The organism is Metasolibacillus sp. FSL K6-0083 (genome assembly GCF_038630865.1).
Lineage (GTDB): Bacteria > Bacillota > Bacilli > Bacillales_A > Planococcaceae > Metasolibacillus > Metasolibacillus fluoroglycofenilyticus.
The window spans coordinates 1-230,686 of sequence record NZ_CP152046.1 but is presented as its reverse complement, the minus strand read 5'-3'; the positions used below and the strand labels follow the sequence as shown (position 1 = coordinate 230,686).

Here is a 230,686-nt window from a genome sequence, read left to right as displayed (position 1 = left end):
ATTGGTTAAGAGGGCTTCTGCATTTCATGCTAAAACAGTATGAGGAGGCTTTAGAGGATGCAAAAAGCTACCTAGAGCTTGATTCAGAAAATGGGGATGCTCATTATAATCTTGGCTTAGTTTATGAAAAGTTGGAGCAATATGATGAGGCATTTGCTTCATTTACCAAAAGCATAAAGTTAAACGCTCAACACGCCAAGAGCTATTTAGAACGAGCATATATTTATTACCACCGTTATTTTGAGACAGAGCATGCAATTGATGATTTATTACAATGGATTTTATTAACAAATCCGCGCTTAACTGTAGAGGAAAAGCTTGAAAAAATAGATGAACTGAGCGGCTTCAACGAACAAATTGTCAATGAGGTGAAGCAACGCTTAAAGGAATTCTCCGTTATCGACTCAGCAAATCATCTACTTCATTAAAAAATAAAATTCCCTAAAGGCAGCATATCAAAAGCAACGCATCGCTTGCTTTTGGGAAAATCTCTTAATTTACTATTAAGATACGCTTTGAGAAGCAGATAAATATTTTGTAAACACGCTATAAAAATAGCGAGCATAGAAGGGAACGAAGGAATGACAAATATTGTTTTACTATTAACAAATGACAAGCTACAAGAAGTGCAAAGCTTTTATGCTACGAATAAAGTAATACGTAATGCACCGGGTGTTGTTTTTGCTGCGAAACTAGCAGATACAGCGATTACGGTGTATAAATCTGGCAAGGTAATGTTTCAGGGGGATGGTGCAGAGCGCGAGGCTGCTCGCTGGGGTACTGCCGAGGTAAGTGAAAAAGGCATCGCCTCAAAGGGAGATGCGCTACCGAAAAACTTTGCTACTTTATCCGTTATCGGCTCAGATGAAACAGGTACAGGCGATTATTTTGGACCTATTACAGTAGCGGCTGTTTATGTCCCAGTGGATAAAATTCCTCTTGTGCAGGAGCTTGGTGTGAAGGATTCTAAATTGTTAACAGATGATTTCATGCGGAAAATTGCACCAGATTTAATGAAGGTTTGTGCGCACAGTATTTTAACACTACGTAATGATAAATATAATACATTACAAGCGAAAGGCTATTCCCAAGGAAAAATGAAGGCATTATTGCACAATCAAGCAATTAGGCATGTTTTAAAAAAAATCGCTCCAGAGCAACCACAATATATTTTAATCGACCAGTTTGCTGAAAGAGCTACCTATTATCGTCATATTCAGCGTGAGCAAGAAATCATTCGCGATAATGTACTATTTTCTACAAAGGCAGAAAATTTGCATGTCGCGGTTGCTACTGCCTCCATTTTAGCTCGTTATGCTTTTTTAAAGGAGATGGACCGATTAAGTGAGCTTGTTGGATTCACACTACAAAAAGGGGCCAGCAGTAAAGTCGATGAAATGGCTGCGAAAATTTGGCTAAGTAAAGGTGAAGAAACACTGCACTCCATATCTAAATGGCATTTTGCTAATACAGAAAAAGCATGCAGGCTTCTTCAAAAAAGAAAGAATTTATGAATCATCTCAATTATACTTCGGTGTAATTGCTTTTGAGCGGACAACCTAAAACCGTCCCGACATACATCAATCGCAAACCTCCCTTCACATCCGCCGAACACGATGTTGCTCAGTCGTTGTGTACTTAGACTGAGCTCCTTTTGTCAATCACCCACTGAAAGAAGTTAGAAAGGCGCAATCGCGCGTCTTTTTAACTTTTTATTAGCTAATTTTTCTTCTTCATTTGAAAATTATTTCGAAATTCGAAAAAAAAAGCGTGAAATAAGTTCGGAATTTTTGTAAAATAGAAAAGAATTTGTTTTTAGGAGGTTTTTTCATGACAACGAATTATCCAGAGGTATGGGATTTAGACGTATTTTTTGAAGGGGGTAGCAGTTCTTCACAATTTGCTGCACATTTAGAAAAAACGGCGGCCTTAGTACAGGGCTTACAGCAATTTGTAAGTAAACTTGCTGTACCGCAAACAGCATCGGAAACTGCAGGGTTACTTGAGGCAATTGATAAAGTGAAGGATGTACGCCAGCATATGGGGCAAGCAGGTGCATTTTTATCTTGTTTAAACGCTCAAAATATTAAAGACCGCGAAGCAATGTTGCTTTTAGGTAAAATTTCTGCACTCTATGCAGAGGTTGCGCCATCATATGAAAAGCTACGACAGCTAGTAGGTCAAATCAAAGAAAATACATTTGCACAATTAGTTGCGACGGAGGAGCTTGCTCCATTTGCTTTCATTTTAACGGAATGGCGCGACGCTTCAAAAGAATCGCTATCTGAGGAGGAAGAAGCACTTATTTCTTCTTTAACAGTAGATGGTTACAGGTCTTGGGGCGAAATGTATGACCTATTAATTAGCGATATTCGCGTGGAAGTTGAAGTGGACGGCGAAGTGAAATCGCTTTCTGTTGGTCAAGCGAATAACTTAAGCTCACACAAAGACCCTAAGGTGCGTAAAGCTGCCTTTGAAGCGATTGAAAAAGTATTTACAGAGCGTGAGGAATTTTTCGCTAAAACATTAAACCATTTAGCAGGCTTCCGTTTAAGCGTTTACAAAAAGCGTGGTTGGGATAATGTATTAAAAGAGCCTTTAACAATTAATCGTATGAAGGAAGAAACGCTTGATGCAATGTGGGGTGCCATTAGCGAGCGCAAGGAAATCTTCGCACGCTATTTAACACATAAAGCAAAAATGCTTGGCGATGAAAAATTAAATTGGTACGACTTTGATGCACCAGTAACAGAGGCAACAGCAAAAATGGATTATCAAGAAGGTGCTGCCTTCATTTTAAAACATTTTGGTCGCTTCGGTGCAGAGTTAGAAGCATTTTCACGTACTGCATTTGAAGATGGCTGGATTGAAGCGGAGGACCGTGATAATAAAAAGCCAGGTGGCTTCTGCACAGGCTTCCCGTTAGCACAACAATCGCGTATTTTCATGACGTATTCCGGTTCAATGTCTAATGTAGCAACATTAGCACACGAGCTTGGTCATGCATTCCATAGCTATGCTTTACGCCCTGTTCACCCATTAAACACAGGCTACGCGATGAACGTAGCAGAAACAGCTTCAACATTTGCGGAAATGATTGTTGCAGACGCAGCCGTTGAAGAAGCTAGCACAAAAGAGGAAAAAATCGCTTTACTTGAAGATAAAGTACAACGCTCTGTGGCATTCTTTATGAATATCCATGCACGTTTCCTGTTTGAAACTCGCTTCTATGAGGAGCGTAAAAAAGGTGTTGTGTCTTCGAAACGTTTAAATGAATTAATGGAAGAGGCACAACGTGAGGCACATGCAGGCGGTCTTGGTGAAACACACCCACATTTCTGGGCGACAAAGCTACACTTCTTTATTACAGGTGTGCCATTCTATAACTTCCCATACACATTCGGTTACCTATTCTCACTAAGCATTTATGCAAAGGCGAAAGAAGAAGGTATGGGATTCGAAGAAAAATATATTGCGCTACTACGTGATACAGCCGTAATGACTGTAGAAGATTTAGCAATGAAGCATTTAGGTGAAGACATTACAAAGCGTGATTTCTGGTTAAAAGGAATCGCACTTTGTGAAAAGGATGTTGAAGAATTTATCGCATTAACAGCGCAATAATGTAACACTTCAAATGGTAAAAAATAAAGGCAAAGTCGTTCGCCGACTTTGCCTTTATTTTTATTTACCTTCATATCCTTCTCGCTGTGTAACATCCACACGTTTAACAAAAAATGTAAGAATGAGTGCAATAAATGAAACGATTGTTGCCACAAAAAATGTGAAGTTAATGCCATCAAGCATTGCAGCCTGACCAATTTGGGCTGTCATTTCAGCAATTTGACTTTCTGTTGGCTGGATGCCGCTAGCTGTTGCTTGTTCTTGCGCCTCAGCTACCAATTCGGCTGCACGTGTTTTTGTATGTGCATTCATAATTGTTACGAATACAGCTGTACCAATTGCACCAGTCACTTGCTGTGCAGTGTTATTAATCGCTGTACCGTGCGGATTCATTTTCATTGGAATTTGATTTAAACCATTCGTCATAATCGGCATCATCACAAGTGACATACCGAATGAGCGCACTGTATAAACAGTAATAATATAAGCATAAGAAGAATCTAACGACAGCTTCGATAAATAAAATGTTGAAACCGTCATAATAATCAATCCTAGCGTTGCAATCATGCGAGGACCATATTTATCAAACAGTCTTCCTGTAATCGGTGACATCAGCCCCATAACAATAGCACCCGGTAGCATCATCAGCCCTGCATCAAATGGCGAAATACCGCGCACAGTTTGAACATAAGCAGGCGTTAAAATCATTCCTGAAAACATCGCTACAGACATTACCATCGAAATAACAGATGATAGAGCAAACATCGGATACTTATAAATGTGTAAGTCTAATAAAGGCTCTTCTAATTTTAGCTGACGCGCGACAAAAGTTATGAAACCAATTACACCTAAAATAATTGTGCCATATACTTCAAGCTCTCCCCAGCCCTTTGAGCCAGCCATACTAAAGCCGTATAATAAGCCTCCAAAACCAATTGTTGATAACACTAATGATAAATAATCAATGGTAACTTCACGTGTTGGCATGATGTTGCGCAACTTCCATATTCCTAGTACTAGGCTAATAGCCGCAAAAGGAATAATCATTTCAAAAAGCACACGCCAATTATAATGCTCAACAATCCATCCTGATAATGTCGGGCCAATTGCAGGTGCTGCAAACATCACTAGACCAAATAACCCCATCGCTGTCCCACGCTTTTCAATCGGGAAGCTAATTAACATAATATTCATTAATAGTGGTGACATTGTCGCAGCGCCTGCCGCTTGTACCATACGCCCAGCAATTAATATACCAAAACTCGGCGCAAATGCTGCCATTACTGTACCTAATAAAAACAATCCCATCGATGCAATGAAAATAGTTCTATTTTTAAATTTTGTAATTAAAAAAGCGGATGCTGGTACTAATATCCCACTTACTAACATATAGCCTGTTGAAAGCCATTGAACAGTGGAATAGTTTTCAATTTTTAAATCCACCATAATTGACGGTAACGCAATATTTAATAAAGTGTTATTTAAAAAGGCAACAAATGTTCCAATAAATAAAATTGCAATCATTAAATACGGTGGCTTTTTTGCTGTTTCTGCTGTCATATTTAAAACCCCTTCTGTTTATTATTTCATATTTCGAAGTTTCACTTGACCTATTTTATACTCACAGTCCAAAATTCGCAACTATTTTTCACTCAAAGTTTAAAAACATTGAACTATAAGCATTTTAAAGATAGAATGATAGTATAAAATCAAAGGAAATGAACAATTATGAATACGAGAAAAAGGAAAATTATCGATGCTTCATTACAGCTTTTTGTTGAAAAGGGCTTCCACCAAACATCGATTCAAGATATTATTGAGCACGCAAATATTTCAAAAGGTACATTTTATAATTATTTTGCCTCTAAAAATGAATGCTTCTTAGCTATTTTAGAGCAACTTCGCTATACGGCACAGCTTCGTCGCTATGAATTGCTTGCGACTCGCGATGAGCAAGATATTGACGTTCTCATCGAACAAATTATTGTTCCTTTAAAGCTTCATGAGGAAAATAATTTAATGACATTGTTTGAAGGTATCTTCCAATCCAGCAATCCCGAATTAAAGAAAGGTATGCAGCAGCATCGCTTCCATGAAATTAAGTGGCTTACAGAGCGATTTGCAAATGTTTTTGGTGAAGAAACAAGACCATACGCTTTTGAATGTGCCATCGTATTTTTTGGTATTACTCATTATTTTGCAATGGTTTGGCGCAGCGCCCATCGCTCATCTGCTGATTTAGAGCGACTTGTTCGAAAAGGGCTTGAATATGTACAAGCACTGCTACCGACAATGCAAAAAACAAACGATGTTATGCTGGGCATCGACGTATTGCAGCTGCTATATAATAATGCGACACAGCCTGTAATAACAAAAGAAAATGTTTTACAGCAACTTCAAGGATTCGCTAAACAATTAGAGCCTAAAACAAACGCAACGGGCAATGAGCTAACTGCTTTTCTAATTGAAGAATTAGCACAACACTCACTAAGAAAACACGTTATTCATGCGATGCTGCAAGCCTATCGCGCCGCATTTAAAAATACTAGTCATGAGGCTGAAGCAATCGAATTGTCCTATAAAATCTCATTTTTAATCAATTCTGTAGAAAAGGCATAAAGTGAACCTTCAATCAGTGGGGGTTCTTCTCATCCCCCACTGATTGGTAATTTCACCAATCGGATTTTTACAGGCTGTTGAATTCCCCATTTAAACATCTTAATTTTTTTGCTGTTTTGAAGTGGGATCTTACAGCCTGTTAATACGGGATAAAATGAAACGTCTGAAAAGTGTGTAAAGCACTCTCTTCAGACGTTTCTCAAATAAAACAAACCACCATTTACAATATCTATTTTAATTTTTGCCTCATAGCGCTCCCGTAAAGCCTGCTGTTCTATATTATATATTTCAGGCTTTTCTTCAAGACCATTATAAAAATAATCTAGTACGCGTTGTTCCCGCTGCCATTTAATCATTGCCTCATCTGCCCAAGAATGATTATCTTGTAAAATTATTTCCTCCATTGCAGCCTGTATACGCTTTAGTCCCCTTAGTGGCGCAATAATATGTTTTACACAAAAGCCATTCATAGGTTTCGTTACAGATAAATCCTTTTGTATGAGTAACCTGTGAAAATCAAGCAGCAATTCCCCCGTCATTAAATTCAAACCAAATGAATAAAGCATTTCCTTCGTACAATCACAGCAATATGCTATTTTATAATTCACTGCGAGCCAAGGAGTTAAAAAAGTTTGTGCTGCTGATGTATCTATACTTTCATACATTTCTACATATGCACCTAGCTCATCTGTTACAAGATATAACTGCTGAAGTCTTGGAGAGCCAAAATGCACTCTCTCCCCCTGCTCCTGCATGCTAGTTGTCAACTGTAGCCGCGCTGGATTTGGCTCGCTATTTGTTGCTTCGATATATTGCCAGTAGAAAGGGCGATTCATTATCTTTTTATCCATTTCAATTGTTAGCTGAATATTGAACGTATCATTTTGCCACACAACGTCACAGCCTGTTTCCGTAAAAAAATCATTTAAAAATTGATTAATCTGCTGCGAATCCATAGCAATCACTACCCACTCCTGTTCGTTAATATCGCATCTAATTCTCCAACTACTTGTTCAAATACATCAATTTTTGTATAAAGTAGTGCCAAAATATGCTGCTCAATTGTTTCTTCAACAGCAAAATTATAAATTTCAACATCTTCCGTTTGCCCTAAACGATGGACACGACCAATGCGTTGTTCAAGCTTCATTGGATTCCATGGTAAGTCGTAGTTAATCACATGACTACAAAACTGCAAATTGATACCTTCTCCACCAGCTTCTGTAGCAATTAGCACTTGTGCATGTTCTTTAAATAAATGCTTCATATAATCACGCTTGCTTTTTTTATACTTTCCGTTAAAGAGAACAGCGGTAATCCCCTGCTCATATAAAAATGCTTGTAAATAAAGCTGCGTTGCGCGGTATTCTGTAAAAATAATTACTTTATTGTTTATTTGCTTAATTAATTGTGCTGTTTTTTGTGCCTTAGAATGCGTGTTTAATTGCTGTAAGCAATCAAGAATTTTTTGCTGTTCTTCCGTTTGCTGTGGCATTTTCGATAATGTTTCATAGACTGCTTCCCTACTACTACAAAGCTCCTTTTGCAAGGTTAAACGAGTAATTGGGTTTGGTAATGGTAAATTGCTAATTTGCTCATATAACTCTCGTTCCTCAGAAGAAAAATGAATCGGTATAATTTGCACATGGCGCTTCGTCCATTCAATATTTGTATTTTCACGCCTATTTCGCACCATCACTTGGTGAACAAGCTCCTGCAAAAATTCATTTTGCGAAACCGAGTGCTTTTTTGCAGAAAAGGTAGCTTGAAATGCCTCATAGCTCCCTAAATGGCCGGGCTTTAATAAAGAGATTAAATAAAATAATTCAAAAATATTATTTTGAATCGGTGTAGCGGTTAGTAATAGGCAAAATTTCTTTTTCAAACTTTGAACAAATTCATAAATTTGCGTTTTATGATTTTTTAATTTATGTGCCTCATCAATAATAATCATGTCATAATTTTGCTCATAGATTCGTTCCTTATGCGGACTTTTTTTAGCGGTATCCATGCTCATCACAACAACACTACAATGCTCGAGCCCGTATTTTTTATTATATGCGATAGCAGGAATATGAAACTTTCCTGTTAATTCCTCCACCCACTGTGTAATCAATGAGGCAGGTGCTAAAATAAGGGTCTTTTGCACAAGACCACGAACCATATATTCCTTTAGGATTAGGCCTGCTTCAATCGTTTTTCCCAGCCCTACTTCATCAGCTAAAATGGCTTTACCATGCATTTCTTCAATAACGGTTGTCGCAGCCTTGATTTGATGTTGTAACGGTGAGAGCATCGGCAAATATTTTACACATTGCAAGCCCGAGAAATTTGAAATTAAACGGGCCTCGGTCATCTCGTAGTTCATTTTATAAAGCGCCCAGCTTTGCCAAGGCAGCTCTCCGTTTAATCGCTTTTCAAATCCTTCCTGCCAAACATTAGTTTGTTCGATTTTCATATTGACCACCTCAGCATTCAATTGCTTGTAGGTTGTTCAAAAAAATAGATTTTATTCATTAGTAGGCTCATTGCCTGTGAGGTAAAAATGCTGTTGGATTAATAAGCTCACTAAATTTTTGAGCAGCTCTTGAGAGTGGCACTGATTTTAAGTGACAAATACCAATACTTCGCTCAGGTAGCGGCTGCTGTAATGGCACTTCATATAACAGTCCCTTCTCCAAATACTCCAATGCAAACTCCTTTGTCACACAAGCAATTCCTAAATTGATTTGTGCAAATTGAAGCAATAAATCATGTGAGCCAAGCTCGAATTCAGGCGTCAAATGATAGCCTTGCTCCTTTAAATATTGCTCGACATAATTGCGAGAGTTAGCCTTTTTTCCAAGAAAAATAAGCGGCATTTTCATTAATTGCGGCAAGGCAATCGGCTTTTTCGTTAAATTTTTATATTTTTCCCCACAAACAAAAATATCGTGAATTTGCTTGCATGGCTGTACCTGTAATTGTTCATCGCGAAGAGGTAAATTACAAACGCCTACATCCGCTTCTCCCGCCCTTATAAAATCGCGTATTTCCGATGTTGTGCCGTTTAATACTTTAAGTCTGACACCGGGATATTTCAAATGAAACATTTCTAAATAAGGTAGCAAAAAATAGCGGGAAATTGTATCTCCTACACCAATTCGTAGCTGACCTGTTGTCAAATGTTTAAATTCTAATAGCTTATCCTCACCAGCATGTAAAATACCGAGCGCTGATTGCACATATTCATGTAATACTTGCCCCTCGTCTGTTAAAATAACGCCTTTTGGGGTACGATGAAAAAGAGGTGTTGCTAGCTCCTTTTCTAATTTTAAAATAGCTTGGCTGACAGCAGATTGTGTCATAAATAGCTCCTCTGCCGCTTTGGAAAAGCTTTTATTTTGACTTACAATATTAAAAATACGATAATAATCTAATTTCCCAATCATATTAGTTTTACTTATACTCCCTATAATTATTATTAATTTTACTTATAACACATCGTTGTTGTATAGTAAACAATGTGGTTTTTATCTTTAAGTCAGTAGCTAGTAGATAAAATTATTGAAAACTTACTGAATGAAGATGAATTTGCGGTAAATATTATAAAAATGGACCGCAAAAAAATTTAGACAAGTGTTAATTGATGAAGATGTTAGGAGAGATACTATGGAACGTGTAGTTGGAACAGTTGTACGAGGCCTTCGTGGTCCTATTATTAATGAAGGTGACAATATCGAACAAATCGTTGTAGATACAGTGCTAAACGCAGCCAAAATAGAAGGCTATTCAATTGAAGATAAAGATATTATAACTGTTACAGAATCGGTTGTAGCACGCGCACAAGGAAATTATGCAAGCGTCGATCATATCGCAAAAGATATTGCTGCAAAATTCGGTGACGATACAGTCGGTGTCATTTTTCCTATTCTTTCACGCAATCGCTTTGCGAACTGCTTACGTGGTATTGCAAGAGGAGCAAAAAAAGTTGTCCTTATGTTAAGCTACCCATCAGATGAAGTGGGTAATCATTTAGTTGATATTGATGAATTAGATGTTAAAGGGGTAAACCCATGGACAGATACATTATCAGAAGCTGAATTCCGTGAGCATTTTGGCTATAAAAAGCATACATTTACAGGTGTAGACTATATTGAATATTATAAAGAATTAATTGAAGCTGAAGGTGCAGCGTGCGAAGTTATTTTTTCAAACAATCCAAAAACAATTTTGGACTATACCAAAAATGTATTAGCATGTGATATTCACACACGCTTCCGCACAAAACGTACATTAGTAAACAACGGGGTAGAAAAAATCTTTACTTTGGATAATATTTTAGCTGAATCAATCGATGGCTCAGGCTTTAACCCAGAATATGGCTTACTCGGCTCTAATAAAGCAACGGAGGACACAGTAAAACTGTTCCCACACAATTGCCAACCTATCGTTGATAATATTCAAGCAAAAATCAAAGAAGCAACGGGCAAAACAATTGAAGTAATGGTTTATGGTGACGGTGCCTTTAAAGACCCTGTGGGGAAAATTTGGGAGCTAGCTGACCCTGTTGTCTCACCAGCTTATACAAAGGGGCTTGAAGGTACACCGAACGAAGTAAAATTAAAATATTTAGCTGACAACGACTTTGCGAATTTACGTGGTGAAGAGTTAAAAGCTGCAATTTCCGAATATATCACAAATAAAGGTGATGACTTAACAGGTCAAATGGCTGCACAAGGTACGACTCCTCGTAAGCTAACAGACTTAATTGGCTCGCTATCAGATTTAACATCAGGCTCTGGCGATAAAGGTACACCAATGGTTTATATCCAAGGTTATTTCGATAATTATACAAAATAGGAAGAGCGTCCATAAAGCCGTGCAGTTGCCGACTTTGTGGACGCTTTCGTTTGGTTTTTTTAAGATGTATGCCTGTATTTTAAAACAGGTGCTTTATTTAAAAGGGATAAAGATTAGTTTTGGCGGTGTTTGCCTCGCTGTGAAAGAGACCTTTAGCAAAGTGCAAAGCATAGTGGAAACTCGCTTTTCCTCATTTTCAAAGAAGGCACTCTTCTACTTTAACGAGTAAACTCCTTAATGAAACACTAACAAAAACAGGCAACCGCACTGCCTTTCTAGTGCCCTTTTATACTTGTTCATAATTGAACTGCCATTCCACGCCAAATTTATCTGTTAAGCTGCCGTAGCATTTGCTCCAAAAAGTTTCTTGTAGCTCCATTTGAACGTTTCCTTCACGCTTTAATACATCAAAAGCATGGCGTAATTGTGCTTCATCATTCGTTACAACTGCAAGTGTTACATTGTTGCCTACTGTATAAGGGTGACCGGGGAATGTATCAGAGAACATTAAGTCTACACCCATTACTGGCATACGAGCATGCATAATTAAATCTTTTGCTTCTTCTGGAATTGGATATTCATCATTTTGATGCCCTTCACCAAAAGTCATGATTTGTGTTTCCTTTGTTTGAAAAGCGTCCTTATAAAGTTCCATTGCCTCACGCGTTTGCCCATCAAAAATTAAGTATACGTTAATTGCCATCTTTGCCACTCCTCTTTCAATTGAATTTTAGTATTAGCTTATACAGTATTACAAAAATTATTATACACCCGAAAGAACAAATGTTCTATAGTGAAATTTAATATTATTTTACGATTGCACTAATTGCTTTAAATACATCGCCCTTCGCAATTTGCTGCATTTCAAATAAAGCCATTTCGATACTCGATAAACGTGCGCCTAACTGTACCATTTTATCAATGCCTAATTGACGGTTTTCCCCTGTGCGGGATGAAACGCAATCCACTAAAACCTCTACCTCATAGCCATTGGCAAGTAAATGAGCTGCCGTTTGATACACACAAATATGTGATTCAATGCCTGCAAGCAATACTTTTTTACGTCCTGTGGCTGCAAGCTTCACACGAAACTCTTCTGTATCATAAGCACTAAATGTTATTTTTTCAATCGGCTGTCCATCTATTTCATTGGCAATCTCAGGGACTGTTGGCCCTAAGCCCTTTGGATATTGCTCAAGCCATAAAATCGGTAGCTCCAATACATTAGCCCCTTTAACGGCTTTCACAATATTCTGAATTACATGCTCGCTATTTTCTACAATTTCCGCAAGCTTACCTTGTATATCAATTAATACAAGTACCACCTCGTCTTTTTTTAACATCGGTAAATTCCTCCTTTACGTCCTCGTATTAATTCTCGCTCAGCTAACTCTTGCCAAGATACTTATTATGATTCAATAAGTGGCTGGACACTTGCTGAATTATAATAAATTATAAAGCTTATTATTCTATTTAACAATTTCCATCATTGAATGACTATGCCATTCCATGTATAGTTGTAATGGTGAGGAGGTATTTTCTATATGCTAAGACGAAGCTGGCTCATTAGCATCGCCATTTCCTTATTCGGTGTGATGATGATTGAGTATTTTTTTACATTCCAACCTGAAGATACAATAAAGCATGGAAATTTAGGTATTGTCGGTATTGCACTTGTTGCGCCGTTTCTTTTATTAAGTTTATTTATTACATTTCGCTTTTCTACTGAATTATCACGTCAAGCGCAAGATAAAATGCTACGCAATATTTTACTCATAGCAGGAGTAGGGCTTGTTATCGCTACAAGCTATTATGCCATACAATATACAAACGAGGTATATGCGTCACTTGGTGGCACAACGAGCGACCCCAATTCAAAAATTTATGGCTTTCCATTATTAAATGAGTATACAAATCGAGTTTTTATTAACTATTACACATTTCTATTAATTCATACGATAAGTGCTATTTCGGGCGCTCTTTACGGTATCGCGAGTCCCGCAAAAACTGCTGATGAAGCACTTTAAACAGGTCTAAAGCAGCAATTCGCTCATAAGCATAATAAATTCGCTCGCAAACGCTACAAATTCGCTCATAAAAAGCTTGTTTTCGCTCATAAAACTAAAAAGTAGGCATATGAAGTCCAATTGGATTTCATATGCCTTCTTTAGCTTTAACGTACTTCTGCGCCTGCTGCTGCAAGTGCCTTTAATACTTTATTATGTGCTGCTACAACTTCCTCATCTGTTAATGTGCGTTCTGCGTCAAAATAAGTTAACGAGAAGGCAACAGATTTTTTGTCTGCGGCTACTTTTTCACCTTGATATACGTCGAACACTTTAATGTTTTTCAAAAGCTTAGTGCCTGCTTCGCGAATGATTGTTTCGATTTCGCCCGCAGGTGTTGCGCGGTCTAATTCTAATGCAATGTCGCGTGTAATGCTTGGGTAACGTGGGACAGGGCTATATACAAGCTCCTCCACTTCAGCATTTAAGATTGCAGCCAATTTCATTTCTACTACATATGTTTCTTTTAAATCCGCTTTTTTCTGCTCAGTGGGATGCAGTTGGCCGATTAGACCGATGATTTCTCCATTTAATAAAATATGCGCAGTACGCCCCGGGTGTAAGCCTTCTAACATTGCTTTTTCATAGCTTACTACAGCAGTCAAGCCTAATTTTGACAATAATGCCTCCACAATGCCTTTTGCTACGAAGAAATCCACTGCTTTTTTTTCACCTTGCCATGTGTTATCTGTCCAACGACCTGTTAATACAAATGCAAGATGTTCTTCCTCATGTGGCAAATCATGCTCCGTTTTGCCAAGGAAAACAGAGCCAATTTCGTATAATGCTACATCATTTACTTGACGTGCTACGTTATGACTTACCGCCTCAATTAAATGTGGCAATATGCTTTGACGCAATGTTGAATGCTCTTCACTCATCGGCATTAATAGCTTCGTTGTTTCTTCTTTTTGCAATGCAAATTTTTGTGCATCCGCTGCTGAAGTCAGGGAATATGTTACCGCCTGATACAGACCCGCACCTTCCATCACATCACGTACAATGCGGCGCTTCACTTGATACGGCGTTAGGCCACCTATTTGCTCTCCCGAAAGTGGTAAAGTCATTGGAATTTCATCATATCCGTAAAGTCGTGCAATTTCTTCTACAATATCTTCTTCGATTGTAATATCACCGCGACGTGTCGGTACATCAACAATTAACATGCCATTCGCTGCCTCTACACCGAATTGGAGGCGATTTAAAATGGCAAGCATATCCTCAAGTGAGATTTTCATGCCAAGACGTGCATTAATAAAGTCTGGTGATACGACAACGCGAGCTGGTGTTTTATCTAGCTCATCGACAAGCACTGTCCCTTCTAAAACTTCCCCACCTGCTAGCTCGGCTAATAATGCAGCCGCGCGCTCTGCCGCAAGTAATACACGATTTGGGTCTACACCTTTTTCGAAACGCGCTGAAGAGTCTGAGCGTAAGCCTAAATCTCTTGATGTACGGCGCACAGATGCCCCTTGGAAATAAGCAGATTCGATAACAACTGTTGTGGTTTTATCCGATACCTCTGATTTGGCACCGCCCATAACCCCAGCAACAGCCTCAGCCACTTCACCGTTTGTAATTAAATAATTATGCGGCTGTAGTGTGCGCTCGGTATCATCTAAAGTCGTCATTTTTTCGCCTGCTAACGCTGGACGTGTGACGATTTTCCCCGTCCCTAGCTGTTCGTAGTCAAAGGCATGCAACGGTTGACCATATTCTAATAAAACATAGTTTGTAATATCGACTACATTATTATGTGGACGAATACCACCAGCCATTAAATACTGCTGTAACCACAATGGTGATTGTGCTACTTTAATATTTCTAATCACTTTTGCCGCATACAACGGGTTAACGGTTGTATCCTGCACCTCAAGTTGCAAGACATCAGAAGCTTTTTCCGCTGCTTCAGCATACGTAATTTCTGGTAATTTTACATCAGTCCCTAAAATGGCTGCTACTTCATAAGCAACGCCTAGCATCGACATTGCGTCTGAACGGTTTGCGGTTAAACCTAGCTCTAACACCGTGTCGCGTAAGCCTAATAGCTCTAATGCATCCGTTCCTGGCACGCTATCCTCTGGTAAAACGTAAATCCCTTCTGCATATGCTTTTGGTACAAGTCGCCCTTCAATACCTAGTTCCTGTAAAGAACAAATCATACCATTTGACTCTTGACCACGCAGCTTCGCTTTCTTTATTTTAATGCCGCCCGGTAAATGTGCACCGGGACGAGCAACAATCACTTTTTGACCAGCATCAACATTTGGTGCACCGCAAATAATTTGCTGTAAGCTTTCCTCACCAACATCAACTTGGCAAATATTTAATTTGTCTGCTTCAGGATGCTTTTCCTTTGCTACAACATGCCCAACGACTACATTCGTCATCCCTTTTGAGCGGTCGATTACGGCATCTACCTCAATACCTGAACGCGTAATTTTTTCTGCAAGCTCAGCAGGTGCTAAGTTTGAAAAATCAACATATTGACTAAGCCATTTTAATGATACTAACATCTTATTCCACCTTACCCTTCTGCACGCTCAAATTGTGATAAGAAACGCACATCATTTGTATAAAAATGACGAATATCGTCAACACCGTATTTCAGCATCGCAATACGTTCTACACCGATGCCAAATGCGAAGCCAGACATTTTTTTCGAATCATAGCCAGCCATTTCAAGTACATTCGGATGTACCATACCTGCTCCTAAAATTTCAATCCAGCCAGTTTTTTTACATACATTACAGCCCGTTCCGCCACACTTAAAGCATGACACATCTACTTCCACTGAAGGCTCTGTGAATGGGAAGAAGGATGGACGTAAACGAATTTCACGGTCTGCACCGAACATTTCTTTCGTTAACACATCCAATGTTCCCTTTAAATCGCTCATGCGAATATTTTCGCCAACAACGAGCCCTTCAATTTGCATAAATTGATGCGAATGTGTAGCATCATCTGAGTCACGACGGAATACTTTCCCTGGACAAATAATGCGCACTGCTGCACCTTGCTTTTCTTCCATTGTACGAGCTTGAACAGGCGATGTTTGCGTACGTAATAATATTTCCTCGGAAATGTAAAATGTATCTTGCATATCACGTGCTGGATGGTCCTTAGGCAAGTTAAGTGCCTCGAAATTGTAATAATCTTTTTCTACTTCTGGCCCTTCCGCAATTTCATAGCCCATTGCAATAAATAAATCTTCAATTTCTTCAATAACACGCGTTAATGGATGGCGATTTCCCGCCTTAATTGTCGCACCCGGCAATGTAACATCAATCGATTCCTGCTCTAATTGCGCTTGAATCGCTTGCTCCTCTAAAATCGCTGCCTTTGCCTCCAATTCAGCCGTCACATGCTCACGCACCGTATTGACTAATGCCCCCATTTTCGGACGTTCTTCAGCAGATAGCTTGCCCATCCCTTTTAGTAAATCCGTAATCGGTCCTTTTTTTCCCAAATAGGCAACGCGCACTTCATTTAACGCTTTTAAATTGACTGCTTCTTCAATTTTCTTCAGCACTTCTTCTTTCAATTGATTCAATTGTTGTTCCATGATTTTGCCTCCTTTAAATTTTGGATGATAAATAAGCAAAATAAAAAACCTCCCCCCTAAAAAGGGACGAGGTTGAATGTTCGCGGTACCACCCTAGTTATTGCAAATGCAATCACTTCATTAACATAACGACGAATTAAACGCCGGCTATTCTTTCCTTCAAGTACTCCTAGAATTCCCGAATAGCTGCTCGCGGGGTGAACTGTAGTATTCGATAGCATTATGCAAGCTTTCAGTCACGGCCTGCACTCCCTAAAATGCCTCTTATGAACCTACTCTTCCCGGTCAGTGCATTTCCTATATATAACACGATTTATTGTACGCTATTTCTTTTTTTCTTTCAAGTCGTGGAAATACTATTCTACAAAAGCATACAATAAAATACCCGTAGCGACTGCTACGTTCAATGATTCAGCTTGTCCTAAAATTGGGATGATGATGTTTTGATTTGTTTTTGCTAAAAGTTGTGGGCTAATGCCGCTACCTTCATTTCCTACAATTAAAGCAAAGGCATTTGTTGCTTTAATTTCCTTGTAAGATACGGCATTTTCAAGTGCTGTTCCGTACACTGCAACACCCTCTGCTTGTAAATTGTTGACCCATTCTAATAACTCGCCACGCACAACCGGAATATGAAAGTGTGAGCCTTGTGCTGAGCGCAACGTTTTTGGATTAAAAGCGTCCGCACTGCCTTTTCCTAATACAACTGCATCTAATCCAGCAGCATCTGCTGTGCGAATCATCGTGCCGATATTGCCCGGGTCCTGTACTGCATCTACAAGCAATACTTTGCGCCATTCGTTCATGCCCTCAATTTTTGGCTGCTTGCAATGGGCAAATACACCTTGCGATTGCTCCGTTTCTGCTAGTTCCTTTGCAACTGCTTCATTTACTTGAACAATTACGACATCATCAATTGGCCATAACATGGGCAAATCAACATTATCCTTAACGATAATTTGGACAATTTGCTCTTTATTTTTTAATGCTTCTTCTACAAGATGGAAGCCTTCTACGATAAATTCACCTGATTTTTCACGTTCTTTACGTGTTGTCACAAGCTTTTTCCAATGCTTTACTAGCGCATTTTGCGTTGATTCAATTCGTTTCATACATACCGTCCTTTTTTCTTTTTCAATGCTTCATTTTATCATAACTTTTCTTTGAAAAGTATATTTCCATATATTTTGTCCATAGTAACAAGTATACTGATATTTTTTAAAAAAGGAGATTGAATCATGAACTTTCAAATACGACAAGCAATTGCAGCAAATGTAGCGGGACAAAATGCACAGGAATTAGGTGATATCGTAGAAGATGCCATTGAACGTGGTGAAGAGCATTTATTACCGGGGCTCGGTGTGTTTTTAGAAAAATGGTGGAACGCTGCGGATGAACAAGAGCGTCAACATTTTACACAAAAGCTTGCGACACAATTTAATTAACAGAAAAAAGCAATCCAGCGTCTCCCGGATTGCTTTTCATTTGCAAAGGACGTGCTTTTTCAGGCACATCCCTTGCCTATGTAGTGATGATGTACTCCATCTTGATTACATCCATCACAGTGTGTAGTTATTTAACGGTGGACAGCGTCTCCCATCCATCCATTAAAGGGAACTACAAAAGCATTTGATTGCGCTACCTGCTTGCAAATGCTTCTTAATATATAGACACAGTTGCGACCCGCAACTTGTAATCTACGATAACAAGGAAATTAATACCGCTTTTTGTGCATGTAAACGGTTTTCTGCCTGCTCGAAAATATAAGAATTAGGGCCATCAATAACAGATGTCGCCACTTCTTCCTCACGATGTGCTGGCAAGCAATGTAAAAACATATAGTCAGGTTTGGCATGTGCAACAAGTGCATCATTAATTTGATAGCCATTAAAATCTTTTAATCGCTGCTCCGTTTCTTCTTCTTGCCCCATCGAAGTCCATACATCCGCATAAATAGCATCCGCATTTTGCACCGCTTCTACCGGGTCGGTTGTTGTCAATATAGAACCGCCGTTTGCAAGGGCAATTTGTTGTGCCTGAGCTATAATTGTCGCATTACATTCATAGCCAGCAGGTGTTGCTACAGCAACATGCATTCCTACGTGAGCGGCTGCAACAACAAGTGCATGGGCAACATTATTGCCATCTCCTACATAGGCGATTTTTAAGCCCTTTAATGCGCCCTTATTTTCAGCGATTGTTTCTAGGTCTGCTAATGCTTGGCAAGGGTGATCTAAATCCGTTAAGCCATTAATCACAGGAATTGTCGCGTGCTCCGCTAGCTCTTCCACCATTGCATGTGAGTTAGCACGAATCATGATACCGTCTAAGTAGCCTGATAAAACACGACCTGTATCCGAAACTGGCTCTCCTCGACCGATTTGCATATCACGTGCATTCATATACATGCCGTAGCCACCTAGCTGCTGCATACCTACCTCAAATGAAACACGCGTACGTGTAGAGCTTTTTTCAAAAATCATTCCTAATGTCTTACCTTCCAACAAGCGAGGACACTTCCCTTGCTTTGTCACCGTTTTTAGCTGTGTTGCTAATTGAATAAGCGATTGTACTTCCTCGCTCGTATAATCAAGCAATGTCAGTAAATCTTTTCCTTTCAAACTTTCAACAGGCTTTAATTGTACCTCTTCAAGTAATTTCATATTTATACGCACCTCTGTAACTTTATGTTGTTTTCATTATACATATGCATAAATATAAAATCAAGCGTATTTTTATGTTTTATAAATAAATATTTAAAAATACACATAAATATACACATTATATTTATAAAAAGACTGAGGCATTTTTATAATAAATATAACTTTTACTTATTTCATTTTAAATTTAAAGCAAAATGTACTAAATTCAATGTTTATACCCTTTTAAAATAGTTATTATTTTAATAAAAAACAAAAAAGCGTCTGAAAAGCAGTGCTTTGCATGCTTTTAGACGCTCTCTAAGTCGATTATCTATTCTGATTCCTTTATGTGGCGCTGCATCGTTTCAAACATCGCCTTTGTTTCCCCACTAGAAGACAAATGAAAAAATGCATACTTCATTATAATAAGGCAAAAAGATATCTGAAAAGTGGCACGTTAGGCTACTTACCAGACACCCCTTCCATTTTTATTCAAAAATAATTTGATTTACTGTATTGCGGTCTAATTTTTTGATTACTTCAACGATTAATTTCACTGCATTTTCATAATCATCGCGGTGTAAAATGCCCGCATGTGAATGAATATAGCGTGTCGCTACACCAATCGCCAATGATGGCACGCCATTTGCCGTTATATGGATAGCTCCAGCATCTGTTCCACCACCTGGTATTGTTTCGAATTGATATGGAATATTATTTTCCTCTGCAATATCAATCACAAAGTCACGTAAACCGCTATGCGCTACCATTGATGCATCATAAATAACGATTTGTGGACCAGCACCCATTTTAGATGTTGATTCTTTTGCTGTTACGCCTGGCGTATCCCCTGCAATACCTACATCTACTGCAAAGCCAATATCTGGTTGAATTTGGTGTGTCGCAGTTTTAGCACCGCGCAAACCAACTTCCTCTTGCACGCTCCCTACTCCATAGACAATATTCGGGTGCTTCTCATCTTTCAATGCGCGTAAAACATCAATCGCAATTGCACAACCTATACGGTTATCCCATGCTTTTGCAAGTAAATGCTTGTCGTTTTTCATAATGTGGAATTCGAAATATGGTGTAATCATATCACCAGGGCGAATTCCCCATCCCATCGCTTCCTCTTTTGAAGCAGCTCCAACATCGATAAACATATCTTTAATATCAACCGGCTTGTTGCGTACTTCAGCCGGTAAAATATGTGGTGGCTTTGAACCGATAACACCAATGATTTCTTCGCCATTGCGAGTGGTAATTGTCATTCGCTGCGCAAGCATTACTTGACCCCACCAGCCGCCAACTGTTTGGAAGCTAATAAAGCCTTTATCATCAATTTTTGTTACCATTAAGCCAATTTCATCTAAATGCCCTGAAATCATAATTTTTGGGCCTTTTTCATCGCCAATTTTTTTAGCAATTAAGCTACCTAAATTATCCGTTTCAACTGCATCAGCAAAAGGCGCTATGTATTTTTTCATCACTTCACGTGGTGCTCGCTCATTTCCTGGAATACCATTTGCATCCGTTAAATCTTTCAACATTTGCAACGTTACATCTAATTGTGTCATTATTTCGACCTCCTAAATATATTACTTCACCATTATAACTTGAAACCGCTTACGAGAAAAGAAAACTTATTTGTTATTTTCAATTTTTACTGAAATGTTTTATGACAATATGTTCTTCTGTTAATTTTTGCTTGGCCCACCTAGCAAATTGCAGCGCATGCTCTCCATCACCGTGAAGGCAAATTGTATCAGCACGCAGTGTAACCTCTGTTCCTTGCTGTGACATCACTTTCCCTGTCTTCACAAATTGTATCATTTGTTGCACTGCCTGTTCTACGTTTGTAATTAGTGCATTTGACAGTTTACGCGATGTAAGCGAGCCATCTGCCTGATATGTTCGATCCGCAAATACTTCATGCGCTGTTTGCAAACCAATCTTCTCCCCTGCATCTGTTAATGCACTTGAAGCCAAGCCAAACAAAATAAGCTTCGGTGATACATCATAAACGGCCTGTGCAATCGCCTCAGCAAGTAGCTGATTTTGGGCAGCCATATTATATAATGCACCATGTGGCTTCACATGCTGCATTTCTGCATCCATTGTCGTTAAAAATGCTTGTAGCGCCCCAATTTGATAAACAACCATATCATATGCCTCTTGAGGTGAAATTGCCATTTCCCGACGACCAAAGCCTACTAAATCCGGCAAACCCGGGTGCGCACCAATTTTTACATTATGCTTTAACGCCATTTTTACGGTTTCCCGCATCACTGTCGGGTCGCCAGCATGAAAACCGCATGCTATATTTACCGAAGTAATATATTTAAGTATTTCTCCAGTTTCTCCTAATTTATAATTACCGAAACTTTCACCTAAATCACAATTTATATCAACTTTGTAAGTCACTGATAAACCTCCATACTAATATTTTAACAGCTTTATATAAAGCAATTGTGAGAACTTTTTTCCTACTCGCATTTTTGCAGCCTGTTAACAAAAAATAAAACTATGTATAATTAATCAATAGGGTTTTATTTTAATTTCACCTATCTATTAATCAAAATTAGCTTTTAAAGGTGACTACTCCCTTTACTATACATCCCTTGTATCGGAGGCTTAAAATGTTCAAGCATATTACGTTTAAACCATTAAATGATTGTGCACTACTTGTTGTTTTTGGTGATAGTATCTCTATTACAACACATAAAGAAATTCAGCAATTTCATAAAATAATAGAGCAGCAACCCTTTCATGGAATGATAGAAGCTGTTCCAAGCTACACGTCAATCTGTATTTATTATGATATCGTAAAATTGGTAAATAGCCCATTACGCAAACATTCACAATCTATTTATGATTATATTGTTACATATTTGCAAAGCTTGCTGCAAAAAAACGTACAAAATTCTTTACAAGCTAACAGAATGATTGAAATTCCTGTTATTTACGGAGGGCAGTTTGGACCCGATTTAGCGTTTGTCGCTAACTATCATCAATTATCTGAGGCCGAAATTATTAAACGCCATACAGCGGAGGAATATACTGTCTATATGCTGGGCTTTGCTCCTGGCTTTGCTTTTTTGGGAGGGCTGGATGAGACGATTGCTACACCTCGAAAAGAAGTACCTCGGCTAACAATTCCAGCAGGCTCCGTCGGTATTGGCGGTCAACAAACCGGTGTCTACCCTTTTGAAACACCCGGAGGTTGGCAAATTATTGGGCGTACACCCCAGCGGCTTTTTTTACCTGAGCAATATCCACCAACTTTTTTACAGGCTGGTGACCGTGTGCGCTTTCGAGCGATTTCTGAACAAGAATGGAGGAGTTTTGTATGACGATATCTGTGCTGAAACCCGGGCTCTTTTCAACGATTCAAGATAATGGTCGCTATGCAAACCAACAATATGGTGTGATTGTGGGCGGTGCAATGGATAGGCTGTCATACCTTATTGGGCAGCTACTTTTACAACAAGAAAATGAAGCCGCGATTGAGATAACAATTGTTGGACCAACTCTTCGCTTTGATGTCGATACGGTCATCGCCATTACTGGTGCATATTTCTCACCCCTTTTAAATGGACAGCCTTGTCCAATGTGGCGTCCTATTGCAATTAAGGCAGGAAGTATATTGCAATGCACTGCTGCTACAAATGGCGCTAGAGGTTATATCGCAGTAAAGCATGGCATTCAAGTACCTGTAGTTTTAGGAAGTCGCAGTACTTATTTACGTGCCAAATTAGGTGGCTTTAATGGACGTGCTTTACAAAGAGGTGACATACTCCCAATTATAGCTAGTAAGGTCACTACCAGTAATTATTTTATTCGACATGAAGATTTTATATCATTTTCAAAGGATGTAACGATTCGTGTAACGAGCGGCACAGAGTGGGCTGGATTTACAGAGGAAAGCAAGCAAGTATTTCTATCGACATCCTTTCAATTATCAAAAGATGCCGACCGAATGGGCTATCGTTTGCAAAATCCGATAAGTCTAACCCATTCTTTACAAAAAGATTTAATATCTGAAGCAGTAACATTCGGTACAATTCAAGTCCCACCTAGTGGACAGCCAATTATTTTAATGGCCGATTGTCAAACGACAGGAGGCTACCCGAAAATTGCTCAAGTGATTCGAGCAGATTTGCCGAAGCTTGCCCAGCTTCAACCGATGGCTACGATTCGTTTTACCGTTGTTTCCCTAGAGCAAGCACAACAAATTTATATAAAGCAACAGCAGCAATTAGCTTTAATCAATTATGCATTAGCTAATTCTCGTCCAGATTTTTTCGAGCATTGCAGTGAAGGTTAACGTCACATCATATGACAACGATTAACCAACTTGCATTGCGTCAAAATCTGTGACATCTACCGCAAATCTGGCTAACACGATATTAGTTACTCCGTCGTTATCGCTGGAAACTAGGTTTTTAGACTGAATTCCTATGATTCAGCGTGCATCTCGTCCTCCACTGTATCAGGTCGAATGATTGTATTCGTCTCGCTACCTATAGAGGTCGGAGACTTTTAATAAGAGAAATTAAAATATTTTTTAAAATTTTTTAGAAAAAATGAAACTTTTTACGCACTTTATACGTATAGGAGGAAATATGGACTAACAAGGGGGAACTCTTTATGGCTCTTCTACTTCGAGTGCTAATTTTAATTATTATTATTTACATATTTTACAAAGGGGTTCGATATCTTATTGATCCAAAGCGCAAGCTGGATGAGGCCTATGAAAATGGGCAATACTATTTTTATGATGATGTGAAAAATGTACGAAAAAATTTCTTTATTTCATATAAAGGAGCACTTTTTGAAGGCGAAAAATATTTAGGTACAACAGAGGATGCATTTGAAGTGATATCTATTTTTGTATTTGTACATGATACGATGAAACTACAGGGGCTAACGAAAAGCGATTTTTTATATTTAGAAAAGGAAATTAAAATGAGCTATCCGAAGGCAAAAATAAGCTGGAAAAATCCGATTGAAAAGTTGATGAAAGAGGAAGAAAGTATTTAAAGTTGGTACACATCTTTCTAGCTGTTGATAAGGTGAAACTTCAATCCGTGGATGCTTTTCCCCACGGATTGTTGGTTGAACCAATCGGGTTTTGCGGGCAGTTAATGCAGGATAAAAGCCAAAATGGAGTTGTCTAAAAAAGATGATTTTATATAGAAATCGCATTGAAAGGGAGATTTTTGCTTCTTCTCTTTCATTTTGGAAAAACACTGCTAAACCCTGTGTGTCTAGCATTTTCAAAGAAAACTCTCTCTATTTTATAGGAGCAAACATTTTGCCAAAACACCATCATCAGCGTCCAAAATGCCCGCTATGCATGGCTTTTTGGACGCCCCCTTTCCAGTTTTTATTTAAACAATGTAACAAGTAAATAAATTTGAATTGCGGCAAGCAATGGGAAGCCGAATGCAAATAAATTATGGCGTGTTTTATGACGGAATAAATACATACCTAACACGCCGCCAATCGCTCCTCCGAAAAGCGCGATGGTAAACAATGTTTTTTCTGCAATGCGCCACTCTTTCCTTTTTGACCTTGCTTTATCGTTGTACATTAATATGCAAAGAATGAGAGACATAACTGCTATATAAGCTAGTACAGCTATTTCTAATTGCATGTTTTCATTCACCCCACAAGAAAAAAGCTGATGGATGTTCCATCAGCCTTTATTTTATCAATTTTTATTTAGCTTGTGCTGTTTTCGCAGCTTCAGCTAATTGAGCGAATGCTGCTGCGTCATTAACAGCTAAGTCAGCTAACATTTTACGGTTAACTTCGATACCTGCTACTTTTAAACCGTGCATTAAACGGCTGTAAGAAAGACCGTTGATGCGTGCTGCTGCATTAATACGAGTAATCCATAATTTACGGAAATCACGTTTCTTTTGACGACGGTCACGGTATGCATATTGACCTGATTTCATTACTGCTTGGTTAGCTACTTTATATAGAGTATGTTTTGAACCGTAGTAACCTTTAGCTAATTTTAATACTTTTTTGCGACGTGCGCGTGTTACTGTTCCGCCTTTTACGCGTGGCATAGTAATTACCTCCTGCTAATTCTTTCGAATAGATTGTTTTAGATTTGAACCTGTTTGTTCAAGTATTATTTCATGTAAGTTAATAATGTACGGATACGTTTGAAATCACCAGATGTAACAACTTTTGCTTTACGTAGATGACGTTTTTGCTTTGTTGATTTATTAGCAAATAAGTGGCTACCGTAAGCACGGTCAAATTTTAATTTTCCAGTACCCGTTTTTTTGAAACGCTTTGCAGCGCCACGGTGAGTTTTCATTTTTGGCATGTCAAATTTCCTCCTAAACTAATTACTAAATATTATTGTTTTTCGTTCTTTGGTTGAAGAACTAAAAACATGCTGCGGCCATCCATCTTCGGCTTTTGTTCAACCGTTGCAATTTCGGCACAAGCTTCAGCAAAGCGATCTAACACACGTTGTCCAATTTCTTTATGTGTAATCGCACGACCTTTAAAGCGAATGCTTGCTTTTACTTTATCTCCTTTTTCAAGGAATTTCATTGCTGCACGTAGCTTTGTTTGGTAATCATGCTCATCAATTGTTGGGCTCAGACGAACCTCTTTCATATTGATGACCTTTTGATTTTTACGAATTTCGCGATCTTTCTTTTGCTGTTCGAACTTAAATTTACCATAGTCCATGATACGTGCGACTGGCGGCTTGGCTTGAGGAGCCACAAGGACAAGATCCAAGTTTACACGAGCGGCAATTTCAAGCGCCTCATTGCGTGTTTTCACACCAAGTTGGTCACCGTTATGGTCGATAAGACGAAGTTCACGCGCGCGAATGCCTTCGTTTACATACATGTCTTTGCTAATAGTAATCCACCTCCAAGTAGTGTCGCGAACAAATACATGGTTTGAGCAAGTACTCTTACCCGGTTGAACGGTACATCTTTTACGTTTATCCACAAAAAAAGGACGGACATTGTAGAAGATGTCCGCCCGCTATATGTGCATACGTAAAAATACGTAAAACAATTCAACGTGTCAAACCTGTCAACTACTAAATGTGTCGAACATCAGGTGAGAAGCGGGCAGCCTCTACTTAAACCACAAACTTGTATTTATTAACCTTACTAATAATAGCATGGAGAAAAAATTGTGTCAACAGTTTTCTAAAATCAATTATGCCTCAACTAGCTCTCGTAGGGATTTTTTTAGCTCGCCGAAAGAAGTTAAACAATACACGCTTTGTTTTAAACGATATTTACTGGCCACATCGCCTTTTTTACCTTATCAGCATCTGCTGCTAATACGGTCTTCACATTTAATCCAAACCATTCTAAGGATGCCTCTACCCCGTCAATCGAATGGATAGCCGTTAGGAATTCATTGTAATCAACTGCTCCTTCAAACAACGGAACCATCCCTTCACGAGACCCTGCTGCGGCATAAACGTTGCTTGGAGAGAAAACATCAAGCTGCGCACGCGAGGCAATATTTTTAAAATGGTAGTGTGAGATAGAAGGACGAAGTTGTTCCATTGCAACAATAGGGTTTATCCCCGATTCCCACACATGTAAAACATCAAAGTTTAGCCGTAGATTTTGGCGATTCGTTTCTTCCAATAATTGTATCGTTGAAGATAGATTATCCGCCAACGTGTTTGGATGCGTTTCAACAAGTAAATATTGTCCTTTTGATTCAAAATAATCACATAGTATTTTAAGTCTGGAAATAAGCTCCTTTCTTTCTTCTATACTTGTGTCTGCACTACCATTTTTCCCTACAAATGTGCGAATTTTATTCGTTCCCCAGTGCTCTGCAAGTGAAGAAAGCCTCTCTGTTTCAGCCATCATCTTAGAAACAGGCGCTTCCAACGGTAAATAATCACTAAGCATGCTCGTTTCTAAACTATAGGAGTTTAGCCAATCTGCACCATAACTTGGTTCATCTGCTAAGTTCTTTGCATGAATACCCCACAGTTCAATTCCTTGAAAGCCTTGTTTTTTTGCAAAATGAGCTAATTGATCAATGGAGTAAAGATGGTGTCGAAACGAGATTGTACAGATAGACAGTTTCATAACATAACCTCTTTCTTATGCTGTAATGTTGACCATGCTTGGAAGCATTCTTGTAATCCTTGCTTAATCCTGAATTCAAGAAGGTTTTGTTGTTCCAATTTCGCAAAAATATCTTTAGCTAATGACGAATTTTGCGTAATAGCAAGCTTCATTGCTCGATACTGAATCGTTGTATAACCATTCACTAAACATTCTATTTCATTACACCACATTTCAAAGCCTTGCTCATCGTAACCAAGAGCTTCCCAAAAAAATGCAAAGGCATGTTCATAGGCATACTTTCTAATCGCCAAAACAGGCAATTGCTTTAATGCAGCTGGCAGTTGCGTTATATTTTTCTGTTCTATTCCCTCCGTATACATTTTCATAATCTTGCTAACCGCCTCTGTCATTGGGTTACTATGAAGCTTCATACAAGTATTAAAATAGGCTTCAACTGTCTCTATAGTTGGCGCAATAATCGTTTCAGCGTCAAAATAATAGCCTCCCCCAACAGTGGGCTCTTGGATTGCAGCTAAAATTCTGTCCTTTGGTAAAATCCCTTCCCAACGAAAATCTGGGTCATACATAAACCATTCTGTTTTATTTTCTGTTGGTTCTAGCATCACATAATGCGGAAACGGTCGTTGATGAAATTTATTCTCTCGCTCTGGCAACATGGATAAATCTAGCATGACCATCACATGTTGATGTGGTAATTTATGTTCTAATAACTCTAACAACCTATCGATGTTTTGTTGCTTTGATTGTTCTTCGTCATACCATTTATGAAGCCTGATTCCATAAAGCATTTCATACCATGTTTGGAAAAAATGATGATCAATTCGGTCAGAATGATAGACTAGCACTCCATTTTCAAGTACATCAAAATCTGCGTCCCACACCCCAAAATAGTATGGTCTATGATCAACATCTTGCGTTTTTTTTATGACTTCACAAACACAACTTACAAAACAATGAACTTTTATCATGTTGTTTCTCCGCCTATTCTGCTTGTTGCAATTTTTCTAAAAAGCTTACTAGTGTACCTACTGTTTGAAAATCCTTTGGGACAAGCATCTCATCGGGAATAGAAATCCCGATATCTAGCTCTATATGCAGAATCAATTGAAGAACCATAATCGAATCCATATATAAATCCTCATTTAACCGCGCATCCTCATGAAAAGAAGATAATGTCTGCATCTCCAATGAATTTTCCATAATAGTATAGATGCTCTCGATTAATTGTTGTCTTGTCATACGAGTATGCCTCCAAGTTTCTTTCTACTTACTTTGCCATTAGGTAGCTTTTCAATTTCATTGACAAAGACAAACTCCATTGGAATTTGATGTGGCGCAAGAAATTTCTGACACCACTCCCTAAGCTCCATTTCCTCAATCGGCTCAATGGCTACATATTGTACACATACTCGCTCGCCTGATAGATTGTTTTGTTTCTTATATACAACGGCTTCAATAATTTTCGGATAATCCATTAACACGTTTTCAACCTCTTGCGGATAGACATTTAAGCCAGCTACATTAATCGTGTCATCCATTCTTGCAAGAAAAGAAAGCACATTATTTTCGATATAGCCTAAATCCTTTGTGTAAATTATTTGCGTAGGTGATTCAATAATAATTTCACTTGGTGATTGCTTGCTCCCCGCTGTCACCTTCAAGTGAGGCAGAGGATAGCCCATTTCCTTCGAATCTTCCACATTAGGATGAATCGCAACACAGCCTGCTTCAGAGCATCCGTACTGCTGTAATACTTGATGGGACTTCTCTCTCAATGATGTCAACCAGCTTTGCGGCATGACAGCTCCTGACGTCATCACATAATCAAATTGTTGATTAACAGGTAATAATCGACTCAATGTATAGAGTAATGCTGGCGCTGCATAGAGCATATGTTTAGGGTGTTCTTTCAACTTTTTCAACATATATTTAGGATTGCTATTAGTAATAATCACTGGTATTGCGCCTCTTCTTATGCACGCCAAAACGCCACAAATGAAGCCATAAGAATGCGTAATTGGACAAGCAACAATAGAATTTGTCATAGCATCTACAGGCAACATTTCCACATAGCTTTCAACCTCTTCCACTACTGAACCCCATGTTCTTTCAATACACTTCGGTGCGCCTGTTGTACCTGAGCTCATTTGAACTAATACACCTTCTTGATTATTGACATGATTGGATAGTTCAATGACAGAATGGATTGATCGGAATAATAAAAGATGGCTCCCTGCCGTGGAAGCGAGCCGTATAGCTCCTTCCTTTGGTGTTGCTACATGGATTGGGACAAGTGAGCCGCCTTTTTCGTGAATATATAAACAAAGCGTTAAATATTGAAAAGTATCATCTGTACAAATAGCTAATCGGCGATTATGACATTCCTTTAAATGTGGTAAGCTCTCATATACCTCATATTGCCTCTCAACATCTTCCGCTGTATAAAATTGATCATTGATATAAAACATCTTTATTCCCCCCTTTTATCCATTTGCGCAAATGCATTATTAACCATATGTCGAAAGCTGCCCTCTTCTTGATTTTGAAGTTTCTTTGTCAATAAAGATTCAACATAGATCGATGCGCTAGTATGCTGTAATTGTTCATTCCTTGAAGTTAGTGATGGAAAACGCTCCAAGTGCCTCTGTATCCCATCCTGAACTTGATACCAGAAATGCATTTCTTTCAATCCATACTGTTCTTCTAATAAATAAGATAGCTCACTTAAATGAAAGACGAATAGCGTATCCATTATTAACTCTCGCAATGCCTCTACTGAAGACATCCAATAATAATCATCTGCGGATGCATCTTTAAAACGTTCATGAATCATTGCAAAGTCTGGTACAAGGCTTTTGTCGACAATAAATGGTTCATGATATTCAATACTGTCATGAAAATCTCTTAATACAACCCGAGTTGGCCAGCCATTTTGGTGTAATAAAATCATATTTTGCGCATGAGCCTCGATAGCAATACCATGGGCAACAAGTAAGTGCCATACAGGAATAACACTCACTTCAATCAAGCGCTCTACCCACTGCTCTGTTCCGTATCGGACAAGCCAATCTTCTATAAATGGACGTCCATCTTTCTCCATCATCATGAGCACGGTAAATGGTACAGCTTCCTCTCCATCCTCCATATACAAACGCACACTTTCCCGCCATATGGAGCCAAGCTGCCCTTCTAGTTTGCTGCTATGCTTTTTGGCATCTGGTTCAAAAATAACGCCTGCATATTCTTCCAGTACAATAAGAGAGGACTCCTCATGCAAATAAGCATCCGATTGAATGACCTGTTTCAGCCATGCTGAAATATGTGGAGCAGCACAAACTGCATGTGCATGCAGTCTTCTCAACGAGGAGGTATTGACCATATTCATCGAACATTTTAATTGTGCCTTTTTAGGATTCGAACAATTCCATAATGTTCTTACTGATTGGGTTGCGCGGTAGTCATCACCCTTTATATTCAATGGAAGGCAATCTTTTTGCTCGATTAATCCAACCATCTCCTGCTGCAAGTGATGCCACTGCCAAGGGTGAATTGGTAAAAAGGTATATTCCTCATATGCTCCACCTGACAATTGAAGCTTTGTAAGGAGGTCATTCCACAACACATGACCTAACTCCCTCTGCCAAAATTGCGCCTCCTCTTCAAGTACTGTCATTCGTGTATAGCGCCTTCTCAACGCGACCCACTGCAAGGAAAATGTCCGCTTTGCCTCAGGACCATAATTTTGATGATCATCCAATGTAAAACCCGTTCTCGACTTAAAACATGGATGATATGGATGTCCTTCCATAATTTCCGATTCTAACTCTTCATAGCTCGAGTTCCTTCTCGACATAGGCATTTGCAGATGATAGTCATTCCATTCACAAAGCTGGCTTGTTAAATGAAGCTCATTCAATAATCGAATTTTGTCTTTTGGGGTCGACAATAGCTCATCTACTAAATCCTCAAGCGTCGCCTCTCGTACCAGACCATCCTTACTTACTCGCAAAAGCCGATTCCCCGTTATTCGAAGACGATTAAATACGGTTCTTCTGCCCTCACAATGATAGGTACACTTCTGTCCTATTAGGGTAAGTGCTAAAATTTCATGATTGAGACGAGTTTCTTCAAATTGAATCAGTCCCTCAAAAATCATTGCCTCCATAAGCTGCCTTCTGACACGTAACTCTCCTTGCTTAAAAGCTAAAGGCTGTAGCTGTTGCATATTCTGCCTCCTGATTCTGAAGAATAAATGGATTTGGAATTTTTGTGTAGACTGCTTGTTCAAGTTCAGCTTCTAATTCATCTACATCATGGAATCTTGTTAATAAATTTGCTTTGAATGCAAGCTTTTCTTGCTTTAGAATATTTTCAACAAATACCTTTCCAAGGCCTGTGAATTCTTCTTTTTAATACGTGTAGTCGATTAATAGACCACTTTAACAAAATTTTTTCATCAATAAGCTGATCTGCTCCAAAGCGGGAAATCACAGGAAACAACTGGTTCATAAACAAGTAATAGGTGAATCTATCCTGAATAAGTGCATCTTCATAAAACAGTTCCTCTGTTTCATGCAAAGAAGGCTCTATTGTAAGTAATTCTTTTTCGTATTTTTTTGATAAGTAATATCCTTGATTATCACGATAATAATAAGTAGTTGGGTAACCTGAAGCAATGTTCAATATACTATTTTGCTGATGCGCTTCGAGAGCTATTCCGTATTCATCATATAGATTTAGTAAGGATTCGATGGCACAATCCCAATAAGCTTTAAACCAATCTAGACTTACGCTTTCTAATGAACGGAATTCTGTTTGAGAGATTTTCATAATAAGCTGATATAACCTCGATTTTTCTTTTGGTAAAGGCTCTTGTACAAGAGTAGCAATCATACAAATTCCCTCATCGCGACCTTTAGGAAATAGGTTTGAACGGAAAATAATTTCAAAACCTGATTCTGTCTGATCGGGAAATTCTACGGTTATATAGGCTGGATCATCAATCATTCGAAAAGATGGATGCTTTTGTAAGAAGTCAATTTTATTCATTAAGCGAGCCATGACGATACCAGCCTTTAACTCATGGGTTCGATTTACTCTCAACGAATTTGTTATTTTAACAGGGATTGAAAATTTGTACATCATCTCTTCATTCAAGCTATATACGGTTCTTATCGAAGAAGTTGCTGTGTAAAACGCCCCGAGTGCGCCTTCATACTTTAGCAACCCTTCCGCAAGCGCTTGTTTTACATAAGGTTGCTGTAAAAGCCATTGTGCCTGAAGTGGGTGCATTGGGATAAGACAGTGCTTCTTTGACATTACAAAATCAGGCTGTGATTTTACGATAGATTGGATAATGAGCTCACTTGCACTCTTTTCTAATACAGAGAGCTCTCTCACTATTTTGCGGTCAACCTGAAAATAATGAAGTTGAAAAGAACCTTGTAACTCTGGAGCAAAATCGATTTGTTGCCAATTCGCCATCCCTTGCCTGCTTTTAGGAGTTGGATGGAGCCAATGCCCAAATATGAGAGACTGCTCAGTTTCAATAAATGTATTGTTAACTTCAGAGGGCTTTTTATTTTCCAAGCTCTTTTCAATATAATTTGCCATCGTTTGATAGCTTTCAATTATGCGCAAAATAAGTTCATCGAAATGGGAATAAAGTTCAGTACAGCCATTCTCTTTAGACATTAAACGTAGCTCTTGAATAAGCGCAATCACTATTGTCAATTTATCTTCGACAAGCCATTGTTTTTGTTTCGCACAGTATTTCAGCGACACACCAAATCTATGTCTTCCAACAAGAGATTTGTATTCCACACTAAATGCAAAACAAATATTTTGCAGCGGTAGCTCAAGCTCTAATATATGTATCTCTGGAATTGAGATAGATAATCGCTGCACTTCTAACCACTCATCCTTTTTAACCCAATGCCCGCTACTCACTTCTCGTATATAACAATTTATAAACGCTTGAAACGTTGCATCTTCTGCAACTTGTTTGGCAATCTGCTGCATGTAATTTATCATCCCTTCACAGACTCTCATTTAATGATAACGATTATCATTATCATTAATAATTACATATTACATCAATTAAAGTAGAGGGTCAAACAATAATTGGTTTAATTAACAAAAAAAGAAACTGACATCAATATGTTAGTTTCTTTTTACATTTTTTTATATTAGCTTATGCGACAGTAACAACATTACAGCATCTTCATACTCGAATTGTCAAAGTTTGCCCACGCAATATTGTAATCTATATACCGAACCATGCGATAAGCTATTGGCTTGAATCCACATTTAGGCCAAAATGTTGAAGAAGCTAGGTTGGTAATTCGCCAGTCTGTTACAATCATTTCATAGCCTTTTTCCTGTATTATTTTATAGCTCTCATTCATCAATTTTTTGCCAACACCTTTCCCCATTTGCACATCATAGGTTCCAGCAACGCTTAATTCTATGCTACTATCAGGTGTCATCAAATTGGAGCTAGTAGGGAAATACACTTGAAAGGCTAGTTCCTTCCTATCTTCTACAGCCAAAAGACAGATGGCGTCCTCTTCTTCCAATATGCTACTGTAGCCGCTTTTTATATCTACGACAGCTTCAGGTACAACTGGCTCAAACGTAGGAGCAGCATTTTGATACGCTTGAATAATGCTAGACATTTTGCCCATCGCCTCGCTATCCATTTTAGTTGCTAAGCGCACTTCTGCATCTGCCACATTTTCAAAAGGTCGATAATCTTCTAGGCACATTACCGCATGCACTTGCTGGACAAAAAAACTTAATCGCTGGTAAGCATCGTAGTATACTTGATTGCCAAGAGGTATGATTGTGTAGTGCATAAAACACCCTTGTTTTACCCATGCCTCCGAAGCTTTTGCATAGAGATTCCTTAGAAGCTCAGGCGATTGATCTGCTCGGATGGCTAGTCCCTCATAGTGGACCCACACATGTCTGCCTCTAGTCGTATCATGCTTTATCTCACCGATTAAATAGCCTACTAGTTCATTATTTATAAATGCGCCATAACCTATCATTTTATGATGCGTAAACCATTTCCCAAGTAAATTGACTATATATTGCATGTCTAAACAGCTATTTTTTAAAAACGGAAATATTTCGCTTTCAACGTTTTGCCTTTCGATAAGTAGTTTTGACATTGTAGGTATATCCTTAGCTGTAATTTGTTTAAGCTCCATATTTATCCCCCTTCAATAACCTTACTTTGATAAGGTGTTCAATTCATTAAATGAACTCAAAATACAACAACATTAAAAAGCTGAGGAGAATGAAGAAAAATAGGACAATGAGAGGAAATTTCTCTTTCCTCTCCTTAATTGGATTCATTTTGAGTAATAACATTATACAAAGAGCAAGGCTAATACCCAACAGAATAATAGGAAGTATCGTTAGCAAGACTATTCCCCTTTCTAAATAAAATTTAACGTTTAATTCCAAATACGAATGAGTTTGGGTTCGTTGTACATGTCCATTTACTCCAAGTTCACACCCTCTGAATATTTATAAAATTTAAAGAGAGTGCCTCGATGTTATCCAATCCCACTGCGATAATAGCGGCCAGCCCAACAGGTGCTACAATAAAGGCTACAATAGTAATAAAAATAAAGCTGTTGCTGCACCAATTTGAATATAGTTTATTATCTTAACAGTTTCACAACTACCATAATAAGTATAGAATCTAAATGAAGTTTGCTCAAAATTATTTTTATCCTCACAAGATGTCAATGTATCTACTGAATTCATTAATTCAAAGTCCTTTATAGTAGCCGCAAATTCCTAAATACTTTATTCTATAGCAAAAGAAGAAAGCCCTTTATTTTCAAGGAAAACAAAGCCAAATTACGGTTTATTCGTCATGTTCCTTCTTTTCTCTACAACTTTTATATGCTATATAAAAAAAGCCGATTGATACCAATAATCTTGGTATCAATCAGCTTTTCCAGTATCTTATAATTCAAAGTTTTGTTATTTCTTCACTTCATCCTTCAAGCCATTCAAGAATTCTTCAAACGAAACTGTTTCCGAATCCTTCGAACCGTAGCGACGAATATTGACACCGCCTGCTTCAACTTCCTTATCTCCAATAACGAGCATATACGGAATCTTTTTCATTTGTGCCTCGCGAATTTTATAGCCTAGCTTTTCTTCGCGGTCATCCATTTCCACGCGGAAGCCAGCCGCTGTTAATTGCTCTTCGATTTGCTTCGCATAATCGAAATGCGCCGCGTTTGATACAGGGATGATTTCTACTTGTACTGGCGCTAACCAAGTTGGGAATGCCCCTTTGTATTCCTCGATTAAGAATGCTACAAAGCGCTCCATTGTTGATACAACACCACGATGGATAACAACTGGTCGCTGTGGCTGACCATCTTCACCAATATAAGTAAGGTCAAAGCGCTGTGGTAATAAGAAATCTAGCTGAGCTGTTGACAGCGTTTCTTCTTTCCCAATCGCTGTTTTCACTTGAACATCTAGTTTAGGACCGTAGAACGCTGCTTCATCATCTGCCTCGAAGTAATCTAAGCCTAACTCATCCATTGTTTCTTTCAGCATCGCTTGTGCAGTTTCCCACATTTCATCATCATCGAAATATTTCTCTTTATTATTCGGGTCACGATATGATAGGCGGAATGAATAATCATTAATATCGAAATCTTTATAAACTTCTAAAATTAATTCCACCACTTTTTTGAATTCTGCTTTAATTTGGTCTGGGCGGACGAAAATATGGGCATCGTTTAAAGTCATCCCGCGTACACGTTGTAAGCCAGACACTGCCCCACTCATTTCATAGCGGTGCATTGTACCAAGCTCTGCAATACGGATTGGTAAATGGCGGTATGAATGCAAACCATTCTTAAATACCATCATATGATGCGGGCAGTTCATTGGACGTAAAACCAATGTTTCATTATCCATTTCCATCGGTGGGAACATGCCATCTTGATAGTGACCCCAGTGACCAGAAGTTTCATATAACTTCTTCGAGCCAAGCACTGGCGTATACACATGCTTATAACCTAATGCAATTTCTTTATCAACGATATAACGCTCAATTGTACGGCGAATTGTTGCACCGTTTGGTAACCATAATGGCAAGCCTTGCCCTACAGTTTGAGATGTCATAAATAAATCTAATTCTTTTCCGATTTTACGGTGGTCACGCTCTTTTGCCTCTTCAAGCATTTGGATATGATGCTTTAACTCGTCCTTTGTAAAGAAAGCTGTACCGTAAATACGCTGTAGCATTTTATTGTCTGAGTTACCGCGCCAATAAGCACCAGCAAGTGACAATAGCTTGAATTCTTTCAATTTACCTGTTGAGGGTACATGAATACCACGACATAAATCAAAGAAATCGCCTTGATAATAAATTGATACTTGTTCATTAGCTGGAATAGCTTCAAGTAGCTCTAGCTTATATTCGTCACCAACTTCCTCGTATATTTTTTGCGCTTCGTCACGCGATACATTTTTGCGCTCAATTTCGATATTTTCAGCAATAATTTTTTTCATTTCTTTTTCAATTGCAGGTAAATCTTCCGCAGTAATCGGCGTTGGTGCATCAATATCGTAATAGAAGCCTGATTCGATTACAGGACCAATGCCTAGCTTCGCATCTGGGAATAGACGCTTTACCGCTTGTGCAGTTAAGTGTGCTGTAGAATGACGTAAAATTTCTAACGCCTCTGGTGAATCTGGTGTAATAATTTCGATTGCTGTATCCGCTTCAATCGGTGTTTTTAAGTCGATTAATTGACCGTCAATTTTACCAGCTAACGCTTTTTTGCGAAGCCCCGGACTAATTGATTGGGCAATCTCTTCTGTCGATGTACCTACTGCAAACTCCTTGACAGCGCCATCTGGGAAAGTTAATTTCATCATTTCTGACATCGTGATGTCCTCCTTTAGTTTTTTTGAGCACAAAAAAGCGCCATCCCAATAAAGGGACGACGCGTATGCTCGTGGTTCCACCCTTCTTCCTTCCGAGAATATTCTCGAACGAAGCTCTAGGTCAGTTAACGTACTGATCAACGTTGACGGATTATCCCCGCCACTGCTCCAAGGTAGTAAAGTATGTGCCGTTCTTAGGAAGCTTCCAGCCAAGGCCTCCCTCTCTATAAGTCGCTACACAAACCTCGTATCCTTTTCACTGCTTTACATTATTATGAGCAAAGTATACGCTGAATCGACAGAAAATGCAACTGCTAACGGCGTAAATTTTCTCCTTCTACTTTCATGGACATTGTTGTCGCTTTAATGCGCTCCATTATGCGGCGAGCCTTTACTTCCTCAATTTCTCCGCGCTGGGAACGAGCTAAATGATGCTCCAATTCCTCATAATTAAAATTCGAGGAAATAAACGTCGGTAGCTGCTCGCTCATGCGATAATGCAAAATCGTCCCTAAAATTTCATCGCGTGCCCATTGTGAAATTGCCTCCGCCCCTAAATCATCCAGCATTAAAACAGGTGCTTTTTTGACAAAATCGACCTTGCTTTCTAGTGTATGGTCAGCCATTGCTGCCTTAAGCTCACGCAAAAATTCTGGTACATAGACGATAACTGACTTCACTTTGACCTTCGCTAACTCATTGGCAGTTGCACCTAAAATAAACGATTTGCCAACGCCGAATTCTCCGTATAAATATAAACCTTTATGCGGCAGCTCGCCCGTTTCTCGATATTCCTGAATAAACGCCATAATTTGCTGAGCAATATCAAGGCGCGACCTGTTGCCAGCGATTGTAATATCTTCGAATGTCGCCTGTAACACCTCTTTTGGCATATGCATGGACGATACCATTGAGGCAATTTCTCGACGCTCATCCTCAATAATTTTTTGCTCACAGCGCTCATACGTAATATCGATGCGTCCATTCGTTATTAGCAGCTTTGGAATAAATCCCTGTAAATAGTTAGTACATTGCGCTGTCGTACCACATTTACAGCAATCCGTTGATTGGCTAATATATTCATTAAGCTTTAGCAAGCTGTGCTCAATCATTTGCTCATTGATTTGCTCTTCATTTTGCTTCATAAATTGCTGGATTTTCTCATGCTGCAAAATTGACTTGCGCATCGCCTCATAGCGCTCTTGAAAAGATGGGACGTTGACAACACGCTTTAATGATTCCTTAATCGGTTCTATCGCTCTTCACCTTCCCATCATAATTGCGAAATTGCTGCAATAGTTTGTTGTATTCTGCATCTATATCTACTACCTCTGCTGGTGCTTCCTTGACAAGCTCCTCCTTTGGTTTGTTAAACCATTCAGGAACAACCTCGACTTTCTTTCCTTTGCTTGCTAGTGCCTTTTGTTCAGCACCCTTCACATAGCTTCGTGCTTGCTCAACTGTTTGGATTTGCTGTCTGCGCCATGAATCCGCCACACTGTTAATATATTTCTCTGGTAATGCACCATCTGTTTTAGCCAATACATATTCCAATAAGAAGTTTACAACAGCAGGTACCATACCATACAATGTAATTAAATTTTCCGCCGCTTTGACGGTATATGGAAATGGCTCCTGTCCGTTGTTTAGCTGCTTAATAAACTCGTACGGCGTCTGTTTTTCATATTTTTCTTCTGCCACCTCAAAAACATAATTGGTTGGATAAAATTGCATTAAATTATCCTGTGTAATTGTTGCTGTGACTACTTTATGGTTTTGCTGTTGGAAATAGCCGAGAGCATCTTTCGCTAGCACAATATTTTGCATCTGTGCGTTCGCCGCAAGTGCATCTACATATTTTTTATTAATGCGTCCTACTTGCGTAATAACATATTCAAACATCGCATTCACCACACCTACCGTCATGCCAGACAAAACATAATTTTCTGCCATTTCAACGACATAGGGGAGCGGCTCCTCACCGTTTTTCAATGCCTTTAAAAACTCATACGGTATCGTTTCATCATAGCGTGGCAGCCAGCTCGTTAAATCTTGCTGCTTTGCTTTAAAGGCAAGTGGTGTATCCATCGTTACTTTATATTTCGTTACTGGTTGTTGCTCTTGCTCCACTAAGTGAATCGCATCTGCAGCACATTTTAATTGATGCGCCATCCAATTACTCGCAATCGCTTGAATATAGTTTTTCGTCAGCTTACCATTCGTCTCACGCATCGCATATTCCATTAAATAATTCACGACACCAATCGGCATTTTTTGCGTTAATACAAGCTGCTCAGCCAATTCCACAATAAAGCGAACAGGCTCCTTGCCATGATAAAGCTGCTTTAAAAATTCATATGGCGTTGTACGGTCATAGATAAGTGCCTGTGGAGAGGCTGCAAATTCACCTAGCGAATCTTGCCCAATTTGATAGACGGCTTTCCCGCGCTGCGCTAAAAATTGCGTTGCCTGCTCTGCCGTTTGAATATTTTGCTGCTGCATTTCAGCAGCAACTGATTCGACAAATTTTTCAGGCAACTTGCCATTTGCCTGCTTCCATACATGCTCTACAATTACATTCGTTACACCTTGTGCAATACCATAAACGGTCATTAAACTTTCGGCCGTTTTCAGCTGATTTTTAAATGGTTCCTTGCCCTTTGTTAATATTTTCAAAAATTCATATGGTGTTGAAAGTTCATAATCCTTCATCGCATCCGAAACTTCGGCAGAAGTATGATGCGTTGTTTTTTGGATTGTCGGCACAACTTTCCCGCTACGCTTATCGTGCTCCTGCTTTGAAATTCGCATCGCATCCTCGGCATTTTTTGCTCCACTTCTCACCCAAGTGTCGATAATGCTTTGCATTAAATTAACATTATAATCTAATCGACCATCGGACATTGCGATATATTGAATTAATGTATTAATCACACCATAGGAAATACCTCTATTTAAAAAATCATTAAAAAGGCGAACCGTTACATCTGTAGGTGAAACACCGTGCAAGTCCTCGTAAACTTCAATAGGGGATGTCTTATTCAAATAATGAATATGCTCCTCCCTGCTATTCTTTTCCTCTTGAGGCTTCTGTTTGTCCGTAATTTCATAACGCTTTAGCAGCCTATAATCATTTTGATGATGGTCACTTAGCTGATAATGGTCTGCTGCCTTTTTTTCAATTGTGGCTGCCGTTAAAGTTTGTTCATCCGTTAAAGATTGCATAACGATGCTTTGCATGTCTAAAGGTGAAAACTTATAAAGGAATGCTACCTTAGCAATTGTTTGCTTAATTTCGATCGTAAACAGCCGATGCGGAATAAGCGCTTGACTAATGCCATCGAAAAATAATTTAAAATCAAACGAGTTATAGTCAAAAGTGTAGCCACTTGTCGATATTTGGCTCCTTTGCTCTGAATATAGCTGCTCAATATTTTGCAACTCTTTTTCTGTCACATTTAAAAATACATCATTAAAGCCGCGCGTTACCTCTGTATAGCCGTATAGCTTTTGCTCCTTTGGCACAAGAGTATCACGCAAATGCTCAAATGCTTTTTTGTCTATTTTCCTCATTAGGGAGATGGACAAAATAGGGTCAGCAAAAAAAGATTTTGCATTTAACGGCCTGTTTAAACGATAAATATAGTGCGCTTGGTCATCTTCTACTTTACAAAAGGTTTGAAGTAAACCAATCGCTTCTAGCGTAATCCTTGCTTGAAATAGGCGTTTAATCGAAAAATCTAAGCTATCAAGCAAGTAGTGATGATGAAAGGTTAGATGCTCATTCGATGCTTCCACGGATAATTTTAAATATAAAGCAATCGCCTCGACACCGATAATCGGCTGATAACAAGCAAGCAAAATCTTTTGATTCACGTCATTAAATTCGTGAGGGCATTGAACTTCACAAATATCATACGGATGTAATTGATTCATAAAGGTCATATTAACCCTCCTTACATAGCATTACTTCACTTTTCTTGGTTATTTTGCAGTTGCTTTAATTCTTGAATAAATGCATCAATATCGCAGAATCTGCGATAAACAGACGCAAAACGCACATATGCGACTTCATCAAGCTTCATTAAACGGTCCATAACCATTTCTCCTACATCCTCAGAACGAACTTCTGATGGACCTAGGCGACGCAAATCTTTTTCAATTGCAATGACAAGCTCCTCTAGTTCTTCCACTGATACAGGTCGCTTTTCACATGCTCGTATTAAGCCACGCAAAACTTTTTCACGGCTAAACTCCTCACGTGCTCCTTCTTTTTTCACGACAACGAGTGGTGTTTCCTCCATTTTTTCAAACGTTGTAAAACGAAACGAGCACTTTTCACATTCACGTCTTCTTCTTATTTCTTTATTATCATCTACAGGTCTTGAATCAACAACACGTGTATCTTTATATTGACAAGCTGGACATCTCATACAAATTTCTCCTGATTCATTCGATTTACTACTTATTTTATTATATCAAAAGTAGCACGTGCAAAATAGCGACACGATAGCTACTATATTATAACACACAAGAAAAAGGAAAGGGTTTTACTTTCCAAACAGCAAAGGTCTTAGTCTAAATATTCGTTAAAATAACTACCTTTCAGCAAGTGTAAAATTTTTTTGCAAAAACAACGCGACACATTTCATAAAGCGCAAATAAGCTACTTGCTCAGTAAGCAAGTAGCCTATAGTTTGTCTCACAGTACGTTATGCATCTTTTCATGTACCAACAACAACAGGTCCCATACCTCGCGGCACGACGACTGCTTCACGCATTTTTGCGCCTAGTGCTTCCGCAATGTAATTTGCTGCTACTGTTGGATCTAAATCACCGCACGTATACACATCAATGCTAGCATAGCCATGCTCCGGAAAACTGTGTATCGTCAAATGTGATTCAGAAATAATTACTACTCCGCTTACTCCATGTGGTGCAAATTTATGAAAAGTTACTTCACGGACTTCTGCTCCTGATCGTAAAGCAGCATCGACAAAAGTTTGTTCAATAAATTGAACATTGTTTAACTTCTCTAAATCGCAATCCCAAAGTTCAGCAATAACATGACGCCCCATCGTTCTCATGGTTCGCTTCCCCCTTTGACATAATATTTGATAATGTGCAAAGTTGACTACCACGGGGGAAAGTTAGTCCAAAGAGGTCCTAACCCTTTAAGTAGTCATGTGTTACCAATAAATTACACCTCAACTAACTTTAGTCTAGATTTGCTCGAGCTGTCCTGTTATAACACGTGCTAGCTGTTCACTGCTCCGCATTATGCAGACCTCATCTTAAAATCTGTGACATCCATTGGTGACACGTTTATTATTCGGTATACGTACCAAATGATAATCGTGCATACACATGTGTGATTATAAGATGTTTTCATTGTAGTTGCAAGTGTAAAAATAGGGACTACTAGAAAAGTCAAATTTATATCAGAATTTTCTGTAGTCCCTTTATTATATTATGCGTTGACAGTCGCTAATGCATTGGCAACTTTTTTTGTTAAATCTACGACGCGCGCTGAGTAACCCCACTCGTTATCGTACCAAGCAAGCACTTTCACTTTGCGGTCACCCATTACCATCGTCGTTAAACCATCTACCGTTGACGAATATGTTGTTGTATTGTAATCAGACGATACTAACGGCTCCATTGAAATATTTAAAATACCTTGCATAGAGCCCTCTGCTGCAGCTTTAAATGCCGCATTTACCTCTTCGACAGTTACGTCTTTTTGTAAATCCACAACTAAGTCTACTAAAGATACGTTCGGTGTTGGTACACGTAAAGCCATGCCGTGTAATTTCCCCTTTAATTCAGGTAATACAAGCGCTAGTGCCTTCGCAGCCCCTGTAGATGTTGGGATAATTGACGAACCACAATTACGTGCGCGACGTAAATCCTTATGTGGATTGTCTAAGTTATTTTGATCATTTGTATAGGCATGCACTGTCGTCATTAAACCATTTTCAATGCCAAACGTATCATTTAATACTTTTGCTACTGGTGCTAGACAGTTTGTTGTACAAGAAGCATTTGAAATTACATCGTGCTTTTCAATGTCTAATAATTCGTCATTCACACCTAATACAACTGTAATGTCCTCATTTTTACCTGGCGCTGTTAAAATTACTTTTTTCGCACCTGCTTCTAAATGCATAGCCGCTTTATCGCGGTCATTGAATTTACCTGTCGCTTCAATGACGATATCTACCCCCATTGCTTTCCAAGGTAATAATTTCGGATCACGCTCTGAAACAATTGCGACACGTTTGCCATTAACAATTAATGCGTCTTCCGCTGTTTCAACAGTACCTTCGAATGGACCATGATTTGTGTCATACTTAATTAAATGAGCTAATGTTTCGGCTGGATAGCTAGCATTAATAGCAACTAAATTTAACTCCTCTTGCACGATAGCTTGACGGAATACCATGCGTCCGATACGACCAAATCCGTTAATTGCGATAGAAACTGACATATAAAAAAGCCTCCTGTAAATAGGTTATCATGTTATTTATTATTCTCGCTAATTAGTATAACACATTATTCGAAAAGGTGAACATATTTTATGTCGTTTTTAAAAGTCGTTATTTTCTGATAAATTATACAGCTAAAATAATGAGTAAAAATTCAAGTAAAACGCTTTCAAAGCAATATTTTCTCGTTTTTTCATTATATTTAGTATAACCTATTTCAAAAAATCTTTCGAAAAAATTTCACAAATTTATAAAGTTGAAAAAAATCCGTTAAGTAGCTCTTTTTTGCGATGCAATAAAGAATAAACTTTCACTAGGAAGAAAATCCGCTAGACTCAGTGTTCCTCCCGTTTTTTAAAACCTTCTTAATGAATAAATTCTGAGCGCCCAAACAGCCGGCTATGCACGGCTTTTTGGACGCTTCCATTCATTGTTTTTATTGAAATGTATCGAATAAATGCGTTCTTTCTCAGGCTAAAAAGACGCCCTTGCCTTCCTTATATAACTGCCCAATGCTGCAATATTTTCTTTAGCTGCTCAGCAGTGGATTGCTTTGTTGTATTATTGTAGATTACTGCATCTGCTCCTTGCTCTTTTACAGACATCGGCAATTGAGAAGCAATGCGTGCACGCGCCTCACTTTCAGGTAGCTGGTTGCGTTCCATTAAGCGCTGAAGCTGAATTTCCTCTGTAACAGATACAACTAAAATTTTATCGACAAAATGCTGTAGCTTGCTTTCAAATAGCAATGGAATATCCATTACAACATGCTCTGCTCCACCGCGTAACAGCTCATCACGTTGACGTAGCATTTCCGCGCGAATTGCAGGATGAATAATATCATTTAGGACTTTGCGTTGTGCAGGCTCATGAAAAATAATGGAGCCTACCTTTTCACGATCCATCGTACCATCTTCCTTAATAACCTCCTGCCCAAAAGCAGCAGCAATTTGTTGCAATGTTTCAGAGTGTGGCTCTACTACCTGTCTTGCGACTAAATCAGCATCAACAATCGGCAGTTGATATTCTTTTAGCATTTGTGCAACCGTGCTTTTACCACTTGCAATGCTTCCTGTTAATCCTATAATCATACAAATTCCCCTTTGTTTCTTAGTATCCACTTTGGCACAATCTTTATGTAAACTAATTCTCCCACTAACTCTACAATCGTTTGCGTTACAATAATTGCTGCGGCAATTGTTGCCCATGCATCAGGTAGAGCAAATGCTAATGGGAGAACAACAAGTGAATTTCTTGTGCCCATACTAAAAATCAACGCTCTGCCTGCTCTTACCTCTAGCTTAAAGACAAAAATAAGACCTCTAGCAACAATCGGTGTGACAATTAAAAATAAAATATAAATAGGAATGACATCTAGTATGATGCCAAAATCGCGATACACTTTAGCGATTTGCGATGCAACAACAGCGATTAACACAAATGCCATAAACGGGACGGGGAACCATGCTGCTGATGCTAGCACTCTTGCTCCAAATGATTGATTTTTAGCCCAAAGCTGCGTTGCAACTGCTAGCATAAAAGGCACAGCAATCAACAATACAAACGCCCCTAAAAAAGGCTGTATTTGAACAATACCCACCATCTCTTCTCCTATAAATAGCCATAAATAGAATGGTAGCAATAGTAGCTGTACGACAAATAAAATCGGTGTAGCGGCTAATATTAATTTCTCATTGCCCTTGCCTAATTGCGTAAAAACAATAACGTAATCAATGCATGGCGTTAGGAGCACTAAGCAAACACCTAATAAAATAGGCGTAGGCTGTGGAAATAGCATAATTAATAGCCAAACGATAACTGGCACAACGACAAAATTGCCTAGTAATAATACGACTATAAATTTGCGATTAGAAAGTGCTTTCTTTAGCTTTAAAAACGGAATTTGCGAAAACATACCATACATTAAAATAGCAATAAGCGGTGAAATGGCGAAAGCAAAATATGCTCCAAAACGCTCACTCGAAAGACCTATGAGTGCCCCTACTATAAGAGAAATAACATATATCCAAATTTGTTGATTTTCTAGCTTCTCTCTATAATGTCCCATCTTTCTCTCCCTTATGCTATGTTTGGCAGCTAGGACAATATGTCGATGTGCGTCCCGCAATGACAACTGATTTTGTTGCTGATTGACATAGTGGACATTGCTTATGACTATACATTTTCAGACGATTTTGCATCGAGCCTGCTCCACCGTTTACCGTTCGATAGTCTGAAATCGTCGAGCCCCCATTTTCAATGCTTTCTTTTAATACATGGACAATCGCATGAAATAGCTCAATTTTCTTTGCCTTTGAAATAGCCTTCACTTTTTTCGTTGGTCTTATTTTTGTTGCAAACAGTGCTTCTGTCGCATAAATATTGCCACAGCCAGAAATGACTTGGCCATCCATAATCACTTCCTTCACTGTTTTATTTTCATATTTCGCTTTCGCACATTGCATAAGGAAAAATTCACATGCCTCTTCATCAAATGGCTCAGGCGCCATCTTTGTTAATGGTGCGTGCTCATCAATTGTGCGTAAAAAACGCAGCTCACCAAAGCGACGTATATCACTATAAATGAGCAGCTCACCACCCGCTAAAGTAAATGTTGCATGAATATGCTTGCGGAATTTTTCCTCTGCTATTTCTGCCACATTTTGCACGACAAACCATGCGCCCGTCATCCCTAAATGGTTGACGAGCACAAATGGCTCTTGTTCCTTTTGTAGATGAATAAAAATATATTTTGCACGACGCTCAATCTTTGTAACAGCCATTTGCTGTACGCTCGCTTCAAAATGATGGAGCGCGCTGCCTTTAACAATTGTTTGTTTCCCAGCAGCGTGAGATGTATAAACCGTCTCCGATAAAGTAACAGATTGAATTGTTTTACCTTCTACTAACGGCTTTAAATCTTTAACAACTCCTTCGACCTCTGGTAACTCCGGCACAAAAATCACTCCTTACTTCGCATCATACCATGACTGACCATGCGAATAATCAACCTTTAGTGGTACGGCTAATTTAATAGCAGATTCCATCACCTCTGGTACAATGCGCTCTAAAATTTCTATTTCCTCAGCGGGTGCTTCAAAAATTAATTCATCATGTACTTGTAATAGAAGCTTTGCCTGCAAGCCTTCCTTCTGCAAGCGAGCATCCATATCAATCATCGCCTTCTTAATAATATCAGCGGCGCTTCCTTGAATCGGCGTATTCATCGCTGTGCGCTCAGCAAAACTGCGCAAGTTGAAGTTTGAGCTGTTAATTTCCGGTAAATAACGGCGACGATTTAAAATTGTTGTGACAAAGCCATCTCGTTTAGCATCTGCCACGATGCTTTCCATATAATCTTTTACACCGGGGAAGCTTTGTAAATAGTTCTCAATAAACTCAGCTGCTTTTTTACGCGGTATGTCTAAGTTTTGCGATAAGCCATAATCACTAATACCGTAAATAATTCCGAAGTTTACTGCCTTCGCTGTACGTCGCATATTTGCTGTGACCTCGTCGGGATTTGTTACACCAAAAACATCCATTGCAGTACGTGTATGAACATCCATCCCTTCCTTGAATGCCTCTACCAGTGTAGCGTCCTGACACATATGTGCTAATACGCGTAATTCGATTTGTGAATAATCAGCTGCAAATAGCACCCAACCTTCCTTTGATGGCACAAATGCTTGGCGAATTTTACGCCCTTCCTCTAAACGAATTGGAATGTTTTGTAGGTTCGGGTCTGTCGAGCTTAAACGTCCCGTTGCTGTCAATGCTTGCTGGAAGCGCGTATGCACTTTTCCATCCTCTTCGTGTATCTCTTTTGTCAATCCTTCAATATATGTCGATTGTAACTTCGCTAATTGGCGATAATCTAAAATATGCTTCACAATATCATGCTCTGATTGGAGCTTCTCAAGCACGTCCGCAGCTGTAGAGTAGCCTGTTTTTGTCTTTTTCAATACAGGCAGTCCTAGCTTATCAAATAAAATAACACCTAATTGCTTCGGTGAATTAATATTAAATTCCTCACCCGCAAGCTCATAAATCGTTTGCTCAATAATGGCAAGCTTTTTCTGTAATGCCTCGCCCATTTGATTTAATGTTTCTACGTTCACAGAAATTCCTGTAATTTCCATCGTGCCTAAAATTTCAGCAAGCGGCAATTCTAATTCATGGTATAAGTCGTATTGTTCATTATCCTGTAGCTTTTTTTCTACAACAGGCTGTAAATGCCATAAGGCAATCGCTTTTCGACTAATATGGTCTGCTAGTATATCCTCAGCAGGTACAGTCCATTTTGCCCCTTTTCCATAGGCGACCTCATTGGCTTGTACATTTGTATAGCCAAATTCCTTTGCCAATGTTGCTACATCATCACCGGAAATAGCTGGGTTGACAATATACGATGCAAGCAGTAAGTCAAAGGCAACACCCGCAAGCTGTATTTGATGACGTGCTAAAATTGCCTGTGTCGCTTTACTATCTACAATATACTTTTTCTTCGTCGCATCTTCTAGCCAAGCTTTAAAAACATCGCTTTTTAATGCCACCTCCACGGGAATGTACATAGCGCCTGCACCATTTGTTATAGCAATCCCAAGCATATTACAGCTATGGTAATGTTCGTTCTCCAACTCAATATGGAGTGCCATCGCATCTGTTAACATGGCAGGCGTCACTTCATCCACAATGTTTAGCTGAATCTCCTCCTGCTCCTGTGCAGTGCTCTGCATATCGCTTTTTTCAATTAATGATTTAAACCCTAGCTCCTGCCAAACGGCAAGTAAAGCATCCTCATTCGGACCAGCATAAGCTAAATCACCCAGCGTCACCTCAATTGGAGCCTCCGTAAAAATCGTGGCAAGCTTCTTCGATAAATGCGCACTTTCCTCATTTTCCACAAGCTTTTCTTTCATTTTCGAAGCCTTCATCGCATCAATCGCTTCATATAATGCTTCAATAGTGCCGTATTCCTTTAAAAGCTTAATTGCCGTTTTTTCTCCAACACCAGGAACGCCTGGGATATTGTCAGATGCATCCCCCATCAGCCCCTTCATATCGATGATTTGTACAGGTGCTAGCCCGTATTTTTCCTCGATATGTGCCGGCGTATATTTTTCAATATCTGTAATTCCTTTACGCGTAATATAAACGGTTACATTATCCGTTGCAAGCTGTGTTAAATCTTTATCACCGGACACGATAATGACTTCGCTGCCCTTTTCTTCCGCCTGCTTGGCTAATGTGCCAATAATATCGTCTGCCTCATATAAATCAAGCTCATAGCGCTTAATATTGTATGCATCAATCAGCTTACGAATATAAGGGAATTGCTCCGATAGCTCTGGTGGCGTTTTTTGGCGACCACCTTTATATTCTCCGTATGATTCATGGCGGAATGTCGTTTTCCCTGCATCAAATGCTACTAGCATTTGCGTCGGCTGCTCCTCCTCCACAATTTTTTGTAGCATCATTGTAAAACCATATGAAGCATTCGTATGAATTCCGCTGTCATTTGTTAATGGTGGCAATGCAAAAAATGCACGATATGCTAAACTGTTACCATCAAGTAATAATAATTTTTCTTTCGCCATTATTGTACGCTCCTCTTCAAGTACATCTTTGTTTCCATTTTTTTAAACTAACTATTAGAAATAACGCAAATAGCTAGCAAAGGTAAAAACATGCGTTCGAACTATTCTCCTCTTAACTTTAGCGTGAATCCAAGTTTTTTTCCACCAAAAAAGGTGCTCCTACAAAACTTTCCTAAAAAGTTTCGTAAGAAGCACCTAGATTAATCATTTATTTTTCACCTTATATTGCCACGAGGCACTTTCATTATTTTTATAGAAGATTTCTTCAAAAATAACTGTTAGTAAAAAGGCGTTTAAAAAGCTAATTACTAAGTACAGCGGCATCCCACCAAGATGATAAGGCATGGCACCTCTCATAAATACTTCCACAAAACCAATTTGTGTGAAATAAAAAATCATCCCAATACCGACCTGCCAAATGGGACGCTTGTCTTTACGCTTCTCATACCAAAACACCTTTTTAAAAGCATATCGAACATCTTCCGCAATGATGGCTCCAAGTATAAACATAATTAAAAACAATATAGGTATATGAAAAAGGCTTATTTTCATCCATTCAAAAGAACTTGATTGAAAAAGCGCGGTCACAGACGTTGCAATAATAAATGCTACTAGCAAATTTTGAATTCGCTTGCTCATCCTATCCACCTCTCTATCAACTTGCATACCTATTATAACAAGAAATAGAGAATTGAAAAGAAATTTCTTTCTCCTCTCACACCAAAATTATCCTAAATAAACAAGCCATAGCAAGGGGTTGTCTGAAACGTCATCTAGAGATAACCTCTTCGCGACAGGTAACCGCAGGAGCATTTTTTTCTGCGACGAGTAACCGCAGGAGCATATGTGTTTTGTGTCGAAAGCGAAGCGACAGGTACAAGCATTTTTAGCAAATATTTAATATAGAAGCAATGTCTATCCGAAAAGATATACACTTTTCGAGCAACCTCAATTATAAACAGCCATCATTTTAATATACCATAAACGAAACGTCCGAAAAGCAGTGTCTCGCACACTTTTCGGACGTCCCTCTAACTATATTTTAAAACGCTCAATTTGACCTTTTAAGTTGCCAATCATTTCATTTAACTCGGTAGCAATGCTTAACATTTCTTCACTAGTAGCTGTTTGCTCCTCCATTGAGGCCGCAATGCTTTGTGAATGCTCACTTGATGCTTCAATGGATTCAACTGTTTGATTCGTTGTAACAAGCACTTGGTTGGAGCTTGCAGCCATTTCTTGAATCGTAGCTGTTACTTGTTGAATTTCGCTATTCATTTCGCTTACTAATGCTGAAATCGCCTCAAATGTGTCACCAGCAGAATGAATGACTGCATTTTCATGCTCGATTTGTGCCACAACATTTGTAATTGCCGTAACAGACTCATCCGAATCTTTTTGCATCCCTTGAATTAATGTAGTAATATTACTTGCTGACTGTGCGGACTGCTCAGCAAGTGAACGTATTTCATCGGCTACAACCGCAAAGCCTTTGCCATATTCCCCAGCTCTCGCGGCTTCAATTGCTGCATTTAACGCTAATAAATTTATTTGGTCAGAAATACCCGAAATAATTTTTGTAATCTGACTTACTTCTGTTGAACGAGCATTCATCTGCTCTGTAATTTTCAATGACGTTTTCGCTGTCTCATGAATATTTGTAATTCCTTTTACCGAGCTTTGAACTGCCTCATTACCTTGCTGTGCAATCGTTGTAGCATGCAAAGCCTCATCCGATATTTGTGAAGTCATATCAGAAATGTAAGAGATTTGTGTAACCATCTGCTCAATTGCCTCACGATTTTGCACCGCACCATCAACAATCACTTCACTACTAGAGGCAATTTCTTGAACGGCTCCAGCCACTTGCGTCGAAGCAACTGTTAGCTGTTCCACACTTTCCCTTAATGTTGAGGAGCTTTGGTCTACATGTGTTGACGTAATATTTACATGTTGAATCGTTTCTCGAAGCTGAGCTTGCATATCATGGAAGCTTTGCGCTAAATGTCGTACTTCCTTATCCCCTTCCACAATCACTTGCTGCTGTAAATCACCTTTTGCAACAATTTCAGTATGGGCTACTAAGCGCTCCATTGGGCGTGTAATATTGCGTGCGATAAATAATGCTAACGCTACACCTAAGGAAATGAACACAATTGAAATAATAATAATAATCGTTACAATTGTATTTTTTAGTTCACTCACAAAATCAGCATCTGCATCAAGACCAAGCACCGAATCTGTGCCTGCAATTTGTAAAAATGTAGATTTATGCGCCCCGTAATCATCTTTATAAATCGGACTTACAACAATATCAGTTGTCGTCATCGCCTTCTTTTGATCCTCAGAAAAATCTAAAGGTGTCAAATATTCGCCATCATCACTTAGCACTAAAATGACTTCTTGTCCATCAACTTTACTCATAATATAAACATGTTCTAATCCCGCTTGATGTTTAAGGTCTGTTGAAATTGTTAAAAGCTTTTCAAATTCATTGCGATCTGTTTTGGCAGCATTAATCGTATTTGCATCTATTAATCCTTCAAACTGCTCCATTTTTAATGTTAAATTTTGCTCGTATGTTGGTAGAATTTGCTCGTTAATTAAATTGGTCGCCACCATATAACAAAACATGCCAAAAACAAAAATCAAAATGCTAATTGGTAAAATAATACTCAACAATATTTTCGTTTTAACCGAATATGTTTTTTTGCCCATGTCTAGCCTGCTCCTTCTAGTTTTGAGAACCACTTAAAGAAAGTGTCTCATTCTTTGTTGTAATAAATGACATAAAATCTAATGATAAAATATGTTCATTTTGACTAAATGAATCACTGGCAAAAAAGATAACTGCAAAGGTTGTCCCACTATCTTGAGGTAATACACGGTACTCTAATAAATGCTCAAATTGTTGTTTAAGCTCCTCATGATGAATACAGTCAATATCTTCAAACGTTAGTTGACTATCGAACTCTGCACAAGTAAAGCTGTAAATTCGGTCATCCATCTTTGCTATTTTTTGTGACCAATCTGGTTCCCACTGATTAAAAACATATTCGTACGGATTAATATCATAAGCATATGTACCAAGCTCTGTCGTTCCGATACCTGCAAAGCGTAAAGGGTTTACCTCAATTGGAATTAAAACACCTTTATCATCAATGCGAAGCTCGATATGAAATGGATAATTACGCATTTCAAGCGATGCGCCTAGCTCGGTTAAATATTTTTCAACAACTGATAAATACCGCATTATCACTTGCTTACTCGTATAATAAATACGGTCACTCATATCTTCTGCGTCGCGGAACATACGAGCGAATAAATTTAAAATAACCGGCTTACCCTCCGCATTAAAATAAGCATCCACGGCTAGCTCTTGTCCTTCAATATATGTTTCCAAAATGAATGTTTGGAAATTTAAAATATCCTGTGAATAAGAAGATGAAAGACCATTATTTTCTACTAATTGCTCAACAGCTTCAGTAAACTGCTGTGCATCCTTAATTTTCTGTACACCGACACTCGAATAACCGATTGCTGGTTTTAAAATAATTGGATAAGGTATGCTGTTACTGTCCATCATGCTTAATTCCTGCAATGTGCTTTCCTTGAAATAAAAGTTTGGGAAGCTCGCTGCTAAATATTGTCGAAATGCAACTTTGTTTTTAAATAAATTCGACCATTTTGTAACATTTAATTGTGAATAATGGTCTGTTAATACTTTAATAGCATTTTCCGAATTCATAATAATAAGCTGATCTTCCTGTAATTCCAATGTACCTGCCTGCGATTTATTTATGAATCGCTTATTAACGATATCGTACATTGGGATTTCAGTACGCATTAATGCATCTTGCAGCATTGGAGATATATAATTAGTGTCTAAAAAAATCACTATTTCCCCACCTTTCTGAGTCTTTAGTACTTTCAAAATTTTCTTTAATCTCATACATTTCGCATTAATTTATTTTAAAAAAGATGCGACAAAACAACTAACCGTAGTACATTATACTACAATATATTTCAATTGCTACATTTTTCCCTAAAATCCTATTATTTTTTTACAAACTGCCGTAAACATGGGAAAAGAGCTAGCAGGAAAATACATGCGCCAGCACTTTTGTGTGAGGATTTGAAAATAACTGAGGGACGTACGTTTAGCCTAGACACTGTTTAAATGCCAAAACTTCTATTTTCTTATTCTTTAAAACAAAAAAGTGAACAATTAGTGACAATGAAATATGTCAACTAATTGTTCACTTGCTATCAACAGTCTGAGAGGAACGAAACTTTATTCTTTACTCTAAGTAACCAGAAAGTACTCTTGCATACGGAGAGTCTGATGGTAAAATAATGACTGTATCATCACCAATGGTTTTTTTATACGATTCCAATGTTCGATATAAAGAATAAAAATCAGGGTCTTGTGAAAATGCCTTGTTATAAATTTTCGCAGCCTCTGCCTCGCCTTCTGCAATTGTCACTGCCGCTTCTCTGTTTGCCTTTGCTAACTTCATTTGCACATCTTGGTCTGTTTCAGCCTCTATTCTTCTTTTTTCAGCATCACCTTGTGATAAATAAGTTTGTGCCGTTTTTTCACGCTCTGAAATCATACGTGTAAAAATAGCCTGCTCATTTTCTGGTGGTAAATCTGTACGTCTAATGCGCACATCTAAAACTTCAATACCATAGTTGTCATTCGCCAATAGCTCATTTACTTTTAACGTGACATTATTATTTATATCACCGCGCGATGAATCAGCATCATTAATAATTTGTTCATAATCAAGCTTACCAAGCTCTGTACGAAGAACAGAATAAATAAATTCACTCATACGACGCTCAGCATTAGGTAATGTCCCTGCGTTAGAAATAAGTTCCTTAGGGTCAACTACGCGCCAAACAGCATAATTATCAATAATAATTCGCTTCTTATCTTTTGTATTAATTTCTTCCTGCATCATGTCATATGTCATTAAGTTTTTTGGTAATGTCGTCACACTTTGAATAAAAGGTATTTTCATATGCAAGCCCGGTTCGCGCTCAAATTTTACGACTTCACCAAATTGGCGTACTACTTTATATTCGTTTTCTTTGACGATATAAAGATTGGCAAAAGCGATAATTGCGATGGCAAAAATAGCTGTTACTATCAATGCGCTAGTAGCCCATTTGCGCATATTTTTCGGTTGCTTTTCCTTTTTAATCGTCTGTGCTTCAGAATCTACTACTTCTACCACTTTAGCCTTCTTTTTATTTTTATCTGTAAATAACTTTCTTAAAAACTTTTCTAAATCCCCGTCGAAATTGTTGTTACTCATTGACTACCGCTCCCTTCCTCTTTCGGCTTTGCTGTAGTTGTTTGTTGAATAGGCAAGTATTTCAACGTATTGCCTTCATTGTCGTTCATAATATAAATTTGAGCATGTGGTAATACCATTTCTAATGTTTCTAATACAAGACGCTCACGTGTAATTGCTTGATTGCCTTTATACTCGTTATAAAGCTGATTAAATACGGCAACATCACCAACTGCTTGCTCAATACGCGCAACCCTTTGCCCCTCTGCCTTCGATTTAATCGCAGCAATTTCCCCTTCTACTTCACTTAAGCGTTGATTCTTATATTTATCCGCTTGGTTAATTTTTGTATTTCTCATCTCACGTGCATCCGTTACGGCTGTAAAGGCAGCACGTACTTCTTCATTTGGCAATTCAACATCCTGAAGCTTGACACCTAATACACTAATACCAACATCATATTTTTCCATTAATGATGTTAGTAGCTCTCTTGTTCTTGACTCGATATCTGATTTACCATCTGTTAAAGCGGCATCAATTTTTGAGTTTCCAATAATGGAGCGAATTGCGCTTGATGTCGCACTATGTAGTAGCTCTTTTGGTTCTTGTGAGTTAAATAAATATTTTTTCGGGTCTGTTATTTTCCATTGTACGACTAAATCAGTTAACACGAAAAATTCATCACCTGTAATCATTTTTGTTTCTGAAGGGTATACGTCAATATCCCCTTGCGAACGCTCTTTGTAGCCGAATTCTAAACTAAATGTTTCCTTCGATAATACTTCAACTTTTTGTATTGGCCACGGCAGTTTAAAATGTAAACCAGACTCCGTTATTGTTTCTCCCGACTTTCCAAAAGTGATAACAACTGCTTGTTCAGATTCATCCACTGTATACCATGTTGTTAAAGCTGCAACAACACCAAATAGTAGCAATAACCCTAAAGCAATGGCTATTAATGTACGCTTTGTACTCATATATGTTCCTCCCTTTATTTTGCTATAACTTTTTTACGGTGTAACCCGCAAAAAAGTTTCACAATAATTTTGATTTCTTTTTACAATTGAAAAAAGCGTCCGGAAATTTCCAGACGCCTTCCTTAATTATTTAGTTTGAAATAGGGGTTTCTTATAACTTATTATATAAGCATTTTTTTAATTTTTTATAAAGCCTGTGTAAAGATTTTGTTAAGATGATGGTGCAAGAGGTATGTGTATTGAAATTTTTGTGCCTTTTCCTACTTCACTCGTCACAACAATTTTTCCATGATGCGCCTCTACTAAATGCTTTACAATTGCAAGACCTAAGCCTGTGCCGCCAGAATTACGGCTACGTGCGCGATCAATTCGATAGAAACGCTCAAAGACACGCGCGATTTCTTGTTTTTCAATCCCAATTCCCTGGTCTTCTACTTCTACAATTCCATATTCCTCGTTTTGCGTCATTTTTACAGTAATTGTTGTACTGTCTGGAGAGTACGTAACAGCGTTCGAAATTAAGTTTGTAAAAATTTGAATGAGGCGATTTTCATCCCCTAAAATTCGTACGTCTCTATCCATTTGCATATCAAACTGCATATTTTTTTCTTCTAAACGTGGACTCGTGACATCAACTACCCTTGCAATAACCTCCTGCAAGCTTGTAGGCGCAATATCTACAGAAAAACCATGCTGCTCAATTTTAGATAGCTCTAATAAATCGTTGATAAGCTCTTGTAAACGGTTGCTTTCTTTATAAATAATTTCTAAAAATGATAACAGCATATTTTCATCTTTATATGCACCGTCTAACAATGTTTCAGAAAAACCTTTAATTGAAGTAATCGGTGTCCGCAATTCATGTGAAACATTGGCAACGAAATCTCTTCGAATTTGCTCTAAACGAATCAGCTCGGTCACGTCATGCATGACTAAAACAACACCAAGCCAACGTCCATGCTCTCCTACAACAGGGGCCCCATAAACGAGCTTATACGTGATTTCTTGCTGCAGCTCCATTTCAAGCTGCTTTTGATATGGCTGCTCCGTTAAAAAAACATGGTCGATAAATACTTCTAAATTTTCAGGCAATCCAACTGTTAAAAAATTTTTACCTTGCACCTGCTCGGACGTTAAGCCAAAGCGATGAAGAAATTGCTTATTAACAATTGATATATAGCCTTCTCGATCAATCATCATCAATGCGCTACCCATATTTTCAATAAGCGTTTTCAAGCGTTCTTCTTCTATTTCTCGTATTTTTGTAATATCCTGCAAATTGCGCGCTAGCACATTGATTGAATTGCGAAGCTCTATAATTGTTTTCGGCCCATTCGCAAAAGCACGGGCATAATAATTACCGACTGCCAGCTCCTGTGCTGTACGTGTAACAGCCTCTATAGGTTCTACAAAATTACTAACCATTCGATAGGATACTAAGCCAATTACTGCAATCGCTACTAAAAATAAAATAACAAGTACTAACATGAGGCGAACACGTGTATAGCTAAAATACTCTTCATCCGCACTCACATCATATGCCTGCAATAATTTTTCCTGCTGTAGAGAGGTCAGTTCAATATTTTCCTGCTGAATAAACTCTACAACATTTTCCTGCACTACCTCGGTTTGTACTTGCACATAGTCCTCTAAGTAAAAAGGAAAAAGCTGACCTATAACAAGTTCTAGGACAGCAAAAATTGCCGTTACAAGTAAAATAAATGAGAAAAAGAGTCGGCCGCTCATTGATTTATTCATTTTCTCGGCTCCTCAAATTTATAGCCTAATCCACGTATCGTTTTAATAAATATTGGCTTACGACTATTTTCTTCAATTTTATCGCGTAAATGGCTAATATGGACGTCCACAATACGCGTATCACCAGCAAAATCATAATTCCATACAGAGCTAAGTAGCTGATCGCGCGTTAGTACACGGTTTTTATTTTCTAATAAATAAACAAGTAGCTCGAATTCTTTCGGTGTAAATTCAAGTGCCTCATCATTTAAAAAAGCTTCAAAGCGCTCTGGAAAGACCTTTAAACTACCATATTCATATGTTGTCTCCCCTGTTTTTATTTCCTCAGCTGACGCTGCAGGGGTGAAACGACGAAGTACCGCCTTAACACGTGCAATAACTTCACGCGGGCTAAAGGGTTTTGTCATATAGTCATCTGCACCAAGCTCTAAGCCTAAAACTTTATCAAACTCATCATCGCGTGCAGTTAACATAATAATTGGAATATTCATTCTTAAACTGCGCAATTCCTTGCACACTTCCATTCCATCCATTGTCGGTAGCATTAAATCGAGCAACAGTAAATCTGGCGTTTTTTCAACAGCTAAATCAAGACCCTTTTTTCCGTCATGTGCAAGTAACACATTGAAACCCGCCTGCTCTAAATTATATTGTAATAGTGTCGCAATTGATAATTCATCTTCTACGACTAAAATTGTTTTTGTCATTTCCTTTGCCTCCATCATCGATTTGAAACCCCCATCTCAAATCTATTATATGCGAGGAGGAGATACTTTAAGCTTCCCTTCCAGCAAAAGCGCTTTTTCAATATTTGTTGCTTTGACAGCAATTAACACCTCATTATTTTCTTCATCAATATGCTCGATTTCCAAAACAAAGTCAACCGTTTCATAATGATAGGCAGGTGCTAAAAACTTTAACGTTTGCTCTAAAATATATGAGCCCGGACCTGGCATATGCTTAGAAATAGCGGAAGCGATAATACCATTTAACATAATTTGTGGAACAATTGGTTGTTTGAAAGAAGTGTTGGCGGCATAATCATGCTGAATAAATAATGGATTATTATCATTTGTTAAACCTAAGTATATTAATAAATCTTTATCATCCATTTTCTCAGTAATATGCAGCTTTTCACCAATTGTTAAAGTCGTTATAAATCTACCTTGCTTTCTATTCTTTTGTAGCAATTCGAAGCAACTCCTTCTTAGTGCAATCAAACGTGTGGATTAACCATTATTAAAAATAAAACTTTTGGAAAAACCCCGATTTTCATTACGAGTAATAAATAGCTTTGCAATATAAAATATCCTTAAAAACACGCAAACATATTCAATTTTTACATAATTAATAAATATGTAATACGATACTTTTATAGTATCAACTTTTGGCGGAAAGTACAATGTTGTGCAATGTTTATACGAAAGAGTAAAAAAATTTTTTGTTATTTTAATAAAAAATAAAAGAATCGCCTGAAAAGCAGTGCTTTGCACGCTTCTCAGACGCCACCATTTCCTTAATTATTTAAAACATCCATCACTGATTTTACTGCTTGTGCTGAATAATCTAACGCTGATTTTTCTTCTTCTGTTAACTCTAACTCAAAGATTTTTTCAACACCATTTGCTCCTAATAATGTCGGTACACCTAAACATAGGTTCTCGTAACCATATTCACCTTCCAAATAAGCGATTGATGGTAGTACGCGTTTTTGATCTTTTAAAATAGCTTCTGCCATTTCAACCATGGCTGCCGCTGGTGCATAATAGGCAGAACCGTTGCCAAGCAAGTTGACGATTTCCGCCCCACCGTTACGTGTACGGTTCACAATTTCCTCTAGACGCTCTGGTGCAATTAATGACTCAATTGGCACACCACCGACAAATGAATAGCGTGTTAACGGCACCATTGTATCACCGTGCCCTCCTAAAACTAACGCTGTTACGTCTTTTACAGACATATTCAATTCCTCTGCAATAAATGCTCTGAAACGGGCTGTGTCCAGTACACCTGATTGTCCAATAACACGATTTTTTGGGAAGCCTGTTGTTTTGTAGACCGTATATGTCATTGCATCAACAGGGTTTGTCAGTACAAGCACTGTTGCATTCGGTGAATACTTGGCAATTTGCTCCGATACGGAAACCATTACCTTTTCGTTTGTTTGTACTAAATCATCACGGCTCATACCCGGTTTGCGCGCTACCCCCGCTGTCACAATGACAATGTCTGAGTCTGCCGTATCTGCATAATCAGCCGTTCCTTTTACATAGGAATCATAGCCTTGAATTGGTGCTGCCTCCCACATATCTAACGCCTTGCCCTTTGTTGGATTTTCAGCTTGTGGAATATCAAGCAACACCACATCTCCAAGCTCTTTTTGTGCTGCTAGAAAAGCCGCTGTTGCTCCAGTGAAACCTCCACCGATTACAGTTATTTTTTTACGTTTTAATGTCATCACTAATCCACTCCTATTAATGAAATGTTTTCCCTCTTTCATATTAACAAAAAATTGGTGTTTATATAAGTTAAACAAGTGGCAAAATTCGCAAAATAGGGCTGTCCAAAAAGCCGTGCGTAGCCAGCATTTTGAACAGTAGCGATGATGTTTGACAAAATGTTGGTTCCTATAAACAAAAGAACGCCTCTTTTAAAGTTGAGATGAGCATTGCCTTTAGCAGTGTTTACCCTCAGTAAAAGTCGAGCGATAAAAAACTTTATTTCAACGCTGCGCCAATACAAAATCGACTTTTCGCCCCATAAAACGGAAGTATTAGGCAAATTCTTATTATACTCTCCCTACAAAGGTCACGATTCGCTCGCTAAACACCTCATTTCGCTCATTAACCATTGTAATTCGCTCATAAAAATCAAAAAAATCACCCGAAAGCTAGCCACCGCAAGGCTATTGGAACTCCAAAACCCCTCATAGCTTCTCTTTCACTCACGAGAAACACCGCTAAACAAATGTTTACCACCCTTTCAAAGAAAAGCACCTCTATTCACACCAGCAAACATTTTATAAAAACAATAACAAAAGCGTTCCAAACACCGGCTACCGCACGGTGTTTGGAACGCAAAACTCTTAAAGATTTTTGATTAATTCGTTAGCGAACTCAGAACATTTTACTTCTGTTGCGCCATCCATTAAACGTGCAAAATCGTAAGTTACAACTTTAGAAGAAATTGTTTTTTCTACAGATTTCGTTACTAAATCTGCAGCCTCTTGCCAACCTAAGTGCTCAAGCATTAATACGCCAGAAAGTAATACTGAAGAAGGGTTTACTTTATCTTGACCAGCATATTTTGGTGCTGTACCGTGAGTAGCCTCGAAGATTGCATGACCAGTTACGTAGTTAATGTTTGCACCTGGAGCAATTCCAATACCACCAACTTGTGCAGCTAATGCATCAGAAATGTAGTCACCGTTTAAGTTCATAGTAGCTACTACATCAAACTCAGTTGGACGAGTTAAAATTTGTTGTAAGAAGATATCAGCAATAGAATCTTTTACGATGATTTTGCCTTCAGCAACAGCTTTTGCTTGTGCTTCATTCGCAGCAGCTTCGCCTTGCTCAGCTTTGATTGCATCGTATTGGTTCCATGTGAATACTTTATCAGCAAATTCTGTTTCTGCTAATTCATAACCCCAGTTTTTGAAACCACCTTCAGTGAATTTCATGATGTTACCTTTGTGTACTAATGTAACAGTTGGTTTGTTATGTTTAATTGCATACTCAATTGCAGCACGAACTAAACGCGCTGTACCTTCTTGAGAAACAGGTTTAATACCTAAACCAGAAGTTTCTGGGAAGCGAATTTTGTTCACACCTAATTCAGTTTGTAGGAAGTTTAATAATTTCTTTTGCTCGTCTGAACCAGCTTGGTATTCAATACCAGCGTAAATATCTTCCGTATTCTCACGGAAAATAACCATATCTACGTCTTCTGGACGCTTAACTGGAGAAGGCACACCATCAAAGTGACGTACTGGACGTAGACAAACGTATAAATCTAATTCTTGACGTAATGCTACGTTTAAAGAACGAATACCGCCACCAATCGGTGTTGTTAAAGGTCCTTTAATTGCGATTAAGTATTCGTTAATTTTATCTAAAGTTTCTTTCGGTAACCATTCACCTGTTTGATTGAATGCTTTTTCACCCGCAAGAACTTCTAACCATTCAATTTTCTTTTCGCCGTTGTATGCTTTTTCTACAGCTGCATCGATTACACGAGAAGCCGCTGCCCAAATATCTGGACCGATACCGTCACCCTCGATGAAAGGAATTACTGGGTTGTTTGGTACGTTTAACACACCATTTTCTACTACAATTTTACCGTTAGTCATGAATATTTGCCTCCTATATTCGAAAATCTAGGACTGTGCATTTGCCCCAGTCCTAGATAAGTTTAGCATATTTTTTCAAAGCGTGCATTGGCAGTCGTAAAACTGCTATAACTAGCAACTTGTCCGAGTACTAAACACACATTTTTAACATACTTATGAAATAACCAATTACACTTTGACGTAATTGCGTCCAGATTTTCTCGAGCTTGCTCAAAACTTTCCCTTAAAAATCTAGTACATCTATTGAAAGAAATTAACGCTCTTCAATTGGAACGTATTTTTGCATGCCTGGTCCTACATATTCTGCACGTGGACGAATTAAACGATTGTTTGCATATTGCTCTAAAATATGTGCAACCCAACCAGAAGTACGTGATACTGCAAAGATTGGTGTGAATAAGTCATGCTCAATACCTAATGAATCGTATACAGATGCAGAGAAGAAGTCAACGTTTGCTGGTAATTTCTTTTGCTCTACAATCATATCGTGAATTTTAACAGACATATCATATAATTCTGGTTTACCAGTTAATTTTGTTAACTTTTCAGACATTACACGTAAATGTGGTGCACGTGGGTCCCCTTTGCGGTATACGCGGTGACCAAAGCCCATGATTTTTTCTTTATTATCTAATTTATTTTGTACCCATGGCTCAACATTATCAATTGAACCGATTTCAGATAACATTTTCATTACTTGCTCGTTTGCTCCACCATGTAAAGGACCTTTTAATGCGCCAATTGCAGCAGTTACACCTGAGTATACGTCAGAAAGTGTTGCTACACATACACGCGCTGTGAATGTAGATGCGTTTAATTCGTGGTCAGCATGTAATACTAACGCTTTGTCGAATGCCTCTACTTCGATTTCTGCTGGCTCTTCACCCTTTAACATGTATAAGAAGTTAGCTGCATAGCTAAGACCAGCTTTTGGAGCAACTGGCTCTAAGCCTTTACGAATACGAGAGAATGCTGTTACTACAGTTGCAATTTTCGCCTGTAAACGGATTGCTTTGCGGTAGTTTGCTTCCGGATCCATTACATCTGCTTCCTCATCAAACACACCTAATAGTGATACAGCCGTGCGCAATGCCGCCATTGGATGAACTGTGTTTAATGGGTATGTTTTAAACTGATCAAGAATAGCTTGTGGTACAGCCATATTATCTGCTAATTGTTGTTTTAATTCAGCAAGCTCGTCCGCTTTTGGTAAACGAGTATGCCATAATAAATAAACTACTTCTTCAAAGCTAGCATTGTCTGCTAAATCATCAATATTGTACCCTACATATGTAAGTGTATCATCAATAATTGAACTAATTTTAGACTCTGCTGCTACGATACCTTCTAAACCACGTGTTGCTGTCATAAATAATCGCTCCCTCATTTTTTGTTGACTGTGTTAGTGCTTCTATACACTAACTTTCATTAATGAACCTATAAGTAAATCGCTTACATGATTCATTATAATCAATTTTGACGGCTTTGTGAATGGAAAGTAACTATTTTAAGAAAAAAAGGTATTAGGAATGAAAAATAATCATTAAAGGAGAAAAAAATTACACCAATTATATTTCAATAAATTCTAGGCTAATTATTTTAAATATACTAGTGATATAGTGGAAGTCGGAATTTTCTATTTAATTAAGATGACACGGGTGTTGATAATCAAAAATACACAAATATGCCTAATATTTGTTCAATCAACGGTCTTGTTAAAATAATTTTTGATAAAATTATATTAAGAGGTGGAATAGTGCACAATGCTCATTTGAAGTTTTTAACAGTTGAAAGCATAATAAAATATCTCATTATTGCTAGTTATTTATTACTGTCATTTCTTCTATTACCAATTTCTCTTGCCCTGCTCTGCGCTTACTTGCTGTATCCAGTTGTCCAACTTTTTTATAAGAAATTTCACCTTCCGATTATCATCAGTATCACTTTAACGACAGTCTTATGTTTAGTCATTGTTTATCAAGTATCTGCTATTCTATTCCAAAGCTTATTAACACTCATTCCTTATTTTAAAATGCATTTAGATGCTTTTTCAGAACAATATGCTGATTTATTATTTTTCCCACTATTGCTTGAAAAATCATTTTCTTTTATTGATTCAATAATGATGACGCTCGTTAGCATTGCTCAGCATACTTTTGGCTATTTATTTGAATTTTTCATATTTCTTATTGTCTTTTATTTTTCCTTGTTCGAGTCAAGGAAAAATCGCTTATGGTTTTTTATTTATGTACCGAAAAAATATCGCACTGAGTGGCAGCATTACTTCAAACGCGCTCTTCATATTTTTTCTTATTTTTTATTCGTATCACTCCAACTTTTTATAATGACTTTCGTTTTATTAAGTGTTGGATTTTACTTGTTACGCTTTGAAAATCCGATTAGTAAAGCATTATTAATATCCTTTGCTGACGCATTACCATTTTTCGGCATCGGCATTTTTCTTATTCCATTAATCATTTACTTTTTTATTATTGGACAAAAGTGGCTGTCTATTGCACTCATCGCACTCTACCTTTTCATTCAATTATCGAGGCAGCTTGTAGAATCCATCGTTTGGGCATCAACATTTCAATTGCGCATGGTGCATTCCTTCGTAATTAGTGCTGCCTCTATTTTATTATTCGGTGTATATGGTATTCTGCTCAGTCCGTTTTTCTTGCTAATTGCAGTAAAAATGCGCGAAAAATCTATTTTTGCTCGATAATAATTTGAGTGCTCTTCATCTTTTTTCGTACCCAATTAAAAATAAGCGGCTTCATTAAATTTCTCGAAAATGGCATCAGCAATACTAATCCGATAATATCTGTTAAAAAGCCCGGCAATAATAATAATACTCCGCTAATAAATAGTGCAAATGCCTCTACCATCGCTACACCAGGCGGCTTTCCCTGCGCCATGCTCTGTTGAATTGACTGGAAGGAAGCAAGTCCTTTATTTTTCAAAATGAAAGCACCGATTGCACTTGTTGCGACAACTAATAGCAATGTTACAAAGACGCCAAGTAGCTTACCAACAATAATAAATGTCGCAATTTCTGCAAAGCTTAGCGCAATCAGCATAAGCAATAATTTTTGCATACGAGCACCTCCTACTTATATATTTAATACGAACTATTAATAAAAAAGTTTCATCAGTGCTTGCGTAAAAAAGACAAGGGCTGCTAGAAAGTCAGATGACAATCCGACTTCCTAAACAGCCCTTTTTTTTATAAAACGCTTGCGTGTCCTTTATAAATAACACCCGTTTCAGCGTCCATCGTAATTTCTTGCCCTTGGCGAATCAATTCAAGTGCATCTTTTACGCCTACAATAACAGGAATTCCAAGGCTTAGACCTACAACTGCCGCATGGCTTGTTAAGCCGCCCTCCTCAGTAATAATACCCGCGCATTTTTCTATAGCAGGCATCATTTCGCGGTCTGTGCCAATTGTTACTAAAATGGCTCCCTCGGTATCATATGCTAATGCCTCTGCTGCATTACTCGCAACTACTGCTCTTCCTACTACAGATGCTTTACCAACACCTTGACCACGTGCAAGTAAGTCACCGATAACATGCACTTTCATTAAATTAGTTGTACCAGCTTCTCCAACAGGTACACCTGCTGTAATAACAACAACATCACCGTGGTCAACAAAGCCATGCTTTAATGATTCATCAACAGATAGCTCTAAAATTTCGTCTGTTGTTTTTACACGTTGACATAAAATTGGGTTTACACCCCATACCAATGTTAAAAGCTGTGCAGAATTTTTAGAGCCAGTCACCGCTACAATTGGTACACCTGGGCGGTATTTAGCAATCATTTTTGCAGTATTTCCACTTTCTGTTGGTGCTAACACTGCCTTTACGCCTAAATTAATTGACGTATAAGCTACCGCTTGCGAAATTGCCTCTGTCATATTTGCTTCTTTTTCACGACTGCGCATCGCAACAATTGAGCGATAATCTAATGATTGCTCTGTTCGCTCTGCAATTTTATTCATCGTTTGTACAGATTCCAATGGGTAAAGCCCCGCTGCTGTTTCACCAGAAAGCATGATAGCGTCTGTACCATCGATGATGGCATTAGCCACATCACTTGCCTCGGCACGCGTTGGACGTGGATTACGCTGCATAGAATCTAACATTTGTGTTGCCGTAATAACAGGCTTTGCTGCTTGATTACATTTTAAAATGAGCGATTTTTGTACTAACGGCACTTCCTCAGCAGGGATTTCAACACCTAAATCCCCACGTGCAACCATTAAACCGTCCGACACTTGGATAATTTCATCGATATTATCCACGCCTTCTTGGTTTTCAATTTTAGGGATAATTTGAATATGCCCGCCGTTATTTTGCTCTAGTAGCTCGCGAATTTCCAACACATCACTTGCTGTACGTACAAAGGATGCTGCAATAAAATCGATGCCTTGCTCAATACCGAATAAAATATCTTGTGCATCCTTTTCTGTAATACCTGGTAGCTTAATCGATACGCCCGGAACGTTAACACCTTTTTTATTTTTTAATACCCCTGCGTTTTCCACAATCGTATGGATTAAACCTTTTTCAGTATCTTTAGCTAATACACGTAGCTCAATCAAACCATCATCTAATAAAATAATATCATTTTGGTTTACATCATCGATTAATTCTGCATATGTAACAGAAAAGCTAGTTGCTGTTCCAACAACCTCTGTCATTGAAATATCGATTACTTGACCTGTCACTAAATGTAGCTCACCATTTTCCATCGTATGTGTACGAATTTCTGGTCCTTTTGTATCTAATAAAATTCCGATAGGCTTCCCTACATTTTCAGCCGCATCACGAATTGCCGCAATACGCACAGCATGTTCTTCATGCGTGCCATGTGAAAAGTTCAAGCGCGCAACGTTCATACCTGCTTCAATTAACTTTTCTAACATTTCTGGAGATTCACTTGCCGGTCCAATCGTACATACTATTTTTGTTTTTCTCATAAGTTCACTCTCTCCATTTATTTAATAATCACTTACACCTCGGCGTAAGTGCGTCTAGATTTTTTCAAGCTTGCCTGAAAACTCCTCTTCTAAATCTATGACATCCGCCGAAGCTTTGACCAACATGATGATGGTCACCCAGTCGTTGCGCGCATGTAGTGGCGTACTTAGACTGAGTTCCTTCTTATCAGCAAGTATTAGGACACCAGCCGAAATCAGCAAAATACTTACATTCATCTCACCATCTGTAGAGGTGGAGGACTTGCAAAGAAATTAAATCGATAATTCCTTTGATAATGTGTACAGGCTTACATCCGCCATATGTTTATTTTCATATGCCTCTTTTAAATCATAATCTACGATAGCGTGGTTTCGGATGCCTACAGCGCGTCCTCCTTTTTCCTCTAGAAGAAGCTCTACCGCTCTCGCTCCAAGCCTTCCAGCTAATACACGGTCACGAGCAGATGGGGCACCACCTCTTTGCATATGACCTAGCACCGACACGCGAATTTGTACACCTGTTCGCTGCTCTAAAATTTTACCTAGCTTATGTCCAGGCATTACACCTTCTGCAACAATTATAATACTATGGCGTTTACCACGAGCAGCACTTCGCTCTAAACGCGCAATAATATCTTCAAGATTAAACTCTTCCTCAGGAATAAGCACGGATTCTGCCCCAGCTGCCAAGCCTGTCCAAAGGGCTATATCACCCGCATTACGTCCCATTACTTCCACAATAAATGTATTTTCATGACTTGTCGCTGTGTCACGAATTTTATCAATTGCTTCAACCGCTGTATTAAGTGCTGTGTCAAAGCCAATTGTGTACTCTGTACCAGGTATATCATTATCAATCGTTCCAGGAATGCCTACGCACGGAAAACCTTTATCAGTTAAGCTCATTGCACCACGATATGAACCGTCACCGCCGATTACAACTAAACCTTCAATCCCTTCAGCACGTAAATGCTCAATTGCTTTATTTTGCATGTCATCCTCTTTAAATTCAGGAAAACGAGCCGAGTAAAGCATTGTGCCACCACGTTGAATGATGCCACCTACCGAGCCTAAATCAAGCGGCTCGAAATTACCATTATAAAGCCCTTCATAGCCGTAGTAAACACCTACTACATCTATTTTATGATAATGCGCCTTTCGGACAACGGCACGAATGGCAGCATTCATCCCTGGCGCATCTCCTCCACTTGTTAAAACAGCTATTTTTTTCACAAAAATCCCTCCTCTACTCACCTACTACCACATTATCATGAATATAGTTCTTATGTAAGCTTTCAACGCCTTTATATATACTATTTTACAAAAAAATAATAATAATAGCTGTTCAGAATATATTATTTCTGAACAGCCTGCGCTTTAAACATCATTTGTCATTATAGCTTTACAATCCAGTCGAATTTATCTTCTACTGTGCCGTTTTGAATACCTGTTAACGTATCATAAAGCATTTTTGTTACTTCACCGATTTGCCCATCATTGACAGTGAGCTTCATATCTTGCCATTTTAATTGCCCGATAGGCGAAATAACCGCAGCCGTTCCTGTGCCGAAAGCCTCTTCTAAAGTACCTTCTTCAAATGCCTGCACAATCTCATCAATTGTAATACGACGCTCTTCAACATCAAAATTATTTGATTTTAATAAATGTAGCATGGAGTCCCGCGTAATCCCTGGTAAAATGCTGCCATTCAAAGCTGGCGTAATCACTTTTCCATTAATTTTGAAGAAAATATTCATACTCCCTACTTCTTCAATATAGCGGTTTTCCTTACCATCTAACCATAAAATTTGCGAGTATCCTTCCTCGCTTGCAAGCTCCTGCGCCTTTAAGCCGCTTGCGTAGTTACCACCTGTTTTCGCTTCACCCGTGCCACCTACTACAGCGCGAACATATTGCTTCTCAACTACAATTTTCACTGGATTAATACCTTCACTATAGTAGGCCCCAACTGGAGACATAATAATAATGAAATGATAGTTTTTAGCTGGTGCAACGCCTAAAAACGGCTCCGATGCAAAAATATACGGTCGAATATAAAGCGATGCCCCCGGCTCACTCGGCACCCACTCTCTGTCAATCGCAAGCAGTTGCTTTAGCGCTTCAAGGGCAAATTGTTCATCAATCGCTGGAATACATAAGCGTTCATTCGAAGCATTTAAACGCTTAAAATTGCGCTCTGGTCTGAATAATTGAATGTCACCATCAGCCGTTTTATAAGCCTTCATGCCCTCAAATACAGATTGTCCATAATGGAAAATCATTGCAGACGGGTCAAGTGAAATTGGCTGATACGGAATGATACGTGCATTATGCCATCCTTGCCCAAGCGTATAATCCATCATAAACATGTGGTCAGTAAAATATTTACCGAAGCCTCGTTGTTCAGCAGTAGGCTTTTGTTTCGGTGTTAAAGTTAGTTGTGTTGTAATTGTGTTCGTTGACGACATATTGCTATCCCCTGTTCCATAAAATCGATTGCACCTCGGTCTGCTCTCGTTTAGATTTTTTCAAACGATTTAATCTTCAATCGCTACTAGACATGCCAATTGTTAATTGACATACTTCGTATAACTACATGTCAAAATCTGCACGATTCACCAGAGGTTTTATTTTGTTTCAGTGCGTATACTTCATCCCGCTGAATCAAAATAAGTATATGTCTATCCTAACACGCTTTTACAATGTTGTATGCTATAAATTCAGATTATTCATTAATTTTCAATAAATTGACCAATCGCTTTGAATTTTTCATAGCGGTCCTGCACAAGTTCCTCTGCATTTAATACTGTTAATTCCTCAAGAGTAGTTGTTAAATGCTCCCTCATTGCGCTTGCTTGCTTCACAACATCTCGATGTGCGCCACCTGCTACCTCAGGAATAATAGCATCGATAATCTTCATGTCCATTAAGTCTGGTGCTGTAATTTTCATTGCTTCTGCTGCCTGTTTTGCTAAGCTCGCATCCTTCCATAAAATAGACGCTGCTCCCTCTGGCGAAATAACGGAGTATGTGGAATTTTCAAGCATTAAAATACGATTTGCCACACCTAACGCTAACGCTCCACCACTTCCTCCTTCACCAATCACAATGCTAATAACAGGTACTTTTAAACCTGCCATCTCAATTAAATTACGTGCAATTGCCTCACTCTGACCACGCTCCTCAGCAGCCTTACCAGGATATGCGCCCTTTGTATCAATAAAGCAAATAATAGGGCGTTTGAATTTCTCCGCCTGCTTCATTAAGCGCAACGCTTTTCGGTAACCTTCAGGATGCGGCATACCAAAGTTGCGTCGAATATTTTCCTTTGTCGTCTTTCCGCGTTGATGCCCAATAATCGTAATTGGCTGCCCATTAAACGATGCGATTCCGCCAACGATTGCCTCATCATCTCCAAATAAACGGTCACCATGCAACTCAATAAAATCCTCGAAAATAGCATCGATATAAGCTAATGTCGTAGGACGCTCAGGATGTCGCGCGACTTGTACACGATCCCACGGCGCCATATTCGAGTAAATAGATTTTTCTAATTGCTCAAGGCGTACTTCTAGCTTCTCGATTTCACCGCTCATATCTACATCTGCATCTTGTGCAATATGTTTTAATTCATCAATTTTTTCTCGTAGTTTAATAACAGGCTCTTCAAATGGCATAATTTTAGACATGTGCCGTTTCCCCCTTACGATGTAACTTGACAATTGTCGCTACTTTATCACGCATTTCATGGCGATGGAAAATAGCATCTAATTGTCCGTGTGCTAATAAAAACTCAGCCGTTTGGAAGTCATCTGGCAATTTTTCGCGTACTGTTTGCTCAATCACACGTCGACCTGCAAAGCCAATTAGCGCTTGTGGCTCCGCAATATTGAAATCTCCTACTGAAGCAAAACTTGCCGATACACCACCTGTTGTTGGGTGTGTCAAAATTGAAATATACAGTAAACCCATTTCACTATGACGGCTTAATGCAACACTAGTTTTAGCCATTTGCATTAAGGATAAAACACCCTCTTGCATACGTGCACCACCACTAGCAGTGAAAATAATAAATGGCACTTGTAACTCTGTCGCCTTTTCAATTGCACGTGTAATTTTTTCACCAACTACGGAGCCCATCGACCCCATGCGGAAATGGGAATCCATAATCGCCACAACAACCTTTTCACCTTTTAACGTACCAACACCTGTTAAAACAGCTTCATTCAAGCCTGTCTTCTTTTTATCCACTTCAATTTTCTCAACATATGCTGGGAAGCCTAGTGGGTTTGTTGTTTGCAAGTGGTCGTCAAATGATGTGAAGCTGCCTTCGTCTAAAAAGATTGCCACACGTTCCTGTGCTGTAAGCTTTAAATGATGTTGACAATTTGGGCATACTTTTAAATTTTGTTCAACCGCCTTTGTCACATGGATTTTGCGACATTCGGGGCATTTTGTCATTAAATCTTCCGGGAAATCCTTTTCCTTCGTTGTACTAAAGCTGCCTTTTTGTTTCTTTCTATTTACTGAAAATATATCTCGTATGGACACTAGACATCCTCCTTATAATTCATCCTGAATAATTTCTATCCATTCTTCGTATGCTTCAATGGCCCCTTTTATGTAGCCCATTTGCAATGATTTAATAAACATTTGAAGCGCCTTTTTTTCTCGCTCTGTCACAAGATGCTTGAAAGTTTGCGAACCATAGGCTAAAAGCTGAAGCCATATTTTTAATGCTAGACGATTCGCAGAAGCGATAATACACTCCCGTAAAATATCCTCTCGCATCAGCTCCTGCTGTAGCTCAATTTTAATAAACAAGCTTTCCCATACTGGTAAAGTTCGTAAAGACTCATTTCTACAAATAATACGAATTGCTTCCCGCTCATGCATTTCACGTGTTGCATGGACATCTTCGATTGATTTCGTTTCTTGTAAAATAAAAGAAGAGAGTATTTCGATTAGTTGATGATGGTGAATCGACGCTAAAAACGTCCCTCCCCCGTGACGTGTTTCAATTAAGCCAAGCAACTCTAAACTGCGTAACGCTTCTCGTACAGAAGAACGCCCAACGCCTAGTTGCTCTGATAACACGCGCTCTGAAGGTAATTTATCGCCCGGTTCGATCTGCTGTTCACGAATCAACACTCGAAGCTCTTTGACAATTTGCATAAACATTTTTTTATTTTCATTCATAAATGTCAATACTTCTCCTCCATCTTTTTACGGCTAATTTTTTTACTATGTAAAATTTTAGAAAATCCTTGCAAATTATAGAGAGCATGCAGCAGTCATCCACATACTCCCCACGTTTTTTACTTATAGGTGCGATTTTTAACAGTTCCACTGTTTAACACAAAAGTGGTCTGACCACTTTTGTACGTTTCCAATATACATAAGTTTTAACAAAAAGTAAAGAAAAAACTGTGCAAAGTACAAAAATTTGTACCTCGCACAGTTTTCATCACTGTAATTATATTTCTTGTATACGCATAAGTTTTACTTTTAATTGCGGTTTACCGAATCTAAATTCAAGTACGCCCTCTACATAGGCGATATGGTTTACTTCAAGCTGCTGCTGAACTACTGTAAATTCCTTTGGGAACAATGTAGCAGAGATGCTGCCATATTCATCCTGTAGCTCGACAAATGCCATAAGCTCTCCTTTTTTTGTACGGATTTGCTTTATTTCTTCAATAATGCCAAGTATTTTTACGTACTGACCATCTCTATGCTTATGCAAATTATACGTCGTGGCATTGACTTGAATTGTTGCTCGCCATTTTGTGAGCGGATGCTCAGATAAATAAAGACCTAGCACTTCTTTTTCATATTGCAATTTTTGTTGCTGTTCTAAAGGCTGGACCGCTGCTAATTTAGGTTTACCAACATTAAAATCTACATGCTTTCTAGCAGCCTCAATAGAAGCAAGGAGCACAGCCCGATCCAATTTAAAATCATCTAAAGCCCCCGCCTTAATAAGTGGCTCAATGGCCTTTTGCTGAAACACAGCAGTTGACAACGAGCTCGCTAAATCAAATAAATCTTTAAATGGCCTATCCATCAAATTTCTTGCTTCAATCAAGCTTTTTAAAAAAGGCTGTGACACGTTTTTAATCGCAGATAAGCTATAGCGAATTTGACCATTTTCCACCTTAAAATGGCGTTCACTTTTTTGAATAGAGGGCGGTAAAATAGTGATTCCCTTCGCTTTTGCTTCAATTAAAATTTGCACAAGCTTCTCTGTATTGCCTGTTGCATTCGTTAATAACGCTGCATAAAAATTTACAGGATAATGTGCCTTTAAATAAGCCATTTGATAGGAGATTAAACTATAGGCGACAGCATGACTTTTAGGAAAGCCATAATCAGCAAAGCGCACGATTAATGCATAGACTTCATTTGCAACTTGTGGTTCATAACCTTTTTGCTGTGCACCAATAATAAAACGGTCGCGCCCGCGCTCTAATGCTTGACGATTTTTTTTACTAATGGCGCGCCGTAAAATATCCGCTTCACCAATCGAGAAGCCAGCCATCATATGAGCAATTCGCATTATTTGCTCCTGATAAATAAGCACCCCATATGTTTCCCCTAATACCGGCTCAAGCGCTGGGTGTGGCATCGTCACCTGCTCCTGCCCATGCTTTCTCCGTGCATACGTAGCAATAAAATCCATTGGACCTGGTCGATATAAAGCATTCACTGCCACAATATCTAAAAAATGCGTTGGCTTTATTTCTCTTAATGCTTGGCGCATCCCTTCAGACTCCAATTGGAAAATACCTGCTGTGTCCCCTGCCTGTAGCAATTTAAACGTTCGCTGATCCTGTAATGGAATATCCTCAAATTTTATTTCCTTGTCATGCGTATATTGCACAGAACGACGTATTTGCTCTATAATCGTCAAATTACGCAAGCCTAAAAAATCCATTTTTAATAAACCTACTTGTTCAACTTCAAGCATCGGCCATTGCGTTAAAAATATTTGGTCATGCCCTTCTTCGATTGGGACTAACTCTACAAGTGGGATGGGACTTAAAATAACACCTGCAGCATGTGTTGAAGCATTGCGTGGCAATCCCTCTAATTTCTGCGCTGTAGCGAACCAACGCTGGCGCTCTGGCTTCTCTTCAATCCAATTGCGTAAGCTTTGCGATTCATTATAAGCATCTTGTAGCATAATCCCCGGCTTATTCGGAATCATTTTCGAAATTTTCTCAAGCTCTGTTGGTTCAAACTCTAACATTCTTGCCACATCGCGCGCTACCGCCTTAGCAGACAATGTACCAAACGTAATAATTTGAGCGACATGTTGCTGCCCATACTTATTAGCCACATATTGAATAACCTCTTGCCTCTTCGTATCAACAAAGTCAATATCAATATCAGGTAGTGTCACACGCTCAGGATTTAAAAAACGCTCAAATAATAAATCATACTGCAGTGGGTCAACCTGTGTAATTTGCAGCGCATAAGCAATAAGTGAACTAGCTGAAGAGCCTCGCCCTGGACCAGTTAAAATTTGCTGCTCTCTAGCAAAGCGCATAAAATCCTCGACAATTAGAAAATAATCCGCATAGCCCATCGAACAAATAACGCCTAATTCATGCTGCATACGCTGCTCGTAGACAGCAGGCAACTGCGCGCTTTGCAATCTGTGCTGTAAGCCAATTAATACGCGCTCACGCAGTAATTCCTCTGCTGTTTGCCCACTTGCAACGGGAAATTTCGGCATAAATGTCGCTTGCTGCTCCATTGTGACATGACAGCTCATGAGCACCTGCTCTGTTTGCCTGAGCCATTGTGGACGGTCGGCAAAAAATTGCTGCCATTGCTCCTTAGATAGTACGTAACGATGCTTTAATTTCAAATTAAAGGTTAAGCCCATTTTCACACCCGTATCAATTGCTCGTGCTATTTCATAGGCAAAATGGTCATCCTTTGTCATAAATGTACTTTCGTGAATAGCCATTATCTTTACAGCGATTTGCTCGCTTAAAAATACAGCGTCCTGCTCATTCGGGGCTGCTACCTCTAGTCTTTCAATACCTATAAAAAGCCTCTCCGCAAAAAGCTGCTTTAGCTGCTCTGCTAATTGCCGGTTATCATTCTCTAGCCACCTTGCTTCCTCAGCCAATGCAGGAATAATCGCAATGCAGCCGTCCGCATAGCCCGCTAACCAACGAAATGGCAATGTTTCATCTTTTCGAATGGCCACACTGCTACTAATTTTTAAAAGATGGCGGTAGCCTATATTATTTTGCGCATATAAAATTAGTGGCAAATTTATTTCCTCTGCAAATTGCACATTCACCACTAACCCGACAACTGGATGAATACCAGCCTTTTTCATCTCGTGCCAAAAAGGCAGAAGGCCATAGAGCCTCGAGTTAACGATAGCACATGCCTCTGCCTTCTGTTGTTGTAAAAAAGGGATAAGCGCTTCAATTTTTATTGTACTTTTTAATAAATCAGCGCTCGTTCTTATTTGTGGATAAACTACCATCTTCATCCCCCTTACATTAATAATTCCTACAAAGCGCCTGCAAATCCCAAATAATGCGCTCTGCCTCTTCCCAGGAAGATGCTGAAGCACCCGATGCTAATGGATGTCCCCCACCGTTGTATTTTTTAGCCAGCTCATTAATAACAGGTCCTTTTGAACGTAAACGCACGCGAATCGTATCGCCTTCTTCAATAAAAATTACCCATGCGCAAATGCCCTTCACATTACCTAATGAACCTACTAATAATGAAGTTTCTGATGGTGTCACCCCATATTCCTCCAATACATCCTTCGTAATTTTTATTGAGGCTGCACCATTCTCATCCATTTCAAAATACTGATAAAAATAGCCCTGTAGCTGTAATAAATGCGGCTCCATTTCATACATACCATCGAACACTTCATTGCGGTCAAAGTCATATTGGATAAGCTGTGCCGCTGTTTCAAATGTTTTAACTGTTGAGCTTGAAAATAAAAATCGCCCCGTATCTCCCACAATTCCGGCAAATAATAAACGTGCCGCTGCATCAGGGAAAATCCAATTTTTATAATTTCTCCCCTCTTCATAAAAAGCATAAATCATTTCACTTGCAGAACTTGCACTTGTATCAACCCATAATAAATCGCCATATCGGTCATCATTTGGATGGTGGTCAATTTTTATTAACATATCGCCAGATGCATAGCGCCCATCATCAATACGCTCCGTATTGGCTGTATCTGTCACAATCACTAATGCGCCATCGAATAATCCATCTGTTACCTCATCTGGCATCGCTAAAAATGTAAGCGATGGATCATGCTCTCCAACAGCGTATATTGCCTTCTCTGGATAATTTGCTTGCAGTAGCTCCTTTAAGCCAAACTGTGAGCCATACGCATCAGGGTCAGGACGTACATGCCGATGTATAATAATTGTATTGTACTGCTCAATTGTGTCGATGATTTGACGTTTCAAGTGTTTTTCCTCCTCATTTCAAGTGAAATCCGTTCGCATTTTCTTCAAAAAGTTTGTACAATAGTAACAGCTTTGCTTTACGGGAGGTTCACTATGTTAAATTTAATTTTTGTTTTCTTTATTGTCGTATCATTCGTGTTTTATTTTTATTATAAGACAAAACAATTTCGTTCAACACTACCGATACGAAAAAAATGGTATACAGCAAAAGCCGGTGTTGCACTCGGCGTTTTTATTATCGCATTCGGACTGAACGCAACAATTATTTACCCAACAGCCGTTGGTTATGGTGTTGCCGTCGTATTCGTCCTAGTGGGCGCAGGTTTAGCATATAATAATTACAAACGCGCTCGCCATGAAGGTAAATATGTACATGAAGAGTACGAGCTTAATCAATAAGAGTCATTTTCTTATGCTCAAAAAAACAATGTCAAGGGGTCGTCTGAAAAGTCATTTTTAGACGACCCCTTTGCCATCTAGATAGTGGCATTTATTGTGATAATCATAGGAGGAATTTTTCAGCAAAAATATAAATGCTAGGGCTATCGGAAAGCATATACTTTTCCAACAGCCTTGCGCTTTTATAGTATAAGCGTAAGACCACCTGTCATGCTAGCGCTCTAATAGCTGGAATGTCATCATCGCTTTTCCTACTAATACTGTTTCGCTAAATACTTCAAAATCCATCTTAACAAATTTCCGGCTCATATCTAAAATGCGTGGCTTCACTGTAAGCACACTCTCCATTTGTACAGGCTTAATAAAATAAATCGTCATATTTTCTGTAACGGCTTCACCGCGCTTGCGCTTTTTCAAAGCGAAGGAGCCTGCTTCAGCAAGCAATGTTGTAAACGCTCCGTAGGAAATACCACCAAATTGATTCGTCATTTGAGGTGTAACAGTAAACTCTACCGCAACCTCATCATCATCAATCATCTTCATTTCATTTTTCACTAAATCATCAATTGTTTCGCCTTGATGCGGCTGACGTTGTGCAAGTTGCAATGCCTTTAGCACATCCTGACGACTAATAACCCCTTGCAAGGAACCATCATCATTAATAACAGGTAATAAATCAATACCTTCCCAAATCATGCGATGACCTGCAGAGGCTACACTTGTTTTCATAGAGCCAGCAATCGGGTTTTTTGTCATTACCTTTTCGATTAACTCCGTATCTTCTTTGCCGATAACATCCTTTACCGTTATCATTCCTACAAGCTTTTGTTGGCTTGTCACAACAGGGAAGGCTCCATGTGTAGTGCGCTTGTTTTGCTCTCTAAAATCATGCAGTGTTTGGTCATTTTGTAAAACAGCCGTTTCTTCAATCGGCACATAAATATCCTCGATAAGCAAAATATCTTTTTTAATAAGCTGGTCATAAATGGCTCTGTTAATCATCGTTGCGACTGTAAAAGTATCATAGCTCGTTGAAATAATCGGTAATTCCAAGTCATTCGCCAATTGTTTATTTGTATCTGTCGTATCAAAGCCACCTGTAATTAAGACAGCTGCCCCTGCATTCAAGGCATGCTCATGTGCCTGTATACGGTTACCAACAATCAGCAAGCTTCCCGCATCTGTATAGCGCATCATATCATCGAGCTTCATCGCGCCAATTACAAATTTTGTTAATGTTTTATGTAATCCTGTTTTACCACCTAGCACTTGCCCATCTACAATGTTTACAATTTCTGCAAATGTCAAACGCTCAATATTTTCTTTTTTCTTTTTTTCAATACGAATCGTTCCAACGCGCTCAATCGAGCTGACAAGACGACGATTTTCCGCCTCCTTAATAGCCCGATATGCAGTCCCCTCACTTACCTGCATTTCCTTTGCAATTTGACGAACTGAAATTTTCTCCCCTACAGGCAACGACTCAATATACTGCAAAATCTTCTCATGTTTTGTTGACATACAATCACCTATTTCCCTACATTCCTACCTCCTAGTGTATCATATTTCTTAATATTGCATACAAAACAAAAATGCATTTCATTTGCTCAAACAATCATTTTTTACACACTACTAAAATTTAAGAAAAAAGCCTATTATTTTGCTGCCCATTCGAGAGAGAGTGAAGCGTAACAGTTTTCCATTGCGGTAGGCGCTCTTTCCATGAGCTTAAAAGTAGCGCTACTGACTATGCAAACAAAATAAAAATAATTCTGTCAATTTTATAACATAGCTTTCTATTGTTTAGTATACTTAACATATGGGAGGGATTGTTATGTTACATATAAAAAATGCACAAATTCGTACTGGAACAGGTGCGGTAATAAATGGAGATTTATTAATTGAAGATGGCAAATTCAAAGAAATTGGTTCAATTTCTTCAAGCCTAGAAAATGTGAAAACAATTGATGCTGAAGGTAAAATCATTACACCGGGTTTAATTGATGTGCATACACATCTCGGTGTGCATGCTGAGGGAGTTGGCAAGGCAGGGCATGATTTCAATGAAATTAGCTCTGAATCTACACCTGAAGTTAGTTCATTAGATGGGATTCAGCCACAGGATATCGGCTTTGATGATGCTAGACGAGCTGGTGTGACAACAGTTCAAATTATGCCCGGTAGCGCTAATGTCATCGGTGGTGAAATGGTCATTGTAAAAACGGCTGCCAAATCAGTTGTCGATGAAATGATTGTTAAAAATCCCTCTGGCTTGAAGGCTGCAACAGGAGAAAACCCTAAAAATACGCATGGGGGCAAAGGCAAGATGCCAACAACACGTATGGGCGTTGCAGGGCGCTTACGTGAAATGCTCATTGCTGGGCAAAATTATTTAGAGCAGCGTGAATCTGGGACATGCAATCGAAATTTAGGTCTAGAAAATATCGGTAAAGTTTTAAAAAGAGAAATTCCACTCCGCATTCATGCGCACCGTGCAGACGATATAGCCACAGCACTGCGCATTAAGCGTGAATTTAATATCGATATGACAATAGAGCATTGCACAGAGGGACATTTAATGGCTGATTTTATCGCCAAGCATGATATTCGTGTATCAGTAGGACCAACAATGTCAGCTCGCTCCAAAAATGAAAACTCACAAAAAGGCTGGCATACACTTATCGCTTTACGCGAAGCTGGGGTCCCATTTTCAATTACGACAGACCATCCTGTCGTTGGTATTACTCATTTATTAACGAGCGCTATCCTCGCGATTAAGCACGGACTTACAGAGGAGGAGGCACTTGCCGCTATTACCCTAAATGCCGCAAAGCATTTAGGGGTCGAATCCCAAGTGGGCTCTATTGAGATTGGCAAGGATGCCGACTTTGTCATTTGGAATGGTGACCCATTCGATTTGCGCACAACGATTCAGCAAACTTATATTAATGGGAGCTGCGTCTACAATGCCGCGCAATAGACACTAGCGTTGGTCTTTTTTAACTTCTTTCAGCATTTTTTTGCGACGAGTACCGCAGGAGCACAATATTTTTTGTATGGCTCATATTTGTACTAATAGCAAGGCGGCAGATATAGAAGTCCCCAACCATTAGAGGTGGGGGTAAGCATTAGAGCGATTTCAGCGGGGTGTCCAAACACTCGCTGGAATCGCTTAAGTACGTCACTTCCTATAACACCAACTTCATGTTGGTCAAAGCTCCAGCGGATGTCACAGATACCAAACAGCACGAAGAAATCTTTATCAATTACGCCTCCGCGTAATTGATAAAGATTGCCCGAGGAGAATAACAAGAACATTTCTCAAAATAAGTCCCCCTCTTTTCTAATAAGCTAACATTTTACTCAAACACTATTATCACCTTCGTCTATCAAGCTAGCTAGTGCACGACTTGTTGGATGCCTCTTTCCCCCTCATAGCTTTACATAATCGCCCGCTTGTAAAATTTGCACTTCTGCTCCTTCTACTAAATTAGCGAAATGCTGTGGGTCTTGTGCTATTGGCGGGAATGTATTGTAATGAATCGGAACGACAATTTTCGGCTTTAACAAAGATACCGCATATGCTGCATCCTCTGGTCCCATCGTAAAATTATCACCAATTGGTAAAAAGGCAACATCAATTGGATGTCGCTCTCCAATGAGCTTCATATCACCAAAAAGGGCTGTATCTCCTGCGTGATATATTGTTAGCCCCTCTGCCATGAATAAAATTCCGCTTGGCATACCTGTATAAATAATTTCGTTTTTTTCAGTTACATAAGAAGAGCCATGAAAGGCTTGTGTAAACTTTACTTTGCCAAAATCAAATTGTTTCGCTCCGCCGATATGCATATTATGGACATTTACACCTTGCCAACCAATAAAATCGGCTAATTCATTTGGCGCAACAACCAACGAATTATTCGCTTTGGCAAGCTCAACTGTATCACCGACATGGTCATTATGCCCATGCGTTAATAAAATAACATTAGGCTTTTGCTCCTCTACTTGTAAATCTGTGGCTCCATTTCCTCGAATAAATGGGTCAATTAAAATCGTTGTATCATTTGTTATAATTTTTACAACAGAATGTCCATGGTAAGATATTTGCATGTATAATGCCTCCTTTTAGAAAATGCTTACATAAAAATATATTCTCTATATCTGCAATTTTCCCTCTTTTTTGATATGCTAATAGGGTATCAATTATATTTTGACGACTGCTGAGGCTTTGTACCAATATACTGTTGGTCATTCCACTAACAAGCGTCTAAGTGAAGCACTGCACTGTGCTTCTCACCACCCAAAAGGTGAAAGTACGGTCAATACATTTAACTATACGGAGGTCCTATGGATGAGTAAAATTAAACATTTACAAAATTATTTACAGCAAAATAATATTGATGCTGCCTTTATCACAACACCTGACAACGTATTTTATTTTTCAAATTTCAAAAGCAATCCACATGAGCGCTTACTAGGTGTAGTCGTTTTCAAGGAGGCAGCGCCGTTTTTAATTTGCCCGCAAATGGAAGTACCTGATGCAAAAGCAGCTGGTTGGGCTTATGATGTTATCGGCCATTTAGACACGGAAAATGCATGGGATGTTTTGGCGAAAAAAATTGCCGAGAACAACATCGCAATTACAAAATTAGCAATTGAAAAATCTCATTTAACAGTAGAGCGTTTAGAAGCGCTAACAAGCCTTTACCCAGCCGCATCATTTGAGCGTCTCGATGACCAAATTAATGCTATGCGTGTTATTAAAGACGAAGATGAGCTTATAAAAATGCGCGAAGCAGCGAAACTGGCTGATTATGCAATTGAAGTAGGCTGCAAAGAAATTGCGGAAGGTAAAACAGAAATGGAAATTTTAAATGCGATTGAATCAGCTATTAAAGCAAAAGGCTACTCTATGAGCTTTGATACAATGGTATTAGCTGGTGAAAAATCTGCTTCTCCACACGGTACACCGGGTGACCGCAAAATTAAGCGCGGTGATATGATTTTATTTGACTTAGGCGTTGTTTATGAAGGCTATTGCTCTGATATTACACGTACAGTTGCTTTTGGTGAAGTAAACGAGGCACAAAAAGAAATTTACAATGCGGTACGCGAGGCGAATGAACGAGCAATTGCAGCCGTAAAGCCTGGTGTGCGTGCATGTGATTTAGATAAAATTTCACGTGATGTTATTACAGAGGCTGGCTATGGTGAGTATTTCACACACCGCCTAGGACATGGCTTAGGGATTTCTGTGCATGAGTACCCTTCCGTAACAGGTACGAACACATTTGCCTTACAACAAGGGATGGTTTTCACAATTGAACCGGGTATTTACAAATCGGATGTAACAGGTGTGCGTATTGAAGATGATGTAGTCGTGACAGCAGATGGCGTTGAAGTGCTAACAAAGTTCACTAAAGAGCTTGTCATTTTATAAGTAAAATACCATTTAAAAAGTGCGTGTCCGAAACTGATTTAGGACACGCACTTTACATTTACTACAATTTTATAGCTTTTTTATCCCGCATTAACGGGCAGTAAGCCTCCCATTTCAAGGCTTAAGTGAAAATACGCTAAAGGATAAGTGGGAGCGTAAAAGCTCGATTGGTTCAACTAACAATCAATGGAGGATGAGAAAAACCCCCATTGATTAAAGTTTCACTTTATTTTATAGCAACCCAAGCTCGTTGTTTTTCCATTTGCACAGCAATCTTTTGCCTGAAAAATTCACTCAAGCATGCAGCCGTTAAATGTTGTTCACGCAAGCCTTGTGCAAAAATCCGACCATCTCGCATTAATAGCGTATGGCTAAAGCAAGGAAGGATTTCTTCAACATGATGTGTCACATAGAGCAACGTAACATCGCCTTTATCGGCAATTTGTGCAATCGTCTGCAACAAATTTTCTCGTTCAATTAAATCAAGACCTGAACAAGGCTCGTCCAAAATAAGTAACTTTGGCTTTGCCATTAAAGCGCGCGCAATTTGTACTCGTTGACGCTCTCCCTGTGATAAAAACTCAAATGCTGTATTGGCTAAATGACGGATGCCAAATTGCTCAAGTAAACCAACAGCTTCCTCGATTTCCTCATCAGAAACCGATTCAAATAAACGAATGGCTCCGAACTTTCCTGATAAAACAATTTCAATAACTGGATCTAAACGATTAAATTCTTCAATCATAGCTGCACTGACCCAGCCAATTGACTTACGAACTTCACGCATATCCGCTTTCCCATATGTTTCACCTAACACTTGAACGACACCTTCATTTGACCAAATATAGCCATTTATTACTTTTAGCAATGTTGTTTTTCCACTGCCATTCAACCCTAAAATTGCCCAATGCTCTCCGCGCTGTACTTTCCAACTAATATCCTGCAAAATCGTTTTCCCGTTACGATATAACAGGAGATTTTCAATTGCAATCATTAAGCTAATGAATTTAGTACTTCATCGACAGGCGTGTATGATAAACCTTGGTCTAAAGCTACTGCCTCATAGACGATTTTGCCGTCGATTGTATTAATACCTAATTTAAGAGCAGGATTTTCATTGCACGCACGCACATAGCCTTTGTTCGCAATTTGTAATGCATATGGAACTGTATTATTCGTTAATGCAACTGTTGATGTGCGTGGCACAGCACCAGGCATATTCGCTACTGCATAGTGAACGATACCGTGCTTCTCATACGTAGGGTTATCGTGTGTCGTCACACGGTCACTTGTCGCAAAAATACCACCTTGGTCAATGGCAATATCAATTACTACTGAACCTGGCTGCATTGATTTAACCATTTCTTCTGATACAAGTTTTGGCGCTTTTGCACCTGGAATCAATACTGCCCCAATTACTAAATCAGAATTTTTCACCGATTCGGCAATGTTAAATGGATTTGAAATCAATGTTTGCACATCGCGACCAAAAATATCCTCTATTTGGCGTAGACGCTCTGGGCTTAAATCGATAACAGTTACATCCGCCCCCATACCTACTGCGATTTTCGCAGCATTTGTACCAGCGATACCACCACCAATTACAGTGACTTTACCACGCTGTACGCCTGAAACCCCACCTAATAAAATGCCTTTTCCGCCATTTGTTTTTTCTAAGAATTGTGCCCCAATTTGTGTTGCCATTTTCCCAGCTACTTCACTCATTGGTGTTAGTAACGGTAAAGAACGGTTCGGTAACTGTACTGTTTCATAAGCAATACCGACTACTTTCTTTTCAAGCAATGCAGCAGTTAACTCTGGCTCTGGCGCTAAATGTAAATATGTGAATAAAATTAATCCTTCATGAAAATAGCCATATTCGCTTGCAATTGGCTCCTTTACTTTCATAACCATTTCTGCCTTCCACGCATCCGCGGCTGTTGGCACAATTGTAGCCCCAGCTGCTACGTAATCAGCATCTGTAAAAGAAGAACCTAATCCAGCACCTGTTTCAATAATTACTTCATGTCCTGCGTGAACGAGTGTAACAACTCCTGCTGGTGTCATTGCAACACGGTTTTCATTATTTTTTATTTCTTTCGGTACCCCAATTTTCATAAACTTTCTCCTCCTCTTCAATATGGAAAAGTAATCGCTAACAATTACTCATAAATCCACATTAATTCTATCAATTTTCTTTTAAAAAACAAACTTAATTTTTGAAAAAGATGATCAACATCATAATTCCAAATTTATATACTCTTATTTATTTTCTGAATTTTGCATAAAATAGGCTGCTTTAGACACAAAAATTTCTTTTGTTTACCTATTTTACTCTATAAGTATTTTCATAAGTAAAAATTTTGCTATAATATAGTTATACACATGTAAAGGGGAGTTATTTATGGCAAATCATTACCAAAATATCGTAGTAGCAGTAGATGGTTCTAAAGAAGCAGAATATGCATTCCGCAAATCTCTTGATGTTGCAAAGCGTAATATCGGTTCAACTCTTCACTTAGTAAATGTTATTGATACACGTTCATTTGCAGCGGTAGAAGCATACGACCGCTCAATTGCAGAACGCGCTCAAAAGTTTTCTGAAGAATTATTAAATGGCTACAAGCAACAAGCAATCGATGAGGGTGTTGACAATGTTAAAACTTTAATCGAATACGGCTCACCAAAATCAATTATTACAAAAGAATTATCAAAACTTGTAACTGCAGACTTAATCATTTGTGGTGCTACAGGTTTAAACGCTGTAGAACGTTTCCTAATTGGCTCTGTATCTGAAGCAATCGTTCGTTCTGCTAACTGTGATGTACTAGTAATTCGTACACCAGAGTGATTTTTAAACAAAAAGAAAAGTCCGAAAAGCGTGCTATGACACCGCTTTAGGACTTTTCTTTTATTTTACAAGATTTTTCTTTACCTTTAAAGCGAATAGCTAGTGTCCTCTCGCCGCAAAGAGCTGAATTTTATTTGCTTTCCTTCCACATTTGCACTTTTTCAAAAAACATTGCTAACGCCTGCTTATTTGACATATTTGGTACTTTAGCTAATAGCACCTCGCGAGGAGCTCGCAATTTTTTATGCTGTTTTTGCAATATTAATATACTTTTTTCATGTGCCTTTGAAGAAAATAATGTTTCAGGTAATTGAATGACCGCTTGAATCCAAGCATGGGTCTTTAAATACTGATGCAGCTTTTTTGCCTCCGCACCTTCAAAAAGATTAGCTGGAATTAAGAAAAATAAATATCCGCCGTCCTTCGTATAGCGGATTGCTTGCTCGATAAATAAGTAATGGGCAAAGCTCATTCCTTCTGAAGCGCAAAGCTCATAATCCAGCGCTACTTCCTCATTCGGATAATAGCCGACAGGTAAATCGCACACAACCGCATCTACTGGATCGACTAATAGCTTATCCAATGCGTCTTGACGATAGAGCGTTACTTGCTGCTCAATTAAATCACCTGTTGCTGCAGCTAAACGAATAAGCAGCTCATCTACTTCAATGCCTGTTGCTTGAATTTTCCCATTCTGCGCGTTCATCATCGTATATAGTAAATTTCCTGTACCCACTGCTAAATCCAGTATAGATATAGTCCCTTCAGCTAATTCTTTTTCAAAAAATTGCTCAACGAAATAGCTAACGAGCAGCCCCAAAGTATCAGGTGTCATCTGATGGTTTGGCTGAGAGCCTTTGCGCATACCTTTTAATATGGCAATCTGAATCGCTTTGCGCATCTCCTCTTTCGTAGCACCTTCTACCTCCCAAGAAAAGACCTCATCAAGCGTATCCTCCAACGTGCTAAGCAAAGCTTCTAAATAGGTTTGCTCCTGCTTCTCCTCACGTTTTTCTGCCTCACCATTTATATGCATAAAAATTTGTTCAAACTTTTCCATAAGCAATCCTCTCTGCACTTCCTCTAATGCCCTTTTATCACTATGAAGGAAAGAAGGGGCGTCCAAAAAACGTGCGATGCACTGCTTTTTGAACGCCTCTTTTTTTAAAATGTTATTTTGTTAATGCTTTAACTGCTTCAATTGCAGCTTCATAGTTTGGATGGTCTGTTGCCTCTGGAACATATTCAACATATGCTACAGTGCCCTCTGCATCTACTACGAAAACAGCGCGTGTTAATAGGCGTAATTCTTTAATATGTACGCCGTATGCTTCACCAAATGATGCATCGCGGTGGTCAGATACAGTTTGTACTGCTTCGATGCCTGCTGCACCACACCAACGTTTTTGTGCAAATGGTAAATCCATCGATACAGTGTAAATGACAACATTATCACCTAGCTCTGCTGCCGCCTCGTTAAATTTGCGTGTCTGTGCATCACATACACCTGTGTCAAGTGAAGGTACGACTGAGAATAATCGAACTTTACCCTCAGAATCTTTTAATGTTACGGGTGATAAATCATTTGCTAAGACTGTGAAGTCAGGTGCTTTGTCACCAACTTTTACTTCATTACCTAATAATGTTACTGGACCATTTTTAAATGTTACTTGTGCCACAAAAAACGCCTCCTTTGTTGTGCCTTAAGTTTACTAAATATCTAGCAAGCTTTGCAACTTGTACAGCTTGTAAAAAAATAATACACGTACCAATTATGTCCCTGCTAATTCTAGTTCAGGTTTTTTGGAGCTAGTTGGTAGTAGTTAACCTCAAACCTTCATGACATGCACGAACGATTAACTGACCTACGTTGTGCAGGGCTTTCTTCAAACTTTATGACATCCACCGCCAGTCTAGCCAACACGATGTTGGTCACTCAGTCATTATTGTGAGATACGATATCCTTAGACTGAGAGCGGTTAACACTCCATCCATTGAAATAAGCCTTATGAATACATTCATCTTGCTATTTATTGAGGTGAGAGAATTCTACCCTAAAAAGTTAAATCATATATTCAATTTCGTGCTGTTGTACAGGTACCGACTGTATTTGTTCCTCTGCATAAGCACCTTCATGCACAACAATCGTATCTGCAATAAAATCTAATAAGCCTTTGTTTTTTGGTGTAAAGGCAACCGCTAAATAAGGTAAGTAAAAAATCGTGTTACTTATAAAGCGTCCAATCACTTCACGGAACAAAACTGTCAACCAATCCAGTCGCTCTCCATCAGTTCTCACAACACGCAATCCAAAAATCATTTTACCGACTGTTTGCTGCCAAAATCTTGTCATTATAGCGAAATAGCTAAAATATACGATTGTTGAAATAATTGCCATCGGCGCATACCAAGGTGTTTTCATTAAATTCCAATCCATTAAATAAAAAATGGGATTGATAACAATCGCTACTGCTGCGCTTACGATAAGCCCATCGATGATGAATGCCCATAATCGCATCCAAAAACCTGCTGTCTTTGGGGCATATTGCGTTGTTGGCGGGATAACTGTTTGCTTGTATTCCATTCCTATCCCTCCTTAAAAATCACCGTATAAGTACATAGCACGTGGTGCATTATGTGTCGTTAAAATGCGTGTTAAAAAGCGTTCTTCTACTGAAGGTCCAAACATCGAGCCTACTTTCATACCGAATAATGCGGCAAAGCTGTCACCTTCTCTTGCATACTCAAATAACTCCGCATCCTCTAAATTATAGTCCGCGCGAATCGCCGCAATCGTATCTTCCAGCGTGCCAATTTCATCAACTAAACCTGCTTTTAATGCTTGTGAACCACCTAAAATACGTCCATCAGCTACTTTTTTTACATCCGCTTCTGACATGCCACGTCCTGCCTCTACAATATCGACAAACTCTTCATACATTTCATCAATCATTTCTTGTAGCATTGCACGCTCTTCTGCTGAAGTCTCACGTGACCCCCCGAACATATCTTTATGTGGCCCTGATTTAATCGTCTCAAACTTAACACCTAGCTTTTCTGCAAGCTCTGAATAATTAATTCCTTGCATAATAACACCAATCGAGCCTGTAATCGTCTCTTTTAAAGCAAATATTTTATCGCTCGGTGCTGCGATGTAATAGCCACCCGATGCTGCCATTGAGCCCATTGACACATAGATTGGAATTTGGCGCTCCTTTTTAATTTCAAGTAGCTTCTCATGAATTGCCGCTGACTCAATTACACCGCCACCCGGAGAATTAACAGCAAGCACAACTGCTTGCACGGATTCATCCATTAAAATTATATCAAGCTGTTGCATAAACGTTTGATGATCATATTCTACCTGTGTCCATGCATTTCCAGCTCCTAAATCTTGTATCGTCCCATTCACTGACAAAAGCGCGATTCGCTTCTCCCAATCTCCTGGCTCTAGTACACTCTCATTAACGACAACTGCCCCTGACATTGGAAGCATCGCATCAAACGAACTTAAAAAATCTGTTTTAAACAAGGCCATAATTGCATTCAGCCCAATTGAAAACACCAATAATACAACCGCAGCTATTAAAGCTACCCATCTTTTCGTATTCATTTCTTTACTCCTTTTTATGTTATTCACCACTTTATAGCATAAACACATTTCCTCTATTACGCCAACATTATTTCCCTTTTTTCACATTAATTAAGCTTTGATTTACGATATATAAGCTTTTCGGGCTTACAATATGTAGGCATTAATAGCGCTAGCTGCACTATCTTTATCTCGCCATCTATAGAGATGGGAGATTCCTGTATTTGTGCCTGTCGCCTTGCTTTCGGCACAAAAACATTACTGAAAGAAGTTAAATATGAATAGCTGTGATGTTATGTACATTCTTTTATACGTTTTAGCGTATTAAAAGTTTCAAAAAATTAACTATAAAACATAAAGGAGTGTAGGACTGTTTCTGTATTAATTATTTGCTAAAATATATCGACTCTTTGGTAATCACAATAAATTGTCACCCGCCTCATCACGAAGGAGCCGCCTCAAAATTACTTTTTAGACAGCTCCTTCATCCCCCTTCAATAGCTATATTGTTATAAGGACAGACGTGTTGATTAGCCTTTATTTTACCGAGAATGCCTAGTAATTCGCTGATTTCCGTTACGGGGGACGCTTTCCTCGGGGTGCGGCTTCAACTAATTTATTTCGGCATTTGCTGAAATAAATGGATTTTCAGCTCGAGGCCAACAGGATGTTGGTCATGGAGGCGTTCCCGCAAGACGCGGCGGTTTTAGCCTCCCTACACTTTATCCCTATGGAGTCGCCCCCTTCACTTTAATCACCAATAAAAAGCACTTCTCCCTAAAAACACGCCAATTAATAGACAATATTTATATCATCAACACGCCTGTTATAAGGATTTATTTTGTTCGTTATTGCGCAATGCTACACGGCGAATTTTACCAGAAGCCGTTTTTGGTAATTCATCTAAAAACTCAATCGCACGCGGATATTTATATGGTGCTGTCAATGCCTTTACATGCTCCTGTAGCTCTGCCACAATTGTAGGGCTATTTTTCATTTTGGAATCACGTAGCACGATAAATGCTTTTACAATGCTTCCACGCACTGCGTCTGGGCTCGCAACTACTGCGCATTCGCGCACTGCAGGATGCTTCACTAAGGCATCCTCTACCTCAAATGGACCAATTGTATAGCCTGATGAAATAATAATATCATCGTTGCGCCCTTGGAACCAAAAATAGCCGTCCTCATCTTTATATGCTTGATCCCCCGTAATAAACCATTCTCCTCGGAATTGCATTTGCGTACGCTCGACATCTTTATAATAGCCTTTAAACAATGCTGGCGTAGAATTATGCACCGCAATATCACCTACAACTCCTTCACCGACTATTTCACCATATTCATCGACAATTTCAACAATATTTCCTGGTGTTGGTTTCCCCATTGAGCCAGGGCGAGATTCCATTCCGAACAATGTGCCAACTAATAATGTATTTTCAGTTTGACCATAGCCATCGCGAACTTGTACATTAAATTCGCGTTTAAACGTTTCAATTACTTCCCGATTCAACGGCTCTCCTGCTGAAACCGCGCTACGCAAATTATTAAAGTTATAGTCACTTAAATTTTCTGCTTTTGCCATCATTCGATATTCTGTAGGAGTACAGCATAGTACATTCACTCCGATATTTTGCAATAATGTTAAATATTTTACTGTATCGAATTTTCCTGTATAAACAAAAGCCGTCGCCCCGCTACCGAGCGTTGCTAAAAACGGACTCCAAATCCATTTTTGCCAGCCCGGTGCCGCCGTCGCCCAGACAATATCACCTTCTCGCACGCCTAACCAACTTCCTCCAGTTGTACGTAAATGCGCATATCCCCAGCTATGTTGGTGCACAGCTCCCTTTGGATTGCCTGTTGTTCCACTCGTATAAGCTAAAAATGCTGTATCACTAGCTAACGTTTCTGGAGCCTTGAATTCCGTTGAAGCTGCATCTACTTCTTTTATAAAAGGAATCCAAGGCTCTTTCGCAGCACCTACTACAAATAGCGCTAGCCCATCTAAATATTGCACTTCAGCAAGTTCTTCAATATAATTTTCATTTGCCACAATTGCTTTTGCCTCTGCATGTTCTATACGATAATCAATATCTTTTGCACGCAACAACTCTGAGCTCGGTATAATAATTAATCCTGCCTTTAATGCACCTATATATGTTATGTAAGCCTCAACTGAACGTGGTAGCATGACAAGAATGACATCACCTTTTTGTAAACCGTTTGCATAAAAAACATTTGCGACTTGATTAGCTCTAGCGATTAGTTCAGCATATGTAATTTCTTCTTGTTGCCCGTTTTCTTGCTGAACAATTAACGCTTTTTTATCTCCTACCGCATGCTTTTCGATTTCATTCACTATATTATAAACATTTGGTGCCACTAAATCTTCTCTCTTCAATAAAACCCACTCCTTTTCCCATAACATATTAGCTACTTGAGCAAGAAATTTCTCACCTACATCTATTATATTAATATATGCTTGATTTTTCAAAATAATCTAATAATTATTTTCTAAAAAGAGGACATAATAAAGTGAAACTTCAATCAGTGAGGGTTTTTTCATTTGTTAGTTGAACCAATCGAACTTTTACGGGCAGTTCACTTGCCACTCATCCTTTAGCATATTTTTTCTTCCATCTTGAAGTGGTAGTCTTACTGCCCGTTAAAATCTTTAATTCGCACGGCTTTACAGCTTAATAAAAATTAAAAAAGCTATTGCGCAAGTTTTACTTACGCAATAGCTCATAAGGATTACTGGTTAGTTCCTTTTAATTGTTGTTCAGCCATAGAAACAAGACGTTTTGTAATCTCGCCCCCTACTGAACCGTTCGCACGTGAAGTAGCTTCTGGTCCAAGTTGCACACCAAATTCTTGTGCGATTTCATACTTCATTTGGTCTAATGCTTGTTGTGCGCCTGGCACGTTAAGCTTGTTTGAATTACGGTTGTTTGAAGTCATCTTACTTCACCTCCTTGTGAGATTAGAATGTGCTGAGATACGATTTTCATACACAAAAAAAAGAGGCAAAATATTCATCTACCAACAAGCTTTTACCATTAATAATGACGAAGGATGAATAAAGTATTTTTCATACTGCTGAAAACAGCGTTTTGCTTATTTATTTGTTTGCAGTTTTTTAAATGCATCCACTTTTATGGAAAAGCAAAAAGGTGTCTAAAAATGGTGAGTCAGACCACTTTTTTGACACCTCCTTACCTATTAATTATAATAAGTCAGCAAACTTATCAGCTGTTGCTTTCTTTTCTGGTAAGAGATGCATTTCACGATTGCGCACAGCGCGCTCGATTAATTCATCAAATTCAGTAAAGCTTTCATAATATGCGACCTTTTCAAGCTTTGGCTTTGTTTTTGGTCTTGCAGGTGTGAAAATTGTACAGCAATCCTCATATGGCAGTACAGATGTTTCATATGTGCCAATGCGCTCTGCAATATGAATAATATCTAGCTTATCTGCCGCAATAAGAGGTCTTAAAATTGGGGTAGCTGTTACATCATTAATTGCCGTTAAGCTTTCTAATGTTTGTGACGCTACTTGACCTAAGCTTTCCCCTGTTACGATAGCTAGTGCACCAACTTCCTCACGCACTTTATCAGCAATACGGAGCATCATACGGCGAGTAGTTGTCATCGACATATTTTCTGGTACACGCTCTTTAATTAGTACTTGAATTTCTGTAAACGGAATAATATGAAGGCGAATCTTCGAGCCAAATTTTGTTAGTTCATTCGCTAAATCCTTAACTTTTTGCAAAGAATGCTCACTTGTATATGGTGGGCTATAAAAATGAATAGCTTCTAAACGTACACCGCGCTTCATCATCAAATAGCCTGCAACTGGACTATCAATACCACCTGACAGCATTAATAATGATTTACCATTCGAGCCAACTGGCATACCAGCAGCACCAGGAATGATTTGTCCCATCATATAAATCGCATCATACCGAACTTCTACACGCAGCTCTACATCTGGTTTTTTTACTTGGACAGAAATATTTTGATATTTGCTTAATACTGTTCCACCAAGCTCGCGCTGAATCATATATGTGTCAAATGGGAATGTTTTATCTGTTCGGCGCACTTCCACTTTAAAAGTTAAAGGCTCATCGCCATACTGTGCCATTATTTCAGTAGCAAGCTGCTTCATATCATCCATATTTTTATTACATGCCGCAACAGGACTAAATGATTGAATACCAAACACCTCTGGCAAACGTTTCATTAACACTTGATACTTTTCATCATTTTCAATTTCAATGAACATGCGGTCGCGCTCAGCACGAATATTTAACGGTAATATATCGGCAAAAGAATAACGAATATTTTCACGCAAACGACGAATAAAATCATTTTTATTTCGCCCCTTTGTCGATAGTTCACCATAACGAATTAATATTTCTTTAAAAATCATTATTTATTTTCTCCTTTTAAGTCGCGCATTATATCACTAAACACTTTTTTAAATTGCTCGATATGCGTTTCTGTCGTGTGTACACCAAAGCTTAAACGCAATACACCCTTTTTAAAGCTCGGCGCAATATTTAAAGCCTCCACGACATGGCTTGTCGCCGTTTGTTTAGAGGAGCAGGCGCTTGAAGTTGAAACAATTATATCATGCTTTTGTAGCGCATTTATTAAAATTTCGCCTTTGAGCTCTCTCACGCTAAACGATATGATATGCGCCGCTCCAGCCTCTGAAGAAAGCAAATGAATATTTGAGTCGAAGCTTCCTAAAAATAAATGCAAATCCTTCGACCATTTTTTATATTGCACTGTTTTTTCAGCCATTCCCTCAATAGCTATACGGGCAGCTTTAGCAAGCGCTACTGCTTGCGGTACGGCAACTGTACCACTGCGCAAACCAAATTCCTGTCCTCCACCGACGATATGAGGTGCAATCGCAAGCTTTTTGCGGAAAATTAATGCACCCGAGCCTTTTAATGCATGAATTTTATGCCCTGAAATCGTGATTAAGTCTGGTCCGTTTTCTCCATTAAATTGCACAGCAATTTTGCCAAAGCTTTGCACAGCATCGACATGGAAAATAGCACGGCTTTGTTCATGAATGATTTTAGCGGCCTCTTGAATCGGCTGAATTGCCCCCATTTCATTGTTAACATGCATAATACTAACTAAAATTGTATCTTTTCTCACTTTGCTTCGCAGCTCATCAAGTGAAATGATACCCGCTTCATTGACAGATAAATAATCAATATCAAAGCCCTGCTGCGCTAAACGTTTTACCGCTTCAAGGACGGAAGGATGCTCAATTTCAGTTGTAACAATATGCTTTCCTTTATGGGTATTTGCCTGTGCACTACCAAAAATGGCAAAATTATTAGATTCTGTTCCGCCTGCTGTAAAAATTACATCCTGTGTCTCTGTTTGCACAATATTAGCAATTTGCTCGCGTGCGCGCATTAACAAAGTATTTGCCTCTACTCCTGCTTCATGAATCGAGGCAGGGTTTGCATAATACAACTCATTCACTTGCAGAAATGTTTGCATTACCTCTGGATGCGGCTTCGTCGTTGCACTGTTGTCTAAATATATCGTATTCTCTTTCATTATTCGTCACACACTTTCAAATCATCAATTTACCGTTACCTATCATAACGCAAAGTTTTAAAATTGACTACCACTCTGTTTTTATAGCTTATTATTCTAAAAAAGAAACGTCCGAAAAGCAGTGCTTGCACACTTTTCGGACGCCTCATTTCATTTATTAAGATTTCATTAATAGTTCCTCTTGCACAAGCGCTTCAATGCGCTTTATTGCTCCTGGCTCAATCGATTCCACAGCATGTGCAGCATCCTCCAACGCCTTCACATAACGGAATTGATGGAATGCTTCCTCCGCTTCAGCTAAACGCGCATGTACTGTAGCATTTGTCGCTCTGTAACGATTGCCATATTGAATCATTCTTTCAATAAGCATCACATTCGTAATCATTTCTTCCGCGCGTTCATGTACATCTTCAATACATTTTTTCGTGTTTAACAAATGACTATGTACAGCTTCCATATTTAATGGAATTTCCTGCAAGCTTTGAACAACGATAAAAATATGCTCCTCCGCTTCCTCTAATCGCGCATCCATTTCCTCTGGAATACCTGGAATATTTGCCTTATGTAGCATTCGCTCTGTATTTTGCAATAATTTTTTTAGCGTATCAAGCTCTTTACGTGCATTGTTTTCATCAATACGTAAATTTTTCAGCATATTCGAGAATTTTTCCTGCTCCTCTTGTATACGTTCCATTTCGTTCGTAATTTCTTGCAGTTCCTCCTGCAAACTAGAATAAGCTGATTTCTCTTCCTCAACGCGAATAGCTAATAGCTCGTAGCGTTTTTGTAAAACCTCCAGCTGCTTTAAACATTGCTTAGGTACTTCTGCTTCTTTATCCGGCAGACGGTAGCTATGCTGCACATATGCCGCCTCATCATGCACTTCCTTCGTCGCCTTCATTACATCGGTAATCGTCTCATTCATCGCGCTACAGTGACGGTCAACAAATTTCTTCGCCACTACTTCTTTTTCTAGCAAATCATAGAAATTATCTATTTCATCGTTAATTTCATCGACGCGTGGTGTCACTTCAGTCAAGTTTAAATCAGCTACAGCTTGCTTAAGTGTGATAAGCTCCTGCTCAAGCTTATCCAAATAATCTGTAAGCTCCAGATGGCGCAAATAATATTTTTGCTCCTCCATTTCTTTCTGACCGTTGCGTAATTCCTGAATGGCTGTCGGAATTTTCGTTTGAATTTCTGTTAGCAATGTTGGAATATCGCTTAATAACGAGAAAATGGATTGCGCCTCACTGTTTAAAGTTAAAATAATTTCACGAGCTTGCAAATAGTTGCCTTCCGTTGTCAATTGGTCGAACTCCTCAAACTTCGGTACAAATTGCTCCAATCTTTTTTCAAGCTGCTCTAAGGCAGGACCAAATGAGTATTGATGTGCTAAAATCGTTTTGCGTGCTGAGCGATGGTATTCCTTTAATTGCTCCACCTCGATACGATTTTTCTCTTCGCTTCCAATCAATTCCTCTAACTCTTTAATAATTTTAACTTTAATTGTTTCACATTTTACAATATATTCTTCTATTTCACGCTCAACTTGGGTAGCTTTTTTAAACTTAAAACGATCCACATATTCTTCCGCATCAAACAACATCGAATCCATTTTCACAACATGTACATCAATTACTTCTGACCACATATTGCGCCAGTTTTCAAACATTTCCTCCGTTTGACCGTTCATATTCAGCGCTTTTACTTTTGTTAATTCTTCATATATAGGATAATGCTGCACTTGCATTTTTTCTTTTTCTAGTCGTTCTATTTCAGCATTATGTTTTCGCCTAATCATTAAACCAAAAATTAATAATGCTAATAGTAGGACGACAACAATGATGATATACTCCACTGTAAGCCCCCTGTTCCAAAATCGCTTATGGCTATATGTTATTTATAATATACCACGTTTTGTATGATTTGTTTAAGTTTTTAAAGGTTTTTGCAAAAGTAAATCGATAAGATGAAAGGAGTTTCCTTTTTTATGAAAAAAGATGGTCATATTCACACACCTTTTTGTCCGCACGGTTCTAAAGACGCACTAGAACGTTATGTTGAAAAAGCGATTGCATGCCATTTTACAGAAATCACTTTTACGGAGCATGCACCATTACCGCCCTCATTTGAGGACCCTACACCCGATAAGGATAGCGGGATGGATTTCGCATTACTTGTTCCTTATTTTACACATTTACAGGAAATAAAAAAGTACTATTCTTCACAAATTCATATTAATATTGGGCTTGAAATTGATTTTATTGTAGGTTTCGAAAATGAAACACGTCAATTTTTGAATGAATATGGTCCAATGCTTGATGATTCCATTCTTTCTGTTCATTTTTTGAAATGGCAAAATCATTATACTTGTATCGATTTTTCGAAAGAAGTATATTTACAATGCGCAAATGAAATCGGCAGTGTCCAACAATTGTATCAATTATATTATGAAACGGTACACCAATCAATCGATAGCGATTTAGGTAAATACAAACCAAAGCGAATTGGTCATCCTACACTTATTCATAAATTTCAGCATGCGCACGCTGAACAAATTGATGATACAGTATTAATAAAAAAACTATTGTTACATATGAAAAACTGCGGCTATGAAATGGATTTCAACAGTGCAGGACTTAGCAAGCCTATGTGCTTAGAACCATATCCCCCACTGCCAATGATGGAATATGCAAAATCCATTGCATTGCCATACACTTTTGGCTCGGATGCACACACTGTAAAGGATTTACATCAGCATTACGAATTACTTTTTTCATAACAATTTTACGGAGGTAGATTATGTTTACTCAAATGAAATACGAAGGGACACTTGAAAGCAAGTATGCCCTACTAGCAAAGCAACTTGATGCACTTCTTACAGGTGAAAGCGACCTCATCGCAAATTTAAGTAATGCATCTGCACTATTAAATCAATTTTTACAGGAAATAAACTGGGTGGGCTTTTATTTAATGAAGGATGGCGAGCTTGTTTTAGGCCCGTTCCAAGGGCTGCCTGCATGTGTGCGCATTGCGGTTGGACGAGGTGTATGCGGCACAGCCGTTGAACAAAGAAAAACAATTGTTGTAGAAGATGTCCATGCTTTCCCTGGGCATATTGCATGTGATGCCGCATCAAATTCAGAAATTGTCATTCCATTATTAAAAGAAGACGAGGTTATTGGTGTATTAGATATCGACAGTCCGATAAAAAATCGCTTTTCGGAAGACGATGAACGTGGCTTAACATTATTTGTCCAAACTTTATTGAAGCATTTATAAGAAGGGCTTTTCGAGCTAGCTCGAAAAAATCTAGACGCAATTACACCAAGGTGTAATTGATTGTAGGTTACCTTTTTTAAATATATAAACACAAACAAAACACCCAATAAGCAGTGCTTCACACGCTTTTTGGGTGTTCCCGTTTTAATGTTGTAATTGCATGGAATGATGGAAAATGCAAACTTGGTTTTTCCCATTATTTTTAGCACTATACAACGCTGTATCTGCATGTAAAAATAAAGATTGGAATTCGGGCCGTTCGACCTTATTCCATGTAATGAGACCAGCAGAAATCGTAACTCTCGGCTCCGTAACATTGGGAATGCTCTTCACAACCGTTTCCGCTACTACTAATGCCTCTTTATCAGAGATATTCGGAATGTAGATGGACATTTCCTCTCCACCCCAACGCGCACAAATACCCCGCTCCCTTACGATAAGCTGCAATTGTGTCCCAATTTGCTTTAAAATATTATCCCCTACTTGGTGACCAAATGTGTCATTAATATGTTTAAAATTATCAATATCAATTAATAAAAACATACCTGAGCTATCCTCCTGTAAGGATTTCTCAACAAAATGATCCAAATAGCTCCTTGCGTATAAGCTTGTTAAATGGTCCTTATCGACCATTTCCTGTAGCTGATGACGCAACTTTGAGTTTGCAATCGCTAATGATGAATGATGAATAAGTGACTGCATTAGCTTAAAGCTATCGAACGAAAAAAAGTATGGCTCGCTATGCATGACGATGCTAAAGCCATTAATTCGCTCTTCCACAATCATTGGAATAGCCATAATCGATTTAAACTCTATATGCTGATTTTCTATAATGCGTCTAAAATCCGCTATAAATAGAGGGTCTTGTGAGTGTGAAAAATGTTTTTCAACATGCTGTACATATATATCCCCATGTGCTGTTTTAAATAAATTTGTGCACGCGGATGTAATATTAAACTGCTCCTCCTCTTTAAAGACAAAGCATAGCTCCATCGGTTTAAACGATTTTATTAGCTGCTTTTGTAAAAATAACAGCATCTCATCAATATCCAGTCGCATATTAAGGCGATGTGACGTTTCATTAATTAGCTGTAAATCACTTATTAAACGTGAAGACTGGTGATATAATTTAGCATTTTCCAACGCATTACCAGAGGCTTGTGCCAGCACTTGAATAAACTCTCTTTGTGACGCTGTAATGACATATTCACTGTGCACAGTCACTTGTAAAATCCCATAAATCGCCTGCTGCCCTTTAATCGGTGCATTCAATAAATAACAGTCTAATTCGGGGATATGCTCAGACGTCATCTCCCCCGATAAGAAAGCTTCAATTGTAGTTGCTCTTTCAGATAAATAGTCAAACTGTTTTATATTAACTTTCGTTTTTTGATCTTGATTATTCGACAATATTAATTCTGCTTTTAAATTCGGGAAATTGTCTTGAATGATAGCTAGTACATTTTGCAATATTGCATCAACATCCATCGTAGAATGGAATAAATTAGCAATATCATACAATTTGCGGTATTGAAGCTCATTTAGTCGGATATTGATACTTTCAAATTTCATCTGTACAACTTCCGAAAGTAAAGGAACAAACTCTTCTACGAATTCTAAATTATCGAAAAATGGACATTGTATTGAGCCTTGGAAAACGAATATACCAATCGGATTTTGGTCTTTTACTTTTACCAACAGCAAATGTGTCATGTTTTCTAAACCTGTCTCCTTTTTTAACATTGGAGGAATTGGTACTAGCGGCTGTTGCTTGAAAAAAGACTCGAGGGATATTGAAGATATATCATACAAGTTTGCATCTACATCAACATTGTACATAGGTTTAAACAAATCATTTGCCCATTTGAAGAATATGCAATTCGTTATAAAAAAGTGCTTCTCTAATAAGCTATTTATAAAAAAGACAAATTCATTTAAGTCATCAAGCTCATTATTAGAATTAATATAAACGTCCATTAAATCAGATTTAATTTCAATAAGTTTTTGTTGATGGTCAAAAATCATGAAATCACCTTTTCTCCTTTATAGTTAAAAGGATTATAATTGCGCATATTTTTAATTATACATTACCTTAAGCCTATTTGACTACGAAAATATTCACATTTTTTCCAAAAAAACTATTCTAAACATCTATACGTTTAACTCCAAACTCAATGTAACATAAAAAAATAAATAAAAATACTCATTATTCGTTTTTTATCTTGAAATTTTTCAAATATTTCTTAATAGGCATAATTTTGAACTACCCATATTTTATGCTAGTTAAACATTTATCATGACACTTATTTCAATTTACTTAGTCAAGCACGTAAAATATAAACGAGATATAATTAATTTTATTGACTCCTAGTAGAAAACAAGATAGAATAGTCAGAGTGTAAAATAAATGCAGCAGTTGTGTAGCTTTTTTCTGTATTTTATTCCTTTCTTTTAAGAATGGTGCATTGTGTAACCCTCAGGCTGCAAGGGCGAAGATGCAAAATAATAAAATGCTAATTAAGTCGGGAGACAACTGGTTTTTGTTTTACAACAAAAAAACCAAATTTAAAGGAGGAGACACAATTATGTCTCGTTATACAGGTCCATCTTGGAAACTTTCTCGTCGTCTTGGTATTTCTCTAAGCGGCACAGGTAAAGAAATCGAAAAACGCCCATACGCACCAGGCCAACACGGTCCAAACCAACGCAAAAAATTATCTGAGTATGGTTTACAATTACAAGAAAAACAAAAACTACGTCATATGTATGGTATGACTGAGCGTCAATTCAAAAACACTTATGACAAAGCTAGTAAATTACAAGGTTTACACGGTGAAAACTTCATGATTCTTCTTGAAACTCGCCTTGACAACCTAGTTTACCGTTTAGGCTTAGCTCGCACTCGTCGTGCAGCTCGTCAATTAGTAAACCACGGTCACGTTTTAGTTGATGGCAAGCGCGTTGATATTCCATCTTTCAGCGTAAAACCTGGTCAATCAATCTCTTTACGTGAGCGTTCACAAAACTTAGCTGTTGTAAATGAAGCAATCGAAGTAAACAACTTCGTACCAGAATACCTTTCATTTGATGCAGACAGCAAAGTAGGTACATTCGTACGCTTCCCAGAGCGCTCTGAATTATCTGCTGAAATCCAAGAACAATTAATCGTTGAGTTCTACTCTCGCTGATTTTCCAGAATTTCAAACCGCCAACACTTGTATATCAAGTGTTTGGCGGTTTTTTGTTATTTTTTATTGAATTTTAAAATAGAAAACCATAAGCAATCAATTTATTGATGAGTTAGGGATGATTTTAAGTTTGTATATAAATATGAAAACTTCCCCTACTTTATAGTGCCTCGCTCTTTTCTATATGCTAAAAGCAATTCATATAACTTCACGCTCTTTTCGGCTACTAACAGGCATAATCGCAAGTGTATTATCTACTATAAAAGTACGTTTTGCGCATTTATTGAAGCAGTACACCTGCATTGTATCACCTGTTATTTTAATAATTTTTACACGTCTCTTTGAGATTCTACCATCCTTCGCCATATACATAATATCCAAAAGACATTGACGTTGCATTGCTTTTATAAGTTGATTTCGCATCATATCCCACCTCCAAAAAGAACATTTGTTTCATTTTATTTTAGAACATATGTTCTCATTTGGCAATATGCAATATTTGGTGAAAACAAAAAAAGCCCCTCTCGTGCTGAGAGGAGCTATTCTTGAAATGTACGATTGATAACAGCTGCTTGATAGCTCAACAATTGAATATCACCGTATTTTTCAATTTCTTTGTCTGTGTGTATAGCTTTATTAATAATATTTTTATCACGAGCTTTTTTAAGTAATGCCCGAATTTCTGCACGACCCGTCGAAGTTAAGAAGTCTATTTGTGTTGCCTCCTTTAATATGGGCTGCTTATTAAGTGCATCTAATGCGCTTTGCACACGCCCCTTGAAGCTTTCCCAACGATTTTCATCCAAAATTCGATGCGGGCAATATTTGCCGCTCCAATCTTGATGCTTTTTAATACGTTCTACACCCCAACCAAACTGTTTTAATAATGTCGCAATATAATGTACAGCATTTTCCTCGGCTGCTTCATAACGAGCTCCACCACTTTTACTATAGCAAATTTCAATGCCAATGGATTTACGATTTCCATCACCTTGTCCATCACCGCAATGCCAAGCATTGCGATTAAATGGCAGGCATTGGATTACCTCTCTATCATCAATTGCCACATGATAACTAATTTGATTGTCATTACGATTGTGGTAAATCACCTCATTATATGCCGATGCATCATTGGCAGTGTTATGCACCGTAATATAATTAGCTGTCATAGGGAATGGTGATTTGAGCGAGTATTTGTTGATAGGCAATAAGCTTTGTTTGAACACATAACTCATTTTCCATTGTCCTCCCCTGTTTTATCTTTAACAATCGCCAATAAATTTTGGACAAACTTGGGCATCCACAGCCCCATTTTCGTGCCATTTTCCGTGATAGAAATAAATTCTAACACACAAAATGCAACAGTAGCTCCATCACCTGCATACTCAATTCCAGGTATTACAAGTGCAATCAAATACACAGACGCAACCAACATTAAATAATATATTTTCCGAATAATACCATTAAATCCTACCCGAGAATTTAACGATTGGTTGATAGCGGCTTGCATAAGCCCTGTCACATAATCCAAAGCCATAAGCGCAATGAGCACAGTAACAGCCATACCTAAGCCACCCACTAAATAAGATACAATTGCTCCAGCAGCCCCACTAATGAACGCAATATATTTTTCCATTTGAACACTTCCTTTTTTTAATAACGAAAAGGACACGTCTGTTGACGCGTCCTTTGAAAATCTCGGGAATTTTGGATTTTAGATAACAAAAAAGGACTATCTTTTGATTGCACTTAAATTTATCCTTTATTCGTTAATATATAATCTTCCACTGCTAAACGATAATCTGAATTAGTAATATCATTTAAAACATACACCTTGCCTGTCTTTGGATTAAGCCCACCTGACAAAATACGCTTAACCACAATTTCTACTATCATTTGATTAATCATTATAAAATTCCTCCTAGCTCAGCATCTATTGATAACAATAGTATATCTTCTAATTCTCTAATACGCTTCTGATCTTCTGTTTCATTAACAGGCAATTTTTCTATGATTGGTTCCATTGTTTCTACATCTATAGCCACAATGCGATATTTTGAATAGTCAATTGTTCCGTATTCTAAATCAACATGATACAATCTTGTTATTTCTTCATGTGGAAGAACATGCCCAAACATTTCTCCAGTTTCATAAATAATTTTTCCATCCTGATTAAATATCACTCTATTCCCTCTACTCATCATATATTTCCTCTCCTATTCAAATGCTATCCAAGACACGACACCTGTATATGGTGTAAATGAAAACAATTCTATATTGAAGTATCCATTACCTACAGTAATATTTGCTAAAGTAGGACGTTGTACCCCATTAGAATCTGCACCTGTCATACTATTTAGCCCTCTCCCAACATTTTTTGTTGAGGTATATATAACATAATCTAGCCAATTAGCTAAACCATAATTCTTTGTAAATAAAACCAAACTAGGAGTAAAACCTAGTCCACTAACTGTGATACCGGTATCTCCATTCACACTCCGATTACCAGTAACAAACTTTCTACCTGTGTTAATCTGTGTTATATTTGTAGCCATCGTTGCGAACTCTGCACTTGGGTTTGTAGCCACACCTTTTTGGGTAATGGCGTTCGCAACTAGAGATTTACCATTACTTACAGATGTAAAAAGTTCGTTAATTGCTCCTACAATGGTTTCTTTTTGATTCGTTAGTAATTGTCGTGCGTCACCCACACGTAGCCATGAAGTCCATGAACCATTGTAATAACTTCGCATGGCTATATCATTATTATTATAATGAATAGCAAGTTGTGCTCTATTTGATGATGGTGTTACACCGTTATAAAATAAAGTAACAATGTAGTAAAAGCTCCTCGAATCAGGAACATTATTATGATTAGTGAGTATGGTGCCTTCAACTGTTGTGTTTGGATCGATTGAGACACCACCAAGCATATACATAACTTGCTTATTAAGCTTGCCTTCACCAAAACTATTCCAAATTGTACGCTCTGACGATGTGATGTGCCTTGTACTATCATTTGTATGTGTGGTTACATTTTGCCGCACGCTATTGATTGCAGCGACTAGATTTAATTTATCTTCTGTAGTTAGTTTATTTAGATTCCCCACTCTATCATCCAAATGCTCAATAAACCGTTGCTCTATATTTTCTACTTTTTCATCCACATATTTACGACTAGCAATAATAATTGAAGGGTCAATTGAAAGTTCAACAATATCTGAATTATTTGTTTCAAGCACGAAATGAATTAATATTTCTTCTACCGTACCTTCACTTAATTGAGGCTTATATTTCTCTGGATACTGCCCAACAGCAATTAATTGGTTCTGGTCATCGAATACACCTATTTCCCGGATAGTAAAACCACCAGCATTGGTTGGGATAACACCATCAACGATAATTCGATTTTTATTAGTAGGGTCAATTGTTACATTTGCAACTGGTCCACGCCATACCTCATTAACTAATGCACTTTGATTCTGAGTCGGTATATAATGAGCACCGTTTCCATCTCCTAGCGCAATATACTCTAAACCAACCTTCGTTTGGGTTGCTTGCGCATTTGCAATTTGTGCCAAACCACTATTCGTTATAATTGTTCCATATTGTGCCATAATATCATTCCTTTCATTTATTTAGATATTATTTTTATAATTTTCCCAATATTGAGAATATTTTTTTAATTTCATTAGTGATTTTACCATTTAAAAATAATAAAAAACGTAAGACAGCCTTTTCAACAGGCTACCTTACTCCTTATTTCATTTCTACTTATTATTTTTTGTTCACATTACTACACATAAGGGGACGATTATTGCACTTTATCTGCGTCTAACATCGCTTGTACATCCGCACGCCATTTCATTGGCACTTGCTCGATTGTACGTAATGGTGGATTCGACGTGATTAAATCATAGTAAATTTTCGCCATAATTAAGCACCTCCGAGAACTGATTCGGCTAATTCAGCTAACGCTAATTTAGTCGCGTGCAATTCGTCTTTTAGTAATTCTGTTTCGGACTTAGGAATATCTTCAAAAATCGGTTGATGTGGATTCTTTGTTACATCAACGCCGATTCCAGGTTTTAGACGTTTCCCTTCTGGTAATGTTACTTCTAAATATGGTATGCCTGCAGGTAGTCTGTACTCACCTGTTAGGTTTTGTAATGTATAGCCATCGTAGTCATATATAATAATTGTTTTCATAGTATAAAACCTCCTATTCTTTACGGTTCTACCGCTAACCAAGTCACTGTACCTATCATTGAACCTTGGGCAATCGGTAGTCTGAAACCTGATGCAGTAACGTAACTACTACCAGTGTTAGGCTTGAGCGTCACACTTCGGTTTGTCGTAGGGGTCGCCCCTTCTAATAGATCAGTCTGAAACGTTGCGCACAGTAAAGGGTTATTGTCTCCTGTATATACGGCTAGACCTATCTTATTTGCGTTAACTCCTTGACCTACCATCACGACCACAATTGTTCCTGGTTTAAATCCTAAATTTGTTATTTCGAGTGATGTCGGTGTCGTAAACTCGCGGTTAGAATAATCCAAATATTGTGCAGATGTCCAAAGAGTTTGAGCCTGTTCGACAGTAAAGATATTTCCTGCAACCTTCTTACCTTTTACTAAACTACCTATAACTCCAAAGATATTTACCCCTTGTAAAATATTGGCCGGTATTAAATTGGTATCACCTAAAATTGTTTGAACGCCTGTTAAATATCTGTTTGCTGCAATAGTTTTATTTGTCGTTCCGGGCGTTATAGTTTGTGCAGCTTGCGTCGTTAGCGACTGCGTTACCTTGCCACTTCCGTTATGATAGCCTTCTGGTATTGTATAAGAGCCATTAGCCGCTAGATTTTGATTCACTGCTCCACGATTCGGCATTGTTCCTGATACAACGCCATCCTCTGTGCCGATGGTCTTACCTGACAATACATCTGCAGCTACTGCATTTCCATACTCACCTCCTTCACCCAATAATTGAAAATTTATACCCGTATATACTAAATGTAAAATCTGTCCAGCTTTTATGTTTCCGTTTGCTAAAGCACTGCCATTACTTTTGACCAGATCTTTTGCACCTAAACCATTTACATTTAAAGTGCTTGCTGCTGTATTGCCGTTAGTAAATTTAACTTTTATACTTAACCCTTCTACAAAAGATTCGATACCAGTAATAGATACTATATAATTGTTTGTCCCACTCGCAACAGCGTAGTTTATGTGCTTTACGTTATTGTCCAAATGCGTAGTAAAGTCCTCTTCCAACTGCACCAAACCCGCACTGACAGTTGCGACTTTTTCATCCACATATTCACGACTAGCAATAATAATTGTAGGGTCAATTGATAGCTCAACAGCGTCAACGTTATTTGTTTCAATCACGAATTGAATTAATGTTTCTTCTGCTACGCCCTCGCTTAGCTGTGGTTTGTATTTTTCTGGATATTGCCCTACTGCGATTAGTTGATTTTGGTCGTCAAATACAGCAATTTCGCGGATTGTGAAGCCGCCTGCTGTAGTCGGAATAAGGCCCTCAATGATAATGCGATTGTCGTTTGCTGGGTCGATTGTTACATTCGACACTGGTCCGCGCCATACTTCGTTGACAAGTGCGCTTTGATTTGCAGTTGGAATGTAGTAGGAACCATTTCCGTCTCCGAGTGCGATATGCTCTAATCCGACCTTTTGTTGTGTTACTTGGGCATTGGCGATTTGCGCTAAGCCGATATTTGTTATAATTGTGCCGTATTGTGTCACAATATCACTCCTTCCATTACATAGGTGTTATTGTTATTTTTGCAGCGGTTTTAACACCAACAAGATGATTGCTGGATGTGCGCTGTTCAATGTCGTCAATGTTCATTGGATGCAAAGTAATTTCCGAGCCACTCATCAGAAAGCTTGGAACATATAATTTGGTCGTTAATCGCCTTGCAATTTTTAAGGCGATATTCATTGGTATAATGCGATCAAGTGTGTAGTCAATTTCCTTATCAACCGATGCATTTGAGGCATCAAATATAAATAATGCCTCGCAGTCCTCTACACTTAACTGTTCTTCCCAATTACCTTCTCCTACCAATTCATTGATAATTTCACGCACTTTACGTTGGGTAATTGGCAAGCGAGTAGATTGTCGTACAATTAACCGCCTGCGGCGAAAATCTAACGATTCAGTTGCTTGGTCAGCTCGAATATTATAGCTCCGCTCTCTTGCACGAATCGTTTTTTCACTAGCAGTCATAATAAACTGCTCATCCTCCACCTTTTTTCGGGCGTTCTCTAGTGCATCCCATTCAGTAGCAACAGTACTTGATAGCTCTTCCATTTCCTTAATGCCAGCATAAATCGGCGGCAAGTTTTGCATGATTCGATTACTCATACAATGTCACCGTCCCTAATATCGGAATTTGATTGGCTGTTAATAGCAAATTACTATTAACGCTATTAATGGTTGATTCTAATACATCGTTTATGCCTGTAACTTCGAGTGCTCTCGATTCGATTTGTAATTGGCGTATAATTAAAAATTCACTGTTTTCCCACGCTTTACGCTGTTCCAATAAATAGGCTTCGACAATCTCCTCAATTTCAAGCTGTACTTGTCCAATTGTTACACCGCTTAATACAAGCTTCATCGTAATATTAACTGGCACAGTTTCTACGGCATCAACTGTTACACGATGTCCATATGGAGCTATTCCAAGCCCCTCTCCATTATTAGGTATTGGGTCTACGATTGTTTGCACTTCATTAATCACTGCCTGAGAAGGGGGATTGTAATTCGAATCGATAATTGTAATACCAACTGTACCCCCACCAGCTGGGGTGCGATTAGGTTTTACGCCACCGACACCTTGTATAGTCATAATTTTTTGCTTGTAATCATCGCGGTTCCCACCGTACGGTATTTGATTGCGCGTCACAAAAAAGCGTACACGAAAATCTTCTGTCGGCTCTTCTTCCTCCCCCGGTATAAGTAGTTCTGTTAATTCGGCACGCTGCAATCCATCAATATATTCAATTGGTATAAGCTGTCCAAATTGTGTATTTCCTACGTCCCCAACTTCCTCGCACTGCATCTCATAAATGCCTATACTGATTCTGCGTATAGCAATATAATTTACTTCGCCAATTGAAAAGCGAGAGCCAATTGGTATATCTTGATTAAACTCGCCCTTCAAAATAGCATGTGTTGCAGGATATGGGTATACACCATACTCTGCAGCACGACGAACTAGATTAGGGCGCGAAGCTGTTTCTGGAAATGTTTCTAAAATAACACCATCAAGTGCAATATACATTTCTTGTAGCTCCTTGGCTGTCATGGCTCCTGCATCGTAAATAATTGCCCCTTCTCGTTTATCTACATCGTGACTAACGCGTTCAAGCATCCGCGTTATAATTGCTTCGAAAGTTTCATGTTCAAACATTAGGCTACCGTCACCTCTCTTTCTGCTTCGATTGGGCCGAACACAGTATTCACCGTCATTTTTACATGCACTTTGTTTTTGTAATGGCTAAATGAAAAAGCATCAACGCTATCGATACGATCGTCATGCGTTAATGCTTCTGTAATTAGCCTTTTTAGCTCAGAATAAATATAGGGGATAGGCTGACCAAATAGGCGAGCCATTTCAGTACCATAATTCCAGCTATAAATTAAATATTCATAACGCTCTGTCTGGAGCGCTTTTATAATAAATTGCTTAACAGCCTCACGCTCATCGATATAGCCAACGATGCGCTTTTTTTCAAAATCGATTTTATACGTTCTGGAGGTCTGTGCTTCTTCTTCAAAGATAATTTCTAAACCATCATTTTCTTCAAATGCTGTTGGTAGCATTTAAACCACCTCCTTATCGAGGATAATGTATTGCTGACCACCTTGAGCGCGAATCATCGTAACTTTATCACCAACGACCAGGCCATTATGAATAAGGAACTTTTTACGACCTTTATATTCGTGGTTATGCGAAGCAAATTCTGCATCGCCACTGCCTCCTGAACGGTTTTCAGTTAAATGGTCAACGGTCATTTCAATTTCATGATCCATTACAGCACGCGTCAGTTTTAAATTTTCTTGCTCTAAAGATAATTTTTGATCAACCTGTACTTTTAACGGCGAGGTGCTTATAACTGTACCATAAACGATTGTTGCAAGTTTTTGGGCATTGACTGCATCCAATACTAGTTGCCGTAAAGCCCTCACAATATCAGACATGTCACGCAACGAAATCACCTCCAATTAAGCTTAAATCCATACGATGGTCACTCTCTGAAAACGTATGTTTCACTTTTTCCACCATCATATAGTGAGCCACTGTTAAATCACCTAAATACATTTGTACCCCTAGTGTAGATCCGCCTCTTACCCTTGTGTCGCCAAACACTTTATTAATATGAAGCTTACGTGATTTGCGATTGTAAAGCGCTAATAAAGCATCGGCCTTAACTTGCCCATTCTCGCCTTCGTCAAGACTTTCAGTAAGCTGTAAAACGCCCCATTGATTCATATTTTCACCATGTTGAGCGATATAGTTATCGCGCTTACCTGTCTCCTTATCCTCTCGATATACCCTCACTTTATTGTAAGTATTATCTGCAATAGAAGTCGTATATTCAAATGCTTCACCGCTTTCTTCATCAATCAGGATGTCTAGCTTTAGCGTTTTCACATCGCGTAAATTTAATTTCCCGTAATCATCGTACAATACATATAAAGCACCTGTATTTTTGGTTGTAATACTAAGCGCATTGTCAATAACAGTAAATAGCTCGGTTGTGTCCTCTACGCGTGTAGCAATGACATGCTTTGTATCGGCAACAATACCTAATTTCAGCCGAAAATCCTTCGCCAGCATTTGCAGCACCTGCGCCGCCGTTTTGCCTTTGTAAGTAACGACATCTTTGTTTTTTAGATACCAAAGTTGATCAAAGGCTGTGACTGAAATAATACGATTATTCGAGCGCTTTTTTGTAAAAACGAAACCGGAGAATATTTCCTTTCCGTCATATATAAATTGCACTAAGTCACCTTCGTGAAAACCAAGAATTTCATCTTTCAACACATTAAAATTAAGTTGCCCTGGTGCACCTTTACGGTGTGTTTCCCAGGTAATACCTTCCTGAACAGCACATTCGAAAGTCCGTCCCCTTGATGTAATTAACAATTGACTTTTAGCCAAGCTTTATCACCTGCCCTACTTTAATTACATTTGGATTGCTGATGTTATTAAGCTTGGCGAGTTCTGTGTACTTCGAGCCATCACCTAAATATTTTTTAGCGATTGCCCACAATGTGTCACCTTGTTTTACTGTGTATATTTTTGATGTTCTCTTACTTATTGTGGGACGTTGCTTTTTACTAATTACTATTGCCTTTTTCTTAGACGATTTATTTGTTACATCCACTCTATTTGTACCATATGGTCGCCATTGTTTTAGGTTAATCTTGACATTCACATCAAAGCCGTTTTCAGCGTCTTCCTCGATTGTATACTCTTCCAATGAAAATAACATATCGTTGTCAGTATCAAATAATAAAGAACCATCTGGTCTCATGCGATTAACGATGAAAGGAAATGGCTCTTGTGATATTTTTAATTTTTCTAACTTATTAAGGTAAAATGCAGCAGGCTGAAAACCATTCGGATAAACTGCAAACGGATATTGGACATTTGGAAGTAATATCTCAAAGTCAACCTCTGTTAAACCAGGCTTTTTAAGGATATTTACCTCACCTTCATTCATCAATACAATGGTTTGGTTGTTATTATTAATTTTCATGGACATAGACGCTGGAGCAATAGGAAGCTGTACATCATCTATAAAAAAATTATACAAGGCTCACACCTCCCGTTTCTGCCAATCCAACAGCAACTTCCTCTACCTTTTCACCGAAGCGATCAATGACGCCATCAATGTCTAGCTCGCTATTAATATGATTTTCGCTACGTGCATCGACAATCACTTCCGCCGTTGTATAGCGGTTAATTGCCTCACGCTCCGCCAGGTCACGCATATATTTCAGTTCATCATTCAATAGCGTTATGCCATTCGCCATAGCACCTGTATTATCTGCGATTTGCTTGCTGTTTTCGTTGCCTTTGTCCATCTTATCACCAATGGCTAGAGCATTGTTGATAGCTTCCTCAACTGAGTTATTTTCTTCTTTTTCTTTTTCTTTTTCCTTCGACTTGAAAAAGTCTTCTCCCCATTTATAGGAGGAATTCCATGTATCACCATAATTAAAACGTTCTGCTTTTAAACCTAATTTTTCAAGTGTTTGATTCATATCTAATTCATTAAATAATTTTTCATATTCCCCATTGCCGTATTCTTCAGCTGCCCAATTTGTTAAATTAACTAAATCTTTTCTCCATCCAGCTACAGTTGTAGCAAAGTTCGTTCCGAATACGAAGTCTAATGCAGAAGCAATTTTTTCGATTACACCTAGTGCATTGTCTCCAAAATCACCGAATAAGTGGATAATTGCACCTACTGGGTCATTAAATACATTGGCGAAAAAGTTGGCGAAGGCCATCCAATGATTATAAAGACCTTCGATAACTCCAAATGCAATTTCTGCAATAGCAAATAGCACATTCATTATAAACGCTCCTGCCACTGCGAATGCTCCTGCAATTAGACCTGTTGCACTGTAAGATTCACCTGTAAAATAATTCACTGCAGCAACAGCTAGATAAAAGATTAAAATTAAAGCTACAATAGCCCCAATTAACCATGCAATAGGGTTTGCTGCTATAGCAAGACTGAGTGCCAACATGGCTCCCGTAAATCCATATGTCGCAAAAGTAGAAGCTACAGTAGTTGCTATATACCATAAGTTGCGTATTGCTGCTGTAGCCGTCATAAAGGCATTAATAAACAATTCTCTATTAGTCCATATCAATATAGCTAAATATGCACCTAGTGCAATAGCTCCTGCAACAATAATTGGCTCTAGACGATACCAATTATCATAAATAAAACTTCCACCAGCGATTAATAACTCAATTAACATCATTGCCCACCCAGCAACTAGCTGTAAAGCTCCACCAATCCTAGCTGCCATTTGCTGCATTCTCTCGCTATTAGCAATTTCATTGATTTTTAGGAGTATTGGGGTGAATGCTTGTAAAGCACCTGTTTGGATATTCTGCCATATACCTCCCCATGTAGTAGGTATGCTAGCAAATGCTGCATTTGTATCTTCCGCTGCATAGAACATCGCGTTTTTAATGACATCGGCTGTAATAACACCTTCTGTTGCTAATTGTTTAAGATTAGAGGCATCTATATTCATAACATCTTCAAGATATTTTTGAATATTTCCAACAGCGGCTGGTGCATCCGTTAATAAATTATCAAACCCTGCTCCATCCAAACCTCCACTAGCCATCGCCTGTGCTATATTAGACATTGCTTCAGGAGGGGTACCTGCAATCGCAAATGCTTTATTCATTTGCTCTGTAAATGCGATAATTTCTGCGGGACTACTAAAAGCACTAGAGGCTTCTGTACCAAGTCGATTGACCATATCGGCAGTTGTTTGATAGGAGCTAAATGTACGTTGTGCCGAATCAAATATCATATCTTGTAATGCCGAGGTTGATGTAAGTGCTGTATTGATAACACCTGCTTCCTGAGCCTGCTTTTGATAATTTTTATTCATCAGCTCCAAACGACCTTGTGTACTCGCTAAATCATCTGATAAACCAATGACGATTTTGGCATTTTCAAAGGTCAATAACTTCCCGGCTAAACCCGTCATTTTATTCATCAGCGTATTCATTAAAGAAGCACCCTTATTGGCATTTTCATTGAGCTGTTCCTGCGCCTGATCTGCTTCTTGAATCTCTTTTTCCATTTGAGCATATAGCATGTTAACTTGTGTTAATTCTATTGTTAAATTTCTTACATCAAAATTTGGTGATGCACTATTACTTATCCGAGAGACATTGTTATATTCTTCCGGCAAAGCATTTATTACTTGAGGTGTATTATTTATTACTTGAGGAAAATAATTACCTGCCTGTAAAGCGTTTTGGAGTGTAGCCATCTTTGCTCCTCCTTTCTTTGCATTCTAAAAGGGCGTATCTAAAAAAGGATACACCTTTTTCAGATACGCCCCTGTTTTTGAGCGAGTTCACCTGTCTTGCGAGCGATTTTTAATATTTAACGAGCGAATCGTTACTTTTAAACTAAGAAATTAAAAAACACTAGCTTTAACGCCTTCTACCCTTTCCTCTACTTGCACGCTTTGATTCGCGTTCTGCCTTTTTATCCGCTTCAATTTTTACTTGTATTGCTGCAATAATACATGCTTTATCCGCTATGGATAGTGCGAAATATTCGGATGGCAGGCGACGAAACTTGTGTACCCACCAGTACATAAGGTTGGCGTCACCATCACCATCCTCGATTAGTTTTTTACTTCTTCAACAAGGTCTTCAACGTTCACTTCATAGCCATTTGCTGCCTGTGCTGCTGCCGCTGCATCTGCCATTTCCCCAATTGTGAGCATTTTGCTTAGCAATTCATCAGCGCCATATACACCATACGAATCCTGTAAATCACGATCATGTAAATTTGGGAAGACAATCGATTCTACCGTTAATAAGCGCTGGTAAGTAAAATGGTCAAAATCAGTGTTATATTGCCCTTTGCGCTTACCTTGTGTAATCAATGTACGCTTTGTACATTGTCCTTTTAATTCTGTATCACGCTCTGGTGAAATTGGCGCAAACTCCCATTCAATTACTTGTCCTGCTTCATCCATAAAGCTTTTTGAAATCGGCTGTTTAATATTATCCTGCTTCTTTTTATTGTGTGCAAAAAACGCTTGTAAGTTACTCATCTATTTTCACCAATCCTTTTATAATAATTAAAATAAATTTTTATAGCATTTCAGGTAATGTCGCAAATTCTACAGGCATATCCCAATCCTCAAACGTAAACTCGATTGAATCCTCTAGATACTCTGCATCTGCATCAAGTGAAGCAACAAGACCGCCATCTAAATTACAGTCAATTAAAATCGTCGTTTGGCTACCTACAGTAGAAGATTTATCCTCATTTGTTACTTGAATATCGAAATAAATATCTTCACCTGTATCCTTGTAGCGCTTTAAAAGCTGACGGAAAATCGATGTATTGAAATGGAATGTAGCTGAGCCCGTTCCTTCCCAGCCTGTTGCCTTGTTCCCTTTACCCGTGCGACCCATAATTGGCACCTGTGTTTTCGTTTTTTCCATATTTGCCTCTAAATTGATTAGCTGTGCAAATAAATAACGATTCCCCTCAATCGTGACATATGCTCGTCCCTGTGCACCGTGAATTGCATTACGGGCATGCATTGTTGCTTCTGCAAAATATTGTAAATCTAATGGCATTAATAATTCATTTTTCTTCATCTACTGTTCCTCCTTATGCTACTGTTGTTGTAATATATAACTGTGACATCGCTACTGTAGGCGTCACAACCTCATTAACAACAACAGCCTTTTTCGAATTGCCTTGCTCTACAGTAAGCGCATCTTTATTGTAGTTTTCAATCGCACGAATACGCTGTAACTCTAAGCGATGTGCGCCGATGTCATTCCAAAGCGAGATGCGGCCATCTTGATCATTCGGTACTTTACCAAGATATCGCTCATTAAATAGCTGCGCCGTATCAATAGCGATTTGATCTAACACGCGAATTACTTGATTCATGCTGAAATCCTCATTTTTATCTGTTGTGAAGGATATAAATGTATTGACGTCTTCCAGTACACGTACTTCTTCTCCTACACGATGGAAAACATACTTACCTGCTTTTAGTAATGCTGTAAGCTGTGGTTGTGTTTTTGCTTCAGATATATCAAGCTCAAATTCTCCATCATAGCGCTTGTTTGTATTTGAGCGATTAACTGCAACACCTGCTTGTGCACCTGTAGTCCAATAAACAGCGCCAAATACTTCATCACCATTTGCATCGTTTTGTACGTCAATAATACCCTCATGATCCGTAGTGCCGAGCTTATGCCCTACTAATTGGAATTTTGCCCCTACTTGATCACGTAAACGCTTTGTATATTCCACATAAAGAGATTTAATTGTACTTTCAGATGACAGACAGCCCAACGTATTAAAACCATATGCTTCTAAAGCATCTAATGCCTCTTGGTGCGCACCACCTGTAATCGCCGCGCCATTAGAACCACCTGTTAATGGCGTACCTGCTGTCGCTTCCAATGTGGCATCCGCTTTAAATGATACAAAATCATTCGCCACTAAATCAGCAGCAGACGCTACAGCTACTTGTTCATCCACAATTACACCATCCAATAATGTTTGAACATCAAATTTCGTTGGCTCATCTACATTTGCCTGAATAACAATTGAAATATCATTTCCACGTGTCCCTTTATACTTTGCTTCAGCAAAATCATTTGATGCCGCTACAGCATCTACAGACAACTTGTAGAAAAATACTGTGATTGCATTTTTGAAAACATCACGAATGCCTTTTAATTTTGGATTTGTGTAGTCATAACCGAAAATTTTACGGCTATCTTTTTGTAAATCCTCTTGCGTTACAGCAAATACCTCACCATCTACGCCCCAATCAAGCGCCATTGGTAAACCGACATAGCCTCGTTCTGATAAATTAACAAAGGCACGTGCCGCGCTCATAAAGTTATGGTACGTACCCGGTAATACTTTGTTTTGTGTTAAAAATGTTCCTCCACCTAATGCCATTCTATTTTCCTCCCTTATCAAACTGCTTTAAAATTGTGTCTACCTGCTCATGTGAATACATTGTATTCACTTCTAATAAAGCATGAAGTGCATCCTGTCGATGCTGATATTTTTGACTATTAATTAATTGATTTTTTGAAAACTGTTGCGTAGCTGTTGTATCGATTTTTCTCGATATAGCCTTTTTTCCAGGCATTTTTTTAGCATTTGTCAATGATGATCAATCCTTCCCTTCGTATACAATGACTCCATCAATGTCCTTTCCTCCCTGTCTTGTAAGAGGAAATCGAAATCCATAAAATTGTGGGCAATACCATCTAGCATTTCACTATATGCACCTTTAGCTAATAGCACCGTTTCATCAGATAATGTAATTTCGCTTAATGCTTGTTGGATGCGTAGTGCATGATTCGCTACATCCACTTGTCCATTCAGTGGAAAATACTGCACATCAAACGCTAGCTTGACTTTAGCCCGCCCACTCATTTGCGGCGTATGCTCTAGCTTCAATAATTGAATAAAAAAAGCTGGGACTTCCACCGTCTGCGGCATTTCATTGGTATACTGCTTGTAAGCATCTCCGAACCTTTCTTGAAGCCTTCGAGAAATGGCTTCTATAATATGGCTAATGTCCATCAAACCACTCCTTTAGTAGACTGCTGAGATATGTGGTGCTGACATTTTTCACAAAGCTTTACATAAGCATTGTAAATTATGCCTTACCAAAATTACTTTTTCTTTTTCAATCGTTCTCCCCCCTTAAGCTTTACCAGATTAGTCTTTAACGTCTGTAAGCTGGAAAAAGACGCTTTCACTATATAGGTGTTTGTATGGCAAGATAGAATGACCTCAATCTCGCTTAAATGAACTCCTCACTATATAGGCATTTGTATGGCAAGCCCTTAAAATGAACTTTTCGTTATATAGCCACCTCCATGACAGATTAACTTTTTGCCATTAATATTGTTTTTTATTTTTGTTTCTGCTCGCCTTAAATAGCTTTGTACTGAGCTACGTGTAATTTCTAAAATGTCAGCCACTTTTGAAAACGTCATGTACTCAGCTCGAATAAGTATAAATACTTTACGCTCATTTTCTGTTAACCCCACCAATGCATCTTTAATAATGCTTTGAATATTGTCTAATCGCTCGTCCTCGTTATTTAGCGATTTTTCCTCCTCATCTAATCCAGTGAAATCACAATCAATAGATATAAGAAATTGCTGCATTAAATAATGGTCCATGACATAGCTATCAGTTCTTGTAGCAGCCCGATATTCAGCAGGGTCATAGCCTGTCTCCATCCATTGAATCGCCTCCTTTAAATCACGCTCCATACTTGTGCAGCCATCTATTTCCTGCAAACTTTTTAATGATTGCTTATATTCCTCAATTAAATCTGGAAAATATTTAGCCATTCCCTTTCCCCTTTCTTTTATCAATTACGCTTCGCTTTCGATACAAAAAGAATTTAGCTCCTGCGATTACTCGTCGCAGTAAACATGTGCTCCTGCGATTACTCGTCGCAGTAAACATTGCTGATGGAAGTTAAATAAAAAGGACACTAATTGATTTGGCTAAATAGCCAAAATCAATTAGTGTCCGTCGGTTTTTCCGTAAGGACTATTATTTATCTTGGTGAATGCGAATACGCTCCGCTCGCTCTACATCTAAAACTCGCCCGTTTTTCCAAATGATAGTATCTTGTCCAAACGCTTTCGGCTTTAGCGGTGTAACACATCCATCCTGTACAATATAAATACCATTCTCAAATACATTCATTTGCTGATTTTCTTTGCCCATCAAAAATCCTCCTATTTTTTATTTATATAGCATCCGATATAAAAGTTGCTTTTTTAAATATGCTTCTCAATAAATTTCTATTTCAGCAACTCGTTAACATAAATATAACATTGCTAAAATAGAAATTCAAGCATAAAGTTGCTATTAGAGAAATTTTTTATTTCCAAAACAGAAACATGCTATAATTAAGTATGAAATCTCTGAAAGCGGTGAATGATGATGAGTATCGGAAAACGAATCGTTGCATTAAGAGAAAGCAAAGGATGGACACAAAGAGAGCTAGCAAGCCGAGTGAATCTGAATGTTAGCGTGATGAATAGAATTGAAGCAAACGAGCGACCTGTAAAAGATAGTGAATTGCTACAATTAGCAAATATATTAAATGTTAGTACAGACTATCTTCTTGGCCGTTCTAATTCACCTGCATTGACACAGGAGGAAAAGGACGAGGCTGAATTTCAAGCTTTTGCTAACAATCCAACACTTCAAAAATGGTATAAGGAATTGCCAAAATCAAAGGAAGAAGATTTAGAAAAACTGCGTAAAATGTGGGAGATTTTAAAAGACCATGGAGAGCTTTAAAATGACATTTTAAATGAATAATTAGCAGTTGTCCTTATTGATTGTCAATCATATTCCAAACCTCACTACCAAAATGTGAGGTTTTATAATATAATAAAATAGAACAAATGTTCTTAAATGGCTTTTTAGGAGTTGTTTTAATGTACTATTATACACATCTTGAGGATTATATTACGCGCTTTTATATGCAGTTGGGCATTACCGATTTATCTTTATTGAGCTTTCAAGAAGTCGCAGCTAGATTAGGGGTTAAAGTATTTTATTGGTCAGAACGTAGTCAGGCTTTGTTTATTGAAGGTCGTGCTTATATTTTTCTTGAGGAAAATTTATCACCCGAAGAGGAATGGCAAGATTTCTGTCATGAATTATGCCATGTGCTACTGCATAGTGGCAATCAATTTGACTTGCCCCCACTTTTTCAAAAATATCAGGAGCATAAAGCGAATAATTTTATGTACCATGCATGTGTGCCAACCTTTTTATTAGAGCGAATGGAGCTATATGACTTTACACATAAAGAAATAGCTAAAATCCAACAGAATTTTTGTGTAGAACACGACTTTGCTAAAAATCGACTCATTCAATTTTTAAACAATAAACAAAATCAATTATACCGTTATCAAGGTTAATTTTAAAAAGTAAAAGTAGTTATGTCATAAAAATCCACCGAGCTATAAGGCTAAGTGGATTTTTTCATTCGACCGAAAAACAATCATTTATTCACTCATTGAGTGGCACATATCCTACTTTTTCAACTAACCCTTGCCCTTGAGGTGATAAAATCCATTCAATAAGCCTCGCTGTATTGTCATTTGACGTATTTGTTGTTATTGCATAAAATTCCGATGTAATTGGATATGTGTTATTGCGAATATTGTCCTTTGTCGGTGCGATTCCTTCAATTGATAATAATTTGATTTGGTCGTTTTGCACCATTTCTGTTGAATAGTAGCGGAATGTATAACCAAGCGCATTTTTGTAATTTTTATATTGTGCGACTTGTTGAATAATGCCCCCCATTCCCGAAACAATATCCTCTCTCGGGGCTTCCATAATCGGTGTATCTTCCATTAAATATTGCAGTGCCGTTTGAGAACCGCTATCTTCAGGTCGTTGAAAGGCACGAATTTTTTCGTTAGCGCCTCCTATTTGTGACCAATTCGTAATCTCTCCTGCATAAATACCGCGAACTTGCTCTAATGTTAAGCTATTAATTGGGTTATTTTTATGTACAAAAAAAACAAATGCTTCTTTGCCAATCGGTGTCATATTTAATTCAACATTCTTTTGCTGCGCCATCTTTAGCTGGCGCTCAGACGGCGCAGCAGCAAAAATGACATCCACTTTGCCATTAATTACATTATTATAGGCATCAGGTGTTTTATTAACCATTACTGTTTTTTTGAAGTAATCTGCGTTTTCTGGATATGTAGCTTGTACAAATGCTGTATACAATGGATATAGCGCCGTTGCACCATCTATTTTTGGCATTTTGCCATCCAAAGTTAACGTTGACACTTCGCCTAATTTTGTAATTTGATTATTTTCGGTGAAGGGATGGTACGCCCATATATCTACCTCACTATCCACTGTAGCTAGCTGGCTTTCATAATATGTTTGTCCAGCTAAAACAGTTGGTACAATCATAATCCCTAACATAATAAACGCCGTTATTTGCTTGCGCCTTTTCGTTTTGAAGAATTGCAAAATTCTTAATATGAGTAAAATATAAACTACGAGAACAGCAGCAACTAAAAGCCATACATAGCTTTGATGCAGGAAGAACATCGTTAAAAATAATAATGGCGCGCCCAAAAATAATATACCTATTGTTAGCAATACGATACTCCCTATTTTCTCCATCATTTTCCTCCCCCTTTTTAACATAAACGATAAAAAAAGAAAAAGTGTTCCAATAATTTTTTTGTATTTATAACTAGAAAGTTAACTTCATTTTCAAATATACCTCTACAGCTTTTCTTGGTTTGTGTTTAGGTTACTTCTTGAAATCTTTTGGTGGAACAAAATAAAAGCGCATGAATCAGATTTTTCAATTTGAGTTCATGCGCCTTTCTTATTTTTTAATTAAATTTCACCATATGGTATTTCTTTTTACCACGGCGAATAATGGAAAAAGCGTCTTCTAAACGGTCTTTAGCATCTACTGTATATTCTAAATCCGTCACCTTTTCACCGTTGATGCTGATGGCACCATTTGTTACATCTTCACGCGCTTGACGCTTTGATGGGGAAACACCTGCCTCGACAAGCATTTCAACAATGTTTTTATCTTCTTTCGCCATTTCAATAGAAGGAACATCTTTAAAAGCATCTTTCATTTCTTCTGCAGATAAAGCTTTTAAATCTCCAGAGAATAGTGCTGCTGTAATACGCTGTACAGTATCAAGTGCCTCTTGGCCGTGAATTAAGCGCGTCATTTCTTCTGCTAATGCCTTTTGTGCTTTGCGTAAATGTGGTTCTTGCTCAACACTTGTTTGTAATACCTCGATTTCTTCACGTGATAGGAATGTAAAGATTTTCAAGTATTTAATAACGTCTGCATCACCAGTGTTAATCCAGAATTGGTAGAATTCATATGGGCTCGTTTTTTCAGCGTCTAACCATACTGCGCCACCTGCTGTTTTACCGAATTTCGTGCCATCAGCCTTTGTTACTAATGGAATTGTAAAACCGAATGCTTTTGCATTGTCATCATGCGTTTTACGTATGACTTCTAAGCCTGTTGTAATATTGCCCCACTGATCCGATCCACCGATTTGGATGCGTACATTATGGTTGTCGTATAAATGATTAAAATCAATTCCTTGAATGATTGTGTACGTAAATTCTGTAAATGAAATACCTGTATCTAAACGTGAAGCAATCGTATCCTTTGCTAGCATGTAGTTGACATTCAATAGCTTCCCAAAATCACGTAAAAACTCGATTGTACTCATTTTTCCAATCCAATCGTGATTGTTGACAAGCTTTGCTGTATTTTCTGCGCTAGAATTAAAGTCAAAAATGCGCTCTAATTGTTTTTTAATGCCCTGTACATTTCGGTCAATTTGCTCTACTGTTTGCAATTGGCGCTCCTCTGAACGTCCAGATGGATCCCCTACCATTCCTGTTGCACCACCAACTAGCAATACCGGCTTATGACCAGCTTGTTGGAAGCGGCGAAGCGTTAATAATGGTACGATATGGCCGATGTGCATCGAATCAGCCGTTGGGTCAACCCCACAGTATAATGATACGGACTGCTCATTTAATAGCTTTTCCATACCTTCTGCGTCTGTTTGCTGGTATAACAAACCACGCCAATTTAAGTCTTCAATTAGTTTGTTTGTCATGTTGTGTCCTCCTCTTTTTTTACGCATAGAAACAAAAAAGTCCCTACACGCACTATGCATGCAGGGACGCTATCGTAAAAATAACGCGGTACCACCCAGCTTGAAGAGCATTACTCTTCCTCTCATCCGTCTTAACGCGACGTCAACGTCCAAGCTCCAAGAACGTAATTCATGTTATACATTATGACTAGCTCTCACCACACGCTAGCTCTCTTGACAGGGAATGATAACACTACTGCAATCTCTTCAATACTTGAAAAACTATACAGTCTATTTTACCTAAACAGCGTCTATTGTCAATAACTATATTTTAGCTGTAGAAAAAATGTGCTATAATCAATTACGCATTGGCGTAATTGCGGTTGGATTTTTCCGAGTTCATGAAGGAAACAAAGCTAAAATCCATGACATCCGCTGGAGACTTTGAGTCAACATGATGTTGGTCACTCAGTTATTAGCACCAAAATGTGGTGTTCTTTCGACTGAGTTCCTCTAATTCAGTAAAAGCCCTACTCCTTTGGTTTAACTGAATCGAGGTAAATGAGTTTAGGAGGTCGTTTCATTGAAAGAATGGTTGACACAAATAAATAACAAATTAGAAGCTCTAGCAAACAAATCTTGGATGCGTGCGTTCCGCATTACAGGTGGCGTTATTTGGAATTTATCATTATTAATTCTTATATTAGTAGCAACTTTAACTGTATTTGCTGGGGCAGTTGGTGCGGGCTATTTCGCATCACTCGTAAAAGAAGAGCCTTTGCGTTCGAAGGAAAATATGCGTGAGCTTATTTTCAATTACGAGGAAACGAGTGAAATTTATTTTGCGGACAATATTTATATTGGCAAGTTGCGCACCGATTTAGAGCGACGTGAAACCTCTCTAAAGGATGTTTCGCCCATTGTAATTGATGCTGTTCTTGCAACAGAGGACGAGTACTTCCGTGAGCATAATGGTATCGTCCCAAAAGCTGTCCTGCGTGGGTTGCTACAAGACTTTACAAATTCGGCTACTCAAACAGGTGGCTCGACATTAACACAGCAATTAATAAAAAATCAAATATTAACAAACGAAGTATCTTATGAACGTAAAGCAAAAGAAATATTGTTAGCATTACGACTTGAAAAATTTATGACAAAGCAAGAAATATTGGAGGCCTATTTGAATATTATCCCCTATGGGCGTAATGCTTCAGGTCGCAATATAGCTGGAATCGAAACAGCAGCGGACGGTATATTTGGCATTAAAGCTTCTGAGCTTTCTTTACCACAAGCTGCGTATATCGCGGGAATACCGCAAGCACCGTATGCCCATACACCTTTTACACAAAAAGGGCAATTAAAAACAGAGGAAGCTTTAAAGCCCGGCATTGACCGGATGAAAACGGTTCTATACCGTATGAAGGAAGCTGGCTACATTTCAGAAAATGAATATCAAGAATCTATCGTCTACGATATTACGCAAGATTTTAGAAAACCTGAATCACGCCCTGAAGACCGCTACCCATGGTTAACATACGAGCTTGAAAACCGTGCGAAAAAAATTATTGCGGATATGTTAGCTGAGCAGGATGGCATTGATCCAAAGCGCTTGCAAGAAGAATCACAGTTGCTTGAAAAATATATGATTTTAGCAGACCGTGATGTGCGCTCAAAAGGCTATCGTATCTATTCTACAATTAATCAGCAAATGTATGACGCAATGAAAACAGCAGCCGAGAATTTCCAATACTACGGTCATACGTATACAGCAACGACGATAGATAGTGAAACTGGAGAAGAAATAACAGTTGAAATGCCTGTGCAAGTTGGAAGTGTTGTTATCGAGAACAAGACAGGACGTATTTTAAGCTTTGTTGGCGGGCGTGATTTTAATATTGAGGCACTAAATCATGCTACACAAGCATATCGTTCAAATGGTTCAACAATGAAGCCACTTTTAGCATATGGTCCAGCTATCGAGTATGGAAAAATCGGTGCAGGTAGCCCTGTTGTCGATGTGAAATTTAAGCGTAGCTATGACGGCTATAGCCCTTCGAACTATCTTGAAAATGAAGAAAGAGGAATAATGCCTGCACGTGAGGCCTTAGCTCATTCTCAAAACTTAACAGCGCTTCGCTTATATGATGATATTTTACCAAATCGACCTGCTGAATATTTAGCTAAAATGGGCTTTTCTCGCTTAACCGAGGGCGATTATGTCAATTTAGCAACAGCTATCGGTGGATTAACGAATGGGACAACAGTTGAAGAAAATACAAATGCATTTGCTACACTTGCAAATGGCGGTCAATTTATTGATGCTTATATGATTGAGAAAATTGTTGATTTAGATGGCAATATTATTTATCAGCATGAGGTAGAGCCAGTTGAAGTATTTACACCTGAAACTTCCTACATTGTTACAGATATGCTGCGTGATGTACTTGATTATGGTACAGGTATGCGTGCAAAGAGCACATTAAAATTTTCTTCTGATTTTGCAGCAAAAACAGGTACAACACAGGATTATAAGGATGTTTGGTTAGTTGGCTATAATCCTAATATTTCTTTAGGTGTGTGGATGGGCTATGACCAGCCTAGATCATTATATACATTTAATAACACTTACTATCAGCCAAGTACCCGTGTGAATTTACTATGGGCTTCGTTGATGAATACTATTTACGATATCGACCCTGAATTTATCGGAACGAAAGAAAAATTTGAAAAGCCTGCAAATGTTGTCAGCGCATCGTTTTGTGGAATTTCAGGCTTAGCACCTTCTGAAGCTTGTTCAAGTGCTGGGCTAGTGCGCTCCGATTTATTTAATCGCAATGTATTTTTACCATCCATTCCAGATGACAGCTTAGTTTCTTCTGCATCTGTCAATATTGATGGTAAATCATACAGTGCTCTCCCTTCTACCCCTGCTGAATTCGTTACAATGGGGGGCGTCGGCTTAAACGAGGAGTTTGTTAAACGCATGCTTGGCTCTTTAGGTGGAGATCCTGCAAAGCTATTACCTAACAATTCTTCCTTAAGCTCAACTGTCGTTACAGGGGCAGCATTTGAAGCGGATGAAGAGGCACCAGCATCTGTTATTGTTACACTTGATGGCAATACATTAGTATGGTCAAAGTCGGCATCAAATGATGTTATCGGCTATCGAGTCTATTCGACAGAAGGTCAGCTTATTGCGACGAATGGCTTTGAACAAGGGCGTCGGGCTCAAATTGCCATCGGAGCTAACTATTATGTTGTTGCAGTAGATATTACAGGGCGTCAATCTGAGCCTTCAAACATTATCGAAACTGCCGCTCCACCACCTGAAATCGATGAGCCAAATACAGATGAAGACAATGAACCGCCCGTACCAGAGGAGCCACCGACAGGGGACCCTGAAGGCAATGGGGAAGAACAAGAAGAATAAGCACAACAATAAGGCTGCCTGAAAAAGAATCTCTTTTCAGGCAGCCTTAGCTTATCTATTAAGTATTCGCTAAAAAACACTGCTCCTTCAGCAGTCACAATAAATTGTCATTATCCTTTTCGCCAAGGGCGTACTTTAAAGCCTATTCCCTTGGAACTTTATTTGGAAAGTAATTTAGATTTTTTAAACAGCTCGGCTCTAATTGCATAATATTTGTTGTAAAATAGCAACTGCTTCATCCATTTCCGACTCACTTACTGTCAATGGTGGTAATAAACGAATGACTTTTGTGCCTGCCTGTACAACGAGCAAGCCCGCCTGCTCCAATTGAGTAACATAGCTCGCTACATCTTCACCACCGCAGTAAATACCAAGCATTAAGCCCTTTCCTTGAATTGTGAACTTTTTGTCATTTAATGCCTGCTGTAGCCTCGCCTGCAAATAGGCTGATTTATCCTGCACTTGCTGTAAAAAAGCCTCGTTAAAAACATGCTCTACAACTGTTTGTGCAACTGCCACGGCTAACGGGTTACCACCGAATGTTGTACCGTGTGTTCCTGCATTAAATGTTTCAAATAATTCTGCCGTACCTAGTATGCCGCCAATTGGAAAGCCGCCCCCTAAACCTTTAGCCATCGACACAATATGTGGTTTTAATGCCGTTTGCTCAAACGCAAAGCGCGTCCCTGTACGACCAATTCCTGTTTGTACCTCATCGACAATTAATAAAATACTATGCGCCTCACAAATTTTTTGTATAGCTTCCGCAAACTCTGGCGTCACCTCATTAATGCCACCCTCACCTTGAATCGGCTCTAACATAATCGCTGCCACTGTTTCATCAATAGCGGCTTCAAGTGCCACCACATCATTAAATGGCAATGTCGTAAACTGTTCAACTAAAGGACCAAAGCCATTTCGCACTTTATCCTGTCCTGTTGCCGACATCGCACCAAATGTACGCCCATGAAATGATTGCTCAAAAACAATAATATGATGCTTCCCTGTATGTTTACGCGCAAGCTTAATCGCCGCCTCATTAGCCTCTGCCCCACTATTACAGAAAAAGGCATACGCTAATGGCAAATCCTGAACTAATGATGCAGCAAGCTTCTCCTGCCCCTTGCTCTCAAAAAGATTGCTAATATGCCATAGCTTCTCACTCTGCTCCTGCAAAGTTTGCACAAGCGCTGGATGAGCATGGCCAAGCGAACAAACAGCAATCCCACTTGTAAAATCTAGATAACGCTTCCCACTATCGTCATACACGATTGTTCCTTGCCCTTTAACAATATGAATCTGTCGTCTTGCATAATTTTGAAATAATGCACTCATCCTACAGCCATCTCCTTTAAATTGAATTGTGCGAGAATTGTGTGAGTGCCTGGCACCCAACAATTGTTGTGCCTGTTAATGTATCATCTACAATTTGAACAGACGGAATGCCTGCTGCCAAACAAGCAAGCGCTCCTTGTACTTTCGGAATCATTCCACCGTAAATATGTTCATCAGCAATCCATTTTTCAATTGCTGATTTTGTCACTTGCTGCTGATATTGCCCTTCAATTCGGATGCCGGCGACATCTGTGACAAGAAGTAAACTTTCTGCTTCTATAGCAAGAGCCACTTCGCTTGCTACTGTATCACCGTTAATATTTAATGCCTGACCATCTGTTGTTGTCCCAATGCAAGCAATAACTGGGACAATATTTGTGTTTAAAATAGTATTTAATAGCTTCGTATTTACCTTTTTAATTTGCCCTACATAGCCATAGATTGCCTCATCTAAAAATGTACTTTCTAATAACTGACCATCAAAGCCGTTTAATCCGATTGCCTCAATTCCTGCTCTATTTAATTCGTGTACGAGAAGTGGGTTTACTTGCCCAATTAATGTTGTTTTCACTAAATCGATTGCTTCTGCTGTAGTAACCCGTATGCCATGTAACACATGGGATGCTACTTGATGAGCAGCTAATGTGCGATTAATTGCTGGCCCCCCACCATGTGTAATAATAACGCGATAGCCCTCTCGTTGAAGTGCCTGTATTTTTTGAAAAAAGGCGCTGTTCAAGCCTTCTAATGCACTGCCTCCCAGTTTAATGACAATATTACGAGCGGTATGATGCGTTGATTTGAACGTAGTCATATGTTAAATCACACCCCCAAGCAAAGCCATGTCCATCACCCTCGCCTAAAGAAACGAAAATTTTCACTTCATGCTGCTTTAGTATTGTAATAAGCTGTTCCTCCGAAAATGCAATTGGTTCACCATTTTCGACCATTGTTACACCCCCGATTTGAATCGTAATTTTCTCAGGGTCGACCGTTGCACCGCTATAGCCCACTGCCGCAATAATACGTCCCCAATTGGCATCACAGCCAAAGACAGCCGTTTTCACAAGTGGTGAGCCTACAACTGATTTTGCAATTTTACGTGCCTCCGCATCATTCATTGCGCCGATTACTTCAACTTCGATTAATTTTGTTGCCCCTTCACCATCGCGAGCTATCGATTTTGCTAAATCCTCTGCTACCGCTTGCAGTGCAGTATAAAAATTTGCCCACTCTGGATGCTCTGGCGTTAAGGCTGTATTACCAGCTAAACCATTTGCCATGACGACAACCATATCATTTGTTGATGTGTCACCATCTACTGTAATTGAATTAAAGGTACAATCTGTAATTTGTAATAGCGCCTTTTGTAGCTCATTTGATTGTATGTTGGCATCTGTCGTAATAAAACCTAGCATCGTTGCCATATTTGGCTCAATCATGCCAGAGCCCTTTGCTGTACCAGAAACAACAATTTCTTTGCCATCAATTGTCGTTACATAGGTTGTATTTTTCATCACTGTATCCGTCGTTAAAATGGCCTGTGCAAAATCAATGCTGCTCTCTAAATCATCATTAGGTACTAGCATGGCAACACCCTTTTTCAACGGCTCCATTTTCATTATTTCTCCAATAACCCCTGTAGATGCTACCCCAACTAAGCTAGTGTCGATATTTAATTTTTCTGCAGCCAATTTTTGCATTTCATAGGCATCCGCTATCCCTTGCTTGCCTGTACAAGCATTGGCATTGCCTGAATTAATGAGCATTGCCTGCATTTTTTGCGTGCTATAAACAACCTCCTTCGTTACCTTTAATGGAGCCGCCTGCACAGCATTCGTCGTAAAAACTGCTGCAACACTTGCCGGTACCTCACTTACAAGTAATGCTAAATCCTTTTTCTTATGCTTTAAACCACAATGCACCCCCGCCGCTGTAAAGCCTTTTGGAGATACGATATTTTTTCCAGATAATTTTTTCAATTCAATAATAGCTGTCATTTATTTTCCTCCTTAAATGAATAATGGTACTGTTTGTAAACCCATCGTTTGTGGTAAGTTCATTTGTATATTCATATTTTGAATTGCTTGCCCTGCCGCACCCTTGACTAAATTATCAATGACGCCGACAATCGTTGCTCGATTTGTGCGCTTATCTAATTGCACATACACATCACAGTAATTTGAGCCTTTCACACGATTTGTACCAATCATTGAGGCTTCTTTAATCACGCGTACAAATGGGTGTTTCGCATATGCAGCTTGCAAACAATCGAGCAGTTGTGCTTGCGTAACGCCAGGCTGTACAGCAGCATATGATGTTGTTAAAATACCGCGCGTCATTGGTACTAAATGAGTATTAAATGAAATTTTTGTCTGCACATTTGCAAACATTGCAATCGCTTGCTCGATTTCTGGAATATGCTGATGCTCGTTAATTTTATAAATTGAGAAATTTTCATTCGTTTCACTAAAATGAGTTGCCTGTGTAGGCTTATTACCAGCACCTGATACACCGCTTTTCGCATCGATAACTAAAAAGCTCGGGTCAATTAAATTTTCTTTTATTAATGGCAATAGTGATAATAAAACTGCTGTCGGATAACAGCCGGGATTGGCAATTAAATGTGCCTCAGCAATTTTTGACTCATTCCATTCTGCTAATCCATAAACACTTTGCTCGATTGCCTCCTGTGGTGCAGGCGTTTTTTTATACCATTGCTCAAAGCTCGCTCGATTCTTTAAACGAAAATCTCCAGATAAATCAATAAATTTTGGTCCCTTTTGCAATAATGGCGGTAATAAATTAGTCGTTACCCCTGATGGTGTACTTGTAAAAATAACGTCTAAATTTTGCAAAGCTCCTTCAGCGATTTTTTGTAATGGCTGGTCTTCAATTCCTTCTAAATGAGAAAACTTTGTTGAAAAAATGGTTCCTTCTTCTGATGAAGTGAATAATTCAATTTTCTCTACTTCCGGGTGATTATGTAAAAAGCGAATTAACTCAAGTCCTCCATATCCTGTAGCACCGATAATTCCAACTTTCATTGCCGTCCCTCCAAATATAAGATAGCATTAGTATAAGTATGTATAATTATTTAGTCAACTGAATTTTTATTTATTTTCTAAAAAATTAATTTTTTAATTGTCCGTACGTCGAAAAAAGGCTAGCACAACTTTTAAATGCCCGTTGCATGGATGATAAACAAAATCTCCTTATAAATTAGTTTGTTGCGAATTATCAAAGGGATTACAATATTAGGAATTAGGCTATTATGAAAGAAATTACTTTCTGGACAGCCCCTTCCATCTTCCCTTTTCCCTAAATTCTTTTGTATAATAAGGATTAGAATAATTAGGTGGTGTATAAATGGAGCATAAAAAAACCTTTTTTAGCACTGCAATGGAGACGAGGCATGGGATTGTACATGTAGAAGGCCCTGTACATCCCGAGCAATTAGCTCGTTATGCATTTCATGATGATTTAGTTTCATTCCGCCCTGCCCCGCAACAGCACAAAGCCTTAATTGGTATCGCCTCATTAGAGGAGGGACGCATTATAATCGTTCGCAATGGCGAACTTGTTGTTGGCTATGTCACATATTTATACCCAGACCCTATCGAGCGTTGGGCGGAGGATAAAATCGAAAATATGATTGAGCTTGGTGCAATAGAAGTCATTCCAGATTATCGCAGTACAGGTGTAGGAAAAAAACTGTTAGAAATATCGTTTGCCGATGAGGCAATGGAAGACTATCTTGTTATTACAACTGAATATTATTGGCATTGGGATTTAAAAGGGACAGGACTAAACGTCTGGGAATATCGCAAAATGATGGAGCGTATGATGAGTTCTGTAGGTTTTGAATATTTTGCGACAGACGACCCAGAAATCGCATCACATCCAGCAAACTGTCTAATGGGGCGCGTTGGTAAGCATGTCAATGCAGAGACGATGGAACGCTTTGATCGTCTACGTTTTAAAAGGCGTTTTTTGTATTAAAAATCAAGCAAAGGGGATTGCAAAATGATTGTAGAAGAAATGATGCAAGTTAATGTGCACACACTACTCCCTACAAATACAGTTGGAGAGGCTGCACAGTTAATGCATGAACATGACATACGCCATATACCGATTGTCAATACACAAAAGGAAGTCGTTGGAATTATAACAGAGCATGATGTTAAGCACGCTTTTCTTGATGAGCTGAATGAGCAAGAAAAAACCGTCATTAAAAATACACCTTTAATGAATATGATGATTAAAAATCCAATTGTTGGCCATCCATTAGATTTAGTTGAAGAGATTGCCTTAACTTTTTATGAATCTAAAATTAGCTGTTTACCAATTGTCTCAGGTGGTAAATTAGTCGGACTTGTTACAACAACAGACCTTTTATACACTTATATTGAATTAACTGGTGCACATAAGCCAAGTTCTAAAATCGATATTCGCGTTTCCGATAAAGCTGGTGTGCTACATGATATTTCTAAAATATTTATGCAACATAAAGTGAACGTGTTAAGCGTGCTTATCCATCCTGATGCTACAAACGACGAAAACCGAATTGTGAGCGTCCGATTACAAGTTATCAATCCATTAGCAATTATTCAAGATTTACGTAAGCAAGGCTTTCATGTTTTGTGGCCAAATGTACCAGGGATACAAGTATGAAAAATGCACTTTTTGTCTATTCACCTGACCAGCTTGGCTATAAATTTTCGGACACCCATCCGTTTAACCACAAACGCTTACTATTAACAATGGATTTACTAAAACAAATCGGCGCTTTAAAAGATGAAGATATTATTCCAGCACGCATGGCTACAGAAGAGGAAATTGCCCTTGCACACGATGAAAAATATATTGATATTGTAAAGAGGGCAGGACATGGTCAGCTCACAGCTAAACAAGGTGAAAGCTTCGGCATCGGTACAGAAGATACACCAATTTTTCCAAATATGCATGAAGCAAGTGCATTGCTCGTTGGTGGTACTTTACAAGCTGTAGACGCTGTGCTACAAGGTCGGGCACGCCATGCACTAAATTTAGGCGGCGGGCTTCACCATGGCTTTTACGGACGAGCTTCGGGCTTTTGCATTTATAATGATAGCAGTGTAGCCATTCGTTACATACAGAAAAAGTACGGCCTGCGTGTATTATATGTCGATACAGATGCCCATCACGGTGATGGGGTGCAATGGTCTTTTTACGATGACCCAAATGTATGTACATTGTCTATTCATGAAACAGGACGCTATTTATTTCCCGGTACAGGTAATGTGACCGAGCGCGGAAACGGGCAAGGCTACGGCACATCCTTTAACTTTCCAATTGATGCTTTTACAGAGGATGAAAGCTTTTTAATGATTTATGAACAAGCGATGCGCAAAGTGTTTGAGCATTTTAAACCTGATGTTGTACTAACGCAAAATGGTGCTGATGCTCATTATCTCGACCCATTAACACATTTATATGGCACGATGAAAATTTACAAGGAAATTCCAAAACTTGCTCATCAATTAGCGCATGAATATTGCGATGGTAGGTGGATTGCAGTTGGTGGTGGCGGCTACGATATTTGGCGTGTTGTACCCCGCGCTTGGTCACTAATTTGGACAGAAATGAACGATTTAGCTTGCCCTACTGGTCCATTGCCGAAAAACTGGCTGGAGCATTGGCAGCAGGAAGCACCAAATGAGCTTATCCCAACTTGGGAAGATCCTACCGACCTATATGACCCGATTCCTCGTAAAGCAGAAATTGAGGAAAAAAATGCTCAAATGCTACAAAAAGCATTACATATTTTGCATAAATAAAAAATAGCTGTTGGAAAAACATGCTTACGCGCAGGCTTTTCCGACAGCTATTCCATTTTTATTAAAGTATAGATTTACGCTCTTTTAAAATCAAATAAATGCTCAAAGCTCATTATTTACCATTTAAAACGATGGCAAATTTAATGAGACGAAGTTGTCCGAAAAGTCCATTTTGTTTTGACACCGCATTGAAATCAATGTTCCCTTTTACTGAAGGAGTACACTGCTAAAGCCAATGTTCATCCCATTTTTAAAAGAGGCGTTCTCTGCTTATATGAATCAACATTTTGCGAAACATCATCGCTACTGTCCAAAATGCCGGCTATGCACGGCTTTTTGGACAGCCCCCTCCATTTTTAACGCTTCGTTGAGCTACGAATTTCCATATGATATGGTAAAACAACTGTTTGCTCTGCCACTTCTTCTTTATTCATAATTTTCGTTAAAAGTCGCATTGCTACAGCACCAATATCATAAAGTGGTAAGGCAACACTCGATAGCTGTGGTCGTACCATTCTGGCTAACTTGGAGTTTTCAAAGCTAATGACTTCGATATCATTTGGCACTTGCTTGCCAGCATCTTGTGCCGCATGAATAATGCCGATTGCTAATTCATCGCTGCCTGCAAAATAAGCAGTCGGAGGTACTGCAATAGCTGTTAACTCTTCATATGCAGCGATGCCATCATCATATATGCTATCCCCTGCAATAATGAGCTGCTCATCTAGCTCAATATTGGCATCTTGCAATGCCTGCTTATAAGCAGCTAGTTTATATATACCATTAACCGTATAATCCAATGGACCTGAAACAAATGAGATACGCTTATGTCCATTTTTCAACAAAATATTAACAGCTTCATATGCTGCCTCATAATAATCAATATTGACAGAGGCAGCCTCCTGCTGTTCATCAACAGAGCCTGCTAAAACAATCGGTACTGGAGAGGCTTTGATTGCTTGTTGAATGCTACTCGATACTTTATCGGTCATCATTACAACGCCATCTACCTGCTTGCTTAACATCGTATCAAGCAATTCCAGCTCCTTGTCCTCCTTTTGGTCTGAATTCGATAAAATAATATTATAGCTATACATTGTCGCAATATCTTCAATGCCTCGTGCTAATTCTGCATAAATTGTATTTGAAATATCCGGAATAATCACGCCTACTGTTGTTGTTTTTTTACTAGCCAAGCCACGTGCCACCGCATTTGGCCGGTATTCTAGCCGCTCGATTACTTCCAATACTTTTTTTCTAGTGGCAGGCTTCACATTCTGGTTGCCATTCACAACACGCGATACTGTAGCCATTGAAACATTGGCCTCGCGCGCTACATCATAAATTGTTACTGTCACTATACTCGCCTCCAGTCATCTTCTCTCAACTTATCTTCTATTTTCCATTAACAAGATAAACAAGTAAAAATACATTTTAGTTTTATAAAAAATGCTTTTGTCTTTCTGAATATCCCTTAATCAATGATGCCTCGGCTAACTTTAGTCCAAATTTTTTCGGGCTGTTTGGTGGACGTTAACCTAAAGCCTTCACGTCCTATGACCGTGGTTAATTGATTTGCATCACGCAGGGCTTCCTTCAAAATCTGTGACATTCGCCGCAAGTTTAGCTGACACGATGTCGTTATCGTAGGACGCGATGTTCTTAGACGGAGTTCCTCTTTATCAGCACCCACTGAAATGAGCCTAAAAAGCATTCATTTCACTAGCTGTAGAGGTGGGAAACCTCTGTATCTATAGCTGTCGCCCTGCTATCTGTACAAAAAACCTTGCTGCCTCGTTTTCATACAAAATAAAATTGGCTGCTGCGGTTACTCGTCGCAAAAAACATCGCTGAAAGATGTTAAAACTCACTTTATACCATCATATATACTTTCATTTCCAATTTCAATAAAAAATGAAGTTAGACAAAAAAATGCCTTAAAAAGCTGTAGGACATCTTTTTCCATGACTATTATCTCATTGAAAAATGTAAAAGGCATCTGAAAAGTGGCATGTTCGCCTCCTTTTCAGACACCTCCTTTCCGACAACTTTAAAGTTTAAGCTTTTACTTCATATTGCTTCATGAACTTTAGCACTTCGTCGTAGAATGCATCGAATGTTGGAATATCCATTTGCTGCTGCTGGTCTGATAAAGCAATTGATGGGTCTGGATGAACTTCAGCCATTACGCCATCTGCACCAATTGCAATCGCCGCTTTTGCACATGGTAATAATAAATCGCGACGTCCTGTTGAGTGCGTTACATCAACCATTACTGGTAAATGCGTTTCCTGCTTTAAAATTGGCACTGCAGAAATATCTAATGTATTACGTGTCGCCTTTTCGTATGTACGAATACCACGCTCACATAAAATAATATTTTCATTGCCCTTTGACATAATGTACTCAGCTGCGTGAATGAATTCATCAATAGTTGCTGCTAAGCCACGTTTTAACAATACTGGCTTATTGATTGCCCCTGCTGCCTTTAATAATTCAAAGTTTTGCATATTACGTGCACCTATTTGTACAACATCTACATAATCAAGTGCTACTTCTAAATCAGCAGGTGTTACAATTTCTGTAATAACAGCTAAACCGTATTCCTCAGATACTTGCTTTAAAATTTTTAAACCTTCTAAACCAAGCCCTTGGAAATCGTATGGAGAAGTACGTGGCTTGTACGCGCCACCTCGAATTAATTTTAAACCTTTATCACGAATAGATGCGGCAACTTGCGCCACTTGCTCATATGATTCAACTGCACATGGACCAAAGACGAAAGATGGTGCACCTGCTCCTAATAATTCTCCATTGATATTAATAACTGTATCTTCAGATTTCTCTTTACGCGATACAAGTAATTCTTTTTTCTTCTCTGCCTCTAACTGCTTTAATGCTGTTTTAAAAATTTGTTTAAAAATATAATCAACCGTCATTTGATTTAACGGACCATTGTTATGCTCCTTAATTAAATCCAGCATATGGCGTTCTCGAAGGGGATCGTAACGATGCACACCCTGCTTCTCTTTAATCTTACCTATCTCATTAACAATCTCTGCTCGCTCATTAATTAAGCGCAAAATCTCTAAGTTTAAGCTGTCGATTTGACCGCGTAAACCTTCTAAATCGTGTTGACTCATTACTTATTTCTCCTTCCTGAGTACACATACTCTTTCAGAACGCTGAAATGTATGATACATTTTTAATTAATAATATCATTATAGACAACTTGTTTATAAATGTCACGCATTTTTAATTTAGCGCTTCAACTCGCTAAAGCTATCTCTAGTAAGGACACGAAAGGAAGCGATTACAAATGACTTCAAAGTTATTTGCTTTAGATATCGGTACACGCTCTGTAGTTGGCATTATTTTGGAAGAGCGAGATCAGCATTTTCACGTTGCTGATATGGTTATTAAAGAACATAAAGAGCGGGCAATGGTAGATGGCCAAATACATAATGTACTCTACGTAGCAGATTTGATAACTGAAATTAAACAGGTGTTAGAAGAAAAGCATGGTCCTTTAACAAAAGTAAGCGTTGCAGCAGCAGGTCGTGCCTTAAAAACAGAGCAGGCAAGCATTACGATTAATATAAAAAACCGTCCTATTTTTACGGAGGAAGACATCAATCGCTTAGAGCTTCAAGCTGTACAACAGGCGCAGCAACAATTGCTACAACATAAAGAAGATGCGAAGGCTAGCCACTATTATTGTGTCGGTTATTCGGTATTATATTACAAATTAGATGATGAAGAAATTGGCAGCCTATTAGACCAACAAGGCGACATGGCAACAATAGAAGTTATTGCAACGTTTTTACCTCGCGTTGTTGTAGAGTCGCTGTTAGCAGCATTAAAGCGTGCAGATTTAGAAATGGAGGCCCTGACGTTAGAGCCGATTGCAGCAATTAACGTACTTATTCCTTCTACGATGCGCCGTTTAAATGTTGCACTTGTCGATATAGGTGCTGGTACTTCGGATATCGCCATTACTGATAAAGGGACAATTATTGCTTATGGCATGGTGCCAACAGCTGGCGATGAGATTACCGAGGCATTAAGCGACCATTATTTATTAGATTTCCCAGTTGCAGAGGCTGCAAAGCGCCAGCTACATACAGCAGATAGTGATATACTTATTCAGGATATTTTAGGCTTTGACCAATATTTGCCTCACGAAGAAGTAATACAAGCGATTTATCCATCTATTACATCGTTAGCAAATGCGATTGGAACAGAGATTTTACGCTTGAACAACCAAGTAGCCCCAAAAGCAGTAATGCTCGTCGGAGGTGGTAGCCTGACACCAAAATTAACAGTCGAGCTTGGCAAAGTGCTAGAATTACCAGAAAATCGCGTTGCGGTTCGCGGCATAGACGCTATTCAAAATTTAACAAAAGAACCATCTATTCCGGTAACACCAGAGCTTGTAACACCAATAGGCATCGCAATTGCGGCAAAGAAAACACCGATTCAATACATGACGGTAACAGTGAATGAGCAAATTGTACGCTTATTTGAACTGAAAGAGATGACGATAGCCGATGCGTTTTTAGCGGCAAATATTCGAGCAAAGCAGCTTTATGGTAAGCCGGGTCATGCCCTATCCATAACGGTGAATAACCAAGCAATTTTCATTGCCGGAGAGCATGGTCAGCCTGCCCAAATTTTATTAAATGGTACGCCAGCCTCTACAAAATCTTCCATCAAAAATGGCGATACAATCACGCTTATTGAAGGACAAGATGGGCAAGCTGCAACTGCCCTTGTACAAGATATTGTAGATACTGCACTTTCAAAAAATATATCAATTAATAACATTCCTTATACTGTAAAGCCTAAAGTTTATATAAATACGAAGATTGCGACATTTGACCAAGCTTTACAAGATCGAGATATTGTAGATATTTCAATAATAGAAACGGCAGAGGATGTTTTAAAGCAGACAAATAATGTAGATTTACTGGAGCAATTGCGCTCCTATGTCGTTCATATCGATGGACAGCCCCTCTATTTACCAATGTTTTCATCCGAATTATTAATTAACGGAAAACCAAGTAAAACCCATTATCCTGTAAATGATGGTGACCGACTAGCATTTACACAAAATGCTTTGCCTACTGTGCAAACATTGGCAAATCATTTAGATTTATTATTAGAGGATCGAATGCTAGTGACATTTCAGGGAGAACGCATTGAGCTCGTAAAAATCGTACGCGAAATGACGGTGAACGGTGCTGTACTCTCTCCACAGGCTACTGTACCAAATGGTGCGACGATTAAAGTGAATGCCCTTGAGCACAGCCCATGGATTTTTCAAGATGTATTCCGCTTTTCAAACTGGCAACTTCCAGCACAAGCGAAAGGTGGCTTTACCATTTTAAGAAATGGTATCCCTTCTTCCTTCGATGCAGAAATTTTCGGTGGCGATACATTGGAAATTAAATTTACTTAAAAAAAAAAGAGTTATCCGAAAAGTCTATAAGGAGTACGCTGCTAAAGCCAATGTTCATCCCATTTTTAAAAGAGGCATTCTCTGCTTATCCCGTATTAACAAATTTGTTTGCGACGAGTAACCGCAGGAGCACAGACCCCCACTTCAAAACAGCAGATAAAAACAAGATGTTTAAGTGAGGGATCAAACAGCCTGTAAAAACTAAGAATGAGGCCAACACGATGTTGGTCACACAAGCGTTTTCGCAGGATGCGAAGATCCTAGCTTGTGTTCCTCTATCACCAATCAGTGGGGGTGCAAAGCCCCCCACTGATTGAAGGTTCACTTTATATGAATCAACATTTTGCGAAACATCATCGCTACTGTCCAAAATAACGGCTATGCACGGCTTTGGACAGCCTCTTCGCTTTTGGCACATAAAAGATTTACTGCTGTGATTGTCACTATTCTCGTCGCAAAGAGGCTGGGACAAAAAGAAAAAATGTTAGACCGCAATCTAGTTGGTCTAACATTTTTTTGATTTAAGACGGAATATTTAACTCCATAAAGCTGAAAAATTGTTATCTATTTTCCGCATTTTTTGAAATAATAAAGTTATGTCCCTGCCTCTTTTTAGAGGCTCATTACGCTTCCACTAAAAGCGCCCTTAAATTGATGATGGACGAGCGATTTCAGACATATTTTCAATCGGGTCTTCCTGTGTAGCTGGTTCCACTACTGCATTTATTAATTCTTCAAGTGGCTCTTCGCCTTCAGAAGACACTGTACCATCATCAAAGACATTTGGTGCTTTTGCTGTTTTTGCCTTTACTTTATCTACTAAATTTGTCGATTGCTCTTTTAATTGGCTCGATAGCTGAACTGTTTTTTCCTTCGCTGTAGAGGAAAGCTCTACACCTCGGTCACGTAATGTTACAGCCTGTGTAGCGACAGCTCCACGTAAATCACGACCAGATTTTGGAGCTAATAATAAGCCAGCGGCCGCACCGACAATGCCTCCTACCAATGCGCCGATAATAAAATCTTTCATATTTACTGTTTCCTCACCGTAAATGTCTTCGTTTCTAGTCGTATATACTTGTGGTAAGTTCGTCATTTTTTGCTCTGTCATTGTATATCAATCCTTTCATTATTTTTTAGGCTTAGCATTTACACCATCTACAGTATAAACTGTCACATCATCTGGATTAATCGCTTTACGCTGGCGCCATTTATCAGCAATCCCCATCGCAACATTACTCCACTGAACAACTTGGGCTATTTTTTCTTCATTTTTTGTTACTTCAGAAGAAATAGAATTTGTAATACGCTGTACAGATTCATTTAAACCATTTACTGAATCCCCTACACCTTTCACAGCATTGACAACAGTATTCAGCTTTTCTGCTTTTTCCGTAATATCATCAGCAAGCGAATTTGTTTTTGTTAACAGCGATGTCGTTTCACGTGTAATTCCTTCCATCTGCCCTTCAATACCTGCTACTGTTCCTGCGATATTGTTTAATGTTGTTTTCACTGAAAATAATGTCATACCGATGCTTACACATAAAAATAAAAAACCGATTGCCGCGACTAATGCAGCGATATAAAGTACGACTACCATGAAAATGACCTCCTATAGCTAGTTATATTTCTGATTCGACAAACATTTCAAAAATCCTGCCTATTATATGGGATAAAATTATACTTTTTGTAACAATTGCTCAAATGCTGTTTGATATTTATTAACATCCCCAGCTCCCATAAAGAGCAATACAGCTCCCTCATGCTCTTTAAGCTGTTGGATTGTATCTAGTTCTAGCACTTTGCTTCCTTCAACTAGCTGCACTAAAGCATCAATTGTTAGAGCGCCTAATTGCTCACGCGCTGAACCAAAAATATCACATAAATATACTGCATCTGCATCGTCTAAACTATCCGCAAATTGTTGTAAAAATGTTTGAGTGCGCGTAAATGTATGCGGTTGAAATACCGCAACAATTTGTCTTTCAGGATATTTTTGTCTTGCTGCCTGCAATGTTGCCGCAATTTCAGTTGGATGATGTGCATAATCATCTACAAGTACTGTATTCCCGATAATCGTTTCTGTAAAACGTCTTTTTACACCTGCATATGTGTCCAAACGCTCCTGAATAACATCTGTCGGTATGCCTTCATAGTGACAAAGAGAAATAACAGCCAATGCATTTAATATTGCATGGTCACCAAATTGTGGTATAAAGAACGTTGCATAAAATTCATTGCGCACATACACTTCGAATTCTGTGCCTTCTGTTGTCTTAACAACGTTGCGCGCTGCAAAGTCGTTTTCAGCATCAAAGCCATAATAAACAACAGGTACTTGTGCCTGAATGCGCTGCAATTGCTCATCATCTCCACAAGCAATAATTGCTTTCTTCACTTGCATCGCTAACGATTGAAAGGCATCGAACACATCGTCAACACTCGCAAAATAATCTGGATGGTCAAAGTCTATATTTGTCATTACTGCATAATCTGGATTATACGCTAAAAAATGGCGTCGATATTCACATGCCTCCATAACGAAATACTTTGCATTTTCCATTCCTGCCCCTGTTCCGTCTCCTATTAGGTAAGACGTTGGCATATAGCCGCCAATAACATGGCTCATTAGGCCCGTTGTAGATGTTTTTCCATGTGAGCCTGTAATAGCAATAGATGTATAATGATTGCTATAATCCCCTAAAAATTTATGATAACGAACAACTTCTACACCTAGCTCACGTGCGCGTATAAGCTCAGGATGGTCATCAGGAAATGCATTTCCTGCAATAACTGTCATTCCTTGCTCAATATTATTTGCATCAAATGGTAAAATGGTAATTCCTCTATCGCGTAATGGTTTTTCAGTAAAGTAATATGTTTCTACATCCGAACCTTGAACTTGTTCACCAGAATCAAAAAGAATTTGAGCTAATGGACTCATACCAGAGCCTTTAATACCTGTAAAATGATAACGTGTCATGTTGAAACCTCCTAGGATACAGCGATCCTGTTTAAAATTGCAAAAATTTATATGTTCAAGTAGGGTGAAGATTGAAGCTCAATCAATAACAGACCTCTCCATGCGCATAGCATCTATATAATGGGCGTTATATCGGTAGAAAAACAATGAACTCCTCTTCTCTCCTTCACCTAAAACTTTGTATTCGCATCCTGCTGCTACCCGCAGCAAATAATGTCTATAGCTGTCACTACAAAGTAATTATTATCTGTTATAGTGAAAAATACTAATTTATTATAGCATTAAATATGTAGAACAATAAATGAACGACTATTCTAATTTTTTCTACATTTATAGCAACTAGAACTGTTCAACGTCCTTCAGCAAAGTTTTCACTCATCCCACGTAGTTTGTTGATAGAAGAACACAAGCTAAAGACTTTACACTCTATGAAAACGCTTGTGTAATCAACATCAAGTTTGCCACATTCGATTTTTACAGGCTGTTGACCACACTTAAACTTTTAGTTTTAATATGGGAATCCTACAGCCTGTTAATACGGAAAAAGCTTCATTCAACTAACTTTTTTGAACAATCTTCTGCTAAATTGTAGTAAATTATCAGAATTGTTTCGGTGCCTGGCACTTTTATAAGTTTTCTAAATCAGATTCTGTGATGAAAGATTCTCGTGGCTTACTTCCTCTCTGCTCTGACACAAAACCATGCTTCTCTAACATTTCTATCAGCCTTGCTGCTCGATTATAGCCGATATGATATTTACGTTGGATTGACGATGTAGAAACAGCTCCCTGCTCATAAACAAAGCGACATACTTCTTCAAAAAGTTCATCCTGTGCCTCAATTGTTTCAACTTTCTTTAATAGCTCCTCTTGCTCAAAAATATAATCAGGCTGTCCTTGGCTACGCACGTAACGAATTACTTCCTCAATCTCGTCATCCGTTACAAATGTCCCTTGAATACGCTGTGGTGCTGACATGCCATTTCCTAAATACAGCATATCTCCACGCCCAAGCAAACGTTCTGCTCCTTGTATATCAAGAATCGTGCGTGAGTCAATTTGTGATGATACCGCAAATGCAATACGCGTTGGAATATTGGCCTTAATTAAGCCTGTAATGACATCTACAGAAGGACGCTGTGTCGCTACAATTAAGTGAATACCACATGCGCGGGCCTTCTGAGCAATACGGCAAATGGCATCCTCTACATCTGTAGGTGCCATCATCATTAAATCGGCTAATTCATCAATTACAATTAATAAATATGGAAGCTTTTGTGCGTATTGTCCATTTGCCTCTGCTATCGCATTGAAACGTGTTATATCACGTACTTCTGCATGCATAAATAGCTGATAGCGACGCTCCATTTCCTCAACTGCCCATTTTAAAGCTGCCGCTGCTGCCTTCACATCTGTAATAACAGGGCTAACTAAATGAGGAATATGATTAAATGGGGCTAGCTCCACCATTTTTGGGTCGATTAGCATAAGCTTTAATTCATTTGGATCTGCTTTATATAATAGACTAACCAAAATTGAGTTAATACAAACAGATTTTCCAGAGCCAGTAGCACCTGCAATTAAGCCATGTGGCATTTTTCGCAAATCTAATGTAACTGGCTTACCAGTTAAATCTAAACCAAGTGCCGCCTCCATTGGCGATTCTGATTGTTTAAAGGCTACGCTATTCGTTACCTCCGATAAACGGACAGCACGAGAAATTAAATTCGGTATTTCAATACCAATCGTGCGCTTTCCGGGAATTGGAGCTTGAATTCGAATATCCTTCGCCGCTAACGCTAGCTTTAAGTCATCAGCTAAGTTGCGAATTTTACTTACCTTCGTGCCTTGCCCAATCGTAATTTCAAATTGTGTTACAGCCGGTCCTTGCATAATTGATTCGACCTGCGCAGTCACTTGATGATAAGAAAGCGCCTCTACCAATGCCTCCGCTTGTTGCTCCATCCAATCATAATCTTCCGTTTTTTGCTCAGCAGGCGCTAAAAATGTGGTAGAAGGTTTTTCATAGTGCGACTTTGGCTGAGCAGCAGTAACTGTTTTCTCTTGCAGCATCGGCGTTTCCTTTACTGCAGCAGTAGCTTTAGCAGGTGACTGCTCCTCCGTCTGATTTTTTACTTCATGCGCGGTTTCAACAGTCTTTACTTGTTGTTGTAATGCCATTTCAATTGGCTGCTTTTCTTGAACTAGAGTAGCTGTAACTTGCTGTTCATGCTCTTCTTTCACCATTTTCATTTCTTGCTGTTGTAGATGTTGTTTAACAAATTCCTTTGCAAGCTGCTTTTGCTTATCAGACTTTAACATTAAAACATTAAATGGCAAACGGCTGCCACCTGTTTCAATAGCACCTTCCTCTGATGGCGGCGCTTGCTCCACATGCAATTGACCGATATGGATTGTTGAGTTTTCAATTTTTAAATTTTCCACCTTCAATTCACTTAGCAAATCAAACTCATCCTGCTCATCCATAATAGGCGGTTGCTCTATATCCTTATAATCAGATGTATTCAAATCTACTGGCTGTGGTGCTTGACCATCCTCTAATATTTCAATCGTTGATAAAGATGGGGCCTCAAATGTTGCTGTTAACTCTTGTGCTTGTGGGATTTCTTCGATGAACGGCGCTTCGGTGAATTGTGGCGCTGACGCCGATTGCTCCTCTGGCACAATCGGTTTTGCAAGTTCTTCATCTTTCTTCGGCAACAATTGTTCAATCGGCTTAGGCTTACCAAAACCGTAAACGGGCGATGGTACATCAGTTGGTATAAAGCGTTTACGATTTTGTAAAGGACTAACCGTTGTTTGCTTTGGCTCATTTTTCTCACGAGATTTTGTAGGCGTTAAAAAATCTTTTTCTTCTCTCAAAGAATTATTACGCCGTCCCTGCGGCTGACTACGAAAAACATTGACCTGCCCTTTGTTTTTTTGTCTGCGCGCTAATAGTTCGCGAATACCTGATACCTCTACATCATAAATCTCCTGCTGCTCCTCTCGTAAATGCCTTGGCAACTCAAATGTTGACTGGTCTATTTCTATATTGTCCATTTGACGTTGCTGCATCGCTTGAGGCGCTGGTTTTTTTTCGATTAACTCCTCATCTGCAATAAGGGGGAAACGGAAGGTTGTCTTTTTCATTTGCGGCTGTTGCGTAAACTGCTCGTTTTGCTCAACCTCTTGCTCGTACTCATCATATTCCTCATCTGTATATAAAATTTTATTTATTTGCTTTTTAAACCAATTCATATGCTCACTCTTTTCTTTAAAAAAAACTCATTATTTTAGAAAATAGAATACTAAAAGCATACCATATTTTAAGCCATTGAGGCAGAGTTTACCCAGTGCAAATAGGGAAATATTAAGAGAAAGGGAGGTTTATCGACTTGTTGAAAGATGATTCACAATTAGATGAAAGAAAAAACACGTTTTACCTTGTTCTTTTTAATTTTAAAATGTGTGTTTTTAAGCCTTTGTTGAATAATTCATTTTGAGGTGAGGTTAGCCTTAGGCAAAAATAAAGGCTGTTTGAAAAGAGAATACCTTTTCAAACAGCCTCTAAAATTTTAGCGCGTTGGAATTTCAAACGCTGAACCTACTTCAACATCTTCCGCCAATACTAAAATTCCTTTTTCAGAAGGCGCATTTGGAATTTCTAGCTCACGTGCTGAGCATAGCATACCAAATGAATCTACCCCGCGTAAATTTCCTTCTTTAATGAGTAAACCTGAAGGCATAACTGCACCAATTTTTGCGACAACTACTTTTTGTCCCGCTTCTACATTCGGTGCACCACAAACGATTTGCAGTGTTTCATCGCCTACATTTACTTTACAAACACTTAATTTATCAGCATTTGGATGCTTCTCCTTCGTTTCTACATAACCGACAACGAATTTCGGTGAAAAATCCACATCTAATGATAATGTGACATTATTTGCTGTTAATGCTGCTTCGATTTTTTCCACAAGCTCTGGCGTTAGCTCTACAATGCCTCTTGCTGTCAGCTCGATATATTTGCTGGCATTAAATAAGTTGAATGCCTTTACTTCCCCTGTTGCTTCTTCTTTTAATAAAGCTACATCGCCTTGTCTGTCCACTACTGTTGTAATAATTTTCTCTGTTGCTAGTTGTACTAAAAGCACATCACCAACATGCTCTTTGTTATATGCTACATTCATTTTTTCTCTTGCTCCTTTTTTACTTTGTTTTTTGCGAGAATAAAAATTGGCTCTAAATTGCCCTCATCATAAATAAACGATAAAGATGTGATAGGTACCGCTCCTACAGAAAAGAAGTGCATCGTCATCTGCGCCAATACATCATACCCTACTTCATTGCGAATATCACCTATTATTAGCACATCCTGATGCGGCACAGATACGGTCATATCGCCTTCAATTTGCGCGGCCATCTCCTTTAAAAACTGGTCGTTTAAAATACGACTTGCATCATAACCATCGTTATGATTGACAAAATAAAATATACTGCCTGCTACCTCATCTTTTTTCGTTGCGGTCGGCAATTTTTTCACTGAAAAGCGTGCAATCTCTCGCACTTGCTCCGCTGTAACGCCAAGCTTTTCTAGCATTGCTTCATCAATTAAACGATACGTTGTTCCTAAATCAAGTGCATAAAAAATTCGCGTTTCCGCCGTATGTTCTGTCGTTATGAATGAGTGCCCGTCCTTGGACTTTTTCGGAAATGAGCCTGAACGAATAATTGGGTAAACCGCAGACAATTGCTCAAAACCTACCTTCTGCTCCTGTAGCATTGCTGCAAATGTTTGCTCAATTGTATAGACAACCTCATCGATTGCTGCCTGTTTTTTCGTCGTATACTTCGCTAATATTTCAGACAACGAAATATCCATCCCACGCTGCAATACTTTATGCTGTAAACGCACTTTATCTGTCTCTTTATCATAAGACCAATCAAAAAGCTCCTCACCAAGCTGTTTTTTTAATGTTTCCACAAGTTCTGGAGATTTCACATTTGTCCCTCCTTTTAAATAAAGTGAACCTTCCCTCAGTGTTTTTTTCATCCTCCACTGATTGGTCGTTTCATCAATCGGTTTTTTCTACGTTGTTTGTTCCACACTCCAATATTTCTTTACATATTATTTTGAAGCCTAGGGATTTATAGCCTGTTAATACGGGATAAACCGATATTATTATAACAAAAAAGAGCGCCCTGCTGTAGCATTTGGACGCTTTATCAAAACCATCCCAGCAGATTTTTAGCAAGCTTGGCTTCAAAACCTGTGGCATTTACCTAGGCTTATTTTAATTCTCAATCAAAATAAATATCGTTATTTTGTAATTTGTACAGAACGAACAATTTGCATCATTGTATGTAGCTTTTCTTCGATTTTGCGATCTTCAGAAAGCGTCGTCATTTTAATACCGCCACTACTCACGATTAACTCATACTGTTTGTCATCAAGCTGAACAACTGCTGAAAAACCAAATTCATTCGTTGTTTCAATTTCTTGTGATTTCACAATATTTTTCGTTTCATCGGCAATGAGATTGTCATAATGCAACTTGCTGTCTTCTTGTTCATTCGTATTGACAAATAATATATAAGAATCTTTATCTTTAGTTAAAATGTAGTTCATTTCATTTGCACCTTGCTCTACCGTATAGGATTTAGGTACAAACAATTCGATTGAACCAATTGTTGTGTTAGGTGCTTCAGCACTTTCCTGAAAAATTGTTTCAGCGCTTGCCACCCCAACTTCAATTTGCTCCTGCACTGACTTGCCACAGCCTGTTAGCGTAAATGCAAGCGTCGTAATTGCAAGGCCATGAAGCCATTTGCGATTCATACAAATTCCCTCACTTTCTATTACAGCATATATTGTAATTTATTTTGAGGTAAATGTGCAAATACATTGCTTATTTCCTATCCAAATACATTATTTGACCGACCAACAATGTTACGATATGCTCAAACATTTGTTGTCGATTTATCAAGTTATTCGTAAAAATACCAATTGCGCCTTCATTGTGACGGGTATTTTCCTTCTTTGCAAAAGCATCCATTACTGGTCCTAGCTCCTTCCCTGCTCGTACCTCGCTTGCTACTGACCTAGGTAAAACAAATTGTGCCCCTGCACTACTAATAACAGTTCCATCCTTCAATGCAACTGCTCCCCAATTGCAGCAGTACAGCTCTTCACCTACTGGCTGCACACCGCCTTCTAAGCCAAAACCCCAATCTGCCTCTGTTTGTTGCAAAGTATTTTTTGCGCGGTTAATCGCCCCTTGTCGTGTTTCTTCAGCAGACAAAGGCTGTGCTGCTACGCCTGATTCTACATTTAGATGAACAAAATTTGCCTGCGGAAAATAAGTGTGAATCACCTTTTCTACCGCATTCGTTTTTGCTTTATTTTGTGTGCCAATTGCTACTAACAACGCCATCATCTCCTATTTATTTTCTTTATTAAGGAAATACTTCTTGTACGAAAAAAATTCAGTTTTTACGTTTACTGCGATTTACATGAGTAGGGCTAAAATATGTAAAGCTATCGGGAAGTAGATTTCCCGATAGCTCGTTTATTAAACATTAGCTTTAATTGTTTCTAGTGTAGTGTTGTCGACTGATTTAACAAGCTTCACTAATAGTTCTTTTGCTGCCGCATAATCATCGACATGGATAATTGATGAAGATGTATGAATGTAGCGAGAGCATATGCCAATAACTGCTGATGGTACACCGTTTAATTGTGTGTGAACTTTACCAGCATCTGTGCCACCACCCGGTGATACGAAATATTGGTATGGAATCTTGTTTGATTCAGCTGTATCTAATACAAATTCACGCATGCCACGGTGCGTAATCATTGTACGATCGAAAATACGTACTAGCGCACCTTGCCCTAATTGACCAAATTGCGATTTATCACCAGATGTATCGTTAGCAGGTGATGCATCTAAAGCAAAAAACAGGTCTGGTTGAATCATATTGGCAGAAACACCAGCGCCGCGCAAGCCCACCTCCTCCATTACATTCGCACCTGAATATAAATGATTTGTTAGCTGCTCATCTTTTAATTCTTTTAATAATTCAATTGCTAAACCGCAACCATAACGATTATCCCAAGCTTTCGCCATAATTTTTTTCGGATTAGCCATCGGTGTGAATGGGCATACAGGGATAATAGATTGTCCCGGACGAACGCCCATTGACTCTGCATCTTCCTTAGAATCAGCACCAATATCAATCAGCATATTTTTCATATCCATCGGCTTTGCACGCTCCGCATCTGTTAATAAATGCGGTGGTACAGAAGCGATAACCCCCGGAATTTCACGGTCTTTTGTATAAAGTGTTACACGTTGTGCTAGCATTACTTGATTCCACCAGCCACCTAGTGTTTGGAAGCGAATGAGTCCATTATCAGTAATCGATGTGACCATAAATGCGACCTCATCCATATGTCCTGCCACTAAAATTTTTGGTGCATCCGCTTGTGTAGATTTACGAACACCAAAAATTCCACCTAAATTGTCTTGGATAACCTCATCCGCATATTTTTCAAGCTCACTGCGCATAAAATTACGTACTGCACGCTCATTTCCGGGTGCTCCCGGAAGCTCTGTTAATGTTTTGAAAAGTTGCATTGTTTCTTGATTCACTTATGATACACTCCCCTTGTTAATTTACGCATCTATTATAACATAAAGTAAAAGTATTTCGCCCTTCGAATTTTCTATTTTTTACACGCTCTTTTATATGTGATAAAGTTAGTGCAAGGAGGGAATAAAGATGAAATTGAGAGATTTTGTTTTAGGGGTAGCGACGGGATTAGCAGCAGCAATTATTATTAAAGAGGTAAGTGAACGCGTCGATCCTTACTTATCAGCAGATACAGTATTACAGCAAATTAAGGCTGAATTTAAAAAAGAAGCACCTATTGATGGCTCATGGGTGTTTATGAAAGTAGAAGAGTTTAACAACGGATTTACAACTGCTCCTGTTTATCGCGGTGGCATTTCACGCATGATGGACGGCGAAATGGAATCATTTGAATTCGCAGCAGACGCCCGCTCAGGTGCGGTTTTAGAGCTGACGAAGCTATAAATATAAAAGTCGCATGAAACCATAAGTGCTGATTTCATGCGATTTTTTTCTTTTATAACAAATCATTTTATTCATACAACCTTTTACATAATTCCTTGTTTCTGCATTTACTATATAGACAGATGTATCTGTGTATATATAATACATACCTTCTTGCCCTTTTGGAAAATCACCTTTATTATATCGGGTTGTCTCCCCAGTCGTCCGCTCAATCATTTCACGAGCTTCAACATATGTATAATTAGGTAATCCACTCACTATATTAATAAACAAACATTTTATAATAACGGCAAACAACAGCGCCCAAAATGCCGGCTACTGCACGGCATTTTGGGCGCCTCTGTTATTTAAACTGAATCACTGCCTCATTACTGCGCTTTAAGCTGTCAACAACTTCCTTGCCTGTTGCGTCCCATTGAAGCATACGGTAATAGGCATCGTGATAGAAAATGAATTTATAGCCATTTTCTAATGCTTCCTTCATCAGCTTTTCCTTGGCAAACACGCTCGTCATAGGGTAGTCATCATATGCAAGCACCCATAGTGGATTTTGATGTGCGTGTGTTGGCATAATGTCTGCCATATGTAGGAGCACATCGCCATTTTGCTCTAGGCGAATAATGGCATGACCATCACTATGACCACCTGTGTGCACCATTTTTAAGCCCGGTGCTACTTCTAGCTCCCCTTCGAACGTTTTCACTAAATGTTGAATAGGCTCCCAGTTTTCCTTCCAATAGGTGTTGCGCGAACGAATATTTGGATTACGCATCTCATCCCATTCGATTTGCGTCGTGTAAATCCTTGCATTTGGGAATACCGGAACAAGCTGCTCCCCCTCCCAGCGTGTTAAGCCACCCGCATGGTCGAAATGTAAATGCGTCATTAAAATAACGTCAATATCCTCTGGCTTCATGCCGAGCTCAGCTAAGCTTGTTTCCAATGTTGACTGCTCGGAAACACCAAAGTTGCGCAGCTGCTTTTCCGTTAACTTGCCTGCACCTACACCCGAATCAATTAAATAATTTTTACCTTCGTATTGAATTAAAATGGGCTCACATGCAAGCTCAATTTGATTTAGCTCATTAACAGGGTATTTGCGCGACCAGAGCGCTCTTGGTACGACACCGAACATTGCTCCTCCATCTAAAGCTGTTACCCCACCATTTAACCAAAATAGTTTCATATTATGAAATACATATTGATCCATCATTTCTCCCCCTAATTCAAAAATTAAAATAGCTGTAATCAACGGGTGTATGCCTAATACAAGGCATTTCACCTTACAAAACAAGCTAATATTTATATAAGCAACACATTATTAGCTGTTTAGAATAAGGATATCGCTACTCCGCACCAACCGCAGTGAAGATTATCGTTTATAAGTTATATTTTCAATAAATCATGCTTCAATTTGCTTGCGAAACTGACACTCTAAACGATAAATAGGCTGCCCCTTTGCTGAAAACTTTTCCTCGTACTCTGTCATCACATTATCCTCTGGCATATTTGCATGCAAATCGAGAGAGACGTAGTTTAATGCCATACCGTAAGCATTCATGCTCACTAAGGAGTACTCGAATAAGCCACGATTATCTGTTTTAAAATGAATTTCCCCTCGCTCAATTAAAACATTTTCGTAAATTGCTAAAAAACTTTCATGTGTTAAACGGCGCTTCGCATGGCGTGCTTTTGGCCATGGGTCTGAAAAGTTCAAATAAACACGATTAACATCGCCTTTGGCAAAATAGTCTTGTAATTTCGCACCATTTACTTTTAATAGACGTAAATTAGCAGGCTTGTCGGCTTCAACAATGCGCTCAAGTGCACTAACAATCACGCTATCATATAGCTCGATTCCGATATAATTAATATTTGGATTTTGTAACGCCATACCTAGCACGAACTGTCCTTTGCCCGTTCCGACTTCGATATGAATCGGATGGTCATTGCCAAATACATTTGACCAATCGCCCTTATGCTGCTCTGGATTTGGCAAAATGACATCTGGATGCGCATGAATAAATTCTTCTGCCCACGGTTTGTTTCTTAATCTCACTTACTTTTCCTCATTTCTTTATTACATCTTTTCTATGCTACAAAGTTCCTAGCCTATGTTTTTCAATACAGCAATCCGAAAAATTGTCGCGGACTGAAGATTCACTTTATTATAACTGATTCACTTATTTTTTGTCGCATACCAGCTTAATGGCTCAATGTGAAACTGCATTTGCTTGTTTGGCTCTGTTAATATTTCCCCATCCGCATGACAAGGCAGCTCTGCCTTATGTGTGAATTGAATTTTTTGCCCCGTAAGCTGTATTACTTCCCGTAAACGAATATGCGTACCCGAAAAAATCGTAACAAACAAAAATAATAATTTTATTGCTGATATATTATGTACAACAATTACCTCAAGCATTTGATCATCGGTTTCCGATGCTGGTGAAAGCTTCATACCCCCACCGAAGTAGGGCTGATTGCATACTGTCGCAAACCAAACATTGTGAATATGATGTCGTTCTCCATCTACAAGTATTTCTAATTCGAACGGTTTAAAAATAAATAATTCTTTAATTAAAAAGTAGATATAGCTTAATTTACCGAGCCCGATTTTGCCGAGCTGCCTTTTCAAAGTTGAGTCATTGGCAACTTTGGCAACCGCCGCATCAAAGCCAATGCCACAATTATTCATAAAGGCGTGCTCCTTTTGCAATTTGACAACACCACAGTCGTGCCGCCTTCTTGCAGGCTGCTGTACAAAGTCTATCAACTGCTCAACCGTTTGGAATGTGGGATAAGTTCTAGCATAATCATTGCCAGAGCCTCCAGCCATTACGCCAATCGTTATCCATTCACAATGAAGCACACCGTTTATGACCTCGTGAATTGTCCCATCTCCTCCGATAATAACAATACAAGTCGGTCGTTGCTGTTTTTTTGTCTGCTGTGCAATTTCTTGTGCAATTTTAAAGCCATGCCCTCTATAGTCTGTTGTATGTAGTATGTAAGGAATATTTAAAGCAGGTTGCCAACTTCGCCAACGCTTAAGCCCTCTGCCACTACCTGCATAGGCATTCAAAATAATATGGAGCTGCATTATTCGTCATCCTTTTTTTGCTCGCTCCATATATCTCGATGAAACGATGTAGTTTGACCAATCGCTAATATCGACTGTGCAGCTCGAATTTGCATATGCTTCATCGGTGAAACCGTCCGCTTTATTTGTTGAAGCCACTCTGCATATTTACGCTTATCAATAAACTGCACACCATAAACAGCGCCTGGATAATCAAAATAGCCATTGCGCGAAAGCAGCACTTTACGTATCGGCATGTCTACGCCTGCTTGCTCAAAAAGTTGCTTAACCAATGTTTCCATGCGATTTAATCGAATAAAAGGATTAAGTGTTTTTTTATCTTGCTTCCCTACCTTTTTAACCCAAAAACGTTCGCTACCGCCAACATAAACAGCTTGATTTTCTTCCTCCACTACCGTAATACAAACACATTCAACAGGCGTAATCACAATGACCTCTAACTCGATTGGCGCTTTTTTCACACGTAAAATTGGGTAATAAAACACGAAATAGTTATCTGGTAAGTCTTGTAATAATGTGCGTAGTAACGTGTCACGCATATACTTAGGGTCAACATATGATTTTTCACGCAATGTCGAGCTAGCCCACTTCATTTGAAAGTGGAAAAATTGGTCCATAAACATGCGCTTTAATTCCTCTAATGTTTGTGGATTATAAACGATGTTTGGTTCAAAAAACAGCGTTGTTTCCTCGTCTAAAAATTCGTCATCCGCTACTACTTCGTCAGTCGCAGGCTCCTCTATGATTTGCTTTTTTTGAGAGAAAAATTTCTTTAAAAATGCGAACCTCGATTTCTCATTTTCAACGACATCCTCAGTCGTATCAACATGCTCCCACTGCTGGTTTAATTCACCGCCTGTTTCCCATTGGTGTTTGATGCGCTCCCATTGTACTTTTTTCAAGCGAACAAACTGTGTAGGATAGCGCGTTAAATCTATTTCATAGCGAGATATATAATCTTGTATTTTTACTAATTGAGCCATCGCAAAACACTCTCCATCTACTTGCTTTCGTAGTATCTATTGTACATGAATCGCCAGCAAAAAAATATAAGTTTGTCTAAAAGCTGGCGAGCACACCGCTATATTGAAATATTATCCCATGCGTGTTGATTAGCCTTTCTTTTACATAGAATACTTAACAATTCGTTAATTTCCATTGCGGGGGCGGCTTGTCGCCGAAATGAAAGTTTACTTTGCGATGAGTAATCGTAGGAGCATCCTGCTCTTCACGCCCATCAACAAGTAAATCCTTTATTAGCAGTGCACTCCACACCTTAAACATATCATTTGCGTTAAATATATCCTATTGTGGATATGCTGTTAACCCTATGCTCGCTACTCTATCTAGTAAGATAAGGAATATTGCTTTTGATTATTATAAGGTAATAAAAAAACGTCTGAAAAGCAATGCCTTAGCACGCTTTTCAGACGTTCTATTTAGATTGAAACTGGTGCTGGAATTTTTGTCTCAAACTGCGCTTGCAATTTGCGTGTCCATGCACCTACTTGACCACCATTAATTTGCTGACCATCAATATCGATAATTGGTGTCACCTCTGAAGTTGTCGAGGCAATAAAAACCTCATCCATCGCTAGAAGCTGTTGCTTTGTCATCGCTTGCTCCTGCACAGGTAAGCCAATTTCCTGCGCACATTGTAAAACAACATGACGTGTAATTCCTTTTAAAATGAAGTTATTCGCTGGATGTGTGTGTAATACACCATCCTTCACACCGAAAACATTTGTTGATGAGCCCTCTGTCACCGTTTCAGCTCGGTGTAAAATAGCCTCATAGCAGCCTTTTTCAAATGCTTCTTGCTTTGCTAATACCGCCCCTAATAAATTCAATGATTTAATATCGCAGCGTAGCCAGCGAATATCCTCTACAAAGGTTGCCTTCACACCGTTTTCTAAGTTAGTGAATGGACGTGATGTTTCCACTGCTGTTCCTGTTAAGACAGGCACTACGTCAGCACCCGGGAAAATATGATTACGCGCGGAAGCGCCACGTGTAATTTGAAAATAAATATGACCGTTATTAATCTCATTTGCCTCTACTAGCTCATGCAATAACTGGTGCAATTTATGCTTCGTATAAGGAATCGTCAAACGAATTTCTTCAGCGCTTACATAAAAGCGATCAATATGCTCTTGCGCCGTGAACAATTGCCCATTATACACTTTAATTACCTCATAAATTCCGTCCCCAAACTGATAACCACGGTCCTCTTTATGAATAACAACTTCCTCATCTGTAACGATGCGATCATTTAATAAACTATACCCCATCATATATACCTCTTCTCCACTTTATTCCGTATTAACAATTAGTAAATCTTCTATCTACACGCTGACTGCCAGCAAAAGATAAATGAATAAAACCTTAAAATCAATAAACATATACATTAACTAAAAACCCCATACTTGTATGCAACTATGTCGCTGTTAGCCTATTCTATGCGTTAAAGCTTCCACTAATTGAAATTTTACTTTATTCGCCTGCTAACTTTGCAATAGCCTCCGCGTAAATTGCTGCTGCAGTTACTAAATTTTCTATTTCAACAAACTCATCCTTTTGGTGCGCAACATCCGGTTCTCCAGGGAATAGCATACCGAAAGCTACCCCCTTCTTTAATACACGCGCATATGTGCCTCCGCCTGTTGATAAAACTTGCGAAAAGTCATTCGTATATTTTTGATATACTGCCACTAACGTTTGAACAAGCTCATCTGTTTCTGATACATAATGCGGCTTTGAATTGCTGACAATATCCATTGTAAAATCCGTTTGCGCAAGCACTTGTTGTGCTGCTGTCATCTTTTCCTCAAAGGAATAGGTTACGGCGTAACGCATACTTACCTCAATCGTTCCACCATTTGCATCAAATTTCAACATGCCTGGATTTAATGTTGTTTCACCAGACATTTCATCGTAATAATTTAATTGCAGTGCCGTACCATAGTGATCCTTGCCAAAAACATCGACAATAAACTGAGCAAAGGCTAAACCGTTACCAGCTAGCTCAGTAGTCAAAAATTTTGCTAGTAGTACAGCAGCATTTAAGCCTTTTTCAGGCTCCATCGCATGGGCTGATTTTCCTTTTACTGTTATTATATATTCATTATGTTCATTTGTTAAAGAACCTTCCGCCCCATTTTCCTGTAAAAATTTTTGGAAATTTGCAGCAGTCTGCTGTGAAATTGTCGCTACTTTTGCCTCCGCAAAATCTGGTACCATATTTATTCTTTTTCCAGCAATAAATGATAATAATTGTTCATTGCTAGTTGGCTTATTTTTCAAAGAAAATACGAGATGTGCAATCCCTTTTTCAGCATTAATTAATGGGAAATCAGCATCTGGTGCAAAGCCAATTGTCGGCATCTCCTCTTTTTCAAAATACCGTTTTACACAGCGAAAACCACTTTCCTCATCCGTGCCGATAATCATTCGCACCCTTTTTGATAGAGTGATACCGCTATCTTTTACCATTTTCATTGCAAGCCATGCAGCCATCGTTGGCCCTTTATCATCAATCGCCCCACGACCGTACAATTTGCCATCGACGACTACTCCTTCAAACGGAGGATATGTCCAGCCATCACCTACAGGCACTACATCTACATGACATAAAATACCTAATAGCTCCTGCCCTTGGCCCATTTCGATATGGCCGGCCATTTGGTCTACATTTTTCACTGTCATACCTGCTGCCTCGCCCCTCTTTAACATAAAATCTAAAGCATCAAGAGGTCCTTTACCAAATGGCATTTCCTTTGACGCAGCTTCTTCGTCTAATACGCTTTCAATTGAAATGAGCTGCTGTAATTCTGCAAGCAATTCTTCTTGACGCTCACGCGCAATTTGTAACCAATTCATTTCTTCCACCTCTTTTTCTAATATCGTCTATTTTACGCTTTCTATGTGAAAAAACAATGAAAAATGCACTAGCTCACTATCCTTTTTCTTGCAATGAGGTAAAATAAAATGAAGCGAACAATCGATTTTTACAGCCTGTTAATAAGGATTAAAGAAAATTGTCATGGGGGAATCATATGCTACAAAAAATAATTTCAACAGCGCTACATAGAAATGAATTATACAAATATCAGAAGCTTAGTTATCTCATCAACACGATGCTTGGCGGTATTTATATCGGCTTTGGTATGCTACTCCTTATGACATTAGGCGGGCAGATGACGGACTTACCCGTATTAAAGCTACTGCAAGGCGCAACATTCGGCATTGCATTGACAATGGTTATTATGGCAGGGGCTGACCTTTTTACAGGCAATGCCCTCATCATGCCAATCAGCTCTTTTCATAAATCAGTTAGCTGGTTGCACACATATAAATTGTTTTTTACGAGCTATATAGGCAACTTGATAGGCGCACTATTGTTAGCTATTACATTTGTCGCAACAGGATTAGTGAGTGGGGCATTAGCTGACTACGTCATTACAGCAAGTACAGGCAAAATAGCCCCTTCTTTTTTAGCGCTTTTTGCACGTGGTGTTTTATGTAATGTACTTGTTTGCCTTGCTGTTTGGGGTAGCTTTAAATTACAATCAGAAAGCGCCAAAATACTATTTACTTTTTGCTGCATTTTACCTTTTATCACGATGAGCTTTGAGCATAGCATTGCAAATATGACATTATTTGCTGTCGCATATTTTATGCCAGACAGTCCTTTTATAGCTAGTGATTTTATTTATAATCTTATTCCCGTAACGTTAGGCAATATAGCTGGCGGCATGTTTGTTGCATTTGTTTATTGGCACACAGCACTAAAGGGATTGTCTGAAAAGTCCTTTTGAAACGGATTCCTTTGCAGTGAGTAACTACAGATACGGATGGCTTTAGCAAATATTAAATATAGAAGCTACAGCCGTCGGAAAAAATATTTGTGGACGGCTCCTTCACCTCATGTAAATAATAAGTAAATTTTTTATGAATTCATTCAAACTAATAGAAATTATGAAGCATATACGCTATAATCATATTATCAGAATATTTGTTCTGATAGATTACTTTTGAAAAGGGGTTGTCTGGGGCAGAAACCAAAAGCCTACGTGCACTCCGCACATATTGTCGTCCGCTAGTCTTTGCCATGAGAATTAAGATCGAAGGAGTGGTTCACTAATTATGAAACCAACTACTGATAGAATGCTTAATCGTATTAAAGACGTGTATATGTTTATTCTTACAAAAGGAGAAGTGTCTACACAGGATTTAGTCGAAGAGTTCAACATCACTCCTCGCACCATTCAAAGAGATTTGAATGTGTTAGCCTTCAACGACTTGGTTATGAGCCCAAGTCGAGGTAAATGGACAACGACGAAGAAAAAAGTAAAACTGACATCTTAGTTCTACCTATTTTTTAGGAGAGCGTAACAAAAAGAATGCCCTTTTCGTCGGGGGCATTCTTTTTCTGCATTATCCATATGTTATGAAATGGCTGATAGTGAATAACGGTTTTTCCCATCATTTTTCGAGGCATAAAGTGCATCATCTGCTCTAGAATATAAATCTCTCTCTGTTTCTTGGATATTTGCTTGTAATGTTCCGCCAATGCTTAATGATAACACTTGCCAAGCTAAATCATTGCTTTCCTTTTTAAGACGAACTTCCTCTATCGCTTCATTTGCAATGCGCTCCATTTTTTCAAGCGTCGCATTTTTGATAACGATTGCAAATTCATCGCCGCCAAAACGCACAACAAACCCTTCTTTGTGGGCAAGACGTTCAAGTATTTTAGCAAGCTCGACTAAAATCATATCTCCCTTTAAATGACCGTATTGATCATTTACTTGCTTAAAATTATCTACATCAAATAATAACAGACCAATTTCCTGATGCTGCTTTCTTTTTAATAGCCTCTCAATTTTCTCCAAATAAGTCGACCGATTATACACACCTGTTAAAGGGTCGCGCTCAGCCAATCTTATTGTTTTCATCAAAATTAAATTAAGCACAACAAGCGTAATAAAAGAGGTGATAATCGCTATAACTAATGTGAAGTAGAATTGCTGCGTATTTTTTTTCAGCAAGGCCAACTCCGTCATATTATTATATTTCATAAAAGCAACTCGCTTCGTTGAATAGCCTTTATTTCGTAATGTATCATACGGTAAAAAACGGTAGGTCTCGACAATGCCACCATTATAATATTTTTCGTATTGTACAACAGAAGATGTTTCAATTGCACGTTGAAAAGCCTCTTGAAATTCCGGGTCACTCGAATTTACTGAATAAATTTCATCCTCATTCGCACTTAAGTGAAAGCCTGCTTTATTAAAAATTTTAATATCTAATAAATCATCATATTGCCCAATAATGATTTTAGCCTTATCAAAAAAATTAAAATCCCCAAATAAAGGTATCTTATTCATTGGCACACCTAACTCCAGTAAATACTTATGGTCAGGTGTAGCTAAATAACTATACTTCCATACTTCCCCTAGCTTAGTAGAACCATCTAAGCCATCAGAGAAAAACTCCCCACTCATTCTTCTTTGTGTTAGAACCCTCGACAATTCTTGACAGCATTCATTAAAATTCATGCCTAAATCAATTGGGTACGTAGTATGGATTACCGTATTCGTCTCATCCAAAATAAAAATTTCCATCCCGTGTTCCTTTTTCATTCTTTCTAAATCCCATGTAGCAACATCTGGATTTTCATTATAAAGATTGGCCATTTTGCGTAGCTCTTTTTCCACTTCATGTGTTAATTGATCCTCTAAATAATATTGTACCGTATCAATTGTTTGTAAATCATCTATAACCTGACTTTCAATCAACAACCAATTGCTTAATGTTTGTTCTTTTATATCATTTTGTATTAGCTTCCTGTTCGTAAATGTGACGACAGTTACTAAAATAATCGCAAATATGATAAGAGACAAAAAAAGCTTAAAATGCAAATTTTTCATGCTAAACACGTTCCCTCATTAAGATTTACTTCTTAAAATGGATAATCTATACTATGATTAAAATTTAACGTCTTTCAGCAATGTTTTCTGAGACGAGTACCGAAAGCGTAGTGACAGGTACAGAACTCTCCCACCTCTATAGACGGCCAAATGAATGCAAGTATAAGACCGATTTCAATGGGTGTCCAAACCACTCGCTGAATCATAGAAACTCAGTCCAAGAACATCGCCTCCTGGGGATGTCAGGGATTTTGAATTGTGCAAGTACAATTCAAAATCCCAACGCAATTACACCTCGGCGTAATTGAATATTGTATTGGAAATTCTACTTCTCGTTTATCAAAAGAAGGATGTGAAAACAATCTATTATGAATAGCCTAAGCGTTAAAAATTCGCACGTGAATGAGCGATATCTATATAATCAACAAGCACAAGTAGCTAGCTTCCTTTTTTGAAACTATTATAAGACATGAATAAAATATTATCAAAAGTAAAAATAAGGAATTAGAACTAAGTCATATTACCTATTTCAAGCAGTCACTTTTCCTATTTTATCATTTTGAATTTTAAAATCCAGTAAACATATGAGTAATTTCCTAGCCAAATAAAAAAAGTAACAATAAGAAATAAATATTTCCTATCATCATTTTACATTTTAAAAATTATTCCGAAAATTATTATTTATTTTCAATTAATAATGCTAGTTCTTCCTCTGTAATTTCTCGATATTCTCCTAATTTCAAGTTTTTATCTAACTGTAATGGGCCCATTGATAAACGTTTTAAATAAGTCACTTTTTTGTTAACCGCTTCAAACATTCGCTTTACTTGATGGAATTTCCCTTCCTGAATTGTTAGCTCGATTTCTGATTGTTCAGCCGATGTTAAAATCACTAGATGTCCGGGCATCGTCACATAGCCATCCTCTAATTCAACTCCTGCGGCAAATGCCTTCACATCCTCCTCAGTTACTCGCCCAGCAATTTTTGCATAATATGTTTTTGGCACATGCTTTTTTGGCGATAGTAAATTATGAGTTAGCTGTCCATCATTTGTAATAAGCAATAAGCCTTCTGTATCTTTATCTAGCCGTCCAACCGGAAATGGTTTCAAATGCTGGGCAAAAGGGTCTAATAAATCAATAACTGTTTTATCATAATCATCTTCAGTAGCGGAAATAACTCCCGGTGGCTTGTTCATCATCAAATAAATAAATTCGATATACTGTACTCGCTCGCCGAAAACAGCGATATGCTGTGCCTCGGGGTCGACCTTCAAAGCGGCATCCTTTACAACGACAGTATCAACAGTTACAGCCTTTTGCTTCAATAATTGCTTTACTTCTTTTCGTGAGCCAAAGCCCATATTTGCTAACAATTTATCTAGACGCATAGTTTCTCCTTTATATATGTACGTATTGAAAAATGGCCCACCACCCTAATTATGATGATGGACCTAAAGATTAATTCATGCCTAATTTCTTCGCAATTTTCGTTACTCTTGCACCTAGTAGCTTTTGTGCTAAGCCTAAACGCAGTGCTAAATAGCCGTACACTATAGCGCCTGCTGCCGCACATAATAACACATAAAGCAATGCTAATAATTTACTATCGACTGGCGCAATCCATTGTAAAATAAAATACATAACAGAAACAACAATTGTCATAATAACCGTTAAAATACAAATTAATAATATGCGGCGCATTGCCACCTTTGCATTGTATTGCAATGTTTTATGAATAACGGCAATATTGATTGTGCAAGTTACCGCATAGCCAATCATCGTCGCTAAAATGGCTCCATCTACTTCCAGCCATTTAATCATCGGAATATTTAATATTAACTTCACTAAAATACCCGTTAACAAACTGAAAATAATCCACTTTTGATAGTTAATCCCTTGCAGCAATGACGCCGTAACGGAAAAGATAGCGAATAATATCGCGGCTGGTGCATAATGCATTAACACTAATGCCCCATTCTCACTTTGTTCATATAAAACATGGTATAGGGAAGGTGCTAAAATCATAATTCCTACTACAGCAGGGATTGTTACAAATAACAACACTTGATACATTTTATCCATCGTGCTACGCAATGTATGTAGCTGACCGAGCGTATAATATTTCGTAATCGTTGGAATTAAAGCCATTGATAAGCCCGTTGCTAGCATCACAGGAATAATAACAATTTTATGCGTCAATAGATTGAGCATTAAAAAGTATGTATCTGTTAGCTTAGCATCAACACCTTTAGCGAGCATCGCACCGTTAAAGGTTAGCATATCTACTAATTGAAAAAGTGGATTGGCTATCCCGACAAAAATAATTGGAATGGAATACGTAAATATTTCCTTATAAATTTCTGTATACGCTACTTGATGGCTAGTAATGGAATTAGCCTGTAACATTTGAAATTCTGGCTTGAGCTTTTTCCAGTAATGATACAGTATAACTAGACCCGCCAGTGCTCCAATAAATGCTGCAAACACAGCAAATTTAATCGCTGTTTCAGGCAGTCCATCAAACAAGACGATTACAACGAAAGAGCCACCTAGCAAGACAACAATACGTGCTATTTGCTCAATCAACTGCGAGACAGATGTTGGCATATAGTGCCCGTAGCCTTGAAAATAGCCGCGAATTAGGCTCATTAACGGCACAACAAGAAGTGCGTAGCTAACCCAACGAATAACAGAAGCAATTTGCTCCACAGTATATAACTGCTCCTCATCTTTAATAACGGCATTAGCAAGTGGTGTTGCAAGTAAATTTAATAAAATAAATGATAATAAGCCGGTGAGTAGCATCACAATCGTGCCCGATTTCATTAATCGTACACCCGTTTTGTAATCCCCTAGCGCATTATATTTAGCAACAAATTTAGAAACGGCTAGCGGTAAACCTGAAATCGCTATTGACAGCATAATCGTATACGGTATGTATGCATATTGATAAAGAGCCATATTCTCTTCTCCAACAATCGCATAAAATGGGAATAAGTATACGAGCCCTAAAAGCTTTGATAAAAATAACCCGATTGTTAAAATCGCGGTCCCCTTCATTAATGATGACATATTCTTCTTCCTATTCTTATATCAATTGCGCCTCGGCGTAATTGCGTCGGGCTTTTGAATTGTGCGAGCACAATTCAAAAGCCCTGACATCCGCCAGAGGCTTAGGCCAAAACGATGTTGGTCACTCAGTCCTTATCTTAGTATGCACTTGTTTTAGACTGAGTTCCTCTTTATCAGCTAGTGTTTGGACACTGGCTGAATAAAAGACAATTTAAGTATTCGTCCGCACCACCTATAGAGGTAGGCGTTTTCTACTTAATCATGATAAATCTACTACTACGACGCAATTAGCCTATTTGTAAGTTTACATCTACAAGACCATTAACTCAATTAAATTGTGCAATTTGTGTATAATTAGATGAAGGTAAATAAAGTGAACCTTCAACCAGTGGGGATTTCCCTACATCCCAACTGGTTGGTAGTTTCACCATTCGGGTTTTTACAGGCTGTTTGATCCCCCACTTAAACATCTTGATTTTACCTACTGTTTTGAAGTGGGGGTCTTACAGCCTGTTAATACGGGATCAATTGTACGCGAAAGTGAGCTAACGAATATGTATGATGTTATTGTAATTGGCGGTGGGCCATCTGGATTAATGGCAGCCATTGCGGCCGCAGAGCAGGAAAAAAAAGTTTTATTAATTGAAAAAGGGGGGAAGCTCGGCAAAAAATTAGCCATTTCTGGTGGTGGACGCTGCAACGTAACAAATCGCCTACCTGTTGAAGAAATTATTCGTCACATTCCTGGTAATGGTCGTTTTTTATATAGCCCATTTACTGTTTATAATAATGAAGATATTATCGCATTTTTTGAAGGTCTAGGTGTAGCTTTGAAGGAGGAAGACCACGGGCGTATGTTCCCTGTATCTGACCGCGCTCAAGATGTTGTTGACGCACTAGAAAAACAGCTAAAAAAGCTCAATGTTGAAGTTCGCCTTCATACAGCCGCCCAAAAACTGTTGCTAGATGAAGAACGCGTTTTCGGTGTACGCTTACAGGATAGCACTGAAATACGTGCCAATGCAGTAATTGTCGCAGTGGGAGGAAAGGCTGTACCACAAACAGGCTCCACAGGAGATGGCTATCCGTGGGCAGAGCGAGCAGGGCATACCGTCACAGCACTCTACCCAACAGAGGTGCCTGTCTTGTCTAAGGAACCTTTTATCGTGGCACGCGAGCTACAAGGGCTAGCACTACGCGATGTAGCAGTTTCTGTGTTAAATGCAAAGGGCAAGCCACTCGTAACCCATACGATGGACATGCTCTTCACCCATTTTGGCTTAAGTGGTCCTGCAATTTTACGCTGTAGTCAATTTATCGTCAAGGAGCGCCAAAAAAATGATGGTGCAGCAGTTCAAGTACGTATTCAGTCACTTCCCTCATATAATGAAGAGGGTTGCTACCAAATGCTACAGCAAAAGATTAAAGACGAGCCAAAAAAAGCGGTCAAAAACTTATGGAAGCCACTTGTACCAGAACGTTGGCTATTATTTTTACTAGAACGCGCGGGAATTGATAGCACCCATACAGGTGTAGAGCTTTCTCAAGAAAAAATCCGTGCACTAGCTCATGAATTAACAGCCTTCACAATGGATGTGCATGGCACACAACCTCTGGAAAAAGCCTTCGTCACAGGTGGTGGTGTATCAATAAAGGAAATCGAGCCAAAAACAATGGCTTCGAAGAAAAGGCTCGGGCTTTATTTCTGCGGTGAAATTTTAGATATTCATGGCTACACAGGTGGCTACAATATTACTTCTGCCCTTGTGACAGGACGTATTGCGGGAATGAGCGCGGGCTCTAATTAATTTTTGTTTCGCAGAGGGCTGTCCAATAAGCTGTGTAGTTGCACAGCTTTTCGACAATAGCGACAATGTTTTGGGAAAAAGCTTACACTTCAAAATAGAAATTAGGAGAAAAATCGCTAAAGTCAGCGTTTCTCTCCTAAGTAAAAGACATAAGACAAAAATCTTTCTTTCAATGCGTTGCCGAAACAAAATGCTCTTATCGGATAGACTTTAGCCGTCATCTCCTATCTCAATTATTTTTTTGTGGCTTCTATTTTTAGCGTTGTTAAAATAATACTAAAAATTACAAAGGGCGTGTCTGAAAAGCGATTTTGAGACACGCTCTTTGCGATGTTGTTTATTTGAGCGAATTTCAAGATTTAACAAGCTAATCGCTCCTTTTTGGAAAGCATAGCTTCCATATCAATTCTTTCAATTTTAAAACGGTTCTTCTCCTTTCAGCAAATTTCCTTGTTGATCGTAGTAATGAATCGCGAAATACCCATCATCACTTTGCATACTAACAGGTATAGAGAAATAATAAATACCTGCTTCATTTGTTAAAATATTCAAGGTTACAATTTCTTTTGTCATTACATTTTCAACTTCAATTCGCCCAATATTATGGTTGGCTGGTAATGCAAAAATATTGCCTGTAGAATCCCCTTCATATACTGCTGACGATAAGAATATTTGTAACACATCATCTCTTCCCCAAATTGTACGTTCTCGTAAATAACCTCGCCTCTCCTTTATATAAATAAAATTCGATAAAATATAAATATTATCTCCAGCATCAATTAAAATTGATAACTGTTCACCAAACCTTGCTGTATCAACGATTTTCGCCTCTGATACATCAACCCATTCCCCCATAAACTCCTTGTAGGAAGCGACGGACTGTTCAAATAATGCTTGTTCATTCATAGCATATTGTCCATTGGAAGGTTTCATAAAGCTAATGATTATTGCTAGCAAAATTGTCACTTGAATAATCGCAAAAAAATAATTCCGCTTTCCGCGCCAATTGCTATAAAGTAAATAAGCAAAAAAACTAAACAAAGCAAATTTGCCGATAATTCTCCAGAAATCCATATAAAATATTTCTATATTTGGCAATTGATTTTCCCCTAATTTTTGTATATTCCATGCTCCATAGGTTTTTTCAAGCTTATCTATTAAATCTGATGCTTGTGCTGTTAGCTGCTCAAATGTTGTGATTTCTGGAAATTCTACTTCCGTACTAGCATCGCCTACTATGAATGTCATATGCTGAAGTAACTCAGCTAATAAACGACCATTTTTCTCTTCGAGGATGGCTTGTTGTAATAACCAATCGCTTGCTGATAAATATTGTATCCGAGCCTGCGTGTCAAAATTACTTCCCACTACTGTTGTAAATTGTTGCCATCGCTCCATATAAGCTTGCTCAATAGATGCTATACTTTTACTACCAACCGTTTCCGTCATATGAGGCGAGCCTTTAACAAGGAATAGTAGCAAAAACACCACACAGCATGTTGTCAACACCGTCAGTGAAAACGGCCATAATGCCTTTTGCTTTCGCTGTGCTCTGCGAAGTGTCTCTAGTTTCTTTTGTTGTGAAAAAAATCCCACTTTATAAGCGTCCTTCATTGCCTTTTGAATTGGGTCTTTCATATAGCTCTCCCTCCTCTAACACTTGACCTAACATGTGCCGCGCCCTTCTTAATCTTGTTTTCACTGTATTAACAGGAATTTTTAAAACCTTACTGCTTTCATCCAATGAAAATTCTGCGAAATGAAATAGGACAATTACATCTTTATATTTTCTAGGCAAATTTTCTATCGCATGAACAAGCTGTTGTTGCTCATCTTTCTGCAGTACTTCTAGCTCCGGTGTCTGTGCTGTTTTCAACCATTTTTGAAATACTTCTGAAACAATGACTTTTTTATGTTTCCAGCTCATTAAATAATCGTGTGTAACATTAATTGCAATACGGTATAAATAAGTTTTGACTGTTGCCTCGTGACGATATTTTGAAAGTGAACGATAATATCGAATAAAGGTTTCCTGTGTTAAATCTTCGGCTGTTTGCCAATTGTGCACATATGTATAAATAAGTCGGACTAAATAATCTCCGTAGGCATCCATCGCTTGCTGCAATAGCTCGTCATGCTGCTTCACGCGCTCACCTCCAAATAGCAATTTTTAGTTAGACTGATGTAATAACTTAAAAGTTTCATTTTTTTAATATAAAAAATGCGAGAAAATAGATATTTCTCTACTTCATCGCATCTTCTAAATTATTGAATTTGTCTTGCAATTTTTTCTGTTAAGCGCATCGTTACCTTTGGCAGCACCATTTTAATGACCGGTGTTAACACCGCACCTGATAAGCCACCTGCATTTACTTCAATAATGCCTGTCATTGTCGTGTGCTCTGCCGTACCTTCTGCAGTAAACTTGCCACTACCAGTAAAATTATCCGTTAAACCTTTTAGCTCAAATTTAATGCTAGAAGGCTCATTCCATTCGATAATGTTTAACTCCATTTTAACTGTCTTTTTAAGCCCTTTAAAACTGCCCTCGAATGTCCAAATTGATTTTCGTTCATCAATTTGCTCATGCTCCTTATACGCGGGAACCATCGTTGCCCAATGCTCAATTTTACTAACGTAATCCCATACTTTTTCAACGGCTACAGGAATCGTTACTGAATGTGATGCTACTGCCATTTGTTTCACTACTTTCTTTTGTCTCTTTATTGTCACTACCTATGTCATTATATAGTTTGTGACTTTATTTTTGCTAGTAATTGCTGTGCATTTTTTTCAATTTCTTCAAAACTATTTTCAAGTATAGTTGGGCGTAAAGGCTTACTAACTAAAAAGCCTTGAATATAATCACATTTAGCTTGCTCTAAATAAGCTAATTGGCGCTCCGTTTCAATTCCTTCCGCTACAACATTTAGCTTCAAATGCTTGGCCATTGATAAAATTAGCAACACAATCGCATCCTGTTCCTCGTTTTTATCAATATTCCAAACAAAGCTTCTATCAATTTTTAAGCAATCTATCGGAAAATCCTTCAAATAGGATAAAGATGAATAACCCGTTCCAAAATCATCCACTGCAATGGTAATCCCCTGCTCCTGCAACTCCTGAATAATTGCCATAATTGAGCTTGTATTGATGGTCATACTTTCTGTAATTTCTAATTGCAAATAGCTTGTATCTAGCTCGGTTTCCGCTAAAATTTCTTGCACACTTTCTACAAAATTGCCCTGCAATAGCTGACCTAATGATAAGTTAACTGCCACTTTAATGAAGCGATTTTGTAATTGCCATTCCCTCGCTTGTTTACACGCTTCCCTTAATACCCATTGGCCAATTGGTACAATTAGCCCGGATTCCTCGGCAAGTGGGATAAATTCTCCCGGCGAGATAAAGCCTCTCTTGCCATGATGCCATCTCACTAACGCTTCTACAGAATAAATTTTACCTGTTTGCAAATTAAATTGTGGCTGGTATTCAATATACAGCTCATTTCTTTGGATAGCTTGCCGTAAATCATGTTCCAATAAAATACGATTTGCGCGCTTCGCTGCCATTTCCTTCTCATAAAATAAAACATTGCTACTGTCATTGCGCGCCTCATACATTGCAAACTGGGCATATTCCAAAAGCCCCTCTGCGCTATCGGCATCTTTTGGATATTGTGCAATACCAACATTAAAATGGCTATTTAAAGAGAAATGCTGAATTTGAAATGGCTCCTCCATCATTTTTTGCAAATTCTGAATAATTCTATACAAATGCCAATCATCCAAATCCTCAAGATATATAGCAAAAAGTTCTTCTCTCAATAAATAGAGAGAATATTGCGATGCTAAAATTTGTACAATTTTTTGTGCGACTTTTTGTTTAAAAATATCCGCATAATTTGAGCCAAGTGTCGACCGAATCATTAATAATCGGTCTATTTCTAAAACAATTACTGTTTTCTCTCCTTTTCTCTCAATCAAAGCATGATTTAATCGTTCTTTAAAATAGCGCTCGTTCGGCAGCCCTGTTAACTCATCATAGTAAGCTAATTTATGAGCAATTCGCTCTGACTTCTCCAAGGAATCCTTTGCCTCCAAAATTTCTCGATAAGGCTTTTCTATACCTGAATAATAAATCGTTTGAACAATCATATAGTACGCTACAAGCTGGAATAAATGTCCTACAAAATTATTAATGCTAAATTTATCTGGAAACATGATAAATAAAGCATCACTAATTAATAGACAAATAGAAGCAAATATATAATATAAATTTTTCTTTTTTGTTCCTTTTTTCATTACAATAAAAATAAATGCTACTTGCAAAATCATTGCTAACCCATGTAAAGAGAGCTTTAAAGAGGTTGCACCTTGCGCATCCATTAGTAGTGGGAGTGGTGATGACGGCATATAAACAAGGATAATATAGCTGCTCAAAATGATTGTAGCAATGATAGTAGATGCCAGCATATAACGAGCATCCACCTGCCTTAGCTTTATAAAAAAGAAGAGCCCTAAGCCAATCGGCAAGCTAAATCTCGTAAACATGTAAAGCCAAATAGTCCGGGACATATCACTTTCATAAAAGAAGAAAGGCATGCCCGGATAGGAAATTGTATGTAAAACTTCAATAACAGTAATACTAGCAAAAATGCCGATTAAAAAAACAAGACGATTCGTTACACTGTAGCGCATGACCGTTATTACATGGATAATGATTGATATGGCAGCTGCAATAATTAACATCTCTAAAATAAGATGGACAACAACATAATTGTCCATGCCAAAAATACCATATAAATAATTATCAGCTAACAATGAAATACCTACAGTGAATATGATAATAATCATTAGACGAATGGGGTGTTCAATATATATAAATTTATCTACTTCTTTTCCCATAATCTCATTCCTTTGCAGTCATTTCCTTTAAATGGCTATCTAACTGTCATTTTAACATATTTCTACTTTTATTTTCCCTCTTATATTAAAAATAATCGTTATTTGTGAAACTTTATTATAACAAATAAATTAAATATTCTGTAAACTTTTAACTCAAAGTAAAAGAGCCGCCCCATATCGCCTTAGGCAGCTCCTTATTATATATTGGTTAAATCAGTTATTTTTCTAATAACTTCGCTTCATAATTCACTTTTTTTAATAATCGTTGTGCATTGCTTTCAATTTCATTCAATCTATCCTCTAATACTTCTGCGGGTAATGGTCTACTAATTAGGAAACCTTGAATAATATCACAGGAGGTTTTGACTAAATAGGACAGCTGCTTCTCAGTTTCAATCCCTTCCGCTACAACCCCTAGCTTTAAATGCTTAGCCATTGATAAAATCATGAGTACCAATGCATCCTCGTCTGTACTGCGATCAATATTCCATATAAAGCTGCGATCTATTTTTAAGCAGTTTAGGGGGAAATCCTTTAAATAAGACAGTGACGAATAACCTGTACCAAAATCATCTACTGCGATAGTCACACCATACTCCTGCAATTTTTGAATAACCGCTGTAACAGACTCAATATTCATTGTCATGCTTTCTGTTATTTCTAACTGTAAATAATGAGCATCTAACTCGGTTTCAGCTAATATCCCTTGGATAAACTCCACTAAATTATCCTGCAATAATTGCCCTAATGATATATTTACAGCAACTTTTATATAATGCCCTTGAGACTGCCATTTTTTCGCTTGCATACAAGCCTCTTTCAATACCCACTGCCCAATTGGTATAATCAGCCCCGTCTCTTCTGCAATCGGTATGAAATCCGCTGGTGAAATAAGACCCAGTTTACTATGCCGCCATCTAACCAATGCTTCAACAGAATGAATTTTACCTGATGGTAAATGGAGCTGTGGCTGATATTCTAATATTAATTCGTTCCTTACAATCGCTTGACGTAAATCGTTTTCCAGCACTAATTTTGCTGAACGTTTTTCTGACATAGAGGATGCATAGAATAGGACGCTTTTCGCGCTATATCTTGCTTCATACATCGCAAACTCCGCATATTTAAACAAATCCTTACTATTAGTAGCGTCCTTTGGATATTGAGCAATTCCTGCATTAAAATGGCTCATTAATGAAAAATGTTGGATTGGAAACGGTCTTTGCATTATTTTTTGTAAGCTATCTACAACTTGTAAAATAGCCTCATCTCCTAAATCATCCAACAGCAAAATAGCAAAGCGGTCTTCCCTCAGCAAATAGATACTATATTTACTTGGGAGCGTGTGTCGTATTCGGTCAGCAACGCTGCATTTTAAGCTATCTGCATAGTGGGAGCCTAGCGTTGATTGAATGACTGATAAACGGTCTATTTCTAAAATAATAACTGTTTTAATCGCTTTAGTTTTATGAAAGCTATTTAATTTCTCCATGAAGAAGCGCTCATTTGGCAGCTGTGTTAATTCATCATAATAAGCCATCTTGTACATTGCCTGCTCCGATTCTTCCAAGGATTTTTTAGCGATTGAAATCTCCCGATAAGGCTTTTCAATAGCGGAATAATAAATAGCTTGGACAAACATATAAAAAGCAGATAAATGAAAAATATGTCCTAAAAAATTGCTAAAATGATAAACATCAGCAAAGAAAATAAACAAAATATCGCTCAAAATTAAACAAACTGATGCAAATAAATAATGTAAATATTTATCCCTTTTATAGCTTCGCAAAATAATGGCAATTAAAATAAGCTGCAAAAATGCCGCACTTGCCTGTAGCGTATTTTTTAATGCCGTTGGACCTTGCTCACTTACAAGTGGCGGCAAAATTTTTGTCGGTATATAAACAATATAAATAGCGCTGCACACAATCGTTATCACTGCTGCACTAAATAATACCGCAAAGCTTGTTTTTACAATTTTAAGCTGTGTTGAAAATATAAAAATCAGTCCTGCAGGTAATAATATTCTTATAAAAATATATAGCCAAACAGCTCTATATCCATCACTTTCATATACTAAAAAGGGCATTCCTTCATAAGACAATGTATGCAAAATTTCCATGACCGTAATTGAACCGAAAAGTGAAATTAAATAAACAGCTCTGTTTGTTAAATTATAACGAGTGGTAGTCAATACTTGCATAACAATCGCAACAGTTGCTGCAACTATAAACATTTCTACGATAAGATGTACCATCACATAGTTTTGTTCACCGAAGAGAGCATATAATTGATTTTCCAATACTAATGCAATAACTAACGTTGTAATAATAATGACAAACAGCCTAGTTGGGTTTTTAATATAAGAAAACCTATCATCTATTTTCCTCATAAATTGCCCCCTCCTCTACAACAATTCTAACTATTTTAACTCTTGCAGTTATCTTATCATATCTAACATATATGCGTTACATTTTTCATAAAAAACCACTTTTTTTTATTTTCATTCAGTATAAGCTTGAAATTACCTCTTGCCTAAAGGTATTATGCATAATAAAAAAATAAGATTCAGTGGATGTTTGAACACCCACTGAATCTCGTCTAATGCTTGCATTCATCTTCACACCTATAGAGATGGGAGACTTCTACTAAAAGAAGTTAAAACTAAACTATATGCTAGGATTAGGATAATCGTCCTTTAAAATCTTCATAGCTAAATTGCTTTTGAATGCGACACTCGCCATTCGCATCTTGAATAACAATCGCAGGTAAAGCCATCCCATTAAATGTATTGTTTTTTACCATGGAGTAAATCGCCATATCTTCAAATACGAGACGATCTCCTACAGCTAACGGCTGGTCGAATGAATAATCACCAATCACATCGCCTGCTAAACAAGTCGGGCCTCCTAAGCGGTAAGCATGTGGCTTTTCGCCTACTTTGCCCGAGTTTTGAAGTGGGGGTCGGTAAGGCATTTCAAGCACATCTGGCATATGACAGGATGCTGATGTATCTAAAATCGCTAGCTCCATGCCATTTTCCAATGTTTCTAAGACAGTCGTAACTAAATAACCCGCTCTGTAGGCAATTGCCTCACCTGGCTCTAAATAAACCTCTAGCCCATATTTATCCTGCATTCGTTTAATACAAGACTCTAATAGTGGAATGTTATAATCTTCACGCGTAATATGGTGCCCTCCACCAAAATTAATCCATTTCATCTGCGGTAGCCATTGTCCAAACTTTTCTTCTACTGCATCAAGTGTCACTGCCAATGCATCGGAATCTTGCTCGCATAATGTATGGAAGTGGATGCCGTCAATTTGCCCCAATAACTCGGGCTTGAAATGCTTTAAGGTAACACCAAAACGACAGCCACGAGCACAAGGGTCATAAATTTCAGGTCCTTCCTGCGTAGAGCATTCAGGATTAATACGCAAGCCGACGCTTTTGCCAGCTGCGCGTACTTTCGCTCCGAATTTCTCCACTTGCGCAAAGGAATTGAAAACGATATGGTCGCATAGCTCGATAATTTCGTCGATTTCATCCTCGCGATATGCTGGAGAAAAAACATGGTTTTCCTTCCCCATTTCCTCGCGACCAAGCTTAGCCTCATACAAACCGCTTGACGCAGTACCGTTTAAATATTTACCGATTAACGGATACAGTGAAAACATCGAAAATGCCTTTTGTGCCAAAATAATTTTACAGCCTGTTCGCTCCATAACCCCATGTAAAATTTTCAAGTTATTTTCAATTAACACTTCATCTACCACGTAGCTTGGTGTTGGTACTTGTTCAAACTTCATCATTAGTCAACTAACTCCGGATTGAAGCTTTCTTTCCAAGGTAAGCCCCATTTATTTAATGCATCCATGAATGGGTCTGGATTGAATTCCTCTACATTATATACACCTGGCTTGTTCCATTCACCATTGACAACGAGCATTGCACCAATCATCGCAGGCACGCCTGTTGTGTAAGAAACTGCCTGTGAACCAACCTCTGCATAACAAGCTTCATGGTCACAAATATTGTATACGTAGTAAGTTTTATCTTGTCCGTCTTTTTTACCACGGAAAATACAGCCGATATTTGTTTTTCCTTTTGTACGTGGACCAAGTGATGCTGGGTCTGGTAATACTGCTTTTAAAAATTGTAATGGAATAATTTCTTTACCTTCAAACATAATTGGCTCGATTGAAGTCATGCCAACGTTTTCTAAGCATTTTAAATGCGTTAAATAGCTTTGGCCAAATGTCATGAAGAAGCGGATTTGCTTTAAGCCAGGTACGTTTTTCGCTAATGATTCCAATTCTTCATGGTATAGCAAGTACATATCCTTTTCGCCAACTTCTTCAAAATTATAAACACGTTTAATTTCCATTGGCTGTGTTTCAATCCACTCGCCCTCTTTCCAGTAACGACCATTCGCAGATACTTCACGAATATTAATTTCTGGATTAAAGTTTGTTGCGAATGGATAGCCATGGTCACCACCATTGCAGTCTAAAATATCGATATATTCGATTTCATCAAAATGATGCTTTAAAGCATGTGCTGTAAATACACCTGTTACTCCTGGGTCGAAGCCTGAGCCTAAAAGTGCCGTAATACCAGCTTCTTTAAAGCGATCATGGTAAGCCCATTGCCATTTATATTCAAATTTCGCTGTGTCCTCTGGCTCATAGTTTGCTGTATCCATATAATGTGTTTTTGTTGCTAAGCATGCGTCCATAATCGTTAAATCTTGATATGGTAATGCAAGGTTCATCACAATATCAGGCTTTACCTCGTTAATTAACGCGATAAGCTCCTCTACATTGTCTGCATCAACTTGTGCAGTTGTAATTATTGTACCTTTGCCATCTAATTTTGCTTTTAATTCGTCACATTTTGCTTTTGTACGACTAGCGATACAAATTTCCTCGAATACCTCGCTATTTTGTACACACTTGTGTACTGCTACAGATGCCACGCCACCTGCTCCGATAATTAATGCCTTTGCCATTTTACTCGTCTCCTTTGTTTTCAACTTCTGTTAATAATTTTTGTACGTAATTCGGTAAATAGAATGCGCCTTTATGCAGATTCGAATTATAATATTTCGTTGCAATATTATTGGCCTTCCAAACGCTTGCACTCATATCCTTTACCGGATGATATTTTTTAGATGCAAAACCAAATAACCAGTGCCCTGATGGATATGTCGGGATGTGTGCCTGATACACACGACTAATTGGGAAGCATTCAATAATACGTTGATGCGCGCGCTGCATTGCAGCAACATCCTCATCATAAAACGGGCTTTCATGCTGATTAACCATAATGCCATCTTCTTTTAATGCTTTATAACAGCTCCCATAAAACTCTCGTGTAAATAGGCCTTCGCCTGGTCCAAATGGATCTGTCGAATCAACAATAATAATATCGTATTCATTTTCACAAAACCGAACATATTTTAAGCCATCCTCAATATGAATGTGGACACGCGGGTCATCAAACTTGCTTGCTGTTTGTGGCAAATATTTTTTTGCCGCCTCAATGACCATTTCGTCGATTTCGACTAAGTCAATATGCTCAATAGCTTGATATTGTACAAGCTCACGTACAACACCACCGTCACCCGCTCCGATAATTAACACCTTTTTAGGATTCGGATGCACAGCCATCGGAACATGCGTAATCATCTCGTGATAAATAAATTCGTCCTTCTCTGTCAACATCATAAAGCCATCTAGTGTAAGAAAGCGTCCGAATTCCTTCGATTCAAACACATCGATGCGCTGAAATTCACTTTGCGCGCTATATAGCTGTTTATCTACTTTTATCGACAGTCTCACATTCGGTGTATGGCTTTCGCTAAACCATAAATCCATCCTATCGCACCTCCGTTAACACGTTGAGTCGTGCAATTTCCAAATCCTCGGGACCGATAATTGTACAGTCCTTGTCTTTCGCATATTCAATATATTCGACAATTTCCTGGGTAATTTTTTCACCCGGTGCTAAAATCGGAATGCCTGGCGGGTAACACATGACAAACTCACTACAAACGCGTCCAACCGTTTCACGTAGAGGCAAAAGCTCCTTTTCTGCATAAAACGCATATTGCGGCGTTGTAATTACTTGCGGATCGATATATTCTTGCGTAATAAGCCCTGCCTTATCTGTTTTGTAGCGACGGCGAATTTCAGCTAATGCGCTAACAAGTCGCTCAATGTCTCGCTCTCTGTCCCCTACAGAAACATATGCTAAAATATTGCCAATATCGCCAAACTCGATTTGAATATCGTATTCATCCCTTAAAATATCGTATACTTCAATCCCTGCTAGACCAATATCCAATGTATGAACCGATAACTTTGTTGCATCAAAATCGTAAATGCTATCGCCATTTATTAGCTCGCTTGAATACGCATAATAATCACCAATTTTGTTAATTTCCTCGCGTGCATATTGCGACAGCTTCATCACATGCTCAAAAATCTCCTTGCCATTTAACGCTAAATTACGACGTGATAAATCTAAACTTGATAATAATAAATAAGAGCCGCTTGTCGTTTGCGTTAAATTGACAATTTGCCGTGCATAGCCAACGTTGATTTTAGGACCCATTAATAAAAATGAGCTTTGCGTTAAGCTACCACCAGATTTATGCATACTTACCGCTGCCATATCAGCACCAGCTGCCATCGCCGTAATTGGCATGTTTTCACCAAAATAAAAATGTGTGCCATGCGCTTCGTCAACGAGCACTAACATTTCGTGGTCATGCGCCAGTTTGACGATGCCCTGTAAATCAGAGCAAATGCCATAGTATGTTGGATTATTCACTAAAATTGCTTTAGCATCCGGATTTTCTTTAATCGCTTTTTCTACTTGGGAAATTTTCATTCCTAGTGCAATTCCCAGCTTGTAATCCATATCTGGATTAACATAAACCGGCTCAGCTCCACATACAACAAGCGCATTAATAACGCTGCGGTGTACGTTACGTGGCAAAATAATTTTATCACCGCGCTTACACGCTGTTAAAATCATCGATTGCACTGCTGAAGTTGTGCCATTCACCATGAAAAAGGCATGAGCTGCCCCGAATGCTTGTGCTGCTAGCTCCTCTGCATCTTTAATAACAGATACAGGATGGCATAAATTATCTAGCGGCTTCATCGAATTGACATCGACACTGACACATTGCTCTCCTAAAAAAGCTGTTAGTTCAGGGTTGCCGCGTCCACGTTTATGCCCCGGCACATCGAATGGTACGATGCGTTTACTTTTAAATTGTTGTAGTGCATCGTAAATTGGTGCATCGTGCTGTGACAATCGTGTACTCATCCTTTTCCCCCCTAAATTCAGTGCTTATCCGTTCAAAAGAAAAAAGCAAGTGAACGGTATACGCACCATCTCACTTGCTTTTGTATGTATTGTTTATGAAAAGTCCCTTTGTAAAAAAACCCATTTCTACGGCGCAAAATAAACCCGTAGCAGTGCTAAGAGGAAAGTCTTTTCAATATTCATACATAACCGAATAGGTTTTTTTAGAGTCTATATAGCAAATAATTACTTTTACTACTCTTATTGACCGTTTCACAAGTTGATGTGCATTTCTACACTGGTTGTAAAGTAACCAACTTATAAAATTTGAGCTTCTAACTCAATCAATAAAGCAACTTGACGTTGCCAGTCGGCAGTTGACCCGGCTGTCCGTATGGCCTTAACTTTCCTCAGCAAATGAAGCTTACCGAAAGTGGTCAAAAAGTATTTGCTGGAAAGACTCTTTTTTGAATATTTGCTTTCCAATTTAACAACTCGTTCAGTTTAACAATGCATGTTTTATTTGTCAATTACATTCAGCATATTTTTTTGCGGAAAGCGAAAGAAATTTCTTTCCCCATTATGCGATTATAGTTATATCAAGCTTTCAAACAATTGTTACAGTTTGATTGCAGGTGGGGGATTTTTGTATCTGACACTTAAAAAAACATGTACTCCTACGGTTACTCATCGTAAAATATCACTGCGGAAAATCAGGAAATTCATTTAATTTGTTGACAAAATAATCGTATAAACAGTAGACCTTAATTGGAGAGAAAGATTTTATATAATTTATCATCATACTTCTGTGGATTACCACGACCATCTGTATTATTGCTAATAAAATACAGCACACCATCTTCAATATATACATCGCGAATTCTGCCGAGTCCTGTTACAACTTCCTCGTATTGCTTTGCTTCAATGTCAAATGCTAAAATGGCTGTGCCTCGTAATGCTGCCACATATAATTTACCATCATAAAAATCCATTCCGGAGGGTGCCCAAGTTGTCTCCGTTCCTGAGGTAAACTGTGGGGAATGCATCCCTTGCTGTGTTTCATTTCCTTCAATTAGTGGCCAGCCATAGTTTTGACCTGCTTGTATTTGATTAATTTCATCATTTTTAGCGCTACCATGCTCACTCGCGTATAGTGTAGCATCTGGCAACCAGCTAAGACCTTGCGCATTGCGATGACCATAACTATAAATATAGGAATTAGGAAATGGATTATCCTTTGGAATCGAGCCATCCAAATTTACTCTTAAAATTTTACCTCCTAATGATTGGAGATTTTGAGCTAAGCTTGCTTCCGATGCGTCACCCGCTGTTGCATATAGCTTTTGGTCTGGCCCAATTTTTAGACGTCCCCCATGATGATATGTCCCACTTGGTATTTGATCAATAAGCAAGTCTTTTTCATACCAAATATTATCCTCTAAATAAAGCGTTATAATGCGATTAAACTGCGCTACTTTATCAACATATGTGTAATAGGCATAGGCTAATTTTGAATCCTGAAAATCAGGTGCAAGCACAAAGCCTAATAAACCTGCCTCTGCTACTGTTGCTAGCTCTTTCTCAAGTACAACTTGCTGTCGTTCCATTTTTCCATTTTCAATTTTAACAATGCTTCCCGCACGTTCCGTTAGATAAAAAGTATCTTCTATTTTTGCGATTGCCCATGGTGCTCGTAAATTTTCTGCAGCCACTTGCTGTACCTCGTTTTGTTGCTCATTGAACACAAACGATTGCGGCTCATCTATAGAGCATCCTGCGAGTAGTAGAATGCTTAATAAATATAAATATTTCATCCATTCCCCCCTAGTTAGCAAAATATACATCTATAACGCCTCGATGCAATTGGATACCACCTAAAAAATCAATAGAAACACAGAATAAAATACTTTTTTATAGCTTTCCAGCTCTTTCACGTTATTGTACCAAGATTTCTTCGAGCTGTTTGGTCGAGGTGAACCTAAAACAAGGCTATATGAAACTTTAACAACACATTATCTCATCGCTTCCCTTTTACTTAAGATAAACACGACTGAAGCCGATGTCTCTCCTCTTTTCAAAGTTGGATTTCTCCATTTTCATAAGTAAACATATTATCATAAAACCAAAACAAAGATGTTCTTAAAGCTAGCTAAGGACTCCCTACCCTTAAAGTACTTGAATAACAACGACTTTTAAATAATTAAATTCTGGGTAATTATGTGGCACTTGAAAATCTTCCGGTAGCTGGTGCTGCTCTAAAATTTTATAGCGCTTGTTTGAATCTTTAAAAGCCTTATCAATGAAGGTTTTGAACTTTTTCATATTGAAGCTAGCATTATTTGTCGAGGCAATAATTACACCATTTGGCGCTGTAATTGTTAGTGCATCTCTCAGCAATTTTGGATAATCTTTCGCCGTGCTAAATGTCATTTTTTTCGTGCGTGCAAAGCTCGGTGGGTCTAATATGACAACATCAAACGTTAATTGATGACGGGCCGCATAGCTAAAGTAATCAAAAACATTCATCACTTTAATATCCTGCGCCTCGTAGTCAATCGCATTGACACTAAATTGCTCAATTGTTTTTGGCAAGCTACGTTTCGCTAAATCGACGCTCGTTGTTTTTGTTGCACCGCCAAGTGCTGCAGCCACCGAAAATGCACCTGTATAAGAAAATGTATTGAGCACTGTTTTTCCTGCTGCATACGAATCGCGCAGGACTTTACGCACATTACGTTGATCGAGGAAAATACCCGTCATCGCCCCATCATTCAAATCTATCGCATAATGCATGCCATTCTCTTGAATAATAATTGGAAACTCGCCCTTTTCCCCTGACACATAGTCATCCTGCTCCACATATTGCCCGTTCACATTAAAGCGCTTCTTCTCATAAACACCGCGTGCATTCACCACTTCCATCAGTGCCGCATACACGTCCTCGCGGAACGTATAAATTCCCTCGCTATACCAGCTCACCATATAAAAACCATTGAAGAAATCAATCGTTAAACCGCCGATGCCATCCCCTTCCCCGTTAAAAATGCGGAAAGCTGTTGTGTCATCTGCCTCAAAAAAGCTCGTCCGACATGTCACAGCCTCATGAATTCTCTTCGCAAAAAAAGCACGGTCAATTTGTTCATTTGCGTTACGTGTTAGCACCCAACCAACGCCCTTATTTTGCACACCATAATAGCCTGTCGCAATATATTGTCCCTTGTTGTCTACTAATTTCACAAGTGTTCCTTCTATGATTGAGGCATCCTCATTTTCTACAGCATCTTTTAAAATTAATGGATAGCCATTTTTTAATTCTTTTACATAATTTTCTTTAATCAATAATGTTGTCATGTCGTCATCCTTTGTCTTTGGCATTTCTTCTATTATACATTAAGGGCATCTCAAAAGCGTGTTATAGCTGCTATTGGATTTCTTTTAAAATGTGATAAACACTGAATTTCGCGGCTTTTCTCTAAGGTTAGATTGAGTAATGAAAACAAACTTTCGTTACATTAAAAGGAGGAGCTATCTTTTTCGACAGCTCCCCCCTTCTTTCCACTACTTCACTACAATATTAACTAATTTACCCGGGATAACAACTACTTTTATTACGTCTTTGCCCACGATAAATTCTTTTACTTTTTCATCTGCTAATGCAGTAGCTTCCAAGTCTTCCTTCGAAATATCTTTAGCAACTTTAATTTTTGCACGTACTTTTCCTAGCACTTGCACAACGATTTCTACTTCATCTTCTACCAGCTTTGATGGGTCGAATGTTGGCCATGCTGAGTACGTAATTGTTTCAGTATGACCGAATTTTTGCCATAGCTCCTCTGCAATATGACGAGCAACTGGTGATAGCATTTGTACAAAGCCTTCAGCATATTCTTTCGGCACTGAATCCACTTTATAACATTCGTTAATAAATACCATCATTTGTGAAATCGCCGTATTGTAGCGCATTGCTTCAAAGTCTTCTGTCACTTTTTTCACTGTTTGATGATAAGCAAGCTCTAGTTTACCATCATTTGTGTCAACGACTTTGCTACTCACAGCACCGTTATCATCAATGAATAGACGCCAAATGCGGTCTAAGAAGCGACGTGCACCATCTAAGCCATTTGTCGACCATGCTTTGGATGCTTCAAGTGGCCCCATAAACATTTCATAAAGGCGAAGCGTATCCGCACCATGTGATGCCACAATATCATCTGGGTTGATTACATTACCTTTCGATTTAGACATTTTTTCGTTGTTTTCGCCTAAAATCATTCCTTGGTTAAATAGCTTTTGGAAAGGCTCCTTCGTATGCACGACACCGATATCGTATAGCACTTTGTGCCAGAAGCGCGCGTATAGCAGATGCAGTACCGCATGCTCTGCTCCACCAACATAAATATCAACAGGTAGCCAGCGCTTTGCTAGCTCTGGGTCGATAATCATTTCATCATTGTCTGGGTCGATATAGCGTAAATAGTACCAGCAGCTACCCGCCCATTGCGGCATCGTATTTGTTTCACGACGACCTTTTTTACCTGTTACTGGGTCTACTACATTTACCCATTCGTCAATATTCGCTAATGGTGATTCACCTGTACCACTTGGGCGAATATCATTTGTTTTTGGAAGCATTAGAGGCAGCTCTTCCTGTGGAACAGTTGTCATTGTACCATCTTCCCAATGAATTACAGGAATTGGCTCGCCCCAATAGCGTTGACGTGAGAATAACCAGTCGCGTAGACGGTAAGAAATTTTCTTCTCACCAACACCCTTTTCCTCTAGCCAAGCAATAGCTTTTGTAATACCTTCTTCCTTATTTAAGCCGTTTAAAAAATCTGAGTTAATATGCTCACCGTCACCAATAAATGCTTCTTTCGAAATATCACCGCCTGCAAGCACCTCTTTAATTTCTAAGCCGAATTCTTTCGCAAACTCATAGTCGCGTTCATCATGAGCAGGCACTGCCATAATTGCACCTGTACCGTATGTTGCAAGTACATAATCAGCAATCCATACAGGAATTTTTGCACCGTTAATTGGATTTACTGCATAAGCACCTGTGAATACACCTGTTTTTTCCTTTGCTAAGTCTGTACGCTCAAGGTCTGATTTTGTTTTTACTTTATCAAGATAAGCGTCCACTTGCGCACGCTGTTCAGCTGTTGTAATTTCAGCAACTAGCTTATGCTCTGGTGCTAATACTGCATATGTTGCACCAAATAGCGTATCTGGGCGCGTTGTGAAAACGTCAAATGAGTGCTCTGTACCATCGATTGTAAATGTGACCTCCGCACCTTCTGAGCGACCAATCCAATTGCGCTGCATTTCCTTTAAGCTTTCTGGCCAATCAAGCTCATCTAAATCCTCTAATAGACGGTCTGCATATTCCGTAATGCGTAGAATCCATTGACGCATTGGGCGACGTTCTACCGGATGCCCGCCGCGCTCGGATTTACCATCGATTACTTCCTCATTCGCTAGTACCGTTCCAAGTGCTGGACACCAATTTACAGGTACTTCATCTACATACGCTAAACCACGATTGAATAATTGGATAAAAATCCATTGCGTCCATTTATAATATTTAGGGTCTGTCGTATTAATTTCGCGGTCCCAGTCGTAAGAAAAGCCTAAATCATTCATTTGACGCTTAAATGTCGCAATATTTTTCGCCGTAAACTCTGCAGGATCATTTCCTGTATCAAGTGCATATTGCTCAGCAGGTAACCCGAAAGCATCCCAGCCCATCGGATGTAGCACATTATAGCCTTGCATGCGCTTAAACGAGCTTAAAATATCCGTCGCGATATAGCCAAGTGGATGTCCTACATGCAAGCCTGCCCCTGATGGGTACGGAAACATATCTAATGCAAAAAACTTTGGTTTACTGTTGTCATTCACCGTTTTAAATGTTTTGTTATCCGCCCAATACTTTTGCCATTTCTTATCAATTTCTTGATGATTGAAACTCATATTACTCCTCCTCAAAATCATAGTATCGACTTGTTTTCCACCGTTCAAACTGAAGTGACAGAATTTTTAGAAAAATAAAAAACTCGCCCCATTCCGTAGAAAGGGACGAGAGTAAATTTGACTCCCGCGGTACCACCCAAATTAGTGACACTGCACTCAGCTCCAGCTTCTTAACGCGAAAACACGGCTTCTAGTTAATCTTTTTCACTAAAAGCAACTCAAAGGCGAGTTCAATTTGTTCACTTGCTAGCTCACACCAGCCGCTAGCTCTCTAAAAAGTGTCGAAATTTACTATTCCTTGTCATAGTCGTTGTATATAATGCCTTCATTCTAATGGAATTAGCTAGAAAGCACAAGCCTTTTTTAAAGTGCCTGGCACGCAAACAATTTTCACACAATTCACCAAAAAAAATTTTTGGTGTTTATTTATTATCCAAACTTAAAATTTCATCTATTTTTTATAATCAATTTTCCTATTTGCGACATTTTATATAAAGTTTATTGCCTAGTGTGATTTGACAATATCTTTAGCTCTTTTTAAACTTAATAACAATATAAAAAGGAGGTTTGTTATGGCTAGAAAACATCGCCTTTGGTCACCATACCATTATTTCCATATAGTTATGCGCGGAAATAATCGGCAAACAATTTTTTTACATCACACAGACTACCAAGCTTTTTTTCGCATTGTGGAGTACACCTACCAAAAGTATCAATTTTCAATTATTGCATTTTGTATTATGCCAAACCATTATCACCTATTGCTCCATTCCCCTTTTGTTCCTCATAGCAAAATTATGGCGATGATTAATAGGCGCTACAGTGATTATTTTAAAAAGAAATATGACTACAGTGGTCACCTATACGAAAAAAGATTTTTTTCAGATTTAGTCCCCTCTCCCCTAGATATCATTGTTGTAAGTCGTTATATCCACCGCAATCCGATTAATACAACCATTCCTTTAGTAGAAACCTTAGCCTTTTATCCCTACAGTTCTTATTATTACTACTATACTAAAGCACCGACACCATTCAACTTCTTACACCAAGATTCACTTATCACCTATCTTTCCCATACAAAATATCCAACCCTTGACCTCTATTTAACCTATTGCGAAGATGATTATGATTTATAGCCAAAATCAATCGTGCCCTAGCGTAATTGAGCCTAGACTTTTTGAACTTGCTCAAAGATCCCTCTTCAAAAATGTGATATCCGCTTGAGGCTTTGCCTAACATAATGTTGGTCATTTAACCATTACTCACACATATTGGGGTGTTCCTATACTGCATTCCTTTTTGTCAGCAGGTGTTAGGTCATTTGCCGAAAGAAGTGAATTAATGTATGCAAAAAAGCTAGTACCATTATTATTCGTGGTACTAGCTTTCTTTCTAAATTGTAGTTAGTTTTCTGAATTTTCCGTATTGTTTGCGTGCCAGGCACATGCGGGGATAATCGCTATGAGCAATAATACGACTAAACTCCACATCAACGTCTGCATATCGAATAAATCTACCATCAATCCTCCGAATAAAGGACCAATCATGCGACCAATTGTTGTGGCGCTATTAACAATACCTTGATAAAAGCCTTGTCGTCCCTTAGGTGCAAGGCGATTGGCAATGGTAGGAATTACAGGTGTGAAAAACACTTCTCCCAACGTTAAAATCACCATTGCCGTTGCAAACATTGTAAATTCTTCAGCTATTGCAACGATGCAGAAAGAAAATGACATAAGCACAAGTCCTAATACGAGCTGGTGCTTTAATTTCTTTTCCCACCGGCGAACGAGTGGGCGAATAATTGGTTGGAAGCCGACAACGAGCAAGCCATTAATTGTCCAAATCACACTGTACTGTGATAAAGACATGCCTAAGCCTTGTGTATAGGAAGAAATTGTGGCGCTCCATTGTGAATAAGACATCCAGCATAACACTAATGCCAAGCATAAAGTTAATAATGCATAAAGCCCTGCTCTGGACTCTTTGTTGCCTCTTTCAGCAATCACATTTTTCGGAGCCATGCTCTTCGTATCAAATCGCTTATATGTTAGCACAACGAGCGTAAAAAAGATGAAATACGTAAAGAAATTCGCTTTGAATACATATTCAAAATTAACATCTGCGATAAAGCCTGCCAATGCTGGACCGACAGCTACACCAACATTATTTGATAAAAACAATGTGTTAAAGGCTTTACGTCCTCCTTCTGGCCATGCAGCACCGATTAATGCATACATCGCAGGGAAAACAACACCACCACTGAAGCCAATAATTGTTAAAAGAATGACATACGGCCACCAATCATGCCAAAACACAAGTAGCCCTAACGTAACGATATTCAAGGTGACGCCAATGACAATGGTTTTAAAGCCACCAATTCTATCAAATAAATAGCCACCTAATAGATTGCCAATAACTGCTGCTAATGAGTTCAACATCAAAACAATTCCTGCAATCGTTAATGTTTTTCCAAGATGATGATGAATATATATACTATTTAATGGCCATAAAAAGGAGCTCCCTACTGTATTAAGAAACATCCCTATGACCAAATACCACACTTGTTTCGGCACATTCTCTCCTCCTTTATTTTCAGCTAGCAATTGCACTCTATCATGAAATTTCCTTATTAATTATTCAATATCCGAAATAACAGTCTATGCCTATTTTGCAAAACTTACAAGAAAAATATTTTTCTGCATGTTAAATGATAAAATTGCGTGTTACAATCAATGGTTAGAGGAGTGACTATAGTGGTAATAAACCAATTTCCTTTCCCTTCTGACGGGAAGCGTTACTATACATGGAATCGCTATTTACGTAATGAATTCGGACAAAAAGTTTATAAAGTAGCTCTAGATGCAGGCTTCGATTGCCCAAACCGTGACGGTACGGTTGCCTTTGGCGGCTGTACATTCTGTTCTGCGGCAGGTAGTGGCGATTTTGCAGGTAATAAAGTGGACCCAATTGCTGTACAATTCGAAAAAATTAAAGCGAAAATGCAACATAAATGGAAAGATGGCTTAACGATGGCTTATTTTCAAGCATACACGAATACCCACGCACCTTTAGATATTTTAAAGGAAAAATTTGAAGCGGCACTTGCTTGTGAAGGTGTGATGGGAATAAGTATTGCGACACGCCCCGATTGCTTACCAGACGATGTGGTTGAGTATTTAGCTGAATTAAATGAACGCACTTATTTATGGGTAGAGCTTGGCCTGCAAACAGTGCATGAAAAAACAGCACATTTAATTAACCGCGCACATGACTACGCGACATATGTGGAAGGTATAGAAAAGCTACGCCGTCATAATATCCGCATCGTTACACATATTATTAACGGCTTACCGCTAGAAACCTACGATATGATGATGGAAACAGCACGAGAGGTTGCAAAACTTGATGTGCAAGGTATTAAAATCCATTTGCTACATCTATTAAAAGGCACACCTTTAGTAAAGCAATACGAAAAAGGGCTGCTACAATTGATGGAGCAAGATGATTATATTCAGCTTGTTGTCAATCAGCTTGAAGTACTTCCGCCTAACATGATAGTCCATCGCATTACAGGAGATGGCCCAATTGATTTAATGGTCGGCCCGATGTGGAGCGTTAATAAATGGAGTGTCTTAAACGGAATTGATGCGGAGTTGGAACGCCGCAACACTTGGCAAAGTAAGTTTTATAAGGTGGACGAAAAATGAAATTACAACGAGTATTACAATATGCACACAGCCTTTTAGCAGATGTGATTCAAGAAGGTGATATCGCGGTAGATGCAACGGCTGGCAATGGGCATGATACATTATTTTTAGCTAACTTAGTTGGAGATGACGGCTATGTGTATGCATTCGACGTACAAAAAGAGGCAGTGGATGCAACATTACATCTTCTTTTGGATAATGCCTTAGAGCATCGTGCCCTTGTACTAAAGGACGGTCATGAAAACATCGCAAAATATGTCACAAAGCCTGTAGCAGGAGCCATTTTTAATTTAGGCTATTTACCAGGGAGCGACCATTCTATTATCACGAAACCAAACACTACGATTGCAGCACTGCAATCTCTTTTACAGCTATTAAAAATAGGCGGTATCATCGTCCTCGTGATTTACCATGGACATGAGGGTGGGGCTGAGGAACGTGATGAGGTGCTGCGTTACGTTAGCAGCTTACCTCAAAAATATGTACATGTGCTACGCTATGAATTTTTAAATCAGCAAAACACCCCTCCGTTTGTTATTGCCTTGGAGAAAATGAAGGATATGTAACTTCCGTCATCAAATAAAGCCCTAAAACACATGAAAGAGGCTGTCTGAAAAGTCCAATTTGTTGTGACGACGCATTCATCGCTTCTCTTTTACTGAAGGGTAACACCGCTAAAGCCAGTGTTCGTCACACTTTCAAAAGAGATTTTCTCTATTTATATGAGTTAATACTTTTGTAAAACGTCATCTCTACTGTCCAAAAAGCCAGCTATGCACGGCTTTTTGGACAGCCCTAGCTTCTATAATCAATTACTCCTTGGCTGAACACGTTGTTCTTAGATTGAGCCCTTTTAAATTTAGCGAGCGTCTCTAAACACCTGCTAAATTAACTGCAATTTCCTCGCCCGGAGATTTTTATACCTTCCATCTTGCTTTCAGTACAAAAGTAATCTACTGAAAATAGTTGATTATTCACTAAAAAAATGTGCTTTTCTTAGTAATAACTATGACTTATCACTAGCCTCAGTGCCTTCATGCCCTTTTATTTATTCCTCATCCACCCAGCTTGCGCGTGTTGCTACAAAAAAGGCGGCTATTACTGATAAAACAACGACGAGAAATGGGGCAACAAATATTAAAAAATCATTCACGATTTCACCCTCCTATACATGGTGGTCAGACTTACCTGACACATATTCCTTATTAAATACAAATAAGCGAAATACTAAGTAAAGTGACGGTAATAATAAAGCAAGTCCCGCTATAAATACAACGACTAATGCAATAGCCATCGCCTCGTTGGTAAAGCTATCATAAATTGTTAAATGCGGATATAGCAAGTATGGATAGTGCGAAACACCATAGGCAAAAAATGCCAATGCAAACTGGACGATGAGTAAAGTTAATGCCCAATTATAGTGCTTGCGCTTATATATGAAATAAACAGTTCCCATAAAGAGCAAGCCTGACAAGGCAAAGAGCCACCAGACATCTAGCATATTTTCATAATGCCAATTGTTTAATTGGCGCATTTCAATAATAATGCCGAACGCACTAATAATTAGCGGCCCTGCCCAAATAAGTACATATTTCCTCATAATTTCCGTTGCATCACGCTCTCCTGCCTTGTTAGCATACCAAGTTAAAAAGACAGCGGAAATATATAATACCGCCACAACGGAAAGCACGACGATTGACCAAGATAATGGGCTAGCTAACAATGCGCCATAGTCGAGCTTCGGATGCCCGCTATCCATATTGACAAAGCCGCCTTCTGAAATTGTTAAAACGACTGAAAAAGCGGCGGGAATAAATAGCCCTGCAACGCCATATGCAAGCGCATAGCCTTTATGTCCGCTAACACCGCTATAAGCTTCAAATGCATAATAGCTTCCTCGAATTGCCAACAAAATTAAAGCAATTGATGCAGGTACAATTAATACCGTTCCATAATAATAGGCTGTTTGCGGAAAAAAACCGACGACACCGACAAAGAAAAACACTAGAAATACATTGGTAATTTCCCAAACAGGTGATAAATAGCGCTTAATAATTTTCGTCAATGTTTGATGGTTTCCTCTAACCAAGCTATAAGCATTGAAAAAGCCTGCACCAAAATCAATGGAAGCAACAATGACATAGCCAAACAAGAAGAGCCATAACACAGATATGCCTAATATTTCTAATGCCATGAGCTTTCACCATCCTGTCTTGAATTTAATTCCTTTTCAATCGGATTACGTTTAAACATTCGCTGTAAAATAACGATACTGCCAACACCTAAAATAAAGTACACAACGGCAAAGGCGATAAATAAATATTCTACACCTGTCGCGGATGTTGCTCCTTCTGATGTGCGCATAATACCGTATAAAATCCATGGCTGACGGCCCATTTCCGCAAGCCACCAACCAGCTTCAATAGCAACAATCGAGAGCGGGCCACCTAAAACGATAAGCCATCTAAACCATCTCGCCTCGACCCAAGACCAGCGTCTCCATTTCCCTAGCACGAAAGCAGCGGATAATAAAATCATAAAGATGCCAATGGACACCATAATATCAAAGAAATAATGTATGATAAGTGGCGGATGCTCATCTTTTGGGAATTGATCAAGCCCAATTACTTCTGCATTAAAATCAGTATGTGATAAAAAGCTTAGCATTTTCGGCAGGCGGAATTCATATTTCACTTCTCCATTATCAAGTACACCGAATAAAATTAAATCAGCGCCTTCCTCCGTTTCAAAATGCCATTCTGCGGCAGCAAGCTTTTCCGGCTGATATTCCGCTAAATATTTTGCTGAAAAATCGCCAACAACTGCTGAAGCAAGCGCAAATATTAAACCGAGCTTCATCGTAAAAACAAGCGCTTTTTTATGATAAATATGATTTTCCCCACGCAATAATCGATAAGCTGCAATTGCTGCCAAAATAAAAGCAACCGTCATATAGCTTGTCGTTAAAACATGGCCAATTTTTGTTGGCATCGCTGGCGTAAACATCGCCATAAAGGGCTGAATATCAATAAGCGCATCACCTTTTACTGTGAAGCCCTGTGGCGCATTCATAAAAGCATTAACAATCGTAATAAAAACAGCCGACATGGAAGCACCGATACCTACTGGAATAAGCAACAGCATATGATATTTCGGATTTTTAAAGCGATCCCAAGTATATAAGTAAATACCAAGGAAAATTGCTTCAAAGAAAAATGCAAATGTTTCCATAAATAGTGGTAATGCAATTACTTGCCCTGCCAGCTCCATAAATTGTGGCCATAGCAAGGACAGCTGTAAACCGATAATTGTCCCTGTCACTACTCCTACTGCAACGGTAATAGTAAAACCACGCGCCCAGCGTCTTGCCATCATCGTATAATGAATATCATTTTTCTTATAGCCGACATATTGGGCGATTAAAATCATTAACGGCACACCTACACCAATCGTCGCAAAAATAATATGGAACGACAGTGTCAGCTCAGTTAAAGCCCTACTCCAAAAAACAGTTGAGTCCACCTTCTTCACTCCCTTAGTCATATTTCAACGAATACTTACTTAACTTGCCTTCATCGTAGCATTAAATATTACGGTAATCTATTTTCGTAGCTTCGTACAAACGTCTATTCACATAATCGACATACAGAATTTTGTCACAAAGTGTGTAAAACGGTTCATGGCTTGAGTGTAATCCTTTTCAAAAATGACAAATTTATTATACCTTTACAATATAGATATCAAGAAGCGAGGTGTGTATCGATGGTCTGGTTAAAGCAGCTTGCAGTTTCAGAAAAAAAATACTTGCTACTGTTTGTACTATATAGTGCCATGCTTGCTGTGACGATTATTGGACAAGCATATAGCATTGTGAAAATTGTTGATAGCGTCTTTATTCAAAAATCATCATTTGAAGCTATTTTGCCATTTGCAGCGCTTTTAGCACTTGCCATCTGTACAAGACTTGCTACACAGGCAGCTTTACAGCTTAGCGCAAATCTCTATGCAGGCCGTGTAAAAACAAAGGTACGTCAGCAACTAATAGCACATTGGTCTACACCATCTTCCAAGCCTACCGGTGAAAAAATTGCTATTTTGCAGCATACTGTTCAAGAATTACATGGCTATTACGCACATTACATTCCACAATTCATTAAAACCTTGACGCTACCAGCAAGCATTATTATCACCTTATTTTTCGTGCATCCGACAAGTGCCATTATTATGCTAATTACTGCTCCTTTTATTCCTTTAACATATATTTTAGTGGGTATTCAAACAAAGGCAAAATCTGAGCAGCAGCTAACGAAAATGAATCGCTTCTCTAGCACATTTTTGGAAATGCTTTACGGCTTACAAACATTAAAACTATTTGGTAAAGCACGTGAGCAGGAGCAAAAACTCAATGAACATAACAAGCAATTTACAGAAGCAACTCTCACTGTCTTGAAAATCGCCTTTGCCTCTACCCTTTTTATCGAGCTTATTACGACGCTTGGTATCGGCTTAGTAGCGTTAGAAATTGGCTTTCGCATGATTGTTTTTCAAACACTTACTTTTGCACCAGCCTTTTTTGTTTTAACATTAGCTCCTGAATATTATCAATCCTTAAAGGAGCTTGGAGCCGCCTTTCACACAGGGAGAGGCAGCCTAGCCGCAGCAGAAATTTTACAAGATACGTTGAAAACACCAAAGCGAGAGCCTATTTGGGGGACAGCACATTTTGCCGAACCTCCCTCTCTCGCTTTAAAAAATGCTTCAATCCAATATCAACAGCAAGAAATTGGGCCCATTACAATGCATATTCCTGCAAAGCAAACCGTTGCTATCATCGGACCATCTGGTCATGGCAAAACAACCATTTTGCATATGTTAGCAGCGTTAATCAAGCCTGACGCAGGGCAACTATTTATAGATGAAAAAGAACAATCTACTATAGAAGAAACAAAATGGCGAGAAAGAATGATGCTCGTATCGCAAAAGCCCTATTTATTTGCCGCAACGTTACGCGAAAACTTGCAAATGGGGGCAAATTATTCAGATGAGCAATTGCTTGAAGCTTTACAGCAAGTAGAGCTCACAGCATGGTTCGGTCAGTTAGAGAATGGGCTTGAGACGAAAATTGGGGAAGGCGGTCTTGGTTTATCCGGCGGAGAGCAGCAGCGTGTTGCTTTAGCAAGGGCTTGGTTAAAAAAGCCGTCCGTTCTGTTGTTAGACGAGCCCACTGCCGCGCTCGACGTTCAAACAGCAGAGGCTGTTCATCAGCTTATTCAGCAATTTCACCATCGTAGTACCGTCGTTATTGTCGCACATCGCTACGAAAGCATCGCACATGCTGATATGATTTATGAAGTAATTAATGGGCAACTGAAAAAGGGGTGAAAAACATGTGGAAAATGATTTTAAGTGAAAGAAGGGATTTTTTATTAGCACTTTTAGCTGGAACGATTAGTGGCTTAACAGCCGTTGCCCTATTTGCACAAAGCGGCTTTTTAATTTCAAAGGCAGCGCTGCTACCGCCGTTTTATATTATTTTAATTTTAACAGCCTTTTTAAAGCTATTCGGTGTTGCTAAATCGGTTAGCAAATATGCAGAGCGCTATATTTCACATCGCGTGACGTTTTCCTTGCTTGAAAAAATGCGACTACGCTTCTTTCAAAGCTTGCAACCACATGCGCACTCCCTTCTTTCTAGCTACCGCGGTGGCGATTTATTAACACGCATGACAAAAGATGTTGACACATTACAGCAATTTTTTTTACGCGTCGCTTATCCACCACTCGTTGCATTACTTGTTTTCTTTGGCACAATGCTTGTGACCATTTGGTTTTCTGTTTGGATTACATTGCTATTATTCATTAGCATGATTCTTTGCACGGTGATTTTGCCGATGCTTTGGCAAAACCGACAGCAATCGACTAGCCAGCAGCAGTATACAGAAAGCTTAACGGAATATTTTTACGGCTTAACCGACTTAACTGTTGCGGGCAAACGACCTGCTACGGAGCAAAATTTGCAGAAGCTAAGCATTCTGTTTGAGGAAGATTTGCAAAATGAAGAAAAAATTGCATTAAGGGCACAACTCGTCAACCAAGCGATTGCGCTCTTGACCGCCTTTACTGTCGTAGTTCTTGGCGCTTATTTTGTTGTCAATGGCTCCTTAGACGGGCTTTACTTAGCGATGCTGCTACTAATCGCTTTAACTGTTTTTGAAGTAGCGATTCCACTCGGCACTGTTCCAATGCATAAAGCAAAATCAGCACAAGCCTATGAACGTTTGGTAGCATTTGAGACAGCCCCATTATCAGTACAACCTTTACAGAAGGGTGATTTTCAAACATTGCAGGCCATGAACATTAGCTATCGCTATCCAAATAGTGATTTTCAAGCATTGCGCAATGTATCATTTACGATAAAGCAGGGCGAAAAAATCGCCATAGTTGGTCCAAGCGGTGCTGGCAAATCAACACTTTTCCAATTGCTTATTCATAATTTACAGCCGAATGCTGGAGAAATTTTATGGAATGGACAATCGACCGCAAAAATTCAACACGAAGAACTTTGGCAAAAACTAGGAATTATGCTTCAGCACAATCATTTTTTTAGCGGTACAATAAAGGATAATTTATTAAGTGAACAAAGTAATATGCGCATGCAGCAGCTACTAAATAAATTGCAATTACCATTTGCATTGGAGCAAGAAGTTTTAGAGCAAGCGCGTAATTTATCAGGTGGGGAACAGCAGCGTTTAGCACTTGCTCGTATCCTGCTACGTGATGTACCTGTCTATTTATTAGATGAACCATTTGCCCATCTTGATGCAAATTTAACAAACCTTTGCACTGATTTATTATTAGCATTACCTCAAACGGTTATTTGCATTACGCATAAGCTAAATGAGCTCGAACATTTTGACCGAATTTTCGTTATTTATGAGCACCAACTTGTAGAGTTTGGTCATTACGATGATTTAATCAAAAAGCAAGGGATTTTTTATAAGATGAGAAATTTAGAGCGTCCAAACGCCGTAGAGTAGCCGGCATTTGGACGCTGTTGTTCTACTGTTTAGATAAAATATTTACTTATGAAAATAGCAAAAGCCATCTTTGAAAACATGGAGAAATGCTGGGGTTAGCGGTGTTTTTCTTATATGAAAGAGCAAACTTCCTTTTAAGGTGTGTCACTAAGGGGATGCGTTTTTTATTAGGTACATACTATTGATTGTAGCCGAAGGGGCGACTAAGGTCGCGACATCCTGTGGTAACACCTCCATGACCAGCATCGTGTTGGCCTCGTGCGGAAATCTGGCTAAGGCTGAAATAAATTAGTTGCCCCTGCACCCCGTAACAGAAATCAATGATTTCCTAATAGAATTTGTAAAACAAAGGATAATAAACAAACCCTTTACTGTATAAACTAGTTGTCAGACGACTGATTTTATGTTAGGATAACGAATGTATAACCTCAATAATATGGTTTGAGGGTCTCTACCAGAAACCGTAAACTTCTGATTACAAAAATTTTTATTTTTGTAATCAGAAGTTTTTTTGTTTGGAAAGAAAGGATGATTTTATGAGCTGGAGAGTGTATATTCTTGCTATTACTGCGTTTGCGGTTGGTTTAGTTGAATTAATTGTAGGAGGGATTTTACCTAATATTGCAAAAGACTTAAATGTTTCAATTTCTACAGCGGGACAACTTATTACTGTTTTCGCTTTTATTTATGCATTATCTGCCCCACTCCTTCTATCATTAACAGCGAAAATTGAAAGAAAGCAATTATTTATTATTTCATTAGTTATTTTTGCTTTAAGTAATTTAATGATGTATGTAAGCACGACATTTACAGTCGTTATGATTGCACGCATTATTTCTGCGATGAGCACGGCGCTAGTTATCGTTTTATCGCTCACAATCGCAGCGAAAATTGTAGAACCACGCTATCGAGCCAAAGCATTAAGCTATATTTTTATCGGAGTGAGCTCAGCCCTCGTAATTGGGGTTCCACTTGGCATCTTTATTACAGAAGCATTCGGCTGGCGTGCCGTATTTTTAGGTATTGCTGTATTGTCAGTTTTATCGATCGTCTTAAATAGCATTTTCCTAGAAAAAATGCCTGTCGCCGAAATTATTCCATTAAAAACACAGCTAAAATCATTAGCAGATGTCAAAGTGTTAAGTGCACAATTTACGACATTATTTATGCTAGCAGGGCATTATATGCTATACGCCTATTTAACAGCCTTTTTAGTAGAAGCTTTTGATTTAAGTGCCTCATGGATTAGCGCTTGCTATTTATTATTCGGCGTTTCTTCTGTTAGCGGTAATGCGCTAGGTGGCTGGCTAAATGATAAGCTAGGCACGAAAAAAACGATATTATTTGTCGTAGCCTCATTCACTGTTGTGCTACTTCTTATTCCATTTACAATCATTGCATTACCGTTATTTTTAATTATCACAGTATTTTGGGGGGCACTAAGCTGGGCATTGACACCGCCATTGCAAAATTATTTAATCCAAATAGCACCGAAAACATCCGATATTCAGCAAAGTTTGAATACCGCAGCATTACAAATAGGCATTTCAATTGGTTCAGCAGTTGGTGGCATCGTATTTGCTTTCACTTCATCTGCCATTTACTTATCTATATTTGGTGCCATTTTTGCTATCGCAGCTTTAGGCTGCGCAGCAATTTCTTTAAGAAAATCCCCTGCGACACAAGCGGTTCAGCATAGTTAAAACAAAAAGCTACCAAAAGCAAATCATACACTTTTGGTAGCTTTCATTATTCCCTTATGATTTTCCTTTGTTACGTTCAACCCAGAAATCTGCATTTTTAATACCCAGCTTAGTAGGGTCAAATTGTGGGTCTTTTCCTTCTTTTTTCTGTCTATCATAATCTTTTAATGCAACAATTGCTGGTTTCATAACGATTAAAATCGCAATGACGTTTACCCAAACCATTAATCCTAATCCAACATCCCCCATAGCCCATGCTAAATCTGAAGTACGTACTGTACCTAAAAAGGCTGCAATTAAAATGGCGAATTTAGCAATCCATATACCAATTTTCTCCGCTGTTCCAGAGAATAAATAAGCAACGTTTGTCTCAGCAATGTAATAATAAGCCATTATTGTTGTAAAGGCGAAGAAGAATAATGCAATCGCTACGAATGGTGCACCAAAGCCTGGAATAGCGCTTTCTACAGCATGTTGTGTATAAGTAGCCCCTTCTTTAATTGATTGTGCGTATGAAATTTGAGCGTCACCTGTATAATTATTTTGACCAAACTCACCCGTGTAAATCGTCGGGTAAATTTCATATTCTGCTGATTCATGCTGAACAACGATTTTATCCCCTTTTTCATCATGGACATTGTACATACCTGTAAATAAAATCATAAACGCTGTTGCTGAACAAACTAATAATGTATCAATATAAACAGATGCTGCCTGTACAATCCCTTGCTTAGCAGGATGAGATACTTCTGCTGCTGCTGCAGGGTGAGCACCTGTACCTTGACCAGCCTCATTTGAGTAAATACCACGTTTAACTCCCCAAGCAATAGCCGAACCTACGATTCCGCCAAAAATTTCTTGAGCACCAAATGCACTTGAGAAAATTAAACCGATAACTGTTGGTATTTCTGAAAAATTCATCACAATAATGATAAATGCCATAATCATATAAGCGGCAGCCATAAATGGTACGATAACTTGTGCCGCATTCGCAATTGATTTAACCCCACCAATAATAATTGTGCCTAATAAAACGATAATAATAACACCAGTAATCCAAGGTGCTAAACCAAAGGCATTTTCTACCGCACCTGAAATCGCATTAGATTGCACACCAGGCATTAAAAATAACATTGCAATTACTGCTATAACTGCAAATAATACACCAAACCATTTTTGTCCTGTACCTTTTTCAATATAGTAGGCAGGACCACCGCGGTATTCTGTTTCTTTTTCTTCTTTATAAATTTGCGCCAAAGTAGATTCAACATAAGCTGTTGCGGCACCAATAAAGGCAATAGCCCACATCCAAAATACAGCACCAGGTCCCCCCATACCAATCGCAGTTGCTGTACCTGCGATATTACCTGTACCTACGCGTCCTGATAAAGCAATAGACATCGCTTGGAATGATGAAATACCCTTATCAGATTTCTCCCCTTTGAACATCAACACAAACATGTCTTTAATAAGGCGTACTTGTAAAAAACGAGTAATAATCGAGAAAAATAGTCCAACTAGCAAAATAGCATAAATAAACCATGGTCCCCACAAAACATCATTTAAAAAACCTACAACTGACTCCATCAAAATCCCCCTTTGAAACAATGTATTATTTTGAAATTTACTATATTACATATACATTTTTTATGCAATACATTTTTTAAAAGATTCTAAATATTTCGTGTCCCAAAATTCTGAAAAGTTAGATTCCATAAGCCTTTAAGCCAAAAAAAGTATACTAGAAATACATCTAGCATACTCAATTTTCATCTATTAAATATTTTAATAAAGCGTTTCCAATGCCTATTTTTCAAATAAAGTCAACATTGTATGTAAAGTATTTTCACATGACACAACCCGCAAAATTTATTATCAAATAAATATTTTATTCTAGTATTTTTACATCGTTAAATTATATAGCCTAACGAGCGCAACACATTATTCATAAAATCTTTTGTGTATAAATATACTTCTTCTCTTTCCATTTCAAAATATAAACTGTGCTGACAATCCGACCATTCTTTATATTGAAAATGAGTTAATGGTTGTTGTAATAACCAATTTTTTGATACTTGTATATCGGTAATTGAATCCCTTTCTCCCGTCATCATTAAAATAGGTAAATTCGGAAATTTCACTTCTACATTTTTTAAACGCTTCAGTAGCTGTTGCAAATCTTTATACCACTTTACTGTAACAGTTGTATTATGAGGAACATCATCCTTTAGCTCCTCATATACCTCATAATTTCGAGACATCCGTTGCATCGTAATATCATGCTGAAGCTTGACACTAGAAGTCAACGCACTAATACTTGTTAATGCATTTGACATTTTACCAGGCTGTAGCTTGAGCTGTAGCCAAGGCGACACAAATATGGCGCCTGCACATTCTAATTTCTTTTTTTGTAAAACATTCATTAATACTGTTGCACCTAAACCATTCCCTATAACAAATACAGGTAAGTTTTCAGATAACCCTATTTCTACCAACTGTTTTACATAGTCCTCATATTTAAAAAAATCCTCATCATGGTAGCCTCTATTCTGTGCCTGTTCTCCATGGCCTGGCAAATCTCCCATTACAACGTGAAATCCTGCACTACGCAGCTTTTCAATGAGCCAAGCATACCAGCGATGATGCTCATATGCACTATGGACAATTGCCACAACTGCCTTTGGCTGCCCATCAGCCTCCCATTTCCACATTGCAATCCCTCCTACATTCTAAAACTTAAATTTATTGTTATCCTACTGTCGCTCATTATATACATTTATCCTATATTAACACTGAAGATTCATTATATCTTTTATTACGATTGCTACAATAGATTCTTCTATTATAATCGGTTTTTTAAGCATTGTTTAAATTTTATTTTCTATTTTTCTCTACTTTTGATACGATGGTTGCATAGTGTGTATAAAGAAAGGAAGCGTTTTTATTATGATTTACCCATATAAAGGGATACTACCCAAAATTGATTCCTCTGCATTTATTGCAGATTTCGCTACGATAACAGGCGACGTTACAATTGGAGAGGAATCGACAATATGGTTTAATACAGTTATTCGTGGTGATGTAGCAGCAACAATTATTGGCAAACGAGTTAGTATACAAGATTTGAGCTGCATACACCAAAGTCCAAATAACCCTGTAATTATTGAAGATGAAGTAACGGTTGGTCATCAGGTGACATTGCATGGCTGTACCATTCGCAAACGAGCACTAATCGGCATGGGCTCAATCATTCTTGATGGAGCTGAAATTGGAGAAGGTGCGTTTATTGGTGCGGGCAGTCTCGTTCCCCCAGGTAAAAAAATACCACCAAATATGCTCGCAATGGGGCGTCCCGCAAAGGTCGTACGCGAAGTAAATGCAGAGGATCGTGAAGACATGGATCGCATTATTCGTGAATATGTAGAAAAAGGCCAATATTATAAATCATTGCAAACAAATATGTAAAGGGACTTTACATATTTGTTTGCAACGAGGATAGTAACAATTTATTGTTACTACCGCAGGAGCACACCCTCCCTTGCGACGAGGATGTTGACTATTCATTGTCAACACCACAGGAGCACTCACTTCATTTGCTTCTGCATCTGGCACCTTGCTATCGCTATAAATAAGATTTGTTACTACACTTCCGCTCTGAATCTATATAAAAAAAAGAGCTGTCTGAAAGCAGCGCGTCTGCCTGCTTTCGGACAACCCCTTCACTATTATTTCACTAATAATGCTGCTTTTTCCTTTAATACGTCTGCTTTATCTGTTTGCTCCCAAGGTACATTCAAATCTGTACGACCGAAATGTCCATAAGCTGCAGTTTGTTTAAAGATTGGTCGGCGTAAATCTAACATTTTAATAATACCTGCTGGGCGTAAATCAAAGAGCTCACGGACCCATTCTACAATTTGAGAAGATGGCACTGTTCCTGTACCAAATGTATCTACAGCAATTGATACAGGCTGTGCCACACCGATTGCATAAGCAAGCTGTACTTCTGCACGGTCTGCTAAACCAGCAGCAACGATATTTTTTGCCACATAACGCGCTGCGTAAGCCGCAGAGCGGTCTACTTTTGTCGCATCCTTACCTGAGAATGCCCCACCACCATGTCGCGCATAGCCTCCGTAAGTATCCACAATGATTTTGCGACCTGTTAAACCGGCATCGCCCTTTGGTCCACCGATAACAAAGCGACCTGTCGGATTAATAAAATATTTTGTTGCTTCATCTAATAGCTCAGCTGGTACAACTGGTGCAATTACAACACGCTTTAAATCTGCTTGAATTTGCCCCAATGTTACTTCTTCATCATGCTGTGTTGAAATAACAATTGTATCTACACGTACTGGTACATTATTTTCATCGTACTCAACCGTTACTTGTGTTTTTCCATCTGGACGTAAATATTTTAATTCATCTGATTTTCGCACTTCTGTTAAACGGCGCGCTAGCTTATGCGCCAAGCTAATTGGTAGCGGCATTAGCTCTGGTGTTTCGTTACATGCATACCCAAACATTAATCCTTGGTCACCTGCACCAATTGCTTCAATCGCCTCGTCTGACATTGAGCCTTCACGTGCCTCAAGAGCTTGGTCTACGCCTTGTGCAATATCAGGTGATTGTTCGCCAATTGCTACAAGCACTGCTAAGTTTTCAGCATCGAAGCCATATTTACCACGCGTATAGCCAATCTCTGCTACAGTGTCACGTACAATTCCTTTAATATCTACATAAGTAGAAGTCGTAATTTCTCCTGCCACTAGTACTAGTCCTGTCGTTACCGTTGTTTCACATGCTACACGAGCATTTGGATCTTCAGCTAAAATGGCGTCCAAAATTGCATCTGAGATTTGGTCGCAAATTTTATCTGGATGTCCTTCGGTAACACTTTCAGATGTAAATAGTCTACGATTTGTCATTTTGTTTCCTCCTATAGTTCCTGCGAATATGATACGGTACTCCTTACCCATGTCAAGCTTTTAAGGCGATGCTTTAATATAATAGAAGAGTATTTCATCCATTCTTTATCAAACTTCGCCGCTTCGGCTTTTACAGACAGTTAATGATTCACTACACTTTTGTGCATCAATCGTTTTCATAATGGCTGCCCATGAATATGGAATCAACTCAAACCATTACCGCCTCTTAACATAAGGTTTTTGAAAGGTATAGTCATAAAGAAAAGTTTTATCATCGTCTTAAGTTTAAGGCTGTCTTGCTGTTTAAGCATTTATCTATATAATAGTAAGCGTTGCGAATCGTTTCAAGCGCAGTGCTAGACAGCTAGTTTATCAACTAGGTTTTTCAATGACGAACTTTTTTAGGCAATAAAAAAACCTTTCACTCATAAGCATGAGAGAAAGGATTGTATTTTCGTTCCCTTTCACTCTTATCGTTCAAGGAGAAAGCTCCTTGCATCAGGTTGGCACCAACGCATGATGTGAAAAGTCATGCAGGTTGCCGGGCTTCATAGGGCCTGACCCTCCACCAGCTCGGGATAAGAGTATCCGTTCAATTTCATATAATACATAATTTTTTTTGCGCTGTCAAATACTATACACATCCATTCATTTTTTCCGATTTACCGACTAAAAATTTCATAAATTTCTCTCGAATTAGTATAGACTATTTCATTTAATGTGTTATACTTTTTGTAGTTAAAAGAAATGAATTCCCACCAAACTTGGGAATATTATAAATAAAAGGATGGTTTTAAGCGATGAATTCAGTAGAAATTGCAAACGAACTGAAAGATTTATTAAACGGTACAAATATTCATGTTCAACTTTCTGTTCCACAGTTAGTAGAAAAAGCAACATCTCGTGGAGAAGCAATTCTAACTGTTGACGGTGCATTACGTGCTGAAACAGGCAAATATACTGGTCGTTCTCCTAAAGATAAATATACAGTAGAAGAAGAAAGCACGAAAGATAAAATTGACTGGGGAAAAGTAAACCGTCCGATTTCTTCTGAAGTGTTTGAAAAACTATATGTAAAGGTAGTTAATTATTTAAAAGAACGCGACGAGCTTTTCGTATTTAATGGTTTTGCTGGTGCAGATAAAGATTCACAAATCGGTATTAAAGTTATTAATGAATATGCATGGCATAATTTATTCTGCCATCAATTATTTATCCGCCCAACTGCCGAAGAGCTTGCTACACATACAACAGACTTTACAATTGTTTCTGCACCAAACTTTAAAGCAGATCCAACTGTTGATGGAACAAATTCAGAAACATTCATTATTGTTTCATTAGAAAAGAAAGTGATTTTAATCGGTGGTACAGAATACGCTGGTGAAATGAAAAAATCTATTTTCAGCATTATGAATTATTTATTACCAGAGCAAGATATTTTATCAATGCACTGCTCAGCAAACGTTGGTGAAGCGGGCGATGTCGCTTTATTCTTCGGCTTATCTGGTACAGGCAAAACGACTTTATCAGCAGATAGCGACCGTAAATTAATCGGTGATGACGAACACGGCTGGTCAGACAATGGCGTTTTCAATATTGAAGGTGGTTGCTATGCAAAAACAATTAACCTTTCAAAAGAAAAAGAACCTGAAATTTATAATGCGATTCGCTTCGGCTCTGTATTAGAAAACGTTATTGTAGATGAAAATACACGTATTTGCAACTATGACGACGGTTCGTTAACAGAAAATACGCGCGTAGCTTACCCGATTGAGTATATTGAAAATATCGCAAAGCCCTCTGTAGCGGGACACCCACAAACAATCGTGTTCTTAACTGCAGATGCATTTGGTGTATTACCTCCAATCTCAAAATTAACAAAGGAGCAAGCGATGTATCATTTCCTAAGCGGCTTCACATCGAAGTTAGCAGGTACAGAACGTGGCGTAACAGAGCCAGAACCAGTATTCTCAACATGCTTCGGTTCTCCATTCCTACCGCTTCCTGCAACAGTTTATGCAGAAATGTTAGGTAAGAAAATTGATGAGCACGGCTCACAAGTATTTTTAGTAAACACTGGTTGGACTGGTGGCGAATATGGCGTAGGTAGCCGTATGAAGCTCTCTTACACACGCGCAATGGTGCGTGCTGCTATCGAAGGTAAACTAAGTGATGTTGAAACAACACAAGATGCAGTATTCGGCTTACACATTCCAACAGCAATTGAAGGTGTACCGTCGGAAGTATTAAACCCTCGCGATGCTTGGGCTGATAAAAATGCTTATGATACAAAAGCTAAGCATTTAGCAGGTCTTTTCAATGACAACTTCCAAAAATTCGAGAATGTTTCGGAAGATATTTCAAAACAAGGCGGTCCATTAGTTTAATATACTAGTAAAAGAGACGTCTGAAAAAGCGTGTGAAAGCACTGCTTTTCAGACGTTTTTTTTATTAAAACAATAAAAATATAAATCGATTTAAAAGGTTGTCAACACTAAATTTAATGCTTTTTCGTAAAATACTCGTTTAATTTTATTAAAATTTGACTATCCTCTCCTTATAAGTATTGGAGGAGATGGAACATGGAACATTCAGATACACAGACACACTCCCCTTCTAAGCTTTCACCTAATGCCCATCAGAAACCACTATTTACTTCATTACAACATACGATTGATACAATACAACAGACTGTTGGTTATAGTGATGATGTGATGGTGCGACAACTTTTTATCGGAGAATCAACTAAACAATCTTTAGCTATTGTTTATATAGATGGCTTAGTTAATAAAGCAGATATCACAAATACATTGTTGGAGCCCATCATGGGATTATTAACAGACCAAATTGAAGAAAATATTGAAAAAACAACTGATTTTTTAAAGCAATACTGCTTAACGATTGGCAATGTCCAAGAAATACAAAAATTTGCAACGCTCTACAGTGCGCTTTTCAATGGAAGTGCCATTATCATAGTGGACGGTTTAGCGACCGCACTTGCGACGAATATAAAGGACCCTAAAGACCGCCCTGTGATGGAGCCTGCAACAGAGTCTGTTATACGCGGACCACGTGAATCCTTTACTGAAACATTGCGTACAAATACAGCGCTCATTCGTCGTAAAATAAAGAACCCTAATTTATGGGTTCAAAGTAAAATTATTGGCGATGTTACACAAACAGATGTAGCAATTATCCATATAAATGGTATTGCCAATGATAAAATTGTTCAAGAGGTATTTGACCGACTCAATCAAATTGATATTGATGGTATTTTAGAAGGTGGTTATATTGAATCATTAATTCAAGATGCTCAATTCTCTTTGTTTCCAACGATGTATACGTCAGAGCGTCCAGATGTTATTGCAGGGGAATTGCTTGAAGGTAAGGTCGCCATTATGGTTGATGGTACGCCCTTTGTGCTAATTGTCCCTTCCCTTATTACATCGTTTTTACAATCATCTGAGGATTATTACTCAAATGCAATTGTCAGCTCTCTTATTCGGTTATTAAGATTTGTTGCAATTCTTATTTCATTAGTTGCACCTGCCTTTTATGTTGCCATCACGACATTTCATCATGAAATGCTACCAACACCTTTACTTATAAGTATTGCATCACAGCGGGAAGGTGTGCCGTTTCCTGCTGTAATCGAAGCATTATTAATGGAACTTGCATTTGAAATTTTACGTGAAGCTGGACTACGCATGCCACGCACTATCGGTCCTGCTGTCTCGATTGTTGGCACATTAGTTATTGGGGAAGCAGCGGTTACAGCGGGCGTTGTTTCAGCGGTAACAGTTATTATTGTCGCTTTAACTGCTATTTGTAGTTTTATTTTTCCGTCATATGGTCTTTCAAACTCTATTCGAGTTTTGCGCTTTCCTTTCATTTTACTAGCGGGAGGCTTTGGTCTTTATGGTGTCATGATTGGTATGTTAGCACTTGTTCTACATTTATGTAGTTTACGTTCATTCGGCATTCCATACATGAGTCCGTTTGCACCACTGATACTCGAAAATCAAAAGGATGCCATTTTACTGCTCCCTAGAAGATTTTTAAAGAAAAGACCTCGTTTAGTAAACCAAACAAATATGACGAGAGAATCAAAATATAAAAAAAGATATAAAAGATAAAGTGAAACTTCTATCAGTGGGGGTTTTCCTCATCCCCACTGATTGTTAGTTGAACCAATCGGGCTTTTACGGGCAGTTAATCTCTCACTTATCCTTTAGCGTATTTTCACTTAAATCTTGAAGTGGGCGTCTTACTGCCCGTTAATGTTGGATAGATTTTCATTTGTAAAAGGGGTGTCAGCAATGCACAAAATCGCTTCCATTTTATTGTTTCTTTCCATATGCCTGCTGTTAAGCGGGTGTTGGAGCAAAAAAGAGCTTAATGATATTGCCATTGTTGTTGCACTAGGTATCGACCAGCAAGGTGATGAATATGAAGTAACTGTTCAAGTCGTTAATCCCGGTGAAATTTCTTCTAAACAGCCAACAAGCGGGCGCTCTCCAGTTTCTACGTATTCAGCAACTGGTCCTACAATATTTGAAGCAATTCGGAAAGTCACATTGTTAGCACCTAGAAAATCATATTTTTCGCATTTACAAATTATAGTTTTCGGCAGTGAATTGCTGGAGAGTGGAATTAAGCCTGCACTAGATTTTTTATCTCGTGACCATGAATTTCGTAATGATTTGAATGTTATCGCTGCATACGAAACAACAGCTAAAGATATTATCAGCGTGCTGACGCCTGTTGAAAAAATACCAGCCAATAAAATAACATTCTCTCTCAAAATTTCCGAAAAGGCATGGGGCTCTACAGCAACAGTCGCCTTGTATGATTTAATTGATGCGCTACACTATGAGGATAACAGCCTTGTCCTCTCCACTTTAAATCTTATTGGTAGTAAAGAAATAGGGATGAGCAAAGAAAATGTTGATCAAATCGTTGTCCCAACTATTTTAAAATACAGTGGCTTTGCTGTTCTCAAAAAAGGGAAAATGGTGGGGCTACTGACGGATGAAGAAAGTAAGGGCTATAATTTTTTAACAGATAATATTAAAAGCACAATCGAGCAAATAACTTGTCCTGAGGATGGCAATTTAGCAGTGGAAATTACTCGTTCCAAAACAACCGTCAAAGGAAAATTTGACAATAATACACCTAAAATTCATGTATTAGTTGACCTTCAGCAAAATATTGGTGAAGTTAAGTGTGTAATTGATTTGACAAAAGAGCAAACAATTAAAGAAATTAACGACAAAACGTCCGATGTTATTAAACAAAAAATAGAAAAAACATTACATGCCTTACAAAAAAAATATGAGGCTGACGCTGTCCAATTTAATAAAGTGCTACACAAGCAGGAGCCTAAAAAATGGAGAAATATAAAAAATGAGTGGGAAAGCCTTTTTCCAAATGTTGAGGTTACAGTGGATGTAGTCGTACATACTAGAAATACTGGCACTATACAAAATTCAACATTTTTTCCTACACAGGAGTGATGCTATATGGTTATGTCATTTGCTATTGCTGTTATTGTTATTATAATCATTAGCTCACAATGGGCTATATTACGCGACAATAAAGAACCAGCTACTACGTGGCTATTTTTCATTTTGCTTACAATAGGCACAGCTTTGGCCATCACTCTAAGCCTTCACATTTATTTACCGAGCCCCTTAGATTTCATCACATTTATTTTTCAACCAATTAGCAACGCTCTTCACGCATTGCTAGGTATATAAGGAGCGGAGAATAGAATGAGCAGTAAACAAATGATTAGCACACGCCAATTTACAATTATCACCTTTTTATATTCGATAGGTACATCCATTTTAATTATTCCTGCCTATTTAGCAAAGCTCGCAAAACAGGATGCTTGGATTGCTGCGATAGTTGGGGTATTACTTAGCTTTTTATTAATTATGCTTTTCGTCAAGCTTGCCAATACATTTCCAAAATATACTTTGATTGAAATAATCGAAAAAGTATTAGGTAAATGGCTAGGCAAGCCTGTTGCAATTTTATTTATATTGTTTGCATTTTTAAATTCAGGCGAGATGTTGTATTATATCGGAAACTTCACGCAAATTGAGATTATGCCTGAAACACCCAATTTCGCATTTGTGTTATTATTTGCTTTTATTATTATTTTAGCAAATTATTTAGGGTTAGAAACTTTTGCTCGTTCTGCTGAATTACTTTTTCCTGTATTTCTACTGTTGTTTTTATTTTTTATTATTTTCATTACACCAGATATTAAATTTGAAAATATGCAACCGATGCTGGATACTCCTCCCCGCACATTTATTGCAAGTGTGCTTTATTTTATGAGTATCTTCGCCTTTCCGTCGATTATGCTTTTAATGATTTATCCTTACACTGTCAATAGAAATAACTCTGCACAAAAAGGCTTTTATCTAGGTATTTTATTAGGCGGAATTGTCTTAATTTTCATTATTACTTTATGCATATTAGTGCTAGGGGATATGAATACAGCTTCACAAAATTATCCGACCTACATATTAGCGCAGCGAATTTCTATCGGTAATTTCTTCCAAAGGATTGAAGTTATCATCGCATTTATGTGGATTATTACCATTTATACTCGAGCGTTTATTTATTTTTATGTGACGCTTATCGGCTTACAGCAAATTTTTCACATTAAGGATGAAAAACCACTTATTCTTCCATTTAGTATATTATTACTTGGCGTTTCTCAAATTGTCCATCCGAATTCAACACATTCGTATCTTTATAATACAAATATATGGTTGCCTTATTCTGCTGTATTTTCAATTATATTATCAATTTTTTTATTATTCATCGCAAAAATCAGACGCTTAAATTAGCTGCTTTTTCATCCACTGGCAAAGCTGCCTTACTGTTTGACAATTAAGCCGTGGTGGATAATGATGCTTTAGCCCATTTGCATACCAAGCTTCTACTTGCTTGTTGTTGTTTCGCAAATATTGCTCTAGCTTATATGCATGCATCGGCTGCACATGCTGGTCCTCAGTGCCATGAATAATTAAAACAGGCGCATGTAATTTCGTAATTTCATATAAGGGAGTACGCTGATTATAGCGCTCTGGCACTTTATTCGGTGTCCCTCCGATAATACGCTTTAACCCTCGGCGCATATCGACTCTTTGCCAATATGTATCAGTCGCATCAGACACTCCTGCCCATGTCACGAGTGAGGCAATATCATCACGCAATATTGCCGTCCATAACGCCATTAAGCCACCGCGTGAAAAGCCAAATAAATGCACTTTTTGTGCATCGCAAAACTGCTTTAGTACGTCAACGGCATATACTGCATCATAACGATCCTCACCAGCAAACTCATCCCTGCCCTCGCCCCCTCGATTACCGCGGTAATAGGGGGCAAAAACAACGAAGCCTTGTGCGGCAAATTGTGCGATTCGTGCAGGGCGTACCATTCCGATAAATTGCAGACCACCACGTAAATAGAGCAGTGCCTCATATTGTCCCTCTTGCTTCGGTCGAGCTAGCAAGCCCTTTACACGCAAGCCATTTGACCAATAAATGATTTCATCTAAGCGCACCTTTTCATTCGGTGAAGAGTAGCGTCTTATTTCTTCAATTATTCCATTTTTCTTCACTTGCATTCCACTTCCTGTAACATCTTTTTCATACCTGCATCTCGCATATAGAAGCTTAAATGTGGATGAGTGAGCAATTCGTCTGCCGTAAGCCATAATCGCCCTGTCGTTTCATATTCACCTACAAACTCTTCAATATGCGCTACATTTGCAGTAAATACTGCCTTACAAAACGGTGTTTTTGTATGTACTACATAATAAGCAAACCACTCTATATCTTTTATCTGCACCTGTGTTTCCTCGTATACTTCGCGAATAGCCGCCTGTAATAACGTTTCCCCTGCTTCCTGCTTCCCACCTGGAAATTCTACTCCCCTCTCCTTATGCACCGCGCACAGCCATTTTCCCTTGTGCTGCACGAGCGCCAACACATGGCGAGGCTCTACTTCAAAGGGACCATGGTCAAATCGCAAAACAACCTTAAAACCATTTTCATCTGTAAACGTAAACATATATGCCAACTCCTTATCCTTATTAGTGTAACGAAGGAGCTAGCATCCTTCAAGGAGGGCGTCTGAAAAGCAGTGCCTTGCACGCTTTTTAGACGCTATCGTCTTTACATCTTATCCCTTAAGCTTGAAATATGGTAACTGCTCAACAAATTCCTTCGTATGATTATCACCGAATTCATGCAGTAACGCATAAATTTTTTTTAATCGTGTATCAATATCATGATTTAATTCATCATAATGGTAAGGTATATAAGGTAAATGTGCTCGCCATAAATTATGACCTTCAAGACCATTGATTTGATTGAAAAGCTTTGTAAAAATGCGAGCAATAGCAGGCTCTAGTTCCACCTTAAATTCATTGGACGATAAATTCGGAATATGGCTACATGTCAAATCAGTTATCGATACATACATTTTGTATTTATTCATGCAGATGCTCCCTTCAATTTTTTCTTATCATTACCCGAAGCAGTAATTCATATTCACATGTATAGCTAATTAAAAGGAATTTGCTTATAATAAAGTGAACCTGCATGTTCGCATATGTTTTACAGCTTAGTAATAAGAGATAAATATGAGGTGAGAAATATGAATCTTGCACTAGTTTTTATAGTAGTAATTGCCATAATGTCAACATTTGCCATTGTGATTATTTGGGTTGCACGTCAAAATAATTTTTCAGCAAAACAAACAATTGATTCAATGCCAGCTGAACAAGAAAATGAGCAGCAACAAAAATGAAGCATCCTTTTATTTGGTTAATTAAATTTTATCGCAAATATATTTCACCTATGACGCCTCCTTCTTGTCGCTTTCATCCAACTTGCTCAAGCTACGGACTTGAAGCGTTCCAAAAGCACGGAGCAATAAAAGGATTTATTTTAACAACAATGCGCATACTAAAATGCCATCCACTCCATCCAGGTGGCTTTGATCCCGTGCCTGAAAAGTGGCCTTCGAAAAAAAAATAAATTTCGAAGGTTTTTTTTATTGTTTTTTTTTTGTAATTGAGTTATGATAAAAAACGTCGATTATGTAAATCGTAATAATTACTATTTAGGAGATTTAATGATGAAAAAATTTATTTACTTTTTTTTATTAGCAATCCTTGCGTTGCTAGCAGCATGTGGCAGTGAAGACCAGAAAGCATCTAGTAATTCTTTAACTGTTTATACGACTGTTTACCCGTTACAATATTTTGCCGAGCGCATCGGCGAAGATTTTGTGCAGGTGGAGTCTATATATCCTGCTGGAGCGAATGAACATACATTCGAGCCGACACAAAAAGATATGATGGCACTAGCAGACGCTGAACTATTCTTTTATATTGGACAGGGCTTAGAAGGCTTTGTTGAAAACGCTAAAAAAACATTAGCGAATGAGCATGTTAAATTAGTTGCTACAGCCGACAATATAACGGATGAGCAGTTCCACATTTCCACAGGTCATGTGCATGCAGAGGATGAAGAGGACCATGACCACGAGCATGATGAGGAGCATGGAGACCACGAAGAACATGGTCATCATGAGCATGATACACATGTATGGCTATCACCTGTTCTATCAAAGGAGCTTGCATTATCAATCAAAAATGAGCTTGTTGACATGTTGCCAGAGCAGCAAGAGCTTTTCACAAAAAATTATGAGGAACTAGCTGCGGAGCTTGATACACTGCATGCCGATTTTGAAGCAATGGCCAAGCAAACAACAAAGAAAACATTTTTTGTATCCCATGCGGCGTTCGGCTATATAGCAGGCCATTATGGCTTTAATCAAATTCCTGTTGCTGGCCTAAACTCCCAAAGTGAGCCGTCACAAAAGCAATTAGCGGCAATCGTTGATTTAGCTAAAGAAGAAAACATTAGCTATATTTTCTTCGAACAAAATGTTTCTTCAAATTTAACAACGGTCATCCAAAAAGAGGTCGGAGCAGAGGCATTAACATTGCATAATTTAAGTGTTTTAACGAAGGAAGATATTAAAAACAATGAAAACTACTTCACTTTAATGCAGCATAATATTGAGCAATTAGCCAAGGCATTGCAATAAAGCCTATATTTTAAGAAGGCATATGAAAAGAGGACCTTCCCAAAAGCTCAAAATCTCTTTGGTCATTATAAAGTGAAACTTCAATTAGTGGGTGCTTTTCTCCACTGATTGTTAGTTGAACCAATCGGGCTTTTACGGGCAATTAATCTCCCACTTATCCTTAATGTTCTTTCAGTGGGAGTCTTACGGCAGGATAAAATTGAATTTAGTGTTTACAACCATTTAAAATATGCTTCAAATCTTTTTATTCTAATAAAAGGGGACTGTCCAAAAAGCCGTGCATAGCCGGCATTTTGGACAGTCGCGATGATGTTTCACAAAATGTTGATTCCTATAAACAGAAAACGCCTCTTTTAAAAATGGGATGAACATTGGCTTTAGCAGTGTACTCCTTCAGTCAAAGGGAAGCGATGAAAACATTGATTTCAATGCGGTGGCAAAACAAAATGGACTTTTCAGACAGTCCCATTCTCTTTTACAATAATTCCTTCAATTTTCTTCTCAACAGCTTGTTAGAGCCATTGCGTGGTAAGCTTTCAACAAAATAAAATCGCTTTGGTAGCTTATAGCTTGCAAGCTTATGCTCGCAAAATGCACGTAACTCCTCTTCACTTACAGCTTGCTTTTGTATAATAAAGGCAATCGGTACTTGTCCCCATTTACCATCTGCTATACCACAAACACCAGCTTCTAATACATTTGGATGTGCTAGTAAAGCATTTTCAATTTCTGCTGGATAAATATTTTCCCCACCAGAAATAATTAAATCAGCGCGGCGATCGACCACATATAAATAGCCTTCATCATCTAAATAGCCTATATCACCTGTTAGTAGCCAGCCGTTTTCAGTGCTTGAACGTTCAGCAAAACGCCCAATATAGCCCGGTGTGACATGAGGGCCTCGGATGCAAATTTCTCCCTCCACAAATGGTTCCTCTGTACCTTGAATGCGCACCTCATTAAAAAATAGCGGCTTTCCTGCTGAGCCAATTTTGCGTAGTGCATCAGCGCTAGCAAGCGTTGCTGTTTGCGATGCGGTTTCTGTCATACCATATGTTTGCACAACAGGTAATTGCACTTTCGCGGCGCGCTGTAAATAATCAACTGGTATCAAACCACCACCCGCAAGCAGTATTTTGAAGTTGGGGTGTGCTTGCACTTGCAAGCGTTCCATTTCACTTATAACACGCTCAAGCATTACTGAGACAAGAGAAATATTTGTCACATGTCCCTCAACTATTTCTTGTACGCAAGCCATCGCATCAAATTTTTCATATAAGCTGACAGTTGCTCCATACAGCAATGAGCGCATTAAAATGGAAAAGCCACTAATATGAAAAATAGGTACAGTACAAAGCCATACATCCTGCTCTGTAGTTCCTAAATTTAATGCCGAGCTAATGGCACTCATACTATGATTTTTTACAGTTTGGCGCACACCTTTCGGAAAGCCTGTCGTACCAGAAGTATACATAATCGAAACAGTTTGTTCCTCTGACCAAGTAGACGCAATCTCGACTTCAATCGCCTGCACGCTCATAAGCTGCTCAAATGTAACAAACTCTATATTTTGCGGTAATTTATGTACTTCGCTTGCTGCCGCCAATACGACTGTTACTTGCGCATCCTCAATTTGATAAGCAAGCTCCTCCGCTGACAAACGCCCATTTAAAAGCACCATCTCTAACTGCAAATGCATACACCCATAAATCACTTTAATAAGCTCTGGCGTAGAGGGAGCTAAAATTGCTACCCGCTCCCCTTGCTTCGCAAGCGTTGCCAACTGTCCTGCTTTATATAATGCTTCTTCATGCAATTGCTGAAAAGTCCAGCTCTGCTCTTCGAAGCGAAGTCCAATGCGATTCGGTGTTAAATATGCGCGTTGCCTAATCCAATTTGGCTGCATTTTCATACGCCTCCTTTATTGGATTAATTGTAGCATATTGTGTGGGTGCCAGGCACACACACAATTCTCACACAATTTAGTCCTCTAGCAAAAATGTGATGGCAATAAACAAGGCAAAGCTGATTAATAATGCTGTTCCGCCAGCGATAAATGTAATTAATGTAAACACTTCATTCATTTGAAATGGATTGATATTGTAGAATAACATGCCAATTGTTAATCCTACCGAGCCAATGACAGTTGTCCAACCATGTATAGATACTAATTTTTGTATGCGAACACGGTATACTTTATAAAACAAGCCCCATGCAAATACAGATAACCATCCAACAACGAGCATATGTGCATGAATTGCTCTAAATTGGTAATTCCCTGAGCCCGCCATATCAGAGCCTAAAATGGCTCCTATTAAACCAAAAATTGCTGCTAAACGAATTAATCGTATGCTCCATACTTTTTCCATAATAAAATACCTCCATATCGTTTCATATGGAAGTATTGTATCGACGTTATCTGAACTCAAGCTGAACTGCAACGCTATTTTGGCAATTGAATCGTTATTGTCGTGCCCTCATTTTCTTTACTATTTATTGCAATTTGACCGTTATAAAAATGAACGACCTCTTGAACAATCGCTAGCCCTAGGCCTGTCCCCTTCGTTTGTCTCGCCTCATCCACTCGGTAAAAGCGCTTAAAAATATGCTGTAAATGCTCCTGTCGAATGCCGATGCCTGTATCAGAAATTTCTAGCGTAATTACAGTTGGCTCATTTACCAATTTAATATTAATTTCTCCACCCTGTCGATTATATTTAATGGCGTTTGCAATAAGATTTTCCCAAATATTTTCGAGCAATGTTTCATCACCATGAAAAATCGCTTCATCCAGTTGTAGCCATATAGCCAACTCTTTTTGCTCAATCATCCACTGACTTTTCAGCACCGCTCGCTCAATTTGCTGTGTAATATTTACGGTCGTTTGCCGTCTTTTATAGACAAGTTCATCTAGCGAATTTAACAGGAGTAACTGTCTTGTTAAGCTTGAAAGACGGCTCGTTTCCGCTTCAATAATATCCGCATAATGCAGGCGGTTTTCATCTGTTAGCTGCTTATTTTTTAACAGATTGGCATAGCCATGAATGTTTTGTAGCGGCGTTTGTAAATCATGAGAAATATTGCGAATAAAGCTTTTACGTGTTTCGTCTTGCTGCTTTAAATCTTGTGCCATTTTATTAAAGCTTTTCGCTAATAATCCAAGTTCATCTGTGCGTGCAATTTCAATTGCTACATCGTAATCCTCCTTTGCTATTTGCTTTGTCGCAGCCGTTAAAGCTCGAATCGGCTTTACCAAATACCATGCTGCAAGCAAAATAGCAGCTAAACTAGCAACTAAAGAAATCAGCATCATATTCCCAAGCACAACATGCATTTCATTAAATAGCAGGCGTATATCAGGGCGTGCAAACAATGCATATTTATCACCCTTATATTGGAATGGCACGCCTACGGAATTCGTTAAATCATTAGCAAAAAAACCAGTAATAAAAAGCTGACGTGGGTAATCACGCATTCCGTGGTAAATTTGCCCTTCAATAACAGCCTGCTTTACGCTATCATCAAGCGCGGTCAAACGAAAATCACTACCGTAAAATGCAGCCTGCCCCTCTGCGTCTATTACATATAGTTGATAACCGATACTAGCAATTGTTTGCAAATATGCCTCTAAGTTTAACTGCTCGTTTTCTTTAATATATTCGGTCATTTCTTGAACAATGGCTACATTTTTCGTATCATTTTGTTCTTTAATAACACGGTGATAATACGTATTTGTCGCAAGTAATGCCAGAACGCCACTGAGAAACATAATTGCAAGTGCCACTACAATATATTTAAAATATAAAGTAGAATATATTTTCATTGCACTACCTCAAGTTGATAGCCTACGCCACGAACTGTTGTGATTTGCACTGTACTATCAAGGCGTACAAGCTTTTCCCGCAATCGTTTAATATGCGTATTTAACGTATCATCACTTTCGTAATCAAGCCCCCACACCTGCTCCATTAAATAATCTCGTTGAAAAATTTGCGCCCTGCTTGCAAGAATAGCAAGTAATTCAAACTCCTTTAATGGTAAAACAAGCTTCGTTTGTCCTTTCACAACTTGCAATGTACGCCTATCAATCACTAAATCCCCAATTTCAATTGCTGCCTCTGTCGGCTTATCATAGCGTCTTAAAATCGCTTGTATGCGAAATAATAATTCGTCCGGCTCAAAGGGCTTTACAACATAATCATCCGCTCCAACAGTAAAGCCTTCTCGCTTGTCCTCCAACTGCCCTTTAGCTGTTAATAATAATACTGGGATTTCCCATTCCTCTTTTAGTTCTTTCGTTAATTGTAGACCATCCATCTCTGGCATCATCACATCAACAACTGCTAAATCGACATCCTCTGTCATTTGTTGTAATGCTTCAACCCCATTTGCAGCACAGATAATATCATAATGCCATGCTTGTAAATGCAGTTTCACTAACTGTAAAATATGTTGGTCATCATCTACAACTAAAATTTTTCGCATCGCTAGCCTCACCTGCTCTTCCTCAATCACCAATCCAAGGGAATCGTGCGAAAAAACCACCTCGGACTGAAGGTTCACTTTATATCCTGCATTATGCCATGTGTTGTGTAAAATTGCGAGCAAAAAAATGTCTGAAAAGTAGTGCGTTCGCATACTTTCCAGACATTTTGTAGTCACTATTTTATCTAACCTATAAAAATCTAATAAGATAAAAAACCTCTACTCTTTTTAATCATTAACCTAAAATCATCACATCGTTTGACAACCGTTATCTGACCTACATCACTTAGACCTTCCTTCAAAATCTGTGACATCTGCTGGTACGATGCTGGATACACAGTCTTTACATGAGCTCTTCTCATTCTAAGTGCATCTCGCCACCTGTAGGGATGGAAACTTCTGTACCTTTCGCTTTGCTATTTGTACAAAAATAATGTGCTCCTGCGGTTACTCGTCGCAAAAAACATCTGCTCCTGCGGTTACTCATCACAAAAAATATGCTAAAAAAGCTAAAGCTTAAACTGCTGAATATGATTATTTAATTCTTCTGCTATTTTCGATAGCTCATTCGAACTATTAGACACTTCTTCCATTGTGGCAGCCGTTTGTTGCATCGTAGCAGAAGTTTGTTCGATTCCAGCTGCGGACTCTTCTGCCACTGCTGCAATTTCATCTACCGCTTTGTCAATATTGGCTGAGTTTTCGACAATTTGTGATAGATTTTGCGAAACAGTTGAAATATTTTCAGCCATTGCGGAAATTGCCGATTCAATTTCATTGAATGTTCGATTCGTTTCTGTAATTTGCTCTGTACCATTTTGCACTTCGCTATAGCTAGATTTTAATGAATCCGTCACAGTATCTGTTTCCTCCACGATTTCCTCTACAATTTGCGAAATATCAACTACTGAAACGGATACTTGCTCTGCTAATTTTCGTACCTCATCTGCTACAACAGCAAATCCTTTGCCTTGCTCTCCAGCACGAGCAGCCTCTATTGCCGCATTCAAAGCTAAAAGATTCGTCTGGTTGGCAATATCATTAATAACAAGCACCAATTGTGAGATAGCCTGTGTTTTATTATTTAAGCCTTCCACCTTGACAACTGCGTCATGCACAATATCATCAATTTTCGACATTTGCATTGTAGATGCTTCCATTAATGTACGGCCTGTAGATGTTAAGTTTAACACATTATTCGAGTATTGTTGGGCATCTTCCCCATTACTGCTTGCTTCTTTTGCATTCGTCACGAAATCACCCATGTGGCTCGATAAATCACTTGCATTACTTGCCTGTGCCTCTGTTCCTTCTGCAATTTCATTCATCGTAAGTGCCACTTGCTCGGTACCTTCCCTTACCTCAACTGCTGATTGTAGCAGCTCTTCACTATGAGATACGACCTGATTTGAAATATCTTGAATTTGTCGCATCATACCGTTTAATTTTTCACTTAATGCATTTGCTGCAATTGTTAATTGCGCTATCTCATCTCGTCCATGTACCTTTAATGCTTCATCTGATATATCCCCCTCAGCAATGCGTTGAACGCGCTCTGAAATACGTTTAACTGGTCTTGAAATACTTGAAGCGCTATAAAATGCGATTGAGATTGCTACAATGATTACGATAATTATCGCAATTATATTAACCGTGTTAGAAAACTGCATTTCTTTCATTACTTCTGCACCAGTAGCACGAACTGAATCTTCGCGACTACTCGCCAATTGTTCAAACCCTAATTGAATACCGCGCGCTTCAGCCGCAAGCCCAACTATATTGGTAGCCGCCCGCTCCTTATTACCACTATCATAAACAGAAAAAACATTATTTTCAATTTGCTCACGCCATGCTCTAGTCCTAGCAGACAAATCCTCAAATTCCTTAGAATTAGCCAACTTCTCAGCATTTATTATTTTTCGCACTGCCTCTTCATTGCTTAACGATTGCTCTACATATTCATAAAAAAGCTCTTTATTTACTGTATCTCCTGACAAGACATAGCCCCTTGCTGCAGCTATTCGCGAAGATACCGAGTTCGCTAAATGTTGGTCATAAATGGATAATTCGAGCTCCGTTTTGATCATATACTCAATGTTATTGCTCATTTTAATATTATTAAAAATTGAATAACCACCTTGTACAATTATCATTATCAAAACAATAATAAAACCATATAAAATTTTTGCGCGTAGTGTTTTAAAATTCATGCTCTTTTCCCCTTTCACCTAGTATTAATGATTGTCTTTATGTATAAATTTTTTTGATAAATCACTCCCTTCAATCTTTGCTATTTAACCATACTGTATATAGATAAACAAAATAGAGTTTGTACCCTATTAAGTAACAACTAATGAGGATTGAATATTTATACACCATTATTACTAAATGTAATAATTTTATTATATGTTTAATAGCATAACAATTCAATGGAACTTATAGCATTTATTATTATAGAAAAGTATAATATTGATAATATTTTAGGTAATAAAGCACAATATAACCAACTTATAACTAACCTTCTATGTAATTTGAATCATTTTCTCTCATTTATAATTGCTATGTAATAGGCTTATTATGTTACACAAGTAGAATATCGAGGGAAACAATAAAAAGCATGCAGCCTAAATAAATTTAGATTGCATGCTTTTGTTTTATAGTTTGATTCGCATTAAGGGAATCTTGGGAATTGACCGAAATCAGGCTTGCGCTTTTCTTTAAATGCATCGCGTCCTTCTTTCGCTTCATCTGTTGTATAGTAAAGTAATGTAGCGTCACCAGCCATTTGTTGAAGGCCTGCTAAACCATCTGTATCAGCGTTCATTGCTGCTTTTAGGAAGCGAAGTGCCGTTGGTGACATTTCTAGCATTTCCTCACACCATTTAACTGTTTCATCTTCAAGCTCTGCATATGGAACAACCGTATTTACTAAGCCCATATCTAGCGCTTGCTGTGCATCATACTGACGGCATAAATACCAAATTTCACGCGCTTTTTTATGACCGATAATACGTGCTAAATAGCCTGAGCCATAGCCAGCATCGAATGAACCTACTTTTGGTCCTGTTTGTCCGAAACGTGCGTTATCAGCCGCAATTGTTAAGTCACAAACAACGTGCAATACATGACCGCCACCGATTGCATAGCCTGCTACCATTGCTACAACTGGCTTAGGAATTACACGAATTAATCGCTGTAAATCAAGAACGTTTAAACGTGGAATTTCATCATCGCCTACGTAGCCGCCATGTCCGCGTACTTTTTGGTCACCGCCTGAGCAGAATGCATGCTCACCTTCACCCGTTAAAATAATAACGCCGATATTTTTATCATCGCGCGCGCGCGTAAAAGCATCAATTAATTCTACTACCGTTTTTGGTCGAAATGCATTACGAACTTCTGGACGGTTAATTGTAATTTTCGCAATACCGTTGTAAAACTCGTACTTAATATCTTCATACGTATGTAATGAAGTCCATTGACGTGTCATAAATGTTACCTCCTAAATTTCATGGAATACTTCCTTTACTATTGTAGCAAACTCTGCGGGATTTTCCACATGTATTGCATGGCCAACATCCTTAATTGTTCGATGCTTTACTTTTGCCAAATGCGCCTTCATTTGTACAGCAATTCCAACAAACTTCGTATCAAGCTCGCCTGTTATTAACGTTATAGGCATCTCAAGCGCTTTTAATTTGTCCCATAGCTGCGGCATAACACCTGTACCCATACCACGCAAACTATTAGCTAAGCCTTTTTCACTCTGCTGTAAACGCTCCTCGCGCACTGCCTGCTGAACAGTCTTTGGCAACCGCTTTTGTGATTGGAACAGCGGGATATTCTCCCATTTATCTACAAAGGCGACGAGCCCGCTTTGCTCAATTTCATTTGCAAGCTGATTGTCTGCCTTTTGACGAACCAATCGCTCTTCTTCATCCTTTAAGCCCGGCGATGCACTTTCTAAAATTAGCTGCTGAACTTTATTTGGATAACGAACAGCATAGGAAAGAGCAATACGCCCGCCAAGCGAATAGCCGAGTAAAATAATTGACTGCAAGTTAAGCTGCTCAAATAGTTTGTCTAGTAGCTCCACTTGCACATCTATCGTATAATGCTTCACATCCTCAGGGGCAGAGGTGTAACCATGACCAATTAAATCAATAGCAATTACACGTGCGTCTAGATTGTTGGCAAGCGGTAGCCATGTGTTTGAGCTACCTGTGAAGCCATGTAGACAAACAATTGTCTGTGATGCCCCGTCGTTCCAGCTACGTATATGCACCTTGATGCCATCTATTTCTGTAGCCATTTGTTCAGCTCCTCAGAGATACGCTGCCATAGTGCACGATGCGATGTGACGTTAACAGCACGGTCGGTCATTACCTCCAATAAACGCAGCGGCTCACTTTTATCTGCTTGCAACGCTGCCTCAAATGTTGCTAAATGCTCCAAACGTTCATATTGCACATCATACATTGCCGCAAGCTGCTCAAAAGTTAAAGCTGTTGGAGTACCAAATAAATCTTCATAATGTGCCTCTATACTCGCTTGTGGTAAATAAGAAAAAATACCGCCACCATCATTATTAAGTACAACAACCGTTAAATCATTTGCTTGATAACGTGAAGCGATGAAGGCATTGGCATCATGTAAAAAGGCTAAATCACCAATAATTAAATAGGTCGGTCGCTTGTGCACCGTACTAAAACCAAGCGCTGTTGACGTTACCCCATCAATACCGTTGGCTCCTCGATTTGCGAAAATGCGTATATCCTTATTCGTTGCTAGGAAAAATGTATCAATATCGCGTATTGGCATACTACTGCTAACAAAAATATCACTGCCATTAGGGACAAGCTCAAGCATCTTTTGCACGAATGCTCCCTCATCCTGTGCATGCGCTGTATATGCTGCGATATGCTTTCTTGCAATCCGCTCCGCCTGCTGCCAAAGGGTTAAATAATGAATGCTGTCTGTTTGCAACGTAAGCTGCTCCAACCATGCCCCTGGCTTACCTTGAATGAAGTGCGTCGAACTGTTCGTTGAATCACGGAATAATGCATCCTCATCAATGACAATATATTTTTCTGGCATCGTCTGTGTTAAAAACTGCATAACAAATTTTGATACAGGCTGTGCACCGAAGCGAATAACAGTATGTGCTGCAACCGCTTCCTTAAAATGCTCATTTTTCAATATTGCATCATATGTTGAAATCACATATGGCAAACAGTCTTCAGGTACAGCACCGCGCATATTTGCTAAGCTCTCAATTAATACTGGCCATTTACAGTTGCGAATAAAGGACCAAAGTGGTGCTATATCTAGCCCTAAAGGCAATTCACCAATAATGAGGATGCCATTTTCTGTGTCATTAATCGTTTGTGCTAAAAAATCACGTGCGGCCTGTGATGGTATGGTTTCCTGTAAAAAGCTCGCCTTAAATGTCAGCTCATTTAAGCTTCTGAAATCAATTAATAAAGGCTCACGTAATGGGATATTAATATGCACTGGCCCAAATGGCGCTGATGAAGCGATTGCCACTGCACGTCCTATATGATGCTCGATAAATTGCACAGTTTGCGGAGCTACATCTGGAATTGGAAATTCCATCGAATATTTGACATGCCCCCCGTACAAACGGATTTGATCTATCGTTTGCGGAGCCCCTACTTCACGCAGCTCATGTGGTCGGTCTGCCGTTAATACGATTAAAGGTACGCGAGCATATTTCGCCTCAATAATTGCTGGAAAATAATTTGCTGCTGCTGTGCCGGATGTACATAATAAAACGACAGGCTTAGCGCTAGCTTTAGCAATACCTAATGCATAAAAGGCTGCCGCTCGCTCATCAATTTGGCGATGCATCTTAACGCTTTCTGTTGACGCAAATGCATAGGCTAGAGGCGTTGAACGTGAGCCTGGGCTCACGACTACCTCCTCTACACCATGCTGCAATAATGAAGCAACTATACGGTACACATAATTCGTTAATATTTCACGTTCACTCATGAACTGCTCCTCCCAGCGCGCGTAGCATCGGTCTAAACTTCACTAATGTTTCTTCATACTCTGATTGCGCCTCAGAATCTGCTACAATGCCGCCACCAGCGTATAAATACGCAGCATTCCCGAGCAAGGCTGCCGAACGTATTGCTACTGCAAACTCGCCATTGCCATCTGCATCTAACCAGCCAATAGGTGCTGCATAGAGCCCTCTATTCATCGGCTCAAATGCACGAATAATTTGCATTGAATCAGCTCGTGGTACGCCACCAAGAGCAGGTGTTGGGTGCAAATCCTTCACCAATTGTAGAATCGTTGCGCCCTCTGCAAGCTGTCCTTCTACAGGTGTATATAAATGCTGAATATCGCGAATTTTTAAGAGCTTTGGCTGCTGTGGCACTTTAACAGTTGTACAATTTTTCTCAAAAGTTTCTGTAATCATTTCTACAACATAATGATGCTCACCACGATTTTTACTATCTTGTAACAAGCTTTGTCCCAATGCTTCGTCTTCCTCCGCTGTCGTACCACGCTTGATTGAGCCAGCGATACAGGAGGAATAAGCACGTCCATTTTCAACCTTTACTAAGCGCTCTGGTGAAGCACCGAAAAAGAGCATATCCGTGCGTTCGATACCGAATAAATAGCTTTCAGGCTGCTCATTGACAACATGAGACAAAATTTGCGGTGATGACACAGCCTCTTCAAACTGCAATGCTAGCGAGCGCGCAATTACTACTTTATCTGCCTCTTGCGCTTTGATTTTCGCTGTCACCTCATCAATTGACTGCAAATAAGCCTCTTTATGTGGCTCACTATAGGAAGTAATTTGTGGCTTTGCATAAGTTTTGACTTCCTTTACCTGTGCAGCGTGAATTAAAATATCACGCTGTTTACGCAGTTCATCAAAATGGGGCGCTGCGTTATCGCCATCTGTTATTAAATGAATGCTGACATACGCTTTATCGCCTCGAATCATTAGTTGGAATGTCGCGACCGTAAAATAACTCTCTGGAAAGGCACTCCATTCACCCGTCGTTTTATTCTCTGGGTCAAATGTAAAGCCGCCAAATAAAATGGGCTGTAGTTCCTCTTCCGTTACAATATTTTTCGTTAATTGCTTCCACTGCTTCTCAACTTCATCAAAGCGCATCATTGATAAATTATTTTCAATAATATGCGCATGTCCTAAGCCAACTAATGTTAATGTTTTTTCTCGATTTTGCCAAAAATAGCGCTGCCCTTTAAAAGATTCTTCCCCAGCCGCAAAAAAGGCAAGTGCCGATAAGCGGCTTACCTCGACTGTTTCCATATAGAAGATTGTCCCCGCATTTAAAGAGCCCGCTTCTACTTCAGTGGCATTGTACCACTTTTGTTGCATGAAAATTCCCTCCGTTGTTGCAATGTAAACGTAGCATTTTTTCTTATCTATTATTTGTCAATTATCCCGTCGGACATTCACTATGTCTTACCTTTTAATATTTGTTAAAAGCCTCGTACATGCAAAACAAGAATTTACGAGGCTGTCTGCAATTTTTAGACAGCTTCTTCTTTGCCGAATCAAGATTATCTGACTATCAATACTATCATATCACTTTTTTCTGTGTTGTAATATGAATAAGCGTATCCACTATCCATTTTTCTAATATTCGTATAAAATAGATTCGGTACTTTTTTTCTTTATTCATATTGGAATGAAGATAAGCTTGTGGCAAACTGTGTTCATCAATAGCCAAAGCGAAATTGATTTTGAGGGAGAGAAGTAAATTGACAAAGGTAATTGAGGCAGAACGGGGCTTTCAAGTATGGTGGCATTTAACCCGCCCACATACACTAACAGCTTCATTCGTTCCCGTGTTTTTAGGAACGGCAATTGCTGCCGCTATTTCAAAGCATGACATTAATTTTTTGTTATTTTTCGCCATGCTTATTGCCAGCATGTTAATTCAGGCGGCAACGAATATGTTTAATGAATACTATGATTATAAACGAGGGCTTGATAATGAGCATTCTGTCGGCATCGGTGGCACAATCGTGCGGCACGGTGTTGCACCAAGGACAATTATGATGATTGCACTCTGCTTCTATGGGCTCGCACTATTACTAGGAATTTATATTTGTGCCATGTCATCTTGGTGGCTTGCTGCCATTGGGCTTGTTTGTATGCTCATTGGTTATTTATACACAGGTGGACCTTACCCAATCGCATACTCGCCGTTTGGAGAGCTTGTATCTGGAGCAGTGATGGGCATGGGTATCGTCTTAATTGCTTTCTTTATTCAAACTGGCACTGTAACACTTGCAGCCGTACTTTTATCAGTACCTAGCATGATTTTAGTCGGCGGTATTATGCTTTCTAACAATATCCGCGATATTGTAGGCGATACAGAGGGCGGGCGCAAAACGATGGCCATTTTAGTTGGACGTGAAAGCGCTATTACCGTTTTATCATTATTTTTCATCGTTTCATATTTATGGATTATCGGTCTCGTTATCATTGATGATATTTCCGAATGGGCATTGCTTGTTTTACTTAGCTTGCCCAAGCCCTTAAAGGCAATCGCTATCTTTAGAGCTCATAAAGCGCCCAAAGATGTTATGCCTGCCATGAAATATACAGCACAAACAAACACGATTTTCGGCTTTTTACTAGGTATTGGTTTATTGATTTCACATTTAATTTAATGGGGTGGGGGCGCCAAAAAGCCGTGCATAGCCGGCATTTTGGACGCTGATGATGGTGTTTTGGCAAAGTATTTACTCCTATAAAGTAGAAAGAGCTTTCTTTGAAAATGCTAGAAACACAGGGTTTAGCTGTGTTTCTCCAAAATGAATGAGAAGAAGCAAAATCCCTCTTTCAATGCGATTTCTATACAAAATCATCTTTTTTGTGAAAATAACAACCTTTCAAAAGAAACTCTTTTCTGTTTTAACTAGTAATACCTTTGATGAAACATCATCAAAAAGTCCAAAAAGCAGGCAATGCACTGCTTTTTGGACAATCTCCTCTATTATTTAAAAGCCTGCGCTGCTGCTACAGCTTTTTTCCAGCCACTGTAAATCGCTTCACGATGCGCTTCGTCCATATCAGGTGTGAATTGGCGTTCTAAATTCCAATACTTTCCGATTTCCTCAGTTGATTGCCAGTAGCCTACTGCAAGCCCTGCTAAGTAAGCTGCACCTAAAGCTGTTGTTTCATTAATAACAGGACGATCTACAGGCACATTTAATAAATCTGCTTGGAATTGCATCAAGAAGTTATTAGCTACTGCACCACCATCCACACGTAGCTTCGCTAATGGAATATTGGCATCTGCCTCCATTGCACTTAGGACATCCTTCGTTTGATACGCTAATGATTCAAGCGTCGCGCGAACGAAATGCTCTTTCGATGTGCCGCGTGTTAAGCCGAACACTGCGCCACGTACATCAGAATCCCAATAAGGCGTACCTAAACCTACAAATGCAGGTACGACATAGACTCCTTCTGACGAATCGACACGTGACGCATATTGTTCTGATTCCTCCGCAGAACGGAACATACGTAAGCCATCACGTAACCATTGGATTGCAGAACCTGCTACGAAAATACTTCCCTCTAATGCATAAGTCACTTTTCCATCTAAGCCCCATGCAAGTGTCGTTAATAAGCCATTATCCGATTTTACTGCTTTTTCACCTGTATTCATTAACATAAAGCAGCCTGTGCCATACGTATTTTTAACCATGCCTTCCTCAAAGCATGCCTGACCGAATAATGCCGCCTGCTGGTCTCCTGCTGCACCTGCAATTGGTACAGAAGCTCCGAAGAATAATGATTCCTCAGTGTAGCCATATACTTCAGAAGAAGGACGAACCTCAGGTAGCATGGAAGCTGGTACATTTAAAATTTCTAGTAATTCCTCATCCCATTTTAAATCATAAATATTGTACATTAATGTACGTGAAGCATTTGAATAATCTGTCACATGTACTTTTCCACCTGACAGCTTCCAAATAAGCCATGTATCAATTGTACCAAATAGTAAATCGCCAGCCTCTGCTTGCTCACGCGCCCCTTCTACATGATCTAAAATCCATTTCACTTTCGTACCTGAAAAATAAGCATCAATTAATAGACCTGTTTTATCACGGAATAAATCATTGTAACCGTTTTCTCGCAGCTCCTCACAAATTGCATTTGTTTGACGCGATTGCCAGACAATCGCATTATAAACAGGCTTGCCAGTGTTTTTGTTCCAAACGACCGTCGTTTCACGCTGGTTCGTAATACCAACCCCAGCAATTTGCTTGGAATCAATACTTTTTTCAGATAACACTGCAGCAATACATGATAAGATTGAAGACCAAATTTCCTCTGCATGATGCTCTACCCAACCTGCTTGCGGGAAATATTGTTGAAATTCCTGCTGTGCAGTATGCACGATGTTACCGTTTTCATCAAACAGAATCGCACGTGAACTCGTTGTACCTTGGTCTAAAGCTAAAATATATTTTTTTTCTGTCATTAAAATTACCTCCAATTTTATCTTAGATTTGGTAGAAAACATCTACCAGGTAGTTCGAAAATCTAAACTAGCGTAAATTCTGTATTAACAGACTGTAAGCGCCCACATTAAAATATGTATTGATGTTGAGGGGTAACAGTCTATAAAATCCTATTTTCAGTCAACATAACGTCGATTACACAAGCATTTTCACAGAATGTGAAGTTCTTTTCTTAACTTATGTTCCCTACGAACAATCTTTTAAGAAGAATCCTCCTAAACTGAAAGTTCACTTTATTATACATTAATCATGTGCTTTTTTTACTGTTGCTTGTGCTAGAGCAAAAATTACAATTATAATAACAGCTAAAACCCAAAATGCTACACTGTTTTTACCTTCAAAAATTTGTTGGAAAAACAATGCGCCAAAAGAGCCGCCTAAAATTGGTCCAACAATTGGCACCCAAGCATATGACCAGCCCGAGTCACGTTTTCCTGGAATCGGCAATAAAAAGTGCGCAATACGCGGCCCTAAATCACGTGCTGGATTAATGGCATAGCCTGTTGGTCCTCCAAGTGCCATACCAATTACGACAATTAGCATACCTACTAAAAATGGATTTAAACCATCCGTAATCGTATTTGTTCCTAATGCTAAAATTCCTAATACGAGAATAAAGGTACCAATCATCTCTGAAATTAAATTTGAGAATGGATGATTAATTGCTGGCATCGTCGAGAATACAGCAAGCTTCGCATTAGGGTCTTGTGTACCTTTCCAATGTGGTAAATACATAAAATATACTAATGTTGCACCTAAAAATGCGCCAACAATTTGAGCTACGATATAAGCAGGCACATCTGCCCATGGAAAGTTACCAATCGTCGCTAGCCCAATCGTCAATGCTGGATTCAAGTGTGCTCCACTAATTCCACCTACCGCATAAGCAGCCATTGCTACTCCTAAGCCCCATGCAAAGGTAATAACAACCCATCCTCCACCGTTTCCTTTTGATTTGTACAATGATACGCCTGCAACAACACCGCCACCAAATAAAATAAGAATCATTGTACCAATTAGTTCAGCCGTAAATGCTGACATTTTACATCCCCCTTTAGTTAATGTGTATTAAGCGAAAGCACAAAAAAGACCCACATTTAAACAGCCTGCAAAATTTTTTGCAGATGCATAAATGTGGGTTCCTTTTCCTAACCACGCTTTGTATGAACTTGTATCCATTCTAGAGAAAAATACAACGATAGTCAACCTATTTTTCGAAATTTTCCCATAATTTTTTATCAGACGTCGTAATAGCGATAGCCCCCGCATCAATTGCCTGCTCTAGTTGTTCAGTTGAACGAATCAATCCACCTGTAATTACAGGCGTTTTCGTACGCTCATAAATTTCAGCAATCATCGTCGGAATAATGCCTGGTAGTAATTCAATATAATCCGGCTGCGCTGTCTCAATCATCATATAGCTTTTCTTTAGCGCGATCGTATCAATTAAAAAAACACGCTGAATCGCAATAATACCGCGCGATTTCGCTTTCACTAACACATTGGAACGCGTAGAAATAATACCAGCTGGCCGAATATCATTACATAAGAAATCGGCAGCAAAATTATCCGTTTTCAAGCCATGAATTAAATCTGCATGAATGATTAGTTTTTTTCCGAAGCGCTCCGCCTCCCGCTTCAAAGATAGCAGCAAGCTAATATGTACCTCTAGCAGCACGATGTATTCAAAAGAGCTATTCAAAATTTCATCAAATTGCTTTACTGTACGTGCCGCAGGGATAATTTTTTGCCCATTAAAATGCATACAATTCCTCCTTTTGAAAGAAAATCGCTATTTGAAAAAGCATTGCATTTTCAAACAGCCCTTGTTACAAAGGGGACGTCTGAAAAGTCATTTTGAGACGTCCACTTTGCGACGAGGGTAGTGACAATTTATTATGATCGCCACAGGAAAAAGCATTTTCAGCGAATATTTAATATAGTAACAGAGATTGGAGCTGTCCAAAAAGCCTTGCATAGCCGGCATTTTGGACAGTAGCGATGATGTTTCACAAAATGTTGATTCATATAGACAGAAAACGCCTCTGTTAAAAATGGGATGAACATTGGCTTTAGCAGTATTATCCTTCAATAAAAGGGAAGCGATGAAAACATTGATTTCAATGCGGTGGCAAAACAAAATGGACTTTTCGGTCAACTCCAGCCTCTTCTCTATTGTTTATTTAGCTGTTGTCGCTCTTGTAATTTCCTGCTCTAGCTGCTCCTCATATCGTGCACGTTGTTCAGATGTCCAACCTAGCTGTTTCGTCATCTCATTTAAAATCTCTGCTTTGTACTGCTGAACAAGTGCAATATGAAAGAACATATAACCGGTACGACGAATTAAAAAATCGTTTGGATGTGTAACCATCTCATGCTGAATACTATAGCAAAGTTGTGCATAAAGCCATGCTGGGAGAGCTGTATCATTATTTTCCATATATGCTAACAGCGTATCTGCATTGCTACCATACTGTTGCGCGATATATGTCGCTTGCTGTTCCGTTAACCCAAACTCAATACCTTTTTTTGTTTGTTTATAAATAAATGCCTTTAAATTGCGTGAGCCTCCAATGTCTCCACCCGAAATGGCAATATTTTTCGTGTTGCACGGCGCAATCTGTTTATTTAATTTTGGTGCTAAGTCTTTCACAATCATGTCAAGTACAGTTTCAGCCATTTTACGATAGCCTGTTAATTTTCCACCCGCAATTGTAACAAGACCCGATGCGGATGTCCACACCTCATCCTTACGAGAAATTTCTGATGGATTTTTGCCATCTTCATGAATTAATGGACGCACACCAGCCCAACTCGATTCAATATCAGCATCTGTTACTTGCACCTTTGGGAACATATAGTGAATCGCATCCATTAAATAATCACGGTCTGCCTGCTCTATATCCATCTCGCACGCATCACCTTTATAAAATGTATCTGTTGTACCTACATATGTTTTTCCATCTCTTGGGATAGCAAACACCATGCGACCATCTGGTGTATCAAAATAAACAGCTTGGCGAAGTGGAAACTTAGCCTCATCAAAGACAATATGCACACCTTTTGATAAGATTAAATGCTTTCCTTGCTGCGCTCCCTCGATTTTGCGTACCTCATCTACCCATGGACCAGCCGCATTAATTACCGTTTTTGCACGAATTGTAAAATGCGCATCATCGACAACGTCATGTGCAACGATGCCACTAATTTTTTCACTAGCATCATAAATAAATTGACTTGCCTTTGCATAATTAAGCAAGATTGCACCTTTTGCAATTGCCGCCTTTGCTACCTCAATTGTTAAACGGGCATCATCTGTACGGTATTCTACATAAACACCGCCACCGAGCAAGCCGGATGTTTTTACTAAAGGTTCTTTGCTACGTGTTTGAATGGCATTTAACATATAGCGACGCTCAGAGCGCTTTACACCTGCTAAAAAATCATAGACACGCAGCCCAATATTTGTTGAAAATTTGCCGAATGTGCCACCTTTATGAAACGGTAGCAACATCCAAATTGGCGTTGTTACATGTGGACCATTTTCATAAACAATAGCGCGCTCTTTCCCTAATTCTGCAACTTCCTTTATTTCAAACTGCTTTAAATAACGTAAACCACCATGCACTAATTTTGTTGACCGACTTGACGTTCCCGCTGCAAAATCCTGCATTTCAACTAAGGCAACCGATAATCCACGAGCACTTGCATCTAGTGCGATGCCACAACCCGTGATACCGCCTCCAACCACTAATAAATCATACTCCCTGCTTTGCAACTCTTCAATTGTTTGCTTGCGCTGTAACGATGAAGCTGAGCTCATAGCTTTTTCCTCCTCCATGTACGAAAAAAAGACCATTAAAAGCATATACACTTATCGCATATATGTTCTTAACGGTCTCTCAATCGCTCATACCAATTATTAACTTACCACTATTCTAATATGTCTATTACGAAAAGGCAAGTTAAAACATTATTCTGTTGTATATGCTACGATACAATCGTGTAAAAATTGCGAAGCTCCTACTGCTACACGCTCATCATAATAAGCTGTGAAGCGTTCATCAGCAACATACATTGCCGCTAATCCCGCATGAGCTTCCTTCGAATAATCCTTCCATGAAAACATTAGCCACCGCTTGTGTAGCTCAGCTACTTCATTTCCTAACTGTGAGGCTGGGTTACCCTCAGTCATTGCTTCCTGCAATCGCTCAAACAAGCTTTGCTCCAGCTGACCCATCTCCTCAAATTGCTGCTCTGTCATATTAAGCCACTTCTTATTGGACGCCTCAATCGTTTCATTACCGTAGCGTTCACGAATTTCCTTACCGTATTTTTCTTCGTTTTCTTGCAGTAGCTTTTCTTTAAAGCCTTTAAATTTTTCTTCATTGGACATCATTTTTCCCTCCTGTAACGCTTGAATTGTGTGGTCTACCGTCTGCAGCAATTGCTCAATCATCGCATTTTTTTCTAGCAAGTGCTGTCTGTGACTTTCTAATGCATTCATCACATTAAAATTCGGTGCGTGAACGATGTCTTTAATTTGCTCTAATTTCATATCAAGTGCTCGATAAAATAAGATTTGTTGCAGTAAATCAATTTCCTTTTGTGAATAAATTCGATAGCCGGCTTCATTTTTCATCGCAGGAGACAGCAAGCCTATTTCATCATAATAGCGTAGCGTGCGTGTGCTAACACCTGACATTTTAGCTAGTTTATTAATTTTCATCTATTCATCACCTCTACGCTTACTATAAATGTTGACGTAACGTCAAGGTCAACATCTTATATAAAAAATTTTTCTAACCTGTTTATTTCACTGCAAATTTTTTATAATAGTTTATAACAGGGGGGATACAACATATGAACATGACAGAGCAATTAAATTCCGCACTTCAACTTAGAAAAGAAAATAAATTAATAGAATGCAATAAAATTTTACTACAACTAGCCGAACAAAATCCAAACAATGCCTATGTAAACTACCAATGTGCATGGAGCTTCGATAGTCTAGGGGAAGAAACAAGAGCAGTTCCTTACTATGAAAAAGCTATTCAAGGTGACCTAAATGACGCGGACATGGCAAACGCCCTTCTAGGACTTGGCAGCACATTTAGAACACTTGGCAAGTATGAACAATCAAAGGAAATTCTAAACAAAGCGGTCGCACTATTTCCAAACAATCAAGCCCTGCAAGTATTCTATGCCATGACTTTATATAATTTAAACGATCATCAAAAGGCTATGGAGCTCCTGCTGAATTGTCTCATAAACAGCTCTTCAGATATAAATGTACAACAATATAAAAGAGCTATTCAATTTTATGCAGATAAGCTGGATGAGACGTGGTTGTAGAATGCCAAAGGATTCTTTTAAATAATTTTATATTACATTATTGAAAAATAAAATTTTATTGTGCTTGTTTGAAGGATTGCTTCGTTCTATATTTTTGTGGCAAAATAGATATTTCAATTTTTCTCAAAAAACATTTCCATCTATTCATTTTCTCTAATATTATTAAATAGATAGGAGGTGAAATTAATTGAAATATAGACAGCTTGAAGCAATTATAAGGAGAGTGGAGGATCAGCATCCTGATTATCATTATTTTGTTGAGCAATATTCATTAACTGCTGCTGGTATAGCAGGTGAAGATGAGGTTTTTTATTTTTTACAAGAACTTGCCGTACCGCATCGGATATTGCGCAATTTTTGTATAATCGATTCTGCATTGCACATGCATGAAATTGATTTTATCGTTATTTTTTCATCCTTAATTATTTGTTTAGAAGTGAAAAATATGACCGGGCAATTGAATTTTGATATCGAGGCGTCACAGCTTCTACGCACACGTTCTGATGGTGTGGTTGAACGTTTTCCAAATCCTGTTGAGCAGCTAAGACGTCATACGCGTTTTCTTTCCTCTCTTTTCCCACATGTTCCTATAATTGGCGCAGTCGTCATCGCAAATCGCCGCGCAATTATTGGTAACCGAAGTCCCCACATCCCAATTTTCCATACAGATTATATTTGTAGCTTTATTGAAAAAAGTTTAAAGCAGTACAGTAAGCCACTACTTGATTTAGATGTTTTTTATGAAAAACTTATAGGGCTACGGTCTCCGCCAGTAAAGAGGTTTTCTTTCAAATTAGCTCAATTAAAAAATGGTGTATTTTGTTCAAAATGTGCTTCTAAAATGGATTTTGTACATGGGAGGTTTGTTTGCTCACACTGCCATTTACAAGATAAATATGCGTATTTTCAGGCATTACATGATTTTCGTTTATTAGTGGATACAAAAATAACAAATCAGCAATTTTGCACGCTATGTGATATACCATCAAGATATGCAGCGATACGTTTACTCAAATTTTTTCCAGTTATAAAGCAAGGACGCCATACTTATTATGAAATTCCTGAACAAATTCTTACTATGAAGTAATCGAAAAGTCACGATTCACACATTAACCAGTCAAATTCGCACGTAAGACGCAGAAATTCGCACGTGGAATCAATGATTTCGCACGCAAAGTCTGGGAATTCGCACGAAACATCAGAATTTTTACTTGATTCTTTGTTTGCAAATAAAAAGCAGTACACGTCCTATGACATGCACTGCTTTTTAAATGACCCGTACGGGATTCGAACCCGTGTTACCGCCGTGAAAGGGCGGTGTCTTAACCACTTGACCAACGGGCCTTT

201 protein-coding genes, 1 tRNA gene, 1 pseudogene, 2 riboswitches and 3 other annotated features (1 of these 208 cut by a window edge) are annotated in these 230,686 nt (G+C 38.6%); of the genes and pseudogenes, 47 read left to right on the top strand and 156 right to left on the bottom strand.

Annotated elements, in window-relative coordinates; all coding sequences use genetic code 11:
* The 3 genes from MHB51_RS01015 to MHB51_RS01005 all read left to right on the top strand — a co-directional run.
* A protein-coding gene (locus MHB51_RS01015; RefSeq protein WP_342558793.1) for a tetratricopeptide repeat protein crosses the window boundary here: on the top strand, positions 1–428 show its end. The gene continues 2,395 nt to the left of window position 1, outside the view; 428 of the gene's 2,823 nt are visible here — the last part of the coding sequence; its start codon lies off the left edge, out of view; the stop codon is at positions 426–428.
* Between the two features lie 153 nt (positions 429–581).
* Complete coding sequence (gene rnhC, locus MHB51_RS01010; protein ID WP_342558792.1) at positions 582–1,514, top strand: ribonuclease HIII; 933 nt, start codon at positions 582–584, stop codon at positions 1,512–1,514.
* Between the two features lie 316 nt (positions 1,515–1,830).
* Positions 1,831–3,624 carry a M3 family oligoendopeptidase gene (locus tag MHB51_RS01005; RefSeq protein ID WP_066162234.1) on the top strand — a complete coding sequence of 598 codons (1,794 nt, stop codon included), beginning with the start codon at positions 1,831–1,833 and terminating at the stop codon, positions 3,622–3,624.
* Between the two features lie 60 nt (positions 3,625–3,684).
* Here MHB51_RS01005 and MHB51_RS01000 read toward each other — a convergent pair whose 3' ends face one another.
* Positions 3,685–5,184, bottom strand: a complete 1,500-nt coding sequence (locus MHB51_RS01000; protein WP_066162229.1) for a DHA2 family efflux MFS transporter permease subunit — start codon at positions 5,182–5,184, stop codon at positions 3,685–3,687.
* Positions 5,185–5,352: 168 nt separating this feature from the next.
* Between MHB51_RS01000 and MHB51_RS00995 the strand changes: the two genes are divergently transcribed.
* Positions 5,353–6,243, top strand: coding sequence for a TetR/AcrR family transcriptional regulator (locus tag MHB51_RS00995; protein WP_066162225.1), 891 nt, complete (start codon positions 5,353–5,355; stop codon positions 6,241–6,243).
* 188 nt (positions 6,244–6,431) lie between these two features.
* Here the strand turns inward: MHB51_RS00995 and MHB51_RS00990 are convergent, their stop codons facing one another.
* From MHB51_RS00990 to MHB51_RS00980, 3 genes are all read right to left on the bottom strand, one after another.
* Positions 6,432–7,199, bottom strand: coding sequence for a YqhG family protein (locus MHB51_RS00990; RefSeq protein ID WP_342559452.1), 768 nt, complete (start codon positions 7,197–7,199; stop codon positions 6,432–6,434).
* An 8-nt stretch (positions 7,200–7,207) separates the two neighbouring features.
* Complete coding sequence (locus MHB51_RS00985) at positions 7,208–8,701, bottom strand: SNF2-related protein (protein WP_107942938.1); 1,494 nt, start codon at positions 8,699–8,701, stop codon at positions 7,208–7,210.
* Positions 8,702–8,768: 67 nt separating this feature from the next.
* Positions 8,769–9,674 carry a LysR family transcriptional regulator gene (locus tag MHB51_RS00980; RefSeq protein ID WP_342558791.1) on the bottom strand — a complete coding sequence of 302 codons (906 nt, stop codon included), beginning with the start codon at positions 9,672–9,674 and terminating at the stop codon, positions 8,769–8,771.
* A gap of 220 nt (positions 9,675–9,894) precedes the next feature.
* On the opposite strand from MHB51_RS00980, the gene MHB51_RS00975 reads away from it, so the two are divergent.
* On the top strand, positions 9,895–11,085 hold the full coding sequence (locus tag MHB51_RS00975; protein WP_342472220.1) for a coenzyme F420-0:L-glutamate ligase: 1,191 nt from the start codon (positions 9,895–9,897) through the stop codon (positions 11,083–11,085).
* 286 nt (positions 11,086–11,371) lie between these two features.
* Here the strand turns inward: MHB51_RS00975 and MHB51_RS00970 are convergent, their stop codons facing one another.
* Complete coding sequence (locus MHB51_RS00970) at positions 11,372–11,788, bottom strand: VOC family protein (RefSeq protein WP_342558790.1); 417 nt, start codon at positions 11,786–11,788, stop codon at positions 11,372–11,374.
* Between the two features lie 103 nt (positions 11,789–11,891).
* Positions 11,892–12,428 carry a hydrolase gene (locus tag MHB51_RS00965; RefSeq protein WP_066162208.1) on the bottom strand — a complete coding sequence of 179 codons (537 nt, stop codon included), beginning with the start codon at positions 12,426–12,428 and terminating at the stop codon, positions 11,892–11,894.
* Positions 12,429–12,629: 201 nt separating this feature from the next.
* On the opposite strand from MHB51_RS00965, the gene MHB51_RS00960 reads away from it, so the two are divergent.
* On the top strand, positions 12,630–13,112 hold the full coding sequence (locus MHB51_RS00960) for a nucleoside-diphosphate sugar epimerase (protein WP_342558789.1): 483 nt from the start codon (positions 12,630–12,632) through the stop codon (positions 13,110–13,112).
* A gap of 146 nt (positions 13,113–13,258) precedes the next feature.
* Here MHB51_RS00960 and pheT read toward each other — a convergent pair whose 3' ends face one another.
* From pheT to MHB51_RS00945, 3 genes are all read right to left on the bottom strand, one after another.
* The gene (pheT, locus tag MHB51_RS00955) at positions 13,259–15,667 is read right to left on the bottom strand and encodes a phenylalanine--tRNA ligase subunit beta (protein ID WP_342558788.1); all 2,409 of its coding nucleotides are present in this window, start codon (positions 15,665–15,667) and stop codon (positions 13,259–13,261) included.
* Positions 15,668–15,678: 11 nt separating this feature from the next.
* Positions 15,679–16,716, bottom strand: a complete 1,038-nt coding sequence (gene pheS, locus MHB51_RS00950; RefSeq protein ID WP_066162192.1) for a phenylalanine--tRNA ligase subunit alpha — start codon at positions 16,714–16,716, stop codon at positions 15,679–15,681.
* Between the two features lie 356 nt (positions 16,717–17,072).
* Complete coding sequence (locus MHB51_RS00945) at positions 17,073–17,828, bottom strand: RNA methyltransferase (protein WP_066162189.1); 756 nt, start codon at positions 17,826–17,828, stop codon at positions 17,073–17,075.
* A gap of 126 nt (positions 17,829–17,954) precedes the next feature.
* On the opposite strand from MHB51_RS00945, the gene sspI reads away from it, so the two are divergent.
* Positions 17,955–18,161 carry a small acid-soluble spore protein SspI gene (gene sspI / locus MHB51_RS00940; protein ID WP_066162184.1) on the top strand — a complete coding sequence of 69 codons (207 nt, stop codon included), beginning with the start codon at positions 17,955–17,957 and terminating at the stop codon, positions 18,159–18,161.
* Positions 18,162–18,413: 252 nt separating this feature from the next.
* On the opposite strand, the gene argF is transcribed toward sspI, so the two are convergent.
* The 3 genes from argF to MHB51_RS00925 all read right to left on the bottom strand — a co-directional run bounded on the left by argF (position 18,414) and on the right by MHB51_RS00925 (position 21,782).
* On the bottom strand, positions 18,414–19,379 hold the full coding sequence (argF, locus tag MHB51_RS00935; protein WP_066162181.1) for an ornithine carbamoyltransferase: 966 nt from the start codon (positions 19,377–19,379) through the stop codon (positions 18,414–18,416).
* 467 nt (positions 19,380–19,846) lie between these two features.
* Positions 19,847–20,935: a M42 family metallopeptidase gene (locus tag MHB51_RS00930; protein WP_342558787.1), complete on the bottom strand. Its 1,089-nt coding sequence runs from the start codon at positions 20,933–20,935 to the stop codon at positions 19,847–19,849.
* A 79-nt stretch (positions 20,936–21,014) separates the two neighbouring features.
* On the bottom strand, positions 21,015–21,782 hold the full coding sequence (locus MHB51_RS00925) for a 5-oxoprolinase subunit PxpA (RefSeq protein ID WP_342558786.1): 768 nt from the start codon (positions 21,780–21,782) through the stop codon (positions 21,015–21,017).
* A 215-nt stretch (positions 21,783–21,997) separates the two neighbouring features.
* Between MHB51_RS00925 and pxpB the strand changes: the two genes are divergently transcribed.
* The 3 genes from pxpB to MHB51_RS00910 all read left to right on the top strand — a co-directional run bounded on the left by pxpB (position 21,998) and on the right by MHB51_RS00910 (position 24,401).
* A complete protein-coding gene (pxpB, locus tag MHB51_RS00920) occupies positions 21,998–22,711 on the top strand; it encodes a 5-oxoprolinase subunit PxpB (RefSeq protein ID WP_342558785.1) in 714 nt (237 codons plus the stop codon).
* Entirely contained in the window at positions 22,708–23,685 is a 978-nt protein-coding gene (locus tag MHB51_RS00915; RefSeq protein ID WP_066162168.1) for a biotin-dependent carboxyltransferase family protein, read from the top strand. Before pxpB ends, MHB51_RS00915 begins: the two co-directional genes overlap by 4 nt.
* Before the next feature lie 323 nt (positions 23,686–24,008).
* Complete coding sequence (locus MHB51_RS00910; RefSeq protein ID WP_066162165.1) at positions 24,009–24,401, top strand: sigma-w pathway protein ysdB; 393 nt, start codon at positions 24,009–24,011, stop codon at positions 24,399–24,401.
* 346 nt (positions 24,402–24,747) lie between these two features.
* On the opposite strand, the gene MHB51_RS00905 is transcribed toward MHB51_RS00910, so the two are convergent.
* The 32 genes from MHB51_RS00905 to citZ form a co-directional block, all read right to left on the bottom strand.
* Positions 24,748–25,017: a DUF1294 domain-containing protein gene (locus MHB51_RS00905; protein ID WP_066162164.1), complete on the bottom strand. Its 270-nt coding sequence runs from the start codon at positions 25,015–25,017 to the stop codon at positions 24,748–24,750.
* Between the two features lie 64 nt (positions 25,018–25,081).
* On the bottom strand, positions 25,082–25,441 hold the full coding sequence (rplT, locus tag MHB51_RS00900) for a 50S ribosomal protein L20 (RefSeq protein WP_066162159.1): 360 nt from the start codon (positions 25,439–25,441) through the stop codon (positions 25,082–25,084).
* Positions 25,442–25,506: 65 nt separating this feature from the next.
* Entirely contained in the window at positions 25,507–25,707 is a 201-nt protein-coding gene (gene rpmI / locus MHB51_RS00895) for a 50S ribosomal protein L35 (protein ID WP_066162156.1), read from the bottom strand.
* Positions 25,708–25,739: 32 nt separating this feature from the next.
* Positions 25,740–26,246 (bottom strand): translation initiation factor IF-3, encoded by a 507-nt coding sequence (gene infC / locus MHB51_RS00890; protein ID WP_042474768.1) that lies wholly within the window; start codon positions 26,244–26,246, stop codon positions 25,740–25,742.
* A gap of 100 nt (positions 26,247–26,346) precedes the next feature.
* Positions 26,347–26,495 (bottom strand) — a sequence feature (ribosomal protein L20 leader region).
* 143 nt (positions 26,496–26,638) lie between these two features.
* Positions 26,639–27,466, bottom strand: a complete 828-nt coding sequence (locus MHB51_RS00885) for a sugar phosphate isomerase/epimerase (RefSeq protein WP_107942948.1) — start codon at positions 27,464–27,466, stop codon at positions 26,639–26,641.
* Entirely contained in the window at positions 27,463–28,437 is a 975-nt protein-coding gene (locus tag MHB51_RS00880) for a DUF6005 family protein (protein ID WP_107942949.1), read from the bottom strand. Before MHB51_RS00880 ends, MHB51_RS00885 begins: the two co-directional genes overlap by 4 nt.
* A gap of 13 nt (positions 28,438–28,450) precedes the next feature.
* Entirely contained in the window at positions 28,451–28,708 is a 258-nt protein-coding gene (asbD, locus tag MHB51_RS00875; RefSeq protein WP_066162148.1) for a petrobactin biosynthesis protein AsbD, read from the bottom strand.
* Positions 28,705–29,937 carry an AMP-binding protein gene (locus tag MHB51_RS00870; RefSeq protein ID WP_342558784.1) on the bottom strand — a complete coding sequence of 411 codons (1,233 nt, stop codon included), beginning with the start codon at positions 29,935–29,937 and terminating at the stop codon, positions 28,705–28,707. Before MHB51_RS00870 ends, asbD begins: the two co-directional genes overlap by 4 nt.
* Before the next feature lie 2 nt (positions 29,938–29,939).
* The gene (locus tag MHB51_RS00865) at positions 29,940–31,694 is read right to left on the bottom strand and encodes an IucA/IucC family protein (protein WP_342558783.1); all 1,755 of its coding nucleotides are present in this window, start codon (positions 31,692–31,694) and stop codon (positions 29,940–29,942) included.
* Between the two features lie 146 nt (positions 31,695–31,840).
* A complete protein-coding gene (locus MHB51_RS00860) occupies positions 31,841–33,490 on the bottom strand; it encodes an IucA/IucC family protein (RefSeq protein ID WP_342558782.1) in 1,650 nt (549 codons plus the stop codon).
* 191 nt (positions 33,491–33,681) lie between these two features.
* Positions 33,682–34,683, bottom strand: coding sequence for a GNAT family N-acetyltransferase (locus MHB51_RS00855; RefSeq protein WP_342558781.1), 1,002 nt, complete (start codon positions 34,681–34,683; stop codon positions 33,682–33,684).
* Between the two features lie 787 nt (positions 34,684–35,470).
* Complete coding sequence (thrS, locus tag MHB51_RS00850) at positions 35,471–37,402, bottom strand: threonine--tRNA ligase (protein WP_342558780.1); 1,932 nt, start codon at positions 37,400–37,402, stop codon at positions 35,471–35,473.
* Between the two features lie 314 nt (positions 37,403–37,716).
* Positions 37,717–38,658: a primosomal protein DnaI gene (gene dnaI / locus MHB51_RS00845; protein WP_107942955.1), complete on the bottom strand. Its 942-nt coding sequence runs from the start codon at positions 38,656–38,658 to the stop codon at positions 37,717–37,719.
* Positions 38,645–41,347, bottom strand: a complete 2,703-nt coding sequence (locus MHB51_RS00840) for a DnaD domain protein (RefSeq protein ID WP_342558779.1) — start codon at positions 41,345–41,347, stop codon at positions 38,645–38,647. The genes dnaI and MHB51_RS00840 overlap by 14 nt, the downstream gene beginning before the upstream one ends.
* A gap of 26 nt (positions 41,348–41,373) precedes the next feature.
* Complete coding sequence (gene nrdR / locus MHB51_RS00835; protein WP_066162127.1) at positions 41,374–41,835, bottom strand: transcriptional regulator NrdR; 462 nt, start codon at positions 41,833–41,835, stop codon at positions 41,374–41,376.
* Between the two features lie 291 nt (positions 41,836–42,126).
* A complete protein-coding gene (gene speD, locus MHB51_RS00830) occupies positions 42,127–42,489 on the bottom strand; it encodes an adenosylmethionine decarboxylase (RefSeq protein WP_066162125.1) in 363 nt (120 codons plus the stop codon).
* A gap of 383 nt (positions 42,490–42,872) precedes the next feature.
* A complete protein-coding gene (locus tag MHB51_RS00825; RefSeq protein WP_066162122.1) occupies positions 42,873–43,892 on the bottom strand; it encodes a glyceraldehyde-3-phosphate dehydrogenase in 1,020 nt (339 codons plus the stop codon).
* 495 nt (positions 43,893–44,387) lie between these two features.
* On the bottom strand, positions 44,388–44,981 hold the full coding sequence (gene coaE / locus MHB51_RS00820) for a dephospho-CoA kinase (protein ID WP_066162120.1): 594 nt from the start codon (positions 44,979–44,981) through the stop codon (positions 44,388–44,390).
* Positions 44,978–45,958 carry an arsenic resistance protein gene (locus tag MHB51_RS00815; protein ID WP_342558778.1) on the bottom strand — a complete coding sequence of 327 codons (981 nt, stop codon included), beginning with the start codon at positions 45,956–45,958 and terminating at the stop codon, positions 44,978–44,980. The genes coaE and MHB51_RS00815 overlap by 4 nt, the downstream gene beginning before the upstream one ends.
* Positions 45,959–45,974: 16 nt before the next feature.
* On the bottom strand, positions 45,975–46,847 hold the full coding sequence (gene mutM, locus MHB51_RS00810) for a bifunctional DNA-formamidopyrimidine glycosylase/DNA-(apurinic or apyrimidinic site) lyase (protein WP_066162114.1): 873 nt from the start codon (positions 46,845–46,847) through the stop codon (positions 45,975–45,977).
* 12 nt (positions 46,848–46,859) lie between these two features.
* Positions 46,860–49,490 carry a DNA polymerase I gene (gene polA, locus MHB51_RS00805; protein WP_342558777.1) on the bottom strand — a complete coding sequence of 877 codons (2,631 nt, stop codon included), beginning with the start codon at positions 49,488–49,490 and terminating at the stop codon, positions 46,860–46,862.
* Positions 49,491–49,694: 204 nt separating this feature from the next.
* Positions 49,695–50,129 carry a DNA polymerase I gene (locus MHB51_RS00800; protein ID WP_082798897.1) on the bottom strand — a complete coding sequence of 145 codons (435 nt, stop codon included), beginning with the start codon at positions 50,127–50,129 and terminating at the stop codon, positions 49,695–49,697.
* A 396-nt stretch (positions 50,130–50,525) separates the two neighbouring features.
* Positions 50,526–52,208, bottom strand: coding sequence for a HAMP domain-containing methyl-accepting chemotaxis protein (locus MHB51_RS00795; RefSeq protein ID WP_066162107.1), 1,683 nt, complete (start codon positions 52,206–52,208; stop codon positions 50,526–50,528).
* Between the two features lie 16 nt (positions 52,209–52,224).
* Positions 52,225–53,388 (bottom strand): ATP-grasp domain-containing protein, encoded by a 1,164-nt coding sequence (locus MHB51_RS00790; protein ID WP_066162104.1) that lies wholly within the window; start codon positions 53,386–53,388, stop codon positions 52,225–52,227.
* A gap of 403 nt (positions 53,389–53,791) precedes the next feature.
* Positions 53,792–54,814, bottom strand: a complete 1,023-nt coding sequence (locus MHB51_RS00785; protein WP_066162103.1) for a protease modulator HflC — start codon at positions 54,812–54,814, stop codon at positions 53,792–53,794.
* Complete coding sequence (gene hflK / locus MHB51_RS00780; RefSeq protein WP_066162101.1) at positions 54,811–55,770, bottom strand: FtsH protease activity modulator HflK; 960 nt, start codon at positions 55,768–55,770, stop codon at positions 54,811–54,813. The genes MHB51_RS00785 and hflK overlap by 4 nt, the downstream gene beginning before the upstream one ends.
* A gap of 210 nt (positions 55,771–55,980) precedes the next feature.
* Entirely contained in the window at positions 55,981–57,528 is a 1,548-nt protein-coding gene (locus tag MHB51_RS00775; RefSeq protein ID WP_066162099.1) for an ATP-binding protein, read from the bottom strand.
* Positions 57,525–58,235 carry a response regulator transcription factor gene (locus MHB51_RS00770; RefSeq protein WP_066164324.1) on the bottom strand — a complete coding sequence of 237 codons (711 nt, stop codon included), beginning with the start codon at positions 58,233–58,235 and terminating at the stop codon, positions 57,525–57,527. Before MHB51_RS00770 ends, MHB51_RS00775 begins: the two co-directional genes overlap by 4 nt.
* A 45-nt stretch (positions 58,236–58,280) precedes the next feature.
* Positions 58,281–58,718: a MaoC/PaaZ C-terminal domain-containing protein gene (locus MHB51_RS00765; RefSeq protein WP_066162096.1), complete on the bottom strand. Its 438-nt coding sequence runs from the start codon at positions 58,716–58,718 to the stop codon at positions 58,281–58,283.
* A 326-nt stretch (positions 58,719–59,044) separates the two neighbouring features.
* Positions 59,045–59,986 carry a malate dehydrogenase gene (gene mdh, locus MHB51_RS00760; RefSeq protein WP_342558776.1) on the bottom strand — a complete coding sequence of 314 codons (942 nt, stop codon included), beginning with the start codon at positions 59,984–59,986 and terminating at the stop codon, positions 59,045–59,047.
* A gap of 627 nt (positions 59,987–60,613) precedes the next feature.
* Positions 60,614–61,879, bottom strand: a complete 1,266-nt coding sequence (gene icd / locus MHB51_RS00755) for an NADP-dependent isocitrate dehydrogenase (protein WP_066162091.1) — start codon at positions 61,877–61,879, stop codon at positions 60,614–60,616.
* 253 nt (positions 61,880–62,132) lie between these two features.
* A complete protein-coding gene (citZ, locus tag MHB51_RS00750) occupies positions 62,133–63,248 on the bottom strand; it encodes a citrate synthase (protein ID WP_066162088.1) in 1,116 nt (371 codons plus the stop codon).
* Between the two features lie 387 nt (positions 63,249–63,635).
* Between citZ and MHB51_RS00745 the strand changes: the two genes are divergently transcribed.
* Positions 63,636–64,604: an AI-2E family transporter gene (locus MHB51_RS00745; protein WP_235616032.1), complete on the top strand. Its 969-nt coding sequence runs from the start codon at positions 63,636–63,638 to the stop codon at positions 64,602–64,604.
* Here MHB51_RS00745 and MHB51_RS00740 read toward each other — a convergent pair.
* The 10 genes from MHB51_RS00740 to MHB51_RS00695 form a co-directional block, all read right to left on the bottom strand.
* The gene (locus MHB51_RS00740) at positions 64,588–64,977 is read right to left on the bottom strand and encodes an FxsA family protein (protein WP_066162085.1); all 390 of its coding nucleotides are present in this window, start codon (positions 64,975–64,977) and stop codon (positions 64,588–64,590) included. The genes MHB51_RS00745 and MHB51_RS00740 overlap by 17 nt on opposite strands.
* A 128-nt stretch (positions 64,978–65,105) precedes the next feature.
* On the bottom strand, positions 65,106–66,866 hold the full coding sequence (gene pyk, locus MHB51_RS00735) for a pyruvate kinase (protein WP_066162082.1): 1,761 nt from the start codon (positions 66,864–66,866) through the stop codon (positions 65,106–65,108).
* Positions 66,867–66,920: 54 nt separating this feature from the next.
* On the bottom strand, positions 66,921–67,103 hold the full coding sequence (locus MHB51_RS00730; protein ID WP_107942965.1) for a hypothetical protein: 183 nt from the start codon (positions 67,101–67,103) through the stop codon (positions 66,921–66,923).
* A gap of 36 nt (positions 67,104–67,139) precedes the next feature.
* On the bottom strand, positions 67,140–68,099 hold the full coding sequence (pfkA, locus tag MHB51_RS00725; RefSeq protein ID WP_066162077.1) for a 6-phosphofructokinase: 960 nt from the start codon (positions 68,097–68,099) through the stop codon (positions 67,140–67,142).
* 161 nt (positions 68,100–68,260) lie between these two features.
* Positions 68,261–69,334 (bottom strand): branched-chain amino acid aminotransferase, encoded by a 1,074-nt coding sequence (locus MHB51_RS00720; protein ID WP_342472198.1) that lies wholly within the window; start codon positions 69,332–69,334, stop codon positions 68,261–68,263.
* A gap of 264 nt (positions 69,335–69,598) precedes the next feature.
* A complete protein-coding gene (gene accA, locus MHB51_RS00715; RefSeq protein ID WP_107942967.1) occupies positions 69,599–70,555 on the bottom strand; it encodes an acetyl-CoA carboxylase carboxyl transferase subunit alpha in 957 nt (318 codons plus the stop codon).
* Positions 70,548–71,417 (bottom strand): acetyl-CoA carboxylase, carboxyltransferase subunit beta, encoded by an 870-nt coding sequence (gene accD / locus MHB51_RS00710; protein WP_066162071.1) that lies wholly within the window; start codon positions 71,415–71,417, stop codon positions 70,548–70,550. The genes accA and accD overlap by 8 nt, the downstream gene beginning before the upstream one ends.
* Positions 71,418–71,429: 12 nt before the next feature.
* A complete protein-coding gene (locus MHB51_RS00705; RefSeq protein ID WP_066164317.1) occupies positions 71,430–72,065 on the bottom strand; it encodes a GntR family transcriptional regulator in 636 nt (211 codons plus the stop codon).
* 277 nt (positions 72,066–72,342) lie between these two features.
* Complete coding sequence (gene dnaE, locus MHB51_RS00700) at positions 72,343–75,378, bottom strand: DNA polymerase III subunit alpha (RefSeq protein ID WP_342558775.1); 3,036 nt, start codon at positions 75,376–75,378, stop codon at positions 72,343–72,345.
* Between the two features lie 16 nt (positions 75,379–75,394).
* Positions 75,395–76,336 (bottom strand): bifunctional oligoribonuclease/PAP phosphatase NrnA, encoded by a 942-nt coding sequence (locus tag MHB51_RS00695; RefSeq protein ID WP_107942970.1) that lies wholly within the window; start codon positions 76,334–76,336, stop codon positions 75,395–75,397.
* A gap of 93 nt (positions 76,337–76,429) precedes the next feature.
* Between MHB51_RS00695 and MHB51_RS00690 the strand changes: the two genes are divergently transcribed.
* On the top strand, positions 76,430–76,735 hold the full coding sequence (locus tag MHB51_RS00690) for a YtpI family protein (protein ID WP_066162063.1): 306 nt from the start codon (positions 76,430–76,432) through the stop codon (positions 76,733–76,735).
* Positions 76,736–76,948: 213 nt separating this feature from the next.
* Here MHB51_RS00690 and MHB51_RS00685 read toward each other — a convergent pair whose 3' ends face one another.
* On the bottom strand, positions 76,949–78,256 hold the full coding sequence (locus MHB51_RS00685) for a DRTGG domain-containing protein (RefSeq protein ID WP_066162060.1): 1,308 nt from the start codon (positions 78,254–78,256) through the stop codon (positions 76,949–76,951).
* A gap of 313 nt (positions 78,257–78,569) precedes the next feature.
* Between MHB51_RS00685 and MHB51_RS00680 the strand changes: the two genes are divergently transcribed.
* The gene (locus MHB51_RS00680) at positions 78,570–79,715 is read left to right on the top strand and encodes an amidohydrolase (protein ID WP_066162057.1); all 1,146 of its coding nucleotides are present in this window, start codon (positions 78,570–78,572) and stop codon (positions 79,713–79,715) included.
* Between the two features lie 452 nt (positions 79,716–80,167).
* On the opposite strand, the gene MHB51_RS00675 is transcribed toward MHB51_RS00680, so the two are convergent.
* Entirely contained in the window at positions 80,168–80,848 is a 681-nt protein-coding gene (locus tag MHB51_RS00675; RefSeq protein ID WP_066162052.1) for a metal-dependent hydrolase, read from the bottom strand.
* 241 nt (positions 80,849–81,089) lie between these two features.
* Between MHB51_RS00675 and MHB51_RS00670 the strand changes: the two genes are divergently transcribed.
* On the top strand, positions 81,090–82,178 hold the full coding sequence (locus MHB51_RS00670; RefSeq protein ID WP_342558774.1) for a Xaa-Pro peptidase family protein: 1,089 nt from the start codon (positions 81,090–81,092) through the stop codon (positions 82,176–82,178).
* A gap of 226 nt (positions 82,179–82,404) precedes the next feature.
* Here the strand turns inward: MHB51_RS00670 and MHB51_RS00665 are convergent, their stop codons facing one another.
* Together MHB51_RS00665 and ald are read right to left on the bottom strand one after the other, a co-directional pair.
* Complete coding sequence (locus MHB51_RS00665; RefSeq protein ID WP_342558773.1) at positions 82,405–83,172, bottom strand: ABC transporter ATP-binding protein; 768 nt, start codon at positions 83,170–83,172, stop codon at positions 82,405–82,407.
* The gene (gene ald / locus MHB51_RS00660) at positions 83,172–84,296 is read right to left on the bottom strand and encodes an alanine dehydrogenase (protein WP_066162047.1); all 1,125 of its coding nucleotides are present in this window, start codon (positions 84,294–84,296) and stop codon (positions 83,172–83,174) included. Before ald ends, MHB51_RS00665 begins: the two co-directional genes overlap by 1 nt.
* A 286-nt stretch (positions 84,297–84,582) precedes the next feature.
* Here ald and MHB51_RS00655 point away from each other — a divergent pair, with 286 nt between their 5' ends.
* A complete protein-coding gene (locus tag MHB51_RS00655) occupies positions 84,583–85,029 on the top strand; it encodes a universal stress protein (protein ID WP_066162045.1) in 447 nt (148 codons plus the stop codon).
* A gap of 130 nt (positions 85,030–85,159) precedes the next feature.
* On the opposite strand, the gene MHB51_RS00650 is transcribed toward MHB51_RS00655, so the two are convergent.
* The 9 genes from MHB51_RS00650 to ezrA form a co-directional block, all read right to left on the bottom strand.
* Positions 85,160–86,089, bottom strand: a complete 930-nt coding sequence (locus MHB51_RS00650) for a class I SAM-dependent methyltransferase (protein ID WP_066162042.1) — start codon at positions 86,087–86,089, stop codon at positions 85,160–85,162.
* A gap of 112 nt (positions 86,090–86,201) precedes the next feature.
* Complete coding sequence (gene tpx / locus MHB51_RS00645; protein WP_066162041.1) at positions 86,202–86,708, bottom strand: thiol peroxidase; 507 nt, start codon at positions 86,706–86,708, stop codon at positions 86,202–86,204.
* 383 nt (positions 86,709–87,091) lie between these two features.
* On the bottom strand, positions 87,092–87,613 hold the full coding sequence (locus tag MHB51_RS00640) for an RDD family protein (RefSeq protein ID WP_066162039.1): 522 nt from the start codon (positions 87,611–87,613) through the stop codon (positions 87,092–87,094).
* Positions 87,614–87,625: 12 nt separating this feature from the next.
* Positions 87,626–88,642, bottom strand: coding sequence for a signal peptide peptidase SppA (sppA, locus tag MHB51_RS00635; protein ID WP_066162036.1), 1,017 nt, complete (start codon positions 88,640–88,642; stop codon positions 87,626–87,628).
* 805 nt (positions 88,643–89,447) lie between these two features.
* Positions 89,448–91,025 (bottom strand): acyl--CoA ligase, encoded by a 1,578-nt coding sequence (locus MHB51_RS00630; protein WP_342472188.1) that lies wholly within the window; start codon positions 91,023–91,025, stop codon positions 89,448–89,450.
* Between the two features lie 353 nt (positions 91,026–91,378).
* Positions 91,379–91,585, bottom strand: a complete 207-nt coding sequence (locus MHB51_RS00625) for an alpha/beta-type small acid-soluble spore protein (protein ID WP_066162031.1) — start codon at positions 91,583–91,585, stop codon at positions 91,379–91,381.
* A gap of 265 nt (positions 91,586–91,850) precedes the next feature.
* Positions 91,851–93,059 carry a tRNA uracil 4-sulfurtransferase ThiI gene (gene thiI, locus MHB51_RS00620; protein ID WP_066162028.1) on the bottom strand — a complete coding sequence of 403 codons (1,209 nt, stop codon included), beginning with the start codon at positions 93,057–93,059 and terminating at the stop codon, positions 91,851–91,853.
* Positions 93,059–94,216 (bottom strand): cysteine desulfurase family protein, encoded by a 1,158-nt coding sequence (locus MHB51_RS00615; RefSeq protein WP_066162025.1) that lies wholly within the window; start codon positions 94,214–94,216, stop codon positions 93,059–93,061. Before MHB51_RS00615 ends, thiI begins: the two co-directional genes overlap by 1 nt.
* A 157-nt stretch (positions 94,217–94,373) precedes the next feature.
* Positions 94,374–96,077, bottom strand: coding sequence for a septation ring formation regulator EzrA (gene ezrA, locus MHB51_RS00610; protein WP_082798893.1), 1,704 nt, complete (start codon positions 96,075–96,077; stop codon positions 94,374–94,376).
* Positions 96,078–96,209: 132 nt separating this feature from the next.
* Between ezrA and hisJ the strand changes: the two genes are divergently transcribed.
* Together hisJ and MHB51_RS00600 are read left to right on the top strand one after the other, a co-directional pair.
* Positions 96,210–97,001: a histidinol-phosphatase HisJ gene (hisJ, locus tag MHB51_RS00605; protein WP_342558772.1), complete on the top strand. Its 792-nt coding sequence runs from the start codon at positions 96,210–96,212 to the stop codon at positions 96,999–97,001.
* A gap of 20 nt (positions 97,002–97,021) precedes the next feature.
* Positions 97,022–97,501, top strand: coding sequence for a GAF domain-containing protein (locus MHB51_RS00600; RefSeq protein ID WP_066162020.1), 480 nt, complete (start codon positions 97,022–97,024; stop codon positions 97,499–97,501).
* 144 nt (positions 97,502–97,645) lie between these two features.
* Here the strand turns inward: MHB51_RS00600 and MHB51_RS00595 are convergent, their stop codons facing one another.
* On the bottom strand, positions 97,646–99,526 hold the full coding sequence (locus MHB51_RS00595) for a sensor domain-containing diguanylate cyclase (protein WP_235616034.1): 1,881 nt from the start codon (positions 99,524–99,526) through the stop codon (positions 97,646–97,648).
* 560 nt (positions 99,527–100,086) lie between these two features.
* On the opposite strand from MHB51_RS00595, the gene rpsD reads away from it, so the two are divergent.
* Positions 100,087–100,689, top strand: coding sequence for a 30S ribosomal protein S4 (rpsD, locus tag MHB51_RS00590; protein WP_066162017.1), 603 nt, complete (start codon positions 100,087–100,089; stop codon positions 100,687–100,689).
* A gap of 198 nt (positions 100,690–100,887) precedes the next feature.
* Here the strand turns inward: rpsD and MHB51_RS00585 are convergent, their stop codons facing one another.
* The 24 genes and pseudogenes from MHB51_RS00585 to MHB51_RS00470 form a co-directional block, all read right to left on the bottom strand.
* Positions 100,888–101,112 carry a transcriptional regulator gene (locus MHB51_RS00585; RefSeq protein ID WP_066162015.1) on the bottom strand — a complete coding sequence of 75 codons (225 nt, stop codon included), beginning with the start codon at positions 101,110–101,112 and terminating at the stop codon, positions 100,888–100,890.
* A gap of 359 nt (positions 101,113–101,471) precedes the next feature.
* Positions 101,472–101,924 (bottom strand): annotated as a pseudogene (locus MHB51_RS00580) (N-acetylmuramoyl-L-alanine amidase); the annotation flags it as partial.
* Complete coding sequence (locus tag MHB51_RS00575; protein WP_342558771.1) at positions 101,921–102,325, bottom strand: phage holin family protein; 405 nt, start codon at positions 102,323–102,325, stop codon at positions 101,921–101,923. The gene MHB51_RS00575 and the pseudogene MHB51_RS00580, both read right to left, overlap by 4 nt.
* A gap of 119 nt (positions 102,326–102,444) precedes the next feature.
* Entirely contained in the window at positions 102,445–102,597 is a 153-nt protein-coding gene (locus tag MHB51_RS00570) for a hypothetical protein (RefSeq protein ID WP_342558770.1), read from the bottom strand.
* Positions 102,597–102,893, bottom strand: a complete 297-nt coding sequence (locus tag MHB51_RS00565) for a hypothetical protein (RefSeq protein WP_342558769.1) — start codon at positions 102,891–102,893, stop codon at positions 102,597–102,599. The genes MHB51_RS00570 and MHB51_RS00565 overlap by 1 nt, the downstream gene beginning before the upstream one ends.
* A gap of 12 nt (positions 102,894–102,905) precedes the next feature.
* Complete coding sequence (locus tag MHB51_RS00560; RefSeq protein WP_342558768.1) at positions 102,906–104,306, bottom strand: phage tail protein; 1,401 nt, start codon at positions 104,304–104,306, stop codon at positions 102,906–102,908.
* Between the two features lie 197 nt (positions 104,307–104,503).
* Positions 104,504–104,623, bottom strand: coding sequence for a CD1375 family protein (locus MHB51_RS00555; RefSeq protein WP_342558767.1), 120 nt, complete (start codon positions 104,621–104,623; stop codon positions 104,504–104,506).
* A gap of 2 nt (positions 104,624–104,625) precedes the next feature.
* Complete coding sequence (locus MHB51_RS00550) at positions 104,626–104,898, bottom strand: hypothetical protein (protein ID WP_342558766.1); 273 nt, start codon at positions 104,896–104,898, stop codon at positions 104,626–104,628.
* Positions 104,899–104,918: 20 nt separating this feature from the next.
* Positions 104,919–106,460, bottom strand: a complete 1,542-nt coding sequence (locus tag MHB51_RS00545; protein ID WP_342558765.1) for a phage tail protein — start codon at positions 106,458–106,460, stop codon at positions 104,919–104,921.
* A gap of 16 nt (positions 106,461–106,476) precedes the next feature.
* Positions 106,477–107,085, bottom strand: a complete 609-nt coding sequence (locus MHB51_RS00540) for a putative phage tail protein (RefSeq protein ID WP_066161979.1) — start codon at positions 107,083–107,085, stop codon at positions 106,477–106,479.
* Positions 107,078–108,136: a baseplate J/gp47 family protein gene (locus MHB51_RS00535; RefSeq protein ID WP_342558764.1), complete on the bottom strand. Its 1,059-nt coding sequence runs from the start codon at positions 108,134–108,136 to the stop codon at positions 107,078–107,080. Before MHB51_RS00535 ends, MHB51_RS00540 begins: the two co-directional genes overlap by 8 nt.
* Positions 108,136–108,549 carry a DUF2634 domain-containing protein gene (locus MHB51_RS00530; RefSeq protein ID WP_066161974.1) on the bottom strand — a complete coding sequence of 138 codons (414 nt, stop codon included), beginning with the start codon at positions 108,547–108,549 and terminating at the stop codon, positions 108,136–108,138. Before MHB51_RS00530 ends, MHB51_RS00535 begins: the two co-directional genes overlap by 1 nt.
* Entirely contained in the window at positions 108,550–108,927 is a 378-nt protein-coding gene (locus MHB51_RS00525) for a DUF2577 domain-containing protein (protein ID WP_107943107.1), read from the bottom strand. It lies immediately after the preceding gene.
* A 1-nt stretch (position 108,928) separates the two neighbouring features.
* Positions 108,929–109,891, bottom strand: coding sequence for a hydrolase (locus tag MHB51_RS00520; RefSeq protein WP_201261908.1), 963 nt, complete (start codon positions 109,889–109,891; stop codon positions 108,929–108,931).
* Positions 109,884–110,549, bottom strand: coding sequence for a LysM domain-containing protein (locus MHB51_RS00515; RefSeq protein ID WP_107942986.1), 666 nt, complete (start codon positions 110,547–110,549; stop codon positions 109,884–109,886). Before MHB51_RS00515 ends, MHB51_RS00520 begins: the two co-directional genes overlap by 8 nt.
* Positions 110,542–112,767, bottom strand: a complete 2,226-nt coding sequence (locus MHB51_RS00510; RefSeq protein WP_342558763.1) for a tape measure protein — start codon at positions 112,765–112,767, stop codon at positions 110,542–110,544. The genes MHB51_RS00515 and MHB51_RS00510 overlap by 8 nt, the downstream gene beginning before the upstream one ends.
* A 166-nt stretch (positions 112,768–112,933) precedes the next feature.
* Positions 112,934–113,101: a hypothetical protein gene (locus MHB51_RS00505; protein ID WP_161485047.1), complete on the bottom strand. Its 168-nt coding sequence runs from the start codon at positions 113,099–113,101 to the stop codon at positions 112,934–112,936.
* Positions 113,102–113,130: 29 nt separating this feature from the next.
* On the bottom strand, positions 113,131–113,565 hold the full coding sequence (locus MHB51_RS00500) for a hypothetical protein (protein WP_107942988.1): 435 nt from the start codon (positions 113,563–113,565) through the stop codon (positions 113,131–113,133).
* A 40-nt stretch (positions 113,566–113,605) separates the two neighbouring features.
* On the bottom strand, positions 113,606–114,121 hold the full coding sequence (locus MHB51_RS00495) for a phage tail tube protein (protein WP_082798891.1): 516 nt from the start codon (positions 114,119–114,121) through the stop codon (positions 113,606–113,608).
* Positions 114,122–114,134: 13 nt separating this feature from the next.
* Positions 114,135–115,451: a phage tail sheath family protein gene (locus MHB51_RS00490; protein ID WP_342472172.1), complete on the bottom strand. Its 1,317-nt coding sequence runs from the start codon at positions 115,449–115,451 to the stop codon at positions 114,135–114,137.
* Position 115,452: 1 nt separating this feature from the next.
* Positions 115,453–115,665 carry a hypothetical protein gene (locus MHB51_RS00485; RefSeq protein WP_342558762.1) on the bottom strand — a complete coding sequence of 71 codons (213 nt, stop codon included), beginning with the start codon at positions 115,663–115,665 and terminating at the stop codon, positions 115,453–115,455.
* On the bottom strand, positions 115,662–116,087 hold the full coding sequence (locus MHB51_RS00480) for a DUF6838 family protein (RefSeq protein ID WP_342558761.1): 426 nt from the start codon (positions 116,085–116,087) through the stop codon (positions 115,662–115,664). Before MHB51_RS00480 ends, MHB51_RS00485 begins: the two co-directional genes overlap by 4 nt.
* A gap of 266 nt (positions 116,088–116,353) precedes the next feature.
* Positions 116,354–116,869, bottom strand: a complete 516-nt coding sequence (locus tag MHB51_RS00475) for a sigma factor-like helix-turn-helix DNA-binding protein (protein WP_342558760.1) — start codon at positions 116,867–116,869, stop codon at positions 116,354–116,356.
* A gap of 208 nt (positions 116,870–117,077) precedes the next feature.
* Positions 117,078–117,254 carry a DUF3954 domain-containing protein gene (locus MHB51_RS00470; RefSeq protein WP_107942990.1) on the bottom strand — a complete coding sequence of 59 codons (177 nt, stop codon included), beginning with the start codon at positions 117,252–117,254 and terminating at the stop codon, positions 117,078–117,080.
* Between the two features lie 213 nt (positions 117,255–117,467).
* Between MHB51_RS00470 and MHB51_RS00465 the strand changes: the two genes are divergently transcribed.
* Positions 117,468–117,836 (top strand): helix-turn-helix transcriptional regulator, encoded by a 369-nt coding sequence (locus MHB51_RS00465; protein ID WP_154098144.1) that lies wholly within the window; start codon positions 117,468–117,470, stop codon positions 117,834–117,836.
* Positions 117,837–117,976: 140 nt separating this feature from the next.
* Positions 117,977–118,465 (top strand): ImmA/IrrE family metallo-endopeptidase, encoded by a 489-nt coding sequence (locus tag MHB51_RS00460; protein ID WP_066161953.1) that lies wholly within the window; start codon positions 117,977–117,979, stop codon positions 118,463–118,465.
* A gap of 91 nt (positions 118,466–118,556) precedes the next feature.
* Here the strand turns inward: MHB51_RS00460 and MHB51_RS00455 are convergent, their stop codons facing one another.
* Positions 118,557–119,702, bottom strand: coding sequence for a substrate-binding domain-containing protein (locus tag MHB51_RS00455; protein ID WP_342558759.1), 1,146 nt, complete (start codon positions 119,700–119,702; stop codon positions 118,557–118,559).
* Between the two features lie 215 nt (positions 119,703–119,917).
* The gene (gene tyrS, locus MHB51_RS00450) at positions 119,918–121,189 is read right to left on the bottom strand and encodes a tyrosine--tRNA ligase (RefSeq protein ID WP_342558758.1); all 1,272 of its coding nucleotides are present in this window, start codon (positions 121,187–121,189) and stop codon (positions 119,918–119,920) included.
* A gap of 59 nt (positions 121,190–121,248) precedes the next feature.
* Positions 121,249–121,448: a binding site (T-box leader), on the bottom strand.
* Positions 121,449–121,751: 303 nt separating this feature from the next.
* Between tyrS and MHB51_RS00445 the strand changes: the two genes are divergently transcribed.
* A complete protein-coding gene (locus MHB51_RS00445) occupies positions 121,752–124,598 on the top strand; it encodes a transglycosylase domain-containing protein (protein ID WP_342558757.1) in 2,847 nt (948 codons plus the stop codon).
* Positions 124,599–124,796: 198 nt separating this feature from the next.
* Here MHB51_RS00445 and MHB51_RS00440 read toward each other — a convergent pair whose 3' ends face one another.
* The 4 genes from MHB51_RS00440 to argC are packed head-to-tail and all read right to left on the bottom strand — an operon-like array spanning position 124,797 to position 128,980.
* Entirely contained in the window at positions 124,797–125,933 is a 1,137-nt protein-coding gene (locus tag MHB51_RS00440) for an acetylornithine transaminase (protein ID WP_107942995.1), read from the bottom strand.
* A gap of 16 nt (positions 125,934–125,949) precedes the next feature.
* Complete coding sequence (gene argB / locus MHB51_RS00435) at positions 125,950–126,747, bottom strand: acetylglutamate kinase (RefSeq protein WP_342558756.1); 798 nt, start codon at positions 126,745–126,747, stop codon at positions 125,950–125,952.
* Positions 126,710–127,933, bottom strand: coding sequence for a bifunctional ornithine acetyltransferase/N-acetylglutamate synthase (argJ, locus tag MHB51_RS00430; RefSeq protein ID WP_342558755.1), 1,224 nt, complete (start codon positions 127,931–127,933; stop codon positions 126,710–126,712). Before argJ ends, argB begins: the two co-directional genes overlap by 38 nt.
* Before the next feature lie 12 nt (positions 127,934–127,945).
* The gene (gene argC, locus MHB51_RS00425) at positions 127,946–128,980 is read right to left on the bottom strand and encodes an N-acetyl-gamma-glutamyl-phosphate reductase (RefSeq protein WP_342558754.1); all 1,035 of its coding nucleotides are present in this window, start codon (positions 128,978–128,980) and stop codon (positions 127,946–127,948) included.
* A 322-nt stretch (positions 128,981–129,302) separates the two neighbouring features.
* On the opposite strand from argC, the gene MHB51_RS00420 reads away from it, so the two are divergent.
* The 3 genes from MHB51_RS00420 to MHB51_RS00410 are packed head-to-tail and all read left to right on the top strand — an operon-like array spanning position 129,303 to position 131,752.
* Positions 129,303–129,935, top strand: coding sequence for a GNAT family N-acetyltransferase (locus MHB51_RS00420; RefSeq protein WP_342472161.1), 633 nt, complete (start codon positions 129,303–129,305; stop codon positions 129,933–129,935).
* Positions 129,936–129,959: 24 nt separating this feature from the next.
* Positions 129,960–130,607 (top strand): CBS and ACT domain-containing protein, encoded by a 648-nt coding sequence (locus MHB51_RS00415; protein ID WP_342558753.1) that lies wholly within the window; start codon positions 129,960–129,962, stop codon positions 130,605–130,607.
* Entirely contained in the window at positions 130,604–131,752 is a 1,149-nt protein-coding gene (locus MHB51_RS00410; RefSeq protein ID WP_066161924.1) for an acetoin utilization protein AcuC, read from the top strand. Before MHB51_RS00415 ends, MHB51_RS00410 begins: the two co-directional genes overlap by 4 nt.
* Before the next feature lie 356 nt (positions 131,753–132,108).
* Here MHB51_RS00410 and ccpA read toward each other — a convergent pair whose 3' ends face one another.
* Entirely contained in the window at positions 132,109–133,110 is a 1,002-nt protein-coding gene (gene ccpA / locus MHB51_RS00405) for a catabolite control protein A (protein ID WP_342558752.1), read from the bottom strand.
* Positions 133,111–133,809: 699 nt separating this feature from the next.
* Complete coding sequence (locus tag MHB51_RS00400) at positions 133,810–134,895, bottom strand: bifunctional 3-deoxy-7-phosphoheptulonate synthase/chorismate mutase (RefSeq protein WP_066161919.1); 1,086 nt, start codon at positions 134,893–134,895, stop codon at positions 133,810–133,812.
* A 176-nt stretch (positions 134,896–135,071) separates the two neighbouring features.
* Between MHB51_RS00400 and MHB51_RS00395 the strand changes: the two genes are divergently transcribed.
* Positions 135,072–137,213 carry a cell division FtsA domain-containing protein gene (locus tag MHB51_RS00395; protein ID WP_107943000.1) on the top strand — a complete coding sequence of 714 codons (2,142 nt, stop codon included), beginning with the start codon at positions 135,072–135,074 and terminating at the stop codon, positions 137,211–137,213.
* 646 nt (positions 137,214–137,859) lie between these two features.
* Here MHB51_RS00395 and MHB51_RS00390 read toward each other — a convergent pair.
* The 9 genes from MHB51_RS00390 to MHB51_RS00350 all read right to left on the bottom strand — a co-directional run bounded on the left by MHB51_RS00390 (position 137,860) and on the right by MHB51_RS00350 (position 147,853).
* Positions 137,860–138,324, bottom strand: a complete 465-nt coding sequence (locus MHB51_RS00390; RefSeq protein ID WP_201261909.1) for a YtxH domain-containing protein — start codon at positions 138,322–138,324, stop codon at positions 137,860–137,862.
* An 18-nt stretch (positions 138,325–138,342) separates the two neighbouring features.
* Positions 138,343–138,816 carry a DUF948 domain-containing protein gene (locus tag MHB51_RS00385; RefSeq protein ID WP_066161907.1) on the bottom strand — a complete coding sequence of 158 codons (474 nt, stop codon included), beginning with the start codon at positions 138,814–138,816 and terminating at the stop codon, positions 138,343–138,345.
* Positions 138,817–138,894: 78 nt separating this feature from the next.
* Positions 138,895–140,199 (bottom strand): UDP-N-acetylmuramate--L-alanine ligase, encoded by a 1,305-nt coding sequence (murC, locus tag MHB51_RS00380; protein WP_342558751.1) that lies wholly within the window; start codon positions 140,197–140,199, stop codon positions 138,895–138,897.
* Between the two features lie 626 nt (positions 140,200–140,825).
* Complete coding sequence (locus tag MHB51_RS00375) at positions 140,826–143,459, bottom strand: DNA translocase FtsK (protein ID WP_342558750.1); 2,634 nt, start codon at positions 143,457–143,459, stop codon at positions 140,826–140,828.
* Between the two features lie 317 nt (positions 143,460–143,776).
* Positions 143,777–144,391: a YtpR family tRNA-binding protein gene (gene ytpR / locus MHB51_RS00370; RefSeq protein ID WP_066161899.1), complete on the bottom strand. Its 615-nt coding sequence runs from the start codon at positions 144,389–144,391 to the stop codon at positions 143,777–143,779.
* Entirely contained in the window at positions 144,388–145,203 is an 816-nt protein-coding gene (locus tag MHB51_RS00365; protein ID WP_342558749.1) for a DUF1444 domain-containing protein, read from the bottom strand. The genes ytpR and MHB51_RS00365 overlap by 4 nt, the downstream gene beginning before the upstream one ends.
* A 318-nt stretch (positions 145,204–145,521) precedes the next feature.
* Positions 145,522–146,040 carry a hypothetical protein gene (locus MHB51_RS00360; RefSeq protein WP_066161892.1) on the bottom strand — a complete coding sequence of 173 codons (519 nt, stop codon included), beginning with the start codon at positions 146,038–146,040 and terminating at the stop codon, positions 145,522–145,524.
* Positions 146,041–146,110: 70 nt separating this feature from the next.
* Positions 146,111–146,629 carry a DUF84 family protein gene (locus MHB51_RS00355; protein ID WP_066161889.1) on the bottom strand — a complete coding sequence of 173 codons (519 nt, stop codon included), beginning with the start codon at positions 146,627–146,629 and terminating at the stop codon, positions 146,111–146,113.
* Between the two features lie 144 nt (positions 146,630–146,773).
* Positions 146,774–147,853: a M42 family metallopeptidase gene (locus MHB51_RS00350; RefSeq protein ID WP_066161886.1), complete on the bottom strand. Its 1,080-nt coding sequence runs from the start codon at positions 147,851–147,853 to the stop codon at positions 146,774–146,776.
* 130 nt (positions 147,854–147,983) lie between these two features.
* On the opposite strand from MHB51_RS00350, the gene MHB51_RS00345 reads away from it, so the two are divergent.
* Positions 147,984–148,298 carry a peptidase M4 gene (locus MHB51_RS00345; RefSeq protein ID WP_066161883.1) on the top strand — a complete coding sequence of 105 codons (315 nt, stop codon included), beginning with the start codon at positions 147,984–147,986 and terminating at the stop codon, positions 148,296–148,298.
* A gap of 343 nt (positions 148,299–148,641) precedes the next feature.
* Here the strand turns inward: MHB51_RS00345 and MHB51_RS00340 are convergent, their stop codons facing one another.
* The 7 genes from MHB51_RS00340 to pepV all read right to left on the bottom strand — a co-directional run bounded on the left by MHB51_RS00340 (position 148,642) and on the right by pepV (position 155,277).
* Complete coding sequence (locus tag MHB51_RS00340) at positions 148,642–149,508, bottom strand: MBL fold metallo-hydrolase (RefSeq protein ID WP_342559451.1); 867 nt, start codon at positions 149,506–149,508, stop codon at positions 148,642–148,644.
* Between the two features lie 192 nt (positions 149,509–149,700).
* Positions 149,701–150,357, bottom strand: coding sequence for a tRNA (guanosine(46)-N7)-methyltransferase TrmB (gene trmB, locus MHB51_RS00335; RefSeq protein ID WP_342558748.1), 657 nt, complete (start codon positions 150,355–150,357; stop codon positions 149,701–149,703).
* A 120-nt stretch (positions 150,358–150,477) separates the two neighbouring features.
* Positions 150,478–151,398, bottom strand: coding sequence for a diacylglycerol kinase family protein (locus MHB51_RS00330; protein WP_342558747.1), 921 nt, complete (start codon positions 151,396–151,398; stop codon positions 150,478–150,480).
* A complete protein-coding gene (locus MHB51_RS00325) occupies positions 151,398–152,381 on the bottom strand; it encodes a nuclease-related domain-containing protein (RefSeq protein ID WP_342558746.1) in 984 nt (327 codons plus the stop codon). The genes MHB51_RS00330 and MHB51_RS00325 overlap by 1 nt, the downstream gene beginning before the upstream one ends.
* 154 nt (positions 152,382–152,535) lie before the next feature.
* Positions 152,536–152,682: a hypothetical protein gene (locus MHB51_RS00320; protein ID WP_342558745.1), complete on the bottom strand. Its 147-nt coding sequence runs from the start codon at positions 152,680–152,682 to the stop codon at positions 152,536–152,538.
* 155 nt (positions 152,683–152,837) lie between these two features.
* Positions 152,838–153,689, bottom strand: a complete 852-nt coding sequence (gene dat / locus MHB51_RS00315) for a D-amino-acid transaminase (protein WP_342559450.1) — start codon at positions 153,687–153,689, stop codon at positions 152,838–152,840.
* Positions 153,690–153,891: 202 nt separating this feature from the next.
* Positions 153,892–155,277: a dipeptidase PepV gene (gene pepV, locus MHB51_RS00310; RefSeq protein ID WP_342558744.1), complete on the bottom strand. Its 1,386-nt coding sequence runs from the start codon at positions 155,275–155,277 to the stop codon at positions 153,892–153,894.
* Between the two features lie 176 nt (positions 155,278–155,453).
* On the opposite strand from pepV, the gene MHB51_RS00305 reads away from it, so the two are divergent.
* Together MHB51_RS00305 and MHB51_RS00300 are read left to right on the top strand one after the other, a co-directional pair.
* Positions 155,454–156,215 (top strand): formate/nitrite transporter family protein, encoded by a 762-nt coding sequence (locus MHB51_RS00305; protein ID WP_066161859.1) that lies wholly within the window; start codon positions 155,454–155,456, stop codon positions 156,213–156,215.
* Between the two features lie 328 nt (positions 156,216–156,543).
* Positions 156,544–156,765: a DeoR family transcriptional regulator gene (locus MHB51_RS00300; protein ID WP_042474511.1), complete on the top strand. Its 222-nt coding sequence runs from the start codon at positions 156,544–156,546 to the stop codon at positions 156,763–156,765.
* Between the two features lie 80 nt (positions 156,766–156,845).
* On the opposite strand, the gene MHB51_RS00295 is transcribed toward MHB51_RS00300, so the two are convergent.
* The 3 genes from MHB51_RS00295 to MHB51_RS00285 form a co-directional block, all read right to left on the bottom strand.
* Positions 156,846–158,306 carry a GGDEF domain-containing protein gene (locus MHB51_RS00295; RefSeq protein ID WP_342558743.1) on the bottom strand — a complete coding sequence of 487 codons (1,461 nt, stop codon included), beginning with the start codon at positions 158,304–158,306 and terminating at the stop codon, positions 156,846–156,848.
* A 704-nt stretch (positions 158,307–159,010) separates the two neighbouring features.
* A complete protein-coding gene (locus MHB51_RS00290) occupies positions 159,011–159,724 on the bottom strand; it encodes a pseudouridine synthase (protein ID WP_342558742.1) in 714 nt (237 codons plus the stop codon).
* Positions 159,725–159,794: 70 nt separating this feature from the next.
* A complete protein-coding gene (locus MHB51_RS00285) occupies positions 159,795–161,408 on the bottom strand; it encodes a polysaccharide biosynthesis protein (RefSeq protein ID WP_342472148.1) in 1,614 nt (537 codons plus the stop codon).
* A gap of 554 nt (positions 161,409–161,962) precedes the next feature.
* On the opposite strand from MHB51_RS00285, the gene MHB51_RS00280 reads away from it, so the two are divergent.
* Positions 161,963–163,216, top strand: coding sequence for an NAD(P)/FAD-dependent oxidoreductase (locus MHB51_RS00280; protein WP_342559449.1), 1,254 nt, complete (start codon positions 161,963–161,965; stop codon positions 163,214–163,216).
* A 417-nt stretch (positions 163,217–163,633) separates the two neighbouring features.
* On the opposite strand, the gene MHB51_RS00275 is transcribed toward MHB51_RS00280, so the two are convergent.
* The 12 genes from MHB51_RS00275 to leuS form a co-directional block, all read right to left on the bottom strand.
* Positions 163,634–164,854: a hypothetical protein gene (locus tag MHB51_RS00275; RefSeq protein WP_066161841.1), complete on the bottom strand. Its 1,221-nt coding sequence runs from the start codon at positions 164,852–164,854 to the stop codon at positions 163,634–163,636.
* Positions 164,814–165,362, bottom strand: coding sequence for a sigma-70 family RNA polymerase sigma factor (locus MHB51_RS00270; RefSeq protein ID WP_082798889.1), 549 nt, complete (start codon positions 165,360–165,362; stop codon positions 164,814–164,816). The genes MHB51_RS00275 and MHB51_RS00270 overlap by 41 nt, the downstream gene beginning before the upstream one ends.
* A gap of 119 nt (positions 165,363–165,481) precedes the next feature.
* Positions 165,482–165,913 (bottom strand): SRPBCC family protein, encoded by a 432-nt coding sequence (locus MHB51_RS00265; RefSeq protein ID WP_066164295.1) that lies wholly within the window; start codon positions 165,911–165,913, stop codon positions 165,482–165,484.
* A gap of 47 nt (positions 165,914–165,960) precedes the next feature.
* Positions 165,961–168,123, bottom strand: coding sequence for an EAL domain-containing protein (locus tag MHB51_RS00260; protein ID WP_342558741.1), 2,163 nt, complete (start codon positions 168,121–168,123; stop codon positions 165,961–165,963).
* A gap of 217 nt (positions 168,124–168,340) precedes the next feature.
* Positions 168,341–170,515, bottom strand: a complete 2,175-nt coding sequence (locus MHB51_RS00255) for an EAL domain-containing protein (protein WP_342558740.1) — start codon at positions 170,513–170,515, stop codon at positions 168,341–168,343.
* 290 nt (positions 170,516–170,805) lie between these two features.
* Positions 170,806–171,933 carry a carboxynorspermidine decarboxylase gene (gene nspC / locus MHB51_RS00250; protein WP_066164282.1) on the bottom strand — a complete coding sequence of 376 codons (1,128 nt, stop codon included), beginning with the start codon at positions 171,931–171,933 and terminating at the stop codon, positions 170,806–170,808.
* Positions 171,934–171,935: 2 nt separating this feature from the next.
* On the bottom strand, positions 171,936–173,135 hold the full coding sequence (locus MHB51_RS00245; RefSeq protein WP_066161837.1) for a saccharopine dehydrogenase family protein: 1,200 nt from the start codon (positions 173,133–173,135) through the stop codon (positions 171,936–171,938).
* Between the two features lies 1 nt (position 173,136).
* Complete coding sequence (gene speE, locus MHB51_RS00240; protein ID WP_066161834.1) at positions 173,137–174,003, bottom strand: polyamine aminopropyltransferase; 867 nt, start codon at positions 174,001–174,003, stop codon at positions 173,137–173,139.
* 1 nt (position 174,004) lies between these two features.
* Positions 174,005–175,465 (bottom strand): aminotransferase class I/II-fold pyridoxal phosphate-dependent enzyme, encoded by a 1,461-nt coding sequence (locus MHB51_RS00235; RefSeq protein ID WP_107943017.1) that lies wholly within the window; start codon positions 175,463–175,465, stop codon positions 174,005–174,007.
* 743 nt (positions 175,466–176,208) lie between these two features.
* On the bottom strand, positions 176,209–177,258 hold the full coding sequence (locus MHB51_RS00230; RefSeq protein ID WP_342558739.1) for a sorbosone dehydrogenase family protein: 1,050 nt from the start codon (positions 177,256–177,258) through the stop codon (positions 176,209–176,211).
* A 352-nt stretch (positions 177,259–177,610) separates the two neighbouring features.
* Positions 177,611–178,795 (bottom strand): class I SAM-dependent rRNA methyltransferase, encoded by a 1,185-nt coding sequence (locus MHB51_RS00225; RefSeq protein WP_342559448.1) that lies wholly within the window; start codon positions 178,793–178,795, stop codon positions 177,611–177,613.
* A gap of 207 nt (positions 178,796–179,002) precedes the next feature.
* On the bottom strand, positions 179,003–181,417 hold the full coding sequence (gene leuS / locus MHB51_RS00220; protein ID WP_342558738.1) for a leucine--tRNA ligase: 2,415 nt from the start codon (positions 181,415–181,417) through the stop codon (positions 179,003–179,005).
* A gap of 98 nt (positions 181,418–181,515) precedes the next feature.
* Positions 181,516–181,731, bottom strand: a binding site (T-box leader).
* A gap of 258 nt (positions 181,732–181,989) precedes the next feature.
* On the opposite strand from leuS, the gene MHB51_RS00215 reads away from it, so the two are divergent.
* Entirely contained in the window at positions 181,990–182,553 is a 564-nt protein-coding gene (locus MHB51_RS00215) for a transposase (protein WP_066161815.1), read from the top strand.
* A gap of 267 nt (positions 182,554–182,820) precedes the next feature.
* Here the strand turns inward: MHB51_RS00215 and MHB51_RS00210 are convergent, their stop codons facing one another.
* Positions 182,821–183,993, bottom strand: a complete 1,173-nt coding sequence (locus MHB51_RS00210) for an MFS transporter (RefSeq protein ID WP_066161814.1) — start codon at positions 183,991–183,993, stop codon at positions 182,821–182,823.
* Between the two features lie 159 nt (positions 183,994–184,152).
* Between MHB51_RS00210 and MHB51_RS00205 the strand changes: the two genes are divergently transcribed.
* Positions 184,153–185,127, top strand: coding sequence for a TIGR01212 family radical SAM protein (locus MHB51_RS00205; RefSeq protein WP_342558737.1), 975 nt, complete (start codon positions 184,153–184,155; stop codon positions 185,125–185,127).
* Positions 185,124–185,693 carry a class I SAM-dependent methyltransferase gene (locus MHB51_RS00200; protein WP_066161808.1) on the top strand — a complete coding sequence of 190 codons (570 nt, stop codon included), beginning with the start codon at positions 185,124–185,126 and terminating at the stop codon, positions 185,691–185,693. Before MHB51_RS00205 ends, MHB51_RS00200 begins: the two co-directional genes overlap by 4 nt.
* A gap of 599 nt (positions 185,694–186,292) precedes the next feature.
* On the opposite strand, the gene MHB51_RS00195 is transcribed toward MHB51_RS00200, so the two are convergent.
* Together MHB51_RS00195 and MHB51_RS00190 are read right to left on the bottom strand one after the other, a co-directional pair.
* Entirely contained in the window at positions 186,293–187,321 is a 1,029-nt protein-coding gene (locus MHB51_RS00195; protein ID WP_066161803.1) for a cytochrome d ubiquinol oxidase subunit II, read from the bottom strand.
* A complete protein-coding gene (locus MHB51_RS00190; protein WP_235616037.1) occupies positions 187,312–188,649 on the bottom strand; it encodes a cytochrome ubiquinol oxidase subunit I in 1,338 nt (445 codons plus the stop codon). The genes MHB51_RS00195 and MHB51_RS00190 overlap by 10 nt, the downstream gene beginning before the upstream one ends.
* 240 nt (positions 188,650–188,889) lie before the next feature.
* Here MHB51_RS00190 and cydD point away from each other — a divergent pair, with 240 nt between their 5' ends.
* The 3 genes from cydD to MHB51_RS00175 all read left to right on the top strand — a co-directional run bounded on the left by cydD (position 188,890) and on the right by MHB51_RS00175 (position 193,867).
* The gene (cydD, locus tag MHB51_RS00185; protein WP_107943024.1) at positions 188,890–190,509 is read left to right on the top strand and encodes a thiol reductant ABC exporter subunit CydD; all 1,620 of its coding nucleotides are present in this window, start codon (positions 188,890–188,892) and stop codon (positions 190,507–190,509) included.
* A gap of 5 nt (positions 190,510–190,514) precedes the next feature.
* Positions 190,515–192,164: a thiol reductant ABC exporter subunit CydC gene (gene cydC, locus MHB51_RS00180; protein WP_342558736.1), complete on the top strand. Its 1,650-nt coding sequence runs from the start codon at positions 190,515–190,517 to the stop codon at positions 192,162–192,164.
* Positions 192,165–192,562: 398 nt separating this feature from the next.
* A riboswitch (purine riboswitch) is annotated at positions 192,563–192,662 on the top strand.
* Between the two features lie 38 nt (positions 192,663–192,700).
* Positions 192,701–193,867, top strand: coding sequence for an MFS transporter (locus MHB51_RS00175; RefSeq protein ID WP_107943112.1), 1,167 nt, complete (start codon positions 192,701–192,703; stop codon positions 193,865–193,867).
* A gap of 54 nt (positions 193,868–193,921) precedes the next feature.
* On the opposite strand, the gene MHB51_RS00170 is transcribed toward MHB51_RS00175, so the two are convergent.
* Both MHB51_RS00170 and MHB51_RS00165 read right to left on the bottom strand, forming a co-directional pair.
* Entirely contained in the window at positions 193,922–195,454 is a 1,533-nt protein-coding gene (locus MHB51_RS00170; protein ID WP_342472135.1) for an alanine/glycine:cation symporter family protein, read from the bottom strand.
* A 323-nt stretch (positions 195,455–195,777) separates the two neighbouring features.
* Entirely contained in the window at positions 195,778–196,578 is an 801-nt protein-coding gene (locus tag MHB51_RS00165; protein ID WP_066161789.1) for an alpha/beta hydrolase, read from the bottom strand.
* A 235-nt stretch (positions 196,579–196,813) separates the two neighbouring features.
* Between MHB51_RS00165 and MHB51_RS00160 the strand changes: the two genes are divergently transcribed.
* Positions 196,814–197,332: a gamma carbonic anhydrase family protein gene (locus MHB51_RS00160; protein WP_066161786.1), complete on the top strand. Its 519-nt coding sequence runs from the start codon at positions 196,814–196,816 to the stop codon at positions 197,330–197,332.
* A 260-nt stretch (positions 197,333–197,592) separates the two neighbouring features.
* Here the strand turns inward: MHB51_RS00160 and metK are convergent, their stop codons facing one another.
* Complete coding sequence (metK, locus tag MHB51_RS00155; RefSeq protein ID WP_342558735.1) at positions 197,593–198,798, bottom strand: methionine adenosyltransferase; 1,206 nt, start codon at positions 198,796–198,798, stop codon at positions 197,593–197,595.
* A 467-nt stretch (positions 198,799–199,265) separates the two neighbouring features.
* Positions 199,266–199,383: riboswitch (SAM riboswitch) on the bottom strand.
* 215 nt (positions 199,384–199,598) lie between these two features.
* On the opposite strand from metK, the gene pckA reads away from it, so the two are divergent.
* From pckA to MHB51_RS00130, 5 genes are all read left to right on the top strand, one after another.
* The gene (gene pckA / locus MHB51_RS00150) at positions 199,599–201,185 is read left to right on the top strand and encodes a phosphoenolpyruvate carboxykinase (ATP) (RefSeq protein ID WP_066161779.1); all 1,587 of its coding nucleotides are present in this window, start codon (positions 199,599–199,601) and stop codon (positions 201,183–201,185) included.
* A gap of 195 nt (positions 201,186–201,380) precedes the next feature.
* Positions 201,381–202,934 (top strand): spore germination protein, encoded by a 1,554-nt coding sequence (locus MHB51_RS00145; protein WP_066161777.1) that lies wholly within the window; start codon positions 201,381–201,383, stop codon positions 202,932–202,934.
* A 183-nt stretch (positions 202,935–203,117) separates the two neighbouring features.
* Positions 203,118–204,314, top strand: coding sequence for a Ger(x)C family spore germination protein (locus MHB51_RS00140; protein WP_107943027.1), 1,197 nt, complete (start codon positions 203,118–203,120; stop codon positions 204,312–204,314).
* A gap of 6 nt (positions 204,315–204,320) precedes the next feature.
* The gene (locus tag MHB51_RS00135) at positions 204,321–204,557 is read left to right on the top strand and encodes a hypothetical protein (protein WP_107943028.1); all 237 of its coding nucleotides are present in this window, start codon (positions 204,321–204,323) and stop codon (positions 204,555–204,557) included.
* 15 nt (positions 204,558–204,572) lie between these two features.
* On the top strand, positions 204,573–205,664 hold the full coding sequence (locus MHB51_RS00130) for an endospore germination permease (protein WP_342558734.1): 1,092 nt from the start codon (positions 204,573–204,575) through the stop codon (positions 205,662–205,664).
* Here MHB51_RS00130 and MHB51_RS00125 read toward each other — a convergent pair.
* The 3 genes from MHB51_RS00125 to MHB51_RS00115 all read right to left on the bottom strand — a co-directional run bounded on the left by MHB51_RS00125 (position 205,656) and on the right by MHB51_RS00115 (position 207,322).
* The gene (locus MHB51_RS00125; protein WP_342559500.1) at positions 205,656–206,441 is read right to left on the bottom strand and encodes a prolyl oligopeptidase family serine peptidase; all 786 of its coding nucleotides are present in this window, start codon (positions 206,439–206,441) and stop codon (positions 205,656–205,658) included. The genes MHB51_RS00130 and MHB51_RS00125 overlap by 9 nt on opposite strands.
* On the bottom strand, positions 206,438–206,893 hold the full coding sequence (locus tag MHB51_RS00120) for an NUDIX domain-containing protein (protein ID WP_342558733.1): 456 nt from the start codon (positions 206,891–206,893) through the stop codon (positions 206,438–206,440). Before MHB51_RS00120 ends, MHB51_RS00125 begins: the two co-directional genes overlap by 4 nt.
* Positions 206,894–207,004: 111 nt before the next feature.
* On the bottom strand, positions 207,005–207,322 hold the full coding sequence (locus tag MHB51_RS00115; protein WP_107943031.1) for a transposase: 318 nt from the start codon (positions 207,320–207,322) through the stop codon (positions 207,005–207,007).
* 159 nt (positions 207,323–207,481) lie between these two features.
* Here MHB51_RS00115 and MHB51_RS00110 point away from each other — a divergent pair, with 159 nt between their 5' ends.
* The 3 genes from MHB51_RS00110 (at position 207,482) to MHB51_RS00100 (ending at position 208,942) form a co-directional block, all read left to right on the top strand.
* The gene (locus MHB51_RS00110) at positions 207,482–207,634 is read left to right on the top strand and encodes a hypothetical protein (protein WP_161485046.1); all 153 of its coding nucleotides are present in this window, start codon (positions 207,482–207,484) and stop codon (positions 207,632–207,634) included.
* On the top strand, positions 207,631–207,864 hold the full coding sequence (yidD, locus tag MHB51_RS00105) for a membrane protein insertion efficiency factor YidD (RefSeq protein ID WP_066161758.1): 234 nt from the start codon (positions 207,631–207,633) through the stop codon (positions 207,862–207,864). Before MHB51_RS00110 ends, yidD begins: the two co-directional genes overlap by 4 nt.
* A gap of 100 nt (positions 207,865–207,964) precedes the next feature.
* Positions 207,965–208,942, top strand: coding sequence for a zinc ABC transporter substrate-binding protein (locus tag MHB51_RS00100; protein WP_342559499.1), 978 nt, complete (start codon positions 207,965–207,967; stop codon positions 208,940–208,942).
* Positions 208,943–209,417: 475 nt separating this feature from the next.
* On the opposite strand, the gene MHB51_RS00095 is transcribed toward MHB51_RS00100, so the two are convergent.
* The 9 genes from MHB51_RS00095 to MHB51_RS00055 form a co-directional block, all read right to left on the bottom strand.
* A complete protein-coding gene (locus MHB51_RS00095; RefSeq protein WP_342558732.1) occupies positions 209,418–210,848 on the bottom strand; it encodes an o-succinylbenzoate--CoA ligase in 1,431 nt (476 codons plus the stop codon).
* Between the two features lie 76 nt (positions 210,849–210,924).
* Positions 210,925–211,311, bottom strand: a complete 387-nt coding sequence (locus MHB51_RS00090) for a hypothetical protein (RefSeq protein ID WP_066161749.1) — start codon at positions 211,309–211,311, stop codon at positions 210,925–210,927.
* 74 nt (positions 211,312–211,385) lie between these two features.
* Positions 211,386–212,765 carry a HAMP domain-containing sensor histidine kinase gene (locus MHB51_RS00085; protein ID WP_107943034.1) on the bottom strand — a complete coding sequence of 460 codons (1,380 nt, stop codon included), beginning with the start codon at positions 212,763–212,765 and terminating at the stop codon, positions 211,386–211,388.
* A complete protein-coding gene (locus tag MHB51_RS00080; RefSeq protein WP_066164276.1) occupies positions 212,762–213,427 on the bottom strand; it encodes a response regulator transcription factor in 666 nt (221 codons plus the stop codon). Before MHB51_RS00080 ends, MHB51_RS00085 begins: the two co-directional genes overlap by 4 nt.
* Positions 213,428–213,936: 509 nt before the next feature.
* Entirely contained in the window at positions 213,937–215,637 is a 1,701-nt protein-coding gene (locus MHB51_RS00075) for a methyl-accepting chemotaxis protein (RefSeq protein WP_066161744.1), read from the bottom strand.
* Positions 215,638–216,098: 461 nt separating this feature from the next.
* Positions 216,099–216,917: a 1,4-dihydroxy-2-naphthoyl-CoA synthase gene (gene menB / locus MHB51_RS00070; RefSeq protein ID WP_066161739.1), complete on the bottom strand. Its 819-nt coding sequence runs from the start codon at positions 216,915–216,917 to the stop codon at positions 216,099–216,101.
* 12 nt (positions 216,918–216,929) lie between these two features.
* Positions 216,930–217,739 (bottom strand): 2-succinyl-6-hydroxy-2,4-cyclohexadiene-1-carboxylate synthase, encoded by an 810-nt coding sequence (gene menH, locus MHB51_RS00065; RefSeq protein WP_342558731.1) that lies wholly within the window; start codon positions 217,737–217,739, stop codon positions 216,930–216,932.
* Positions 217,724–219,442, bottom strand: a complete 1,719-nt coding sequence (gene menD / locus MHB51_RS00060) for a 2-succinyl-5-enolpyruvyl-6-hydroxy-3-cyclohexene-1-carboxylic-acid synthase (protein ID WP_342558730.1) — start codon at positions 219,440–219,442, stop codon at positions 217,724–217,726. The genes menH and menD overlap by 16 nt, the downstream gene beginning before the upstream one ends.
* The gene (locus tag MHB51_RS00055) at positions 219,435–220,817 is read right to left on the bottom strand and encodes an isochorismate synthase (protein WP_342558729.1); all 1,383 of its coding nucleotides are present in this window, start codon (positions 220,815–220,817) and stop codon (positions 219,435–219,437) included. The genes menD and MHB51_RS00055 overlap by 8 nt, the downstream gene beginning before the upstream one ends.
* A 386-nt stretch (positions 220,818–221,203) precedes the next feature.
* On the opposite strand from MHB51_RS00055, the gene MHB51_RS00050 reads away from it, so the two are divergent.
* A complete protein-coding gene (locus tag MHB51_RS00050) occupies positions 221,204–222,121 on the top strand; it encodes a 1,4-dihydroxy-2-naphthoate polyprenyltransferase (protein WP_066161727.1) in 918 nt (305 codons plus the stop codon).
* Between the two features lie 326 nt (positions 222,122–222,447).
* Here the strand turns inward: MHB51_RS00050 and glpK are convergent, their stop codons facing one another.
* From glpK to MHB51_RS00020, 6 genes are all read right to left on the bottom strand, one after another.
* Positions 222,448–223,944, bottom strand: a complete 1,497-nt coding sequence (gene glpK / locus MHB51_RS00045; protein WP_342558728.1) for a glycerol kinase GlpK — start codon at positions 223,942–223,944, stop codon at positions 222,448–222,450.
* Between the two features lie 283 nt (positions 223,945–224,227).
* Positions 224,228–225,025: an MIP/aquaporin family protein gene (locus tag MHB51_RS00040; RefSeq protein WP_342558727.1), complete on the bottom strand. Its 798-nt coding sequence runs from the start codon at positions 225,023–225,025 to the stop codon at positions 224,228–224,230.
* Positions 225,026–225,191: 166 nt separating this feature from the next.
* Entirely contained in the window at positions 225,192–225,749 is a 558-nt protein-coding gene (locus MHB51_RS00035) for a glycerol-3-phosphate responsive antiterminator (protein WP_342558726.1), read from the bottom strand.
* 158 nt (positions 225,750–225,907) lie between these two features.
* Positions 225,908–226,051 carry a hypothetical protein gene (locus tag MHB51_RS00030; RefSeq protein WP_342558725.1) on the bottom strand — a complete coding sequence of 48 codons (144 nt, stop codon included), beginning with the start codon at positions 226,049–226,051 and terminating at the stop codon, positions 225,908–225,910.
* Positions 226,052–226,163: 112 nt separating this feature from the next.
* Positions 226,164–227,807, bottom strand: coding sequence for a glycerol-3-phosphate dehydrogenase/oxidase (locus MHB51_RS00025; RefSeq protein WP_342558724.1), 1,644 nt, complete (start codon positions 227,805–227,807; stop codon positions 226,164–226,166).
* A gap of 150 nt (positions 227,808–227,957) precedes the next feature.
* Positions 227,958–228,713: a MerR family transcriptional regulator gene (locus tag MHB51_RS00020; protein WP_342558723.1), complete on the bottom strand. Its 756-nt coding sequence runs from the start codon at positions 228,711–228,713 to the stop codon at positions 227,958–227,960.
* 140 nt (positions 228,714–228,853) lie between these two features.
* Between MHB51_RS00020 and MHB51_RS00015 the strand changes: the two genes are divergently transcribed.
* Entirely contained in the window at positions 228,854–229,339 is a 486-nt protein-coding gene (locus MHB51_RS00015; RefSeq protein ID WP_201261933.1) for a tetratricopeptide repeat protein, read from the top strand.
* Between the two features lie 187 nt (positions 229,340–229,526).
* Entirely contained in the window at positions 229,527–230,426 is a 900-nt protein-coding gene (locus MHB51_RS00010) for a nuclease-related domain-containing protein (protein ID WP_342558722.1), read from the top strand.
* 185 nt (positions 230,427–230,611) lie between these two features.
* Here MHB51_RS00010 and MHB51_RS00005 read toward each other — a convergent pair.
* Positions 230,612–230,683: transfer RNA gene (locus tag MHB51_RS00005), tRNA-Glu, on the bottom strand.
* Between the last annotated feature and the right edge of the window lie 3 nt (positions 230,684–230,686).

Excerpts from the sequence above, each read along its gene's own strand:
- MHB51_RS00565 (WP_342558769.1), bottom strand. The coding sequence starts at position 102,893 with ATGATGAGTAGAGGGAATAGAGTGATATTTAATCAGGATGGAAAAATT.
- MHB51_RS00840 (WP_342558779.1), bottom strand. The coding sequence starts at position 41,347 with ATGACCTTTATGAATCAATTACATCCGTATGATATTTGTGAAGTTCAA.
- MHB51_RS00595 (WP_235616034.1), bottom strand. The coding sequence starts at position 99,526 with ATGATTTTTGACCATCAACAAAAACTTATTGAAATTAAATCTGATTTA.
- MHB51_RS00130 (WP_342558734.1), top strand. The coding sequence starts at position 204,573 with ATGAGCAGTAAACAAATGATTAGCACACGCCAATTTACAATTATCACC.
- MHB51_RS00555 (WP_342558767.1), bottom strand. The coding sequence starts at position 104,623 with ATGGCGAAAATTTACTATGATTTAATCACGTCGAATCCACCATTACGT.
- pheT (WP_342558788.1), bottom strand. The coding sequence starts at position 15,667 with ATGTTAGTATCATTAAAATGGCTTAGTCAATATGTTGATTTTTCAAAC.
- MHB51_RS00985 (WP_107942938.1), bottom strand. The coding sequence starts at position 8,701 with ATGAAAATCGAACAAACTAATGTTTGGCAGGAAGGATTTGAAAAGCGA.
- MHB51_RS00415 (WP_342558753.1), top strand. The coding sequence starts at position 129,960 with ATGATTGTAGAAGAAATGATGCAAGTTAATGTGCACACACTACTCCCT.
- MHB51_RS00670 (WP_342558774.1), top strand. The coding sequence starts at position 81,090 with ATGAGTAAAATTAAACATTTACAAAATTATTTACAGCAAAATAATATT.
- sspI (WP_066162184.1), top strand. The coding sequence starts at position 17,955 with ATGAACTTTCAAATACGACAAGCAATTGCAGCAAATGTAGCGGGACAA.
- rnhC (WP_342558792.1), top strand. The coding sequence starts at position 582 with ATGACAAATATTGTTTTACTATTAACAAATGACAAGCTACAAGAAGTG.
- MHB51_RS00325 (WP_342558746.1), bottom strand. The coding sequence starts at position 152,381 with ATGGCTCAATTAGTAAAAATACAAGATTATATATCTCGCTATGAAATA.
- MHB51_RS00585 (WP_066162015.1), bottom strand. The coding sequence starts at position 101,112 with ATGCGAAATCAACTTATAAAAGCAATGCAACGTCAATGTCTTTTGGAT.
- MHB51_RS00905 (WP_066162164.1), bottom strand. The coding sequence starts at position 25,017 with ATGCAATTAGAAATAGCTGTACTAGCTTATATAGCAGTTATGTCTCTC.
- leuS (WP_342558738.1), bottom strand. The coding sequence starts at position 181,417 with ATGAGTTTCAATCATCAAGAAATTGATAAGAAATGGCAAAAGTATTGG.
- MHB51_RS00080 (WP_066164276.1), bottom strand. The coding sequence starts at position 213,427 with ATGCGAAAAATTTTAGTTGTAGATGATGACCAACATATTTTACAGTTA.
- pyk (WP_066162082.1), bottom strand. The coding sequence starts at position 66,866 with ATGAGAAAAACAAAAATAGTATGTACGATTGGACCGGCAAGTGAATCT.
- MHB51_RS00480 (WP_342558761.1), bottom strand. The coding sequence starts at position 116,087 with ATGGACATTAGCCATATTATAGAAGCCATTTCTCGAAGGCTTCAAGAA.
- dnaE (WP_342558775.1), bottom strand. The coding sequence starts at position 75,378 with ATGGTAGTTTATCCACAAATAAGAACGAGCGCTGATTTATTAAAAAGT.
- MHB51_RS00675 (WP_066162052.1), bottom strand. The coding sequence starts at position 80,848 with ATGCAAATATCTTACCATGGACATTCTGTTGTAAAAATTATAACAAAT.
- rpmI (WP_066162156.1), bottom strand. The coding sequence starts at position 25,707 with ATGCCAAAAATGAAAACTCACCGTGGCGCTGCAAAGCGTTTCAAAAAA.
- MHB51_RS00340 (WP_342559451.1), bottom strand. The coding sequence starts at position 149,508 with ATGGATCAATATGTATTTCATAATATGAAACTATTTTGGTTAAATGGT.
- MHB51_RS00075 (WP_066161744.1), bottom strand. The coding sequence starts at position 215,637 with ATGAATTTTAAAACACTACGCGCAAAAATTTTATATGGTTTTATTATT.
- MHB51_RS00020 (WP_342558723.1), bottom strand. The coding sequence starts at position 228,713 with ATGAAAATTAATAAACTAGCTAAAATGTCAGGTGTTAGCACACGCACG.
- MHB51_RS00705 (WP_066164317.1), bottom strand. The coding sequence starts at position 72,065 with ATGAATGAAAATAAAAAAATGTTTATGCAAATTGTCAAAGAGCTTCGA.
- MHB51_RS00230 (WP_342558739.1), bottom strand. The coding sequence starts at position 177,258 with ATGAAATATTTATATTTATTAAGCATTCTACTACTCGCAGGATGCTCT.
- MHB51_RS00165 (WP_066161789.1), bottom strand. The coding sequence starts at position 196,578 with ATGTGGAAATGGGAGGCTGATGGGCAGCCAAAGGCAGTTGTGGCAATT.
- MHB51_RS00865 (WP_342558783.1), bottom strand. The coding sequence starts at position 31,694 with ATGCAACAGCTACAGCCTTTAGCTTTTAAGCAAGGAGAGTTACGTGTC.
- MHB51_RS00980 (WP_342558791.1), bottom strand. The coding sequence starts at position 9,674 with ATGATTGGGAAATTAGATTATTATCGTATTTTTAATATTGTAAGTCAA.
- MHB51_RS00995 (WP_066162225.1), top strand. The coding sequence starts at position 5,353 with ATGAATACGAGAAAAAGGAAAATTATCGATGCTTCATTACAGCTTTTT.
- MHB51_RS00090 (WP_066161749.1), bottom strand. The coding sequence starts at position 211,311 with ATGGAAAAAGTATGGAGCATACGATTAATTCGTTTAGCAGCAATTTTT.
- MHB51_RS00650 (WP_066162042.1), bottom strand. The coding sequence starts at position 86,089 with ATGGAAAAGTTTGAACAAATTTTTATGCATATAAATGGTGAGGCAGAA.
- MHB51_RS00470 (WP_107942990.1), bottom strand. The coding sequence starts at position 117,254 with ATGGGCAAAGAAAATCAGCAAATGAATGTATTTGAGAATGGTATTTAT.
- cydC (WP_342558736.1), top strand. The coding sequence starts at position 190,515 with ATGTGGAAAATGATTTTAAGTGAAAGAAGGGATTTTTTATTAGCACTT.
- MHB51_RS00170 (WP_342472135.1), bottom strand. The coding sequence starts at position 195,454 with ATGGAGTCAGTTGTAGGTTTTTTAAATGATGTTTTGTGGGGACCATGG.
- MHB51_RS00280 (WP_342559449.1), top strand. The coding sequence starts at position 161,963 with ATGTATGATGTTATTGTAATTGGCGGTGGGCCATCTGGATTAATGGCA.
- MHB51_RS00965 (WP_066162208.1), bottom strand. The coding sequence starts at position 12,428 with ATGTTAAAAAAAGACGAGGTGGTACTTGTATTAATTGATATACAAGGT.
- MHB51_RS00690 (WP_066162063.1), top strand. The coding sequence starts at position 76,430 with ATGTTAAATTTAATTTTTGTTTTCTTTATTGTCGTATCATTCGTGTTT.
- MHB51_RS00255 (WP_342558740.1), bottom strand. The coding sequence starts at position 170,515 with ATGAGGAAAATAGATGATAGGTTTTCTTATATTAAAAACCCAACTAGG.
- MHB51_RS00530 (WP_066161974.1), bottom strand. The coding sequence starts at position 108,549 with ATGCTACCAACAGCATTTGAAGAAAATGATGGTTTAGAAATTATCTTT.
- MHB51_RS00505 (WP_161485047.1), bottom strand. The coding sequence starts at position 113,101 with ATGTACTGGTGGGTACACAAGTTTCGTCGCCTGCCATCCGAATATTTC.
- MHB51_RS00785 (WP_066162103.1), bottom strand. The coding sequence starts at position 54,814 with ATGAGTAACAACAATTTCGACGGGGATTTAGAAAAGTTTTTAAGAAAG.
- MHB51_RS00945 (WP_066162189.1), bottom strand. The coding sequence starts at position 17,828 with ATGAAACGAATTGAATCAACGCAAAATGCGCTAGTAAAGCATTGGAAA.
- yidD (WP_066161758.1), top strand. The coding sequence starts at position 207,631 with ATGAAGCATCCTTTTATTTGGTTAATTAAATTTTATCGCAAATATATT.
- cydD (WP_107943024.1), top strand. The coding sequence starts at position 188,890 with ATGGTCTGGTTAAAGCAGCTTGCAGTTTCAGAAAAAAAATACTTGCTA.
- MHB51_RS00815 (WP_342558778.1), bottom strand. The coding sequence starts at position 45,958 with ATGGGACATTATAGAGAGAAGCTAGAAAATCAACAAATTTGGATATAT.
- MHB51_RS00245 (WP_066161837.1), bottom strand. The coding sequence starts at position 173,135 with ATGGCAAAGGCATTAATTATCGGAGCAGGTGGCGTGGCATCTGTAGCA.
- MHB51_RS00535 (WP_342558764.1), bottom strand. The coding sequence starts at position 108,136 with ATGTTTGAACATGAAACTTTCGAAGCAATTATAACGCGGATGCTTGAA.
- MHB51_RS00570 (WP_342558770.1), bottom strand. The coding sequence starts at position 102,597 with ATGATTAATCAAATGATAGTAGAAATTGTGGTTAAGCGTATTTTGTCA.
- MHB51_RS00225 (WP_342559448.1), bottom strand. The coding sequence starts at position 178,795 with ATGACAACATTATTGATTAAAGAAAATTATGTAAAAGAATTAAAAAAT.
- MHB51_RS00285 (WP_342472148.1), bottom strand. The coding sequence starts at position 161,408 with ATGTCATCATTAATGAAGGGGACCGCGATTTTAACAATCGGGTTATTT.
- MHB51_RS00040 (WP_342558727.1), bottom strand. The coding sequence starts at position 225,025 with ATGTCAGCATTTACGGCTGAACTAATTGGTACAATGATTCTTATTTTA.
- MHB51_RS00855 (WP_342558781.1), bottom strand. The coding sequence starts at position 34,683 with ATGGAGCTTAAACAAATTACAGCTAAGGATATACCTACAATGTCAAAA.
- MHB51_RS00275 (WP_066161841.1), bottom strand. The coding sequence starts at position 164,854 with ATGAAAGACCCAATTCAAAAGGCAATGAAGGACGCTTATAAAGTGGGA.
- MHB51_RS00680 (WP_066162057.1), top strand. The coding sequence starts at position 78,570 with ATGTTACATATAAAAAATGCACAAATTCGTACTGGAACAGGTGCGGTA.
- MHB51_RS00510 (WP_342558763.1), bottom strand. The coding sequence starts at position 112,767 with ATGGCTACACTCCAAAACGCTTTACAGGCAGGTAATTATTTTCCTCAA.
- MHB51_RS00390 (WP_201261909.1), bottom strand. The coding sequence starts at position 138,324 with ATGACAGAGCAAAAAATGACGAACTTACCACAAGTATATACGACTAGA.
- MHB51_RS00440 (WP_107942995.1), bottom strand. The coding sequence starts at position 125,933 with ATGAGTGCATTATTTCAAAATTATGCAAGACGACAGATTCATATTGTT.
- MHB51_RS00730 (WP_107942965.1), bottom strand. The coding sequence starts at position 67,103 with ATGAATGTAAGTATTTTGCTGATTTCGGCTGGTGTCCTAATACTTGCT.
- MHB51_RS00665 (WP_342558773.1), bottom strand. The coding sequence starts at position 83,172 with ATGATTGCAATTGAAAATCTCCTGTTATATCGTAACGGGAAAACGATT.
- MHB51_RS00930 (WP_342558787.1), bottom strand. The coding sequence starts at position 20,935 with ATGACACAATTAGATGTAACGTTGCAAATGTTGAAAGATTTAACGGAT.
- nspC (WP_066164282.1), bottom strand. The coding sequence starts at position 171,933 with ATGAAGTTTGAACAAGTACCAACACCAAGCTACGTGGTAGATGAAGTG.
- MHB51_RS00800 (WP_082798897.1), bottom strand. The coding sequence starts at position 50,129 with ATGAGCAAGCGAATTCAAAATTTGCTAGTAGCATTTATTATTGCAACG.
- MHB51_RS00885 (WP_107942948.1), bottom strand. The coding sequence starts at position 27,466 with ATGAAACTGTCTATCTGTACAATCTCGTTTCGACACCATCTTTACTCC.
- hflK (WP_066162101.1), bottom strand. The coding sequence starts at position 55,770 with ATGAGTACAAAGCGTACATTAATAGCCATTGCTTTAGGGTTATTGCTA.
- pepV (WP_342558744.1), bottom strand. The coding sequence starts at position 155,277 with ATGAATTGGTTACAAATTGCGCGTGAGCGTCAAGAAGAATTGCTTGCA.
- MHB51_RS00330 (WP_342558747.1), bottom strand. The coding sequence starts at position 151,398 with ATGCAGCTCCATATTATTTTGAATGCCTATGCAGGTAGTGGCAGAGGG.
- MHB51_RS00455 (WP_342558759.1), bottom strand. The coding sequence starts at position 119,702 with ATGATGGAGAAAATAGGGAGTATCGTATTGCTAACAATAGGTATATTA.
- argJ (WP_342558755.1), bottom strand. The coding sequence starts at position 127,933 with ATGACAGCTATTATTGAATTGAAAAAATTATCTGGAAAAAATATCGTA.
- MHB51_RS00915 (WP_066162168.1), top strand. The coding sequence starts at position 22,708 with ATGACGATATCTGTGCTGAAACCCGGGCTCTTTTCAACGATTCAAGAT.
- MHB51_RS00035 (WP_342558726.1), bottom strand. The coding sequence starts at position 225,749 with ATGCATTTTAATGGGCAAAAAATTATCCCTGCGGCACGTACAGTAAAG.
- MHB51_RS00740 (WP_066162085.1), bottom strand. The coding sequence starts at position 64,977 with ATGCAAAAATTATTGCTTATGCTGATTGCGCTAAGCTTTGCAGAAATT.
- citZ (WP_066162088.1), bottom strand. The coding sequence starts at position 63,248 with ATGACAGCAACACGTGGTTTAGAAGGTATCGTAGCAGCAGAGTCTAAA.
- icd (WP_066162091.1), bottom strand. The coding sequence starts at position 61,879 with ATGACTAACGGTAAAATTGTAGTAGAAAATGGTGTGTTAAACGTACCA.
- MHB51_RS00385 (WP_066161907.1), bottom strand. The coding sequence starts at position 138,816 with ATGGTAGTCGTACTTTATATCGCTGCATTAGTCGCGGCAATCGGTTTT.
- MHB51_RS00395 (WP_107943000.1), top strand. The coding sequence starts at position 135,072 with ATGACTTCAAAGTTATTTGCTTTAGATATCGGTACACGCTCTGTAGTT.
- MHB51_RS00360 (WP_066161892.1), bottom strand. The coding sequence starts at position 146,040 with ATGAATCGCAAATGGCTTCATGGCCTTGCAATTACGACGCTTGCATTT.
- MHB51_RS00115 (WP_107943031.1), bottom strand. The coding sequence starts at position 207,322 with ATGAATAAATACAAAATGTATGTATCGATAACTGATTTGACATGTAGC.
- menH (WP_342558731.1), bottom strand. The coding sequence starts at position 217,739 with ATGGCTACAGAAATAGATGGCATCAAGGTGCATATACGTAGCTGGAAC.
- MHB51_RS00960 (WP_342558789.1), top strand. The coding sequence starts at position 12,630 with ATGCTAAGACGAAGCTGGCTCATTAGCATCGCCATTTCCTTATTCGGT.
- accA (WP_107942967.1), bottom strand. The coding sequence starts at position 70,555 with ATGTCTAAAATTATGCCATTTGAAGAGCCTGTTATTAAACTACGAGAA.
- MHB51_RS00375 (WP_342558750.1), bottom strand. The coding sequence starts at position 143,459 with ATGAATTGGTTTAAAAAGCAAATAAATAAAATTTTATATACAGATGAG.
- MHB51_RS00870 (WP_342558784.1), bottom strand. The coding sequence starts at position 29,937 with ATGTTTTATATCAATGATCAATTTTATACAGCGGAAGATGTTGAGAGG.
- MHB51_RS00410 (WP_066161924.1), top strand. The coding sequence starts at position 130,604 with ATGAAAAATGCACTTTTTGTCTATTCACCTGACCAGCTTGGCTATAAA.
- hisJ (WP_342558772.1), top strand. The coding sequence starts at position 96,210 with ATGAAAAAAGATGGTCATATTCACACACCTTTTTGTCCGCACGGTTCT.
- dat (WP_342559450.1), bottom strand. The coding sequence starts at position 153,689 with ATGGGGTATAGTTTATTAAATGATCGCATCGTTACAGATGAGGAAGTT.
- MHB51_RS00540 (WP_066161979.1), bottom strand. The coding sequence starts at position 107,085 with ATGAGTAATCGAATCATGCAAAACTTGCCGCCGATTTATGCTGGCATT.
- infC (WP_042474768.1), bottom strand. The coding sequence starts at position 26,246 with ATGTATGTAAACGAAGGCATTCGCGCGCGTGAACTTCGTCTTATCGAC.
- murC (WP_342558751.1), bottom strand. The coding sequence starts at position 140,199 with ATGACACGTTATCATTTTACAGGTATTAAAGGCTCTGGTATGAGTCCA.
- MHB51_RS00495 (WP_082798891.1), bottom strand. The coding sequence starts at position 114,121 with ATGAAGAAAAATGAATTATTAATGCCATTAGATTTACAATATTTTGCA.
- ald (WP_066162047.1), bottom strand. The coding sequence starts at position 84,296 with ATGAAAATTGGGGTACCGAAAGAAATAAAAAATAATGAAAACCGTGTT.
- MHB51_RS00970 (WP_342558790.1), bottom strand. The coding sequence starts at position 11,788 with ATGGCAATTAACGTATACTTAATTTTTGATGGGCAAACGCGTGAGGCA.
- MHB51_RS00205 (WP_342558737.1), top strand. The coding sequence starts at position 184,153 with ATGGTTAGAGGAGTGACTATAGTGGTAATAAACCAATTTCCTTTCCCT.
- MHB51_RS00560 (WP_342558768.1), bottom strand. The coding sequence starts at position 104,306 with ATGGCACAATATGGAACAATTATAACGAATAGTGGTTTGGCACAAATT.
- MHB51_RS00525 (WP_107943107.1), bottom strand. The coding sequence starts at position 108,927 with ATGTCTGATATTGTGAGGGCTTTACGGCAACTAGTATTGGATGCAGTC.
- metK (WP_342558735.1), bottom strand. The coding sequence starts at position 198,798 with ATGACAAATCGTAGACTATTTACATCTGAAAGTGTTACCGAAGGACAT.
- MHB51_RS01000 (WP_066162229.1), bottom strand. The coding sequence starts at position 5,184 with ATGACAGCAGAAACAGCAAAAAAGCCACCGTATTTAATGATTGCAATT.
- MHB51_RS00100 (WP_342559499.1), top strand. The coding sequence starts at position 207,965 with ATGAAAAAATTTATTTACTTTTTTTTATTAGCAATCCTTGCGTTGCTA.
- MHB51_RS00160 (WP_066161786.1), top strand. The coding sequence starts at position 196,814 with ATGATTTACCCATATAAAGGGATACTACCCAAAATTGATTCCTCTGCA.
- MHB51_RS00025 (WP_342558724.1), bottom strand. The coding sequence starts at position 227,807 with ATGAGCTCAGCTTCATCGTTACAGCGCAAGCAAACAATTGAAGAGTTG.
- MHB51_RS00880 (WP_107942949.1), bottom strand. The coding sequence starts at position 28,437 with ATGATAAAAGTTCATTGTTTTGTAAGTTGTGTTTGTGAAGTCATAAAA.
- MHB51_RS00110 (WP_161485046.1), top strand. The coding sequence starts at position 207,482 with ATGAATCTTGCACTAGTTTTTATAGTAGTAATTGCCATAATGTCAACA.
- MHB51_RS00460 (WP_066161953.1), top strand. The coding sequence starts at position 117,977 with ATGTACTATTATACACATCTTGAGGATTATATTACGCGCTTTTATATG.
- argC (WP_342558754.1), bottom strand. The coding sequence starts at position 128,980 with ATGAAAGTTGGAATTATCGGTGCTACAGGATATGGAGGACTTGAGTTA.
- MHB51_RS00145 (WP_066161777.1), top strand. The coding sequence starts at position 201,381 with ATGGAACATTCAGATACACAGACACACTCCCCTTCTAAGCTTTCACCT.
- MHB51_RS00550 (WP_342558766.1), bottom strand. The coding sequence starts at position 104,898 with ATGAAAACAATTATTATATATGACTACGATGGCTATACATTACAAAAC.
- polA (WP_342558777.1), bottom strand. The coding sequence starts at position 49,490 with ATGGCGAAAGAAAAATTATTATTACTTGATGGTAACAGTTTAGCATAT.
- MHB51_RS00975 (WP_342472220.1), top strand. The coding sequence starts at position 9,895 with ATGGAACGTGTAGTTGGAACAGTTGTACGAGGCCTTCGTGGTCCTATT.
- MHB51_RS00200 (WP_066161808.1), top strand. The coding sequence starts at position 185,124 with ATGAAATTACAACGAGTATTACAATATGCACACAGCCTTTTAGCAGAT.
- mdh (WP_342558776.1), bottom strand. The coding sequence starts at position 59,986 with ATGACATTAAAACGTAAAAAAATAACTGTAATCGGTGGAGGTTTCACT.
- nrdR (WP_066162127.1), bottom strand. The coding sequence starts at position 41,835 with ATGAGATGTCCAGCTTGTCAATATAAAGATACACGTGTTGTTGATTCA.
- menB (WP_066161739.1), bottom strand. The coding sequence starts at position 216,917 with ATGACACGTCAATGGACTTCATTACATACGTATGAAGATATTAAGTAC.
- MHB51_RS00300 (WP_042474511.1), top strand. The coding sequence starts at position 156,544 with ATGAAACCAACTACTGATAGAATGCTTAATCGTATTAAAGACGTGTAT.
- MHB51_RS00015 (WP_201261933.1), top strand. The coding sequence starts at position 228,854 with ATGACAGAGCAATTAAATTCCGCACTTCAACTTAGAAAAGAAAATAAA.
- rplT (WP_066162159.1), bottom strand. The coding sequence starts at position 25,441 with ATGCCACGCGTAAAAGGCGGAACAGTAACACGCGCACGTCGCAAAAAA.
- MHB51_RS00465 (WP_154098144.1), top strand. The coding sequence starts at position 117,468 with ATGATGATGAGTATCGGAAAACGAATCGTTGCATTAAGAGAAAGCAAA.
- pheS (WP_066162192.1), bottom strand. The coding sequence starts at position 16,716 with ATGGAACAACAATTGAATCAATTGAAAGAAGAAGTGCTGAAGAAAATT.
- MHB51_RS01005 (WP_066162234.1), top strand. The coding sequence starts at position 1,831 with ATGACAACGAATTATCCAGAGGTATGGGATTTAGACGTATTTTTTGAA.
- MHB51_RS00720 (WP_342472198.1), bottom strand. The coding sequence starts at position 69,334 with ATGTCGTCAACGAACACAATTACAACACAACTAACTTTAACACCGAAA.
- MHB51_RS00575 (WP_342558771.1), bottom strand. The coding sequence starts at position 102,325 with ATGGAAAAATATATTGCGTTCATTAGTGGGGCTGCTGGAGCAATTGTA.
- MHB51_RS00290 (WP_342558742.1), bottom strand. The coding sequence starts at position 159,724 with ATGCGTCTAGATAAATTGTTAGCAAATATGGGCTTTGGCTCACGAAAA.
- MHB51_RS00175 (WP_107943112.1), top strand. The coding sequence starts at position 192,701 with ATGAGCTGGAGAGTGTATATTCTTGCTATTACTGCGTTTGCGGTTGGT.
- MHB51_RS00615 (WP_066162025.1), bottom strand. The coding sequence starts at position 94,216 with ATGAAAGAGAATACGATATATTTAGACAACAGTGCAACGACGAAGCCG.
- glpK (WP_342558728.1), bottom strand. The coding sequence starts at position 223,944 with ATGACAGAAAAAAAATATATTTTAGCTTTAGACCAAGGTACAACGAGT.
- pckA (WP_066161779.1), top strand. The coding sequence starts at position 199,599 with ATGAATTCAGTAGAAATTGCAAACGAACTGAAAGATTTATTAAACGGT.
- MHB51_RS00055 (WP_342558729.1), bottom strand. The coding sequence starts at position 220,817 with ATGCAACAAAAGTGGTACAATGCCACTGAAGTAGAAGCGGGCTCTTTA.
- MHB51_RS00490 (WP_342472172.1), bottom strand. The coding sequence starts at position 115,451 with ATGGCATTAGGTGGAGGAACATTTTTAACACAAAACAAAGTATTACCG.
- coaE (WP_066162120.1), bottom strand. The coding sequence starts at position 44,981 with ATGATTATAGGATTAACAGGAAGCATTGCAAGTGGTAAAAGCACGGTT.
- thrS (WP_342558780.1), bottom strand. The coding sequence starts at position 37,402 with ATGTCAGAAATGATGAAATTAACTTTCCCAGATGGCGCTGTCAAGGAG.
- MHB51_RS00600 (WP_066162020.1), top strand. The coding sequence starts at position 97,022 with ATGTTTACTCAAATGAAATACGAAGGGACACTTGAAAGCAAGTATGCC.
- MHB51_RS00235 (WP_107943017.1), bottom strand. The coding sequence starts at position 175,465 with ATGAGTACACGATTGTCACAGCACGATGCACCAATTTACGATGCACTA.
- ytpR (WP_066161899.1), bottom strand. The coding sequence starts at position 144,391 with ATGAATGTAGCATATAACAAAGAGCATGTTGGTGATGTGCTTTTAGTA.
- MHB51_RS00095 (WP_342558732.1), bottom strand. The coding sequence starts at position 210,848 with ATGCAGCCAAATTGGATTAGGCAACGCGCATATTTAACACCGAATCGC.
- rpsD (WP_066162017.1), top strand. The coding sequence starts at position 100,087 with ATGTCTCGTTATACAGGTCCATCTTGGAAACTTTCTCGTCGTCTTGGT.
- MHB51_RS00215 (WP_066161815.1), top strand. The coding sequence starts at position 181,990 with ATGGCTAGAAAACATCGCCTTTGGTCACCATACCATTATTTCCATATA.
- MHB51_RS00345 (WP_066161883.1), top strand. The coding sequence starts at position 147,984 with ATGAAATTGAGAGATTTTGTTTTAGGGGTAGCGACGGGATTAGCAGCA.
- tyrS (WP_342558758.1), bottom strand. The coding sequence starts at position 121,189 with ATGACAAACAAACTAATTGAAGACTTAAATTGGCGTGGTTTGTTATAC.
- argB (WP_342558756.1), bottom strand. The coding sequence starts at position 126,747 with ATGACTACGTTCAAATCAACGCATCATACCGCTCGTAATATTGTCATT.
- pxpB (WP_342558785.1), top strand. The coding sequence starts at position 21,998 with ATGTTCAAGCATATTACGTTTAAACCATTAAATGATTGTGCACTACTT.
- MHB51_RS00990 (WP_342559452.1), bottom strand. The coding sequence starts at position 7,199 with ATGGATTCGCAGCAGATTAATCAATTTTTAAATGATTTTTTTACGGAA.
- argF (WP_066162181.1), bottom strand. The coding sequence starts at position 19,379 with ATGAAATTACTTGAAGAGGTACAATTAAAGCCTGTTGAAAGTTTGAAA.
- MHB51_RS00500 (WP_107942988.1), bottom strand. The coding sequence starts at position 113,565 with ATGAGTAACTTACAAGCGTTTTTTGCACACAATAAAAAGAAGCAGGAT.
- MHB51_RS00085 (WP_107943034.1), bottom strand. The coding sequence starts at position 212,765 with ATGAAAATATATTCTACTTTATATTTTAAATATATTGTAGTGGCACTT.
- thiI (WP_066162028.1), bottom strand. The coding sequence starts at position 93,059 with ATGATTTTTAAAGAAATATTAATTCGTTATGGTGAACTATCGACAAAG.
- MHB51_RS00265 (WP_066164295.1), bottom strand. The coding sequence starts at position 165,913 with ATGGCAGTAGCATCACATTCAGTAACGATTCCTGTAGCCGTTGAAAAA.
- MHB51_RS00770 (WP_066164324.1), bottom strand. The coding sequence starts at position 58,235 with ATGACAAAAACAATTTTAGTCGTAGAAGATGAATTATCAATTGCGACA.
- speD (WP_066162125.1), bottom strand. The coding sequence starts at position 42,489 with ATGAGAACGATGGGGCGTCATGTTATTGCTGAACTTTGGGATTGCGAT.
- MHB51_RS00140 (WP_107943027.1), top strand. The coding sequence starts at position 203,118 with ATGCACAAAATCGCTTCCATTTTATTGTTTCTTTCCATATGCCTGCTG.
- MHB51_RS00135 (WP_107943028.1), top strand. The coding sequence starts at position 204,321 with ATGGTTATGTCATTTGCTATTGCTGTTATTGTTATTATAATCATTAGC.
- MHB51_RS00655 (WP_066162045.1), top strand. The coding sequence starts at position 84,583 with ATGGCAAATCATTACCAAAATATCGTAGTAGCAGTAGATGGTTCTAAA.
- MHB51_RS00475 (WP_342558760.1), bottom strand. The coding sequence starts at position 116,869 with ATGGCTAAATATTTTCCAGATTTAATTGAGGAATATAAGCAATCATTA.
- MHB51_RS00120 (WP_342558733.1), bottom strand. The coding sequence starts at position 206,893 with ATGTTTACGTTTACAGATGAAAATGGTTTTAAGGTTGTTTTGCGATTT.
- MHB51_RS00420 (WP_342472161.1), top strand. The coding sequence starts at position 129,303 with ATGGAGCATAAAAAAACCTTTTTTAGCACTGCAATGGAGACGAGGCAT.
- asbD (WP_066162148.1), bottom strand. The coding sequence starts at position 28,708 with ATGACAAGACAACAATTAATCGAGAGCATCTATACTATTATGGAAAAT.
- MHB51_RS00030 (WP_342558725.1), bottom strand. The coding sequence starts at position 226,051 with ATGTTCATCCCATTTTTAACAGAGGCGTTTTCTGTCTATATGAATCAA.
- speE (WP_066161834.1), bottom strand. The coding sequence starts at position 174,003 with ATGGATTTATGGTTTAGCGAAAGCCATACACCGAATGTGAGACTGTCG.
- MHB51_RS00260 (WP_342558741.1), bottom strand. The coding sequence starts at position 168,123 with ATGGGAAAAGAAGTAGATAAATTTATATATATTGAACACCCCATTCGT.
- MHB51_RS00305 (WP_066161859.1), top strand. The coding sequence starts at position 155,454 with ATGCTACAAAAAATAATTTCAACAGCGCTACATAGAAATGAATTATAC.
- MHB51_RS00910 (WP_066162165.1), top strand. The coding sequence starts at position 24,009 with ATGGCTCTTCTACTTCGAGTGCTAATTTTAATTATTATTATTTACATA.
- menD (WP_342558730.1), bottom strand. The coding sequence starts at position 219,442 with ATGAGTGAACGTGAAATATTAACGAATTATGTGTACCGTATAGTTGCT.
- MHB51_RS00685 (WP_066162060.1), bottom strand. The coding sequence starts at position 78,256 with ATGTCAACAAAACATGAGAAGATTTTGCAGTATATTGAGTCGTTGCCT.
- MHB51_RS00860 (WP_342558782.1), bottom strand. The coding sequence starts at position 33,490 with ATGCAGCAGATTGCCAAACAAGTTGCAGAAGATGCAACGTTTCAAGCG.
- MHB51_RS00320 (WP_342558745.1), bottom strand. The coding sequence starts at position 152,682 with ATGTTTAAGGTGTGGAGTGCACTGCTAATAAAGGATTTACTTGTTGAT.
- MHB51_RS00195 (WP_066161803.1), bottom strand. The coding sequence starts at position 187,321 with ATGGCATTAGAAATATTAGGCATATCTGTGTTATGGCTCTTCTTGTTT.
- MHB51_RS00775 (WP_066162099.1), bottom strand. The coding sequence starts at position 57,528 with ATGAATAAATCAATGAGCGGCCGACTCTTTTTCTCATTTATTTTACTT.
- MHB51_RS00640 (WP_066162039.1), bottom strand. The coding sequence starts at position 87,613 with ATGGAATACAAGCAAACAGTTATCCCGCCAACAACGCAATATGCCCCA.
- sppA (WP_066162036.1), bottom strand. The coding sequence starts at position 88,642 with ATGAATACGAAAAGATGGGTAGCTTTAATAGCTGCGGTTGTATTATTG.
- MHB51_RS00825 (WP_066162122.1), bottom strand. The coding sequence starts at position 43,892 with ATGTCAGTTTCTATCGCAATTAACGGATTTGGTCGTATCGGACGCATG.
- MHB51_RS00795 (WP_066162107.1), bottom strand. The coding sequence starts at position 52,208 with ATGGGCAAAAAAACATATTCGGTTAAAACGAAAATATTGTTGAGTATT.
- MHB51_RS00625 (WP_066162031.1), bottom strand. The coding sequence starts at position 91,585 with ATGACTTCAAACAACCGTAATTCAAACAAGCTTAACGTGCCAGGCGCA.
- MHB51_RS00400 (WP_066161919.1), bottom strand. The coding sequence starts at position 134,895 with ATGAGTCAACACGATTTAGAAGGTTTACGCGGTCAAATCGACAGCTTA.